The sequence below is a fragment of the Bacillus cereus group sp. MG9 genome (assembly GCF_040459995.1).
Classification (GTDB): domain Bacteria; phylum Bacillota; class Bacilli; order Bacillales; family Bacillaceae_G; genus Bacillus_A; species Bacillus_A mycoides.
Window position 1 is genome coordinate 1 of record NZ_JARVHC010000004.1, and the last position, 171,222, is coordinate 171,222.

Consider the following 171,222-nt stretch of genomic DNA (forward strand, 5'->3'; position numbering starts at 1 on the left):
AAATTCAGTTAGTAGTTCTGTTACAAATGGTTTTAATTTAGGAGTAACAGCTTCTTCAACATTTGGCATTCCATTGATTGGAGAAACAAGTGTTGAATTATCTACTGAATATAATTTTTCAAGCACAGATACCAATACAAAAACTGAAACTATCAATTATACCGCTACTCCACAAAATATTACTGTTCCAGCACATTCTTCTGTGGAAGTTATTGTGAATTTAAATACTGCTAAAATAAGCGGAAATGTAAAGCTTCTCTCTTTAGTGGATGGTCAATATACTTATGACGGTAAGGGGTCCACTGGTACGAGTTCTTTAGCGGCTATGGCATGGAGCGCTTTAGAGTATGATAAAAACCTTGATTTAAGTGTACAAGGTCTGAATTATAATGACCAAAAAGTGTATTTAGTAGGACATGGTAATTACTCAGCTGAATATGGAACAGAGTTCTCTGTAACTGTAAGACCTGTAGCGAAACCTAGCGCATTTGCTGCTAAATCTAGAAGCATGGTTGCTGAAAATAGCAAAGCGACAAACGAAGGCTATACTTATACAGTAAAACCAGAAGTTAAAAAAGAACAATAAAAATAGTAGAAAGCTCTCTCACAAGAGAATCGAAGTGATGGAGCCCCCTCAAATAATGAGGGGGTTTCCCTTGTTGCAATTATTTATTTACATCAAATGATAAAATAAGTATTTCTACTCCTTTTATACAAATATTCCCCCTTGCTATATTTAAAAGGAAGAAATGTGAGGAAAGAAGAACATGAAAAAAATTCTTTTAGGAAATTTAGTAGTATTTGCAATACTAACGAGTATATCTTTTGAATATAACGAAATCGCAACGAATTCTAAAGAAGAAGTTGAAGAAGTGGATTTAATGTCTATCTTTCCATTTGAATATTAAAAAAAGAAACAATCACCAGCCACTGCCTACATATTGCTACTCATTCATCAATTGGTTTATGCTTTTTTCAAATTTTGCAACAGAACCTCTTCCCAATTAAGAAAATTTAATGCTTTTTAATTTTGAAACCGTAGGAATAATTTATCGCTACGGTTTTTAGTATACAATTTTTAAGGAAATACCATATCTTTTGAAAACAAAGAAAGATCAAATGGTAGTTTCTCAGGTTCGCGATTTGAATCAATATGATATTTTCCAAATCGATTTACATGCGCTGTCATGTAGGGACTTAAATAACAAATCAATTCTTTATTAAATCCCACGTGTTGTTTTTCATACTCATGAAGTAGTTTAGACATGGAAAACACGTTATAAAAGATAAGACAGTTGGCAACCAGTTGATTATACTTAATAATTTTCTTCTGTTTTTCACGATTATTCTCAGAAATAATGCCTTCCCCACCAAAAAAGAGCCACTTTGTAAATCCATTAAATGCTTCAGATTTGTTTGTAGCAGATTGAATGGTACGTCGTAATTCTTCATTAGACATGAATTGTAACAAAAACATCGTTCTAATAGCTCTGCCTAATTCACAAAATGCCTGGTATAATTTATTCCTCTTACTATATGTGCCTAGTGTATTCAATATAGTAGATGGAGTAATTTTACCAGCTTTGATTGACATCGCGATCCTAAGCATATCTGGGTAGTGATTTTCAATTATACTCCAATTGATTTCTCCTGAAAATAGTTCATCAATATGTTCATAACTGTCTTGTGAATTGGGTCGAAATAATTTTAAATGCTTCCAATTGCGAATACGAGGCATTAACTGAATACCTAATAAAGTAGCTAAAGCAAAGACTGTGGTGCTTTGTCCTTGCGTATCCGAATGCAGAATTTCTGGTTGAATATCTACTTTTTCATTCATCAAAACATCTAATATAAGTATTCCTTCCCAAACTCCACAAGGAATAAAATTACTAAATAAAGCAATATATGTGTTAGAAACATGATAATATCCAATACCCCCATAACCTCCATATCGAATATGGTTTTCGGATAAAAGATTTTGTTCATAGACATCCCATATTGTTCCGTCTGCTGATGCACTTTTTCCATCTCCCCAATATTTGGGAAGTTCAAAACGATTGTAAGCATTAATTATATATCGAATTGCTTTGTCTAAATCTTCAACTGTTACATGCCTTTGATTAATCCAGGCAATTTGTTTTCGATCTATTTCTTGTACTGAACGAGCCGTTTGAGTAGGACCTAAGTTACATCCGTAACAAAATGTATTCGTTACATAGCGTTCAACATGATTTTCTAATTTGCCCTCATATCCTGAAATGGGTCCAAAAAACCGTGTCCAATTGAGCCAATATTCTGTGTCTGCTAACATATCTAGAACGTTAATCGGTTCTAAATTATACATAATATAATTTTCAAGCTCTTTCAATTTAGGAGGAACCTTCTTCTTTTTTAGTTTTCCAATTACTACTTCGCCTTTTTCAATTCTAATTTGTTGATTATGCGGGAAAGATTTGTTGGTATTATGGCAAACTTGTTGAAGGTCATCATGTATCTTTTTTGTGAAATCTGAACCTAAACTAGGTAAGTTTAATTGATTACAAAATTCCTCAAGGTTCTCTTCATATTCTTCCCATGAAATAAGTTGTTTTCGATAATCTGCATATTTTTCACTACCTTCAATATATAAATCTCCAGATTTCAAACCCCACATAATTTGTGAAAATACACATACTTCAAAATGCCGACGATTCAGTTCCTCCGGAACAACTTCTCTTTTCCTTTTAGGGCTTAACCATCTCCACCAACCATCAGGTATCCAAGACAAGTTCAGAAGAGGTGTCACTTTTCTTTTCCACGGTCCAATCTTTTTTATATGAGCGACCGATATCCATTCTTTTCTGGTATGTTGATGAGATAATAAAAATTGAATGGCTTCTACTATAGATGAATCCTGATTTGTTGACCGTAAAGGGAATACCTCTAAAATTTTGAATAGTGTAGAGCAATGACTTTTAAAGATTTTTTGTAAAAACAAATAGTAATTATCCCCACTAAGTGCTAGATGATCCTCGCAATCTTGTAATACTTGATCTTCTTTCTCTCCAAGTACTTGTTGAATAGCTTGCAAACGTTCTTCAGGTATTCCTTCCGTTTGGTAGGCCATAAGTACATGCTGTAAAGTAGTTATTAAAGAATCCGTTCGTTTTTGTGTCTGCTTTTTATAATCCTGTAAAAATTCACGTCCTTTTTTATGGATACTCATCATACGTTTGATCAGCATTTCACCAATATTATCTAGTACCCTTGATGCTTGTACAGAAACCAAAGAGATAGCCAACGTATATCTTTTCTTCTTTTCTATTTCTGACATACGATAAGCATCTAATGTTTTGGCTTCAGCAGCCATTTGTTGTATTTTGGTTGAAGAAAAACTTTCGAGAAGGTGAACAGGTATTTTTTGCTGTAGTAACCAATCGTGATGCATAATTAACTCTTTTAAATGAAATAAAGAGGCACGTTTGGCATCTTCTTTGAGGCGATTCCATGGGCTATAAAAGGTGTCAGGTTCTGTTTGAAATAAATAGTCTATCTGTTGTAATTGTTGCTCTTGTAAGGATTCATATACTTGCTCATAAATGAAACGATACGATTTATGTCTTATTTCATTAGCCGCTTCTTTAAAAGTGTTATAAACGGGTAATTCATATCTTTGATGTATTAATTCTTCAATAGCTGCATTAATTAAATCAGCTGGATCATCTTTGCTTCCAGCTACATGTTTCATTGTATCAAGCATAATTTGACGAGCATTATGATCAAATTGTTGGATTTTTAGATACTGTCTTACAAAGTGATACTGTCTTTTTACAGTACGTGTTTTACCATATGTTTCCCATTCAGTTTCAGTAGGAATAGGTAATTGAGCTGACTGAGCAATGTGTTTAATTATAATTGGAGGTATATCTGAAATACGTGTAAAAAAGCCAAGATTTTGTACAGTTTTTAGCAAAATTAGTAGCGATAGCTGTTGTAATGTTCCTTTTGTTTTCAAACTTGTCCATTCTATTTCACTTCTTGTTGGCGTATATACACTACTTAATTCTTCCGTACTTAAATTATGTTTGATTCTTGGATATATCGTATCTTGAATACTAGGCATAACTAATCCCCCTAGAATTTATATATTTTTCAATATTCAACCATCTTCATTGTAAAATAAAAACCTATCCGTAGATAGGTTTCTTGTTTATATTTATAGTATCAATTTGAATATTTCCCCAGAGTGTCCCCTCATACCTTGAATCGTTTCCGTACCCCTTTTACAGTGAAAATCTTCATTGCCATATACATTCTCATTTGTTATCTTTTTGTTACCTTCAGATGAGTCATCTATATGTTAAAATATTTATATTCCTCCTAATCAGTTTATCCGATTAGGCGAGCCCTAAAGAGCCCCTATCTCCTTAGGGCTCTTTTCATTAAACCTATCATTCTATCTCATTTCTTTTCTCTATAAAACAAATAGAACTCTTATGATAAAACTTCGTACGCTTGCATACCCACGAATCATCGGCATCCTCAACATCATTGGCCAAGAATATTTCCACTTTCGCCTTTTGTCCGTTCTCCATAATCACAATACCTTCGTAATAACCCTCTATATATTCTGTTTTCTCTTCTTCTGTATCAACTAATAAGCCCCATTCGTTAGGGAAACTGTCAAAAAATTGTTGCTTTGAAATAGAGTTTGATCAAAACGGATTCCTACACAATACATCTAGAGATATTATTTATAAAAAAGTTTGATTAGAACTCATGACACCATCATATAAAAGCGTTATAAAACTACTTCTATACATCATTGAATAAGCAGGCATTATAATTTAGCTATCTAATATTTCAAGGTGCGCTACAATTAATTATTCGGACGTATTCTGCTGATTACATCGATCACACAAAATCTCTTTCGCACTTTTTACTAATAGGTGGTCACCATACATGCCCATCAACTTAAGAATTCAGAATTACCCCAAAACGAAAAAATGAGCTTTTTTGTTACAAGTTAGCACAAAATTTTGTTCTGGGGGTACTATCAAGTTAAGGTTTTAGACTACCCATAAAGTCCAAAAGACGTTATCCTTTCTGTAGAATTATAAGAAAGGATGGCGTTTCTTTATGAATCTTTTGATTCTTGATGAACTTCAACCGATTGCTGAAGAATTACAACGACATATATCTCCTCATCTTCTAGAATACCTAGCCAAAGAAAAAGGCGACATTAGTAGATAGTTTATGAGTAGCGAGAAAAAAGCTTTGTGAATTTCACAAAGCTTTTTTCAACGTATGACTATGGATTCTGATGTTCGTGATACGCATGGCATGAATAAGATGAAGTTCGGTGGACAAGCTGTATGCCCTCAATGTTTCCTTGAAAACGAAAGTAAGAAGCTCCAGGAACAAGAACAGGCGAAATACGATGCAGACAAAGCGAATGAGAAGAAGTTCTTGTTCCATCAACAAAGCATGATTGCCGATAGCAACATTAAGAAAGCTAACTTTGAGAACTATCAACCTACTCTAGCGAAGAACCTTGAAATTGCAAAGGTCATCGCAACGGATTATCTCAATGAGAAGGTGTTCAATACGATTATGGCCGGGAATTGTGGAGCGGGTAAAACACATCTTGCCTATGCAATCGCAGATCAGCTTGCAGGTGCAGGGATATCGGTTGTCTTCGTTATAGTTGGTGAATTGCTACGGAATATTAAAAGTACGTTCAATAAAGATTCCTCCTTAACTGAGGATTCAATCATACGGACATTGGTAAGAGCGGATGTATTAATAGTTGATGATTTAGGAGCAGAGTTAGGCGCGTTAGATGCAAATACAAAAGCAACAAACTTCATTAATAGGGTGTTATTCGATGTTTTCGATGGTAGGCAAGGTAAATCTACTATCTTTACTACAAACCTCACAGGAGAGCGTTTGGAGGGTGCATACGATGAACGGATTGTATCGCGTATCTTCAATAACTTTAGAGCGATTGTTTTCAAAGATACAAAGGATTACAGAAGAAAAGCATTGCCATTTTAAAAGGAGGAAATCGGAATGTGTGCATGTGAAGGAACTGGAGTAATCAAAAACGATATGGGAACGGGGATGTATCAATTTGCACCATGTATTTGCGAAGTAGCGAATCAAACACCTGAAGAAGTGGATAGAAGACGTCATGCCGTTATGGCGAGGTTCAGTGAAATTCATAAATTACAACTGGAGGGGAAATGGGATGCCGAGACTTGGGACGGATTTAGAAAAGGAGAATTACACAATCGCAGCACAACAAAGGAAATACATGAAGAAATCGCGTCGTAACATGTATGTGGCGTTAGAAAATTTGGACTTGGTATTCGATGAGAGTGAAGTGATTCGATTACAAGAAATGTGGGAAGAGGATAAAAACATCATTGAAATTGCAAAAGAACTAGGAAGACACCAACTCGAAATTGCGGCTTTGATAATGGATCAAGCGGATAAAAACGAGATTAAATCTCGACCAATGGGGTTAGGGGCATGAAACAACTAACACTTGATGATGTTGTGGGAAGTTTTAATTACTCCGCAACGAGTACCGCTGAAAAGTTCTTACAGCATAGCGTCATAACGACATACGCTGTGGAATTCTATGACAAGGAAGAAAAGCAACGTATTGATTGGTTCGATGTAAAGACAGAGAGTGGAGCATGGAGCGCGGCAGTGAAAGAGCATGGTAAAGGTATTCAGAAGATTAAGGTAAATCGTTCTGAACGTACGAGAAAAGAAATTATGGAGCTAGATTAGGAGGGAGAGAATGGAGAATAATTACCTGCCTGTTCCAACTTGGGAACAGTACGAAAAAGCTAAGAGTAACGGCATTAACAAAAACAATGTAGATCAACGAATCATCTGAGGGTGGAACATACTAAGAGCCATTACGTGGCCAGTGAAAGAATCATTTACAAAGAAATATAAGAAAGAATTAGAAACAGCTCATTTTGTTGAAGTAAATGAGTTATCGGTTAGTGAGCGGGGCGTTGGTGGTTTCGGGTCAACAGGCATGAAATAAAAAAAGCTAGGATTTCTCCTAGCAAAGCAATACTAAAAAGTCGTAAGGAATGTTGATGCTTTTGCACTTTGATTATATAACAACTTCGGGACAAATAGTGAGAATGACAGCAATCTTTACAAGTTTTTTACGTAACATTCATATATTAAAGAATTTGATAAAAAATACAATTTGAATTTTATTCAGGATGGGAATTCAGTGCAACAAAAAGTAATGAATAAAAGAGAAAATCCCTGTGGGGACAGGGATTTTATAGGAGAGATATTATTGTCGTAAGGTGTCGAAATTTGGCGTATTCGACGAATTAATATTATCACGAGTTTTCAAGTAATTGTGATGGTTGATGTGTCAAAAATGTGTACGACTTTCATATAAAAGCATTATTTGAATAGGAAAAGGGAAAAGAATTAAGTTCACTCGTTCTTAAGATTTTCCCCTTTGAAATTTACTGTTTGTTCGTTGTTCTATATACGTCTGAAATTGGTAAATCTTCGCCATGTAAAGCTTGAGTACCGTTCTTCTTGTTTGAATCATGTGCCTCCTGAGATGTTTCTTGCATTTGCTCTTGGGCCTTACTAGGAGTATTCAGCGCATCCAATGACACATGATCAAGTTGTTGACTTAATAGATTTTTTTTATCCATGTTATATAGCTCCTTTTTGAACTTAGATATAAAAACGATGTATTTTTAAATAGTTACGTGGGTATTATGTATCTTTGAATGGAATTATATACACAAACTATATTGAGAAATTAACTAATTATAAAAATTACTTGTGATGATAAACTTAAAAAATATAAAAATCATTAGTTCTTAAAAAAAGCGTTATTTGATACCAAATAAAAATAAAAAAAGCCCTTTAAGAGAGCCTTGTAAAGGCTATCGCATATCGTATACCACAGTATATACATGTCTCGGAATAATGTGAACAAAATAGTTATTTGCGCGACACGTTTCCTCATAAGTGTGCAAACACGAAATAGGAGGGTTATCAATTTGATGACAACAACTGATTGACTGAAAGTAGGAATGAAAGCCGTCAGGTTGAGCTGAAACTACTTATATAATACTCCTACATGCAAGGCGTGATAGTAGTCACAAATTGTATGAAGCTAGGTGAAGTCGGCTGAACAAAACCTAAGTGAGAAATCATATGGTAATGGATAGGTCGGGATGCTACAAAATATCTATGGTGAGAATGTCCAAATGGACTGACGAACTTGCGAATGTACGGGTCTAAACTATTAATACATTAGAAATGTGTATGTCGTCAATGACGACGTTATCTACCGAAAAGTAAGAGTAAATAATATGAAATTCGGAACATCTAACAATGAAGATGTAAAGATAACAGGCTTACAGCAAGCACCTAAGGATATATGTATAGCTAAGTCAATCGGAACGTGGTAAGCAAGAAACTGTCACAAACGCCTACTAGCGAACAGATGCATATAAGGTTCTAACGAACCGAAATTGCTTAATTCTTGTGAAGGTGGGGACACAGTACCGACGAAGCATGTAACGAATGTGAAGGGATAGTCCCTAGTCTTGTTCTTTGAAAACTAAATCAATTAGATGTAACTCACAGGATCGAGTAAGATGATGTGACCTTTCGTAAGAAAGGGGAATTAATACGTTGGTGAGTACAACACTAAGTTTGTAATCTAGTTGCTTTAGTATAAAAGGATAAGATGGGACGCTGTATGCGATGAAAGTCGCACGTACAGTGTTAAGCGGGGGAAAAGATGGAGATAACTTCAAAGTCTTACCTATCGCAACAAATAAAAAGAGCGCTTTTTAAGGCGCTCTTTGACCAAGAGTCATATAGAAAAAAGGTGCACATCATATTGTATGTATGTTTTTATGGCTGTGCAGTTTTTATACAAAAGCGTTATTTGATAGATTTTTGATGATAATCGCTTAGATATTAATAAGTTAATTAGGTATTTGAAATATAGTTTCACCAGGTTTGGAAAACCTATACAATTTTCTTGCGAATTTTAAAATGCCTTCTTCACTTGCTGTTAAAGTCTTAATATCTTTTTCGAGAGATTCCCCAACCTTTTCTAGAGTAGATAATCTTTGTTTTTCTTGATCTATTAGGACTTGTTTTGCTTTTATCAATTTTTGTTGTTGGTAAATGGAATGTTGAGCAGACAAAGTTAGAGACAATATAAAAGCTAAAGTTAACAAAAAACGCCATCTTAGTTTTTTATTCGTTTGTTGTTGATTGTAAGGATTAAATTGTTTTTTGGGGACTAATTGTTGTGATAATTCTGGGGTATTGCTCATTTTAATGCCTCCATTACTAATTATAGAATTTAAAATTTTTAAAGAAATCATATAAACAAAATGGGGATTTTGAAATCATTTTTGTGAATGTGGGATAGTAAACTTTAAATAAAATCCCTATTCTTTATTAAAAACTGCCCTTATTGAAGGGGCAATAAGGGGCGAAAAGAGATGAATTTGCAAGGGGTAATCTGCAAATTCTTTTAAATTGTAACATGTATATATACCTATAGTAGTTACGAAAAGGTAACAAAATCCTTATTTAAATAAAAGAAACCCCGATTGTCTGCGGGGCTCCTAAGGGTAATCGTCAAGTAATGACGTACTCGACTAATTAAAGGTATCATGTATTTTTTGGTAAAAATACTGGTAAATGTGTCCAAATGAATGAGGGTATCATTTGGAACAAAAAAGCTATTTTAATTTCAAACAAAAGAACAGTCAGCAAAAGCTAACTGCCCCATTTTGGAGGAAAATCAATTGTTACAGATTGGCGTATTCAAAGTATGGACAGAAATTGGGGATTTATTCAGACAAAACTAAAAAGAGCACCTTCAAGTAGTGCTCTCAGTAAGTTGGGCCCTCAGAGAGTAGTGTGGCACACATGATAATATATGTGAGTTATTCATTGAGGTGCAAATACCTAATAAAAACTACATTTGGCACAACAAAGCAGCTAGAAAAAGCTAACTGCTTAGCCCCAAGTAAGAGAGAGGAGCGCTTTATTAGGTCTAAGGCTGAAATAAGGGTTTTAGATGTTAAGACATAGGACCTAATATATAGTATGGATCTTACTTCAGAAATTATGTATATAAATTGTATTCATACAAAAATGGTTAAAAAAACAAAGTAGCTAGCTCAATTAGCTAACTGCTCATCTCCAAGGGGGAACAAGGAGAAAATCTAATGTCATATACAGTATTAACGGAATATTGAGTTTTATTCAGGGGATTATGTTATTTGATTGACGAAAAATTCCTTTATTAGCAGTAAAACACCGAGGAGAGACAAGACTTCAATTGAGAACCAAAACATGCTTTTTTGAGGTTTTTTAAACTCCATTAGTATGGAAGAAAATAAAAAGATCGCAATTATCATGATAATTAAGAGACGGACTATATCAGACATTAATAGCACTCCTAATATTTAATCAGTTTCATTATATAGTTATTTCCAATGAGACGGAATTTGAGACTTGTTTTATTGAAATTCGAACAAAAAAGGTCCTGTTGTCTCCAACAGAACCTTTCCTAAAATGACAAAGAGTAACTCTTACCTTACTCTTCTGCTATATAATACACAAAACACGTATAGATGTGTAGAACAAGAAATTCCAATATAATTATTCGTATAAAGTGTTTAAAAGTATCCTTTCAGGGATTAATATAAGGGATTAAATTACAAATGTTGATTTATCAATGGATTTTAATGATGCGCTAGTAAGTTATAGTTAATAAAAAAATATGAAATGTTGCATATTCAATTAAAATAGAAAGTTACAAGTAGAAAGCGAGGAATAACAATGGGACTAGGAAACCGTGGGATGGCATTTGAAATGCTTATTAATCTATCTATCGAACGAAATGTATTAAAGAAGGGGAGTGGCGGGTTCTGGTGAAAAATATTAGTTAGAAACATAGAGTAGCAATTTTCTCTTCATTTCTATCTTATGAAGCTAAGCCAAACAATTTATGAATAAATTCTTTCTGGTTTGGGACGGACTTGTCCGGTAAAACAAGTTGTCCCTTTTTCATCATATGCATAGCTTCAACGCCACTCAATATAGAGAGTAGATAGGCATGGGTTATGCCCAATATGTAAAATTACATAGGGTTGCTAGTCCAGATTAGTATATAATGTAATAGAACGGATTGGATTTTTCTTTAATCGTTAGATTCGAACCTAACGTCCTATCAAATTCGTAAAAATGTGTAAACTGAGAAACTTTGGAAAGGCATCCGGAAGGATGTCTTTTTTTTTTATGTGAACAACACTCAAAAAGTATAGTAGAGAATACTGGTGGCCCCCATGCTCATCAAGCTAAGGTCTTGAAGTACCCCCTAAACGAAATTTTTACTTTTCTACAGTTATTTATTTGAATTGAACTCGTTTTTTTCGTTTTGGGGTGATTGATTTCTTAGGTTGATGGCGATGTATGGTGACCCCTATAACAAAAAATACGAGAATCTACTACCATCCATGATTTTCTTCATATATTTGCACCAGAACCAAAAAAACTGTCTCTAAAAATCGTTTCTCACGACCTTTTGAGACAGCTTCTTTTCTCATATATTGTATTAGTAAACAAATATTGCAATTTAATTTGAGAATAAAATAGAATTTAGAATGCTATTATTTTGTAGGATTTCCTAGATACGCTAAAATATCAACACTTAATGCTTCTGCTAAGCGCATACCATACTCGCGGTCTGCACGGAAGAAGTTGCAAATTGCAAGTAGTTTCGTTTGCTCATTCACATCTTTTAAATCGCTTGTTAAGTTTGCGATTAAATTATCTTGTTCCTCTTTAGAAAATGAACGGTAACGCTCACCAGCTTGCTGGAAGTCGTTTGGTTTATCAATTTTTTCACGAGATACATAGCCTTCAAGTTTCATAATCGAATCACGGTAAGCTGAATCTTCAACAGGATTTTCAGCATGACGACTTGGCTCGTAGTTAATTGTTGATGGGTTTTGATTGATTTGCATTGCACCATCACGTTGTTGATTACGAACAGCTGCGTATGGGCAGTTTACAGGAATTTGTAAATAGTTTGCACCAAGGCGGTAACGCTGTGTATCTGGGTAAGAGAATAAACGACCTTGTAATAGTTTATCTTCAGATGGTTCAATGCCAGGTACAGTTGCACTTGGCGTAAATGCCGCTTGCTCTACTTCCGCAAAGAAGTTTTGTGGGTTGCGATTTAAAGTCATTGTCCCTACTTCAATTAATGGGAAGAGATCTTCTGACCATACTTTTGTTGGATCTAGTGGATCGAACTCTAAAGAATCCATTTCATCTAATTGCATAACCTGTACGTGTAGATCCCATTTTGGATAGTTTCCTTTTTCAATCGCTTCGAATAAATCACGAGTCGCATGGTTGAAATCTTTACCTTGTACTTCTTCCACTTCTTTTGCACTTAAATTGCGGACATCTTGCTGTGGTTTCCAATGATATTTAATGTAAACAATTTTACCTTCCACATTAATCCATTTAAATGTATGTACGCCGAAACCTTCCATTTCACGATAGTTTGCCGGTGTACCATAATCAGAAAATACCCATGTCAGCATATGTGTAGATTCTGGAGTTAACGTCATGAAATCCCAGTAACGATCTGGTGTTTGAATATTTGTATCAGGTGCTGGCTTTAAAGAATGCACCATGTCAGGGAATTTAATTGCATCACGAATGAAGAAAACAGGTAAATGGTTACCTACGATATCGTAGTTTCCTTCTTCTGTATAAAATTTAACAGCAAACCCGCGTGGATCACGAGCTGTTTCTGGAGAACCTTGACCATGAATAACCGTTGAGAAACGAACGAATACAGGTGTTTCAGTTCCTTCATTTTGTAAAAACGCTGCTTTCGTATATTGCTTCATACTGTTTTTTGTTACGAACATACCATGAGCACCTGCACCACGTGCATGTACAACACGCTCTGGAATACGTTCACGATCAAAGTGAGCAAGTTTTTCTACTAAATGATAGTCTTCTAATAATACTGGTCCACGTTGACCAGCTGTACGAGAATTTTGGTTATCTCCTACAGGAGAACCTTGATTTGTTGTTAAGCGATTATTTGGATTCATAAAGGGGAACCTCCTATTTATATTCAATAATAATTATTTAATTAAAAATATTATAATTTAATATATATTTAGTTTTATTACTTGTCAATAATTTAAAATCGTTTTTTTCATTTTTTGAGATAGGATCCGCGAAACAATCCATAAATATATCTTGTGTATTTAGCATAGCCAGTCTAAAATACTCTGCAATAAATCCAATTGGACAATAAACAAAAGAGTCATAACCTACTTTATATATAAACCTCTCATCAAGTCTTGTACATCTGATCAAATCCATGAATCTGGTGTATTCCCTACACTTCGCCAACCAATTAGTAATCTTCTAAACTTGAGCATACTAATCACACATCTTTTCTGGAATTTTAATTTCCTTATATTTCCAGATGTTAATCCGTAATGAGCATTGGTTCATCATCTGTGGGATTATTTAAAACTCCCTCTTTTGATAACTATACGTTCAACTAAGTAATTATTACACATTATGTAGTATGTCTATTAAGTTATAATCATTATAAAATGATAATTGCTAAAAGTAAATATTTTGTCGAGAAGTGTCATTAAAAATCAAATATCAATTCTTTTTTTATAACTATTATAAAAAAAGAATTGATATTTGATGGAGATTATATTAATATCATTCGAGGATATTATGTAATATTCACTCTTTGAATATTAAAGAGCCGATTTACTCTTAACGGGGTAAAATCTGGCTCTTTTCTTGTCTGACTTTTCTTACCGTGGGGTTTTTCTGGAATAAATGTTAATTGCGAGGAGAGGATGTCGGTGTTTGGGAAATGCCGAGATATAGGGAGTTTATTATTAATTCTTTCTTTGCTGATCATAGCTTGTGTATTACAGGCTCTGGGAGAGGAGAATGGGGAATGATGGATGCAATTATAGAAATTTGCATAAAATTTATTATGATATATTGTATAGGCTGTTTTGGTGCTAGTTTGTTATGGAAAACGAAAACAAATTGAAAGGATAGGAGAATCAATATGAGCCTTTCACCAAAAAAAAAGATGTTGCAGCGGGTTGAAGAAAAGGAAACGTCATACTGTAGTGATGATCCATTGGCTATTGCAAAAGGGATTAGAAATGGATTTCTAATGGCATTGCCATTTTGGTTAGTTGTATTGTATTTAGTTATATGAAAACTACATAACTACGAAAGGGTGAAAGAAATGATTGTTTCGAATGGAATTGCTGATAATATTCAAACGAAAAAGCAGGCACAGAAACTCGCAATGGAAATGACAAAACAAGTGCTTCATGAAGGCGCTGGATTAACGTGGGGGAGAACTACACAATCATTTTTAAGTGGAGCAATCCTTTATATTAAGGATAAGCATAAAGAACAGGCTCATTTATCCGATTTGAAGGCGTTTGTTGTACAAGGTGAGAAGAAGGACGGCTTTTTAGAATATATCACTAGCCATTTGGAAAAGGATCATCCTTCTTATCATGCTTTTCAAATCATGTTAGCGTGTAAAGAATCGACGCTTGCTCTTTGTTCTTATCCTTTCTGGATTGTGTATGAGAGCAATAGAGAGGTGAGATAACAAAATGAGTTTAATCATTCCACATTATTTACGTGTAGGCGGATGTTCGAAAGACAAAGTGTTACAGGCGCATAAAAAAGCGAAAGAAATATTTAATCCGAAGGGTCAAACGAATAAATTGGTAAGTCAGTTGAGAAACGTTTCCTTTTTTGTACTTTGTGACGGCAGCCATCATAGATGGAAAAATGAAGATGAATATATGAAAGCGAAAACGGCATATATTCGTTACCTTGTAGAGTCTGATATTCAGTTTGTAGAAATGGCAACACAAGAATTGATTTCTTGAAAGTATGCAAAAGACCCAAAAAAGCTAGAACAACATACTTATCATGTAGAAAGAAAAAAACAGCGTATCATTAGTCAGCTGATCGATTGCGGATTTTACAAGGATGGAAGAAGACAACTCTATGAATTAGAGCCTTCAGAACTAGAAAAGCATCTGAAAAAAATTAAAAAGGAGCGAGTAATTCTTCATAGTTGATGCAAAGGAAGTAAGACTGTGGCATCTAATAAGTTTGAAAAAGAACTAGAGAAATCCATTAAAGCAGTTGTGAAAGGGTTGCGATTGGTTATGTATCAACCGGAAGATGTAGACGGGAAGAGTCAAAAGGTTCGATTTTATTTAGGTGGACCAGAAGAGAACTTGGATTATCTAGTCAAATCGTTTCGAAGTGTATATAAAAACGCGAAAATTATAGAACAAACGATGGAACACATTGCGTTTTCACGTAATAAATTGTTTGGTGGTGCGGTTGGCGGGAGAATGCGATTACAGACGAAAAAGTCCTATCAATTACTTAATATAAAACTGATAAACTAGGGATACCGCCCCATGTCCATCAACTTAAGAATCTTTACTATCCCCAACGTTATTCTTTCTAAAAAGCTAAATAGAAAGGATGACGTTTTTTACTAGATTCTTAAGTTGATCGACATATATGGTGACTCCTAGGAGTTGATACATATGGAAAACAAGAGCTCATGTATATGCAATTTCAAAAAAATTAAACTACCAGAAGCTTAAATCTTATATCAAACCCATAGCCGATTATCAACAAGAGTAAAGGAGCGGTGAGTGTGACAACAATTTTAGTATTAGAAGATGAGATAACAATTCGTAGTTTTATTACATTAAATATGAAGCGTGCTGGTTTCAATGTTTTAGAAACCGATACAGGTGAAAAAGCTCTTGAGCTTTTAGAAAATCATAATGTTGATATTGTAATACTTGATGTTATGTTACCAGGAATAGATGGTTTTCGAGTATGCAAAAGAATACGAAAAAACAATGAAAAGATTGGTATTATTATATTAACGGCACGTGTTCAAGAGAAAGATCAGGTACACGGTTTGACAATTGGAGCAGATGATTATATTAAAAAACCATTTAGTATAATTGAATTAGTAGCACGTGTACAATCCTTGCTAAGAAGGGTAAAAGAAAATAAAAAGGATATGAAATCGATTCATTCGGGACCATTTCAATTAGATCTTCTGCAAGAAAAATTATATAGGGAGGAGATAGTAATTGATTTAACTCCAACAGAGCATATTATTTTACGATATTTAATGGAAAATTCCATAAAACCAATTTCACGTGATGAGCTCTTAAATAAAATATGGGGTATAAGTTGTGTAGGTAACACAAAAGTAATAGATGTGAATATCAGTCGTCTTCGTCAGAAGATCGAACCTAGTCCTTCTGATCCTCAGTTTCTCCTTACGGTACGGGGGAAAGGATATAAATGGAAATGAAGCAAACGATGATGCGGAAAATTAGTTTGTACTTTATGAATGTCCTAGTATTTTCTGAATGTGATGAACATTTTCTGTTGCTATAAATATACTTTTGCTTGAATTTTTACCGACTCCTATAAGGCCTCACATTATCAAAAAAAGAAAATTGTACGTTTAGACACATTTTGGACACAAACCAACCGGTTCCCTGTACGTTAAGGAACCGGCTACTTACTTTACTACTTTTTTAAACTTTGCAACAGAACCATAAAAGCTATATTTTCCTCTTACTTAATTTTTGCCGCATCAAAAGCCTTTTGAACTGCCTGAACTTCAGCTGAGTTCGCCCCATATTTATTTGTTGCAACTCGAAGGGACGCTGATCTCAATTCGGAGAAATCAGAAGTCTTGTTTAATTCATCAGTGTTTGCATAATGGAAAATATCAAACGTTTTATCCTCGCCAATGCCTTTTACAGTCACACCGTTATGAGTGCCACCTTTTGCAATTAGATAAGCAACTTTATTAATAATACTTGAGTTGAAATGAACGCCTCCTTGATCCTCTCCATTTAAATCGTTAAATTCACTATAATCATCTGGATACGGTAATCCAGATGAAAAATCAATTGAAGATGGATTTGCCATATCACGGAAAGCTGATCCAGTTTGTTCTCCTATTTTCCAGTTAAATGCCCCATTATTGACGTATTTCTCAATAGCTGTTCCCATAATATCAGACAAGGCCTCATTAATTGCACCAGATTCTCCGTAATATTCAAGGTCGGATTCACTAGATGTAACCGCATGTGTAAATTCATGTCCCGCTACGTCAAATGCCTTTACAAGAGGGTCTCCATATACAAGCATACTACCCCCATTAGCACTTGCTGCATTCTGCCAATCTTTCGGGTCATTTGTATCTCCAGAGTCCCAGGCATGTACAACTGATACTACTTTTTGTCCCTTATTATCAAAACTATTACGCTTGTATTTATCTTTATAAAAATCATATACTTTTGTTGCTAAGAAATGGGCACTTACCGCTTTTGGATCATTAAATGTTGTCGAAGTGCTAGTTGCTAGTGTACCAGGGTAATAGTTTTCCTCTGTTTTAATATCTCTGTAATTTACATCATATGTTTCAATTCCTTGCCCTCTAGTGTAATCAGCAAGTGCATATTTTCCATTACTTTGTTTAGAAATACCAAATGTACGAGAGGTACCTAAATCATCTTTTCCTGTTCCAGTTAATGATGTAAGATTGCTTTTTCTACTTTCCTTTAAGGCTCCAACAAGCTTTTCACTTGCTTTTAAGTTGGATTCTTGTACCATATTTTTTAACATATCCCCATTATGTGCATTTACTAAATAGGTTCCAGATACATAGTTTGGTGTTGCAGCAGCAAATGTAACTTGGTATGCATTGCTGGCTTGTCCACTTTTTTCATCAACAAAAATAACTTCCTTTACTTCTGGCTCAGAAATAAACTTGATATCCTTACCGTACTTCGTATAAATATATTGTTTCGCTTCTTCTTGTGATAGATTAGTAGGCTTCTTTAAATCTTCTTGATTTAAATTTTGCGCGCTATCTCCTGAAACACTCTTAATAACACCCTTTTTATCTACGTGTGCAGTCAATTGATGCCCATATACTTCTTTTCCTTCGTATGTTTGTTGCATACGCACAAGTGTTGTTCCATCATAAGAATCACGCTTTTGAAGAACCTTATAATCTACTCCCGTTTCTCCATTCACTTGTTTTTGGGACAAAGCTTGCTCTGTCTTCTCCTTAAGAGCATCTTTTACTACATTCTCTGGTGCCTTTTGAGATGGTTGTGTAAGCTCACCTGTACGAAACGAATCCTCTTGTATTTGAACTTGTAGTTGATCTGTTTCCTCTGCATGACCTACTCCATATGGCGTTACAGCTGTTAAAGCTAATCCTGTTGTTAATGCAACTGTAGCTAATGTTTTTTTATTTTTCATGTTTTCCACCTCGCATAATTTTTTGAAATATTAAACTTGTAAAAAGTATACTGTCTTTTCTTGTCGAAATGAATAGAAAATACAGAATTTATGTAAGATTATGCAAAATTACATATTAAAAACCGTAGCAATAAATCATTCCTACGGTTTCAAAATTTAAAAGTATAAGCAATGTACAGTATAATTTCATCTTTTATAATCTTGTAGAAATTATAGAAAAAGAGGAGAAATATTATGAAACGTATAAAAAAAATCATTCCCGCAGCTTTTGTATTAAGCTCAGCTTTACTTGTAGCACCAGGATTTTCTTCAGCAGATACGAATACTACAAATGTAGAAAATCTTCCAATAGTAATCAGTTCTCAAGAAGGAAAAGCACCTATGTCAGCAGAGCAAGTTGAGAGTAGTGGTCTTCCTATTCCTCAAGCTCCTATTGGACCTTATCAAGAATTTCCTTATGAGGCTTATTCTAGTACACAATACGGTGACTTAATTGACTATGTATATGTTGATCTTTATGCAAAAAAAGCTCAAACACTGTCAACAAAAGATTTAAAAGAAACCCCATTCTTAATTGTATTACCAGATGGTACTCGAGTGAATGAAGTTAAAGATGACTATAATTTAAATATTACTCCTGGTAAACTAGCATATACAATTGGTTTACCTAAAGAAAAATTCAAAGAAATTCTTTCTGATACAAAACTTAAAAAAGATATTTACTGGAAGTTGATAGATTCAAATATTGTAGATAAAAACTCTGGATATCATTGGAGTAAAACAGTAACGAGTGGTCTGTCTAAATCGAATACTTTGGGATTTGCTCTAACAGTTGGGTTTGAAGCAGGCTTTGGAGAAACTGCTAAATTTACAACTTCGTTAACTACTAGTTTTGAGTCTAATACTACAATAACTGATGAGACTTCAACTACGAAAACTTTTGATTTTAATCCAAAACCTGATTATGCATACGACCAATATCGAACTGCGTTATATCAGCAAGTGGCTAAATATTCAGTTCAGCCAGGATCCAAATTAAATGAATTTATAAATTCTGGAAATGAAAGCAATGAATATTATGAATTCAAATTAAAACAAGAATACAATTATCCGGTAGATGTTTTAGTAGCTCTTACATCTAAATAAAAAATTAGGTTCAATTTAATTCTCCCTAACATATAAAGACAAAAAAGAGTCCTAAATTAATAGGGCTCTTTTTCATTATATATTTTTACCCGAACCAGATTTAGAGATTACTTGCATATGTTTTGAAGTTTTCGCATCAGAATCAATTAATGCTAGACAGCCTCTTCAAGGTAGTGTAATATGAAGCTTACTTCACATGAAATAAACTTCATATAAAGTTTTGTTAGGAGGGATTTGTTTGAACAATAGATTTAAAGAACTTTATTTATGTTCGTTTGCAATTATTGCAATAGGTTTTATTGAAATAATGTTTGATCACACTGAAGCGAATTTTGCTGAGGGATTTTATTTAGGTAATTTAAAGATACTAATAGGAGTAATTTTTTTAATTTTCGCTTTAGTTTCTCAAACTAAATTTAATACTAATCGTAAACAGTTAGAAAGAGAGCTATCAAAAGAATATGATGAGAGGGATGATTTAATAGAAGGAAAAGCTTCACAATTTACCATGAGTATTCTAATGCTCATGATTATTCTGATGATGTTTCTTTCGAAATGGATTATGATTCCAATGAATGCTGGGCTATTTCTCATTATAATATGTTGCCTAATTACTAAAACATTAGCTAAAAAATATTATAGTTGCTTTCTTTAATTAGGAGATTTCTATGAAAAATATAGTAAAAGAGCTACGTTTAAAGCATGGAATAACACAGCAAGAATTAGCTGATAAAGTATTTGTATCTTCAAGAACGATTATTTCGTTGGAAAAGCAAAAGTATAATCCATCTGTTTTACTAGCATATAGAATATCTGCTGTTTTCAACCTATCAATTGAAGAAGTTTTTATATTTGAAGAAGATGACTAATAGTAGTATACAAATATAATTGACAAGAAACATTCAAACAATATAGCAAAATACAAATAATGAATATAAGTAGGGAAAAATTCATTATTTGTATAATAAGTGGAGGTAAATAATGGCTTTAAAATTATTTGGTATCGTTTTTGGAGTGGTATTAATCTTATGGGGATTATATAGAATGAAAAAAGATGATGCATTCGTAGGAAAAACTCAAACAAGAAAAAATCTTTTCAATTTGTTGATTCTTGGAGAGGCTTCTGGATTAGGACAATTCTTAGGTGGAATTCTGCTTGTCATTTTAGTAATCGTATCCTTTATAATTAAATAATTTGCAAACAAAAGAGGTAGCTTTAATCAAACTTTATTCTAAACCAACAAGTATAAGTAGTCTCCTTTATTAAGCGTTGTTTGTAATAACAATATTATAGTGTCAGTTTGAAACAAAGATGCACTGGGCGCTTTTCTTTAATAACAATCACAAGAAATGCTTAAACTTTTTTATAAAAATTAAAAACATAATTTAAAGAATTAACTCCGTTTTGAACAATCTATATTCAAAATGGAGTTTTTACGTTAGTTGGGGTCACCATACATGCCTATCAAGTTAAAGTTTTATTGCACCCCCAGAATGAAATTTTTAGGCTTTCTTGTAACAAAGAAGATTTTGGGGGTGACTTGTCTTCTTAGCTTGATAGCGATGGGGTAGCACCACACATCCATCAACCTAAGATTTTGAAATAACCCCAAAACGAAAATTTGATATCTTTACAGTTACTTATGAGAACTTAGCTCATTTTTTTCGTTTTGGGGCTTATGTAATTGATTTATAGAACCCCTCCAACTAATAGAAGAAGCGATCCCTATATAAGTTCAACAGGTGATAGTTGGAAATAAATGCAAACTTATGACCTGTCTTTACACGTATCTCGGCTGTACCCCCTTATAAATTTCTTTCTCTTCAGCTAGATATTTATAAAGGTGGGGCTTATGCAATTTTGCATATCTAAATAAAGGGTATCAATATGCAGAGTATGATTAAATTATATTGATAGTATTCAAGATTTATTAAATCTCGAATGAATTAAAATAGCATTTTCGAAAAATCATATATATCAAGGTGCAACTATTATATTTACTTAAGTGAAATTGAATAGTAATTTTATAAGTATAATTTTTCCACTTATACCAATATGTAATAATCGAATTATTAAATGTAATTCGACAAAATTCTACTATTTACGCATTTAAAATCTCATGTTTTAATAAAGTTGTAATTGATTATCCACTAAGAAGGGAGAAATCTAGAATCAGCAAAGTATCACATTTTCACACAGTATTAATTTCCTTATTTCGGTAACTAAAAAAGGAGTATGACTTCTTCAGAACAACTGGAGATAACTGATATGCTTTTTATAAAGATCGGAGCAGATTTTGTATTGTATACATGGAACTGCCGATTAAAAAATACTTGGAATATATCAGAAGTCATATGCGATTTCATTTTTCGAAAGCGCTTTAATTATAATAATTTAAGAAGAAAGGTTGGTCTATATGAACAGAGGAAAGAATCGTAGATTACAAAAACCAATAAAAGTATTTGCCACATCAGCTATTTTGGCAACTACGTTATTTACACCTATAATGCCAAATGATTTAAATGTACATGCTGAGACAGTTTCCACACAAACTGTAAATCAATATGAACAGAGAGAGTTTGATCTTCCAGCTACGGGGAGTTATTGGGATGAAGGGAAAAGAGAGCGAAGAGGCGAGCAAAAAAACTATATGCCAACAGGCATCTACGTAAAACCAAATGAACAAGTTACAATTGAAGTATCGGGAACGCAAAAGATTAGAGCGATTATTGGGACACATCAATATGATAAAGAATGGGGAAAGGAAATGGATCTTTCTCCTGGTTCTAATACTATTTCCTCTCCAAATGGTGGTTTATTAGGGTTTGATAATCATCAAGATACAGGAACAGTTAAGGTGAAAGTCACACAAGGTGGGAGTCCTGTTCCATTTTTCGAACTAGGAAAGCATACGAAAGCAGACTGGATTGCGATGATGGACAAGTATCCAGATGCGCATGCTGTTCAACTAAAATCAGAGAAAGCAGTACTTACTGTTACTCGTGACAGTGCTAAGAAATATATAGTAAATCAAGATCCTATTCCTCTATTAAAAAAATACGATGCAATGATTCAAGCACAAGATAAGATATCGGGATTATCTGAAACAAATTCTAATCCGTTACATCGTTCAACCAAGCGTATTTGGGCTTTTGTAGAAAATCCTAACAAACAAGACTGGGGTATGTATGCAAGTTTGGATGGAGCTGTATTTACTACTGCTGGTGAAGCAATTAAAAGTACTTTAGATATAAATGCATTTGGATGGGGACAAATGCATGAAGCGGGACATGCAAGACAACAACACCCATGGACGTGGAATGACCTGAGAGGAATGGGAGAAGTAACTGTTAATCTATATTCTTTGGCTGCACAAAAGCAATTATTCCCTGATCAACAAACACGTTTAGAAAAAGAGGGGGATTATGATAGAGCCTTTGCGTATTTAAAACAAACTGATAAAGATTACAAAAATATTGACGACTTGTTTGTGAAACTTGTTATGATTTGGCAGCTTCATTTAGCGTATGGGGAAGATTTTTATCCGAATCTTCACAAACTATATAGGGAATTACCAAATGAACAACTTCCTCAAACAGACGAAGAGAAAATCCAAGCGTTTATATACAATACATCAAAAGTAGCGAAACAAAATTTACTTCCGTTCTTTGATCAATGGGGACTGAAGGCAACGCCAGAAACAAGAAAAAAAGTAGATGCTTTGAATAACCCGACATTAGTTGCTCCTATCTGGGAAGCAACTGACTCTAAACCTATAAAACCACTAGCTGCATTGTCGAAAAAAACAATGAAAGCAAGTGCAAACAGTGAGGAATCACGTGATCCAGCTAGTAATGCAATTGATGGAAATCCAAATACAATTTGGCATAGCCAATGGAATGTACAAAATCAATATCCATACAATTTAACATTAGAACTTGATAAAAATCAAACAATTTCACAAATAGACTATCTGCCAAGGCAAGATGGGAACCAAAATGGCCGTATATTAAACTACAATATTTATACAAGTGTAGATGGGGTTAATTATGACAAAGTATCATCGGGAACATGGGAGAATAACAGTGATAAGAAAACAGCGAAATTTGATTCTGTTACTGCAAAATATATAAAAGTAGAAGTGACGAATGGAAATATTGGATATGCCTCAGCAGCAGAAGTAGATGTTCTAACTGATTCTACATCTGTTAAACCATATTTATTGCCTAAAAGCACAATGAAAGCAAGTGCAAATAGTGAGGAATCAACTGGTTCAGCTAGTAAGGCGATTGATGGAAAAACAGATACAATCTGGCATAGCAGTTGGACAGCAAATCAATATCCATACAATTTAACATTAGATCTTGATAAAAATCAAGCGATCTCAAAAGTAGACTATCTGCCAAGACAAGATGATTCGGAAAATGGCCGTATTTTAAATTACAATATTTATACGAGTGTAGATGGCGTTAAGTATGACAAAGTATCATCGGGAACATGGGAAAATAATAGTGATAAGAAAACGGCAATATTTAATCCTGTTACTGCGAAATTTGTGAAAATAGAAGTGACAAATGGACAGAATGGCTTTGCTTCTGCAGCTGAAGTAGACATTTGGGGATATTAATCATTTAGCAATATGAATGAACACGTTATCGTAGGGGGAGAGCTATTTGAGAATCACCTTGTGATAACGTGTAATAGTTTCGTAGAAAAGTACCAACAAGGATAAAACAAAGGGGAGCAAGGGCAATATTTTCTGAGAAACACGAAGAATAGTAGTTTTTTATTACAAGTATTATATTGAGGCATCCTCGTATTTTGAAAAACACGTTAAGAGTTTTTTGCTGGCTAATTTTACTGCATGTTCTACTGATTGTACGAATTGTTCCCATGAAATGATAGATTGTAAGGATTCAAAAGGATCTTGTTCTAATTCTTTTGCTTCAATTAAAGCCTTCACGTGCCATTTGTAGTAACCGATTCTGATGCACTTCTCTCCCATTATATAATGGTAAATTTAATTTTCGAATAAACTCTAGTCGATCCATAACCTTATGAAAATTTTTAATAGAAACGACACCTGGAGGTTGTCTCAGCCATGATAAGTACGAATATTTGTATCCTTTTCCTACTTTTAATAATGTATCTAATTGTTTACATTGAAAAGAAGTAATTCCTTTTGTCAATTGTTGAAAAGTCCTCCTATGAGCTCGTTCACGTACTGCCTATGCTACATGTTCAAGTGCATATATGGCCGGAAGAATGATTTTTCTTTTCCTCATTTTTGTAATAAAAGCTTCCACTAAAAGGTGCCCTTTATCTGTTTTCATTGCGATAGGAAGAAGGCAACGTGCTAACTCTCGATATTCTTTTAAAGTAAATGTTCGAAATCCGAATGAACCTCTAATTTTAATGAGATGTTCTCGGCGAGTTGTGTCACTCCCACGTGCGTAATTTTGTATAGCTGAAGGTGAAATTCCTAATTGTTTAGCAATTGTATGTACGATAAAATCTGGAGCCTTTTCATTTGCAGATAATGGTCTTCCGGGAAAACGTAAGTAAGCGATTTGTATGGCAGAACCTAATCGATTGGCAGCACCGCGTTGTATATTTATAATGTGCAATTCCTCATCAGATATTGTGTAATAGCGTATAATTCCTCTTTTGTCCATATATTCAGGAATTCCATAGAAACCCTCCCTTTGTGATGCAGTAAGAAGCTCTCTCTTTTTCAAATTCTCATTCCACTTTGTACGTTACTTGTTTAGAAAACTACACTTCTTTGTAATTAAATAACCTATCTTTATGATAATGACCAGATTGGTTATTTGCTACAGAAAACAAGACCTTAGCCTTCTCATTTCTTATAACTCTGTGCATATACTTAGTGCGATAATCACCGTTTTGATAAACAAACCAAACACGTTTGTTACATGATTCCTCATTTTTATAAACAATGTGAACAACGACGAGTACTCCTAAAACTATCGTTTTTTCAATTCATATTTTTCGATACATATTTTAATTTCCTAACATTGATGTTTTAAACTTCAGCTATTACAACTTATAACCAATGAAAGACTTTTGTAACATTTATGAAAGAGATATGAAAGATTTTTAAAGTAACATGAACTTTAGAGCATTGATTTTAACTTATTCAAAAGTAAAAAATCGTACTAAGAGAGAACAACAAAAATGAAAAAATATTTAAAACAAATGGGATCGGAAAGAAAATGATTCCTGCCATAGCGGATTAGGTATTTTTGCAGAATATATTTGATGTAAGGAAGTGCAATTATGAGTAATGTAAAAATTATTACTTACGTTTTAAGTAAACCAGAACAAGATCATAAAGACCTTATTAAAGCTATCAAAGATTATGAAACATGGGTAAAAATCACAGAGTTTACTTGGATTGTTGCAACCACTGATTCATGTATTAACATTATGAATATTTTAAAGAAACACTTGCATTCTAATGATCGCATGTTTGTAGCCGAGCTTACTGGTGTTTCAGCTTGGCAAAATATTCTTTGTAAAACTTAATTTTTAAAAGAATATCTTTAATTTAGAATAAAAATGGTTTTTACTGAGTTAACTGTGTTTATACATTGGAATCAGTTAACTAATCAATTTGGAATATTGATAACTGGGTATTCAATGAGAACGCAAGGAATGACCATTAATTCCCATCATCTAACTTGATTCTACGTAGGGGTATCCTACCATCAGGTTTCCATATATAGAAATCTCACATTCTTAACAGTTTGTAAGGGTGTTAAGTATTGTAGTTAAAATCTAGAGCAGACAAAGGATTTCTAAAGAGTCGATGACACGTATATCAAAGAAAAGGTCAATGGATATATCTGTATCATGCCGTGGATTCCGAAGAAACTACGATTGATTTTTATCTCAGTAAAACAAGTGACAGCAGGACTGCAAAGCGATTCTTCAAGAAAGCTTTGTGGTCTTTTCATATTTTTAAGTCTCGTACTATACCAGTCTATAAGAATCCGGTTTATCTAATAGTAGTAATAGAAGAATTGAAAAAAGAGAACAAGATGATAGCAGGCATACAAATCAAGCAATTCAAATACTTGAACAACATAGTAGAATAATCCCGTTGATTTATTAAAAAGCGAGTTCCTTCTATGTTAGGATTAAAGTCTGTTTACACAGTAAAGTTCATTATTTCTAGAATAGAAGTGATGCATATGGTGAAAAAACAATGAAGTATTTTACGGAACTAGTCTGTTCAAAATTAGAAAGAATCAAGTAATTATTTGGTATTACTGCATAAACTTGATCCCCTTAAGATATGTATGATTTTTCCAAGAACATAGCATGTCTGTACCAGGACCTTTAATCTTCTAGGGATTGTAAGTATACAATATTCTTGTGTTAAAATGACCATCTGGCGTATATAATTATGATTTCTATTGAATGTACATTCAATGTGTTTTATTCTCAATTGGCAATAATATTCTGTTACGTTTATATGAATAACTTATGTATTCTTTAAGAGTACATAAGAGAAATATTTTTTCGTTATCAATAAAAGAACCGAGGAGATTTTACGAATGCAAAAAAGAATTGCAATAATAGAAGATGAAGACAATATAAGGGAAATATGCAAACGGTACTTAGAAAGGGAAGGGTATGAAGTATATACAGCTGTAAATGGAGCAGAGGGCTGGTCTATATTTCAGCAATATCAACCAGATTTAATCATTTTAGATCTGATGATGCCGAAAAAAGATGGCTGGGAACTATGCGAGGAAATTCGTCAACAATCTAATGTTCCTATTATTATGTTAACCGCTAGGGCAGAGGAAAGAGATCGAATTTTGGGTTTAACAATGGGAGCGGATGATTATGTAACAAAGCCGTTTTCACCTCGCGAATTAGTACTAAGGGTTCAAATTATATTAAGAAGAGGAAATCAGACAATTATAGAAACGAAAGAACCCGTATCAGAAGTAATAAAGTTCCGAGATTTGGAGATTTATCCAACGAAGAGGTGTGTACTTGTTTGTGGATGTGAAATTGAGTTAACAAATAAAGAATTTGAGGTACTTTATATAATGGCCACCCATCCAAAACAAGTGTTTTCTCGTTCACAACTTCTTGAACAAATTTGGGAGTTTGATTATGAAGGATGTACGAACACAGTAACGGTGTTAATGAGTCGTTTACGTGAAAAATTAGAGAAGAATTCAACAAAGAACCGTTGGATTCATACAGTCTGGGGAATAGGGTATAGCTTTGATTCAAATGGAGGAAATGAAACATGAAATTACGTTATCAATTGTTACTGATGAATCTATTAAGCACGAGTGTTATGGTAGTTGCTATATGGTATAGTGATACGAAAATGTTACTTGAACCGGAACAAACACGGTTATTAACAGGAATTGCAATCATAGCAATGATTTTTTCAACCTTTCTTTACTGGTTACTAACACGCCCTATTATGAGATCTATTCAAAATTTAATTGAATTAACAAAACAATTTAGTGATAGACATTTTGAAACGATATACATAATAGGAAAAGAACCACGAGAGTTTAAAGAATTAGCAACAGCTTTTCAACAGATGGCGAAAAAATTAGAAGAGGGGTTTACTAAGTTAGAGGAAGGAGAAAAAGCACGTACAGAGCTGATTGCGAATATTTCACACGACTTACGAACACCTATGGCTAGCATACAATTGATGATAGAAGCATTACAAGATAATTTAATTGAAGATCCTGACATGAAAATGCAGTACATAACGACAATCCTAAAAGAAATACAACGATTAAATGGATTAATCAATGACTTATTTGATCTTTCAAAGTTAGAACTTGGACAAGAAGAGTTTTATCCAAGTTTATCACATGTGGACAGCATTCTACTAGAAGTACTAAATTCACATTCTATCTTATTAGAGGAGAAACATATCCATTTACAATTACATGTTTCCGACACATTACCTCGACTTTGGATTATGCCATGTAAAATAGCACGAGTTATCGGTAATTTGTTAAACAATGCAATCCGACATTCCCCTGTATCTGGAAAAATCGAGTTGATTGTAGAAGACAATAAACAGAGGCAACAAGTCAAATTTATTTTGCGTGATGAAGGAGAAGGCATTTCCCCTAATGATAAATTGCGCATATTTGAACGCTTTTTCAGAACTGACCCATCAAGAAGTTCACAATCTGGAGGTTCAGGGCTCGGATTAGCCATTGTAAAATCATTAATTGAATTGCACAAAGGAGAAGTTGGCGTTCGAGATCGTTCGGATGGTAAGCAGGGATGTGAATTTTGGTTTACTCTTCCCATTACTTCAGAAAAAAAATAAGATCGCTGCAAGACTTTTGTAATAGTTATGTTATCGAAATGATAGACTTCCTTGTTAACATACATGTAAGCATTATGTTAGAGGAGGAGCTTTACTTTATGAAAATAAAATATGTATTGTTTATCGGGGGATTCCTAATAGTTGGGGAAATTTTATTGCTTTTATTCCGTCCTGAAAAACTATTTATTGATAAGCAAGTGAATCAAGCATTGCCACAAACAGAAATAAAATCAAAAGAATCTCAACTACAAGAACAAATAGTAACCAAAGGACAGTTTCAGAACGGTGTCCATGAAACAACTGGAGTAACAACAATCTATCAATTAGCTGATGGAAAACGTATTTTACGCCTTACTAATTTTTCAACTTCTAATGGCCCGGACGTTCGAGTTGTGTTGGTTCCTACGAAGCAATTGAAAAATAATGAGGATGTTAAAAATTATAAGTATATTGAATTAGGAAAATTAAAGGGAAACAAAGGTGATCAAAACTATGAAATTCCTAATGAGATAGATGTAAGTACATACGGTGCAGTTTCTGTATGGTGTAAGAGATTTAATGAAAACTTTGGTGCAGCTTATTTTGCAAAATAAGAAATAATAAAAACAGGTGATAGAGTTGAAATCTATCACCTGTTTTTTTGTTTTGTAGAATGTATGGAAGAAGGGATAGTTGCGTGAAGATTTAGAGAAGGCAAGAACGAGCTGCATTCCTAAAAATAACTGTAAAGAAGCAGAAGTGTTGTTTGGTAACACCCTCTTTGTTAGTGAATTAAAGAGGTCAAAATTCGTTTACGATATTGAGAAATTCAGCAGAAATCTGATTTATTTGTAATTTCATGAAAGACTTTTGTAACATTTATGCAAGAGATTTGAAAGGTATTTAAATTAAACTGAACTTCCGAACGCGAAATTCGGATTAAGTATGTAGATAAAAAACAAATAAAAAGCGAGGAATGACATTATGAATGGAAAAGAAACAAAAAGGGTAAAAAAGATCCTCCCTGTAGGAATTGGAAAGAAGGTAATCCCTGCAACAGCAGCATTAGGAATTCTTTTTTCTATGGCACCGATTGCAGAAAATAAGGCTAGCGCAGGGATAGGTGCGGTATTAGATATAAGTATTACTGTATTAGGTGCTGTAGCAAACACTTATGAAGTACTTGGAATATCCCCAGAGAAAGTAGACCCAGGCACTCACATTGATGTATATGCAGAAAACGAAACTTACCAGGCTCCTAGTTTTACATCTGGGGAATTTAATATTTCCATGTATCATACACAAGGTGATTTGAATTTTCTTAAACCAGTTAAAGTACGCTATCCAAATGGAAGAATTGAAATTCATCAACTAAGATCTGGGCAGCAGCTTAAAATTACTGAAGCAGGTGCAATTATAGATTTAAACCCTAATGGAGCAAATGTCTCAGAACACGATCTTCTTTACATTACACAAGCACAATTAGAAGAAGGAAAGACCGGAGTTGTGATAAATCAAGGCCAACATGCATATGTAGAAAAAGCATCTGGTAAAAACCCGAGATTTCTTGGTCCACTTTATAAAAAATATGCAGAAAGCTGGACTCTAGATTGGGATGTGGTTGCTAGAAATTCGGATTACCTATTTGATCAGATAGCAAATAAATTATCAGATAAGCAAAAACAATTGATAACATTGACTTCAAAGCCAGTATCTAAAGATGTCCTTGACAACTATGTTACTAATGATCCTAAAGCTCGTGCAGATTTTTATGATCGATTATCTGATGTATTGGCGGAGCGTACTAACGTCATAGAGACAGGTCTGCTACTGCCATTCATTAGACTAAATGATGGTAAACCTTATCAAATTATCCCTTATAAAAAAGGAACGAATAAAGTAATCGTAAAAACAGGTTCAAAATACCTTTCAGGAAAAGAAGGAAACGAACTTCAATATTCCGATTCGCTTGGCGATGATGAAGTGTTTGAACTTGTTCAGATAGAAAATTCTGATGCTGGTACAGTTCAGTTCCGTTTAAATAACAAGAATGGAGTAAGTTTAGCTGCTGATAGGGATACTTCAAAGTTCGGTACTGGTGAGCGTTTCTACTCTGAAATTCGTTTCGATGATAAAAGCAACAATGAAATTCACAATTGGTTAATAGAGTGGTATCCGGGTAAAGAAAATGAGAGACAGAAGTATGACGAAGTACAGTTTGTAGCTGATGAAAAAGATTCTACTAAATTGATTGCAAAAGATTCTTCTGGAAATGTAATAAAGAACAGTTGGGTAAACCAAGGTTCTGCTTATTATTTTTCAGATGCTGAAGGAGCCCTTTTGACAGGCTGGCAAGACATTAAGGGGAAGACTTATTATTTTGATCCGTCTAATGGCGAATTAGCTACGGCGAGAAATAAAGCTGATGTACGGATTGAGGGTAAGTTTTATACTTTCGATGATTCTGGCGCTTTGCAACGATCAGTATGGAGTAAGAGTGGCTATGATGGTCGTTCCTATTCCGATGCTTCTGGAGCACTTATTGAAAAGGGTTTGCGGGAAATCGATGGTAAAATTTATTATTTCGAAGGTACTGTGGCCCTTAAAAATGAAATACTACGTCTAGAAGATCAAAAGGTCATCCTTCACTTTTCCGACAAAGGTGTGCTTGAGAGAGTTTCTAATCTAAATGGAAAAGTTATAGACAGCGCTATTAATGTTAAGTTTGACAATAAAATATTAGCATTTAATAAAGACGGTTCGATTTTGAAAACAGGGATCAACAAAAATGAGAAAACACTGGCATATTATAGTTTAGAAGATGGAATTTCCTATACTGGTTGGAAAGTGATAGACGGTAAGAACTACTATTTCACAAATGGTCTCAATGACACGTTCAATGATTATAGAGACATTGACGGAAAAAGATATTATATTCATGAAGACGGATCAGCTAAACGAGCAGGGTTTGAAAAAACAGATGGTAAGATATACCATTTTGACAATAACGGCGTAGCACAAACAGGCTGGCAAACTATCGATGGTAAGTATTATTACTTCGATGAGAAAGGGGCAGCTAAAACAGGATGGTTCCAAGTTGGTGGGGGATATAGACCTATTCCTCTTGCATACGGATACCTTTGGTATTGTGCTAGAGAAGATGGTTCCCTTTATGCAGACGGTTGGTTTAAAATCGACGGTAAAGATTATCACTTTGACCAATGGGGACATAAAATGTAATAACATAATGATAGTTTGAAAAGTTAGCCTATACGTATAAAAATGGGTTATGACATGGACTGAGTTTATTTTCCATGTTATGATCCGTTTTAGTTTTTTTAGGTATACTCCCTATTATTGCTTCCAATTCGATTCTTTGAGACTGAATAAAACATAGATATTTTTACTCAATTGAAATCATGCTATGAGGCCTTGAGAATTCTTTACTGTACAAAAATGACCACCATTAAAAAATAAGACATAATTAAATTTGTATGGTATCAGAGGTGTAACAAAATGAAACAACTACATATAAGATTATCTCTCGTACAATTATTTCTTTTAGTTTTGAATCTATTTATATTTTCTTCAGCCCTGCCATTTTTACCTTGGTTTGTTGAAAATGCTTTTGGTTGGATAGGTATCTTAGCTACCACTCCTTTATTGTTAATTATCGGTTGAAATAGCTCTTACAGTTAATGGGATAATGGCGATCATAACAATTGTATATTTGCTGAAAGATTTCTTTAGATTGAATAAAAAATATAAGTTCATAAAGTTTATTAGCTAATATGCCTAAGTATCATATTGTTAAAATGTTTGTTCTACTTATCAGGGAAAATGACGCAACCGTAACGGAGGTTGTAAAGTATTTATATATATCTACAACAAGAAACAAAGGCTTTTGTAGATAGCTTGTTTGTTTTACTAACCTTACTGAATTGTCACCTTTATGTAAGGTTAGTAGATAGTTTGTTTAATGTTTAAATGTAATACTAAGATCATAAGAAGTGATAATAAATTTTTAGAAATAATAAAAAAGTGTTGTTCATAGTTGTAACAGCAACTAAAAAATGACTAAGAAAAAATTCAATATATGTATAATAAGTGGAGGTAAATATAATGGCGTTAAAATTATTCGGTATCGTTTTTGGAGTGGTATTAATCTTATGGGGCGTATATAGAATGAAAAAAGATGATGCATTCGTTGGAAAAACCCAAACAAGAAAGAATCTTTTCAATTTGTTGATTCTTGGAGAGGCTTCTGGATTAGGACAATTATTAGGTGGAATTCTGCTTGTCATTTTAGTAATCGTATCCTTTATTATTAAATAATTTGCAAATAAGAGGAGCTAATATCTATAGTTTAGCTCCTTTTGTTGTGATAAAGTCTTTAAGCAAGAACGCGAATGTTTTAGAAATGGATACATTCTATAGAAGCATAGATGGTACTCGTTATTAATAAATGGCCTAATAACTATTTCGTTTAAAAGATATATTTATGATATTGAGGACTTTGGCAAATGGCTGCTAAAGTCCAAAAAACTATCTACAAGTAATATCTGGCCTTCACTTACTTCAGATGATTTTGAAGAGCATTTTTCTATTTTAAAAGAGCAGCGTAGCTACTCAGATAAAACGATACACCGCATTTAGGGGTACCGTCACACATCCATCAACTTAAGGATTTAGACTATTCTTAAACTTAAAAGCACGTTACTATTCTCTTATGTTAATGAGAAAGGGTGACGTGCTTTTTATGAATATGCATCAAAAACAAGAGCTGTCTTTATTTGCCGAAGAGTTATATCGATATATGTCTCCCGCTACACTTAATCAATTAGCTATAGAAGCAGGTGGAATGAAACGAAAACGTAAGTGCCATGGGCACCATTTTTTATCTTTGTGTGTATGGTTAAATCAACAAATCGCTACAACCTCTCTTACTCAACTTTGTAGTCAATTAGAAACTTCAACAGGAATTTTATTAAGTCCTGAGGGACTGAATCGACGATTTAACTCGGCTTCTGTAGCTTTCTTTCGAAATGTATTTACTACACTTCTACAAGCTAAAATTGGAGGATCATCTACAATTTCTCATTCTCTTTCTGCTTACTTTGAGCGGATCCGCATCCTTGATTCTACAACCTTTCAAGTTCCAGATCGATTCGCAGCTACTTATCCTGGTGCCGGAGGCTGTAGTCATACAGCTGGTGTGAAAATTCAATTAGAGTATGACTTGTTGAGTGGAGAGTTTTCTGATGTGAAAATTGAACCAGGAAAACGAAGTGATCAGGCATATGGGGCGACTCGAATGGACATGACACAAAAGAATGAACTGTATATTCGTGACTTAGGGTACTTTCGTTTACAAGACTTTAAATCGATCCAAGATAAGGAAGGGTATTATTTATCACGTCTTAAATTACCAACTAAAATATATAGAAAAGAATTCGAAACAGTGGTATTTAAAACAAAACCTGCTCAATTGAGACCGGTATATAAACAAATTCATTTGGAAGACATCATGAACCAATTACAACCTGGCCAAGTGTATGAATTACATGATGTATATGTAGGGAGCAAAGACAAACTACCCACTCGCATTGTGGTTTATAGATGTACAGAGGAGCAAAAACAGAAACGTCTACATGATCGAGCTATTCGTGAAAAGAAAAAAGGGATTACATATACAGAGCGTACGAAACTTTTACAAGGAATTACGGTATATATGACAAACATTCCTACGGAATGGGTACCGAAAGAGAAAATTTATGATTTATATTCACTGCGTTGGCAAATTGAGCTGTTATTTAAAATATGGAAATCTTGGTTTCGAATTCATCGTTGTAAATCTATTAAACAAGAGCGATTAGAATGCCACCTTTATGGACAACTCATTAGTATCCTATTATGTTCTTCTACTATGTTTAAAATGAGAGAACTCCTGTTACGTAAGAAACAGAAAGAACTAAGTGAATATAAAGCGATGTACATAATTAAAGATTATTTCTTACTTTTTCATCAAGCACTACATAAAAACACCCAAGAATTATCAAAGATTCTCCTTCGTCTGTTTAACCTCCTACAGCGAAACGGACGAAAATCTCACAGATATGAGAAAAAAACAGTCTTTGATATTTTAGGTGTTGTGTATGAGTATACCACTTCTGCCCATCAGGTAGCATAGCGAAAAATTTGAAACCCGTCAGGGTTTATTTGATGTGCCTACTTTTATGCTATCTATAAAAGATAATAAAAGACTACGTGAAAAAACCACATTTTGTATAAAAAGATACCTTAAGTTGATGGATGTGGGGTAGCACCACATGCCCATCAAGCTAAGACAAATCATTACCCCCATAACGAAAAAAGATGCCGAAAGGCACCCGAGTGAGACAAATCAAATATCTGAACAACATCGTGAAGCAGAATCATCCGAAAGGAAATTGAAGGAAGCACGTGATATTGCGATGAAAGAAATGAAACAGCTTGCAAAACAAAAAGGCGCAAATGCAATTGTTGGGATTGATGTAAACTATGAAGTGGTTCGTGACGGAATTCTAATGATTGCTGTAAGTGGTACAGCTGTACATGTATAAAAATTATTAAATATACTCAACCAAGCATCTCAACTTTTCATGAGATGCTTTCCTGTTTTCATACCTTATGTGACTTTTTATTCTGTCACACCAGATTGGATAATTTTCACATCCGCGGTTACATGAAAACGTAAATGCTTATAGGAGTTTTCCCACTCTTTATCGTTCCACTTTTTTGTTTGAGTCCTACCAAATTTTCTAAGACCTATAGGATCTGTTCCTTTATTGATAAATCTTTTTATTAATTTGGTTGCCTTTTGCTCTATTTCATTTTCCATTATCTTTTCTAGCCTTCGTATTTCTTTGGCATTATCCAAGTTTTTTGTTTTTGTCAATTCCTGAATTTCACCCGTCACTTGAATATGGGCATCTATGAATGGATTCCGGCTATTCCCCTTCATTTTGTATTTTGTTCCAGATTTAATATTTTCTATCGTGGCATAATTATCAGAAAAACCAGGGAGGTGGGATTGGTACGTTCCACTTTTAAATTTATCGGTCAACACTTTGAATATAAACAAATCTTTAGATGAGAGCGTATCAACCATCCTATACCTTTTAAATAAAGCCACGCCATTTAACTCTAATAAGTTTCCTTTTTTTGAAATTAGGGGCAAATATGAATCTCTCGCATCATCATAAAGTTGATTTAAAAATAAATAAAAATTTGTTTTTGGTTGTACCCCATTCTTAATATTTTGCTCAATTAAGGAAGATAAATAGGTGGAAACCCCTTTTTCTTTAGAGTAAGTTCCTCTTAAAAGTGTCTCCCCTCCTTCATTTGCAATCGCTAAATAGATTGCATTTCCGATACTTGGGATTCGGTTCATAGTTTCTAAAATTTCTTTCATTCCCTTTTTAGCTAATTTTTTATCAAATATAATCATGCGTAATTGACCTAACTCTAGAGGTCCAGAAGATTGTTCAGATGCTCTTGCCAGAATTTCTTTACTACTCTTCCCCGATGCTGAATAAATTTTTGTTTGTCCACCGCCACTACTTGTATACGCCGAAATCGCAAACGTTCCTCTTATTTTATCTTCAGCCTCTAAATCATATGAAGCAACTTGAATTAAATCGATGTCATCAACAATTTTAGTTTTAGCACACCCTGTTAAGAGGACACTTAATATCAGAAAAAATACCCACTGTTTCATCTTTATCTCCTTAATTTTATTCGAATGGTTTGGATAATCCAAAATATAGGAAGGTACATATATATGTAAATAAAGCCAGCTTGGCCTACCCAACCATTTAACAAATTCAGCTTATTACGATTATTCAAGAAAAATGTTAAAATGAAGATAAATAGAAGAAGAAACGGCAAAACATATTTTTGTTTTATCCTCAATGTCTCTTTTATGCCACGACTTACTCCCCATAATGTTATGGCCATATTCGGTAATATAAAAAACGCCCAGACAGAGATTATTATGTACTCAAATCGCTCTATAAAGGGAAGCTGGATGATTTTGGTCATACTCAAATATGCCCATATAGCACTAGAAAGTTGTTTTTCACTAAAAAATGCAAGTGATAAAATCATAAGGTATGTGTATATAACCGTCGTTACTAAATTCCCGTAGTGCGCATATCTCTGAGAGGTTCGCGCATTTTTAATAAAGGGATAATAAATCAATAACATTTCAAATCCTAGATAGCTGAACATAGTTCCTTTCATTCCCTTAATAATTTCTTGAAATGAATGCTGCCATATTGGAAATAGATTTCGAAAATCTGCGTATTGCAAAGGATAAAAAAATGTAAAGAACAGTATGCTTGGAATGACAATTCCAAAAAAACCAATGCCTGCAACTACACGAAATCCTCCTGTTACAATGTAGTAACATAAAATCAAAAAAACCCCTGAAAGAATCCACGTAGGCATAGAAGGAAACATCCAAACATGTACTACCTCAATATAGCTGTGTAATGTTGTTGCACCCAGCATTAACACATATCCTAGAAAAATGAGGTTGAATACTCCGCCAATCCATTTTCCAAAGACATTCTGTTGGATTATGATAATGTCCCCATTACCTTGATTCAAAATTTGATATATAATCCAAATCATGAGGTTAACAGACAATCCAAAAAATAGGGTACTTATCCACGCATCGTTTCCTACTAACTTTGCACTCACTCTTTCAAAACCAAGCATACCCACTCCCATTTGCATAGTACAAATTAAAAAAAATACTACAAATGGGGAGACTTGATACTCAGTTGGAATGTTCTTCATAACGTTCCTCCATGTTAGATTCAATCATCAAAATCATTTCGTGATAAAATTTCATTTTTCTTTGCGTCTTCGGGATTAAAACGCATGCGCTGTTTGCTTCTTGAAAATAAAGGTCGCTCAAACATTGATGAGATTGGCATACGAATAATGCTGTCTTTCCAATCTGCCAGTCTTGTAGGATAAAAAGGGAATAAATAAGGACGTTTTAACGATTTTGTACGTAATAAATGTGTTAGAAGAAAAGAACTTGCTATAACAATCCCTAGTAGCCCTAGTAGTTGTGCTGCTACTATAAATGGAAAGCGGATTACTCGAATTGTAATACCAATTCTATAAATTGGAGTTGTAAATGATGTAAGAGCAGAAAGAGCAACAATAATGATAAGCACGTTACTTGTAAGACTGGCTTGTACCGATGCTTGTCCAATTACAATACCACCTACTATACCTACGGTTAATCCAACTTTAGTTGGTAAGCGCGCCCCTGCTTCTCTCAGTAATTCAATAGTTATTTCTAAAAAAAATGCTTCGATTACTGGAGGGAAAGGTATCTTACTTCTAGAAATCACCAATGTTTCAAGAAGTTCTTTCGGAATAAGCTCGTAATGATATGTTAATATTGCAACATATAAGGGAGTAGTTAAAACGGAAAATATAAAAGCAAAAATTCTTAACAGCCGAAAAAAAGAAGCTAAAACCCAAGGCATAGTATAGTCTTCTGTTGTAGAAAAAAATTCAATCAATGTCGTAGGGAGTGTAATAGCAAACGGTGAGCCATCTACAAATAGTGCAACCTTTCCTTCTGCCAAAACAGCAGCTACACGATCTGGACGCTCTGTATTAAGGAAGTGTGGAAAAATAGAATTTGGATTATCTACAATTAGTCGGGCTAAGTAAGTACTATCAAGAACGTGGTCTATTTTAACTTTACTTACCCGTTTTATGATTTCCTCTACATTTTGATTGTTTGCAATTCCTTCAATAAATACTACCGCCACAGAGGTATTAGAAAGATCTCCTACTCTCAATGCTTCTACCTGGAGAAACGGCGTTGGAAGCCTTCTGCGCAGCAAATTCAAATTTGTATCCAGATCTTCAACAAATGCGATTTGTGGGCCTACAATATTATATTCAATTTCAGCTTTTGAAATATCCCTGCCTTCTTTTTTTGATATATTTATTAACAAACCACTTGATACATCTTTATCTATTTGAATTAGTATATACCCGTCTAAAATATCATTCTGAATGTCTTCTATTTGTTTTGTTACTTTTGCAACTCCAATTGGTAAAGCAGCTTGAATATCTTGTAGTGAATTGAAAGGTTTTTCTTTAATGTACGGTAAAACATCTTCTTGTAACATATTTACATCAATCAATGTCCGAAAATATGAGACCACTACAGGAGAATTATCCGAATGGATTTTTAATTCAGTGAAATCTCCAGATTTCTTTAGCAATTGAATAAGGTCATGCAAAGATTTTATAGGATAACAAGGGATTTTTTCATGCTGTTTCAATTGACAATACCCTTCCCTTCAGGAATAAAATATGTAATATATTCAAAAAATTCACATTCCAAATTTTACGAACAGTAATATATAAATATACTCATTGAAATTGCTATGTCCCCTCTAGAAATAACTTAACCCAAAACGATTAGAAAAATGTATATAAAGGAAAAAATATAAGGATGGGTCTCTGTTTATTGCAAAATAAAAATACAGAATGTTGCAGAATTTCTATTCATCGATATACAACACGGCTTTATTTGGAGAGGTAGGCGTGATAGACTTGTTCGAATCCTGACAATCTTTTTGATATCTGGGTTCTTGGCAGGAAAACCATGCCTGCAGAGTCTCCAAGTCAAGCCATCCCTGATTAAACCCCAATGAATGTTTAATCAAAAATTCGAATTTAATGTACTGCCCAACTCTGTATTTTTTTCGCTGCAAAAAACATGTCTTGCCACATCACCATCGAGTTAAGATTAAATTTGTATCCATATAGCGAAAAAACCGCTATTCTTTTTGTAGAAATATGCAGAAAGGATGGCATTTTTTATGAGTCTTTCGATTCAAGATGAACTTCAATTATATTAATTGCCATGAGTATTAATAATTTATGATTACTATGAAATTACACAATAAAAAAAGAGTGCTAGTTAGATCGTTTAACTAGCACTCCTCTTTTATAAATGTGTTACTTTTTGATTGTAGGTACTGCTAACTAAGAATTCAACAAGGCTCTACACGATTCCCTATAGATACGAAAATCCCTAGGGAATCTTGGCGAAGAACTAATGAATAATTGTAGTAGTAAACATAAATAAATGGTCAAAAACTCAATTTTAGCTATGTAAAAATTATACAACTAAACACGCCGGTATAAAGTCCTGTAATACTAAATAAGGCATTAAAATTAAAATTCATCTTCTAAAATTAGATTGCCGGCATCATTATCTTTTGTCAATCTTTGCTTCAGATAATTTTCTTTTGTAGTCCGATCATTTTTATGACCGACTGCAGCTGCGATGACATGAGGTGGTAATCCCTTGTAATCATACAAGTACTGTACATAAAAATGTCTAAAGAAATGGGGAGTAATTCGGATATTCTTTGTAAAAGGTAACTGAGTATCCTTTATGATTTTAGAAATATATTGTGACAAGTAATTATCTCTATAAGCAGTATGGTTCTTAGTTTGAAATAACGTTCCACCATTTCTATTCCCAATGTCTATAGGTAACCTTCTTCGAACTCGGAACGCGGCAATCCGATTAAAAATCTCCTTATTAATAGAAACAATGCGTTCACTATCTCCCTTTGTATCAACCGTTAAATAGTATCGTCCTCGTATAGCGTCATACTCAAGATCTTCCCACTTTGCATGGGCTACTTCGGCAACACGTAACCCTGTAGTAGCTAGGACCGATAATAAAGCATAATTGATTTCATTATCCTTATAGTAATGAAGCAACTGCTTCACTTCCTCATATGATAATTCGCGTTTTGGTTTATCGTGTTTATTAACGGTCGTACTTAGAAATTCCACATGAAGAGGTTCCTGGATATACTGAATTTCATATAGCCATTTCAAATACGAACGGATTACACCAAGTTTCCGACTAACTGTAGATGCTTTGTATTTTTCTTTTGATTGATAGGAGATTGCCTCCTGGGATAACCATTTTTGATAGTTACGTATATGTCGCTTTCTTAAGTTCCTCCAAACTTGGCCGACTACATAATCTTTAACATCTTGATGCAGAAATTCTGTACTTTGTTTGATGAAAAAATAGAACTGGCTTAAATCACGTGCATATAGAGTCCTGGATGCATCCTTTATACGTTTTTCTTGGTCAAAATGTGTTTGCCGATTTAAATAGTAATACAATATTTCTTCATCTGAAAATCCCTCATATGTATATGAATCTTCTCTTTCGTTATTTTCCTTTTTAAATTCAGCTTCATTTATATAATCTTGATTCCATATCGCAATTATGTTTGAGAAATTTTTCTTTTGTTTCTCTATATTCTCTAAATAAGTTTCACTATGAATTGTATTCAATTTAAATTTCATTGTTAATCAACTCCATATTAATTCCTTTTATATCTATTATTATAACTGAATTACATTAAAAGTTATTTACATAGTAAGATTAAATTTTATAAAAATGAAACTAATGAATAAGTATAGAAAATGTTCTATTTTCTATGCTTATTATCTAACTTTTTTTAAAAGTTATCTTTTATATAATTTCTAATTATATAAAAGATAACTTAATTAGAAAGTGAATTTTAATTTCATATACTTTTAAAAATAAATTAAGTTATAATTGTGTTATAATTTAATTTACATTATATATTTTCATCAATTTAACTTTACATAATAAAATTATTGATTTCACATAACAGAAGTTTACACATAGGAGGGAACAGTATGTTTGAAAGACAGGAAATAAATATGAATACGAATGAAGTAAAAGCTTATTTAGGAATTAGTAGCTTCATTTTTAGTACTCTTATGAAACAAGGACAATTAAATCCCATTAATCGAGAGACCTGGCGTTTAGATGGTAGCTTTTTATTTAAGCGAGAAGACATAGAAAAGCTCAAAGAAGATCGTGAAACAGAAGGAATTACCTTATATCAGGCAGCAAAAGATTATAATGTGAGCATGTATCAACTTGAAAAGTGGATAGAAGAAGGAGTGTTGACTTGTACTATACAGAAACATCGTAATCGTGAGACCAAATTTGTAAATGAGGAAGAAATACACGGATTGGTACAGCAATTGGATCAGGCCAATACGCTATATACATTCTCACAAAAATATAATGTAGTATTGTTCCAAAAATTTATGGAAGGTAATAAATTAGCACGCATTATATCCATTCCGAAGCGCGGGGATATTGTGCTTATGGATGAGTTTGGAAACAATATGACACTAGAAGATTCAATTAAAATGGGGTATAAGCCTGCATATATTTTATCCGATAAACCAAGAAGTCATCACCAAAAGTTTGTAAAATTTCGTTTTCCTAAATCAAATCAATTGCGAAGTAACATTTTTCACTTAATTGACTTAGTACTACAGTATGCATCACCAAGAAATATTAAGGTTTCTGAGGAAGATGGTTTTTGGTACTTTGATGTACGTCAATCTATTATTCAATTACCAATGCAAATGCAGGTAGAATGGATTGATTCTTTAACCCCATATATAATAGAAGGAAAATTAACAAGACGTGTTAATAATAGCGTGTATTTAGATAGCAGTAGTGTTACTAAGGCAGTAACGATAACAAGCAGTGAATATCATGCAATCACAAACATTGTAAAAGAAACGAACAGTTCTATTGAAGAATTTATTGCATCCGCTATTCGTGAAAAGATTTATGATTATCAAGCGTCAGACAACTTCTTATCTACCTAAAGAAAAGAGGTTAGATTTCCAATATAATATGAAAACCATAAGCAGTTTTTTAATTAGATAAGTCGATATAAGTTAAGGATACCGAACTCAGGAATTCCTAATAGGGGTCATTTTACATGCCCATCAACTTAAAAACGGAAACAAAATGAACTTCCGTTCAAATAAACTAAAAAACTCTTAAAATACTGTTTATCCTTAAAAATGCGTACACCAAATAAACCTAATTAGGTATCATTTTTAAAAATCATGCAACTTTCTTTAGTTTTGAAAATTCACTATACTCATAGACCACACTAAAACGGCCATCTTATGCTTCTTGCTACAAAAGTAATGACAATATCAGATTTTCGAAATGAAAAATAAGAGAAATTCAGTATACTTGTTATATTGAACTTCTCTTATTTTATTTTTTATTATGGAATAAATTTGTTTAGCTAATTAAAAATTAGAAGAGACGATAGAAAAACTACAAGAAATGACGAGTAAATTTAAAGTATAATAACATCAAGTAAGTAAGATTAGACTTATAATAACAGCTTACTTATTTTTTATTTACGAAAGATAGCGTAGAAGAACTAGGGGAGTCAATGAAGAGATGAAAAAAAAGAAAAAACTATTGGATTTATGGAAAATAATTACATTATTAGTGTGTGCAGTTGTAATTTTTTCTTTACTCGTAACAGACATTTTAATTAGCCATAATGTTGAACGGGCGACAGAAGATAGCCAAGCAGAGAAGGCAAAAACGATTGCACGTATTGTGGCGAATGATTCTATTGTAATTGATGGGTTGACGGGGAAGGTAGATACCTCCTTGATTCAGGTGTATACAAATAAGCTATTAAAGAGTACAGATGTTCAATTTATTGTAGTTATGGATATGAATGGAATACGAAAATCTCATCCAAACCCTCAAAAAATAGGGCATCATTTTGTTGGAGGCGATGAAAGAACTGTATTGAAGGGAAAGGAACGCGTCTCGTTAGCAAAAGGAACTTTAGGGATTTCTATGCGAGTATTCGTACCTATTTTTGCTGACACAGGTGAGCAACTTGGTGCGGTCGCTGTTGGCATTTCAGCTGATAATATAAAAGAGAGAGTGAAAGAAAGTAGACATATTATTTGTATCGGTGTTGGTGTTGGAATATTAGTTGGAATTATAGGAGCGATATTGCTAGCTAGACATATAAAGAAAATTTTATTTGGTCTTGAGCCGCATAGGATAGCGAAAATTTTAGAAGAAAGAAATACGATGCTACAATCTGTAAAAGAAGGTATTATTGCTATAGATAAAGAATCGAAAGTAACTTTAATTAATAAAGAAGCAAAACGAATATTAAAGAAATGTGGACTTACAGAAGATTTTATCGGTAAAGATCTTGAATTGTATACGCCGAATTCACGTATAAAAAAAGTGTTGCAAACAGGAGAGGCACAATTAAACGAAGAACTAAATATTTATGGGATTACGATTGTTACTAATCGGGTTCCTTTATATGTAAAAGGAGAAATAGTTGGCGTGATTGCAACATTTCGTGATAAAACAGAGATTAGAAAATTGGCAGAGGAACTAACCGGTATCAGGCTATATGCGGAAGCATTACGGGCACAGTCCCATGAATTTATGAATAAAATGCATGTTGTATTAGGACTTACACATATGAAACAGTATGAAGAACTTCAAAAATATGTAAGTAGTATGGTATCAGAGCATCAGTATGAAATTGGTGGGGTTATGAAAAAAATTCAAAGCCCAGTATTTGCTGGATTTTTATTAGGTAAACTTAGTTATGCTAGAGAGAAAAATATAAAGTTAATTATAAAAGAAGATTCTTACTTACCAGAAATATATGATGAACGTATCAATCATGAACTGATCACCATTGTCGGAAATTTGATTAATAATGCATTAGACGCAGTGATGAATTGTGAGAAGAAGAAGGTTGAAGTTGGAATACAATATGGGGATACATTAATCATTACAGTACAAGATACAGGGAAAGGCATACAAGAAAATGAAATTGATGCATTATTTATAAAAGGTTATTCCACAAAGGGTGATAATCGGGGGTATGGTTTGCATCTTGTAAAAGAGAGTATACAGCGAATAAATGGGGAAATTCATATTCATTCATTGGTAGGAGAAGGAACAACGATAACAATTGAAATACCTAATAGTAGGGATGAGAGATAAAGATGATTAAAGTTTTAATTGTAGAAGATGATCCGATGGTAGCAATGTTAAATACACATTATTTAGAGCAAGTAGGAGGGTTTGAACTTGTTCATGCAGTTAACTCAGTTAAAGAAGCGATAGAAGTATTAGAGAAATCACGAGTAGATTTAGTATTACTTGATATTTTTATGCGTGAAGAGACCGGGTTTGAGCTTTTAATGCATATTCGGAATCAAGAAAAAGAAATCGATATTATGATGATTTCAGCTGTACAGGATATGGGGAGTATCAAAAAAGCATTACAATATGGCGTAGTAGATTATTTAATTAAACCATTTACATTTGATCGATTTAAAGAGGCATTAACTGTATATCGAGAAAAACTTACTTTTATGAAAGAACAACAAAAAATTAATCAATCGGAATTAGATTCGTTAATTTTACAAAAAGAAAAAAGAGAGTCTACTGTCACTAAAGAGCTTCCGAAAGGATTAACGAAGCAAACGTTGCAACTCATTTGGCAGAAAATCAAGTCGCTTAATGGACAGGCGTTTACAACAGATGAAATGGCGCAATTAGTAGGAGTTTCAAGAGTTTCTATTCGAAAGTATGTAATGTTTTTGACTGAAATCGGAGTATTAGAGAATGAAATGGTGTATCAACATGTGGGAAGACCTGTGAGTAAATTGAGATGTATTGACCAAAATAAAATAGGTTTTTACGTATAAGCGACTTAATATAAGTCGCTTATACTTTTTTTTAATTACAAAAGTAGTTATAAAACTTACAAATACTATTTTTGCTATTGAAAACATTTTAATATTATTGTTCAGATGGATTAAAGGAGGTAGAAATGCAAGCAAGGGTGTCTGGATCATACCGGGTTATGTTGACGAATTGAACCACCCCCACTTTCACTTCGTTTAGAAGAGGGGGATTCCTAAGTAAAGAGTTCTATCGAACTCTAATTTATTAGGCTAGCTCCACAGTCCTTGCGGTTAGAAGCCTTATCGCTTCATTCTTTAGATTGATACTTGCGTTAATATCCCTATCATGGTGTGTACGACAAGAAGGGCAGTCCCATTTACGGAGGTTTAGATTTTTAACGTCTTTGTTTCGATATCCACAACAAGAACATAATTGGCTTGAAGCAAATGTTTTCGATACGACAATGATTTGTTTACCGAACCATTTTGCTTTATATTCCAACATGGTTCGAAACTGTGACCATGATACCTCACTAATTGCTTTTGCTAACTTATGATTTTTTAACATATTCGATACTTGCAAATCCTCTATACCGATAACATCGTGGTTTTTGATGATTTCAGTTGAGATTTTGTCCAAGTAATCTTTTCTAGCGTTTGTCATGTATTCATGAATTCTAGCTACCTTTACTCTCTGTTTATTCCAGCGAGAAGAACCTTTCATTCTTCTAGAAAGAACACGCTGTGCTTTCGCCAACTTCTCTTCTAACGATCGAAAAAACTTCGGATTTTTATAGATTGTTCCATCTGACAAAATGGCGAAATCTTTTAGCCCTACATCCACTCCAATGTAAGAATGTGTTTTCGGAAGTTCTTGCACTTCTGTTTCAACTAATAACGACACAAAGTATTTACCAGAAGGGTTCCGTCTAACTGTAGCATTTAAAATACGGCCATTTACTTCACGGCTTTTGGCAAATCGAACAAGACCTAGTTTTGGTAGTTTAATCTTGTTTCCTACGACGGCAATGTTTTCATTTGTTTGTTTTGTGGTGTAAGATTGTACATTATTCTTCTTAGATTTAAAACGCGGGGCACTGTTTTGTTTTTTGAAAAAGCGTGTATAAGCATCCGCAAGGTTGCGAACAGACGACTGAATAGCGATACTATCCACTTCTTTTAGCCAAACAAACTCTTTCTTCATGGCAGGAAGTTTGGCAGAGCATGTACCATATGTTAAACCTTTTCCTGTTTCTTTGTATACATTATCCCATAGAGATAGGAAATGATTGAATACAAAACGAGAACAACCAATCGTTTTATTGATTAGGATCGCTTGTGCTTTATTTGGATAGATACGAAATTTATATGCTTTATTGATTATCATTCGTTTCACCTCCATTTCGATATGCGTTTATTATACAACAAACATACATTCGATAGGTAGTGAATGAAGTAACACTTTATGTATGTCGAACAATTACGATGGCTTCCTGCCATCCCTTGTCCGAAGCCAATTCATCTCCCACCTACTCACTTCGCGTTCCTTGAGGAAGGAGTCTTCTTGGCTAAAATGATAAAACAAAAATTAAATCGAAAAGATGCTGCAGCATAAATTCTACAAAAGTAGAATATTTAAATTATTAACATAATAAAAATATATCGGTTCACAAGGAGATGTTTAGTTTGTTGAATTATGAAAAAAACGCAGAAGTTTTAAAAGTATTAGCCCACCCAATTCGAATTACAATTTTGAAAGAATTAATTACAAGAGGGGCATGTAATGTAACTCAAATTGTAGATATTCTTGGTATCCCACAGTCTACTGTTTCGCAGCATTTATCGAAGATGAAATCTCAAAAATTAATTATGAGTGATAGAAAAGGATTAGAGATTTACTATAGTGCTCAAAACCAAACTATTAATTCCATTATCGAAATATTATTGGATTTGAAACTATTAATCGTAAGTAAAAATTAGTAATCTTTGCACCAAAATCTCTTAAGTCAAACCAAGGATCCTTGGCAAGCCGATGAGACGTATGTGAAAGTTAAAGGTCAATGGATGTACCTATATCGTGCTGTTGATTCAAAAGGAATTATTATTGATTTTCATGTTTCAAATCCCCGTGTTATAACAGTCGATAAAAATCCTGCTTTTCCTAATTCACTAAGTGCTCAATAAGTTGGATGTCCACGGTTGCGGGTAAATCGTTTGAGAACCGCCTCCGTTTCAGCTGTACCAAGCCGTAAGGATGTAGCATACTTAATCATTTGATCATATTGTTGTTCAAGTGAACTACTCGCCACTTAACAAAGCTTGAAGTGAGAACTTCTCCGTTCCACGATGAAAGCAACCTTTCGTCTCCCTGAGCCGTTACTTCGGGGTGTTCCATCCCTAGATGTCCAACGCTTGGACGCTCTTTTGGTACGATTGATATTTTACGCAGGAACCGAATGGCTTGGTTTTCGCACTCTATTTTCTTCCTGCAACCTCATATATCAAGTTATCAAAGAACTTCATATAGCTAGTTTTTCAAAAGTTTTTGGCAATGCCAAACCGAAATTCATCTCCCACCTACCGTTGGGCTACGCCCTTCACACGCTTGAGGAAGGAGAATTCTTTCGGGGAATTCGATAAATAAGAACTGTTCGTGTTTTAATTAATAATTAAAATTATGTAAAAAAATTTGATTATCCTGTCAACCAAATTGAAACTTAAACGTTATAAATATAGAAGGAGGTAAGAGATGCGAGATGATATTTTTCAAAAACGATTAAAGCAATACTTAGGTTTTATTTTTAATTATTTATTAAAACTCGGAATATCTAAAGAAGATGCAGAAGACATTGTACAAGAAACAGCTTTAAAATATATTCAAAACTTAGAGGGGATTCCCCCTGAAAAAGTGAAAAGTTGGCTGTTTAGAGTAGCTATAAATAGAAGTTATGATATTTTGAGAAGAGAAAAAAGAAAAGATAAGTTTTTAATAGAATTATGTATATTAGAAAATCTTGAATCTGATTTACCCGAGGAGTGTCTTTTAAAGGAAGAGCAAAGTGGTGAAATCAAAAAAACATTAGATTTACTTCCTAAAAGATATAGAGAAGTTTTAATTCTAAAATACGTAGTAGGATTACGTTATGATGATATAGCCCTTTTGTTTGAAGTTACTACTGGAACTGTTAAAACAACGGTATTTCGAGCTAAAGAATACTTTATTGATATATATAGGAGGATACATAATGAACATGAAGAATGATGAAAATCAATCTGAATTTTTTCTAGATGATAAGGAATTTGAAAAAACAATGCGAAAAAGTAGAAGAAAAGCAATTATAAAAAATGTAGTTATTACGGGGAGTGTACTAATTGCATTGTATGGTGGATTGACTTTTGGTAATAATTATTGGCTATCTGAGCGTCTGACAAAGGAAGATGATGTAGAAGGGTCATGGTTATCTATTACTGAACCTAATATTGAGCAAAATGCAACATTTTATAATTGGAATTCTTTTTCCGTTGACGTAACTCACGAATACTCGAAAAAAATAGGAGAGCGTATCATACCTTGGGAATCGTTATCAGGACATTATAATCTTATACGTTCAGAAAAAGAATCTTCTAATTGGATAACTCATTATAATGAAAAAAGAAAAGGTTTTGAAACTTATAACGGTCAGAACGGACAAAGAGAGCTTATTTTTTATCATCCTAAAGTTCAATATAAGCAAGTTCCTAATGATTTAAACTTACTTGATGAAATAGGCGCGAATAAATATGTTGAGTATGCACTATCCTTTGATCGACCTTATTCATTTAGTGAAGTTCAAAAATTGTTAGATAAACAAAATACAGAATGGCTTTGGGTTGAAACAGAACCTGATGAAGAGATACAAAGTATGAATCAGCAGGAACTTACAGGAGAAGAAGAAAGAGAAACTTTTTATCGTGGAAACATATATGGTTATCCGTATAACTCACAAAACGACTGGCAATCTCCTGAATTGTTTATAGATACTTTAAAATCTCCTGATTTTTATGGAGACCATGCTGATAAAGCAAAAAAAGTATTAACAAGATTAAAAAAAGATAATCCTAAATTAGATTCAGAAAAGGTGAAGATTGTTGGAACTGTGGTAACTGGTACTCCTGATGAGTTAAAGAAGTATCAAAATAAAGAATTTATTAGAGCTTCTTCTCTTGGGGCTACAATAGATAAATATTAATTATGTACAAGAAACTTATAACACATGAAATTTGATAGAATATTTAAATAATTTTAACAGTTAGAAAGAGACAAGTAAGGACGGCGATTAATAGTGTTATTTTATATAGGATTGATAGTTGGAAAGTTAGCAGGATATAGTACTAAAAAGTTTGGTTTTAATGGATCTAACATTCCAGGGAAAATTACGAATTACTTATATAAGAATGCATTACAAAAATTAGCGGTACAGGTGGAAACTGTGGTTTTGGTTACTGGTACAAATGGAAAAACAACAACTTGTAATTTAGTTTCTTCCATTTTTAAGTCCAATAAAAGTGAGTATATCAGTAATATAGAAGGATCTAACTTATTAGAGGGAATTACTTCTGCTTTTATAAAAAAAAGTAATATACGAGGGAAAATAAAAGGTGTGAAAATAGCTGTTCTCGAAGTCGATGAATTGACAATGACTGAAGTTTTGAAACAAATACAGCCTCAATTGATTGTTGTAACAAATATCTTTCGAGATCAGCTGGATCGTTACGGAGAAATCAACAAGCTGATTTCAAAAGTACAAACCGCTATTCATTCTAGTGATGCTTACTTACTATTAAATGGTGATGATCCATATAGTAGACATTTTACTAAACAAAAGAATAAAACCATGTATTTTGGTCTAAAGCAAAATGTAGGGGATTTTCATAAAAGTAATATTAGAGATGCCGTCTATTGTTGTTGTGGCCGTCTATTGAAATATATATATACTCACTATGGACACCTTGGAAAATATTATTGTTCATGCTCCATGAGTAGTCCCGTATTAGATGTGGAGGTTACTTCAATTCAATCACAAAACAACTTAACGATTACTATACAAAATCAATCCTATACTTCGAATTTGAAGGGTGAATACAATGCATATAATATGCTATCGGCTATAAAAATTGGAGAGTTTTTAGGTTTTAGTTATGAACAAATTCACAAAGGATTAAGAGAATATCACCCAAGCAATGGACGTATGCAACAGTTTCTCATCGCGAAAAATATATACCATCTAAACTTAGCTAAAAATCCACAGGGGATGAACTGTACAATAGATTATTGCATACAAAATAGAAACATAACACAATATGTTTTTATTTTAAATGACCTGCTTGCTGATGGGAAAGATATCTCTTGGATTTGGGATGTAGATTATGAACTATTAGCCAACTCCAATGTAAACCATATAATTTGTGCAGGAACACGTGCCTATGACCTTGCAGTACGTTTAAAATATGCTGGGATTTCTGTGAATAGGATAAAAGTTATCCCAAATATTTCTGCTGCCATACAGAATAGCATTGCGGAAGGGAATGAAACATCCGTAATTAGTAATTACACAGGGTTAAATACTGCCCGGCAATTTTTAAGCACGAGTGGAACACTGTCCCCTTCATAAATAAAATCGTATATATTGACGTTTAGTTTAATAATTTAACAGAGCGTATATAGATTGTAAATACACAGAATAGAAAGTTGACACTAAAAAAACGATATACATTGGGTACTTACCTTAGAATTTATAATAAGGCCCGATTACGTTTTTAACATCTGGAGGTACTATGAAAAAATTGATTATCTATCATTACTTTCCCAATACTCTTAATTTATATGGCGATCGTGGGAATGTAACCATTCTACAAAAGCAATTAGAATGGAGAGGAATAGAAGCCGATATTCATTATGTGGAACAAGTAAAAGATTATCCTGTATCTCAGGCTGATCTAATCTTTATTGGGGGAGGGAGTGACAGTGAACAACAAATAGTTCAAGAACAATTGCTTTCCATTCGAAAAGAATTGAAAGCAGCAATAGAGGATGGTTTAGCAGCGCTTTGTATTTGTGGAGGATATCAACTGTTAGGGGAGTATTATGAAACTGCAAACAGTGATATCATACAAGGCCTAGGAGTATTACCATTTTATACATCATGTAAGAACACGGACTCAGTGAGTCGATTAGTAGGGAATGTAAGAGTACAATCTGAAAAGTTCGGAAGAATAGTGGGTTTTGAAAACCATAGTGGCCAAACATTCCATTCTTTTGAATATCTCGGTCAAGTTCTACAGGGATATGGGAATAATGCAACAGAAAAAAAGGAAGGCCTTCTGTACAAAAATCTGATAGGTACGTATTTACATGGGCCATTTTTAAGTAATAATGTTCATGTAGCAAACTGGTTAATATTGCAAGCACTAAATAGAAAATATGGACTTACAGAATTAGAGCCGTTAGAATGTACTTTTGAAAAGATAGCATCCGATGCCTCATGGGATAAGAGGTAAAATAAGGTTCAAGTGCAAATATAATCGAATTTGAAAAGAGAGCGACAGATTTCATTAGGAATCCATTGTTATGCAATGAAACCGAAGAGCGTATTGATAAGTTGTATCTGATTTCGAACAGACTTCTCCCCTTGAAGAGTTTGTCCCTTCTTGATCATATGCATAGTGACCCCTAATATGTAAAATTGCATAAAATTACTAGTTCAGATTAGCATATAATGTAATAGAACTGCTCAGATTTTTTTCTTTAATCGTTAGATTCGAACCTAACGTCCTATCACGTTTACAAAATGTGTAAACCTAAAAACTGTGGAAAGGCATCCGGAAGGATGTCTCTTTCTTTGGTTCTGGTGCAAACAACTTTGAAGTATATGAAAATGGTCTATCAAACTTAGGCATACTGATAATACTACTCTATAAAAGGTGTGTGATTAGTATGGAAAAGGAAAATATATTTAAATGGAAGCATTACCAGCCTGAAATTATCCTTCTTACAGTGAGATGGTACTTACGGTATAATCTCAGCTTTCGTAATTTAGTGGGAATGATGGAGGAACGGTGTTTATCCATTTCTCATACAACGGTTATGCGATGGGTTCATCAATATGGACCTCGATTAGAAGAGAAACATATGCCTGAAGAGGCAAGTTAGATATCTCAATAATATAGTGGAGCAAGATCATCGTTTTATTAAGAAACGTGTGCGTTCTATGTTAGGGTTCAAGTCATTTAAAACTGCAATCTCTATATTGAGTGGCGTCAAATCCATGCATATGATAAAAAAGGGACAGGTTGAAGTATCTGGAGAACAAAAAGTTTCTAAATCCTGGTTAAACAGACACAATAAGCAAGTATAATATATTATTAAAGAAAAAGGATCTGATATTCATATCAGATCCTTTTTCACTATGTATAATTATTTTACTGCTGCTTTTAATTCTTTTCCGGCCTTAAAAGCTGGTACTTTTGAAGCAGCAATTTGCATTTCTTCACCAGTCTGTGGGTTACGGCCAGTACGTGCAGCTCTTTCACGAACTTCAAATGTACCAAAACCTAAGATTTGTACTTTCTCTTCATTTGCAAGTGTGCTTGTAATAGCATCTAATACTGCTTGTGTTGCTGCAGCTGCATCTTTTTGTGATAGTTCTGCTGTTACTGCGACTTGTTTCGTTAATTCTGTTTTATTCATGTTCTTGCACCTCTTAATTTACTGTATTGAGGGATATTATATCGTAACTAGCCTTGTATATCAAATGGAAGAGATGTATCTATAGTATTTACTTCATTGACTCTTTCATTTTTTTTACTCCAATTTTATTCATCAACTATTCGGAATGGCTGCATAAGAATGGATTCCATTAGGAATCTATATGCCTCTTTGAAATAAATACAATCTTTGCACCAGAACCTATTTTAGTATAAGGGCCTATTTGCATGTTTACCTTGATTTTATGTACAATAAAGGTAACGATATTGTCTGAGACAGAAAGAGGAAAATGATGTCTAATCCATTGGTAAATTTACGTATTGATTTTGCATTTAAGCAGTTATTTGGAACAAATGGGAATGAAGACATTTTAATCGCCTTTTTAAATGCCATGTTAAAAAATTCTTTAGAATCACCTATTGTTTCCCTACAGTTAGAAGACCCACATTTACATCGAGAACATGAAGAAGATAAATTATCGATTTTAGATATTTCGGCTACATTAGATACAGGAACAAAGGTAAATGTAGAAATACAGCTGAATAACAATCACGATATGATCAAACGAAGCTTGTATTATTGGGGAAGGTTATACACCTCTCAATTACAAAAAGGTATGCCATATAGCTCACTTCATAAAACAATTACCATTAACTTGTTAAACTTTTTGATGTTTCCAGAATATGAAGCGTTTCATACTACAGGAATCCTTTGGAACCAACAACAACAAAAGCTATTAAGTGATGATATAGAAGTTCATATTGTAGAGATTCCAAAGTTAATGCAGCAATGGCGCGAAGAGAAAGTCAATCCGTGGGAAGATTCGTTTGTTCGTTGGTTATTATTATTACCAGCGAATGAAGATGAACATCTCACACAAACATTGGAGGACATTGCCATGAACCAAGATCCGATTTTACAAAAAGCAATGAATAAGTGGGAACGTATGAGTCAAGATTCTTCTTTCCGTCAAGCATATGAAGCAAGAGAAAAGGCCTTAATGGATGAGGCTGCAAAATTTGCTCATGCAGAACAACAAGGAATTAAAAAGGGCATTGAACAAGGCGTTGAGCAAGGTAAGATGCAACTCATTCGAGGTATGCATAAAAATGGTGTGTCTGTCGAAGATATTGCAAAGCTTACAGGATTACCAGAAATAGAAATACAGCGATTCTTGCAGAGCTAGTTTTTAGAGATGCATTTTATCCGATAAAATTATCTTTAATTCTGCCCCAAAAGAAGATTGAGATGTCTCAATCTTCTTTTGGGGTTCTGGTGTAAAAAGATAATAAATTGAAAAAGAATAATGGATTCCTAACGGAATCTGTTACTATACAGCTAATCTAAATAGCTGGTTAATAAAGATATTCTGATTTTTGACAGACTGATTTACGGAATCAGTCTGTCAAAAATCAAAAAGAGTTCATCCACCAAGTGCTTGGACTTATAGCATAAAATACAATTCCGTTAAAAATATATGTGCTATATGCTCTTTTATTTTATCTTTGCACCAGAACCAAAAAACGTTAGGCTTACGCCTACTGAAGGAAAACGATAAAGGTCCTTATATTTTTATATTCAAAAAGAATAAGATTTTACGGGCTTTTTATATGAGTTTATAATTATCTAGTTTACATAATCTTTATTATCGGTAGTTATAAAAACACAAAATATTCCGTTTCAAAATCAAAAGTATTCTTATCTTATTGAGATATAATCAAAAATTTCTAAGATATTTTTTTATCTGCATTACGTTGTCATTTTTATTTATTCGACGATCCTATTTTTTAGGAATTACAAGGTTTATATTATGGTATGAATAAAATAAATGGATATATAGAAAAAAACCTCCCATCTCAAATTGAAAAGTATTCTTAGTTTTTGAGATGGAAGATGAAATGTCACCACGACATATATTCCGTCCCCATCAGTTTAAAAAATAAATATTTTAGTAACTGATGCTTACTGTGGAAATGTTAACGTGTGAAAAAAATGTCGAATTTATCAGAAAATTGTATATTTTTGTTGTTTTATTTTTTTTTTCATGCTAGACTTATAATTACAAAGAAAGAGTATACAAAAACCCTTAGCGATATAATTATCGGAATTTTTAGTTTTATTTGTTGGTTTGCTTTACATCATTGACATGTGTGTATGCATTTTTTCCTCCACTCTTTCTTTGCTGTGCCCTTTAGAAAAAAACAACTTGTCCTTATCCAAGTTGTTTTTTTTCTGTAAAGATTTCATTTATTATTTATGATAGTTGAGGTAGTAATTCAAAAAAGCACCTATCAGGGACATAGTTTTTAAGGTGAGTTTTTGGAAAGCATTTTTATGAAAAATTGGCGAGAATCGTTTAAAAATTAAAATAGCCCCTCTTTTCTGTGTACCTCGACACATTTAATTTGTATAATATAAAAACTAAGAAAATTAAAAAAATTAATACATATGCATGTTTACATAAATAGGGGTGAGAGAATATGTACAAACTGACCGAGATTATTGACGTAAAAGAAATACAAACTATGGCAGAACACTTTTATCTTTTAACACAGATTTCACATCAGCTGCTTGATTGCAACGGAGGAATCATATTTCATTACGGCACACCATCCTCTGATATACATTTACATACAAAAATTCATGTCCCTATTATATTCAATGAAAATACGATTGGTGATTTTGTGATTTTGTCGCCTAAAGATAGTATTGAATCTTGTACTATATACTTTAAATCCCTTGCAACGATTATAACGAATAAAGGAATGAATACATTACAGCAATTGCAGAAAGATCAATCTATCCCTGCTGAAAAATTATATACGATTTTACACAACATGCCCGTTATGGTTGATGCTTGTGATGAAGAAGGGAATATTGTCATATGGAACCGAGAGTGTGAACTTGTAACAGGTTATAGTGCCGCTGAAATTATTAACAATCCTTGCGCGTTAGAGCTACTTTATCCAGATGAAACGTATCGGAACCAGTTACTTCATGGATTTTCTGAACTCGGTAAAAACTTTCGTGATTGGGAAATGACACTTACTTGTAAAAACGGTGATGAAAAAACAATCCTGTGGTCAAACCTTTCAGAAGAATTCCCTGTTCCTGGATACAGTCACTGGGCAGTTGGTATTGATATTACGCATCGGAAACAGGTAGAAGAGAAACTTATAGAAAAATCTTCAGAGTTAGAATTAATTTTTAAAGCACTTCCAGACTTATGTTTTTTAACAAGACTTGACGGAGTAATCGTTGATTATAAAGCCGGCTGTCCATCAAGATTTTATGTACCTGTCGAACAATTTATGTATAAAAAATTTCAGGATGTGTTACCTTTAGATGTTGCCCTGCAGCTACAAGAAGCAATTGCAAGGGTACAGCAGAATAATTCCATAGAAATTGTAGAATACTCCTTGCTCATGCATAATAGTATTTACTTTTTTGAAGCACGATGTTTACCGCTATTAACAGATAAAGTGATGGTTATGGTTCGCGATATTACAGAGCGGAAAAAGACAGCGGAACTATTAAATAAATCAGATAAATTAGCTACTGTCGGTCAACTCGCTGCAGGGGTTGCACATGAAGTGCGAAACCCACTCACTGTTATTAAAGGATTTATACAATTATTAGAGATACAAATGAAACATGAATCAAAATATTTTCAACTCATACTTTCTGAAATTGAGCGCATTGAATCTATTATTCACGAATTTTTATCTATTGCTAAACCTGAGGTATGTTCTTTTGAACAAGAGAGCATCGATGTAATTTTAGAAAACGTTGTATCTTTAATTAACACAAAGGCAATTATGACAAATATTCATGTCACATTCCAAACGGATCCTGACGTTGTATATATTGATTGTTGTAAAAAACAATTAAAACAAGTGTTTATCAATGTTTTACAAAATTCGATTGAAGCAATGCCACATGGGGGAGACATAATCATTACCACTAAGAAAGTAAGTAAAAATGAGGTGGAAATTTGTATTTCAGATGAAGGGATTGGTATTCCAGAAGAAAGAATTGCAAAACTTGCTGAACCTTTTTATAGTACGAAAGAAAAAGGAACAGGTCTCGGTTTAATGATTAGTTACAAAATTATTGAAAATCATCAGGGAAGAATTTGTATAACAAGTAAAGTTGGAGTAGGAACCTCGGTGAACATTTATTTACCGCTTTTGAAAAATGTTTAAAAACTGATATAAAACTTTTCTCAGGTAGTAGGGTACATTTTAAAAGGTGCACTGTAACGATTAGGTTCTGGTGCGAATAATTAAATACAATATAAAAAGGCGTGGATTTTTTATTTTCCTTGGGTTTAAGTAATTAATTCAAACAGTTGGTGGATGAATTCTTTCTAATTTTGGACAGACTGGTTCCGTAAATCAATCTGTTCTTTTTTCATCATATGCATAGCTTCTACTCCAAAAAGAATGGATGTAGCTGTGTCCAAGCATTTGAATCCTAGCATAGAACGGATTCGCTTCTTTATAAAGCGATGATCTTGTTCTACTATGTTATTCAAGTACTACATAAACCCACAACTCATTTTTTTATTTTACTATCTCAAACAGAACGATTGTTTCCTAAAAATAAAAAAGAAGATTGAGACATCTCAATCTTCTTTTCAGGCAGAATTAGATAGAATTTTATTGAATAAAATTCTATCTTAAAAAACTAGCTCTGCAAGAATCGCTGTATTTCTATTTCTGGTAATGTAAGTTCATTATTACGCAATTATTTATCGTTTTCTTACAGAAGACTCCTTCCTCAAAAATGTGAAGGTGTGAAACACCAATTTTAGGTGGGAGATGAATGTCAGTAGGCGTAAGCCTACGCTTTTTGTATACTGTAGATATACTATGAAAAAGTGAGGTGCAACCTATGTTAATAAATAAAGCATATAAATTTCGTATCTATCCAAATAAGAAACAAGAAATATTAATTGCTAAAACGATTGGTTGCAGTCGCTTTGTATTTAACCATTTTCTTGCTCTTTGGAATGATACATTTAAAGAAGCGGGAAAAGGATTAACCTATCCTTCTTGCTCTGCGGAGCTTACGCAATTAAAAAAACGACAAGATACGCTTTGGTTAAAAGAAGTAGATAGTACCGCTCTTCAATCCTCATTGAAAAACCTCGCAGATGCTTTTTCACGTTTTTTCAAGAAACAAAATGATATGCCACAATTCAAGTCTAAAAAGAATAAAATACAATCCTATACAACAAAATGTACAAATCATAATATCGCCATTGTAGGTCATACAATAAAGTTACCGAAGCTCGGTTTCGTTAGATTTGCCAAAAGTCGTGAAGTGTCAGGACGTATCCTAAATGCCACGATTAGACGAAATCCAAGCGGTAGACACTTTGTGTCTATTCTTACAGAAACGGAAGTGCAACCAGTAGAAAAAACTGGTTCTTCTGTTGGTATCGATGTGGGGTTAAAAGATTTTGCCATTCTTTCAGATGGCATAACATACAAGAACCCTAAATTCTTCCGTACATTAGAAGAAAAGTTAGCGAAAGCACAGCGTATCCTTTCTAGAAGAACAAAAGGTTCTTCGAACTGGAATAAACAACGTGTGAAAGTTGCACGAATCCATGAACATATTGCAAATGCAAATGCAAGAGCTGATTACTTACATAAACTTTCTACTGAAATCATCAAAAACCACGATGTTATCGGTATGGAAGACTTACAAGTCAGTAACATGCTCAAAAATAGAAAGCTTGCAAAAGCGATTGGTGAAGTATCTTGGTCACAATTTCGAACGATGTTGGAATATAAAGCAAAATGGTATGGCAAAAAAGTTGTTATGGTATCTAAAACATTTGCTTCTAGTCAATTATGCTCCAATTGTGAATACAAAAACAAAGACGTTAAAAATCTAACCATTCGTGAGTGGAATTGCCCTTCTTGTGGCGCGCATCACGATAGAGATCGAAACGCAGCGCTCAATCTTAAAAACGAAGCAATTCGTCTCTTAACCGTAGGAACTACGGGGATAGCCTAATGAATTAGAAACCGTTAGGTTTCTTTACTTAGGAATCTCCCACTTCAAACAGGCCGCGAGGATGTTAAGTGGTGAGTAGTTCAAAAAATTTATCATACAAATGATATGCGTGGTATAGGAATAAGAAGGTTCTGTTACGAAGTTTTTAAAAATAAGTAAAACTGCACGGTTATTTTGAGATTTGGATGAAACTTTTATAAAAGTGAAAGGCGAAGTCTTTAATACGACTCCGCCTTTTCGGTCTATAAGGAATTATTAATTGCTACATTACTATTCAACAATATAAACATAGATTCTCTATGTTTTAGGTCACTTTGCAACAGAACTAATATTCCCCTATTTTTGTGGAGTAACAAGTTCCACTTTAAATTCTTTTATCCCTTCTTTTAATGTGACAGCATCTGTTCGTAATGTTTTCCAACTGTCTTTAGCTGCATTCAAGTTAGGTTTTAGGAATCTAAATTTATTTTGATCCGCTTTTTGAGCTGCATTCTCAATATGCCCAAGTACTCCCGAATATTGAGAATCTAAATCATGCCATTGCGTGGACATATAAGTAAGAGCGTTAATAGCATCATCAAGCGCACTATGCATCTCACTAATATTATTATATGCAACCCCAACTACACGATTTAATGTTAGTTTTCCATCTACGGTCTGACGTAATTCTGTTAATAAAGGCTCTAACTTTCCTAAATTATCTCGTGCTACACCCACTATTATCCCACCAATTACCGGTAAGCCCAAAATGGCACCCTTCATTACATTAAATCCATCAGATTCTAACTGTTTATAATAGTTTACTGATCCTAAAACCTCATTTAGACGCTTTTGATCGGCCTCAACATCAGCACCTTGGTTCTTTAAAATCGACTGTAAGAGATCTTTATTGCTTCCAAATGCTCTAACATCTTGTCCAATAGCGTTCCTTAATTTAGTTAATTCTTGTATTAATTGTTGTGCAACCTTTTGGTTTTGTTGAATCTCACCTCGTAAATCTGTAATCCCTTCTTTTAAAGCATCTCCATCCCCTGTATTAATTGCCTCTACCATTGTTTCATAATAATTATCAAATTTTGTATCGTATTCAATAATACCAGTCAATGTATCTATAAGCTGTTTTTTTACTTGCGTATCCCATGTAACAGCATGTGCTCTTGCATTCTTTTGATCTTGTACAATTTTATCAGGTAAATCTGCATACCCATTAATAGTGATTCCTTCGAAGTTCACATCTGGATTCTTAATTAACATATAAGAATAGGCATTCATAGATTTTGCAAATAATCCAGCCTTTTTCAAGGTTTCTTTCATTTTCACTTCATTTGCTGAAAGAGACATATCTCCATTGTTAGTTTGTTCAATTTCACTTGCAAAAGTTGCTACTGGTGAGACCACAGAAGTTGTTGTCAAAGTTAAAAACGTCGATACAGCGAGTAGTTTGTAAGGGATTTTTTTTATCATTCCATATTCCTCCTATATAGGTTTTGATTTTCAGTTCGTTTCTTCTTGTTTAAAAGCGATGTCTTTCGAAATGAATTCTGCATCTTTATGAATATCATTCCAACTTTGTTTAGCAGCCTTTAAATCATCAGGTATTAAAGAGAGTTTATGTTCTTGCATTTGGTCGATATTATCATATAAATCTTTATAATTGGCCCCCATTGTATTCCATTGTTTTTGAATATTTGTTAGAGACATTATGGCTTGATCCACTGTCTGATATAGATATGTCAAAGTATCTTTTGTGCTAGTAAGCGAAATAACTGCTTGGTTAGCAAGATCGGCTTTTGTACTTAATTGTCCGATTTTGTTAGAAATTTCGTTATAAGAGTTCATATGATTAGACGCTGTGACACCAGCTGCCGTTCCTAAACCGATACCAGCTGCACCGAGAGCCGTAAGGCCACCGACAACAACCGGTGTTGCTGTACCGCCAGTTACAACAATTACTACCGCTCCTCCAATGGCTGCAATAACTAAAATGGCTGCTCCCAATCCACCACCAATTGACCATGCTAATACATTGTCAAAATGTTTTTTCTGAGTAGCACTTAGTTGCTCAATTTCAGCCTGAAGTTGTGGAATCAGTGCTTGTTTTCCCGCTAATATTGCCGTTAAGCCACCTTTCCCATCTGGGCCACCAACATTATTTTTAAAATCTGTAGTATTTGTGTACAGTTTTGTTTTGAAGGCTTCTAACATCTTAATTACTTCTGTAACTTCTTTTGAATTTGTATCAATTGTAGTGATTAAATCATTTATGCCCTCTTTTAATCCTGCCTTATCTTTCTTTTGTACAGTATCTACTAATGTATCGTAATAATTTTTAAATTGTTCATCATAATTTACAATATTACGTGCTGTTTTTTGAATCTTCGGCTTTGCTGTATCTAGCCAATAATTCGCATTGATTCGAGATAGTTCCTGATTAAGGTGAATATTTTTGATTAATTCTTCCCCTTCTGAACCTAAATCGATATTAGATAAATTTACATTCGGTTGTTTAATCATTGTTTTTGCGTACAAATCCATTACAAGAATATGAGATCCTGTTTCAGCCAATGCTTTCTTTAGTCCTTCAGGTCCTAATGCATAATTCCCTATTTTCTGTTCTTGTGCAGTCTGTTCTTGTGCAGTCTGTTCTTGTGCAAGTGCATGGATCGTGTTACCGTTCGTAGCCGTTATAACCGTTGCCAGAGTAGCCAAAGTTAACACTTTAAATGGAAACTTCATCATATTAATTCTCCTCCCTATTTTTCAATAGATTCTTATAATCATCATTCCGCTTTATAAATTCAGAATATTAGAACTTATAAACTTGTTCTTCAAGGTAACTTGTCACATTTTTTAATTGTCTTAATGTATCTTTTTGAGACTGCTGATCAGTTGTATCAACATTAGAAGATAATTTTGTAATATTATTTTTAATTAGATTCATATCTTCTTTATAGCGCTTTAATAGGTCAAGTTCTACATCTACTTGATTTGCAAATGTATGTAAATCATTTTGCATAATAAGAAGCATAGACTTTTGTAAATCTGCTACTGTTAGGCTCTTTGTTAAATCATATAATTTTTGGTTTTGTTTCTCTAAATCATCTAAATGTGCTCGCTGCTCTGTTGTAAGTTTATTTACTTCAGCGAAGGCACTATAAGTTTTTTTAATTTTTTCAGGGTCAATAACCTTCGTAAGGTCATACTCTTTTGTCTTTGTAATTGCAGCTGCAGCTATTTCAGCTTGTTTGCTTTTCTCAATTGCTTCACGGGCTTCTTTTTTGGCAGCTTCAATCTCTAGAGCAGATTTACCCTTTTCTTTCGCTTCTTGCTCTGCTTTTTTCTCTGCTTCTAAAATAGAATTGTTAATTTCTTTGCCTTTGTTATACGCTGCTACTGCTGTTTGAGCAGCAGGTTCAATGATATCTTTTGAAAGGTTATAGACTTCTTTGAATATAACAAACCCTTGTTCATTTAAAGCTCCTGGTAATAATGCTATTTGTTGTAAATCACTTTGAATTGATTTTTGGGTATTTAGCAATTCATTTTTTAGCTGGTCTATTTTCCCTGTTCCCTCTGAACTTAGTACACCTTGTGCTTTTGTCACGTCAGTATCGAGATCTTTAAGCTTTTTATCAATCTGTAATTTAATATCTGTTAATTCATTAATCTGACGTTGTACGCTTTCTTGGTTTGTCGTAGTTTTATCTTGAAGAATTTCAAGTCTATCCAAGAACCCTTCTTTATCTTCATTATTGTCTACAAACTGTTTTAATGTTGGATAATAGCTATTAAATTGGGTTACAAATCCTTTACTTTTTGAATTTAATAGAATTAATTTTGGATAAAGTTCTGATGACCATTCGTTCATATCTTGTTTGATCAGGGATTGGTTCGTATTTAAAGCTGGGACTTCCTCAAGCTGTACATTAGGACTCATTAAAGCTTGATCAATATATGTTTGGATTAATTTAGATTGTGCACCTAATTTTCGTAAGGATGAGGAAATATCCGTATTCTCTTGTTGAGTTTCTGCCTGAACGATTGGCATTGCAAGAGTATTGATAGGAATATTCGCCCCAGTAACAATGGATGTTATTAAAAAACCTGTAATTATTTTATTTTTCATTCCATACACCTCTTCACTATTGTCTTTTTACAATCTTATTCACACCTCTAGAACAACCTAGCGCTAGGGTCTCTCCTTCCACACGCTTGAGGAAGAAGAATTCTTTCGGATAGAGTGTTAGACTCTCGTTATTATTTACTTCTCATAGAATGTAAGGCCTTACTTCCCCCTCATTTAAACACTATGTTTTTACTAAGTAAACAATAAAATCCCATTATTTATATTTAATAATTCAGACACTTCATGTTTGTATTAGAAAAAAATTATATTTAAAAAAGTTAAATCCTATTAATTAATTCACTAAGTGAAATAATTACATCAGTGTAATTAGACTTAAAATATAGTGATTTTCATTTATTTATATTAATCGTTTGATATAAAATGTTTTTAATATAACTTAATAGTACTTTGTATATCATTTACCTTTTTTTGTAAAATGTAAAATTACATATTTCTCCACACTAAAAAACCAACAAATAACAACATTTTTAAAAAAACAGGTCGTTATTTGTTGGTTTTTATTATAAGATGTATAACGTAATATAAAGATTTAATAAGGGGTGGTTTAATGTCAGTTCTAAAAAACAGTAAAATTGGTACAAAGTTGAATACATTAATGATTACAGCGAGTATCGCATGTATTCTCTTATCCATTATAGGAGTTATCTCTTTAAAGAAAACAGGTGAAGCTTCTGCAAGTATGTATGACGAAAGATTACTTCCAATTTTTTGGATACAATCTCTAGAATCTAATTTCCGATACGGAAACAGTAATTTTATGGAACTCATGGTTACAACTGATGAAAAAAGAAACAAAGAATTAGCAAATAACATAGATCAAACACGTAAAGAAAATGATCAGTTATTAAAAAACTTTGAGTCTAAGATCAGCTCACAAGAAGAAAAGCAATTATATAAGAATTTCCAAAAAAACTTTCAAGAATTTAGAACTCAAATGAAAGAAGCACAAAATTTAGCAGTAAACAATAAAAATGAAGAAGCTTATTCTTATTATTTAAAAAACACTGAGCCTGCTATGCAAAATGCGATTAATTCTATTCAAGAACTTGTGAAATATAATAGTAGCCAGGCAGAACAATTACAAAAAAGTAATACGAACAGTGCACATACTACAATACTGATGTTTATTATTATTTCAGTTATTGCGACTGCAATTATTATAGGTATTGGATATGTCATCAAAACAGCTATTCAACGTCCAATTACTTTATTACAGCATGATATAAAACAAGTAGCAGATGGAAATTTAGTAATACGTACTTCCTATCAAGCAAATGATGAATTAGGAGCTATTGTTACTTCTTTTAATAACATGTTAGATAATTTACAACATTTAATTGAGAAAATACAAGTAACGACATACGAAGTTACCTCTTCTACTGACAGTATGTTGCAGAATACAAAACAGGCATCTAAAATATCTAATGAAGCTGTTCTAACAATTAATGAAGTAAATAAACAAATAGAAGGACAAGTTACTAATATTCATGAAAGTTCAACAGCAATGAATGACTTAACAAATGGAGTTCAATCAGTAGCTGAATCAGCATTAACTGTTGCTGAAGTATCTGTTGCTACAACAGATCGTGTAAATAATGGTAGTAAAGTAATCAAGCAATCTATTACTCAAATGAATAATGTGCATGCAGTTGTTGAAGAAACATCTACGGTGATAGAACGTCTTATTATGCGTACACAGCATATAGATAAAGCTTTAGACGCGATTACAAATATTGCGGAACAAACAAATTTGCTTGCTTTAAATGCTGCAATCGAAGCAGCACGTGCAGGAGAGAATGGAAAAGGATTTGCAGTTGTTGCAGCTGAAGTGAGAGATTTAGCTGAACAATCTAAGCAATCCGCACATGAAATTAATAATTTAATTAAATCAATCCAACAAGATACAAAAGATACTGTTCAAATCATGAGAAAAGGACACGAAGAAGCTATACAAGGAAGAAATGCTGCTAATGAAGCAGACGAAGCCTTTTCAACAATCATGAAAGACATTCATAAGATAACACATCAAATTCAAGAAGTATCAGCTACAACAGAAGAAATGTCTGCTGGAACTGAAGAAATTAACGCTTCACTATCAGTAGTATCAGAAACTTCTACAAGAGTAGCGAAAGATACAAATCAAACCGTACAAGCCATTCAAACTCAAGCATCATCCATTACAGAAATAACAAATCAATCCATGCAAATAAAGAAAAAAATCGAGGAATTAGAAGGATTAATTTCACGATTTAAAATTAAAGAATAAAAAAATAAAAGGAAAAAACAATTACTTTAAGCTTGATTGACATGTCGTGCTACACCAAGTTGACAAATAGCCCAAAAAAGAACCCAATTAATAGGTTCTTTTTTTGTTGCTAATTATTTTTGTTCTAAAATACGTTCGACCTCATCTATGCTTAATTTACTGGCTTTAGCAATCGTTTCAAGTGGTACACCAAGTTCATGCATACCTTTAATCATCTGTATTTTTCCTTGCTGAACCCCTTCTTGAATTCCTTCTTTTTTCCCCTCATTACGAGCATGAGCAAACTTTGCAGCCTCATCCATTAAGGCCTTTTCTCTTGCTTCATATGCTTGACGGAAAGAAGAATCTTGACTCATATGTTCCCACTTATTCATTGCTTTTTGTAAAATTGGATCTTGGTTCATGGCAATGTCCTCCAATGTTTGTGTGAGATACTCATCTTCATTCGCTGGTAATAATAATAACCAACGAACAAACGAATCTTCCCACGGATTGACTTTCTCTTCGCGCCATTGCTGTAGTAACTTTGGAATCTCTACAATATGAACTTCTATATCGTCACTTAATAACTTTTGTTGTTGCTGATTCCAAAGGATTCCTGTTGTATGAAACGCTTCATATTCTGGAAACATCACAAAGTTTAACAAGTTAATGGTAATCGTTTTATGAAGTGAACTATAAGGCATTCCTTTTTGCAATTGAGAGGTGTATAACCTTCCCCAATAATACAAGCTTCGTTTGATCATATCATGATTGTTATTCAATTGTATTTCTACATTTACCTTTGTTCCTGTATTTAATGTAGCCGAAATATCTAAAATCGATAATTTATCTTCTTCATATTCTCGATGCAAATGTGGATCTTCTAATTGCAGGGAAACAATAGGTGATTCTAAAGAATCCTTTAATATGGCATTTAAAAAGGCAACTAAAATATCTTCATTCCCATTTGTGCCAAATAACTGCTTAAATGCAAAATCGATACGTAAATTTACTAATGAATTGGACATGGTTTTCCTCTTCCTGTTTCAAACTATATCTTTACCTTTATTGTACATAAAACCAAAGTCAACATGCAAACAATCCCTATGATTTATATAGGGGATGCATACAGATGTACACAATAAATTATCGAAGACGATTTGGGATCACCATACATGCCCATCAACTTAAGAATTTTATAACACCCCTAAAACAAAAATTGTACATTTTCACCGGGAGATGCCACTTTTCTCGTTTTGGGGTATATGCTTTTCTTAGCTTGATGGCGATGTGGTGCTACCCCATGTAGTTTTCTATGTCTCTTTCAAATGATTTTTGCACCAGAACCAAAATTCATCATATCGACCTAAATATATTCACCGTAATGTAATAATGAATTTAAATATGAAATTTTGCATATATTCAAAAAGCAATCTACTTCCTTACTGATCAATGCTAGGATTATACATGAGGGTGATGTTAGATTATATATCAAATGGAGGAATATTTATGAAAAGAAAAATTTTTGCTTTAGCTTCAGTAATTGCTTTATCAGCCCCTATTCAAAGTGTGGCGTTTGCACATGAAAATAGCCATCAATATGGGACATCTTTTGGTCATAAGTGGTCCGCAGAAGCCATCCATGATGAAGGAGTAAGTACTCATTTATGGATTGTTAACAGAGGCATTGAAGTTATGGCCCAAAATAAGACCGTTGTGAAGCCAAATGAGATATCTCTATTAAATGAATGGCGTAATGAGTTAGAGAAGGGTGTCTACTCTGCCGATTATGAAAATCCGTACTTTGATAATGGCACATTCGCTTCACACTTCTATGATCCTGATACAGGAAGTACGTATCTTCCACTTGCCAAACACGCAAAAGAAACAGGAGCAAAATATTTTAAATTAGCTGGTGAATCCTATCAAAATAAAGATTTTAAAAATGCATTTTTCTATTTAGGATTATCACTTCATTATTTAGGGGATGTTAATCAGCCTATGCATGCAGCGAACTTTACCAACGTTTCGCTTCCTATTGCCTTACACTCAAAATATGAAAACTTCGTCGATACTGTGAAAGACAATTATAAAGTAAAAGATGGAAATGGCTATTGGAACTGGAAAAGTGTAAATCCAGAAGATTGGGTTCATGCTTCTGCAGTTGGTGCAAAAGCAGATTTCCCACTAATTGTTAATGATAAGACAAAAAAGTTGTTTCTAGATGCCGCTATATCACAAGACGCTGCTGATAAATGGCGTGCTGAAGTAACACCGGTGACTGGAAAACGTTTAATGGAAGCGCAACGTATTACAGCTGGATATATCCACTTATGGTTTGATACGTATGTGAATAATAAATAATAAAATACGAAAAGAGAGTCCTTTTTCAAAGAAGGCACTCTCTTTTTTCAATTAGATAGTTTCTCCATGATTTAAACAAATTAGATTAGCTTTAGCTGATGGCTCTTCAATGGATTGATTAGCAGCACCAACAGACGAATCTTTTTTTCTACTGGTTGCGCTTCTGATTCTCCAAGAATAGACACAAGGTATGTACCGCCCTGGGTTTCGTCTAATCGTAGCATTTAGAATATGCCCTTTTATTGTCCATTACAGCAATATTACCGTTAGTTAGTTTGTTTTGTTGTATAGGATTGAACTTTATTGTTTTTAGACTTGAATCGTGGCATATCATTCTGTTTTGTGAAAAAACGTGAAAAAGCATCTGCGAGGTTTTTTTATGTGGATTGAAGAGCAATACTATCTACTTCTTTTAACCAAAGCGTATCCTATTGCTTCTTTAATTGAGTGGGCTCAGCAGAGCAAGAAGGATAGTTAATCCTTTGCCAGTTTCTTTAGAGGTGTCATTCCGAAGAGCAAGAAAATGATTAAATACAAAGCGACTGCACCCAATGGTCTTAGCAATTAATATTTCTTGTCGCTTATTTGGATAGATACGGAACTTATATGCTTTATTTACTAACACGGGTTGCACCTCGCTTTCTTGTATGATGCCTTCAGTATACAAAAAACGTAGGATTATGCCTACAGACATTCATCTCTTACCTAAAATTGGTGTTTCACACCTTCACATTTTTGAGGAAGAAGTTTTCTGTCGGAACAAGATAAATATAATAAGGGAATGCATGTATACTGATTTATACTGCATTCCCTTATTGTAATTGTATGTCCACTATATTTTATTCTTCCTTTTCTAAAATTTAAAAACTAACATCCAAATTTCTTAGTTTTCACCTCTTTCTAGATCCACTCCATTGTAAAAAAACTCTTCATTAAATGTCCAAACTATTAACTAGTGTCCCCCCTAAACTATAATAACTTTTAAAATTTTCCCAACAAAAAAATCCCCTCAAAGCATATACACTTTACGGGGAGAGCCTGTTTTCTATCTTATTATATACGTACAGCCGTACCACTTACAGCAACCATTAACATACCATCACGAACAACTTCGTAGTCTACGTCAACACCAACGATTGCATTAGCACCTTTTTGTCTTGCAAGTTCTTTCATTTCGTCCATTGCAATATCACGTGCTTCTTTTAATTTACTTTCATAAGCACCAGCACGACCACCGACAACATCACGAACTGAAGCGAATAAATCGCGGACAATATTCGCACCCATAATAGCTTCACCATTTACAATATCAATATATTCACTAATTTCTTTCCCTTGAATTCCCTGCGTTGTTGTTACAATCATGATTGACACTCTCCTATAACTTATAATTTTTAATTGGCGTTTCTTATGTCTTTATTATGACATGGAAAAAGTAGCTAAACTATCTAATAACCTTACAGGAATGTGACACTTTTGTAAGGAAGATTTACTCATTTTCTATTCGGATTTCTTTAAATATTAGACGAGAAATCTAAAGCAAATACCGCGGAAAATATATGTTTTTTTACAGATGATGGTTGAGTTCAAACATATTTTTAATACCCAAAATATCTACCTCAACTGCAGAAGCATATCCATTCTTTCCATTTGTCACTTCTATTTTTACATATTTAATAGCAAACCGGTTCAAATGTTACAGTTTTGTTATCCTTATTATTTTCCCATGTTCCAGACGATACTTTTTCATACTTAAGACCATCCACACTCGTATAGATATTGTAATTTAAAATAGGACCATTTTCTGACCACTCTTGTCGAGGTAGATATACAAATTCTATAATTGATCGCCTTCCATCAAGCTCTAACGATAAAAAAGCCTTGCTGATTGCAAGACTCCTCTCCTCATTTCATCCAATTGTGTATCGACTATTCTCTGAAACAAGTAAACTTGTATGATCAATTTTGACACGACATTTCCCTAACCTCCGCTTTACTTCCGATTGTAATTTTTTGTTTGCTTCTTCTAAAGAATGTGCTGGAATAATTGCTGATTGTAAGTCTGTTACCTTGCCATCATACATCACAGAAAAATCAATTTCATATCGATGTATCATAATTTCCCCACTTCCTTTCCAGTAGTTCGCTTACAACTCATCCTTACATGCTTTTTGTTTTCGTATATTTTTACAATTACACTAAGTTTCTTCACAATCCTCGCTAACCCTGCCAAAATAACCTTTAAAAATACCAATACTTAATAAAATATATGCAACAACCTTAAAAAAATCATTCTCACACCTTTTTTTTCGAAACTTCATTTAAGCTACTTAAAATCCCGAATAACAAACATAATCTCATTCGATACCAAATATATTAACGATTCATTAAAAATCGATTACAAACAAATCTGGAATGTTATTTTTTCTGGAATGGAAACTTTTTGTGCTGAAAATTAAATAAATATTATTATCCAACACACCCAATTGATAATCCTGGTAAAAAGGATCTGGATTTTCATCACTACTCATATCTCTCCCCAAAAAACTTATTCTTTAGAATAATAAGTCTAATCATGATATAATTTGTAGGATTTTTATACTCTTTGTCGAATACATGTAAAAAGGAGGGAATATGGCATGCTGTTCACAGGATTCTTCATTAATCTATCTATTTTTTCTTTCCTATCTAGTTCAGCTATTTTTATTCAAGTATTTATAAGGAAAACGGATCACAAATTTATCCATTTATTTCAGGGCACATATGCAGGTATCGTAGCTGCTATTTTGATGATTTTTAATTTTAAGCACATGGGATTGTTTTATGACTTGCGAGCCGTTCCTCTTATTATTTCGTTTATTTATTTTGGTCGCACAGCTGGCTGGATTACGTTAATGTTTATTTTATTTATGCGTATTTTCTACCTTGGTGGTGATTGGGGACCAGCTTTGATAGCTGCCTTAGGAATCGCTACTATATATACTATATTCAAAACATATCTCAAAAATACCCATCCCTTTAAAAGCGTCTTTCTTTATCTAGCTGTTTATCTAGCAATAATTCATTGGGTGTTTGGATTCTTTTTTCCTTCTATTTCACTTATACTTCTTGACATCCAAGGTACATTATTTATATCTTGCGGACTCTTAATTGGTGTTTTTCTTTTGGAATCCTATCAAAAATTATATAGTTTAACAGAAAATTTAGCTAAAGCGAATGAAACATTACTAGAATCAAAGCAAGAATTAAGAGATACTGTTCATGAACTACAAGGAGGTATTTTTAAATTCAAAAAAGTGAATGAGCATTTTATTCATACATTATGTGATGGACAGTTATTTTATCAACATGGTTTTCATTCTGAACAAATTGTAGGGAAAAGTTTACGTGAGATAGATTCTTCCATTATTCCATTCTATTTAGTTCCTCGATTACTCAAATATTATCAACAGGCATGGAATGGTGAAGAAGTAACTTTTGAACTACCGTGGCCAAATGATGAGACTATTATACTTTTCTCCCTTAGGCCTGTTAAAAAAGAGGGAACAGTTATTGAAGTGGTTGGCTCTACTGTTGATATAACGAAAAGAAAAAATGCAGAAAATGAACTAAAGGTAACGAAAGAACGGCTGGAATCATTTGTTAATCATAACGTAGATGCTATCACTATATTTGATTTAGACGGACATATGTTGCAAGCGAATAAAGCCTATGAGAAGATTTTTGGTTGGTCAGAAAAAGAATCCTTAGGAAAAAAGTTACCTTGCGTACCTGATTTTTTAATGAATCAAGCTTTGCAATATATAAACAACATTAAAAACAACAATATAAAAGACCTGGTTATTAATGGGTTAGAAACAGTTAGACAAAGAAAAGATAAAACTCTTATTGATGTAAGCTTGACGATTTCACCTATTCTAGATGTTAGGGGGAATGTCATTGCTTTATCAGGAATTTGTAGAGACATTTCTGAAAGGAAACAAGCAGAAAGAGAACTGCATCAATTACACCAGCAATTAAGTGACAGTGAAATGAAATACCGTGCACTCATCGAACAAGCAACTGATGCGGTTTACGTAGTAGAACTGAATGAGGATAAAGTTCCAACTCGATTCATTGAAGTAAATCCTGTCGGGTGTAAAAGATTTGGGTATAGTAGAGAAAAGCTTCTCTCAATACCGTTTTTCAATATTGTTTCTCAAGATTCTACAATGATCATAAAAGTGTTAGAAAAAATTAAAGAAGGACAATCTTTTTTTACTTTACAAGATGAATATACTTTTCCAACAGGAAAAACAATAACAACAGAATTTAGTATCCATATTTTCAGCTTGAATGGCAAAAACGTTTTCTTAAGTATCTCCCGAGATATCACTGAACGATTAAAAACAGAGGAATTATTACGAAAATCGGAGAAACTTGCTGTAGTAGGTCAATTATCCACTGCAATTGCTCATGAAATTAAAAATCCTTTAACAACAATGAAAGGATTCATGCAGTTATTAAAATCAATGGAAAATAAGAGCACTGAGAATTATATAGATATAGTGTTATCAGAGGTTGAACGTATAGATAGTATTACTAATGAATTTATGGCATTAGCAAAACCTGAGGCATTAGAAATTAAAACTAATGACCTGAATGTATTAATGAATCAAATTGTAATGTTACTTGAACCTCAAGCGATAATGAATTGCATACAAATTACAACTGAGTTTACATCTGATACTTCATTCATACTTTGTGAAGGGAATCAATTAAAGCAAGCTTTTATAAATATCTTAAAAAATGCGATTGAAGCAACACCAATGGGAGGGGAAATCTTGATTCAAATCGAATATGCACCTGATAAAAAACAGATAAACATTCAATTTACCGATTACGGGTGTGGAATTGAAAAAGAACGTTTACCTTATCTAGGGGAACCATTTTATAGTATCAAAGAAAATGGTATCGGTTTAGGATTAATGATTTGTTATAAAATTATTGAGAAGCACCAAGGAAAGATACTTATTGAAAGTGAAGTAGGAAAAGGAACAACAGTTAAGATAAATCTTCCTATATCTACTCTCGAAAAAGAAAACTCTTATTCATCTTCTTAGATACATCCTAGAATCATGAAGTACAGTTATACAATTTATTAAATTTTCCCCTTTAGATTTAATTATCTAAAGGGTTATCTGTTTATGTTAAGAAAATCTCATATTGTACTCTCGCCATTTAGCAGCTTTACGAACTGTTTGAAGTAGGGACTTCTTGGGAGGTATAAACTTTCTAATAATCTCAAATATAGAAATTTCCCTATTTCCACAAGTGGATATTTCTATATATCCCTACTTTTGTTATCAAAAATAGCGAAGATATTCCTGTTTCTTCAACTAATAGTTAGCAAAAACAAGTGAATCTGCAGGAGAAAAACAAATTTAAAAACCAACAGGGCAATAATACAACTCTATCAAAATTACAATAAAAGGAGCTAGTCTGTGAATAAATATTATATGAGTGCTATCTTAAGTATTGTACTTTCTGTTGTATTATTTATATTTAATTTCTATCAGACTAAAATAGGAGGAGTAATATTTGCTTTAAGTATAGGAGCGAGTAGTGAACTACCCGCCACTTAACGTCCTAACGGACTGTCTGAAGTGGGGGCTTCTCGGTTAGTCGTTACTTTTGATAGCTAACGAATTAGTCCTTAGACAGCCGAGCTAACTCCCTTGTTCCAAAGGTTATTTTATTGCTATTTATGCTAACGCTAATAGACGTATTGCTTCATTTTTGATATTGATAGCTGAGTTATAATCTCTATCGAGATTTACACCACATATACAAGAATATACTCGTTCAGACAATGATATATCTTTCACAATTCCACAATTGCTACATGTTTTTGTGGAAGGAAACCATTTGTCTATTTTCACAAGTTGTTTGCCTTGTTCTTGTAGTTTATACGCTAAAAAAGAAGTAAAAATACCCCAACCATTGTCAGCGACACTTTTCCCAAAATTAAGAGATTGCGACATCCCTTTCATGTTTAGGTCTTCAATAGCTATAACGTCAAAATTAGTAGCTAACTCTTTAGACTTATGATGAAGAAAATTCTTACGTTGGTTCGCTACTTTTCCATGTAATTTCGCTACACGAATACGTTGTTTGTTCCAACGTTCTGATCCTTTAGCACGTCTTGCTAATACTCGTTGTGCCTTTGCTAATTGGTCTAACATGTTACGATAGAACTTAGGATAATTGGCTTTCTCATCCTCAGAACTAACGTATAATCCATCCATTGCAAAGTCTAATCCAACAACTGTTTCTACTTCTTTTTGTACAATCTCTTTTTCGTATTCAGTCAAGATGGACACATAGCATTTACCAGTAGGTGTCATAGAAATCGTACATGACTTGATAGTATGGCCTTGTGGTATTTCTCTATGTTGTTTGATACGTACCATTTTCAGTTTCGGTAATTTGATATGACCATTTAGCAACATAATATTTCCATTTACTACATTCGTTGTATAAGACTTTCTGTCTTTTTTGCTTTTGAATGTTGGGAAGTCATTTTGACCACTAAAGAAATTCTTATAGGCAGTTTGCAAGTTTAGTTGAGCATTTGCCAAAGCTAATGAATCAACTTCTTTCAACCATTCAAATTCTGCTTTGTATTTTGCTGGGGTTGGAAGCTTTTGTTTCTTTAGTTGTTCCTTATCATCTTTGTATTTCTCATACACTTCTTTACGTTCAGCCAACATCCTGTTATACACGAAGCGTACACAACCGAAGGTTTTACGCATAAGATACGCTTGTTCTTCTGTTGGATACAAACGAAATTTATATGCTTTATTATGCTTTGTCATATCATTTCATCTCACTTTTCACCTTGATTTTCAATATACTTCTTTACCACTTCTATTGGTGAACCACCAGTAGTTAGTAAGCAAAAACTTCTTGACCAAAACATCTCTTTCCAAAGTTTCTTTTTTACTTGTGGAAAATCTCTTTTAATGAGTCGAGAACTTGCACTTTTATAAGCATTAATGAATTTTGTCATTTCTGTATTAGGATGTGCCTTGAACAAGATATGTACATGGTCAACATCATGATTCCACTCTACCAGTGTTATGTTGTAATTCCCGGATAACCTTACAAACATGTCTTTTGCATAGTCTGACATATCATCATCAAACACATTTCTTCTGTATTTCACGACCAACACAAGGTGATAATACAATAAGAATACTGAATGGTTATTACTATCTAATTCCATTGATATACCAACCTTTATACTTTATAAGACTGATTATATCAGAGGCAAAATAAAAAGCAAAACCTTTTGGCTGCGCCAAACCGAAATTCATCTCCCACCTACCATTGGGCTATGCCCTTCACACGCTTGAGGAAGGAGAATTCTTTCAGGGGAATTTGTTAAATTTCTAGCTGATGGTGTATTGAATGAAAGTAAACACAAAAAACACAATTGATTTTGAAGTAAACCGAAGATTAATCACCTTACTAAAATGATTAATCTTTTTATAAAAACTTAAGGAATCCAAAATTAAAACCCACACATTTTGATCAAACTTTTTTCAAAATGTGTGGGTTTCCTCTATTTATAAATCAATATTTGTAGCAATACTTTGATCAAGCTATAATTCAAACCAACATAACCAGTCTTTTTATCTCATTCGTTGACGAACAAATACGAATCCACCTAAAGCTACCAACAACATTCCTACAATATATGAAATCATCTCCATTGATGTTCCACCTGTGTTAGGAAGCCACACTGATGTCTTAGTATTTTCTTTAGTAGGTGGAACTTTTGAATCTGTGCTCGGGTCTTTTGGATCTACGCTCGGATCTTTTGGATCTACGCTCGGATCTTTTGGATCTACGCTCGGATCTTTTGGATCTTCCTTGATTTTTATATTCGTAATATCATAACCTTTTACTTCGGATTTATATCCATCCACTGGTTGTTCTTTTACTTCATACTTATATACCTTACCTTCGGCATCATATGCCTCTAAGTCTTTGAATCCATATTTCCAACCTGTTGCTTCACTTACTTCTTGCGTCGCAACTACTTGGCCATTTTGTAGTAGGTCGACCTTAATCATTGCCGGACGATCTTTCGCATTGTCGTCCTTCCATGTCTTCGTTCCTTCTACCGTTGTTTGGCCTACTTTTATATTCGTAATATCATAACCTTTTACTTCGGATTTATATCCATCCACTGGTTGTTCTTTTACTTCATACTTATATACCTTACCTTCGGCATCATATGCCTCTAAGTCTTTGAATCCATATTTCCAACCTGTTACTTCACTTACTTCTTGCGTCGCAACTACTTGGCCATTTTGTAGTAGGTCGACCTTGATCATTGCTGGACGATTTTTCGCATTGTCGTCCTTCCATGTCTTCGTTCCTTCTACTGTTGTTTTACCAACCTTTGTATTTGTAATGTCATAACCTTTTACTTCGGATTTATATCCATCCACCGGTTGTTCTTTTACTTCATACTTATATACCTTACCTTCGGCATCATATGCCGCTAAATCTGTAAACGCATATTTCCAACCCGTTGCTTCACTTACTTCTTGCGTCGCAACTACTTGGCCATTTTGTAGTAGGTCGACCTTGATCATTGCCGGACGATCTTTCGCATTGTCGTCCTTCCATGTCTTCGTTCCTTCTACTGTTGTTTTACCAACCTTTGTATTTGTAATGTCATAACCTTTTACTTCGGATTTATATCCATCCACTGGTTGTTCTTTTACTTCATACTTATATACCTTACCTTCGGCATCATATGCCGCTAAGTCTTTGAATCCATATTTCCATCCTGTTGCTTCACTTACTTCTTGCGTCGCAACTACTTGGCCATTTTGTAGTAGGTCGACCTTGATCATTGCCGGACGATCTTTCGCATTGTCGTCCTTCCATGTCTTCGTTCCTTCTACTGTTGTTTTACCAACCTTTGTATTTGTAATGTCATAACCTTTTACTTCGGATTTATATCCATCCACTGGTTGTTCTTTTACTTCATACTTATATACCTTACCTTCGGCATCATATGCCGCTAAGTCTTTGAATCCATATTTCCATCCTGTTGCTTCACTTACTTCTTGCGTCGCAACTACTTGGCCATTTTGTAGTAGGTCGACCTTGATCATTGCCGGGCGATCCTTTGCATTGTCGTCCTTCCATGTCTTCGTTCCTTCTACTGTTGTTTTACCAACCTTTGTATTTGTAATGTCATAACCTTTTACTTCGGATTTATATCCATCCACTGGTTGTTCTTTTACTTCATACTTATACGCATTGCCTTCGGCATCGTATGCTTGAAGTTTTTCAAATGTATACTTCCAGTTTGTTGCCGCTGTTACTTCTTTTGTGTCTACTACTTTACCGTCTTGTAGTAAGTCTACTTTGATTGTTGCCGGACGATTTGTTGCGTTTCCGTCCTTCCACGTTTTTGTTCCTTCTACTGTTGTTTGACCTACTTTTGTATTTGTAATGTCATAACCTTTTACTTCAGATTTATATCCATCCACTGGTTGTTCTTTTACTTCATACTTGTACGCATTGCCTTCGGCATCGTATGCCGCTAAGTCTTTGAATCCATATTTCCAACCTGTTGCTTCACTTACTTCTTGCGTCGCAACTACTTGGCCATTTTGTAGTAAGTCTACTTTGATCGTTGTCGGACGATTTGTTGCGTTTCCGTCCTTCCACGTTTTTGTTCCTTCTACTGTTGTTTGCGCTACTTTTGTATTCGTAATGTCATAACCTTTTACTTCAGATTTATATCCATCCACCGGTTGTTCTTTTACTTCATACTTGTATGCATTGCCTTCGGCATCATATGCCGCTAAGTCTTTGAATCCATATTTCCAGCCTGTTGCTTCACTTGCTTCTTGCGTCGCAACTACTTGGCCATTTTGTAGTAAGTCTACTTTGATCGTTGTCGGACGATTTGTTGCGTTTCCGTCCTTCCACGTTTTTGTTCCTTCTACTGTTGTTTGCGCTACTTTCGTATTTGTAATGTCATAACCTTTTACTTCAGATTTATATCCATCCACCGGTTGTTCTTTTACTTCATACTTGTACGCATTGCCTTCGGCATCATATGCCGCTAAGTCTTTGAATCCATATTTCCAGCCTGTTGCTTCACTTACTTCTTGCGTCGCAACTACTTGGCCATTTTGTAGTAAGTCTACTTTGATCGTTGTCGGACGATTTGTTGCGTTTCCGTCCTTCCACGTTTTTGTTCCTTCTACTGTTGTTTGCGCTACTTTTGTATTCGTAATGTCATAACCTTTTACTTCAGATTTATATCCATCCACCGGTTGTTCTTTTACTTCATACTTGTATGCATTGCCTTCGGCATCATATGCCGCTAAGTCTTTGAATCCATATTTCCAGCCTGTTGCTTCACTTGCTTCTTGCGTCGCAACTACTTGGCCATTTTGTAGTAAGTCTACTTTGATCGTTGTCGGACGATTTGTTGCGTTTCCGTCCTTCCACGTTTTTGTTCCTTCTACTGTTGTTTGCGCTACTTTTGTATTCGTAATGTCATAACCTTTTACTTCAGATTTATATCCATCCACCGGTTGTTCTTTTACTTCATACTTGTATGCATTGCCTTCGGCATCATATGCCGCTAAGTCTTTGAATCCATATTTCCAGCCTGTTGCTTCACTTGCTTCTTGCGTCGCAACTACTTGGCCATTTTGTAGTAAGTCTACTTTGATCGTTGTCGGACGATTTGTTGCGTTTCCGTCCTTCCACGTTTTTGTTCCTTCTACTGTTGTTTGCGCTACTTTTGTATTCGTAATGTCATAACCTTTTACTTCAGATTTATATCCATCCACCGGTTGTTCTTTTACTTCATACTTGTATGCATTGCCTTCGGCATCATATGCCGCTAAGTCTTTGAATCCATATTTCCAGCCTGTTGCTTCACTTGCTTCTTGCGTCGCAACTACTTGGCCATTTTGTAGTAAGTCTACTTTGATCGTTGTCGGACGATTTGTTGCGTTTCCGTCCTTCCACGTTTTTGTTCCTTCTACTGTTGTTTGCGCTACTTTCGTATTTGTAATGTCATAACCTTTTACTTCAGATTTATATCCATCCACCGGTTGTTCTTTTACTTCATACTTGTACGCATTGCCTTCGGCATCATATGCCGCTAAGTCTTTGAATCCATATTTCCAGCCTGTTGCTTCACTTGCTTCTTGCGTCGCAACTACTTGGCCATTTTGTAGTAAGTCTACTTTGATCGTTGTCGGACGATTTGTTGCGTTTCCGTCCTTCCACGTTTTTGTTCCTTCTACTGTTGTTTGCGCTACTTTTGTATTCGTAATGTCATAACCTTTTACTTCAGATTTATATCCATCTACCGATTGTTCTTTCACTGTATAGATGTAAGCTACACCGTTTGTATCGTATGCTTGGAGTTTTTCAAATGTATACTTCCAGTTTGTTGCCGCTGTTACTTCTTTTGTGTCTACTACTTTACCGTTTTGTAGTAAATCTACTTTAACTGAGCTTGGGCGATCTGTTGCGTTGTTATCGTTCCAAGTCTTTGTTCCTTCTACTTTCGTTTCGCCTACTTTTGTATTCGTAATGTCATAACCGCTTACGCTAGATTGATATCCCACTACTAGTTGTTCTTTCACTTCATACTGATAAGCTATTCCATTCGCATCGTATGCTTCTAAATCTGCAAATATATATTTCCAACCCATTACTGCTAGTACGTCTTGTGTTTTGATCACGTTTCCGTTTTGTAGTAAGTCTACTTTGATCATTGTCGGACGATTTATTGCGTTTCCGTCTTTCCACGTCTTCGTTCCTTCTACTGTTGTTTGCGCTACTTTTGTATTTGTAATATCATAACCTTTTACTTCAGATTTATATCCATCCACCGGTTGTTCTTTTACTTCATACTTGTACGCATTGCCTTCGGCATCGTATGCCGCTAAGTCTTTGAATCCATATTTCCATCCTGTTGCTTCGCTTACTTCTTGCGTCGCAACTACTTGGCCATTTTGTAGTAAGTCTACTTTGATTGTTGTCGGACGATTTGTTGCGTTTCCGTCCTTCCACGTTTTTGTTCCTTCTACTGTTGTTTGCGCTACTTTTGTATTTGTAATGTCATAACCGTGAACTTCGGATTTATATCCATCTACTGGTTGTTCTTTTACTTCATACTTGTATGCATTGCCTTCGGCATCATATGCCGCTAAGTCTTTGAATCCATATTTCCAACCTGTTGCTTCACTTACTTCTTGCGTCGCAACTACTTGACCATTTTGTAGTAAGTCTACTTTGATTGTTGTCGGACGATTTGTTGCATTTCCGTCCTTCCACGTTTTTGTTCCTTCTACTGTTGTTTGCGCTACTTTTGTATTTGTAATGTCATAACCTTTTACTTCAGATTTATATCCATCCACCGGTTGCTCTTTTACTGTATATGTATAAGCAACACCGCTCGCATCATATGATTCTAAATTTGTAAATGTATATTTCCAACCATTTGCCGCTGTTACGTCCTGTGTTCCGATTACATTGCCATTTTGTAGTAAGTCTACTTTGATCGTTGCCGGACGGTCTGTTGCATTTCCGTCTTTCCACGTCTTCGTTCCTTCTACTGTCATTTTCGCTACTTTTGTATTTGTAATATTGTAGCCATTTACTTCCGATTTGTATCCCGCTACCGGTTTTTCTTTTACTGTATACGTATAAGCAACACCATTTGCATCATATTGTGCTAGGTCTGCAAATGTATAATTCCAACTGCTTGCTGCTGTTACGTCTTGTGTTTGAATTACGTTTTCATTTTGCAATAAGTCTACTTGGATTGAGCTTGGACGATCTGTTGCATTGTTGTCATTCCAAGTTTTCGTTCCTGAAACTGATGTTTTTGCATCTTTTGTATTCGTAATGTTGTAGCCATTTACTTCCGATTTGTATCCCGCTACCGGTTGCTCTTTTACTGTATACGTATAAGCATTACCATCATTATCATATGCAGGTAAATCTGCAAACGTATAGTTCCAGTTATTCGCTGCTGTTACTTCTTGTGTTTTAATTGAATTTCCATTTTGCAGTAACTCTACTTGGATTGAACTTGGACGATCTGTTGCATTGTTATCATTCCAAGTCTTCGTTCCTGAAATCGATGTCGTTTTCACCTTATTCGGAACCATCAGCTTTACGCCTTTTGCAGCATTCGCATCAATTGTAAAAGGCACTTTTGCTTGTGGATCGAAATCCAAGTAGTTTGGTGCTGAAATTTCTTGTACATAGTAATTTCCTGGATCTAAATTAGGAACTTCGACCATACCTTGTGCATCCGTTGTATACGTATCGCCAATTTGCTGACCTGACTCTGTGTACAATTTAAATGACGCATTCGGTATGAACTTTGTTTCATCTCCAGCAATGTGTTTTACGATTCGTAACGTTCCTTTTGGTGGTAAATCACCTTGCGCTCCGCCACCTGCGTTTATATTTTTAACATAAGCAGTTTCTGAATGAGATACCGGTTGCTCATTTACAACTTGGTAATTAATCGTATAATCATTATAAAAATTTTCTTGGTTCATTCCACTGTCAGTTATAGCAGTTTTATATCTGAGATTGAAAGATTGACCACTTATATAATCCTTATTAATTCTAAGTTCAAAAGAGTTACCGTTAGAAGTAAAAGTTCCATAACCCTTATCCATAAATTGTTGAGGTGCTAAATTTTCATTTCCCAAAACAAAACTATCTAGTATTAATGTTTGACCCGATTGTAATGTATCAGTCAAAACAATATCAGAGCTTAGCTGTTGCTTGTTATTGTTTATAGGTATCTCCCACTTCACTTCAGTTGGAGCATCCGGGTCAATTCTACCTGTTTTATAGGCAAATGGTGCTGTACCACCTCCACCACTGGTTGGTCCCTTAATTGTTATCCTTTTCGTCTGTAGTTGTGTACCTAGATTTGTATCAACTGTTAACGTTTGATCTTGACCTACATTACTAGTTGCTTGCATTTCAAAATAAAAATATCCTCTAATATTTTGAAGTTTCTCCACCACATCGCTAAATGTACATACCACATTCGTTTTCGATACTTGACAAGTACCAAAGCTGACACCTGCATCATTCTTTAAATCAATCGTTCGACTATATCCTTGTAATTCTTGCGGTAACGTTAATGTTAGTGTGTCTCCTTGCTTCATTTTATTTCCAGACTTATCACTAAAATCAACTTTTATTCCCGTTCGTTCTCCATAACCTAGATCTGTTTTGTCAAACGTGAAGTTATCAACAAACCCGGCCGTATTTAATTCTTGTGCATTTGCTATTATAGATGTGAAATTCTGACCTATAGTAAATATGAAAATCATTATAATCGAAAAAATCGAAGTCGCTCTTTTTATCATGTCATTCTCCTATAAATTATATTTAGATGGGTTCTAATATGAATATACAATGACAATGACTTAATAGGCTGATGGCATACCGTTTCTTTCAACTGTTATAAACTAAAAAACTTGAAAATAGATTTCTATAAACTATTTCTCTACCCTCCAATAAGCTTCAATTCTTTAATCTAACATTAATTTTACTAAGTTTACTATTTACAAGTTTAATAGTTAATGATATTATTGTAACTGGTGAAATTTCGTTTTTCATCATCCCTATCAAATCTTGAAAACTTGTATCATATCTACCATCTTATGGATAGCATAAATTTCTGATTAATAATGTTTTCATTTCAATGCTATCAGTTTATTCATACTACTTCCCATTATTTTCAGATTCATAGCATAAGTATGTCCCAATTCGATAGCATCTTTTTATTGAATCACAATTTTATTTACCAGAACCTTTTGCCCCCTCCTACAGGCATTACCCCCATGCTCTCATCCTTAATATAAAACTATTTGGATACCAAAAATAGTTTCTGTAACTTTTGTAACTGATTTTGTAATTTAAAAAACCAAACATAAATTAATACCTCATTTGGGATAAACTTCTTATTTTATACTCCCTCCTACACACACTGAAATATCATCCTTAAGTGCTTGTGCTAAACCTCTACCTAAATTTTGATTCATTTAGTAAAAATCACAAACAATTTTGTTTATTCATGTACCTCTTACATATCATTTCTTAGGTTTATAATTAAGTAGTCCTATGCTTTTTAAAAGAATGAACAGTAACGTTCACTAATTTGTGTTAGCTTATGAATTTAGAATTTCAATCTACATGACTTATAAACTTCATGGTTAAATCTCGCTATACCAAACCTTCAATTAAATTCTCAGCATGACGACTAGATTCATAATTAATTGTAGTTGCTTATTTCCTTATTTGCATGTAACCAAATTTCACATTGCTAGATCGGTACATTGGGCCTCAATTCCCTTTACAAATATTCGTAATAAATGTGCACTTAAGTGATTAAGGTGTCATAAGAATAACAGAATACTCACACTCTACTTTTACCAATTAATCACATCTCAGTCACCTCGCTATCTATATCCGATATAATATATAAAATAAAACAAAGAAAGAGTAGTAAGCGTAAATATCAGTCAGACATATACTAGACTGAATTTTCAATATTTTCAGTTTAAATGAGGTTTTTTCAGCTACTCTTTCTTTGTATTATGAGTTTAGCACTAAATATAAAGTATAACAAGACAAAAAAATTCAAATTTCGCATAATTTCGACATTTTTTTTACAAAACAATACCGGTCGTTAATTAACATGGATTTCTATATATATCCATCAAATTAAGAATTTTATGACGCTCTCAAAATAAAAAATTGGACATTTTCATCTTGAGAAGTCATTTTTTTATTTTTGGGATATTTTCTTAGCTTGATGGTGATGGAAAGTGACCCCAATTAAGCTAATTCCCCCATTTCGCAGATTTGAGCAAAAACACCCCAATAATAACTTGTTTGAATTGTTTTACTTTAAAACATTTAACTTATTACGCTTCCGTTTATCTTTTCAAAAACATAACTTCGTTTCGAAAGATTTGCAACAGAACCAGAAATATATAGTATCACATCAAAAAATATAAATCTATATTGATTTTTTTTTAATAATTTATATATAATTATAATTAATATAAAATGAAAGTCAATCTCAATTAGGTGTAAGGGGGGAGTATAGACATAACCAAACCTTTAGTCGGAAAGCAAGCCCATGTTTCGAAATGAATGAAGTAATGCCAAATAAAAATGATCAGATTAATAAAATTGGAACCCAAATTAGATTACAAAATCGATTTTGGGTATTGGTAAGAAGTCATTCTATTTAATGCTAAATGAGGACACACGGAATAATAGCAAATTAGGAATTGTTATATGTTCTTGCTTCCTTTTCTTATAGTAATTGATAACTTTTGACTTTAATCTGGCTTTGTATAGAGCTTTTCTAACTTGAGAAATGATCACAGTTTCACCTTTGTTCGCAAATTAACTGTATAACTTCCGATATCCCATTTTTCTATTTAAAAGTTTAAATTACATAACAATGGAACGATGCTTCTCTAGATTCTTGATATTTTTGGTGAATTTGTAACAGAACCTTTAGTTGCACGCAACATTCTTTAAATACAATATTTTATCACCTTAGGAGGAAACAGTATGAAAGGCTTAAAGTTCCTTTATAAAACTCCCCTTATATTGACAATGAGTGCAGTCTTGATGGGATGTAACACAGCAAAACAAGAACAGTCAAACAAGGATACAGCTACACAAGAAAAATCTATGAAAAAAAATACGCAATGGTCATATGAAGGGACTACTGGTCCAGAACACTGGGGAGAATTGAAACCAGAATACAAAATGTGTTTAAATGGGCAAGAACAATCTCCGATAGATATCAAAACGGAACAAATAAAATCAACAGTTGAGGATGCTAATCATTTGCAAATTAATTATCAACCAATATCATTTTCTATTAAAAATAATGGACATAGTATTGAGGGGAAAGCAAATAGTTCTGATGATTATCTCACGCTTGGAGAAAGTCGTTACACATTAAAACAATTCCACTTTCATACACCAAGTGAACATCAATTTGAAGGAAAACATGCAGACATGGAACTACATCTGGTCCATCAAAATGATCAAGGTCAGTTAGCAGTAATAGGTATTATGATAAAAGAGGGACAAACAAATGAAGGTTTTGCAGAAATGTGGAAAAATCTCCCGAACAGCAAAAATACACAGAGTGATGTGCAGCATACCATTGATATAAAACAGCTTTTTCCTTCAGATCATTCGTCATTCCGTTACATGGGTTCTTTGACAACACCTCCTTGTACAGAAAATGTCCAGTGGATTGTGATGAAACAGACAATAGAGATGTCCAAAAAACAAATTGAAACGTTTCATAAATTATTCCCAACGAATAACCGACCAGTTCAGCCAATTAATGGAAGAGAAGTATCGTAAACATAAGGAATTGTTGGAATATAAAGCAAAGTGGTATAGCAAACAAGTGGTTTTGGTATCTAAAACATTCGCTTCTAGTCAATTATGTTCCAATTGTGAATATAAAAACAAAGGCGTAAAAAATCTAAACATCCGTGAGTGAGAGTGTCCTTCTTGTGGCACACATCACGATAGAGATCGAAATGCAGTGCTCAATCTTAGAAACGAAGCAATTCGCCTTTTAACCGTAGGAACTACGGGGATAGCCTAACCGTTAGGTTTCTGTACTTAGGAATCTCCTACTTCAAACAGTCCATAAGGATGTTAAGTGGTGAGTAGTTCAAGAATAATTTCAGTATACACAATGATATTATTTTTTGTACCAGAACGGAAAAAAGCTGCTGTCCTAATGGGACAACAGCTTTTTCATTATGCTACGTCTTCTTTTTGTTCCTTTTGTAGTGTACTATTTTTGTAACCTTAACTGAAATAGACAACAAGTCCAATTACAAGCCATATTGCAAAGCCGATCCATGTTGTTGCTGGGAGTTGTAATGCTAAGTATCCACAGAATAGAACAGCTAAAGCAGGAATCCATGGTACCAAAGGCACTTTAAAAGCGCGCGGTAGTTCTGGTTGTTTTTTACGTAAAATAATTACTCCAATTGATACAACGATGAATGCGAATAATGTACCGATATTCGTTAATTCTGCTAGTTTACTTAAAGGAACAAAACCAGCAAAGAAAGCAACCATAGTGGCAGTAATCCAACTATTGATAACAGGTGTTTTTGTTTTTTTATTTACGCGAGAAAGTACTTTTGGTAGTAAGCCATCGCGGCTAATTGCATAAAATAATCGTGTTTGTCCATATAACATAACAAGTAATACAGTTGTAATTCCAGTAATCGCTCCTAAAGAAATGAAACCAGCAACCCAATCTTGTTGAATGTATTGTAGTGCAAATGCAACAGGGTTTTTCACACCTAACTGATCGTAAGGTACAATCCCAGTTAAAACTAATGAAACAACGATATATAGAATCGTACAAATTGTTAAAGAAGCAATAATGCCGATTGGCATGTTACGCTGTGGATTTTTGACTTCTTCAGCAGCTGTTGATACAGCGTCAAATCCGATGTAAGCAAAGAATACAGTTGCAGCCCCAGTTGTTACGCCAGAGAAGCCGAACGGCATAAAGGGTGTCCAGTTTTCAGGCTTTACATAGAAAGCGCCAACGCCGATAAATAGTAAGACAACAAAAAGTTTGATAGCTACCATGATAGCGTTAAAACGCGCTGATTTTTTTGCTCCTCTTGTTAATAACAACGTCATTAGAAAGATGATACAGATTGCTGGTAAGTCTATATATGTTCCCACTTCAGGATTATATGCGCTTGTTAAAGCCGTAGGTAATGTAATCCCAAATCCACTTAATAGACCTTGTAAATACCCTGACCAACCAGATGCAACAGCTGAGGAAGCTAATCCATATTCTAAAATTAAATCCCAACCTAAAATCCAAGCGATTAATTCTCCAAATGTTGCATAGCTATAAGTATACGCACTACCGGATACCGGTACAGTTGATGAAAATTCAGAATAACATAATGCTGCAAATACACAGGCTAAACCGGATAAAATAAACGACAAAACAAGTGGGGTCCTGCGTGTTCTGCTGCGGCAACACCGGTAAGAACGAAAATCCCAGTTCCGATGATAGCGCCGACCCCGAGCATAGTAAGATCAAATGCACCAAGTTCTTTTTTTAAAGATGCTCCTTTTTGTTCTGACTGTGCTAATAATGCTGAAATAGATTTTTTTCGAAATAGATTCATATAGACACCTCACCTATAGTTGTTGTAATATTCTGAAAAATAACTTCATTTTGTCGTATAACGTCGAATCTTTGTAGTTCGTATTTTAATCCAAATAAATATTTTTGTAAATGTTTTTTCAGAAAATTCAACCTCTTGAGAGGACTTTAAGTATCTCCTTATTTCCTTTTGGTTATTTCCCATCATTCCAAAAGGTATTAAATATCCAATCTATTACCTGTCGCCCCCTATAAACCATAATAATTTTAAAATAGTAATCCCAACTGTTATAAAAACAACAAATTAAATTTTCACAAAAGAAAACAACCTGTATAAAAACAGGTTGTTTTCTTTTTATAGGGTAAAACAAAGAAAGAGTGGAAAAAAATGCACAAACTTCTACAGCACAAGAAATAAACTGACCGGAGAAAACTAAGAATTCTGACATCTTACTAGATAAGGGTTTTTGTTTTCTCTTTCTTTGTTGTTATGAGTATAGCACTATAAACGACATAAATCAACAAAAAACCTCATAATTCTTATTTTTTCGACATTTAATCATAATTCCCCCGGTTCTGGTGCAAAAAATCTCTTAAACTTGGATATACTGATACTACTCTAAAGAAGGTGTGTAATTAGTATGGAAAAGGAAAATGTATTCAAATCGAAGCATTATCAGCCTGATATTATTTTGTTAACGGTAAGAAAGAAGCGAACCCGCTCTATGCTAGGGTTCAAATGTGTTGACACAGCTACATCCATTCTTTCTGGAGTAGAAGCTATGCCTATGATTAAAAAAGAACAGATTGATTTACGGGACCAGTCTGTCCAAAACCAGAAAAAATTCATTTATCAATTGTTTGGACTTGCCGCATAAGATACGATTCCGTTAGGAATATATGTGCTGTATTCTCTTTAATTTTATTTTTGCACCAGAACCAAAAATCTTATATATTCCCCCTTAAATCAAAGTGGAAAACATAAGATTTCTTCAAATCATGAAATATACGCTTTTAAATCTCCTTTGTTAACTTTTTGTTACCTTCAGATAAGCTATCTATATGTTAAAATTAATCCGTATCCCACTAATTAATTTAGTTAGTTAGTGAAGTTCTCTCTCAAAGGGCCCCTAGGGAATAGGGGTCCTTTTCATTTTATAAACCTATTATTCTACTTCGTCCCTTTTATCTTTGAACCACCCCCACCTTCACTTCGTTTAGAAGAGGGGGATTCCGGTTCTGGTGCAAAAACTTCAAGGTAATTGCAAGTAATCTCAATATCTTGGACATACTGATACTATTACTCTAAAAAGGTGTGTGATCGGTATGGAAAAGAAAAATTTATTCAAATGGAAACACTATCAGTCTGATATTATCTTATTAACGGTAAGATGGTACCTACGGTACAACCTAAGTTTTCGTGATTTAGTAGAAATGATGGAAGAACGGGGTTTGTCTATTGCTCATACAACAATTATGCGCTGGGTTCATCAATATGGACCTCAATTAGAAGAAAAAGTACGACATCATCTTAAATCAACAAATGACTCGTGGAGAGTCGATGAAACCTATATTAAAGTAAAAGGTCAATGGATGTACTTATATCGTGCAGTTGATTCAGAGGGTCATACAATTGATTTTTATCTAAGTAAATCAAGAGATAAACAAGCAGCCAAGCGCTTTTTCAAGAAAACCTTGGCTTTTTCGTATGTTTCTAAGCCTCGCGTGATAACAGTCGATAAGAACCCTGCCTATCCTGTAGCGATTCAAGAGTTGAAAGAAGAGAAACATATGCCTGAAGGCATACAACTAAGGCAAGTTAAATATCTCAATAATATAGTGGAACAAAACCACCGGTTTATTAAAAGACGAGTTCGTTCTATGTTAGGATTAAAGTCATTTAAAACAGCAATCTCAATATTGAGTGGTGTTGAAGCCATGCATATGATAAAAAAAGAACAGGTTGATTTACCGGATCAGTCTGTTCAAAATCAGAAAGAATTCATCCATCAATTGTTTGGGCTGACAGCATAAAATACAATTCCGCTCGAAATATATGCGCTATATTCTCTTGTATTTTATCTTTGCACCAGAACCCATTTAATAACTACTATAGCGCCATGCTTATTATTTTAAGGAAAGGTAGAGAGGTAACAATTCGGTTACAATATATCCACACTCTCTTTAATACGTGTTAAACTAACTTAGACTCCAGTGGATTGGAGATCTCTTATACTATCTGTATGTTTCAATTCTGAGCCCCCTTATTTTCTTATAAGGGGGCTCACTTTATTAATCTTATGTTGGTAGGGTTGTACTAATATGTTGGAATACAAACTCCACATATGTATTCACTCCTAGTGTAAAATGACAATAAAGCTATTTAATTTTAAAAGCTCAAACAAGCATAACCCCGTTCTAAATTTAGGACGGGGTTAAAAATAAAGTTGTTTAATTTTTGATGTAAGATATTTCACTACACTAAAAAATATAACAATAAAGTCGTTTAAAAATCTAAGTTTTATTCCACAATAGCGCCCGATTGTTGAATAGAGAAAATAGTTGTTAAATATGCGCATATTTAACAACTATTTTCTCTATTTCATGTCGTGAGTTTTCATTTTATCCAATTCTTTTTGTATCTTCTTATGAAAGTACTTTCTACCTAGATTCCATTCTATACATAAGAAAAACATCCCTAATAATAGATAAAGGATAAAACCAATAGTACTTTCAATACGATTCGTTATAAACAACCATGTCAGAAATACAATATGTGCTACTGGTAAAATTGCCCCCCAATAGATATTGTTTCTACTTGATAAGAAAAATTGAACAGCTAAAATACCAGCATAAATAAGAACCATTATTCCCCATCTCTTTCTTGTTTATATTTTTCAATAATCAATTTTGCATCCTCTACACTTATGCGATCATCAATCGACAGGCTCTTGATAAATTTAATAAATTCCTCGTTTTCTACGGCATCATTCATTTTTATTTTATCGATTAATCGATCAAGTTTAAGTCTTACTGTTGGGTATGATACCTCATAAACCTTTGCAATCTCTTTTAAAGAACCCGAATGAAGTACTAAGTTTTTAACAAACTCTAAATCCTCATTTTCCAAGGCTAAAATCCAGTTTGGAATATTGTTAATATCCACAGCTTTGCCCTCCGTTTACTTTTATTAATATTACTTTAACATATTTTTAAATAATATTAAACTAATGTTAAGTTTTATTAAGAATAATCTTTATAATTTATTTAATTTGTTTAATTGATTATAAAATAAAAAGAACCCATTTGAATTAAGTTACTCAAGTGGGTATTGCTTCACATTCTGGCCCTTTAGTGGAGTAACTTTATCGCTACTCAACAATTCCTTAATCCGCCTTTCAGTTCAGATCATCTTTTCACTCTTCACTATAAAAACACCCCTTTAGATAAACCGATTCAAAGGGGAAAAACATCGCAACTTTTTATAAACACCGTAACTTTATTTAAAAGCAACACCCTTGACTCTCCATTATCTGAAGGTATTAAGTTGGACCAAAGAAATTCATTAAAAGAAAAAATAATTGAATAGTAAACGTAAAATACAAAAAAATAAAAAGCAACCAGAATATTATTACTCTGATTGCTTTTTTCATTAGTTAAAGTTTATATAGCCTTTTTCTTTTAAACTCAAAAATCTATTATCTCCTATGATAACGTGATCTAACAAAGAAATGCCGAGAATACTTCCACCTTTCGCCAATCTTTTGGTTACTTCCACATCTTCCATTGATGGTTCAGGCACTTATCAATAGTAATGTGTATCAAATATTATAAAATCAATTACTTTACTTTAACTACATGTCTTTAAAGAGACTCAAATTTGGTGGTAGTTAACTTAAATGTCGATTTAAAACAAAGTTCTAACGTTTTGAAGAAAGTTTAACCGAATTAATCAAACTTTTTTATAAAATCTCATAGTTAGTTAGAAAGATTAACTCCATTTTGATCAATCTTTTTTCAAAATGGAGCTTTTGTATTTGCTATTAAATAAAGGTTGTGGAGGTTAAAATTATTTAACTTATAATGTAAGATATTTCAACGTACTTAAAAAGTGCTTACTGTTATTCATATTAATTTGTGAATGTTAGATGCTCTACTTTTTCTGGTATCAAGAAAGGACTCTTGAAATTATAGACTTGAATCGTATCTTTTTTATATTCATTCTTTTTTATGAAAAGTTTCAAAAACTCGAAATTATGCGTAGAGAATATTAATTGTTTTTTCACGGATCCTAAAACATCGCAAATTGAGAACTGATTAATATCATCCATATTTTGAATAGGATCATCTATAGCAATGAAATCTAACTCATGTATTTTCTGAGAATCGTTCATTCCTAAGAAGATAGAAATTGCTAATACATTTAATTGACCTGAGCTAAGTACATTCTTGGGAGTTGTTATATCCCCTTCATCATCATGTTCATCAAAGATTACTTTTACAAACAATTTCTCACCTTCTCCCTCAAACTTTATTGAACTTCGGGTTGGAAGAGGATTTAAATATCTAAAGTACTTTTGAATCGGAGAATAATACTGATTAAGATAATCTTTAGCATTGTTCCCGAAATCTCCAAAAACATTTTCTATATAATTGGATAATGATGTTGTAGTCTTATTTAAATTAGTAACTTTTTCATTAAGTTTAGAGCGTTCCATCTTTAATTGGATAATTTGTTCTTCAACATGATTATTATGTACAATTATTTCCAAGTCCGTTTCTAAACTAGATACTAACTTCAAAGTATTATCTATATTTTTTATATTGCTCTCTATTTTTTCTATGATTTTCACAAAAGGTAAATTTAAATGCTCATCAGAGATTTTTTTAACGTATTCTTGAACTTCACTTTCTAGATTTTGTATTATTTCTTCCTTACTTATTCGTTGTTTAAGCTTTTTAATCCTCAATTCTATTCTTTTATCTGCTCTAATTAAACAATCTAGTCTGTTACTAATTTTCTCTTCAGTCATGAATGTAGTATTTCCTATTTCTGGTTTATCTTCCTGCTTTAGTTTTTCTAATTCTAAAAGTAAAGCAACTACATCGTTTAACTTTTCAATATTTTCATTGTTTGATGAATTAATAGCTTTAACATCTTTTAAATCCTTTTCCATAAGGCTTGAATCAAAGAGTTTATTTGCTTCAGTACTTTCTATTTCTTTTTTAGCCCTTTTGTAATTCCAAGTCAAGACGTCCATTTCATCATTTATCTTTTTTATCTTAATATCCAAAAGTACTATATTTTCCCGCAGATTATTTTTAAGTGCAAGTAGTTTATCAGCATATGATGAAGATACATTAATCTTTTCTTTTAACAAATTAATATTCTTATCGATCGAACTTAATAAGCCCTCTTCCTCAAATTTAGAGGAACACACAGGACATATTTCATTTTGTTCATTACTCTCTACGAATTCATTTATTTCCTTTATATTATTTAGTAAATTTACAAGAATCCCATCTTCTGTTTCGACTATTTTTTTATCTATATTTGATAAAATTTCATTTCTTTTCTTTTTGAAATTTTCTAGTTTTGTTAATTTCTCACTTAACTTTTTATGTTCATTTGAATAGTTAGTAACAGTTACCTTGTTATTTTTATAATTATTAAAATTATTTAATATAAATTGATAATTAATATTTAACTGTTTCTTATCTTTAATGACGGACTTTATTAGTTCTATATCTACAGGATACGGTTGTGATTCTTGTAGTTTTTGATTGATTTCATTAATTTTATTTGAAAGCTGATTATAACTCGAGATGTCCTTTTTAATCCTATTTAGCTCTAGAAGTTTATTTTCTGCCTTACTCTTTAAACTTTTATATGATTCTAATGTATGATTATGCATCTCCTCGATAGCATTTAACTCACCAATTTTAGATTTCACCTGTTCTAGGTCAAAAAACTCCTCATTAAATTTATTGCACAATTTTAATTGGTCGTCAGCTTTTAATTTTTTAGTGAATTCCTTGTCTCTAATTTGTACTAAGTGTTTTTTTATTTCTTTAACATTATCTTTTATATTTATAGATAATGTATTTAAATTAGTATTTATCTTGTAAATATCAACTTGTCTTTTTGTTTCTTGTTTACTTAAGATCGACTTATCCTTCTCTTCCAAATCTTCACTTAACTTTTTGTTTTTACTTTCTAATGCTGAATGAATTTTCTTCATGTTATCTGAGAGTTTTAACATTGGCTTAAAACCCATTATATTTGCTATTGAACGAAAAGTCTCAACTGCATCTTCACTAGAAACAAATTCTGTTACTTGATCTTGAGAGAGAATATATGTCTGCTTCATTAATTTTCCAAACATATTTTTATTAGTCCCATTATTTTGCTGGAATATTCCACTTAGGAATTCGTCTGCTTTTTCCTTACTATTAATTGGTTTTCCATCTAAATTTCTTAATGTCTTATTATTTGAATCTGTTATTTTTACTGATGTGTTCCCAAAGACCTTATCTTTACAATTAAATTTCCTGATTAACTTTAAACCATTGAACTCCATTGTAATGCAGCATTCTATATCATTTTCTCCACTAGTTAATACATATCTATTTATTAAGTCTTTTTTAAATTTTTCACTTTCGCCTTCATCATTAAATCTGCTTATTGTACCTGAAATGCACCATTCAATTGCATCAAAAAATGAACTCTTTCCGAATCCGTTATCTCCATAAAAAATAGTAATATCCTTGGATAAATCGAAGTGATGTTCTCCAACATAATTCCGGAAATTTTTTATAACTACTTTATCAATCTTCATTATATTATTTCTCCTCGTTTATAATTTCTTGGATTATATCGTTCACTTTCTGATTCGTAAATTTTGTTTCCAATCCATTATTCTTTCTTACTAGTTCTAATATATTTGATACCTCTTTATCTTCCTCAGCTGTAGTAAATTCAACCTGAAAATCACGGCTACCTCGTGATTTATCAAAAAGTGGTATTCTGTCAAAGTCTTTTATACTTTTGACCACATATTTTCTTAAACCCTTAGTTTCCTTTTCTAATAGATATGTAAAATCTTTAGATACAGAATCATTCACACATACTAAATAATACGAATTCCATACATTATAATTTAAATAAAACAATCGTTCCCTTAACCTTATTGATTCTTCTCTTATGAACTCCTCTTTAGGATTAGAAAAATACTTCACTAATATATTAAACTTTGAATTTGAATATAAAACACAACCAATAGAGTCAATTTCTTCAATTTCCTCTTTATTCATTTTAAATCCTAGCTCTTCCAATTCATTATGTGTCCTATTAAAAATATTCATTTTATATCTCCAATCCTACTCCAAATGGTCAATATCTCATTATTGAATTCGTTAAACTCATCTAATGACAAGTGTTCATACCATTCATCCTCAAGAACTTTACCCGGAATTATAACTGTAGGTAATGAAACTCTATTTATATCTGAAGAGTAATCTAATCCATCTACTTCTTCAATTGGTATTTTAGTCATTAGATCATGGGGTTTTGCTTCTTTAAATTTTCCATCCCTATAATTTAATAACACTATCTTAAGTTCTTTATCTAAAAGAAATAGATGTTCTTTTTCATCTGCTCTTTCCATAATTAAATTTAATTTCATTGAAGAATCATTAAAATTTCGTGTTTTCCCAGAATTCAGCAAAGTTATTATTTCTTTCTTCTCTCCTGACCTCTTCTTAGTTAATAAGAATTTCGTATCGCCAAATTCTAAAGTTTCCTCATAGATAATATTCAGTAAAATTATGATTGTAATTAACTCTCTTAAGGTAGTCTCCCTAGTAATTTGATTTGTATTATAATAAATTCGTGTCCTGTTTGTACCCTCTACATATCTATTAAACACATCCCTAATATTCCCATTATCACTCAACCATTTTTGAAGGTACTCTCTGTATGTAAAAGCATGATCTTCTAATTGTGCATAAATCTTAACATCTTCAATCTCATCTAGATATGAACCAAATACTCTTTCAATGACTTTTTTATTACCATGTTCCTCATTCATTTCCTCAATATTTTTGAGACAACTCTCTTTAATTTCATTTAAAATATCATCTAGTTCACTTTTAGTAACCTTCAAATAATTCACATCACCATCTACTTTACATTTAGAACAAATTATACCTACTAATAAAAGGATATCTTTAACCTCTAAAGCAATATTTTTTGATTTGAAATCCTTAAAGATTCTTTTGCTAAGCTCCATAATTAGGTCATTTATATAACGGTTAATATCTACCATATAAGATCCAGTTTTCAAATGAAATCTCGACAATAATTCCTCAACTGTTTCACCGCATAAACTTTCATAATTTATTTCCTCTAATTTTGAATTATGCGTGTTATTTTTAATTGCTTTAACTAGAGAATCTTTTGAATTTGTTACTTTATCAAAATTTTCATTGTCAGTATAGTAATCAAAGTTATAGTTATCTGTTTTGACAACATGATAACTTGTATATATTTGAAATTGTGTTTTATATCCATCTTCCTTTTTAAAATATTGGGCTTTTGATAGTAATTTATCCACCCAAGAATCCTTTAACCTTACGGTTTTCTTTGTTCCTTCAATTTTCTTCGTACTACCTAGATACATTTTTGAAACATCGCTTGGATTTTGAGAACTATATTTACTAGTTTTAGCTTGAATAAACCTGATTATTTTCTCCCTTTCATTACCAACCACAATATCATCATGTAGTTCAAAGGCTACAAAATCCCATTTACCATCTAATAACTCTATAAAATATTCGATTGTAACAAGAAATTGATAAAAAAAACCTGAAATAGCAGTGAGCCCTCCTACTTCATCTGGTTTTAGTGTCATTAAATAATTCATAATATCAGTATCTTTTTTTGAAATTATATTCTCATTTAGAAACTCTATTTTTTCTTGATCATTTGGATATTCTGAAGAAAAACAATTCAACAACTTTATTTTTTCCAAACCAATTCACCTATTTTCAATATATTACTTAATTACTGTTAAATTCATAAATAATTATCTAGATTGTCAGTCCTCATATTTTACCATATTTAGCTAAAAAATTTAGTTTTATAAAGGTCATATTTCTGTAAAGTAACAATAAGGTGACTTAATTTTATTACCCCAAACACGCATAATTCCAGTCTTAGTATGTACGACGAGGTTGTTATGCGTTGTTTGTTTTTCGATTTAAAATACTTCACCAAGCTTAATTTATATTAATAAAGCCGTTTAAATCTAAAGGTTATTCACCAATTGCGTCTTTTAACATTAACATTCTTCAACAATCTGGCCCGATTGCTGAATAAGAAAAAATCCTGCACATCAACACAGGATTTTGATCAAACTTTTTTACATATTATCAATCTTTATTTTAAACGATCAGACTTTTTTATAAATTATCAAACTTTGTTTTAAAGCCACACCAAAACGAGTTCTTTTTTCTATTTATAAAATAATACGGTTCTGGATTCTTTTACGCTAATTAATTATAACTATATGCAGTTATTTACCTTATTTACTTCTTTGTAAAAAAACTCTACAACCCCCCTTCAAAAGGTACACCTTTTGAAGGGGGTAGATATCTATGAAAAACATTGCTTCAAAACATTAAAAACTTCATATTTGAAGTACTTCTATAAAATAAATACCTTTTGAAGCGGTTATGAAACTCGTGAGAAAATACTTCTAGATGAACAAGCTAAAATAGCTCATGCACGAGAAGAAGAATTAGAAGAAGGTATTAAACAAGGAAAAATCCAATTAATTCGTGGTATGCATAAAAATGGAATGCCATTAGAAGATATTGCAAAATTCACTGGTCTCAGTACAGAAGAAATACGAAAATTACTATTATAATTATATATCATGGCAAAAGATCGTAAGCGAAAACAGGCTTCTAATGATATTTGCCCTTTTGTAATAGAAATGCTTTTTAGAATGTATTTATTAGCAATCTGGCTCTCATCAATACCATATAAGAAGTGATATGACTCTTCACCTTTTACTTTGCCAAATCGCTTTATTAGAAGCTCTTTAGGTGTTTTTGCAACATCCTTCAAGGAAAATAGTCCCATTCCATGCAACACCTCTTCAGTAGCCGTTCCGATTCCCCATAACTTTTTAGAAACATCCTCGTATGTCCACATAGCAATCCTAGAGTTTGAATGTTTACTTTCCACGTCTAGAGCAATTTTTGAAAGAAACAAATTCGGTCCAATTCCAATAGATGCGGTTATGCCAGTTGTATCATATATTTCTCTTTGAATCCTTTTAGCAATTACAATTGGATCCTGTCCGGAAAGATGAGCTGTTTGTGGCATGTCTAGAAAGCACTCATCTATTGATTAAAAATGTAGATTCTCTAACGCTACATACTTCGTGTAAATTTCTGTGATTTGATTTGAAATTTCAACATATCTTCTCATTGTTGCATTTACGACAATTATATTTGTATCTCTTGGTATTTTGTATAATCTGGTTGCTGTGGAAATACCTAATTTTTCAAGTTTAGGAGTCGCAGCCAACATAATAGATCGATTTCTATTCACATCACCAACGACAGCTAATTTTACTTTTAGTGGATCTAAACCTCTCATAACGCATGCACAACTGGCAAAAAGTGAACAAATGTCTATGCAGAAAATCAATCGATTCATGCATTTCGAGTTATCAAACATCGCTTCACCCTCCCAAAACAGAACGTTTATTCTCGTTATAAACCTATTGTTTTGCGTTATATAACCATTTAGAAAATATTTTTTTATTATCATTATGGTACGTGAAATTATATACATATATTTCTTCAATATTCGACCACTGAACAATATAGTATCTCTTAATTTATTAAACTCGTTTTCATTACTCCATAAATTAAGAAAAGCCTAAACCCTTGTGTACCAATGGATTTAAGCTTTTTATTTTGTAAGAATGCACTTTGCAACAAGTTGCCATTAGGATAGTGTATCAGCAACTTGTAGCTATTACTATGAATGCTAGATTCCTCAAAATTATTCCATATTTTTTGATTTTCTTTATATTATTCTATGCTTTGTTTCAAATTATAATTCCATATTTATGAACAAAGGTTTAGTTTTATGGAATATTGTACAAGCTATAAGTACGATATTCTTTATTTAGGAGGGATTCCTTATGTTTGGTCTAGGAAAAAAAAGAACTCCATTTGGTGACTATTTAGATCGTAGAGGAATTAAACAACAGTGGTTAGTGCAAAAAACTGGATTAAGTAAATCATTAATAAGTGATTTAGCGAATAAAAAGGATCGTGTTCCCACTTTAACATCCGCAACTAAAATCATTAAAACACTAAGAAAATTTGATAACCGCATTGATTATCATGATTTTTGGGATATCAATATTTAAGATTCCTAAAATATGTGGTCCATCACGAACGTTCTCATAAACACATTTTGTTTTGCAGCATATTGTTCTAATTTGGATTGCCGATAGTCTGATAATGTGAAAAAGATAATTACCGGAACAATAGCATTCTGTCTTTTATAGATATCTGTTATATGGCCATATAACTGTATTTTATGTTCATTTGCCTTCATATGTTGCATACGATCTATTTCAACAAAATGGGGTACATTATCCTCAAAATACGTTGCGTCAGGAATAATCTGATACCGTTGACCATTGATTGAAAAATCGATAGATCTTTCTGTTTTCCATTCTGGAAATCCAAGCCACATCCAACTCTCGTTTCGCATTAATATGTGCTGTAATTGACTACTTTTCTTTACTTCTTTTGTAATACCTAATAAATCCCGTCCCTTTTTATTTAAATAATATACGTGTTCACGAGCCATTTTTGTAATGTGACAATACGGGTGCATATCCTTTAATACACGATTTGCATTTCGAATACTCCCTAGACAGTGGATGGCTTGTAATTGCCTCCTAGTTAAAAAATCCAGCTTACTCAAAGTGGATAAAATCTCGATTTGTCTCGCTTTCTGTTTGAGTGTTTGATGCCTCATTTTGCTTCACCACCTTATATTTCTTTAGCAACTCCCACATGTCTGTATCCTTTAAAAAAGGTACCTGGATTTCTTCTGTACGATCTGTCTTAAATAACGCCCGCCCAGGAAGGGAAGGTAGATCTTCAAGACCTGGTTCATCTAAAGCAACTTGTGAAGCGACCGCCGTTGGTAATCGAAAGCCTATTTTCGCATCAGCATTTTGTTTAATTTGTCTCGGTAATGTATCAGAAGTAGGATATTGCGTACAAAATATGAGCCGGAATCCTAAACCACCTCCGATTCTTGCGATTTCAGATAACATCTCCTGGCACAAAAATAATACATCACGTTGTTTTTTAGGTAATCCTTGTGTGGGACAAAGATTTGCTCCTTCATCTACTATGATGAAACATCGCTCTTTTATGGATGTATCTATGATATTAGTAAAGTAGGACTTCTTCATTACTTCAATTTGTTTAACCATTTTCTCACGTACTTTAGCCAACATTTCTAACGCCTGTTCCGGATTTTCAGCTACTTCTACAACTTGGGATAGCTCTTTGTAAGGACTAAATTCTAGCCCTTCTTTCAGATCGATAATAAAAAAATTTACGTGTTGCGATTGTTGCAAAATTAAACTAGTCATCACATTTTTTAAGAATACTGTCTTTCCAAAACGAGTCATTCCACTTACACACATATGCGGTGTTTTCTGAAAGTCATGATATACATATTTATCTAACGCTTTCCCCACCATAACGCTCCATGTATGCTCTTTTAATAGATCCTTAGACCAATTCCACATTTCAGGTATTTGTTGGCTAAATACTCGAATATGAAGCTCTCTTTGGTGAAACGATATTTTAACAGGTTTATATAGGCCTTCTTCTAATACTTCAGCTAACTTTTGGATAAGTTGACTAGGTACACCAAGTGGTAACTTGTAAACATAATTCATACTTATATCATCTTTAATTTCTTTTATAAAAATGGGGTATTGTAATTCACCTTTATGTTGAACACATATCTTTGTAATTTCAAAAAACGTTGCAATTTTTTTCTTATCACTCATTCCGTTACTTTGATAAAAATAAGCGACAGTTATAAAGGTTGCTGGGATTAATAAAAGTGACAACATTCCCTCCATACCTCCTTAAGGTAGTTGAGCCTGTATGGAAGCTTAGAAAAAGTGATTTATGATGCGCTATTATAATCACCTTCAACTACCAGATGTAATACTAACGCAGAAACACATCTAGTATATCCATTAGAACGTACCAAACACTCCCAATCAACAAGCATTTAAGACCCGCACGTAGCAACCAACCTGGAAGATAAAGACCTTTCTTCTTCAGCAATTTTATTACTAAAACTGAAGCTCCGGTCACGCCATATACAATCCCTAGCTCTCCAATGATTGTCATGTTTATCTCATCCTTTCGGTTTGATAGATAAATTGCCCTTCCGATCTCTATAAAGTTGATACTCATCCAATAGCTCATTCCATGACAATGCATGTTCTTCGCCGTATAACTCCTCCTCAATTTTTTGACTTAAATAATAGTAACCTCGGTATTGTTGGTCCAGGTATACTTCGTGACGTAACATATGATCTTGTATAGCGCATATGTTTTCTTCATTTTTATTAGCTTTGTACATTTGATTCAATGTTCGAGAAGAATACAGATAAGGTGTACTATGCAGCATTTGATATTGACTCATATGTCTTCACCATCCATATAGATTTCTAGATACACTAAATACATATGATAATGATACGGATTTTCGAATTTGTCCCTAAAAAAATACGTCATTCCTATTTTGGAATGACGTTCGACAAAAATCTTAAATTCTTTGAAACTGTACTAATAACAAGAGAACCACCCTTTCTTCACGCCGTTGCAAGCAGAAAAAGAGTGGTTTTTGTAAAAATAAATGATACTTGATAGCCACCACCTGACGGTAGCAGTTATCAAAAGAGGAGCACGTGTTGGTAGCATGTTGCTCTCTTTTTTATTGTATGATTTTTTTAAGTGGTTCGAAAGTAAAATTAAAAATTGTAAATTAATCTTTTCAGTTATGTTAGTAACAATGTAATTGAAGATTAGTTAATAAAATCTAATATAAATATATATCTTATATATATTAAAAATATAAAGATAAAACTTATATAGGACTGGCAAATGTACGTGTATCCTTACTGTAACATAGACTTTTAACATCTCATAGCGTAAAAAATCATAAATAGTAGAATCTAACAATGGAAAATTAGGTATTATTATGATTTAAAATCTACAAATAATCATAAATAGAATTTAGTATTCCTACATAAAAAATGAAACAATTTGATACATTATTAAACATATTTATTCAATCATAAAATTTCATATGAATTCAATGAATCTCCACAATCTTATTGTAGTTACCCACAAAAGATTCACATTATGTGTTATTTAATCAACATAATCCGAATTTAGCACATAACTCACATTAATATTGATGATTTTTGATAGATGAAGGCATATAAGCCATTTATATCAATGATAATGGTACTAAATTATTCACATTATGTGTTATTTATCTACTTATCCACGAAATTTAATTTTTTTCTTATGATTTCTTGTAGATATTTGAATGTATATAGCCAGCTTATAACATGTTTTTATGGAAATATGTGTGGAAATTGAGATAGGTACCATACTATTTTTGTATATGATTGCATAAAAAAAGACTCTATTTTGAATAGAATCGAGTAAAGTTACTTATTGTGAAGAATGAGTAAAATTCTTTTAAATAAACGTATCAACACGAATAGCCCTCTATCTTGAATTTTTTTCAAAAATAGAGAGCTGATTATGATTAGTTTGTTTTCATTGCTGTCAGTACTTGCTCAGCTGTTGTTACTGGGATACCAGCGCGTATTAACTGTTCAAAGGCACGCATAAATGTAATTAAATTAAATTTATCTGGTACTTCAATAACGCGAAGCTTTTCTTTCGGTAATCTATCTATCTTCTCAATGAACAATTCCCGAACATCACTAGGAATAGAGCGCTCTTTATGTCCTCTTACCTTTAAGAGTTCACGTATTTCTATTTCTAAAGCCATATAAGCGTTTAGGTTTGTACCTTGTTCATAAGCGTACTTTCTAAACAACGTTTCTTCTTGATACTTTAGATAGTTGCGGTGATATGATTCCTCTGTAACAGGTACAGCAAATTTGTAATTTAGTAATTCATACGTTTTGCGGAACAACTTTTTGATGTTTCGCAGAGAGTACATAGAGAAATGCAATCCGAAATCAAATACAGCTTGTTCTTTTTGTTCTTTTGGAACATGTTGTGTAATCAGAGGATAAATACCCTCTTTAGCTGCGGTATCAAGAATTTGATATTGTGATGTTTGATTTAATAATTTTTTCAGTGTATATACTAATTTGCTTGGATATTCTTCATTACAATCTATCATGTCACGTAAGCTATGAATTACGCTTCGAATTTGTCGATGGCATGTATATTTAAGTACATGGATAAACTTGTTCATGTCTTGTGTAAATTCACCAATATTCATTTCTTGTAGTACGGATTCGATAAAACGAGCTTTACGAGCATAAGTAAGCTTTGGTGTGAATGGATCGCGATACTGTACTTCTCCTGTTTCTTTTGCACATAAGAAATCCGTATGTAAGGATAGATATAGAGTCGTATATCTTTTTTTATTCTTAACCCCTTTTTGTAATTTACAAATTTTGAATAGTGGAGTCCCTGTACATGGTAATGCAGTTGTTAATTCTGTCATAACTGCACGGATTTGATGTGGATATTTTTTATGTAAAAAGCGGTACATCCCACCAAAATGAGTTTTATTCCCTTTTTCATCTTGTTTGTCTAAAGAACGTTTTAGTGTAGTTTCACTGTGCTGTTGCATAGCAATATCTAAGAATAGTTTCTTAGATGCAACTGATAGCTCAAAGAAAGCTTTCGTAAATACCACCGGGCTAATATAAACATATGCATTGGCCTTTTCAGTTTCTTCATTCATAAAATGAGTTAATTTAATTGTATATCGACCATCTAATTCATTTTCAATCGTAATAATGTTATGTATACTTAATTTTTTTAATGCAATATAGAATTGAGAATGCTGTATGTAAGCAAATTCTTCTTTATATAGTTTGTAATCTTCCCACATCATATGTATTGTTACATTTGGAATGACTCCATTCGTGTAACATTTTTTATGTAGATATAAGAAGACTTCCAAATCTGCGTTTGTAATGCCATATAATTTATGCTTTCTTCCCATTGTTTCCGAAATAGCAGATAGTGTACGACGTGAAAAAGATGGTTTAGCCTGTGCTACGAAGCCATCCACATCGGCAATACGCTCCTCATATGTCATATGATCAACAATATCCTCAAGGTATGTATCTTTATAGCTGTAGTATTTTTCTTCGAAAGTTTCAACAAGTTTTTGCCAAGACTTCAGTGTTACTAAAACTGCATTTGTAGATTGTCCATTTAGACTACGTTGATTACGAATAATAAATGATTTTCCCATCTTTTTCACCTCCTACCTATAAATCCCGAAATAAATGCCAAAAAACTATAAAATATATCAATTTTGATTATACCAAATCGAAATTTGCTGAAATGCGTCCCTTTAAGAGAAAAAACAAAAAGATGAAACGCCCTTTAATCCCTTGTGTATCAAGGGGTTTCAGGTTTCTCGAAAATTTTTTTATGGACATGATATGGCTATGGATTTTCATATTGGTAGAAAAGAAGGGGAATAGCAACAAAAACCGTGTAAACATGATTAAATCAACAGTTATATCGATTTTTAAAAAAATAAAAGGGACATGATATGGCTATGGATTTTCATCTTTATAATTGTGAATTAAACAGATGAAACCCTTTAAACAGTGATGTTAATGGGTTTTATCTGTAATTTTATAATTACAAAAGGAACATGAAGTGGCTAGGCTAGTTTTCATGTTTGGATAAAAAAGGGGACATCATACAGCTATGGATTTTCATGTTGCATAAATACATGAAAATAGGGTTATAAACATGTAAAGCCTTAATATAAAAAGGTTTATGGGGGGTTCTTCTGAAAAAAAGGGACATCATATAGCTATAAATTTTCATAACGAATTGTATAGGTGTAGTAGAAAAGCTTATATATCAAGCTTTAAGCATTTTTAGAAAAAAATTTCGAGTTAGTAAAAAGAGTTACATAATGTCATTTTTGTTTCATGTTTTGATGGAAAGGGACATGATATGGCTATAAATTTTCATTTTGATGAATTTGGGGTGTTCGAAGTAACATTAATATTTTAATTCTTACATTTTTTTACTTTTACTTCTCTTTTAACGAACTTCAGTCAGAATTCTCCTTCCTCTAAGCGCAGCGTAGGTGGGAGATGAATGGCCCGGCCTAACAAAAGTACTTCTGAGTGGTAAAGCATCGTAAAATTTGTTTATAATAGAGTTATTAGAACAAACATTCGGAGGTGACGACATAATGAAATTGAACTACAGGTTTGAAATCTATCCTACAATAGAACAACAACATACACTAGAGAGATGGATTTCCATTTGTCGTCAGCAATATAACTCCGCTTTGCTAGATAAACAACGATATTATAAACAAAACAAAAAAGACTTAACACGGTATGAATTACAAAATCAGCAAAAACTTGATAAAAAGATATATCATTTCTTAAATGAGGTTCCTTCGCAACCTTTTCAGGAAGTGTTTGCGCGCTTGGAAAAAGCCTATAAAAAGTTCTTTAAAAAGGATGCTGGCTATCCAAAAATGAAAAGTTTTAAAGAATATCGTTCTATTACTCTTACTCAATTTAGTATGTTCAAATATAAAAAGAAGGATGGTTCCTTGGGGACAAGCCGTCGTATGTGTTCTCTCACAAAAGGCGGTAAACTTCTTATCTCGAAATTAGGGGTCATTGATATCAAATGGCACCGTAAATTAGATGGCCGCGTTAAACAAGTTGTCATAAAACATCAAGGAAACCGTTGGTTTGCGACTTTTTGTGTTGAAAAACACGTAAACCAAGATTCTATTTGTGATGCAAATAAAACAACTGGTATTGATGTAGGCATCAAAAAATTTGCGGTTCTATCTAATGGAGAAGAAGTTCAGAATCCTACGTTCTTACGCAAAGAAGAGCGTAAATTAAAACGTGCGCAACGTAAACATTCAAAAATGAAAAAAGGTTCGAAGAACTGGTGCAAGCAAGTAGACAAATTACAACAAATTCATACGAAGATAGCGAATCAACGTAAGGATTTCTTGCACAAACTAAGCTTCCGATTAGCCAACAGCTATGGTGTAATTTGTATAGAAGACCTAAAAATCAAAAATATGGTACGTAACCGTCACCTAGCAAAATCCATCCACGATGCAGGTTGGGGGATGTTCCGTACATTCCTCTCCTACAAGGCAAAACGAAATGGTGGATGTTTGGTAATGGTAAAACCGCACTACACGTCACAAAAATGTTCGAATTGCGGGGAAACAGTTAAGAAATCGCTTTCTGTTCGTACGCACGTATGCAAACAATGTGGTACTGTACTGGATCGTGACCACAATGCAGCGATTAACATTGAAAAAGCCGGCTTAACGCAAATTGCGTATCAGCCAACATATTAAATGTACATAACATCTATATAACTGTAGGGCAAGGTCTTGTCCGAACAGTATAATCTACGCCTGTGGAGAGCGTGTAAGACCGAATCTCGTAAGAGATAGGCAATGCTTGTAGAATCAGGAAGCCCCACTTCAAGCGGTGATAATCGGTAAGTGGTGGGTAGTTCACAGCTACAGTAACTATGTTTTTAAGGTGAAATTAGAGCGAGATAAATAAAATGTCGAAAATATAAGAATTTTTTGTTTTTTTGTTGATTTATGTTATTTTTAATGTTAAACTCATAATAACAAAGAAAGAGTAAACGAAAACCCTTAGTGAATAAATTATCAGAATTTTCATTCTTTTATCGGTTTACTCCATGTGATTTACACGTTTGTGTATTGCTTTTCCACTCTTTCTTTGTTCTTCCTTATAAAAGAAAACAATCTGTTTTTATCCTAGTTGTTTTCTCTTGTAAAGATTTAATTTGTTTTTTTATACAGTTGGAACTACTATTTTAAAAATTATTGTTGTTTAGGGGGGATAGCTAATAGTTTGGACATGTAATGAAGAGTTTTTATTACAATGGAGTGGATCCAGAAAGAGGTGAAAAATAAGAAATTTGGATGTTAGTTTTTTAATTTTAGAAAAGGAAGAATAAAAATATAGTGGACATACAATTACAATAAAGGAATGCAGTATAGATCAGTATACTTGCATTCCTTTGCTATGAAATTGTATGGTGTTTGTTTAAGAAAGATAAGATATTATAAATTATGCTTTGTATTGTTATTTTAATCTATATATTTGCATATTACAAATAATATAAACTGTATTTATAAATAATATTACAGCCATTTCCGAACGAGAAAGCCCATCGCCTTTAGGCATGGGATGATAGTGAAGTTGGATACGGAGTACCATTAAAAATCGAAAGGTTTTTGGTACTTTAAATATCCAAAGTGTTGGTATCTTTTATTTTTCATCCTTTTTGTTGCAGTTAAATAAATAAACTGATACAGTATAACCATGATAAATGATTATAGAAGAACTAAAACAACCGTATCATTCATTAACTATCATTTTGTGTTTTGTCCACGATACAGAAGAAAGATTTTTCTAAACACAAAAGTAGAAGAACGTTTCAAAATGTTGGTTCAAGAAATATGTAACGGACTGGATATTGTTATTATCGCAATGGAATGTGATATAGACCACGTTCACTTGTTTTTAAATACAATGCCAACACTTAGTCCCGCCGATACAATGGCAAAAATTAAAGGGGTGACATCAAAGCGTTTGAGGGAAGAATTTCCTCACCTTATGCACTTGCCAAGTCTATGGACACGTTCCTATTTTGTTTCTACTGCTGGAGATTTATCAAGTGAGACAATAAAATATTATGTTGAAAATCAAAAAACACGGGGGTGAAACTTATGTCGCAAACCATAACAGTTCAAGTTAAATTGCTTCCAACAAAAGAACAAATCTGTTTATTGGAACAAAGTAGCCACGAATATATCAGAGCCATTAATGAACTTGTATCTGAAATGGTAGAGTTAAAGAAAAGCACTAAGAAAAGTACAAAAGATGTTCTCGCTAACCTACCAAGTGCGGTTAAGAATCAAGCGATTAAAGATGCGAAAAGTGTGTTTTCTACAAAGGTGAAAAAAAGTAAATACAAAATCGTTCCGATTTTAAAGAAACCCGTTTGCGTATGGAATAACCAAAATTATTCATTTAACTTCACACACATCTCGATTCCATTTATGGTGAATGGAAAATCAACTCGTTTAAAAATACGTGCTTTATTAGTAGATAAGAATAATCGTAACTATAATTTGTTAAAATACAAGTTAGGTACACTCCGAATCACAAAAAAATCTCACAAATGGATTGCTCAAATATCTATTACAATTCCTACAACCGAAAAGACAGGAACAAAGATAATGGGTGTCGATTTAGGGCTAAAAGTTCCCGCTGTTGCAGTAACAGACGGTGACAAGGTTCGTTTCTTCGGAAACGGAAGACGAAATAAATATATGAAACGTAAGTTTCGTAGTGTCCGCAAGCAGTTAGGAGAAGGTAAGCAATTGAATGCTATTCGCCAATATAATGATAAAGAACAAAGATGGATGAAAAACGAAGATCACAAAGTAAGTCGTAAAATTATTGATTTTGCAATATATAATAATATTTCTGTCATTCGATTAGAACAACTAAAGAATATTAGACAGACGGCAAGAACAAGCCGTAAAAACGAAAAAAATCTACATACTTGGTCATTTTATCGTTTAGCACAATTTGTCGAGTACAAAGCGACATTAGTTGGTATTAAGATCGAATATGTGAACCCTGCTTATACAAGTCAAACCTGTCCAAAATGTTCTGAAAAGAACAAGGCACAAGACAGAAAATACAATTGTATATGTGGGTTTGAGCAACATCGTGATATCGTTGGGGCGATGAATATTCGCTACGCAACTGTGATTGATGGTAACAGTCAATCAGCCTAAGCACCTATATGGTCTGGTTTAGGAGGGGCAATGAGATGCCCTCATCTTGAAGGCTGTTCAAAACAGAAATGGACTGCGAACGCTTAGTCATTCAAGAATCCCACCCGTTAATCCGTAAGGATTAGGGCTTGCGACTTCAGTCGTGGGAGTCTCAAAGAGTGGGCTATAAGTATGCAAAATAGAGCCCTTAACATGTTAACAGCGAAATGAAAGAATAGAATATTCCGACTTCGTTTCTAGTTTTATAAAAAGGAACATCATATAGCTAATTATTTTCAAGTTCAGATCAATAATAAATGTATATAAGGAGCCGAATTTATATGGAAGACGTTCTACAATTGTTTAGAGATGCACTATCAATAACGGAACAATTGTATAAACAAGATGAACAATTGTGGCATAAATGGGTTTCCTATTATGTTGAGGTTGAAGCAGATCAAAGTAAAATTGTGACTTCAGAATACCTTTCTCCGTCATTTTCAATGCTTGTACAGTGGCTAGAGCAACAACAAAGAAAAGGTGTTTCTCCTCTAGATATATATAGAAATATAGATGATTACAGATTAATCATCGATGAGACAATAGGTGTCTTTATTGAACAAGAGTTTCGTAAAAATCAGACAGTTAGTAATAAAGTGCATACAGCAACAAGTGAATCAGATGCGAACATATTGAATGAAAACTATTTAGAAGTAAATAACTCCGCGGTCTATTATAAGTTAAGAGATGGAATAGCTAAAAATCAATTTGAAGAAGATGAAAAAACACGGTTGAAATCTTATCCTATTGAAACAAAGGATAGTAATGGAGTGGCACAGCTTTCCTCTCATAAAGATGAAGATCTAAAGTTAACGAATATTGAAGAGACAGCAAGATGGAATACATTAGTAGATGGTGTAATGAGTAACATGGATGATCTAACTGCAGATTGTTTAGATACCATCACGATTCAATGGTTGAATGAAGCAAAATCGCCTGATGAATTTATTGATTTTTCATATGAACAAGTTTTAGAAATGTGCAGTATTTCAAAGGCTAAGGCAAATGGTGTCGAATATTATAGGGTAGAAGATAAAATTAAAGTTGCGAAGCGGATTGCGGCCCTAGCGAGTATTTTTATATATCTAAATGATGACAACGAAGTAGTCGTATTAAATGATCGCGCTGAAACAGGTAAGCATTATGAAGTAAAACGCGAGGTAATTAAAAGACTATTTGTATTAGATTCCGTAGTTCTATGGAGAGATAAAAACACAAACGAATACATGGGGATAGAATCGTGCCGAATCAAACCGGGAAGTTTCTTATCCGGATATCTATATGGATCTAATAGTACTACTGCACTATTATCAAAAAAGGCACTTGAATATAATAGTTATAGACACAAATATCATAAAAGATTAATTCGATATTTGACATGGCAATGGAGAATCCGTCAAATGTTTTCTAGCTTACAAAGACCTTATTCTATAGGTGGAGATAAAGGTTTGTTAGCAGTTATGGCTATAAACCAGAAACAAAAACCTAATCGTATCCGCGAACAATTAGAAAATGTTCTTAGTGATTTAGAAAAAGAAGAAGTAATTTCTCATTGGGAATATCATAATGGTTTAGAAGAAGAAAAACTGACAAAGAAGAATTGGTTTAAAAACTATTATTCACAGTTAGGAATAGTAATATTGCCACCCAAAGAACTAATTAGTTCAATGGAAAACTTAGCGAAAAAGAAAACAATTGATACAATACATGAGGAAAGTCAGCCAATAAAAATTGTAGAAAAACCATTAGATACGAATGAAAATGAACAAGTAATCAGAGAGAAAATAGAGTTTATGCATATGAAAAAGAATATAACTATGCGAGAACTTTCAATAGAGATAGGTATATCGCAGCCTACTCTTTCTAGATTCTATAATAAAAAAACAAAACGTCTCTCTAGTACGGCGAGAAGCAAATTGAATCAATGGTATAAAAGACAAATGATTATCGATAAAATGTAAGTTAAAGCTAAAAATTAGTATTAAAAAGAGTCCTAGAAATAGCATTCTTTTTAATGTAGTTATTGAATTTGCCTGTTTTAAAATACACTAATCAATATAGAAATATCCCTATTAAGAAATAGGGATATTTCTATATTGAAAAGGAGATTAGAGTAGTGCTATGTGGTATATGCAATAGAATCAGTAATGTATATTATTTCAGTAACTTATCCAAAGCGCCCTCCTATACCTTTATTTCTGTAACAAAAGCAACAGGATATAGAGATATCCACTTATAGAAATAGGGATATTTCTATATTAAAAAGGAGATTAGAGTAGTGTTATGTGGTATATGCAATAGAATCAGTAATGTATATTATGCCAGTAACTTATCCAAAGCGCCCTCCTATACCTTTATTTCTGTAACAAAAGCAACAGGATATAGAGATATCCACTTATAGAAATAGGGATATTTCTATATTAAAAAGGAGATTAGAGTAGTGTTATGTGGTATATGCAATAGAATCAGTAATGTATATTATGCCAGTAACTTATCCAAAGCGCTCTCCTATACCTTTATTTCTGTAACAAAAGCAACAGGATATAGAAATTTCCACTTATAGAAATAGGGATATTTCTATATTAAAAAGGAGATTAGAGTAGTGTTATGTGGTATATAAAATAGAATCAGTAATGTATATTATTCCAGCAACTTATCCAAAGTCCTCTCCTATACCTTCATTTCTGTAACAAAAGCAACAAGATATAGAAATATCCACTTATAGAAATAGGGATATTTCTATATTAAAAAGGAGATTAGAGTAGTGTTATGTGGTATATAAAATAGAATCAGTAATGTATATTATGCCAGTAACTTATCAAAAGCCCTCTCCTATACCTTCATTTCTGTAAAGTGAACTACCCGCCACTTAACGACCTAACGGACTGTCTGAAGTGGGGGCTTCTCGGTTAGTCGTTACTTTTGATAGCTAACGAATTAGTCCTTAGACAGCCGAGCTAACTCCCTTGTTCCAAAGGTTATTTTATTGCTATTTATGCTAACGCTAATAGACGTATTGCTTCATTTTTGATATTGATAGCTGCGTTATAATCTCTATCGATATTTACACCACATATACAAGAATATACTCGTTTAGACAATGATATATCTTTCACAATTCCACAATTGCTACATGTTTTTGTGGAAGGAAACCATTTATCTATTTTCACAAGTTGTTTGCCTTGTTCGTGTAGTTTATAAGCTAAGAAAGAAGTGAACATACCCCAACCATTATCAGCGACACTTTTTCCAAAATGAAGTGCTTGCGACATACCTTTCATGTTTAGGTCTTCAATAGCTACAACATCAAAATTAGCAGCTAACTTTTTAGACTTATGATGAAGGAAATTCTTACGTTGGTTTGCTATTTTCTCATGTAACTTAGCTACACGAATACGTTGTTTATTCCACCGTTCAGAACCTTTATTGCGCCTTGCTAATACTCGTTGTGCCTTTACTAATTGGTCCAACATGTTACGATAGAACTTAGGATAATTGGCTTTCTCATCCTCAGAACTAACGTATAATCCATCCATCGCAAAGTCTAACCCAACAACTGTTTCTACTTCTTTTTGTACAATCTCTTTTTCGTATTCAGTCAAGATGGACACATAGTATTTACCAGTAGGTGTCATAGAAATTGTACATGACTTGATCATATAATCTTGTGGTATCTCTCTATGTTGTTTGATACGTACCATTTTCAGTTTTGGCAATTTGATATGACCATTAAGCAACATAATATTTCCGTTTACTACATTCGTTGTATAAGACTTTCTGTCTTTTTTACTTTTGAATGTTGGGAACTCATTTTGACCACTAAAGAAATTCTTATAGGCAGTTTGCAAGTTTAGTTGAGCATTTGCCAAAGCTAATGAATCAACTTCTTTTAACCACTCAAATTCTACTTTGTATTTCGCTGGAGTTGGAAACTTTTGTTTCTTTAGTTGTTCCTTATCATCTTTGTATTTTTCGTACACTTCTTTCCGTTCAGCTAACATTCTGTTATACACGAAACGTACACAACCGAAGGTTTTACGCATAAGATATGCTTGTTCTTCTGTTGGATACAAACGGAATTTATAGGCTTTATTATGCTTTGTCATATCATTTCACCTCACTTTTCACCTTGATTTTCAATATATTTCTTTACTACGTCTATTGGCGAACCACCAGTAGTTAGTAAGCAAAAACTTCTTGACCAAAACATTTCTTTCCAAAGTTTCTTTTTCACTTGTGGAAAGTCTCTCTTGATTAGTCGAGAACTTGCACTTTTATAAGCATTAATAAATTTTGTCATTTCTGTATTCGGATGTGCCCTGAACAAAATATGAACATGGTCTACATCATGATTCCACTCTACCAGTGTTATGTTGTAATTCTCGGATAACCTGACAAACATGTCTTTTGCATAGTCTGACATATCATCATCAAACACATTTCTTCTGTATTTTACGACCAACACAAGATGATAATATAACAAGAACACTGAATGATTATTGCTATCTAATTTCATTTATATACCAACCTTTATGCTTTATAAGACTGATTTTATCAGAGGCAAAATAAAAAACAAAGCCTTTTGGCTACGCCAAACCGAAATTCATCTCCCACCTACCGTTGGGCTACGCCCTTCACACACTTGAGGAAGGAGAATTCTTTCGGGGAATTCGTTAAAATTCCATACATTCACTTGTCTTTACTCGTTTTCAGGTGAAGAAACAGGAGTATCTTCGCTATTTTTGATAAAAAAATCAGGGATATATAGAAATAGGGATATTTCTATACTGCGGGAGAAGAGCACAGGGATGATATGTGATATACGTAATAGAACTATAAAATTAACGGATAGTGCTTAAATCATTGATGTCAAAAACGATAGACTACAATGAAAATGAAACTAAAATGATATTTCTGATCTTGAATAGATAAAAGTGTTGGAATTAGCTATTCAGGCAATTAATAATTTTTCTAATAAATTACTTATCTAACTAAATAGAGTAACGGGTACTTTAGTTCAACATGAATTAAACAACTTTAAAGAGTTTTACTATAAAAAAATATAAGAGCCTTGCTATATTTTTATATCGAAATTAAATAACTTTATTATCAATTTACATAAGGATGTTGCAGTGGGGTGAGAGAAGGAAAGGTTGTGGAGGAAGTTCTGGTGAGGCTATTTTTCAAAAACAAAAAATATAGAAATATCCCTATTTCCATGTAGGGATATTTCTATATTTCTAAATCTCTGTTAATAATTTAAATTTCCTTTTCTGTTCGGGAGTTAATTGATTTTCTACATAATGATGTATAAGTAAATCTATTATTTCATGAGCATATTTCGTATTAGTAAGTTTCATTAGTGCTTCAAGCTCTTCCTTAGATTGACTAGAAATTTTAATACTACCTTGTTGGTTTTTAAATTTCTTTTTCTCTGGTGTTTGCTCCTTCTTTTGTTCCTGCTGATTTACTTGTTCTTGTTCATTTTTAGGTGGAAAAGTAGGAGTATCTTCGCCACTTTTTGTTACAACTGAATCCTCGTTTGGGATATAAGGATCTGTTGGGTCAAAATTGCTCTTTTTTCGGCCTAATAATCCAGGAGTTCTTGCCATGTTATACACCAACCTTCATACTTTCAAAAACATTGATACGAGATAATAATTCATCACTAATTTTTTCGTATAGTTCTATTACATTTAAATCATGTCTATCATTTTCAGTAATACCGTTAACATCAAACCTTTTAATACGTTCCATCTGTGGAACGATATTTTTAAATAGGTTTTCTTCACCAAAAATTTCACGAGCATTTTCCATAATGTATTCATCCACTTTACCATTATTTTTTAATAGAACTGGAAGAATACCTACAACTTCAATAGCAAGATTATATTGCTCTTTTAATTTTATTAGTTGGTTAATGTAGTTTTCTGCACCTGTAAGAGAACGTTCTTGTGTTTGTAGAGTTATAAGAACATAATCAGAAGCTACAACTGCATTTTTTGTAACTTCAATCGACATAGGTGGAACATCGATAAATATGTAATCGTATTTATGTTTTATTTTCTCAAGCAATTCCTTAAAGTAGAAATCTTCCTCTTCTTCCGAAAAACACGATTTATATAGAAATTTTGCGAAATCTTGAAAATCAACATAAGAAGGAATTAAATGTAAATTTTCCATTATTTCAACTTCTAATCCATCTAAATTCCCCTCTTGAATTCCTTTCATCAATGTTTTAGTTAAAGCTACCTTTTCGTCAGGATTAAGGATAGATTTTGTTAACATAAGAGATTTTGTTGCATTACTCTGTGGATCAAGGTCAACGAGTAAAGTTCTTTTCCCCTTTTTTGCGAATTCATAAGAGTTTAATACAGCATTAGTAGTTTTACCAACGCCGCCTTTGTAATTCCCAACAGTAATTGTAATAGCCATTTATACCACTCCATTTATTTTCTGGAAGATTTCCCTATTTCTATATTTTAGTGAAAAGATTAGAAATATAGGGAAATATCTAATTATAGAAATAGGGATATTTCTATGTTATAAAGAAAATTATAGCAGTGATATGTGGTACATGCAATAGAATCTGTCATTTATACCACTCCATTCATTTTTTGAAAAAGTCCTTATATCCCTATATCTCATGCTCATCAAGCTAAGAAAAGCAAATATCCCAAAACGAGAGAATTGATATTACCATTTAAAAAAGCCCGCCCATTCCTATCATTGACGTTGCATAAGCGTAACTTGATGACCATGGCCTACTGCAATATTTTTGATAGCGGAGGTAGGGATATATCTATATTGTAAAGAAGACTACAGTAGTGATATGTGGTACATACAATGGAATCATTAATTTTCAAAGGCTCCCCTTCCCCTATTTTTAATAATAAAAGCAGAGGCATAGGGAAATATCTAATTATAGAAATAGGGATATATCTATATTGTAAGAAAGATTATAGTAGTGGTATGTGGTACATACAATGGAATCATTAATTTTCAAAGGCTCTCCTTCCCCCTATTTTTAATAACAAAAGCAGAGGAATAGGGAAATATCTAATTATAGAAATAGGGATATATCTATATTGTAAGAAAGATTATAGTAGTGGTATGTGGTACATACAATGGAATCATTAATTTTCAAAGGCTCTCCTTCCCCCCATTTTTAATAACAAAAGCAGAGGTATAGGGAAATATCTAATTATAGAAATAGGGATATATCTATATTGCAAGAAAGATTATAGTAGTGGTATGTGGTACATACAATGGAATCATTAATTTTCAAAGGCTCCCCTTATACCCCCATTTTTAATAATAAAAGTAGAGGCGTAGGGAAATATCTAATTATAGAAATAGGGATATATCTATATTGTAAGAAAGATTATAGTAGTGGTATGTGGTACATACAATGGAATCATTAATTTTCAAAGGCTCCCCTTATACCCCCATTTTTAATAATGGCTCTGTTAATGTTGAATGTTGATAAAAAGTATTAAATATGGGAAGACACCTTAGAGTTGGTGCTTCCCTTAGTTGTTGATTATTCATATTCAAATCTAAAATAGGTATTTTCTAAGCCCATTCTTTGCTTTAATGTTTTGCCCAAAGCATAATTATTCGGCAATTCTTTTTCAATGACACAAATAATATAACCTGCTTTTCCTGTTGTTAAATTAGTTAGTTGTAAGTAGTTATCGTTGTCGTAGATATAAGAAATAATGTATTCGTAGAAATCATTTTCTTTGTCTTCTCTATTCATACCAACATTGTACAACCTAACTCTTGCCCCTGCCCAAATTTCCTCCTCATCATTAACATTACTTAAAGATATCCATTTCGAGTTATCCAATATTTCACCCTTTTCTTAATTCGTTCGTTTATACACTGAATTTTGACAGACGCAAACTATCATAAGTATCAGTCATTTCAAATACAAATGATGTGAGTAAGAACTCTTTAATGTTGTGTTTTGTGCTTTCGTTACTTTTGCTATCTATAAACAAGAACCACGCAAGGTAGTTGTCTAAATATTTTGTAGCCACACCTTTAAAACGGTCTATCCATTGTTTCATACGAGAATGGAGACCATTTACATTCTGGATATGGTACAAGCCTTTAATAACGTGCTTACCATCGTTTGATTTAATTCTGTAATGCTCTATTCCTTTTTCTTTTGCATACGTTTTGTAGGCTCTCCAAGCATCTGTAACAAGTACATTATCCGATGTTAATTTAGAACCAATCATACTATCAACTTTTGTTTTCACAACTCGCCCCATACAAGCAATCTTGGAGACAGTCGCTTTGGTACGGTCTCTGGCAACAAGAACACAAACTTGTTCGTGGCTGATACCTCTGTGTTTAGATTTTCCACCACGCCTACGAGGTTTGCGTTCTGAAATACCACGTTGACCCTTTTGAGAGTATAGGAAATAGGTCTCGTCAACTTCAACGCTACCTTCAAATTTCTCAAAATCCAATTGTTTTAACGCACTTAACAATTTATGTCTCCAATAAAAAAGTGTAACCCATGTAACCCCCACGATTTCAGCGGACTTTCGCAAGGAATATCCTTTAAACATACAATCAACAAATGTAATCCATTCGTTTCCTTTTCGAGTACGGTAAAGAACAGTATTCGTTGTATCAGTGAATGTCTTACTACAACATTTACAACGATAGCGTTGGCGATTATTGTGTTTACCGAAACGAACAACGTGTTCGGATGCACAATGAGGACATTCAAACCCTTCCTTGAAACGAGTTTCTCTCATTTCATTGATTAGACGACCACCGACAGAGGAAGAAGGTTCAACATAGCGTTTTACCCATTGAAACACTTGCTCTTTCTCTGTGTGTGACAAATTGCCAATATGTTTCAATAGATTACTGAACGCTTTGCTCAACCTTAACACCTCCCGAATGTTTGTTCTTATACAATTATACTAAGATTTCGGATAGGTTTCAAATATCAACATTTACCTTTAACAGATCCTTAATAATAAAAGTAGAGGCGTAGGGAAATATCTAATTATAGAAATAGGGATATATCTATATTATAAAGAAGATTATAGTAATGATATGTGGTACATACAGTGAAATCATTAATTTGTTCAAAGGCTCCCCTTATACCCCCATTTTTAATAATAAAAGTAGAGGCATAGGGAAATATCTAATTATAGAAATAGGGATATAGGGATATACTTATATTATAAAGAAGATTATAGCCGTGATATCAGGACTACTTCATTTTGACACTTCCATCTCTAAAGGGGAAAGATGACTTATGTCAGTGGGATTCGTGCTACCAAAAACAGGTCTATTTCTAGATGTCAAAAAGCCAAAATAAGATTGTGATACCGTACGAATTTCGTATTAACCGTAGGAACTACGGGATTATCCTAGTAGGCTAATCCACCACTTCAAACAACCCATAAGAGTGTTAAGTGGAGGGTAGTTCAATTCAACAGAATTTAGGTCACATAAATATAAAAAGACCTTAGGATTATACCTAAAGGTCTTCTTTACTAGTTAGAAATCAAGCTCTTCGTTATCTTCTTCAGAAATCCCACCAAGTACTACCCTAGCGTTAATAATTTTACCTTCTTGCAATATGGGCTCCTCTGTTTTTAAATCTTCTTGTCTTTGTGCGGGAACAAATCCATTAGTAAGTAAAAGATCCAATTTATTTTCAACTGTATTTAAAAGATTTAATCTCTGTTCTACATTATCTAATTTCTGCAGTAGTTGCTCATAACGTTTTTCATTTTGTACCAGTTCAACAACAAATGCTGTTAATTGTCTACCATTAGCTTTTTCATTAAGGATCCTATATACATCTTCAGGCATATTATCAGCATGTAATGCCATTTTTCTATTTTTAGCCATTATCAGCACGTCCCTTTATTTTAGGCTAACTGTCCCTTCATCTCATCAATTACTTTTAATTCTAATGCAGCTAGATTAATTGTACGTGAAGTTGGAGCAAATACTTCTTTTTCGCTATTTTGAATAATATCGTTCAAGAAGAAGTGATTGTTTTTAGCAGCCATTTCAGACATATGATTCAATAAAGCGAGACGGATGTATGGTTCTAAAACGGGTGCTTCGCCTCCGATATAAATGAATTTCAATACTGTATTCGTACTAGATGGGATGAATACATCAAGAATTTTAGCAACTAAAATTCTTGCATATTCTTTCAGTGCCTCTACAATTTCATTTGTAAAATCATATTCTTCACCAGTATTTTCATTCGATAGTACATACTTTTGTACTTTATATTTATTAACTATAAATTTCTCTAATGTTCTTAGATCCTTAAAGTATTGAATCAATTTTTCTTTTCTAAAGCGTTCTAGGTATCCCAAGAATGGCTCAATATCGATAACTTGGAAAGAATCTCTGTGCTTAGGTGTGGTAAGCCCTTTACCTAATCGCACAGCATCTGTAGAACCGCCACCAATGTCAGTTAAAACTACTTCATAGTCATCGAATCTCTCAGATTCATAGCGCTTTTCAATACTAATTACACTTGTATTCTGATCTTTTGAAACCATTTTATATTTTAAAGAATGTCTAGCAACTTCTGATTCATTTCTACATTTTGCTGAATGGACTGTAATAGTTAGTTCTTTCTCCATTCCTGGTGTTAACACTTTAACTTTATGTTCACCGTTAAATCTTTCTTCCATTTTTTTATGGGCAATGCTAAATTTATCTTCGCGCTTTAAAAGCCAAATTGGAAGCATCATACTCATGTGTTCAATTTCAATTTCATTATCTTCTTGATCAGCATTAAGGGCATGATAATATGCAAGTGCTCCTAAAAAGCATACGTATGGGATAGGACTATTTATTTTATCGTGCATCTTATTTACATGTGAGTTTGCTAACTGATTATCTTCAGCTAATTGCCCAACTAAATAGAAAGATTCTTCACCTTCGATTTCAGTGGAAATTAGTAATCTATCCAGTAAATCTTCTGGTCTAGAAATACGATCAACAAGTAAATCCTCAGCTTGTTTCTTTGAAATTTTAACTACATTCGTTGCAAGTTCAATATAATAACCATCCATCATGAAATTATTGAAACTATTTCCGAAATCCGCTACTTTTCTTCCAATTTTCATTTTTAATTCCCCCTTTATACATTAAGTACGACTTAAGTGCTACTTATGATTATGCTTTAGCGCATTTAATCAAAAATAAGAACACTTTAAATAATAAATGCGATTTGAATCGTACTTATTATTTGATTAACCTATACACTTAAAAAATTCAAAATAAACAAGGAAATACCTTCTTTCAAACGAATTAAACACATAACAGTTAGACGCCGACATGTCGGACATAAATGATGATGAATAACAGAAAAATAACAACGTGACCGGCATAAATGATGATGAATAATAGTAAAGCAACAACATGACCGACATAAATGATGACGAATAACAATGCAATGACAACATGACCGACATGGATGATAATCAATAACAATGCAATGACAACATGTCGGACATTGCTAACAACAAATAACGATGAGGGGAGGATGATGGAATGGATAGGGAAGAACCTTATAAGAAAACATATTCCCTTGCAGATATAGCAAGGATGCTTGGGAAGCCACGGACAACCCTTCAGGCCTGGCGGGATCAATTCAAACCATACTTACCAACCGTTGCTGGGACGAAGGGGCGAACGCTGAGATATGAACAGGAAGCATTAGAGCTTTTTAAATTAATTGCTAATATGAAAGATGCACAAGAGCCACCAGAAATAATAGAACAGATGTTAAAACAAAATGTAGATTATATTGTAGTAGAGGAAAGTGATGAAGACAACGAAATAACGAAACCAATTATTCAGACGATGTATGAGAGTATGAAAGAGGTTTCTATATATTTTCAAGAGCAAAAAGCTATGAATATGGAACTTTTAAAACGCATAGACAATTTAGAACAAACTAATCAAGCGCTACTGAATAAGGTTGATGAACAACAAAAGAATATTGATGGGAAAATAAATAACAGAGATCAACAGTTATTAGAAGTAATTCGAGAAATACAAGAAACTAAGAAGTTAGTTGCATCCACTCAACAAGAAAAATCATGGTTTACTCGATTATTTAAAAAATAATTTAGGCCAAATTAAATAAAGCAACTAGGGAATCATGTACCAAACGTACATGATTCCCTTTGTATGTTGAAAATATGCTAAGCTTCCCTAAAAAATCACAAAAAAAATAAAGTACTATAATAAATCTTGTTTTAAAAATTAAAGAAAATAAAAACATTAGAATTAATTTTTGGTCCTCTACGCTAACTGTAGCAAGCTATCGTTGATTTCTTCTTAGTAAATTTCTAAGTTAATCCTTCAGTAAAAAATTCAATATTCAAAACTTAATGAGCGTAATTTTAATAGTAGAAATACAAGGGAAATAATAACGGTTCATAGGAAATGGTACGGTTTTTGTATTGATAAATAATAAGGTTATAGAATAGCTATAAGAGGACACGACAAATAGCCTTACTGTATATGATTTTTTTCAGCAAGGCTATTTGTCGTGTTTTTTAAAATTAATTGTTCTCTTCTAAAAAATTATAAAAAAGAAATTTACTATTATTGTTTGTAACCAAGAGGGAATTTTTCTTTTGGGTATCACGCTTTCTACGTTCTTGATTCTGTTTAGATTTTTGAACAAACATTTTTATGAAATGTGCGGGATTACTATTATTAGCTTTATGAAATTGGAACCATTGTACACATTCTTCGAAATCCCATCTTGTGTAGCGATCAATATCCGGTGGCAATCTTAAAACAATTGTGTACGCATCATTTTCAGATAGGTATGTTAGTTCTTGACTCAAAATGTAGTAATACGCTTTTTTCTGATCGTCACTCAAATAATCATTTAAGTCTTGTAATCTATTCTTTTTCTCTATTCCCTCATTATCCACAGCAGGTTTTGAGTGTTCTTCAATGCTGAAAAGATCTAGGGAAGGTGAAGGTTTTAAAATATTTTTTTGTATATCTTCAAGATCTGTTACATCAGAATTTTTACTAATCTTGCTCTTTAAAAATTTAGTGAAAGTAGAACAAACATTAATTACTACAGCCCACTTTACCTTGAAGTATTCGATGATTTTTAAATAATTGTTATGTAAGGCTAAAATGTAAACAGACGGGGCAATCTTACCATGTCTTCGTACTTTAATCTGTTGGCATACACCCAAATCTTGAAGCCAATTTAACACATAGTTAATAATAGGCTTTGAAATCCCTGATTTTTTACTGATACGATCTTGTTTAACTTGGGAATATCCTTCTTGTACTAAGTATGATAAAACTGTTTCTAAAGCTTCATATTTACGTTTTGTGAGGTAATCCTTTGTAGTAACATCCTCATATTCTAGGACAATATTATCAATGTAAGTAATAACTTTCTTAATTGATTGATTAATAGCCCCAGGAGTTTTGGATAAGTGATGGATGTGGGGACTTAGTTCCGCTTTTGCTCGACTAAGCAAAAAGTTTTGCAACAACACTGAAAAAACCTCCTATTTTTCCCACCGCAAATAAAAAGAAAAAACAGAGGTTTTATATTCACATTGTATATGCATTATGATATAATTTTAATATCAAGTATGATACTAAAGAAAAACACATATATTTATAGTGTGAATTAAAACCCTATCTTAGGAGTTTTTAATTGGTTCCGGTCGCCAAACTAGAAGCCAATTAAAAACTGGGCGGTGGGGTTTTATTTTTTGTTTTCTAAAAAACTTTCGTGCATAGATAAGTTATTTTTATTTTACAATTGTATGTGAATAATATCAACACCCTAAGTTCATATTTAAAGATTAGGTACAAAAATCGGAGTACTTTTCATATTTTTACATTAAAAAAACAGAAAATTCAGTTAAAATTTGAGCAAACATTTGTTTCTGGGTAATGTGGTATAATTTTCTTACTTATATGTACATTTCTGAATATTCGTGAAAAAAGACGAGGTGAAAATACATGAAGAAATTAGCCAAAGAAATTGATGATTATTTATCATCTAAAAATAGGACATATACTGATCTTGCAAAAGAAATTGGGGTTGCTAAATCTACAATTTCTAATTGGATTAATAAGAACAAAGAAATATCTGTATATACTTTTTCGAAAATTACCTATGTCATTTTTGCATATGATAAAGATAAACAAGAACAAAAAATAATTGATTATTTAGGTACCTTAGACGATAGATTACACATAAATGTGAAGGTTGCATTTGCACTTGCTCATTTGAACGATCACGTATTATTAATGGAATATCTCTCTAAAATATGTGAAGAGAGCAAGGATTTCGAAATGAGAAGGTTTGCAGATATTTTTAATTTATATATCGACCGCTTGAAAGGGAAAAATGTCAGAGAAGTGTACTTGGATATCCAAAAAGCTAGAAATTCAAATGCGGATGTAGAAATTTTTTGCGATATACTGAGTATGTTAATCCTTTGTGATCTAGGGGATTTTGGACTAATGGAAGGTTATAAGTCGAGAGTTGAGAATAATATAATGGATGATAAAGTAGTAACCAATATTTATTTAAAGAGTTTATACGGATTTTGGGTAAAAGAACTATGGAGTTATTCAATATTAAGGAAAAATAATTCTTTAAAATTTGTAAGGGAAAATGGAGAATTAAGAACACATAAGGATATAAATTTCTTCCCTGTCATGGAAGCTTTGCTGAATATTAGGAGTGGAGAAAACCTTATGTTTTCTGATTATAAAAAATCTTTATACTTCTTTCAAGAAGCGTTAAATGTATTGAAGGGTGCTAAAGGTAGTTTGAAATACAATATAGCTCTAAATGATATTAACTTCATTAGAATCTTTTGGTGGAAAGATCTAAATAAAATAGATTTTGATAAATTACATCCGGCTGAGTATGCTTTATTTTTAATCAAAAAAGGAAAATATCAACAAGCGATAAATATACTAGAAGAAATTAGATTAAAAAAGAACATGTTAACTCCACTTCAAACATGTTATCTAGGAATGGCTAAAAAAGATATACATTTAATTGAGCAATCTATTGATATGTTTAAAGCAAATAATGATTTTTTGTACGTAAAATTTGCTGAAGCAATATATAATCGATATTTAGAAAGTATAATATAGTTGTCAAGGGATGGTGAGGAAATGGTGAAAAAGATATACGTATTAATAGTAGCCGCTATACTGTTATTACCCGTAGTGAATAGTTCACTAGGTAAAATGGAAACACAACAGTACTCCCAACAAGCTAAAGATTTCGGGAAACAGTATGAGCTTTATAGAATGATGGTTGATCCTGGTGGCGGTGGATAATTTTTTTGTTTTTTATTAAACTTTATATTTTTACAAAAGACATCGTTTTGAACGGTGTCTTTTGTGATTTTATAAACTGTTTTATAAATATCTACATGTGGAATTATGAAATTTTTGTGTTACTTTTCACAATATAAAAATAAAAAATGGAGGGGCAGCAATGGAGAGAATGGGATTAAGTGTAAATGAATTAGTAGAGATTGTGAAAACGATTGATTTACAAACTTTTAGTGAAATTATGGAGTTATGTGCGAGTTACGAACAAGAGGAATAGGAGAGTCTCTGGAATGAGGTTCTCCTATTCTTCTTGTTCAACTTGCTTTTTTAATTGGCTAGCATATTTTAATAATTCTTCTTCAATACGAGGTTTATGTTTATCTGGTACACTCATGTATCGTTCATAGAGTAGTCTGGCTAAACGTTCAACTGGATCTTCGCCTTTAATACTTTTTAAGAGGTCTTCATCCGGAATTTCATTTTTTAATAAAGAAGGTACACTGACATTTAAATAATTAGCAATTTCCTCTAATTTATTTAAGCGTGGTTTTTTTTCTCCAGTTTCCCAGCTAGATACAGTTCTATATGTAGCATTTAAATCTTCAGCCATTTCTTTTCGGCTTACTCCTTTTATAGCTCTTAATTTTTTTATGTTTTTCCCAACAATATTTTCATCGATTGTCATTTTAATTATCACTCCAATTTCGCAATTTTGCATAGTAAAATAAGGTTTTCTAAAAAATACACTAAAAGTGTTAAAAATATGAACTTTGAGTGTTGACTTTAGGCTCAAAGACGAATAAACTGTAAATAAGGGGGGTGAGAATTTTGACAGCTTTAAGAGAATTTCGTGAATTAAAAGGTTATACAATTAATGAGGTTTCAAAAGGTTCAAAAATCCCAGTTAGTACTTTGTATGATGTTGAATCGGGTAGAAAGGGTTTAATTTCTAGTCGGGCAAAAAGCATTTCGGATTTTTTTGGAGAACCAGTTGAAACCCTTTTTTTTGCAACATATTATCGAGCTAAGTTGGAATGAATTATTTTCATAAAAAATAATTATACATTTATATTGTAAATGAACAATCTATAAAAGGTACAATTTTAATGTTATTTTTTATTTTTTTTAACCTGAAAATTCAGATTAAAATTGTTCGAAGAAGCATTTGCACCAGAGACACCGCAACCAGAACAGCCAGAACAACCACAAATACCACACCACCACAACCACAGATACCGGAACAACCAAAAGTAACCGAAAACCCTGTCATCCCACAACTAGAGAAACCACAACAGATTATTATGAAACCACAACTAGAACAAACGCCAAAGAAAATTGAAACGTATCTTCCGACAACAGGCGGTAAAGCCGAAAATCCATACATAAAATGGATCGGTCTTGCATGTATCGTACTTGGCTTAATTGGAGCTGTATTTGCAGTAAGAAACCGTAAGAAAGCTCAATCGTGATATGAAAGAATATGAAGTTCATTTTAGTGATGTAGATGAAAATCCGTTAGGCTTTGCTATTGGATTTCGTAATGCATGTATACTCGTAATTCCCATTTGGACAGTTGTTTTTTTGATAGGGAGCAAGATATAAGAAACCGAGAGGGAGATGAAATGAGATGTCAGAAATCAACGTCGGTAAAACGAAAAAAATAGGGAAGCTTGGGGAAGACGTTATGCATCGCAAGAGTGCTTGGTTGCCTGAAGAATTGATGCAAGCAATTTCAATCGCTCAAACTGTAATGAAACCATTAAAGCAACATGATTATTGGATAGAATCCGCTACAAAATTATTGGCAGGAAGTATTTTGTATCTGGATCAACGACATAAAAACCTATATTACCTAGATGTGAAAAAAGTTATTGAGTTCACTGAAAAAATATATGAAAGTGAAGCGAACTTGGTAGAAGTAGTACATTCGCTTGAGAATGAGCATCCAGCTTATCATATCTTCCATGAGCTTGGTCTTTATTCAAAAGAAACAAGGGATGCGATAGCTATCACTTTGCTATACATTCTTGAAAAACATCAACGTGAAAAGCAAGAGGAACAAAAAGAGTATTTTTGGTTTCAGTAGTAGTCAGAAGAGGAAAATGAAATAGGAAGGAGTGCAATACATGTTAGGCGTAGCTAAGAAGTATACAAAGGTGATTAGAGCGTTGAAAGAGATGAATGAAGGGGAAAAGGTTGCAGGTGTGATAAAAGCTCGATTTGGGGCTTATAAATCGGTCATAGAAGGTGTGAAAGAAACAAATGATGATTTTATTTTCATTTTTGATCCGAAAGGAATCTTTTTTGAAGATACACATCATGAAAAACAAAAACAAGGATATCACATCATCAAACATGATTTGCTAACTGGTTATGAAACGCTTGAAGTGGATGTAAAACAAAAATCAGTTGTGTATATCAGAATAGAAACGGAAACAAGTACGTATCAAGAGAGAGGAGAAGCATTATCAAATTTTCTTCAGTATCTAACAGAATGGAAGAATATAAGACCGATTCACCTGGTATTTCATCAATATGATTTGTACCCAATCCCTCATATGGAGCAGTTTTTAAAAGAAAGCGCAACATACACATTCAGCATTCAATCGTAGTTGAATCTCAATCCGCATTACAGCACATATACGGAAAAGAGGCAGCACAACGCATCATAACCTCGTATAACACAACAATCCTAGCATGATATCAAGCACTCGTTCACTATTTCATCCTATCTAGATGGCTAGAAAACTATACAAGGGAGAAGTGTTTTTCTCCCTTCTTTATCAAAAATAGGAGGCGTTCATATGGGAAAAGAACAAAGACTCACATTTTATGATATTGCCGCATCACAAGCTCATAGTGTTAAAACTTTTGATGGAAAAACATACGAACTGAAAGGCACCATCGCAATTGAAAATAACACAGGAAGAATTGAAAATGTAGCTCAAATTTATTATCAAGTGCGCTCGGTTAGAGACGAACATCAAAACTTGATCGCAAAAAGGAAACATAAACAAGCGGAATTAGTAGCAGTAAAACAAAAGTGTAAATAAAAAAAGCGATTTTGAAGTGTGCTGAGAACATAGCACAACGTAAGTTGCTCTTTGACAATTTAGATATATATTGCGTATATCTTCCTTTCAGTAATGATGTAGAAGGATGATATACGGCTTTCAATATATATGCGTGCCTCCCTTGAAACGGTCACTAGAGGGGTTAGGTATACGATTATCGTTAGAAGAGTGCGTACGTAAAACTCATATCTGTGACCATTGGAAATGCATTGTATCAAAAATCTGTTTGCGCTAGTGATCGTGAGGAATATCCCATTTTGACATTCTAAAGAAGCGATAAACCATACAAACAGTAGATACATAAGGTTCTACGTTCATGCCAAAATACGTAGTGCGGTATTGGGCATATAGAAGCCAGGTCGGGGTTAGTTTCTATACGCATACCAATACAGGGTTCGTCATTCCAGCCATAAATGATATTTCCATTTTCTATCCCACTTTCCTTTAAATGTTATAAAATAAAGACAGATGTTGAAGTTTAAAAGTGTCTCATCACACTTCAAAATCGCTTATAAAAATATGACATAGGGAGGAACATGCATGAGTCGTAAAGGGTGGATCATTTCCGCTGTTGTTGGACTGTTAATTGCAATTGGTATTGGTTCAACATTTGTCTTTAGTTCGGGAAAAGGGGAAGTAATGGAACTTAGTCCGTTAGAAATGAAGAAGTTCATGAGTGAGGATGGCACAGGATTTGTTATGCTAAATTCCACTAAGAAAAAAAGAGAGGATTGGCTTCATGCTGTAAAAAAAGTAGCGCAGCAAGAAAAGGTTCAGATACAAGAATTAGATGAAAAGCGTGAAGATGTACCAGGTTCAAGCAACCCTTATGATTGGGGCTTATCGCAAAAAAGAGATTCACTTGCATATTATGAAAAAGGAAAACTAAAAAAAGATATTAAAATTCCACAAATTAAACCATCAGAACTTGAAAATGAACTCAGTTTTTTTGTTAAAAATTGCAAAGAACAATATCAGAAGTAATCACATAATCATTGAAAGGTGGTAATATAGTGACGATTTCACAAAGAGAGTTAAAAAAAGAAAAAGATATGGTAGCAAACCTATTAAGAGCCAATGGTCAGGATTATAACCATTGGCTTCATTTACATCATCAGAAATATATTGAAGAAAATCAAGATTTAGTAATGAAAGCTTTACAAGCTTATAAAGCAACATCAACAGAAGTAAAAGAAGACAGCAAGTCGAATGAGTCAAGTCAGCTTAGTAACGTATAAGCATCTAAAAATGAAAAGGGAGTGAATGTATATGTCAATGTTGGAAACAGTAGCTCAAATGTTAGTGTTAGGTGATGCGATGGACGGTCTAATTCAAACAGGGAATTCATTTATTGCATGGATGCAAAGAGGGGCAATGGTTAGTACAGCGATTGTATTTTGCTGGGGCGCTTATCTCTTAATTTGGGGCGGTGAACGAGGAAGACATAAATGTATTTGGTGGTTTCTTGGTGGGGCAGCCGGACTTGTTATCGTAATGGGATGCCAATACTTAGCAGAGAGCGTAAATAGCAATGTAAAATTTGGTCAAATCTTATTCCCATTTCTCTGGATGAAATAGTGAAAAAATATAAATAAGGCAATGAGGAGGCTATGCAAAGGGTATGGCTTTTTTTGTTGCCTTTTTTCATGGAATTTAAAGTAAATGTGAGAAGGGAGAAGCCATGTTTGTCATTTTTAAAAGTAGTAATGGAACAGAAATTGAGCCGGGTAAGCAATATTGGTTTCATGAAGCTTATACCTTAACCAAACGATTAGAACGTGTTTATAGAGAAGCAGGGCGACAAGAACATATAGATTTTGATTTGTTAGATGGTCACTCTAATGAAATTTATAACGGTACTTTATCACTGGGTTCGAGATATGCAGATCATATTTTTGATCACATTTCTAAAAAAATGAATGTGATGCAATTAGATCCAGAACAAGAGGAACAAAAAAAGGAGTTGTTAGAAACGTTAGAAAGGGAAATCAATGATTCTCCTTTTCATGAAGAATATGAATATCAAGAAGAATCACCAGAAACAAAGGAAGAGCACCCTAATAGCCCATCGGATGAAATGAAACCAAAAGTAAAGCCTGGAAAGGAAAATAGAAAAGGATTTAAGATAATTGCAAGTGTCATAGGAAGCGTGGTGTTAATTGGAGCCGGTGCCATATTTGCCTTTAAGTTATTCTCTTCAGAGCCAGTTTCGAGTGCAAATGCTGGCTCTGAACAATATGTAGTAAAAGGATTACAACAGGCAGCCATTCAACAGTATGGAGAAGCCGTTAAATACTTCGATAAGGTTAATTACACAGAATTAGATAAAGATAGTCAGAAGGCAGTTTTATTTACTTATTTATTAAATGGAAAGGCAAATAAGGCATTACAATATGAGCCGAAATTTGCAGAAAGTGTGGTTGCTTATTTTATTGGGATAGACAACATGAATAAAATCAATGAAATTGATGTCAAAAATGATGTAATCGACTTTGAAAAGGCAGCGCTTAATAAGAAATATGAGGAGGTAATCAAGCTTAAGGGGAAAGTCAATATGGACGGTAGACGTGAAAAACTCATTGTTGAAGCTTTTGTAAATCTAAAAAAATATGAAGATTGTTATTCTTTTGCCAAAACGCAAGGAAATAAAAACGTAATGAAAGAGGTCAAAGAATTAGAGAAACGAGATATTCAACAATCTACGGTAAGTGAAGAGGAAAAGAAAGTTAAGATTGAAAAAATTGATAAAGATCTACAGAACATCTAAGGGGGAGAGAATAACATGCCTTTAAATTATGAGAATCTGTACAAAAGAATGGGAATTGTTTTTCTTGGTGGTTCATTAATATTGAGTACGACAGGGTGCAGTTGGTTTGGAAGTAAGGAATCATCAAAAAGTAAAACAGCTATTACAAAAAAGGTAGATAAGAATAAGCCGGATGAAAAGAAAGAAGATTTGAACAAACAAGATTTCGAAGCAATTACAGAAAACGCAATTCAAAGTAAAGATAATGAAGTTGCTTATGTACTCGAAGAGCTTGATAAATCAAAAATTAATTTTAAAGAAAAATCTATTGTAAGTAATCTTCAAAACGGAGATGAAACGACTTCCCGTGTTCTAGCACTCTTTGATAAAGAAACAACAGATAAATCACTTCAAGATACGGCAAAGGATAATGTGATTGCAGCTATTACAGATAATAAGCCACAAGTTACCGTGAACGGAGATCATTTTGCATTTGGTGATCAAAATATTGATTCTTCAGTAGCGAGTATAGGAGATATTCTTCCAACAGAGAAGAAACCAGATGCAATTGTGAACCCACCAATTACACCGGAAGGTGAGAATGGTAATACGGAAAGTACAGGGACAGAAAAACCAAAACCACCTATAGAGCCACCAACAGAACCGGAGAAACCGACAAATCCAGAAAAGCCAACAGAACCGGAGAAACCGACAAATCCAGAAAAGCCAACAGAACCGGAGAAACCAACAAATCCAGAAAAGCCAACAGAACCGGAGAAACCAACAAATCCAGAAAAGCCAACAGAACCGGAAAAACCGACAGATCCAGAAAAGCCAACAGAACCGGAGAAACCAACAAATCCAGAAAAGCCAACAGATCCAGAGAAACCAACAGAACCGGAGAAACCAACAGATCCAGAGAAACCAACAGATCCAGGGAAGCCAACAGATCCAGAGAAACCAACAGATCCAGAGAAACCAACAGATCCAGAGAAACCAACAGATCCAGAGAAACCAACAGATCCAGAGAAGCCAACAGATCCAGAGAAACCAACAGATCCAGAGAAACCAACAGATCCAGAGAAGCCAACAGATCCAGAGAAGCCAACAGATCCAGAGAAACCAACAGATCCAGAGAAACCAACAGATCCAGAGAAACCAACAGATCCAGAGAAGCCAACAGATCCAGAGAAACCAACAGATCCAGAGAAACCAACAGATCCAGAGAAGCCAACAGATCCAGAGAAACCAACAGATCCAGAAAAGCCAACAGATCCAGAGAAGCCAACAGATCCAGAGAAACCAACAGATCCAGAAAAGCCAACAGATCCAGAAAAGCCAACAGAACCGGAAAAACCAACAAATCCAGAAAAGCCAACAGAACCGGAAAAACCAACAAATCCGGAGAAACCGACAAATCCAGAAAAGCCAACAGAACCGGAAAAACCAACAAATCCGGAGAAACCGACAAATCCAGAAAAGCCAACAGAACCGGAGAAACCAACGAATCCAGAGAAACCGACAAATCCAGAAAAGCCAACAGAACCGGAAAAACCAACGAATCCAGAAAAGCCAACAGAATTAAATAAACAAGAGTCAAAATCAGATGTAACAGTTTAAAGGGGGATTCGCTTGCCCATGTACAAGGATGAAATCTCAATTAAATATAAGTTAGCTGAAAAAAAAGTACTCATTCCATTGAGTACTTTTTTGTTTGTTGGAATGTTTTTAATCGCTAATTTTTTACTCAATTTATCTTTAGAATTGATAGAAACAACATTTAGTGACTTATTACATCCAAAACCATTTCATATAGATTTAGGATTTCTTTTTCGGATGCCGATTGCAGAGCATCCAATTTACTACTTACTTGTTTTCCTTTTAGTGATTGGAACCATAGTGAGAACAGTGTACAAATTGAAATCTTCCTTTAAAAACTTAAATAATCATCAGAAAGGATCTAGTCGTTTTACAACAGTTGAAGAGTTGAAAAAGCAATACCGAGCTGTGCCAGATCGAGAGGAATCATTTAAAGGTGGCGGTGGTGTTGTTATCTCTCGACTAGGTGATAAGGTATTCATTGATGATAGCCCTGTAAACAACTTAATTATTGGTACAACACGCTCTGGTAAAGGAGAAACCTTTGTATTTCCTACAATTGATGTCTATTCTAGAGCGGAACATAAGCCATCTTTAATTTTTAACGATCCAAAGGGGGAATTGTTCAGCGCATCGAAAGAAACGCTGGAAAAACGAGGCTATCACATTGAAGTTTTGAACCTGTTAACTCCACTTGATTCTATGAGTTATAACTTATTGCAGCTTGTCAAAGATTCCTATAAAGATGGAGATTATTCAACAGCGCAAGCACTATGTAAAACACTCTCACACACTTTGTATTACAACCCCACTGTCAAAGATCCTTTTTGGCAACAGTGCGCTATGAGCTTGTGTAACGCCATGATATTAGCAGTTACAGATAAATGTATTGCGGAAGGTACAGAAGAAAAAATCACAATGTATGCAGTTGCGAATATGTTATCAGAACTTGGTTCAAAAGAGGTAATCGTAGATCCGAAAGCAGATCCACAAAATGCATTAGATTTATATTTTGAAGGTTTACCAGCGGATAGTGTTGCGAAAATGCAATATGCAACCTCAAACTTTTCAAAAGGAACGACACGAGGTGGAATTTTCACCCAAACAATGAACGGACTTTCTATTTTTACATTTGATGAAATCGCTAAAATGACAGCAAAAAATAGTGTGGATTTAAAACGTGTCGGTTTTGGAAAAACGATAAAAGGAAAAGTAACACCTAGAAAACGAGTAGAAATTGTATTTCCAGATGGCTCAAAAGAGTCTATCAAAGCAGATATTACAGGACGTTTTGCATTAGATTTTAAGCAAATAATAAAAGTTGGAGATACCATCCAATGTAATGAAAAGGGAAATCCTCAAACCAATACATCTATTTCTATTACGAAAATAGATGAAAAGACAGGTCATACAGAATTTAAAATAGTAGAAGAAAATGAAGATATGCAAATAACGAAAGTGGATTATTTCTATAAACCAGTCGCTATTTTTATGATTACACCAGACTTTGATTCTTCGAATCATGTGATTACTTCTATTTTTGTAAGACAGCTTTATTTTATATTGGCTAAAGGTGCATCTCTTGCTCGTGGAGGGAAATGTCACCGTGAGGTAGTTTTTTGCCTCGATGAGTTTGGAAATATGCCGAGTATTGAAGGCATGGCGAATATTATTACAGTTTGTCTCGGTAGAAATATCCGTTTTAATCTTATCATTCAAGCATATTCACAATTAAAAAATAAATATGGAGAAGATGCAGATACCATTGATGGAAACTGTGGGAATACGATCTACATTCTAACAAACGATCAAGAAACAGCCGAAAAAGTGTCCAAAAAGTTGGGGAATCAGACAATTAATCTACCTTCCCGAAGTGGAAAAGGTCTTTCTACTGATAAAAATAAAACGGAAGGTCTAGATCAACGACCACTGTTAACAGCAAATGAGCTTACGAATTTTAAAGAAGGAGAAAGTGTCGTTATTCGTGTGATAAAACGCCAAGATAATGAGCGGAAACGAATTAGACCACGACCAATTTATAATACAGAAGAAACAGCCTTAAAATATAGATGGGAATATCTCGGAGTAGAATTTGATACAGATAAGTCCATTTTAGACATAGATATTGACTCCCTACATGATGATGTAGAACCTAAAGAACTCATTGTTGATTTTCTTGGAGAAAGAAAATCAGAACAAATCGAGAAAGAAACACCGCAGCCAGAACAAGAAGCTTCTTCCCAAGTAGAGGCACCGCAACCAATAGAAGAACCAACAATGATGGGAATTGATGAAGATATTCCGGAAGAGGCATTTCAGCAGGAAGATAGCCCGTTTGATTCCCTCTCCATTGAAAATTGGAAATCGAAAACGGTTATTGAATTTTTTGAATCGGACGTAGCGGTGCTGAAACTGGTTGATAAGTTCTTTTTAGCACAGTTAGGGAAAGAGATAGATGTGGTTGAAAATCAAGAAATGGGCGAGTTTTACAGTGAATTTCAAATGTTAGCTCATAATGACCACATCGACAAAAGTGTTTATCAAGCAGTCGAAAACAAGATTAATCGAATCTTGCGTGATTTAGAAGAAAAAGAACAAGTAACAAGTTAGAAAGCACTCAAATGATTGAGTGCTTTTTTGAATCCAAATATAAAGGAGGAAGAGGGAATGGGTGTACCGACAATAACGGATAAAATGCAATTGATTTTAGATAGTTACTCGCCATTTGTAACAGAAGAAAATGAGGTCATTCTTGGTCTAGAAGATGCGGTTCTTTTCCTTTCAGTAGATCGGGAACAAAAAGGGAAATTGATTATTCGTATTGACAGACTGAATGAAAGGGTGAATTGGACAGCAAAGGAAGTATTAGGGCAGTAGTAAGCGTGAGAGGAGGATAAATGGTGAAAAATGAAGAGATTTTAAAAACTATAGAAGAGTTCTCGGATTATCTTCAAGTAGGAGATATCGTGAATTATGTATTGCGTTGGCTAGGATGGTTTTTAATTCAAGGTCTATCTTTGGTTGTAGATGCCTTGGAGGGTGTAACAGATGCCATACTAGGGATTAAAGGATTCTTTAACTCACCAGAAATACAAAAATTTGTTGATATGTTATATCCATTGTTTGTCGTTCTGTTAGCCATATCATTTATATATATTGGCTACATGTTCATTATGAACAAGCAAATGAACCGTTCTCAAATTATCATCAATATTTTCGTAACACTAAGTGTACTTTGTTTACTAAGTACGGGTATGACAAAGGTCGATAAGTTCACCGATGATGCCATAGCGGTTGTAAAATCAGAGCAAAAGGGATCATTGAGTGATGAAATTATTAAGAAGAACATAACAGATATAGCAGTAATAGATGAAAATAAGTGGAAAAAGAAAGAAGACATGAGTCCGAAAAATCATATTCCAGAAAAAAACATTAGACAGATTGATATTACAGAAAAAATTGATTCGGATTTTGAGTTTGCAAAGGATAAAAAGTTATCAGATGATGGACAGGAAATTTTGAAAAATAAAAGAGTAATGGATGCGTTAGGAGTTGCATCTTTAGCTGAATTAAAAGATGGATGGTTTGATTTCTTTCCAGAAAAGTATTATCGCTGGCATTGGAATTTTTGGAACATATTCTTTACTTTACTGATAACTGGTGCAACTTTGTTATTGGTGAGTATTAAATTAGCTAGGTTATTTTATGAATTGGCATTTAACTACTTGTTAGCGAACATATTAGCACCAGCCGATGTTGCGAATGGTCAAAAGTTAAAAGCTGTATTATCTAATATCCTCAATATATTTATAGCAACGATTATGATATTCCTATCTTTGAAGCTATATATAATGGGAACGGCGTTTCTCCATGACAAATTAAATGGTGTACCGTATCTGATTGCATTAGCGGCATTTAGTATGGCAGTTCTAGATGGTCCGGCAGTCGTAGAAAGGTTATTTGGAATAGATATTGGATTAAAGAGCAGTTGGGGCATGTTAGCAGGCGGTTTAGCAGGCGGTTTCGCACTGGGTAAAGGAATTGGCAGTCTTGCAAATTCGAAACCAATGAAGAGTCTAGGAAATATGATTGGAAAAGGAGCGAAAGGCGCAGCAGAAGGAACTGGTGTTGCAGCAGCTAAAACAGCAAGTGCGGCAGCGATGGCAACAGGTGGCATGGCTGGTCTTATAAGTGGCTTGAAAAAAGGGAATGAGTCTGAAAATAAAGAGTCCTTGCAAGAACAAATGAAAAAAGCAGATCAGAAGAAAGCAAATGGAAATGATTTAGCAAAAAATGAAAAAGAAAAAGGTAACTTAAATAAGGAAGAAGATAAAAAGAATGGTGGCACGCCATCTATTCAAGAAGATATGAAAAAAGAAGGGAACGAGAACCCTGGGGTAGCAAATGGGCAAGAATCGGGAACAACAAGTCTTCAAGATGAAATGAAAGAAGCTGGAAAAGCAAATGGAGCGAGTGAAGGAAATCAAACAGCCGGAGGAGTAAGACAAGGAGCAAGTGAAGGAAATCAAACAGCCGGAACGGTAAAACAAGGAGCAAACGCAGGAGGTCAAACACCAGGAGCAGTAAGACAGGGAACAAGCGCAGGAAGTCAAACAGCCGGAGCGGTAAGACAAGGAGCAAGTGAAGGAAGTCAAACACCAGGAGGAGTAAGGCAAGGAGCAAGTGAAGGAAATCAAACACCAGGAACAGTAAGACAAGGAGCAAGTGAAGGAAGTCAAACACCAGGAGGAGTAAGGCAAGGAGCGAGTGAAGGAAATCAAACACCAGGAACAGTAAGACAAGGAACAAATGAAGGAAATCAAACAGTCGGAGCGGTAAGGCAAGGAGCAAGTGAAGGAAGTCAAACACCAGGAACAGTAAGACAAGGGATAAGTGAAGGAAATCAAACATCAAGACCAGTACCAAGCGGAAGTAGTCCGGCACCAATGGAAACATCAAGACCAGTACCAAGCGGAAGTAGTCCGGCACCAATGGAAACATCAAGACCAGTACCAAGCGGAAGTAGTCCGGCACCAATGGAAACATCAAGACCAGTACCAAGCGGAAGTAGTCCGGCACCAATGGAAACATCAAGACCAGTACCAAGCGGAAGTAGTCCGGCACCAGTGGAAACGCCAAGATCAGTGCCAAGTGGAGGAAGCCCGGCACCAGTGGAAACGCCAAGATCAGTGCCAAGTGGAAGTAGCCCGGCACCAATGGAAACGCCAAGATCAGTGCCAAGCGGAAGTAGCCCGGCATCAGCCGACATCGTAACGGTGACTCATAGTAGCCCGATTATTCCTTATGAAAGTGATAAAGAAGTGGCAGCAAGTAGAAGCCAAGAAACACGGACATTAGGACAATATACAACCGATAAAGTTAAAAATACTACATCATCTATGAAACAAAAGGTAAGAGGAGTACAAGAACGAATTAATACTTCTGAAACGGTACAGAATACAAAGCGTTTTTATCAAATGGGTCAAAATACGGGTAAAAGTTGGAGAGATATCGTGAGCAAAAATAAAAATAATACAGATAAAAAATAAGCGTAATCGTACGCTTATTTTTTATTGTCGAAAAGGAGGGAATCCCGATGAGAAGCTATCGGATTCCGAAGGAAATCAGTACAGAATTACGGATTAATAAAGTGCTTTATTTAATAGATTTCTTTTTATTAATTGGTTTATTAGTTGTAACAATGATTCTTAGAAATTTTGTACATGATTCCTTTCAATTACCATTTGTTATTTTCATGGCAGCTATTGCAATTATCATGATTTGGCGACCAAGTACGAATCCTCAAAAACGAATGTATGAAGTTTTGATTATTACATTGCTAAGAAGAAAAGGTGCATATTGCGCCATTGATAACGATCAATAAGGGAGGGATCACATATGGCGTTATTCAGCGAAAAAGATGTGGAGAAAGAAGAGCCAAAACAACTAGAAATACCGAAGAAAAAAGCATTTCGATTTAACGAAAAAAATGTAAAAGAGTCACTTTCTGAACCAAAAGAAATTGTGAAGGTGGTACCCAACAAAAAGAAAGAAGAAAAAACAAAGGTAGAACCAAAAGTGAAAAAACAGAAGAAAGAAAAGTCAAAGAAAGATGTTTCGAAAAAGAAAAAACCAAAACTTTTAGGTTTTTTATCTAGAAAAACGAAAGAAGCACCACCAAAGGTAAAGAAAAGTATTGTGGAAATTATGCAAATCGTTGACATGACGGAGGATGGCATATTTGAGCTGAAAAATGAGGAGTTTTTAGAAATTCTTCAAGTGGAAGGTGACGATATGTTCTCTAAGAATAGCGATGAACAAGCATTTGTTATCTTCTCACATGCGTATTTTTATCAAGCCTACAAACAGTCCATTAAACTCGTTTTTTTAAACTTCCCATGTCAAACTACCGCACAACAACGATATATGGAGAAGAAAATTAAAGAATGTACCAGTCCTTTGTATGAACGGATTTTAAATCAAAAGTTAAAAGAACTTCAATTTTTAGAATGGGGCAGAACAAATCGGGAAGCCTTCTTATTTATTTACGGAGAAACGGAATTAATCGTAAAAGAACGTGTGGATGCAGCAAAGCGATATATCAAACGCTCTACCGAATTATTAGAGGTGGATGAAGAGAAAAAGTTAGAGCTTATGTTTAAATTGTTTAATCAAAATGCAAAATTAGGAACGAAAAATATATGGTAGTAAGGGGGAAACAATATGTTTGCGTTCAAAAGTAAAAAATCTAAAAAAGAAAAACAAGAAGAACTAAAAAAGAAGAAAGGTTACAACCCTTATTTAGTGGCTAGAGTTCAGCCACAAGGGGGAATCAGCTTTAAAGAAAGTTATGTGCAAACCGGTGATGGAGTAGGTACTTGTATTCATGTTTTTGACTATCCAACAGAAGTAAATGATTTTTGGTTAGAACAAATTATGAATATGCCGAATGTGATTACGACATTAGATGTAATGAGTGATGACCGAAAAGAGGTTGTTGAATCGATTAATAAATCCATGAGTGAACAAAGTGTTCGACATGATACAGCGAAGGATAATATAGATCGGATCGATGCGAAAAATGAATTTTTAGAGTTGGAAGCTCTTTATACGGATTTGAAACAAGGTGAGGTCATGAAACGTATTCACATCCGTATCTATGTTTCCGCTAGAACATTAGATGAGTTAGAAAAACAAGTAAAAGAGATCATGGAAACATTAGAATCTTATAACTGTGCGACACGTTCCTAACTGAAAAGGTTAGGCGCTGATTCAATATTCAGCAGAACTATTATTTCGAGAAGTCAAATGATAGGGTAACGCCTTGAAGGGCTTCCTCTGATACTCCGACATGCAGCATACAAAAGATAAGCCTGTAGTTGTGTGAAGCTCGGTGAAGTCGGCTGAGAGCTACCGTTAAAGTATCTCGATACTACGAAAACTGTCCAGCGGTGGATGGTGTAGCCTATAGGCCGGGAGTCTAAAAAGCACTCATGGGTAGAATGGATTCAACAAAACCAACGGGTAGGCAGAATCTGACGAATCTTCGAATGTACGGGTCTAGAACGATGACACATAGAAATGTGTGTGCCACGAGCGTGGTGCTGATGTGGATGAGTAAAAATAGTTGTTATGAAAGTCCATATGTCGTTATAGGCGACATCAAGTCAGTAGGCTTAAAGGAGAACCCTAAAAGTGTTATGCATAGATAGAAATAATGGAACGTGGAAAGCCACCAACATGGAGAACTTATCTTCGAGGAAGTGTTTGAAGGGAAGGTGTTTGTGAGATTAGCAAACGTATAACCTTCATTTATGGTGGTGAGAGTGATGGCATAGTACCGGTGAAGCAATGGAAACATTGCAGAGGGATAGCCATTAGTCTGATGAAAGATTGACCAACCGTTTCAACAAGCTACGCAGTCGAATTATAAGGTTCTTGTGAGACTAAAAAAGGTAAACTCTGAAAGGAGATCCGACTTATAAAGAAAACTGAAAAGCTTAGACACGCTGAATATTATGATATGCAGTCTATACTAGATGACTTGTATCAGCAAAGTCAAAACGGTAACAACTTTTATAAATTAATAGAGCTTATGAAGATGGATGAAAACATACGTTTAGCATATCGAAATATAAAAAGAAATATGGGAAGTCTGACAGCTGGAACAGATGGAATGACAATTAATGATATTAAAATGCTTTCAACGGATGAAGTGATAGAAAAAGTAAGAACGATGTTTGGTTGGTATGAACCACAATCTGTAAGACGCGTATTTATACCAAAACCAAATGGAGACCGTAGACCTTTAGGGATACCAACCATATGGGACAGATTATTTCAGCAATGTGTATTGCAAATATTGGAACCAATATGCGAAGCGAAATTTCATAACCATAGTTACGGTTTTCGCCCTAACCGAAGTACACATCATGCACTAGCGAGAATGAAATCTTTAGTGAATAGAAAAGGAAACGGATTTCACTACTGTGTGGATATAGACATTAAAGGTTTCTTTGACAATGTGCATCATGGAAAACTTCTAAAGCAATTGTGGACGATAGGTATACGAGATAAGAAATTACTTTCTATCATTTCAAGACTACTGAAAGCAGAAATTGTAAATGAGGGTGTTCCTCAAAAAGGTACTCCGCAAGGAGGAATACTAAGTCCGCTTCTATCTAATATCGTACTCAACGAATTAGATTGGTGGGTAAGTAACCAATGGGAAACGATAAAGACCTCACATCCATATAAGGGAAATAGTGAAAAATATCGAGCGCTAAAGAAAAGCAAATTAAAGGAATGTTTCTTAATTCGATATGCAGACGATGCAAAAATATTATGTCGTGATTATGTAACGGCTTTAAAAATGTTTGAAGCAACAAAAGACTTTCTTAGAACACGCCTACATCTGGATATTAGCCTTGAAAAATCAAAGATTATAAATTTGAGGAAAAAAGCGAGTCACTTTTTAGGCTTTACAGTTAAGGCAAATAAGAAAGGAAACAAACATGTGGCTCATAGCAGAATGTGTGTAAAATCCAGAAAACATGCGTATAGCAAGCTGAAAAAGGCTGTTAAAGATATAAGCAGAGAACAAACACCAGAATCAGTATGGCGATTTAACACGACTGTAATGGGAATACAAAATTATTATTCAGCCGCCACACATATTAATCACGATCTAGATCACATGAGTTGCCATCTCATAAGAACACTCTATAATCGACTGAGGCGAGATTGGAAAAAAGCCACTAAGAGTGACATGTCGACTGTATTAAGGAAAAGATATAAACGATACAATCCTAAATTGTATAAAATCAAAGACATCGTATTACTACCTATCCATGCGCAGAAGCACAAACCGGCTAGAAATTTTACTCAGTCTATCTCAAATTATACAAAAGAAGGTAGAGAGAAAATACATGATACGCTAAAAGCCGTAGATAGGGAGACACTCCGACATGTACAGCGTTTTTATATGAAGCATCGAACAGTAGAATACAACGATAACAGAATTGCAAAGTTTATTGCACAGTATGGAAAATGTGCAATTACGAAACAAGAAGTTGGATTAGTAGGTTGGCACTGTCATCATAAAATTCCGTTGGAATTTGGGGGACAGGACAATTATGAGAATCTGGTAATTGTACTAGAAGACATACACTTAGCAATTCATAGCGATGATTCAGATAAGGCAAAATCAATCTTAAATAAGTACGACATTATTGAAGATAAGAAAGTGATGTTTGACAAGCTGAGAATATCAGCGCGTCGACATCCTATCTTTGCTTCAATACAAAAGTTGGTCAATTGAATTAGATGGAGCGCCGTATGAGGTGAAAGTCTCACGTACGGTGTGAAGTGGGGGAAAAGGTGGAGATGATGTCAAAACCTTACCTATCACTATTTCGAGGAGCCGTCTTTTTAAATGAACAAGAGTATGAATGGGATGCACTCGTAACGAGCTTTGATACACAAAAGAATTATGTGAACCGAAGAAAAGGGAAAGAAATTCCGGCAGTTAGTTTGGCTGGTGGATGTCCGTTTCATTATTCTTATTTGCACGATCCATACGGTACGTATTATGGAACAACGAAAACAAAAGGAAATGTTATTTTTGATATTTTTCATAAAGACGAACAAAGAAAGTTTTATAACGGTGTAATGATTGGAAAGCCTGGTGCTGGAAAATCAACATTACTAAAAAAGAAATCAGTAGACTATGCAAGTAAAGGTCATTTTATTCGTATTTTTGATATTGTAGGTGAATTCGAGGAAACAGTACGTGATTTGAACGGGAAAACAATTGCATTAGATGGTTCGCAAGGTCAAATTAATCCACTTCAAGTATATAAGACAGCAGAGCTTGAAGAAGTTAGTTTCACTCAACACTTATCTAAACTGACAATTTTTTATCGCTTCATTGCACCAGAAGCAAAAGATGATGAAATTAAAGAATATGAAAATTTGCTTCGTAAATTATATATTCGTATGGGATTATGGAATGATGAGAAAGGAGCAAAAAATGAAATTACAACAAGGAAACCAAATGAGTATCCCATTTTCTCAAACTTTTTATCTTTTGTTCGTGATGAATTATATGAGAATGTAGAAAATAGAAAACACCATGAGAATTTAGGAGAAAGCAGAAAACATCGTTTAGAGTTGATTGAATTAAATCTTGTAAATTTAGTAGAAGCATATGCACAATTATTTGATGGTCATTCCACTATTGAAAACTTTAAAAAAGAACAAGTTGTATCGTTTTCCTTACGAAACATTTCAAATTTTAAACCGGAAGTATTCCAAGCGCAAATTTTTAATGTTTTTAATTTAATATGGGATGAAATGATATCCAATGGTGCGCCACAATTAGAGGCATATACTAAACAACAACTTTCTTTTGAAGATGTAGTTCGTTACTTCATTATTATTGACGAGGCACATCATATAATTAACACGAAAAAAGAAAGCGCTCATGCTTTACAATTTTTAACTAAATTTAGCCGAGAAGATCGAAAATATTTTGCAGGGCTTTTATATGCAAGTCACACGATTCGGGATTTTGTACCGGAAGGTTCTTCACAAGAAATGATTGATGAAATCAAAAAGCTCTTTGAACTTACACAGTACAAATTTATCATGCAGCAAGATAATAACAGTTTAGATATGTTACGAAAAGTATTTGCAGGACAGTTAAGTGAAAGTGAGATTGCAGCGATTCCACATTTACCAACAGGGGATGTCATTTTAAGTATTGGGGCTGTAAAAAACATTCACTTCCATGTAGAAGTAACAGACGAAGAATTGATGTTGTTCGGGGGAGGTGCTTAATACCATGCATCTAGTTTTAAAGATCATACCAAAGAAATGGCTCATCACTTTAGCACTAATTGTGATGGGTCTTTTTTCTTTTCTTTTACTTGGAATCATGACTATTTTTATTGCGGCAATGGGTGGAGAGAGTGGAACAGACACGGGTGATATTACGTATACAGGTGAAGGGCAAGTGATGAATGTTTCACCCGAAGTTTTAAAATGGGAACCTACGATTCGAAAGCATGCGAAAGATTTTGGCGTGGAACCATTTGTCGCTTTAATGCTTGCACAAATGATGCAGGAGAGCGGAGGGCGTGGAAGCGATCCGATGCAATCATCAGAGGGTGCTTTTAATACGAAATATTGTAAATCACCAAACTGTATTACAGATCCAGATTACAGTATTTGGGCTGGTGTACAGGAGTTTAAACATGCGATAGAAAGAGCAGGTGTAACGAGTCCTGGTGACATGGATCATATCAAAACAGCTCTTCAAGCCTACAATTTTGGAACAGGTTTTTTTGATTTTGTTGGCGCAAATGGTGGCAAGTATACGAAAGAATTAGCAATCAAATTTTCACAACAACAGTATCAAAAAGTAAAACATACTGGTATGTATCATTGTTTAAGACCGGAAGCCGTTCCATTTGACGCGTGCTATGGCGATATTTTGTACGTTGACGCAGTTTTAAAGTATTATCAGCCGGGTTCTGTCGTTTCTGGTGGAGGAGGAAATGCAGGAAGTGGAGGAAGTAGTGGCTCAAAAGTTGCCGATGTAGGTCGCCAATGGATAGGGCGTTCTACCTATGTATTTGGTGGAGGACGTAACACAAATGACATTGCAAGAGGGATTTTTGATTGTTCAAGTTTTGTGCGCTGGGCATTCGAACAAGTAGGAATGTATACCAGTCCGATTGGAGCTGTAAGTACGGAAACATTAAATAAAATCGGTACAAAAGTATCAGCAAATGATATGAAACCGGGTGACGTTATTTTCTTTGATACCTACAAGCATGACGGACACGTTGGCATTGTAATTGATAAAAATACTTTCATTGGATGCCAAACAAATAAAGGTGTTTCCATTGAAGATTTAAATAATCCGTATTGGCAAAAAGTCTTTTCTGGTCATGTAAGAAGGTTCTAAAAATCGAAAGAATAGGAGACTGTAAGTATGAAAGATAAACGGAAATTCTTGTTTATTGTGTTTGTCATTTTAGTTATAGGTGTGACAGCTTTTAATATCTATTTGAGTAAAAAATCAATGAGTGATGGCAAAGAAAAACAGTTAAAACTTTCAAATGAATTACTAACAAAACAAAATGAAGACTTAAAAAAACGACTGGATAAGGTGCTTCCTTCCGCACAAGAACAACAAAGAAGGGCGTATTTATCGACAGCCGAAACATTTATTCAATTATCATTTCATCGAGAAAAAGAAGGCTACAGTGAGCGAAAAGAAAAAGCAAAATCTATTATGAGTGAAGAACTTTTACAACAATTCTATCCCACTGACAAATACGAATTAGGAGATACCTATAAAACAAAACCAATAGAAATGAAGTTTTATTTACAAGAAAATGAACCCGATAAAGAGGAGATAAATGTGCTAGCTGAATTTATAAATGTCACGACAGATTCAACGCAAAATCGAGAAGAAAAAGTAAACAATGTGTTGCGAATCATCATAAAAAAAGAAAAGGAAACATGGCGAGTTACAAGTGTGGAAGAGTTAAACATGAAAGTTTTATAACGAAAAAGGTGGGGTGAGAGTGTGATAGGTGCAATTGGTAAGAAAAGTGAAAGAATCAATCTAAGAAAAAATAAGTCGTGGGTCTACCTAACCATTATCAGCTTTCTATTTTTAGGTTTTTTCGCTTTTTTGACGTCTGAAATTTACATGCCAAACGATGAGAAACTATTCCATACGGAAACAAATAAAGTAGTCAAATTATCGGGAATGGGAAAATTGATTGTAGAACAAAGGGAATACAATCCACACAAAAACTTTATACAAATTCGTTTTCGGATAGAAGGATATGAGGAAACAGGATTTACATTCAAAGCACAAGAAAAAACAAAGTCTGGTGTTCAATTACCTGTCAAAGTGTTGTATGAAGAGAACGGAAATTATGTGGTAGAAGTAACAGAGTTATCTCCGAATTGGGGAGCGTTAGCTTTCGATATTTACAATAAAAACAGTGAAAAAGAACAAATGGATATTCGTAAATTCACACAAGATGTTAACGAATATGAAGAAGAAAATGCAGCAACAAAAAGTCCGAATAAACTTGTACAGTCGATTTTTACCGATCAAAGAAAAATAAAAGCAAATGATGAATTGTTAGCTGAAGATAAAAAGACATATGAACTAGATTTTATAGAAAGAGACAAAAAAGATATTGAAACAAAGATTAAAAACTATGGGAAAGCAATCAAACTGGAAGAAGAAAATGCGAAGACAGTTTATGAGAAAGTCAAAGAATTAAAAGATGAAATGAAGTACCAAACCGAAGCGGAAAAAACAGAAACGCAATCGAAAATAGCATCCTTAGAATCGAAAATAAAATCATCAGAAAAGAACGTTGAACTGTTTAAAGGAGAACAAAAAATTACACGAGATAAGATCAAAAAATTAGAAGAAAAGGCACAAGAAATTAATAAAAAGTGAAAAAAGTCGTGTCGTCAGTGAGTACTCACCAGTGAAATTTGAGTACTCACTGAGTGCTCATTTGGTCATTTTTGTATCGTCAGTGAGTACTCATCAGTTTAATTTGTGTCATCAGTGAGTACTCACCTTGCAGGTTTTCTTGTTCCCATCGTTTTGCTAGGCTCCGCCTAGCTTCACACCTTAGGTGGGAACAAAAACCCCTTATGCTCTTCTAACTATTTTTTGATCTCTACCCAAAATTGCAGAAAGGAGAGGGGAAAGTGGAAATTAGAATAAGAGAAGTAGATCCAATTGCCGTAAAGAAAATAGATGAAATTGCAAAGAGGAAAGGATTATCCCGGCAGAAATTTTTGAAAGACCAAATTGAAATGTTGGCATTTTTTCAGCAACAAAATAAAAGGGAAATGGAATTAGAAAATCTCATTGAAAAGAACATCCATATGATGAGTGATTGTTATAGCGCAATGGAAAAAATGAATGAGTTTATTCATATGATGATGCAGGATGTTGAAAATGAGTAATGCCGTTCCTGTTCAGTCTTCCATCACACCAGGTGTTGTTTTAAAAACAAAATTTGTGTTACCAAGTTCGGACGCTTTTCAGAACTATATTGATTATGTAGATCGGGAGGAAGCGAAAAGTGAAGTGAAGCTGAATCCGAAAATGTTCGAAACGTATCAAGACTATATGGGGAATTCAGAAAAGACATCGGCACTATTTACGGAACACGCAAATCGTTTAACAGAAAGTGAGAAAAAGTCCTTAAAGGAAATGTTTAAAACCGCTCATGAGAATGGAAGTATCATGTGGCAAGATGTCATTTCTTTTCATAATCCCTGGTTAGAGAAACAAGGGATTTATGATAAGAAAACAAAAACGTTGGATGAAAAAAAGTTAATGGATGTAACACGGCTTGCGATGAAGGAAATGCAAAAAAGAGAGGGGTTGGAAAAAAGCTCTATCTGGTCGGCAGCCATTCATTTTAATACGGATAATATTCATATTCACGTAGCAACTGTTGAACCATTTCCAACGAGAGAACGTGGCAAAAGAAAACCAAAAACGTTAGATGCGATGAAGGGAAAAGTCGTAAACAATTTGTTAGATCGTAAGCAGGAACAAAAACAAATTAATGATCTGATTCGAAACAATATGGTGGGAAGCAAAAAAGAGGATTCCGTTTTTGATTGGCGCAATCAACATCTGAAACCGTTGTTTTTACAAATCTATAAACAGTTACCAAGTGATAAAAGACAGTGGCAATATAGCTACAATACGATTCAACCATTAAAGCCGGAAATTGATGAATTAAGCAGTCGATATATTCAACATCATCATAAAAAAGATTACGACCAGTTTCTCCAAAAGCTAGATAAAGAAGTGAAAGTTTTTAAAGAAGCATATGGGGAAGGAAAGTATGATAAGAAGCAATATGAAAATTACAAGACGAATAAAATTAATGACTTGTATAAAAGAATGGGTAACGCCTTTTTACAAGAAATGAAGGCATATGATAAAGAACAAAAGAGAATCCATCACATGAAAAAATCAAAGCCGTTTCACAAATTTCAACAGAATGTATCTATTCAGTATTCTATGAGGAAAGTGGAACGTGCTTTTAAAAGTGAATATGAAAGCTGGAAGAACCAAAAGTATTATGAGCGTATGCAAAAAGAAAGTGCATATCAAAATGAAAGGGGTTATTAAATGAGTACAATTAGAAGACAGGTAACCATGGATCAAGCGACAGAGGATTATATAAAGGATTATATGGAGGAACACGGAATTCGATATACAGGGGAAGCAATGGGAAGAATTTGCAAGGAGCATGAAGCATCAAAAAGTACTGAATGGTCATTAAATTATATAACAGAAGTGGTATCAAAAAACTTACACGATGTGTTGAAAAGCGAACTAACAAAAATCCGTCTTGGTTCAAATAGTGCGGATAGAAATACACAAGTTTTGATTGAGTTATTAAACGGTTATTTCTTTTTAGAGGGGGTAGACAGCATTATTACGACTGATAAACAGGAGATGGAAAGTGTGAAGATGGCAAAGAAAACCGTGGAAGAACGAATTAGTCATGCAAGACAAAAACGTTTAGATCATGAGGCATCAAAGAACAATGTAACGTAAGCTACATTGTTTCTTTTTATAAAAAAACAGGAGGTTATTTAGATGTTATTATTTCGTGAAGATATCGCATTAGGAGTCATTAAAGAGGTTGGAGAAGGTGAACTTGTTTTACTTGTAAAAGAGGAAGAATTAACAATTAAAATTACACGAGAACAAGAGGAAGAACTTGCAGTTCATGTCATGAATCAAGAGAATATGTTAGTTCCGGTTAATGTAAAAACTCATGAGCTTTTCTTTGATACAGCTGAGAGATGGAATGAAGAAGAAATGGAGGAATTGCAAAAAGCGAGTGAAAGAGTAGGAGAAGATCATGAGTAAAAGTTATAAGAAAAAGTATCAAACGAAATCTCCGGAAGAAAAGAAAGAAGCGGTGCAAGCTTTAACAAAAAAGATGGAAAAAAGCGTAGAAGGTTATTTTCGTACACCGGGAGATTTGAAAGAGTATTTAACGTTTATGGCAAAGTTTTATCACTATTCACCATCTAATATTTCATTAATACAGAGTCAATTCGAAGGAGCCAGTGCAGTTGGTTCCTTTTCTTTTTGGAAAGAAAAAGGGTTTGCGGTTAAGAAGGGTGAGAAAGGAATCCAGATCCTTGTTCCAAACCGAACTGTACCAAAATTCAAAGACAAAGAAGGCACTTGGAAAACAGTAACTAAAGCAAGTGAGGAAGAGAAAAAACAAATCGAATCTAAAAGCGTAGAAGTGATGCCTGGTCGCTTATATTTTGCTGTCGGTCATGTATTTGACCTGTCTCAAACAAACGCAAAAGCGGAAGATCTACCTCGTATTTTTCCGAATCGTTGGCTAGAAGGGAGCGTTACAGATTACCAGAGTTTATATAAAGGAATGGAAGCTATTGCGGAAAAAACGGTGTAAAAATTATTGAGCCGAAGCAAGAACTTGGGGTCGCAAAGGGAGTTAGTTACACCTTAACAAAAGAGGTTGCTTTGAATCCTAGAAACAGTGAATTACAAAATGTAAAAACACTTCTTCACGAATTGGCGCATGCCAAACTTCATACAGCAGAGACACATATGAATTACACAGCACCAGAAAAAGAGTTTCAAGCAGAAATGACAGCTTATGCCGTTTCTTCTTATTTTGGGATTGATACAAGCGAATATTCGTTAGGATATTTAGCGAGCTGGACACAAGGAAAAGAAATGAAAGATAAAACCAAGTTGTTGAAAGAAGTACATGAAACTTCGATTGAATTTATTGAAACAATTGAAAATACGTTAGAAAAGGAAAAAGAAAAAACTAATGAAAAGGGAGTAGATAATATGTCAAAACAAGTGTCTGATAATGGAAAAGAGCATGTAGTGACAGTTGAAATATTGGATAAGGATATAAAAGATGGCGAGATTGCAAAATTACACATGGTGGATGCAGAAACCAAAGAAGTATATCATATGGCAATTTATGATCCGGGTGTATTAGACCGTGATGAATTTTATAATGGCGAAAGGGACGTCTCTAATATTGAACATATTTTTAAAGGAGATGTTTATGAAAAAGTAAGAGATACTCTTCTTGATGGAAACGAAAGTCAATCATTTACTGTACGTGAAGAAGATATGCTTATTCCTTTAAGTGAGTTAGAACAAGATGATCGATACGCTATTTTATTTAATACAGAAAAATATGAAGCGGCTAAAATAAAAGAAAATGAAAAGCAGAATGAAAATGGAGAACAGAATGAAAGTGAAAAAAATATTTTACTAGTGGAATACATGAGTTTAAGTAACACGACACAAGAACTCGTTTCTGTTAACCATTTAAGAGAACAAGCAGATAAAAATCGAGCGTTTGAGCCTGTAGAAGGTGCAGAAAAATTGAGTGATAAAGAATTTATTGAAGCATTTAACGAGGCGAATCAAGAAAAGTATGCAGCACTAAATCAGAATGAAATTAATCGACCAACTATGCTAGTTCAATGGAGCGACAACGAAACTTTTAAGAATAATCAACTGATCCCATTTGGAGAAGCCAATGAAAAAATGGCTGAAGTCATTTCAAATATTGAAAAAGCAAGAGAAGAAGCTAAAGAAAGAGGTCAAACCATCCCTTACGATCAAACTCGTTATCATGTTGCCATTCCAAAAGAAGTCGATAGGGATTTTGGGAGAATGGAGCTTGTGAGTATGGATCGTTTCAATATGGGAGATGGGGACTACAAGACACCATATGAACAAGTATTAAACGAGAAAAGGTATCTATCGGATGAAGTGAAACAAGCGTTACGAGATGAGGTAGTGAACCATAGAAATAACAAAGAAATACCGATGGAAAAAGCACAGGAAAGTACATTAGAAACGTCAAAAGAGACACCCAATCACTTAGTTACAATTGAAGTATTAGCAAACGGTTTGCACGATGAAGAAGAAGTCGCAAGAATCCACATGATGGATGCTGTTACGAAAGATATTGATTATTTGTCTGTATGGAATCAAGATTCAACAAATCGGGAAGATTTATCTGTTTTCCTCATGGAAAAGAACGGGAAACGGGAAAATTACTCCTTAGATAACATTTTGAAGCCAGATTTATATGAAAAAGTTCAAAATTCTATTTTTGATGGAAGAGGAAATTTATCATTTGTCATTCATGAAAAGGATGCAAATATGAGTCTAGATGAAATCGTAAAAGATGAACGATATGGAATCTTAGTTGATAAAGCGGAGGAACAAAAAAATCCCTCATTTAATGAAAAAGAAGTGGAATTGTATAAAGAAATGAAGAAGGAAGGATATGCACCTATTGCTTCTCTAGATCAACAAATTCAACCTTTAAAAGAAAAGGAGCCAACTACGTTAGATAAGGATTTAAGCCGAAAATTCGAAGCATACAGACGTTCACAATATGAAGAAACACCAGATGATATTGATAGTATTGTCACTCGTGTAAAAGCTGAAGAGCGGTATTATACAACAAAGTATGTTTCGATTGATAATGAGCTGGTAAGCCAGGAACACGTTGTGAAATTAGAAAACCAGGTGGATGAGAAACTTGGGAAAGAAGGAATAACGGTGAATCAGTCTACAACTTCAAAGGAAATGGATGTAGATAAAAAATTTCAGCCATTAAACGGAAAACAAACGAATAGTAAAGAAAAAGACAAGGAGTCAGAACCTGGTAATGTAGAGCAGTCGAAGGCTACAAAGAAATCAAGTAGAAAAAAAGAAACAATGGAAATGGAACGATGAAAAATTTTATAAATGGTAAATCAGATTAAATCATTTTTTGTTACTCAATTGAGAAACGGAAAGTGATTTTTTTATATCTAAAAATGAAAGAGGGTAACAGGAAAAGCCCTCTTTCTCATTTGTAAAACGAAAGGAGCGAATGTCATGAATGTATGGCTGTTTGGGGGCTGTATGTTCCTTGTAGCGGTCTTTTTGAACACGTTGTTATTATTCGGCCGCAGATTAATGAAAAAGCGGAGAAATAAGAAATGGAAGCGTGAAACTGAAATTACAGATTAATAGGAGGTATTACTTATGGGGAAAACATTGTTTATTGCAGAAAAGCCGAAGGTAGCTGTTGAATTATTAAAATCACCTAGATTTAGAAACTCACAAAAGCATCCAGGAAGCAAGCCATATTATGGATACTATGAAAATGAAAATTACATTATTAGTTGGTGCCGAGGGCATTTATTAGAACTAAAATATCCGGAGGAAATGGATGAAAGATACAAAGAATTTAATTTTAATCACTTGCCAATTATTTTAGAGCCGGAATATAAAGCGAAATCAGATAGTCTTGAACAAATTGAAATACTGGTTAAGTTGTTAAATCGTCCCGATGTAGATCATGTAGCAAACGCTTGTGATGCGGATAAGGAAGGTGAGCTTATCTATCGTGAAATAGTTGAATATGCAGGTGTGAACAAGCGAGAATCACGCCTATTTATCTCTTCTTATGAAGCCGCAGAATTAGAGGGAGCCTTGAACCGATTAGAACCAGGAGCAGATTATGATGGACTTGCTCAATCCGCTAAAGCAAGGCAATACCTGGATTACATTCTAGGAATCAATGTTACAAGGGGCTGTACATCGAAACTAGCAAGAAACCAATTCTTATTGGCTTCTGGTCGTGTTCAAATGTGTATCTTAAATGAAATCCGTCAAAGAGAAATTGCTATCCAAAACTATAAAGAACAAACCTACTACAATTTGAAGCTACTAACCGAAAATGGTTTATCACCGGTAATGAAAACAGAAGAGCAACTGATAGATCCATCCCCATTACAAAAGATTGGAGATAGCTTGAAAGAAACGAATGTAGTCGTAACAGAATTTAAAGAAAGTACGAGAAAAAAGAAACCAAAATTATTATATAACTTAACGGATATCTACAAAGATGCTCACGCCAAACTGAAGATAAATGCGGAAACAGCAAAAAAACATATTCAGAGTTTGTATGAAGAAGGCTTTATCACATATCCTCGTTCTTCATCCAGGCACTTACCTACCGAACAAGTGGAACGAGTGAAAGAAGTAATGGCAGCATTAGAAAAAAGCGCCTATGCAAATCTTGTACAACAAGTGATCCCATCTTCTATTACAAAAAAACACACTACATTTAATGATGAATTAGTTAGTAGTCATTTTGCCATCATCCCAACAACAAAATTATATGTCGGGACCAACCGAAATCCATTAGAAAAACGGTTATATGACTTAATTGTAAAACGATTTATCGGGAATTTTATGAAACCAGCAATCTACCTGGTAAGAGAAGTACATTTTATAGATCAAGAGGGCAACACATACAGTACAAAAGAAAAGATCCTACAAGAGAAAGGGTTTCTAAGTGTGTTTCAAGAGGATATAGAAGAGGGATCGGTTGAAGCATTTCAGATACCTATTTTACGAGAAGGAGATTCTTTCAGAATCGTTCAGTATGAATTGATTGAGTCTCGAACAAAGAAACCAGCCTTTCATACCGAAAGTTCCATTTTAACCTTTATGGAGACGGCAGGGCGTAAATTAGATGATGAACATTTGAAAGAACTTATGAAAGGAAAACGGATTGGTACAGTCGCAACGGAAGAAACGTTTATTCCAAAACTGTTAGAGCGAAGCTATATTGATGTTACCAACAGTCAGATTCGAACCACTAATATTGGTCGTGCGTTTATAGATGCTTTTCCGGTAGATGAAATCAAAAATCCAGCTTATACGGCTGAAATGGAAGGGATGATTTACATGATCGAAAAGAAAGAAATGAAATATGAGGAATTTGTAGAGAAAACAAATACGTTTGTAAAAGATACGGTGGAACAATTAGGCGCAATGGATGATAAGGTGTCGGATAGCATTATTAATACTTGGAATCAGCAGATTGAGGTGTGCAAATGCCCTTGTAGAAAGGGGAAAATCCTTCATAAAGGTAATTTCTATGGTTGCAGTAATTATCCGGAATGTGAAATCTCCTTACCGAAAAAAATTAAAGAAAAAGCGATTCCGGAAGCGCAAGCGAAAAAGCTGTTTGAAGATAAGAAAACAGATCTTTTAAAAGGATTTAAGTCCAATGAGAAGGAGTTTTCCGCTTATCTAGTGTTACATGAAGGGAAAGTTAAATTTCAGTTCCCAACACAAGAGGAGCTGTCATTTGGTAAATGTCCAAAATGTAAAAAAGGGGATATGCTTCATCGTAAAACATTTTATGGATGCACGGAGCATAAAAACGGATGTGATTTTATGTTACCAGCCAAAATGAAAGGGAAAGCAATCCCTGGTAATCAGATGAAGAAGCTAATCCAGTATAAAACAACGGATTTTATAAACGGCTTCCAAGGAGAAAAGGGAGAATTTACAGCAGCCATCTATATGGAAGCAGACGGTAGTTTGAAATTCCGTTTTCCAACGACTGAAGATCGTACAATTGGCAAATGTCCATTGTGTAAGAGTAGGGTTCTTGTAGGGAAAAGTAACTACTTATGTGAGAAATACAAAAAAGGCTGTGATTTCATTATTTTTGGTACATTCTCTGGTAAAAATTTAAGTAGTAACCATGTGAAAAAGTTATTAGAAAAGAATGTAACGGATCAGATCAAAGGGTTTATCTCGAACAAAAACGGGAAAAAATTTGACGCTCGTTTATCATACAGCGTACAGGAGAAGCGATTAAAATTTTTATTCGGCAAATAAAAATTGAATGCATGTAAAAGAGGACTAGGAAACGGAATAGTCCTCTTTTTTATTTCATTTTATAGAGTAAAGGGGGGATTCCGTAATGGCACATGTCAGTACGGAGGATGCGATGAAAGCAAGAAAAATTGACTTGATTTCATATCTGGAAGCAAAAGGAGAAACGTTTAAGAAAGAAGGAAATTATTATCGTCATACGGAACATGACAGTCTCATCATTAAAGGGAATCAATACGCCTGGAATAGTCGAGGGGAGAAAGGATATGGAGCGATTAGCTTTGCCATGATGTACTATGACATGACATTCCCTCAAGCCGTGATGGACATTCAGAAGGGGGACTACAAAGAGTTTGATCGTTCAAAAGCTGAAGAGGAGCGCAAAAAAGAGCAGCAGCCATTTATCTATCCAAAGCACTTAGAGGTGCCGAAACAAACAGAAATCAAGCAGTACCTAATTGATGAAAGAAAAATAGATCCTCGCCTGGTGAACTGGTTGATTAAAAAGGATCTCATCGTCCAGGATAAGAAAAACAATGTCGTGTTCAAATGGAGAGAAGAAGGTGGCAAAGGGCAAGTCATTGGAATGAACCGTCAAGGTACTGTCAAAATGGAGAATAAAAGAGGAAGTTTTAAACAAATCGTCCCGAATTATGAAAAAATCAATGCAGGTTTTACGGTTGATGTGGGTAAGCCGGATAAAATCTATTTTTATGAAGATCCAATCGATATGTTATCCCATTGGAGTATCAAGCAAAATAAAATACAAAACGCTCGCCTGGTGTCTATGCATGGATTGAAATCAAAAACAGTAATTGAATCTTTAATGGATGCGAAAAAAGAAGGGCACGATATTAAAGAGGTCATTATGGCAGTTGATAATGATAAGGCTGGGAGAGACTTCATTCAAACGATGAAATGCTTTGTAGATCTTAAAGAGGATATTCCAAAGAATGAAAAAGAAGATTGGAACGATGTCCGGAAGAAACAAGTGAGTGAGCAACAGGTAAAAGAAACAGCACAACCAAAGAAAATAAAACCAATTAAAGAGGTGGAGAGAAGTGTCTAATCTACCAGAAATGCCAAACATATTACAAATTTTGATGTATGGTTTTATCCTTTATGTTCTTTTTCGTATTTGTAAATTTATGTACCGGAAGATCCAGGAGCGCAGAATATTAAAGCGAATGGCTAAGTCTGGTATTCGCTATATAGACAAAATGGACGGACATCAATTCGAAGTATACTTAAAAGCTCTCTTTCGAGAGTTGGGTTATTCTCCAACAGTCACAAAGCAATCAAATGATTTCGGAGCGGATCTTGTATTGAAGGGGAAAAATCGTATTGTAATCCAGGCGAAACGCTACGGGATGAAAAATAGAGTCGGTATCAGTGCCGTACAAGAGATATATGCAGCGCAAGCCTATTACAAAGCACATGAGGGCTGGGTTGTAACAAACAGCGTGTATACAAGGCAGGCGAAAGAATTAGCGGAAGCTTGTCATGTAAAACTAATAGATCGTGTAGAACTTCAGAAATTGATTAATAAAATCAATCCCGAATATTCGGCTGAAGATGTGTATCAAGGGGTAAAACCTGCAGAACGGAAATGTCCAACATGTAAACATGATTTAGTCGTTCGTAATTCAAATAAAACAGGAAATAAATTTTTTGGCTGTTCACAATATCCCACATGTACACATACAGAACCAATTAATACATGAGCTGTGATGAAAATCCGGCTCTTTTTTCATTTGTTTAAATAATACATGGAAAAAATCAGTTTAACTAAAAAACGACCCTTCAGATTTAGTTGTATGGGGTTTTGATGGAGTTGTTAATATAATAAGTCTTGTTTTTTATAGAAACGCATGTAAAGGGAGAAAAGGAATTTAAATGCGTTTTTAACTTTTTTAGAGAAAATAAAAAGGGTAGTCATTATTTACGACTTAACCCTTTGTCTACGATCTGACGAATTGCTTCATTTCGATTCTTCAGCTTATTTTCATGCCAATAATTTTCTATTTGTTCCACTTGTTCTTTTGTAAAAGTAACTAAAATTTGAGTGTACTTGTCTTTATTAACAGCCATATAACATCCTCCTCTATAAAAAATATTATAAGTTATATAACTTATATTGACAACCAGAAAAATGAGTAATAGAATAGTTGTATAAGTTATATAACTACATTGAGGAGGTTATTACATGGAACGGAAAGTTAAAAAGATGATGGCTGATCTTCAATTTATTATGAATCATGGTCAAATAAGTGTAGATTTTATGGATTTAGGCTATAAAAGAATGCTTTTTAGTGCATTAGAAGCTACGGGAAAACAGTTTAATGTGCATACCAATGAACATAATGAAACAAACTTGTTCTTAGAGTTAGTTTAGTAAATTTACGCAATGAGGAGCTGTTAATGATGGAGCAGTTAACTATTTTTGACGTAATGGATGAAACTAAAAATAAGCTTTATGAGGTATTAGAGAAAAATGGATTAAATTATAAAATTCATAAATACTATTTATATTCGAATTATGAAGGGGCTGTTCAGTATTATTATATAAGAACAACTGATAATACAATTATTGATTTGTGTATCTCTGATTTTCCAGAAATCTTCGCTATCCATGAAGGGTTTAGCGATAAACAAATTAGAAATATTTACAACTGGAACTTATAAGCTATATAAATAACAAATTTAATTATTGGAGGAATGAAAAATGAAAATTGGTGTATCTGAGTGGAAAGCATTGAAAAAAGAGACAAAGTTAAAGCTATTACGCTATGCGATGCTGGAAAGCAAGTATAAGTATGCAAAATAAAAGCTCTTCATTTGCAAAAGCAAACAAAGAGCAAAAGTCTGAGTGACTGTAGAGGAAAGAAATTAGCAGATTTCTTTCCTCTATATTTTAACATATAAAGAGTTGTAGAGAAAAGGGGCATGTAGAATGGAAGAAGGTCGTATTTCCTTTCAGCGAGGGTTAAAAGAATTTCTTATTATGATTGTCTGTTTTTGGTTCATTATGTTCCTCCTGTATGGTGAAAGCCTGTTACAATAGTAAAGAATAAATTGGGTACAAATTGATAATGAAATGGGGAAAGATGCTAGATGAAAGCAACCGGAGTGACTAGAAAAGTAGATGGATTAGGGCGTGTAGTAATTCCAATGGAACTTAGAAATACGCTTGGTATTAAAGAAAAATCACCATTAGAGATTTTTGTAGAAGGGGAAGACATCATTTTACAGAAGTATCAGCCTGGTCATGTTTGTGCATTAACAGGAGAAGTGTCAAATCGTAACATAGCATTAGCAAAGGGTAAGATCTCATTAAGTCCAGAAGGTGCAGAACTATTAATAAAAGAAATAGAACAGTACCTTGTAAAATAAGTGCTCCTTTCAAGGGGCTTTTTTTTATGGTTAACAAAATAATTTCACGTACCGTAATAATTTTAAAAAACTAAAAAACTACAATAATAGTCTACATTTATTCTTATGTTGAATTAATCCGCTAAATGGAGACTGTATTGTTTGTTTTGGATAGATTTCTTGCGAAATATGTGTGGCTTTAAAACAAAGTTTGATAATTTATAAAAAAGTCTGATTGTTTAAAATAAAGATTGATAATATGTAAAAAAGTTTGATCAAAATCCTGTGTTGATGTGCAGGATTTTTTCTTATTCAGTAATCGGGCCATTTAATTGAATAAGACTACATAAAAAGTCACTTTCCCTTACGTAAGGAAAGTGACTTTTTAGATTGATTTTTTCCCTTGTTATCAAGCTATTACTTTAAGTTCCTTTGACCAATTTTGAAAATGTTGTTGACTATTCAGTTGAACTGCATTATGTTATTATTAAGTTGAACTATACATTTGAACTGAATGGAAGGTGAGGATATGAAACATAAATTATTACCATTGTCTGAAACCATGCATTATATTTTATTAGCTCTGCGTGAGCCACTCCATGGCTATGCCGTAATGCAGAAGATAGAAAAGATAAGTAACAGTACTGTTATTTTAGCAGCTGGTACATTATACGGTGCGATTGAAAACTTGAATAAGCATGGTTGGATTGAACCTGTTGGAGAGTCAGGTCGGAGAAAAGTTTATATGATAACTGCAGAAGGAAGCGCCATTTTGAAAATGGAACAAAATAGGCTATTGCATATTTTATCCCTGTACGAAGGAAGTGAATCCAATGAAGAAATTTAAGATGTTTTTTGATATTGAAAAAGAGGAGCAATGGCTGAACGAGCAATTACAAAAAGGCTATCGTTGTACAAATATTAGTGGATTAGGAATATACACTTTCGAAGAAACTGACAAGAGATATATTATACGACTTGATTATCAAGATTATTTACCTAAGAAAAAGTTGGTTGAATACAAAGGAATATATGAGGATTTTGGTTGGAACTATATAAAGGGGCCCTGGCTTAGTGGAATACGGTATTGGCAAAAAAAAGATGATGATCAAAATGAAATCTTCTCGGATCGCCAATCTAAGGATAATCATTATAAAAAATTAATGAATTATTCATTTTGGTTGGTTATGCTGTGTTTAGCTTATTCTTATATGTTTTACAAGGAATCGGGATTATATCATGAAGGTCTTTGGAGTATGAAAGGTTCATTATTTTGGAAGGCATTTTTATTTGAAACTCCATTTGTCTTTTTGAAGTTGTCTTCCACACTTCTGTTTGTTTTTTTGGGTATCAATTTCTATAAAGCTTATCGAAAGTATTCAATGTTAAAAGAAAAATAAACGTTTTTTAATTTTTCCAGAATCGGGCGCGATTGTGGAGTAACACAGGCAGAAAATGATCAAATTTTTTTATAAAAGAATGAACTAAATGAAAATATTAAGAACGTGTTTTGATCAAGCTTTTTTTCAAAACACGCTCTTTTCTATGATCGTTTATCAAGATTAATAGTATCAATTTGATCAAGCTTTATTTTAAAGCAACAATATGTACCTAGAGCAATATTTCAATTTAAATGTGATACGATAGTTATATATTCGTTTTGCTAGTAAAAGGAGATGAGTGTCGATGAAAAATCACATAAAAGTAAATGGAAAAATCCTTCAAACAAATAAAAAATGGTCACATCTCAAGCAAAGACAAAGACAACATATTTCTAATTGGTTACGTAGAGAATATACACAGTTTGTAAAAACACATTATAGAAAACCTAGAAAGTATGAACATGATGAGATTCTTCATGAAGTGATGAATCAAATACAGGAACGTGAAATTTGGATTCCTAATGGTGAAGTAAAAAGATATTATCTAAGCAAAATAGGAAAATGGTTTAGAAAAATAGAAAGTGAATGGGAATCACAAATATCCAACAGTGAAAAGCAACAGGTATTAGAAGAAAAGTAAATACAAACAAACCAGGGGGCGCATTTCATGTTTAATTTACAAGAAGATATGTATGAACAATTGAAAGAGAAAAAAGGGGCAGTTACAGTATTTTTAAAGAATGGCGTTCCAGTACGTGGGAAGATCCTTGCAACAGATAAATTTACCGTCCTAATGATGGTTAATGGTAAACAACAATTAATCTACAAACAAGCTATATCCACAATTGCTATGTAATACATACTGGCGTACCGCCCACATTTTAACGAAAATATACGCTAGGCAAAAAATACAATAAGCTGTCCATATGGACAGCTTATTTACATAATTATCGTTATCGGAAGTAATATATTGATAGGTCAATATTTACAAATCTTTTATATGTTTTCTAATATCTGCGGCTACTTTGGTAGGATCATCAATCTCAAAAAAGACATACTTATATTTTTCATGACCTTTTAATTCAATCATTACGAGAGGGACTCTATTTTCACAAGAGAGAAAGTACCATTCATCAGCGTATTTAAAACTTCCTTCAAAAATATTGAGAGGAGAAATTGATGTTCCAGGCATACGAAGCATCCATTGTGGAGGATCAAAATAGTCAACATACACACTCTTGATCGTGTTATAAGGCATTTTTAATTTTAGTTTTAATGCAAGTAATCCTGTTATCCCATTTAGTTTTAGAATCAGACCTTCATTATCAAACAATATTTCTTTCCCCATAATTCCCCCACTTTTCACGTTAACTTTTATACTTGTATACTCAAAATCCCTTTGATTTGTTTTTGGATGGTAAAACATGTTTCTCTACTCTTTCATATAGAGTAAGCAATTGCTTGATAAAAGAAAATTTCGGTACTAACCAATAGGAAAATAACGCTGAAACACATCCTATTAAAGCCCCTATTACAACATCAAAAGGATAATGAACTCCTACCCAAATACGAGAGATCGCTACACAAAATGCAAGTATAAGCCATAACCATCCAGTCTTTTTACGAGCAAGCCAAAATGAAAAACAAATCGAAAAAAAGAGAATCGTATGGTCACTAGGAAATGAATTATCTACAGCATGGTCGACAAGTTTATTAACATCAGGCAATACTGCAAACGGTTGATAATTCAAATGAAATTTCCCTGCTATTTTTCCAATTACCTCAGCAATCACAAAAGCAACCATCGCTTGAATAACCATCATCCTACTTTTTCTAGACCCGGTAAACCAATAAGCTATAATAATTAAACCAAGAATATATACCATATATTCTGCCAAAAATATCATGGCTGAATTTAGGAATGAATATTGTTTACCTAAATCATTAATTGCTCGAAAAATATCAATATTGAATTGAGAAAAAGACATTTTCAAATTCCTCCTTCTTTTTTTCACTATAATAAAAAAAGAAAAAGGAAAACATCGAACTTTCTTACAAACATTCGTGCATTCTTACAGTTTTGTCATTTTTCTCGTCATTTTGTAAATGTGTTCATCGCCTTGCCTTTCGCTATTTTCTTTGGAAAACATGGTGAATTACGAGAAAGAGCGCTACAGACAACTTAACAGTAAGAAGTCGATTATCTCTTAGCGTACAGGAAATCGGCTTTTTCTTTATGAAATTTTGCTTAGCGTACGAAATTTGCGCTTTGTTGATGCTACCGCTTATTGCAATCAATACAGAAAGCATAATATCTCTCCCTTTTTCCTAATTGTACCATTCGAAGGAAGCTATTTGTTCTAGAAATTGGCTGTATATTTTATACATGTTAGGTTTACATAACATCTTATTATCGGTAGTAAGAAAAAGGAGGAACCCTACTATCACAAGGGAACCTCCTTTTTTGTTCTATGGATCTATTCATTTTTTTATACATTTCTATCCTGGTGCGGTTTTAGAGTTCTTGTTTGCTACTGAATTAGCTGAAAAACTGTATAAAATCTTGCATGCTCTTAGCGTGGTTTTTTTAACGTTATCTTAACTACGATGTGAGAACTATTGTACTATCAATAGTTCTCACATCATTTACATGTATTCAATGTAAATATTAGTTTAATATATGTCTGATCATTTTATGATATCTTTTTTGTCTTTTTTTACTAAATCCATGCGGTGAGTTAATAGAAAGAAAGATTAAAACTGTACACTAAAACCATTAAATTTATGAATTCCTGTACCGAATTTAATAAGTTTTTCTTCTCTTAGAAACTTAACTGCCCATTTTACTTCATCTAAAATTTTGGGCTCAAGACCTAGCGTATTATGGGAGCCATAAACCATTGTAACATTTGGTATATCTGATATTCTCTCCAATGAATTAACTAAATCCACAGGATTCGTTGAAGGATAAAAAGCATATATAGGGGTCTCATCATAAAGTAAATCACCTGTGAATAAATAACCATTTGTTTCATCGAAAATGGATAAATGACCAGGAGAATGCCCCGGAGTATGATATATTATTAATCTTCTATTCCCCATTTTAATTACATCATCATCTTTTAATAAGCCTGTCGGTTCCCCTTGAAAAGGTTGATATGTGTCGGGATTAAACGTTTCTGGCGTAGGTATTGTTATATCTCTACTTATATCTTTTCTTATTTGCTCTATAGATAAGCCTTTTATTCCATTTACTAACCAATCTTTATCTCCTTCATGGACATAAATTCTTTCAAATTCTCCATGACTTCCGATATGGTCAGCGTGAACATGAGTCGTGATGACTTCAATCGGTAAGTCAGTCAATTGGTCTGTAATTCTTTTTATATTGTCAATTCCAAGACCTGTATCAATGAGTACTGCTTTTTCTTCGCCCAATAATAAGAATGAATGTACTTTTTCCCAATGCCCGCATTCACTAATTGCGTATGTATTTTCATCAATTCTCTGAATTGTAAACCACAAATCTTTAATCATTAAGAGCCTCCAAAATAATATTTTCGTTCTTCTTCTCCAAAAGACCCAAAATATCCTTTGTAATAGTAATGTTTATATCCTCAAAATTTATCGTAGACTATACCACGTAATTTCAATAATTCATCTTTCAGTCGTTTATTTTCTTCCTCTAGGTTTTTTATTCGATTATTTTTAGCTGCGATAAGAGAATCTTTACTGCCATCCGTCATATTTCGTTTTATAGTTTGCGGAGAATCTACCCCTTCTTGTTGCTTCCTTAATCCTTCAATTCGGTTTCGTATTTCTTGATTGTTATAGAGAAATGCCTTGGATACACCAGATTCCAAGGCAACCTGGTTAAAATTAATTTTAGCCTTTGTTTTTATAAGACGTTGTATTGCTTGATTGACCTTCTTTGATGTCTCTTGGCTTTTCATTAGTGCGTGTTTTTTAACACCTTCGGTATTTCTAACATGATTACTTCTCATAAGTACGTTCCTCTCCAATATATTCACGACCTTTTTTTCCAGCTAAATGATGTGTTATTCCACCTTTTAATGTTTCTAAAATAGGTTCTAGGCGGTCTAGAATAGCTTGATTTTTGTCTATCCACACTTGACGACCTAGTAGGGGTCACCATACATGCCCATCAACTTAAGAGTGTAAACAAACTGAAATTGCGTTCAGCTGGTTTAAAACATTCTTAAAATAGAAGTATATTCTTAAAAATACGCATACTAAATAACCCCTAACGGGTTTCACTTTTTTAATTATGCAACCTTCTTTTGTTTTCTCAATCCATTATATTCATAGACAACACCCATGATATCAAAGACAGTCTTCTTCTCGTATCTGTGAGATTTTCGTCCATTCTTCTGTAGAAGATCGAACAGGCGGATTAAAATCTTTGCTATTTCCTGGGTGCCTTTCTGTATGGCTTGATACAAAAGAGATAAATGATCTTGAATCATACCAATCGCTTTATATTCACTTAACTCCTTTTTCTTCTTTTGTAAAAGAAGTTGGCGCATTTTAAACATTGTAGAGGAACATAGGAAAATAGCGATTAGCTTTCCATATAATTGGCACTCCAACCGTTCCTGTTTTACATGACGATGATGGTCTATTTTGAAGAGTGATTTCCACGTTTTAAAGATAATCTCTATTTGCCAACGTAAAGTATATAATTCATGTACCTGTTCCATCGGAACCCATTCCCAAGGTGTATTCGTCACGTACACGTTTAACCCAGCTACCAATTTACTTTTCTCTGAGTATGTTCTATTTTTAGACTTTTCTTTTTCCGCAATCTTTGCTCGTCGTTTTTGAAGTTGCTTTTCTGTTAATCGATTAAAAATAACACGTGCAAATAGTTGCTGTTTATCACCGATATAAGCATGTTTTAATTCAAATATTTCTCCAGGCTGTAGTTGTTTCAAAATCTGTTTCACATCGATTTGTATGTATTCCGATTGTTTCTTAATGGCACCATTCTTAAAGTATTCTGGAGCTGGATTTTTCACATATACATTCGTATTTAATTTTAAACGAGAAATATAGTATGTACCTCGTTGATCCATTTGATCTAAGTCTTCTAATGAAAAATAACCCAAATCACGAATACATAAATCTCCTGGTCGTAAAGTATTTAAGCACTCCGTGCCAAATGTTTTGTCATTATTTTTTCCTGGTCCAACTTGAAAGTTAAGAAATTCTCCACTGTGCAGGTCATATTCTAATTGAATTTTAATTCCAGCTGCTTGGGCACATCCTCCAGAGCCTGGATATACATTCTTTAAAGCATTTGGCACTTGAAATACGGTGGCATCTAGGATACGGATTCGTTGGAAATAAGAAAAGAGACGGTTAGAAATTTGCGTTTGTTCACATACCTTTTGTTGTAATAGTAAAGAAAAAATATGTTTTAAAAACAAAACTGCTTTCACATTTAAACGTTTATTTAAGCCCTCAGGGCTGAGTAAAGTACCTGTAGCTGCATGAAGCCTACTACATAATCGGACTAAGGGATCACTTGCCACCCGTTGACTAATCCAAATACAAATATTAGCTAAATCTGAGCCAGAAAACTTACGTTGTCGCTTTATAAATCCGATTTCTCTTGCAAGTTCTTCTAAAAATACAGGTTTAACATATCGCTGTAATTCTTTCGCAAATGCTTGTAGCTCATCTTGAATCGAGAGATTCATAAGAAAACGTCATCCTTTCTAATCTAGCTTGTTTAGAAAGAATAACGTTTTTTGGTACTTAAGAGTATTAAAATTTTTTAAGTTTATGGGCATGGAACTAAAAAAAGATTAATCAAAATGGATTCCTCACTTTTGGGATGAACTTTCCCCCTTTTATAAAAAAGTTGGATTAAAAATCCCTTGGAATTCTTTAATTGAAAGAAGCAAAGTAACAAACATCGTATCTTTATTTTAAAGCCACAAATAGTGATTTTATAAGTGTTAAAATGCCGTCACAAAACACCATTAAAATGGTATAATTGGTTTATAATAACATTTTATGGAGGTGATTAAAATGATATACAGTCTTGTGAATATAGGAGTAAGTCTGTTAATTGGGATTATCTTTATATCAACTTCATTACTATTGAAAAAAAGACCACCAACAGATATTAATGCAATATATGGCTATCGAACAACTAGGTCTATGAAAAACATGAAACTTTGGGAAGCTGGAAATAGGTATAGCGCTGAAATCATGACACAAAATGGATTTATAATTATTATACTAGGAAGTATTATCAGCCTATTTTTAAATAACCCTTCCACTGCAATACTTTTAATTATGGGATCTATGCTATTACTAATAATCAGTATGATTATTAGAGTGGAGAATAAGCTAAAAAAACTGGAAGAACCATGTAGCTAAAATTTTTGTATGGAGTATTTGTGAATCTTTATAAAAAAGTTCGATTAAAAATACTTTGCAAACTTATATTGTACGATAAAAAAACGAATCTATTTTGAAAAATGATTCGTTTTTTTGAATAGGCATTAGAAAGAAATATATTTTTTTTGTACTTAGGGGTAGTGAAAATTCTTAAGTTGATGGGCATGTATGGTGACCCCTACTAGAAAAGGAAACAAACGAAGGTTCATCGTATTTTGTAGTACCAGAAGAGAAATTTAAGAAGTATGTGGTGTTATGGGGATATTTAATCCCACACGGAGTTTTCAATCAGCCGAATAAATGGGTGAATACGTATACGATAAACCCATTGGATACATATGTATTAGTACCAGAATTCAAGCCTGAAGAGTATGAATATATGATTTACGAAGAAACAAGGGTTGCTAGGCAATTGCATCAAATATTAGAGCCTTATGGAATAGATATTAATAATGAATTTGAAGAGTTCGTAAAGTTGAAAGAGATTCCAGAAGCAACCATAAGCCAAGTGAAGAGTTGCTTAGTGGAAAAAAAGTGCATGAATGAGTACCCAAAAGACTTTCCAGTAGTCGATGGCTACGAATATATAATTGAGGGTGAGAAAAAGAAACTTATTATTGAAACTGAAACTTACCATGATGATGACACACTATATGACCAAACGGGTAATTTTAATCATAGTTATATCGTTGAAACTTATCGTAAAACAATCACAAATGGATTTATTTATCTATTTAAAACACATAACAATGAATGGTATCAATATTATGCAGAAGACGATAGTAAAGACTGTTGGATAATGAAAGAAGTTTATGATGATGAGTTAGAGAATTTACCAATTTCATCTTATGAACTAATTGAAACAGAGAAACGTGAGATTCCGGAAGACGATTTAATACCTAAGATTAGTTGGGAAGAATTACTGAATCTGAATAGGGAATGTGATTTTTATTACTCCGATAAAATGTTTGCAATGAGTTTCTTAGCAAATGAGGGAAGATATAATGTAGTAAACATTGATGGGGAATGGAAGAGATATAGTGAAATGGTCTTTAAAGGAGAAGAACCATTTTCTAAATGGGATGATTTAATATATATTGGGACGTCTACACAAGGGGCAATTGAAGGAAAGCAATTTACCCAAGAAGAAATGATGCAATTTGCAGTATATATGCGAGAAAAGAGAGAGAAGTCATCATTGCATTAATCAAAAAGGGTTTACGAATTGGAATATTTCAACCCTGAATTGATAAGAAATAATCTAGACCAGGAAGAAACTTGTGCAGAGATAATAAAGTTGTTTAATTTACAATAAAGTCATTTAAAAAATAATATAATTGTTTAAAAATCCTTCTTCCACTAGCGGAGTAGATTAGCTCAATAAGGAATCAAAATAAGAATTTGTAGCTTCTGAAGAAATGGAAAAAAGAAAGGTTTTAAATACAAAGTAGACTCTGTTATACAGAGGTAGAGAGATATTATAATTCATTTGTGATAAATTAGGAATAGTTTGATTTGTTTAAAACTGAGTAGAGGATTATAAAGTGTGCGGTTTTTTGCCAAGTCCTATATGTCTTATCCTTTGGAGGAAATATGCTTAAAGATAATTTTAAAATTAGTAATATTCCCACGGTTTTATGGGGAGATAAGAGTGAAAAAATTTTTATTGCAGTACATGGAAGTATGTCAAATAAGGAAGATGCAGTTATTGAAATATTAGCTGAAGAAGCCAATCAAAAAGGTTATCAAGTATTAAGCTTTGATTTACCTGAGCATGGAGAAAGAAAAAATGATAATACTCCTTGCAAAGTACAGTTTTGTGTTAGTGAATTATCTATAGTTATGAATTATGCAAAAGAACATTGGAAAGAAGTAAGCGTGTTTGCATGTAGTATGGGAGCTTATTTTAGCCTTTTAGCCTATCAAAATGATGTGTTAGAAAAGGCATTATTTTTATCACCAGTAGTTAATATGGAACGAATTATCGAAAATATGATGAAATGGTTTAATGTAACACCAGAGCTTTTGCAAAAAGAAATGACTATAGAAACACCTGTTGGTCAAAAGTTATATTGGGATTATTTATGCTATGTAAAAGAACATCCTATTAATACATGGAATACAGATACATATATTATGTATGGAGCCAAGGATGAACTGTGCGAATTTGAAACTATTAACTATTTTACAAAAAAACATCGTTGTGAATTAGAAGTCATGGAAACAGGTGAACATTACTTTCATACTGAAGAACAGTTAAAGATATTTGAACAGTGGTTACACAAACATATCGATTAACAAATTACAATTTATCTTGGGTGAATATATAAACTGATAGGGGTAGCGTCAGGAAAATGCGGATTTACAACGATAAGGGAATTCTAAATTAAAAAGCCCAACTTCTCTGCAAATCAAAATAGAGAAATTGAGCTTTTTAGTTATTTCATTTATTTATTTATTTATTGAATTCATTAACTGGAAGAAGTATTCAGGTTTATGAGTCTTATTTAGGTTATACCATGAATGTAATGCATCTGGTGTAAATACATCTATTTTTTTCAGTACCTCCATTGCAAATTCCAGAGGAGCTATTCCTGATGCAGTAACTAAATTCGCATCAGATACCGCAGATCCCAACTCATAGAACTTTTCTCCTTTATAGTTAGGACATACCATTTTAGTATATTCTAAGTTATTACTTGTATGCTTTCTAGTATCCAAGTATCCCATATTCGCGAGGGCATCAGTTGCACCACAAATTGCAGCAACAATAGTGCCAAGCTTTAAAGCTTGGCCAATTCTTTCCAAGATAGGTTGATGAATTTCTTCACTCCAAGTAGTTCCTCCTGGTAAAATTAAAAGATCTTTACTCTCAAGAGTACATTCATCAAGGGAAATATCTGGTTTTATGCTCAGTCCTCCCATAGTAGTAATCATTTCTTTATTAGCTCCTACTGTAATTACTTTTAAAGGTGCTAAATCTTTTTTGAAATATCTTCCTGAGTTTAGTTCAGCAATTAAATATCCATATTCCCAGTCCGACATTGTATTAAATACATATAGAAAAGCTTCTTTTGTTTGCATCCAATAACACTCCAATCACAATTGATATAGCTATTATAATATAACTTCCCTGACAGTTAACGTCAGGGAAGTTATCATACTTGATGAAATTTTATTAAATCAGACAGAACTTCAATAAGTCTTTTCTTAAGACTTATTGGCTCAATAACTTTAATAGATTTATTGTACGGTAAAAGTAAATAAGGTACATATGTATGTATCATATCTTTTTCAAGAAGAAAAACTGCTTGATTTGAAGTCCGTTCTTGTAAATAATGTCCTAAAAACCAATGTTGGCAAATATCAGCCAATACACTTTTATCCCCATTAAGAACCAAAGAAATAATCCCTTCCTTATCTTCTATAGTTGGAAGAAGACTTTTTATAAAAAATTCACGTGCTGAAAAATTTTCTGGCCGGTTAAACTTATTTTCGGTTAGCATTAGACTTTCAATTCGATCTACTCTAAAACTACGGATATCATTCCTAAGATGACAAAATCCAATCACATACCACTTATTATTCCAATAGATAATTCTGTACGGATCGACCAATCTATAATTTAATTGCTTTTCGCCACTTTTATGGTAAAGAATTTTTGCTGAGTCCCCGTCAGCTACGGCTTGCTCCAACTCCTTCAAAAAAGGTTCCATAGAGAGTGAACTTAATCGACTTATTACTTCAAGACTAGTTAAATGTTGGTTTATCTTTGTTTCCTGTTCTTGATTTGAGTATTTACTTAGTTTTGAAATGGCCCTATTTAGTGCTTCACCTCCATAATATCCGGCTTCTTCTGCAAAAACAGCAGCGTGAAATAGTGAAGTTTGCTCCTCAAAATCAAAAAAAAGAGGAGCCTCAATAAAATTGTTCAATAAAGTGTATCCACCGTTATGTCCTGGTTCTGAAATTATAGGTACGCCACTTGTTGAAATTGTATCAATATAACGATACACAGTCCTTATATTCATCTCTAACTTTTCTGAAATTTGTTTTGCAGTAATTTTTTCACCTGAACGAAGCATCCATAGAATTGCTAACATATTGTCAATTTTAGGCATATAATTCCACCTCTATATGAAATTTATTTTCTATTATATATTTCTGATTTTTGGTATAACTCATCAACTGTTTCTTTCCGATAGCTTTCTATATAATGAGGCCCTAGACACATTTGTAATTTCACAAATTTGATTTACAGTCATATCTCCCTCTTTATAAAGCTTTACTGCATAATTCATTCCTGCATGATTTTTATGGTACTTCTTTAACCGACCTTTAAACTTGCCTTCTTTCTTAGCCAATTCAATCCCTTCACGTTGCCGCATACGGATAAGATCACGTTCTAATTGGTTTACACCCGCCATAACCGTAATTAAGAATTGGCTGTAGGGATTATCTTCTGATAAATCTAACCATGTATCTTTTAAGGATTTTAAATTTGCCTTTTTACTCCGTATGTTATCGATTAATTCAAATAAATCTTGTGTACTACGAGTAATCCGAGTTAAGTCCGTAACATAAATGATGTCACCTTCTTGTATATCCTCTAACATTTTTTGAAGTTGCTCACGATCTTTTGTTGCTCCGGAAACTTTTTCTTCAAAAATAATATCCATTCCGATTTCGTTCAGTTGCTGAAATTGCCTTGAAGGATTCTGGCTAGTTGAACTGACACGTATATAACCGATTTTTCGCAAAATATCACCTCATTTTTGAGACAAGTCTTATGAGACGCTCTTAACTATGATTTTATCAGTCTCCTACACTTGTATCAATAGAGTACACCCTATCGAGAAAGTTTTTCTATCTTAAAGTTGTATCTCCGCATAATCCTGACGCTATCCTATTTTGATGCAATTTTACATATCCAAATAAAGGGAATTAGTATACAGTGTATGATTAAGTTATTTTAATAATATTAAATTACATTGTATTTTTTCTTATGGGTTAAGATAACTGTCTTTTTATCTTATATATCAAGTTGTAACTATTATAATTACTTAGATGAAATCAAAAATTAATTTTATCAGGATAACATTTCCAGTCATAATAACAATTAAATAATATGATTTTCGAATATATTCGACAAAATTCTACTATTTACGCATTAAAAATTTAATGTTTTAATAAAGGTGTAATCGGTATGACCACTAAGAAAGGAGAAGACTACACTAATAAAAGTGCAGTAAAGTTGTAAGTAACATTATGTCGAATTTATTATCTGAATACTCAGTGGAATTTTATTCGGATAAGCTCTAGAATTAGCAAAATATCACCTTTGTAAAAAATGGCTTACTAGGTCTCTACATAGCAAAAATGATTTTATTTTATTACGAGGTGAAAGTATAAGCAATGTACAGCATAATTTCATCTTTTGTAATCTTGTAGGGATCTTACCGAAAAAACTAGGGGGGAATATTATGGATTCTGGTGCAAAAATGTTAGTTAGAAACATAGAGTAGCAAATAATAGGTTGAATTTAATGATTTACTTATTAAAAACATAGTGTTTTAATGATGGTGTAAAGTCCTTACATTCAATGCAGATACAGGGAATAAAAGCAATCTTTCATTTCTTTTATATCTGTATTTTAAGATCGGTGAATAGTATTGTAATATGTACATTTTATTATTCTGAATTAAACAGAAAAAACTTATACAATAAAATAACGGAAAATTCAGAAAGAGTTAAGGGGTTATTCCGTAACTAGTACGGTATTCCTTAATAGAATTCACCCTGTTTTATAGAATAATAGCAAAATTAAATATTGTAAATATATAAAAAAATAATCTAATAAAGGGAGATAACAATATGAAAAAATATAGTAAGAAGACAAAGCAAATTCTATCCTTAGCTATGATTGGAGCTATTGGTACATCATTTGCACTTACATCACCAACTTCAGCAAGTGCTGCTCAAGTTAATCCTGTTCAAACTATGGCACAAGCACAAGTAAGTGATTCTCTATCAGACTGGAAAGATCCATTCAAAAAGGCATATAGTGTTCTTCAGGAGAAAAATGCTTCATATAATATTGCTGGTGTTAATCATTATTTTAAAGATTATACTCTAAGGGATTTAAGTCTTCTTAACGTTTACCAATCTTCTGTAGAAGCAGATGGTTCTCCTATTATTACAAATTCGAAAAGCTTATTTGTAGGAAAGACAACTTTAAATAATAATAGTGATGAGGCACAAGTTCTTAGTACAAGTGAATTTTCAAAGAGTATCGA

At 33.5% G+C, this 171,222-nt stretch carries 141 protein-coding genes and 23 pseudogenes; 102 read left to right on the plus strand and 62 right to left on the minus strand.

The window, feature by feature from the left end; translation table 11 throughout:
• Nucleotides 1-586 (plus strand): ETX/MTX2 family pore-forming toxin (locus QCI77_RS29845; protein ID WP_353826056.1); only part of this gene is annotated, 586 nt, incomplete at its 5' end.
• Nucleotides 587-767: 181 nt separating this feature from the next.
• Entirely contained in the window at nt 768-908 is a 141-nt protein-coding gene (locus QCI77_RS29850; RefSeq protein WP_353826057.1) for a hypothetical protein, read from the plus strand.
• Between the two features lie 170 nt (nt 909-1,078).
• Here QCI77_RS29850 and QCI77_RS29855 read toward each other — a convergent pair whose 3' ends face one another.
• Nucleotides 1,079-4,105 (minus strand): Tn3 family transposase, encoded by a 3,027-nt coding sequence (locus tag QCI77_RS29855; RefSeq protein WP_353826058.1) that lies wholly within the window; start codon nt 4,103-4,105, stop codon nt 1,079-1,081.
• Nucleotides 4,106-5,289: 1,184 nt separating this feature from the next.
• On the opposite strand from QCI77_RS29855, the gene QCI77_RS29865 reads away from it, so the two are divergent.
• From QCI77_RS29865 to QCI77_RS29885, 5 genes and pseudogenes are all read left to right on the plus strand, one after another.
• A complete protein-coding gene (locus tag QCI77_RS29865; protein WP_353826059.1) occupies nt 5,290-6,039 on the plus strand; it encodes an ATP-binding protein in 750 nt (249 codons plus the stop codon).
• Between the two features lie 15 nt (nt 6,040-6,054).
• Nucleotides 6,055-6,318: a hypothetical protein gene (locus QCI77_RS29870; protein ID WP_353826060.1), complete on the plus strand. Its 264-nt coding sequence runs from the start codon at nt 6,055-6,057 to the stop codon at nt 6,316-6,318.
• The gene (locus QCI77_RS29875; protein ID WP_353826061.1) at nt 6,233-6,520 is read left to right on the plus strand and encodes a helix-turn-helix domain-containing protein; all 288 of its coding nucleotides are present in this window, start codon (nt 6,233-6,235) and stop codon (nt 6,518-6,520) included. Before QCI77_RS29870 ends, QCI77_RS29875 begins: the two co-directional genes overlap by 86 nt.
• Complete coding sequence (locus QCI77_RS29880; RefSeq protein WP_353826062.1) at nt 6,517-6,783, plus strand: hypothetical protein; 267 nt, start codon at nt 6,517-6,519, stop codon at nt 6,781-6,783. Before QCI77_RS29875 ends, QCI77_RS29880 begins: the two co-directional genes overlap by 4 nt.
• A gap of 178 nt (nt 6,784-6,961) precedes the next feature.
• Nucleotides 6,962-7,048 (plus strand): annotated as a pseudogene (locus QCI77_RS29885) (dUTP diphosphatase); the annotation flags it as partial.
• A gap of 445 nt (nt 7,049-7,493) precedes the next feature.
• Here the strand turns inward: QCI77_RS29885 and QCI77_RS29890 are convergent.
• A complete protein-coding gene (locus QCI77_RS29890; protein ID WP_353826063.1) occupies nt 7,494-7,691 on the minus strand; it encodes a hypothetical protein in 198 nt (65 codons plus the stop codon).
• 1,293 nt (nt 7,692-8,984) lie between these two features.
• Entirely contained in the window at nt 8,985-9,341 is a 357-nt protein-coding gene (locus QCI77_RS29895) for an FtsB family cell division protein (protein WP_070139887.1), read from the minus strand.
• Nucleotides 9,342-10,863: 1,522 nt separating this feature from the next.
• Between QCI77_RS29895 and QCI77_RS29900 the strand changes: the two genes are divergently transcribed.
• The gene (locus QCI77_RS29900) at nt 10,864-10,959 is read left to right on the plus strand and encodes a recombinase RecU (protein ID WP_353826064.1); all 96 of its coding nucleotides are present in this window, start codon (nt 10,864-10,866) and stop codon (nt 10,957-10,959) included.
• A 49-nt stretch (nt 10,960-11,008) separates the two neighbouring features.
• Here the strand turns inward: QCI77_RS29900 and QCI77_RS29905 are convergent.
• Nucleotides 11,009-11,128: pseudogene (locus QCI77_RS29905) on the minus strand (IS6 family transposase); the annotation flags it as partial.
• A gap of 565 nt (nt 11,129-11,693) precedes the next feature.
• Nucleotides 11,694-13,160 (minus strand): catalase, encoded by a 1,467-nt coding sequence (locus QCI77_RS29910; RefSeq protein ID WP_353826065.1) that lies wholly within the window; start codon nt 13,158-13,160, stop codon nt 11,694-11,696.
• A gap of 794 nt (nt 13,161-13,954) precedes the next feature.
• On the opposite strand from QCI77_RS29910, the gene QCI77_RS29920 reads away from it, so the two are divergent.
• The 7 genes from QCI77_RS29920 to QCI77_RS29950 all read left to right on the plus strand — a co-directional run bounded on the left by QCI77_RS29920 (nt 13,955) and on the right by QCI77_RS29950 (nt 16,477).
• Nucleotides 13,955-14,140, plus strand: coding sequence for a hypothetical protein (locus QCI77_RS29920; protein ID WP_353826159.1), 186 nt, complete (start codon nt 13,955-13,957; stop codon nt 14,138-14,140).
• Between the two features lie 18 nt (nt 14,141-14,158).
• Entirely contained in the window at nt 14,159-14,314 is a 156-nt protein-coding gene (locus QCI77_RS29925; protein WP_353826066.1) for a hypothetical protein, read from the plus strand.
• A 30-nt stretch (nt 14,315-14,344) separates the two neighbouring features.
• The gene (locus QCI77_RS29930; RefSeq protein WP_353826067.1) at nt 14,345-14,722 is read left to right on the plus strand and encodes a hypothetical protein; all 378 of its coding nucleotides are present in this window, start codon (nt 14,345-14,347) and stop codon (nt 14,720-14,722) included.
• A 4-nt stretch (nt 14,723-14,726) separates the two neighbouring features.
• On the plus strand, nt 14,727-15,008 hold the full coding sequence (locus QCI77_RS29935; RefSeq protein WP_193649056.1) for a hypothetical protein: 282 nt from the start codon (nt 14,727-14,729) through the stop codon (nt 15,006-15,008).
• A gap of 66 nt (nt 15,009-15,074) precedes the next feature.
• Nucleotides 15,075-15,203, plus strand: a complete 129-nt coding sequence (gene fbpA, locus QCI77_RS29940) for a Fur-regulated basic protein FbpA (RefSeq protein WP_080021449.1) — start codon at nt 15,075-15,077, stop codon at nt 15,201-15,203.
• Nucleotides 15,204-15,221: 18 nt separating this feature from the next.
• A complete protein-coding gene (locus QCI77_RS29945; RefSeq protein ID WP_353826068.1) occupies nt 15,222-15,542 on the plus strand; it encodes a hypothetical protein in 321 nt (106 codons plus the stop codon).
• Nucleotides 15,543-15,799: 257 nt separating this feature from the next.
• Nucleotides 15,800-16,477 carry a response regulator transcription factor gene (locus QCI77_RS29950; protein ID WP_353826069.1) on the plus strand — a complete coding sequence of 226 codons (678 nt, stop codon included), beginning with the start codon at nt 15,800-15,802 and terminating at the stop codon, nt 16,475-16,477.
• A 269-nt stretch (nt 16,478-16,746) separates the two neighbouring features.
• Here QCI77_RS29950 and QCI77_RS29955 read toward each other — a convergent pair whose 3' ends face one another.
• Nucleotides 16,747-18,450, minus strand: a complete 1,704-nt coding sequence (locus QCI77_RS29955; protein WP_353826070.1) for a M4 family metallopeptidase — start codon at nt 18,448-18,450, stop codon at nt 16,747-16,749.
• 234 nt (nt 18,451-18,684) lie between these two features.
• Here QCI77_RS29955 and QCI77_RS29960 point away from each other — a divergent pair, with 234 nt between their 5' ends.
• The 5 genes from QCI77_RS29960 (at nt 18,685) to QCI77_RS29980 (ending at nt 24,224) form a co-directional block, all read left to right on the plus strand.
• A complete protein-coding gene (locus QCI77_RS29960; protein WP_353826071.1) occupies nt 18,685-19,596 on the plus strand; it encodes a hypothetical protein in 912 nt (303 codons plus the stop codon).
• A gap of 238 nt (nt 19,597-19,834) precedes the next feature.
• Nucleotides 19,835-20,251 (plus strand): DUF2178 domain-containing protein, encoded by a 417-nt coding sequence (locus QCI77_RS29965; RefSeq protein ID WP_353826072.1) that lies wholly within the window; start codon nt 19,835-19,837, stop codon nt 20,249-20,251.
• A gap of 13 nt (nt 20,252-20,264) precedes the next feature.
• On the plus strand, nt 20,265-20,465 hold the full coding sequence (locus tag QCI77_RS29970) for a helix-turn-helix transcriptional regulator (RefSeq protein ID WP_000790480.1): 201 nt from the start codon (nt 20,265-20,267) through the stop codon (nt 20,463-20,465).
• Nucleotides 20,466-20,577: 112 nt separating this feature from the next.
• Nucleotides 20,578-20,790, plus strand: a complete 213-nt coding sequence (locus QCI77_RS29975) for a hypothetical protein (protein ID WP_113735301.1) — start codon at nt 20,578-20,580, stop codon at nt 20,788-20,790.
• Nucleotides 20,791-22,013: 1,223 nt separating this feature from the next.
• Nucleotides 22,014-24,224, plus strand: a complete 2,211-nt coding sequence (locus tag QCI77_RS29980; protein WP_353826073.1) for a M60 family metallopeptidase — start codon at nt 22,014-22,016, stop codon at nt 24,222-24,224.
• Nucleotides 24,225-24,446: 222 nt separating this feature from the next.
• Here QCI77_RS29980 and QCI77_RS29985 read toward each other — a convergent pair.
• Nucleotides 24,447-25,335 (minus strand): annotated as a pseudogene (locus tag QCI77_RS29985) (DUF4158 domain-containing protein); the annotation flags it as partial.
• A 562-nt stretch (nt 25,336-25,897) separates the two neighbouring features.
• Between QCI77_RS29985 and QCI77_RS29990 the strand changes: the two are divergent.
• The 10 genes and pseudogenes from QCI77_RS29990 to QCI77_RS30035 all read left to right on the plus strand — a co-directional run.
• Nucleotides 25,898-26,146, plus strand: a complete 249-nt coding sequence (locus tag QCI77_RS29990) for a CRISPR-associated protein Cas2 (protein WP_193649062.1) — start codon at nt 25,898-25,900, stop codon at nt 26,144-26,146.
• Nucleotides 26,147-26,422: 276 nt separating this feature from the next.
• Nucleotides 26,423-26,832, plus strand: a pseudogene (locus QCI77_RS29995) (DDE-type integrase/transposase/recombinase); the annotation flags it as partial.
• A 348-nt stretch (nt 26,833-27,180) separates the two neighbouring features.
• Nucleotides 27,181-27,894 carry a response regulator transcription factor gene (locus QCI77_RS30000; RefSeq protein WP_353826074.1) on the plus strand — a complete coding sequence of 238 codons (714 nt, stop codon included), beginning with the start codon at nt 27,181-27,183 and terminating at the stop codon, nt 27,892-27,894.
• Complete coding sequence (locus QCI77_RS30005; protein ID WP_353825376.1) at nt 27,891-28,949, plus strand: sensor histidine kinase; 1,059 nt, start codon at nt 27,891-27,893, stop codon at nt 28,947-28,949. Before QCI77_RS30000 ends, QCI77_RS30005 begins: the two co-directional genes overlap by 4 nt.
• 98 nt (nt 28,950-29,047) lie before the next feature.
• Entirely contained in the window at nt 29,048-29,542 is a 495-nt protein-coding gene (locus tag QCI77_RS30010; RefSeq protein ID WP_193658878.1) for a DM13 domain-containing protein, read from the plus strand.
• A gap of 370 nt (nt 29,543-29,912) precedes the next feature.
• Nucleotides 29,913-32,168 carry an N-acetylmuramoyl-L-alanine amidase family protein gene (locus tag QCI77_RS30015; protein ID WP_353826075.1) on the plus strand — a complete coding sequence of 752 codons (2,256 nt, stop codon included), beginning with the start codon at nt 29,913-29,915 and terminating at the stop codon, nt 32,166-32,168.
• 276 nt (nt 32,169-32,444) lie between these two features.
• Nucleotides 32,445-32,609 carry a hypothetical protein gene (locus QCI77_RS30020; RefSeq protein WP_353826076.1) on the plus strand — a complete coding sequence of 55 codons (165 nt, stop codon included), beginning with the start codon at nt 32,445-32,447 and terminating at the stop codon, nt 32,607-32,609.
• 441 nt (nt 32,610-33,050) lie between these two features.
• Nucleotides 33,051-33,263: a hypothetical protein gene (locus tag QCI77_RS30025; RefSeq protein ID WP_251227736.1), complete on the plus strand. Its 213-nt coding sequence runs from the start codon at nt 33,051-33,053 to the stop codon at nt 33,261-33,263.
• 424 nt (nt 33,264-33,687) lie between these two features.
• Entirely contained in the window at nt 33,688-35,118 is a 1,431-nt protein-coding gene (locus QCI77_RS30030) for an IS4-like element ISBce2 family transposase (RefSeq protein WP_353826077.1), read from the plus strand.
• A gap of 250 nt (nt 35,119-35,368) precedes the next feature.
• Nucleotides 35,369-35,530, plus strand: a pseudogene (locus tag QCI77_RS30035) (heavy metal-binding domain-containing protein); the annotation flags it as partial.
• Nucleotides 35,531-35,607: 77 nt separating this feature from the next.
• Here QCI77_RS30035 and QCI77_RS30040 read toward each other — a convergent pair.
• The 4 genes from QCI77_RS30040 to QCI77_RS30055 all read right to left on the minus strand — a co-directional run bounded on the left by QCI77_RS30040 (nt 35,608) and on the right by QCI77_RS30055 (nt 41,354).
• Complete coding sequence (locus QCI77_RS30040) at nt 35,608-36,687, minus strand: Ger(x)C family spore germination protein (protein ID WP_353826078.1); 1,080 nt, start codon at nt 36,685-36,687, stop codon at nt 35,608-35,610.
• A gap of 2 nt (nt 36,688-36,689) precedes the next feature.
• Complete coding sequence (locus QCI77_RS30045; RefSeq protein WP_193657469.1) at nt 36,690-37,772, minus strand: GerAB/ArcD/ProY family transporter; 1,083 nt, start codon at nt 37,770-37,772, stop codon at nt 36,690-36,692.
• 20 nt (nt 37,773-37,792) lie between these two features.
• Nucleotides 37,793-39,292, minus strand: coding sequence for a spore germination protein (locus QCI77_RS30050; protein WP_353826079.1), 1,500 nt, complete (start codon nt 39,290-39,292; stop codon nt 37,793-37,795).
• 901 nt (nt 39,293-40,193) lie between these two features.
• The gene (locus tag QCI77_RS30055; protein WP_353826080.1) at nt 40,194-41,354 is read right to left on the minus strand and encodes a tyrosine-type recombinase/integrase; all 1,161 of its coding nucleotides are present in this window, start codon (nt 41,352-41,354) and stop codon (nt 40,194-40,196) included.
• 360 nt (nt 41,355-41,714) lie between these two features.
• Between QCI77_RS30055 and QCI77_RS30060 the strand changes: the two genes are divergently transcribed.
• From QCI77_RS30060 to QCI77_RS30070, 3 genes are all read left to right on the plus strand, one after another.
• Nucleotides 41,715-42,710, plus strand: a complete 996-nt coding sequence (locus tag QCI77_RS30060) for a DNA-binding protein (RefSeq protein WP_353826081.1) — start codon at nt 41,715-41,717, stop codon at nt 42,708-42,710.
• Between the two features lie 595 nt (nt 42,711-43,305).
• The gene (gene dcuS / locus QCI77_RS30065) at nt 43,306-44,904 is read left to right on the plus strand and encodes a DcuS/MalK family sensor histidine kinase (protein WP_353826082.1); all 1,599 of its coding nucleotides are present in this window, start codon (nt 43,306-43,308) and stop codon (nt 44,902-44,904) included.
• Nucleotides 44,905-44,906: 2 nt separating this feature from the next.
• Entirely contained in the window at nt 44,907-45,614 is a 708-nt protein-coding gene (locus QCI77_RS30070; RefSeq protein WP_193659116.1) for a response regulator, read from the plus strand.
• Between the two features lie 244 nt (nt 45,615-45,858).
• Here the strand turns inward: QCI77_RS30070 and tnpB (QCI77_RS30075) are convergent, their stop codons facing one another.
• Nucleotides 45,859-46,980 (minus strand): IS200/IS605 family element RNA-guided endonuclease TnpB, encoded by a 1,122-nt coding sequence (gene tnpB / locus QCI77_RS30075; RefSeq protein WP_353826083.1) that lies wholly within the window; start codon nt 46,978-46,980, stop codon nt 45,859-45,861.
• Between the two features lie 78 nt (nt 46,981-47,058).
• Here tnpB (QCI77_RS30075) and QCI77_RS30080 point away from each other — a divergent pair, with 78 nt between their 5' ends.
• From QCI77_RS30080 to QCI77_RS30090, 3 genes and pseudogenes are all read left to right on the plus strand, one after another.
• Entirely contained in the window at nt 47,059-47,208 is a 150-nt protein-coding gene (locus QCI77_RS30080) for a hypothetical protein (protein ID WP_353826084.1), read from the plus strand.
• 71 nt (nt 47,209-47,279) lie between these two features.
• Nucleotides 47,280-47,573 (plus strand): ArsR/SmtB family transcription factor, encoded by a 294-nt coding sequence (locus tag QCI77_RS30085; protein ID WP_193648927.1) that lies wholly within the window; start codon nt 47,280-47,282, stop codon nt 47,571-47,573.
• A gap of 21 nt (nt 47,574-47,594) precedes the next feature.
• Nucleotides 47,595-47,756, plus strand: a pseudogene (locus tag QCI77_RS30090) (DDE-type integrase/transposase/recombinase); the annotation flags it as partial.
• Between the two features lie 17 nt (nt 47,757-47,773).
• Here the strand turns inward: QCI77_RS30090 and QCI77_RS30095 are convergent.
• Nucleotides 47,774-47,887 (minus strand): annotated as a pseudogene (locus QCI77_RS30095) (Tn3 family transposase); the annotation flags it as partial.
• A gap of 455 nt (nt 47,888-48,342) precedes the next feature.
• On the opposite strand from QCI77_RS30095, the gene QCI77_RS30100 reads away from it, so the two are divergent.
• The 4 genes from QCI77_RS30100 to QCI77_RS30115 all read left to right on the plus strand — a co-directional run bounded on the left by QCI77_RS30100 (nt 48,343) and on the right by QCI77_RS30115 (nt 52,130).
• The gene (locus QCI77_RS30100) at nt 48,343-48,855 is read left to right on the plus strand and encodes an RNA polymerase sigma factor (RefSeq protein WP_193648929.1); all 513 of its coding nucleotides are present in this window, start codon (nt 48,343-48,345) and stop codon (nt 48,853-48,855) included.
• A complete protein-coding gene (locus QCI77_RS30105; protein ID WP_353826085.1) occupies nt 48,839-49,822 on the plus strand; it encodes an anti sigma factor C-terminal domain-containing protein in 984 nt (327 codons plus the stop codon). Before QCI77_RS30100 ends, QCI77_RS30105 begins: the two co-directional genes overlap by 17 nt.
• A 93-nt stretch (nt 49,823-49,915) precedes the next feature.
• A complete protein-coding gene (locus QCI77_RS30110; RefSeq protein ID WP_353826086.1) occupies nt 49,916-51,244 on the plus strand; it encodes a MurT ligase domain-containing protein in 1,329 nt (442 codons plus the stop codon).
• A 163-nt stretch (nt 51,245-51,407) separates the two neighbouring features.
• Nucleotides 51,408-52,130 (plus strand): type 1 glutamine amidotransferase, encoded by a 723-nt coding sequence (locus QCI77_RS30115; protein ID WP_353826087.1) that lies wholly within the window; start codon nt 51,408-51,410, stop codon nt 52,128-52,130.
• Between the two features lie 68 nt (nt 52,131-52,198).
• Here the strand turns inward: QCI77_RS30115 and QCI77_RS31020 are convergent.
• Nucleotides 52,199-52,294 (minus strand): annotated as a pseudogene (locus QCI77_RS31020) (IS6 family transposase); the annotation flags it as partial.
• Between the two features lie 272 nt (nt 52,295-52,566).
• Here QCI77_RS31020 and QCI77_RS30120 point away from each other — a divergent pair.
• Nucleotides 52,567-52,987 (plus strand): annotated as a pseudogene (locus QCI77_RS30120) (DDE-type integrase/transposase/recombinase).
• 59 nt (nt 52,988-53,046) lie between these two features.
• On the opposite strand, the gene QCI77_RS30125 reads toward QCI77_RS30120, so the two are convergent.
• Nucleotides 53,047-53,319, minus strand: coding sequence for an HU family DNA-binding protein (locus QCI77_RS30125; RefSeq protein WP_353826088.1), 273 nt, complete (start codon nt 53,317-53,319; stop codon nt 53,047-53,049).
• A 307-nt stretch (nt 53,320-53,626) separates the two neighbouring features.
• Here QCI77_RS30125 and QCI77_RS30130 point away from each other — a divergent pair, with 307 nt between their 5' ends.
• Entirely contained in the window at nt 53,627-54,523 is an 897-nt protein-coding gene (locus QCI77_RS30130; RefSeq protein ID WP_353826089.1) for an Rpn family recombination-promoting nuclease/putative transposase, read from the plus strand.
• 1,294 nt (nt 54,524-55,817) lie between these two features.
• Nucleotides 55,818-57,542, plus strand: coding sequence for a PAS domain-containing sensor histidine kinase (locus QCI77_RS30135; protein ID WP_353826090.1), 1,725 nt, complete (start codon nt 55,818-55,820; stop codon nt 57,540-57,542).
• 164 nt (nt 57,543-57,706) lie between these two features.
• On the opposite strand, the pseudogene QCI77_RS30140 reads toward QCI77_RS30135, so the two are convergent.
• Nucleotides 57,707-57,877, minus strand: a pseudogene (locus QCI77_RS30140) (DDE-type integrase/transposase/recombinase); the annotation flags it as partial.
• Between the two features lie 356 nt (nt 57,878-58,233).
• Between QCI77_RS30140 and tnpB (QCI77_RS30145) the strand changes: the two are divergent.
• The gene (gene tnpB / locus QCI77_RS30145) at nt 58,234-59,367 is read left to right on the plus strand and encodes an IS200/IS605 family element RNA-guided endonuclease TnpB (protein ID WP_353826091.1); all 1,134 of its coding nucleotides are present in this window, start codon (nt 58,234-58,236) and stop codon (nt 59,365-59,367) included.
• A 336-nt stretch (nt 59,368-59,703) separates the two neighbouring features.
• On the opposite strand, the gene hblA is transcribed toward tnpB (QCI77_RS30145), so the two are convergent.
• The 3 genes from hblA to hblC form a co-directional block, all read right to left on the minus strand.
• Nucleotides 59,704-60,831, minus strand: coding sequence for a hemolysin BL binding component B (gene hblA / locus QCI77_RS30150; protein ID WP_193649202.1), 1,128 nt, complete (start codon nt 60,829-60,831; stop codon nt 59,704-59,706).
• Nucleotides 60,832-60,861: 30 nt separating this feature from the next.
• Complete coding sequence (gene hblD / locus QCI77_RS30155; RefSeq protein WP_353826092.1) at nt 60,862-62,106, minus strand: hemolysin BL lytic component L1; 1,245 nt, start codon at nt 62,104-62,106, stop codon at nt 60,862-60,864.
• A 67-nt stretch (nt 62,107-62,173) separates the two neighbouring features.
• Entirely contained in the window at nt 62,174-63,493 is a 1,320-nt protein-coding gene (hblC, locus tag QCI77_RS30160) for a hemolysin BL lytic component L2 (RefSeq protein ID WP_341026811.1), read from the minus strand.
• 568 nt (nt 63,494-64,061) lie between these two features.
• Between hblC and QCI77_RS30165 the strand changes: the two genes are divergently transcribed.
• Entirely contained in the window at nt 64,062-65,780 is a 1,719-nt protein-coding gene (locus QCI77_RS30165; protein WP_193649199.1) for a methyl-accepting chemotaxis protein, read from the plus strand.
• 113 nt (nt 65,781-65,893) lie between these two features.
• Here the strand turns inward: QCI77_RS30165 and QCI77_RS30170 are convergent, their stop codons facing one another.
• Nucleotides 65,894-66,790, minus strand: a complete 897-nt coding sequence (locus QCI77_RS30170; RefSeq protein ID WP_353826093.1) for an Rpn family recombination-promoting nuclease/putative transposase — start codon at nt 66,788-66,790, stop codon at nt 65,894-65,896.
• 481 nt (nt 66,791-67,271) lie between these two features.
• Here QCI77_RS30170 and QCI77_RS30175 point away from each other — a divergent pair, with 481 nt between their 5' ends.
• Nucleotides 67,272-68,126: a phospholipase C gene (locus tag QCI77_RS30175; RefSeq protein WP_193658943.1), complete on the plus strand. Its 855-nt coding sequence runs from the start codon at nt 67,272-67,274 to the stop codon at nt 68,124-68,126.
• Between the two features lie 143 nt (nt 68,127-68,269).
• Here QCI77_RS30175 and QCI77_RS30180 read toward each other — a convergent pair.
• From QCI77_RS30180 to QCI77_RS30200, 5 genes and pseudogenes are all read right to left on the minus strand, one after another.
• Nucleotides 68,270-68,751 (minus strand): annotated as a pseudogene (locus tag QCI77_RS30180) (helix-turn-helix domain-containing protein); the annotation flags it as partial.
• 428 nt (nt 68,752-69,179) lie between these two features.
• Nucleotides 69,180-69,491, minus strand: coding sequence for a heavy metal-binding domain-containing protein (locus tag QCI77_RS30185; RefSeq protein WP_000637500.1), 312 nt, complete (start codon nt 69,489-69,491; stop codon nt 69,180-69,182).
• 202 nt (nt 69,492-69,693) lie between these two features.
• Nucleotides 69,694-70,000 (minus strand): annotated as a pseudogene (locus QCI77_RS30190) (discoidin domain-containing protein); the annotation flags it as partial.
• Between the two features lie 36 nt (nt 70,001-70,036).
• Nucleotides 70,037-70,243, minus strand: a complete 207-nt coding sequence (locus QCI77_RS30195; protein ID WP_353826094.1) for a hypothetical protein — start codon at nt 70,241-70,243, stop codon at nt 70,037-70,039.
• A 270-nt stretch (nt 70,244-70,513) separates the two neighbouring features.
• Nucleotides 70,514-70,657, minus strand: coding sequence for a hypothetical protein (locus tag QCI77_RS30200; RefSeq protein ID WP_353826095.1), 144 nt, complete (start codon nt 70,655-70,657; stop codon nt 70,514-70,516).
• 108 nt (nt 70,658-70,765) lie between these two features.
• Between QCI77_RS30200 and QCI77_RS30205 the strand changes: the two genes are divergently transcribed.
• Entirely contained in the window at nt 70,766-73,228 is a 2,463-nt protein-coding gene (locus QCI77_RS30205) for a PAS domain S-box protein (protein ID WP_353826096.1), read from the plus strand.
• A gap of 642 nt (nt 73,229-73,870) precedes the next feature.
• Here the strand turns inward: QCI77_RS30205 and QCI77_RS30210 are convergent.
• From QCI77_RS30210 to QCI77_RS30220, 3 genes are all read right to left on the minus strand, one after another.
• Nucleotides 73,871-74,983 carry an RNA-guided endonuclease TnpB family protein gene (locus QCI77_RS30210; RefSeq protein WP_353826097.1) on the minus strand — a complete coding sequence of 371 codons (1,113 nt, stop codon included), beginning with the start codon at nt 74,981-74,983 and terminating at the stop codon, nt 73,871-73,873.
• A gap of 11 nt (nt 74,984-74,994) precedes the next feature.
• Nucleotides 74,995-75,393, minus strand: coding sequence for an IS200/IS605 family transposase (gene tnpA / locus QCI77_RS30215; RefSeq protein WP_353826098.1), 399 nt, complete (start codon nt 75,391-75,393; stop codon nt 74,995-74,997).
• A gap of 409 nt (nt 75,394-75,802) precedes the next feature.
• Nucleotides 75,803-82,534 carry a Cna B-type domain-containing protein gene (locus tag QCI77_RS30220; protein ID WP_353826099.1) on the minus strand — a complete coding sequence of 2,244 codons (6,732 nt, stop codon included), beginning with the start codon at nt 82,532-82,534 and terminating at the stop codon, nt 75,803-75,805.
• 2,260 nt (nt 82,535-84,794) lie between these two features.
• Between QCI77_RS30220 and QCI77_RS30225 the strand changes: the two genes are divergently transcribed.
• Nucleotides 84,795-85,607: a carbonic anhydrase gene (locus tag QCI77_RS30225; protein WP_353826100.1), complete on the plus strand. Its 813-nt coding sequence runs from the start codon at nt 84,795-84,797 to the stop codon at nt 85,605-85,607.
• A 10-nt stretch (nt 85,608-85,617) separates the two neighbouring features.
• Nucleotides 85,618-85,857: pseudogene (locus QCI77_RS30230) on the plus strand (zinc ribbon domain-containing protein); the annotation flags it as partial.
• 209 nt (nt 85,858-86,066) lie between these two features.
• Here the strand turns inward: QCI77_RS30230 and bcaP are convergent.
• Nucleotides 86,067-87,424: pseudogene (gene bcaP / locus QCI77_RS30235) on the minus strand (branched-chain amino acid transporter BcaP).
• Between the two features lie 685 nt (nt 87,425-88,109).
• Here bcaP and QCI77_RS30240 point away from each other — a divergent pair.
• Nucleotides 88,110-88,280 (plus strand): annotated as a pseudogene (locus tag QCI77_RS30240) (IS6 family transposase); the annotation flags it as partial.
• 448 nt (nt 88,281-88,728) lie between these two features.
• Entirely contained in the window at nt 88,729-89,436 is a 708-nt protein-coding gene (locus QCI77_RS30245) for an IS6 family transposase (RefSeq protein ID WP_353826101.1), read from the plus strand.
• 563 nt (nt 89,437-89,999) lie between these two features.
• Here the strand turns inward: QCI77_RS30245 and QCI77_RS30250 are convergent.
• From QCI77_RS30250 to QCI77_RS30275, 6 genes and pseudogenes are all read right to left on the minus strand, one after another.
• On the minus strand, nt 90,000-90,269 hold the full coding sequence (locus tag QCI77_RS30250; RefSeq protein WP_078181609.1) for a hypothetical protein: 270 nt from the start codon (nt 90,267-90,269) through the stop codon (nt 90,000-90,002).
• Nucleotides 90,269-90,568 carry a DUF2089 family protein gene (locus QCI77_RS30255; RefSeq protein WP_016104021.1) on the minus strand — a complete coding sequence of 100 codons (300 nt, stop codon included), beginning with the start codon at nt 90,566-90,568 and terminating at the stop codon, nt 90,269-90,271. The genes QCI77_RS30250 and QCI77_RS30255 overlap by 1 nt, the downstream gene beginning before the upstream one ends.
• A gap of 486 nt (nt 90,569-91,054) precedes the next feature.
• A pseudogene (locus QCI77_RS30260) lies at nt 91,055-91,201 on the minus strand (JAB domain-containing protein); the annotation flags it as partial.
• Between the two features lie 331 nt (nt 91,202-91,532).
• Nucleotides 91,533-94,241 (minus strand): AAA family ATPase, encoded by a 2,709-nt coding sequence (locus QCI77_RS30265; protein ID WP_353826102.1) that lies wholly within the window; start codon nt 94,239-94,241, stop codon nt 91,533-91,535.
• A gap of 4 nt (nt 94,242-94,245) precedes the next feature.
• Entirely contained in the window at nt 94,246-94,767 is a 522-nt protein-coding gene (locus QCI77_RS30270; protein WP_353826103.1) for a hypothetical protein, read from the minus strand.
• Nucleotides 94,764-96,434, minus strand: a complete 1,671-nt coding sequence (locus QCI77_RS30275) for a hypothetical protein (RefSeq protein WP_353826104.1) — start codon at nt 96,432-96,434, stop codon at nt 94,764-94,766. Before QCI77_RS30275 ends, QCI77_RS30270 begins: the two co-directional genes overlap by 4 nt.
• A gap of 696 nt (nt 96,435-97,130) precedes the next feature.
• On the opposite strand from QCI77_RS30275, the pseudogene QCI77_RS30280 reads away from it, so the two are divergent.
• Nucleotides 97,131-97,331 (plus strand): annotated as a pseudogene (locus QCI77_RS30280) (Rpn family recombination-promoting nuclease/putative transposase); the annotation flags it as partial.
• Between the two features lie 338 nt (nt 97,332-97,669).
• On the opposite strand, the pseudogene QCI77_RS31025 reads toward QCI77_RS30280, so the two are convergent.
• A pseudogene (locus QCI77_RS31025) lies at nt 97,670-98,269 on the minus strand (Y-family DNA polymerase); the annotation flags it as partial.
• Nucleotides 98,270-98,624: 355 nt separating this feature from the next.
• Here QCI77_RS31025 and QCI77_RS30290 point away from each other — a divergent pair.
• Nucleotides 98,625-98,855, plus strand: coding sequence for a helix-turn-helix domain-containing protein (locus QCI77_RS30290; protein WP_000467332.1), 231 nt, complete (start codon nt 98,625-98,627; stop codon nt 98,853-98,855).
• A 5-nt stretch (nt 98,856-98,860) separates the two neighbouring features.
• Here QCI77_RS30290 and QCI77_RS30295 read toward each other — a convergent pair whose 3' ends face one another.
• The 5 genes from QCI77_RS30295 to QCI77_RS30315 all read right to left on the minus strand — a co-directional run bounded on the left by QCI77_RS30295 (nt 98,861) and on the right by QCI77_RS30315 (nt 104,017).
• The gene (locus QCI77_RS30295) at nt 98,861-99,475 is read right to left on the minus strand and encodes a replication-relaxation family protein (protein WP_353826105.1); all 615 of its coding nucleotides are present in this window, start codon (nt 99,473-99,475) and stop codon (nt 98,861-98,863) included.
• Nucleotides 99,414-100,595, minus strand: a complete 1,182-nt coding sequence (locus QCI77_RS30300; RefSeq protein ID WP_353826106.1) for an FtsK/SpoIIIE domain-containing protein — start codon at nt 100,593-100,595, stop codon at nt 99,414-99,416. Before QCI77_RS30300 ends, QCI77_RS30295 begins: the two co-directional genes overlap by 62 nt.
• Before the next feature lie 100 nt (nt 100,596-100,695).
• Nucleotides 100,696-100,881 (minus strand): hypothetical protein, encoded by a 186-nt coding sequence (locus tag QCI77_RS30305; protein WP_353826107.1) that lies wholly within the window; start codon nt 100,879-100,881, stop codon nt 100,696-100,698.
• Nucleotides 100,882-100,888: 7 nt separating this feature from the next.
• Complete coding sequence (locus QCI77_RS30310) at nt 100,889-101,179, minus strand: hypothetical protein (RefSeq protein WP_353826108.1); 291 nt, start codon at nt 101,177-101,179, stop codon at nt 100,889-100,891.
• A gap of 1,137 nt (nt 101,180-102,316) precedes the next feature.
• Entirely contained in the window at nt 102,317-104,017 is a 1,701-nt protein-coding gene (locus QCI77_RS30315) for a hypothetical protein (RefSeq protein ID WP_353826109.1), read from the minus strand.
• A 966-nt stretch (nt 104,018-104,983) separates the two neighbouring features.
• Here QCI77_RS30315 and QCI77_RS30320 point away from each other — a divergent pair.
• The 4 genes from QCI77_RS30320 (at nt 104,984) to QCI77_RS30335 (ending at nt 110,625) form a co-directional block, all read left to right on the plus strand.
• Entirely contained in the window at nt 104,984-106,132 is a 1,149-nt protein-coding gene (locus QCI77_RS30320) for an RNA-guided endonuclease InsQ/TnpB family protein (protein ID WP_353826110.1), read from the plus strand.
• Between the two features lie 1,006 nt (nt 106,133-107,138).
• Nucleotides 107,139-107,540, plus strand: a complete 402-nt coding sequence (tnpA, locus tag QCI77_RS30325) for an IS200/IS605 family transposase (RefSeq protein WP_353826111.1) — start codon at nt 107,139-107,141, stop codon at nt 107,538-107,540.
• 5 nt (nt 107,541-107,545) lie between these two features.
• The gene (locus QCI77_RS30330; protein WP_193649032.1) at nt 107,546-108,625 is read left to right on the plus strand and encodes an RNA-guided endonuclease InsQ/TnpB family protein; all 1,080 of its coding nucleotides are present in this window, start codon (nt 107,546-107,548) and stop codon (nt 108,623-108,625) included.
• A 320-nt stretch (nt 108,626-108,945) separates the two neighbouring features.
• Complete coding sequence (locus QCI77_RS30335; RefSeq protein WP_193649033.1) at nt 108,946-110,625, plus strand: helix-turn-helix domain-containing protein; 1,680 nt, start codon at nt 108,946-108,948, stop codon at nt 110,623-110,625.
• 1,032 nt (nt 110,626-111,657) lie between these two features.
• Here the strand turns inward: QCI77_RS30335 and QCI77_RS30340 are convergent.
• From QCI77_RS30340 to QCI77_RS30380, 9 genes are all read right to left on the minus strand, one after another.
• Nucleotides 111,658-112,770, minus strand: a complete 1,113-nt coding sequence (locus QCI77_RS30340; protein WP_353826112.1) for an RNA-guided endonuclease TnpB family protein — start codon at nt 112,768-112,770, stop codon at nt 111,658-111,660.
• An 11-nt stretch (nt 112,771-112,781) separates the two neighbouring features.
• Complete coding sequence (tnpA, locus tag QCI77_RS30345) at nt 112,782-113,180, minus strand: IS200/IS605 family transposase (protein WP_353826113.1); 399 nt, start codon at nt 113,178-113,180, stop codon at nt 112,782-112,784.
• A gap of 724 nt (nt 113,181-113,904) precedes the next feature.
• Complete coding sequence (locus tag QCI77_RS30350) at nt 113,905-114,276, minus strand: hypothetical protein (RefSeq protein ID WP_353826114.1); 372 nt, start codon at nt 114,274-114,276, stop codon at nt 113,905-113,907.
• A 1-nt stretch (nt 114,277) separates the two neighbouring features.
• Nucleotides 114,278-115,099, minus strand: a complete 822-nt coding sequence (locus QCI77_RS30355) for a ParA family protein (protein WP_353826115.1) — start codon at nt 115,097-115,099, stop codon at nt 114,278-114,280.
• A 1,108-nt stretch (nt 115,100-116,207) separates the two neighbouring features.
• On the minus strand, nt 116,208-116,498 hold the full coding sequence (locus QCI77_RS30360) for a hypothetical protein (RefSeq protein WP_040963219.1): 291 nt from the start codon (nt 116,496-116,498) through the stop codon (nt 116,208-116,210).
• 46 nt (nt 116,499-116,544) lie between these two features.
• Nucleotides 116,545-117,573 carry an IS1595-like element ISBwe1 family transposase gene (locus tag QCI77_RS30365; RefSeq protein ID WP_353826116.1) on the minus strand — a complete coding sequence of 343 codons (1,029 nt, stop codon included), beginning with the start codon at nt 117,571-117,573 and terminating at the stop codon, nt 116,545-116,547.
• A 625-nt stretch (nt 117,574-118,198) separates the two neighbouring features.
• Nucleotides 118,199-118,555, minus strand: coding sequence for a hypothetical protein (locus QCI77_RS30370; RefSeq protein WP_353826117.1), 357 nt, complete (start codon nt 118,553-118,555; stop codon nt 118,199-118,201).
• Between the two features lie 20 nt (nt 118,556-118,575).
• On the minus strand, nt 118,576-119,799 hold the full coding sequence (locus QCI77_RS30375) for an Alp7A family actin-like protein (RefSeq protein WP_353826118.1): 1,224 nt from the start codon (nt 119,797-119,799) through the stop codon (nt 118,576-118,578).
• Nucleotides 119,800-119,998: 199 nt separating this feature from the next.
• Entirely contained in the window at nt 119,999-120,160 is a 162-nt protein-coding gene (locus tag QCI77_RS30380) for a hypothetical protein (RefSeq protein ID WP_353826119.1), read from the minus strand.
• A gap of 66 nt (nt 120,161-120,226) precedes the next feature.
• Between QCI77_RS30380 and QCI77_RS30385 the strand changes: the two genes are divergently transcribed.
• Entirely contained in the window at nt 120,227-120,805 is a 579-nt protein-coding gene (locus tag QCI77_RS30385) for a DUF3967 domain-containing protein (RefSeq protein ID WP_353826120.1), read from the plus strand.
• A 440-nt stretch (nt 120,806-121,245) separates the two neighbouring features.
• Here the strand turns inward: QCI77_RS30385 and QCI77_RS30390 are convergent, their stop codons facing one another.
• Nucleotides 121,246-122,214 carry a Replicase RepFR55 gene (locus QCI77_RS30390; RefSeq protein WP_353826122.1) on the minus strand — a complete coding sequence of 323 codons (969 nt, stop codon included), beginning with the start codon at nt 122,212-122,214 and terminating at the stop codon, nt 121,246-121,248.
• A 475-nt stretch (nt 122,215-122,689) separates the two neighbouring features.
• On the opposite strand from QCI77_RS30390, the gene QCI77_RS30395 reads away from it, so the two are divergent.
• Nucleotides 122,690-123,841: an AimR family lysis-lysogeny pheromone receptor gene (locus tag QCI77_RS30395; protein ID WP_353826123.1), complete on the plus strand. Its 1,152-nt coding sequence runs from the start codon at nt 122,690-122,692 to the stop codon at nt 123,839-123,841.
• 21 nt (nt 123,842-123,862) lie between these two features.
• Complete coding sequence (locus tag QCI77_RS30400) at nt 123,863-124,030, plus strand: hypothetical protein (RefSeq protein WP_165497921.1); 168 nt, start codon at nt 123,863-123,865, stop codon at nt 124,028-124,030.
• A gap of 298 nt (nt 124,031-124,328) precedes the next feature.
• On the opposite strand, the gene QCI77_RS30405 is transcribed toward QCI77_RS30400, so the two are convergent.
• A complete protein-coding gene (locus QCI77_RS30405; RefSeq protein ID WP_353826124.1) occupies nt 124,329-124,712 on the minus strand; it encodes a helix-turn-helix domain-containing protein in 384 nt (127 codons plus the stop codon).
• Between the two features lie 143 nt (nt 124,713-124,855).
• On the opposite strand from QCI77_RS30405, the gene QCI77_RS30410 reads away from it, so the two are divergent.
• From QCI77_RS30410 to QCI77_RS30560, 31 genes and pseudogenes are all read left to right on the plus strand, one after another.
• Nucleotides 124,856-125,065, plus strand: coding sequence for a helix-turn-helix domain-containing protein (locus QCI77_RS30410; protein WP_353826125.1), 210 nt, complete (start codon nt 124,856-124,858; stop codon nt 125,063-125,065).
• Nucleotides 125,066-125,197: 132 nt separating this feature from the next.
• Nucleotides 125,198-125,496: pseudogene (locus QCI77_RS30415) on the plus strand (LPXTG cell wall anchor domain-containing protein); the annotation flags it as partial.
• Nucleotides 125,497-125,654: 158 nt separating this feature from the next.
• Entirely contained in the window at nt 125,655-126,113 is a 459-nt protein-coding gene (locus QCI77_RS30420) for a type IV secretory system conjugative DNA transfer family protein (protein WP_353826126.1), read from the plus strand.
• 40 nt (nt 126,114-126,153) lie between these two features.
• Nucleotides 126,154-126,728 (plus strand): annotated as a pseudogene (locus tag QCI77_RS30425) (hypothetical protein).
• Nucleotides 126,729-126,831: 103 nt separating this feature from the next.
• Entirely contained in the window at nt 126,832-127,080 is a 249-nt protein-coding gene (locus QCI77_RS30430; RefSeq protein ID WP_353826127.1) for a hypothetical protein, read from the plus strand.
• Nucleotides 127,081-127,641: 561 nt separating this feature from the next.
• Nucleotides 127,642-128,085, plus strand: coding sequence for a hypothetical protein (locus QCI77_RS30435; RefSeq protein ID WP_353826128.1), 444 nt, complete (start codon nt 127,642-127,644; stop codon nt 128,083-128,085).
• A 29-nt stretch (nt 128,086-128,114) separates the two neighbouring features.
• Nucleotides 128,115-128,339, plus strand: a complete 225-nt coding sequence (locus QCI77_RS30440) for a hypothetical protein (RefSeq protein ID WP_353826129.1) — start codon at nt 128,115-128,117, stop codon at nt 128,337-128,339.
• Nucleotides 128,340-128,370: 31 nt separating this feature from the next.
• A complete protein-coding gene (locus QCI77_RS30445; RefSeq protein WP_193648727.1) occupies nt 128,371-128,679 on the plus strand; it encodes a hypothetical protein in 309 nt (102 codons plus the stop codon).
• Between the two features lie 103 nt (nt 128,680-128,782).
• A complete protein-coding gene (locus tag QCI77_RS30450; protein WP_353826130.1) occupies nt 128,783-129,868 on the plus strand; it encodes a hypothetical protein in 1,086 nt (361 codons plus the stop codon).
• Between the two features lie 15 nt (nt 129,869-129,883).
• Nucleotides 129,884-131,467 (plus strand): hypothetical protein, encoded by a 1,584-nt coding sequence (locus QCI77_RS30455; protein ID WP_353826131.1) that lies wholly within the window; start codon nt 129,884-129,886, stop codon nt 131,465-131,467.
• A gap of 18 nt (nt 131,468-131,485) precedes the next feature.
• Nucleotides 131,486-134,056: a VirD4-like conjugal transfer protein, CD1115 family gene (locus QCI77_RS30460; protein WP_353826156.1), complete on the plus strand. Its 2,571-nt coding sequence runs from the start codon at nt 131,486-131,488 to the stop codon at nt 134,054-134,056.
• A gap of 57 nt (nt 134,057-134,113) precedes the next feature.
• The gene (locus tag QCI77_RS30465) at nt 134,114-134,323 is read left to right on the plus strand and encodes a hypothetical protein (RefSeq protein WP_000538815.1); all 210 of its coding nucleotides are present in this window, start codon (nt 134,114-134,116) and stop codon (nt 134,321-134,323) included.
• A 23-nt stretch (nt 134,324-134,346) separates the two neighbouring features.
• Nucleotides 134,347-136,995 (plus strand): pLS20_p028 family conjugation system transmembrane protein, encoded by a 2,649-nt coding sequence (locus QCI77_RS30470; RefSeq protein ID WP_353826132.1) that lies wholly within the window; start codon nt 134,347-134,349, stop codon nt 136,993-136,995.
• Between the two features lie 47 nt (nt 136,996-137,042).
• Nucleotides 137,043-137,330, plus strand: coding sequence for a DUF5592 family protein (locus QCI77_RS30475; protein WP_002130425.1), 288 nt, complete (start codon nt 137,043-137,045; stop codon nt 137,328-137,330).
• A 14-nt stretch (nt 137,331-137,344) separates the two neighbouring features.
• A complete protein-coding gene (locus QCI77_RS30480) occupies nt 137,345-138,154 on the plus strand; it encodes a hypothetical protein (protein WP_353826133.1) in 810 nt (269 codons plus the stop codon).
• Nucleotides 138,155-138,169: 15 nt separating this feature from the next.
• Nucleotides 138,170-138,679, plus strand: a pseudogene (locus tag QCI77_RS30485) (VirB4 family type IV secretion system protein); the annotation flags it as partial.
• Between the two features lie 790 nt (nt 138,680-139,469).
• Nucleotides 139,470-141,266: a group II intron reverse transcriptase/maturase gene (gene ltrA / locus QCI77_RS30490; RefSeq protein WP_353825848.1), complete on the plus strand. Its 1,797-nt coding sequence runs from the start codon at nt 139,470-139,472 to the stop codon at nt 141,264-141,266.
• A 92-nt stretch (nt 141,267-141,358) separates the two neighbouring features.
• A pseudogene (locus QCI77_RS30495) lies at nt 141,359-142,786 on the plus strand (VirB4 family type IV secretion system protein); the annotation flags it as partial.
• A 4-nt stretch (nt 142,787-142,790) separates the two neighbouring features.
• Complete coding sequence (locus tag QCI77_RS30500; RefSeq protein WP_353826134.1) at nt 142,791-143,918, plus strand: bifunctional lytic transglycosylase/C40 family peptidase; 1,128 nt, start codon at nt 142,791-142,793, stop codon at nt 143,916-143,918.
• A gap of 27 nt (nt 143,919-143,945) precedes the next feature.
• Nucleotides 143,946-144,524 (plus strand): MerR family transcriptional regulator, encoded by a 579-nt coding sequence (locus QCI77_RS30505; protein ID WP_353826135.1) that lies wholly within the window; start codon nt 143,946-143,948, stop codon nt 144,522-144,524.
• A 21-nt stretch (nt 144,525-144,545) separates the two neighbouring features.
• Nucleotides 144,546-145,442, plus strand: coding sequence for a hypothetical protein (locus QCI77_RS30510; protein ID WP_353826136.1), 897 nt, complete (start codon nt 144,546-144,548; stop codon nt 145,440-145,442).
• 260 nt (nt 145,443-145,702) lie between these two features.
• Complete coding sequence (locus QCI77_RS30515) at nt 145,703-145,963, plus strand: hypothetical protein (protein WP_098968563.1); 261 nt, start codon at nt 145,703-145,705, stop codon at nt 145,961-145,963.
• Complete coding sequence (gene mobP2, locus QCI77_RS30520; protein WP_353826137.1) at nt 145,956-147,149, plus strand: MobP2 family relaxase; 1,194 nt, start codon at nt 145,956-145,958, stop codon at nt 147,147-147,149. Before QCI77_RS30515 ends, mobP2 begins: the two co-directional genes overlap by 8 nt.
• Nucleotides 147,150-147,581 carry a hypothetical protein gene (locus tag QCI77_RS30525; protein WP_353826138.1) on the plus strand — a complete coding sequence of 144 codons (432 nt, stop codon included), beginning with the start codon at nt 147,150-147,152 and terminating at the stop codon, nt 147,579-147,581.
• Between the two features lie 42 nt (nt 147,582-147,623).
• Nucleotides 147,624-147,899, plus strand: coding sequence for a hypothetical protein (locus QCI77_RS30530; protein WP_000923991.1), 276 nt, complete (start codon nt 147,624-147,626; stop codon nt 147,897-147,899).
• Nucleotides 147,892-148,461 carry an ArdC family protein gene (locus QCI77_RS30535; RefSeq protein WP_353826139.1) on the plus strand — a complete coding sequence of 190 codons (570 nt, stop codon included), beginning with the start codon at nt 147,892-147,894 and terminating at the stop codon, nt 148,459-148,461. Before QCI77_RS30530 ends, QCI77_RS30535 begins: the two co-directional genes overlap by 8 nt.
• A 5-nt stretch (nt 148,462-148,466) precedes the next feature.
• A complete protein-coding gene (locus QCI77_RS30540; protein WP_353826157.1) occupies nt 148,467-150,791 on the plus strand; it encodes an LPD25 domain-containing protein in 2,325 nt (774 codons plus the stop codon).
• Between the two features lie 144 nt (nt 150,792-150,935).
• The gene (locus QCI77_RS30545; protein ID WP_255286916.1) at nt 150,936-151,070 is read left to right on the plus strand and encodes a hypothetical protein; all 135 of its coding nucleotides are present in this window, start codon (nt 150,936-150,938) and stop codon (nt 151,068-151,070) included.
• 15 nt (nt 151,071-151,085) lie between these two features.
• On the plus strand, nt 151,086-153,743 hold the full coding sequence (locus QCI77_RS30550; RefSeq protein WP_353826140.1) for a type IA DNA topoisomerase: 2,658 nt from the start codon (nt 151,086-151,088) through the stop codon (nt 153,741-153,743).
• Nucleotides 153,744-153,828: 85 nt separating this feature from the next.
• Complete coding sequence (locus QCI77_RS30555; protein ID WP_353826141.1) at nt 153,829-154,809, plus strand: DUF3991 domain-containing protein; 981 nt, start codon at nt 153,829-153,831, stop codon at nt 154,807-154,809.
• A complete protein-coding gene (locus tag QCI77_RS30560) occupies nt 154,802-155,464 on the plus strand; it encodes a restriction endonuclease (RefSeq protein WP_353826142.1) in 663 nt (220 codons plus the stop codon). Before QCI77_RS30555 ends, QCI77_RS30560 begins: the two co-directional genes overlap by 8 nt.
• A gap of 214 nt (nt 155,465-155,678) precedes the next feature.
• On the opposite strand, the gene QCI77_RS30565 is transcribed toward QCI77_RS30560, so the two are convergent.
• Nucleotides 155,679-155,831, minus strand: a complete 153-nt coding sequence (locus QCI77_RS30565) for a ribbon-helix-helix domain-containing protein (protein WP_000290205.1) — start codon at nt 155,829-155,831, stop codon at nt 155,679-155,681.
• 115 nt (nt 155,832-155,946) lie between these two features.
• Between QCI77_RS30565 and QCI77_RS30570 the strand changes: the two genes are divergently transcribed.
• From QCI77_RS30570 to hfq, 7 genes are all read left to right on the plus strand, one after another.
• Nucleotides 155,947-156,135 carry a hypothetical protein gene (locus QCI77_RS30570; RefSeq protein ID WP_353826143.1) on the plus strand — a complete coding sequence of 63 codons (189 nt, stop codon included), beginning with the start codon at nt 155,947-155,949 and terminating at the stop codon, nt 156,133-156,135.
• Between the two features lie 26 nt (nt 156,136-156,161).
• Nucleotides 156,162-156,425, plus strand: coding sequence for a hypothetical protein (locus QCI77_RS30575; protein WP_353826144.1), 264 nt, complete (start codon nt 156,162-156,164; stop codon nt 156,423-156,425).
• A 429-nt stretch (nt 156,426-156,854) separates the two neighbouring features.
• Nucleotides 156,855-157,133, plus strand: a complete 279-nt coding sequence (locus QCI77_RS30580) for an AbrB/MazE/SpoVT family DNA-binding domain-containing protein (RefSeq protein WP_060749740.1) — start codon at nt 156,855-156,857, stop codon at nt 157,131-157,133.
• Nucleotides 157,134-157,641: 508 nt separating this feature from the next.
• A complete protein-coding gene (locus QCI77_RS30585) occupies nt 157,642-157,959 on the plus strand; it encodes a PadR family transcriptional regulator (protein WP_002139689.1) in 318 nt (105 codons plus the stop codon).
• Entirely contained in the window at nt 157,946-158,512 is a 567-nt protein-coding gene (locus QCI77_RS30590; protein WP_353826145.1) for a DUF2812 domain-containing protein, read from the plus strand. Before QCI77_RS30585 ends, QCI77_RS30590 begins: the two co-directional genes overlap by 14 nt.
• 286 nt (nt 158,513-158,798) lie before the next feature.
• On the plus strand, nt 158,799-159,134 hold the full coding sequence (locus QCI77_RS30595) for a hypothetical protein (protein WP_000788513.1): 336 nt from the start codon (nt 158,799-158,801) through the stop codon (nt 159,132-159,134).
• A gap of 27 nt (nt 159,135-159,161) precedes the next feature.
• Nucleotides 159,162-159,350: an RNA chaperone Hfq gene (gene hfq, locus QCI77_RS30600; protein WP_353826146.1), complete on the plus strand. Its 189-nt coding sequence runs from the start codon at nt 159,162-159,164 to the stop codon at nt 159,348-159,350.
• Between the two features lie 129 nt (nt 159,351-159,479).
• On the opposite strand, the gene QCI77_RS30605 is transcribed toward hfq, so the two are convergent.
• The 6 genes from QCI77_RS30605 to QCI77_RS30630 all read right to left on the minus strand — a co-directional run bounded on the left by QCI77_RS30605 (nt 159,480) and on the right by QCI77_RS30630 (nt 164,217).
• On the minus strand, nt 159,480-159,842 hold the full coding sequence (locus QCI77_RS30605; RefSeq protein ID WP_063549262.1) for a hypothetical protein: 363 nt from the start codon (nt 159,840-159,842) through the stop codon (nt 159,480-159,482).
• Nucleotides 159,843-159,882: 40 nt separating this feature from the next.
• Nucleotides 159,883-160,482, minus strand: coding sequence for an undecaprenyl-diphosphatase (locus QCI77_RS30610; RefSeq protein WP_353826147.1), 600 nt, complete (start codon nt 160,480-160,482; stop codon nt 159,883-159,885).
• 766 nt (nt 160,483-161,248) lie between these two features.
• A complete protein-coding gene (locus QCI77_RS30615) occupies nt 161,249-162,031 on the minus strand; it encodes an MBL fold metallo-hydrolase (protein WP_353826148.1) in 783 nt (260 codons plus the stop codon).
• Nucleotides 162,032-162,111: 80 nt separating this feature from the next.
• Nucleotides 162,112-162,498 (minus strand): DUF6262 family protein, encoded by a 387-nt coding sequence (locus QCI77_RS30620; RefSeq protein WP_353826149.1) that lies wholly within the window; start codon nt 162,496-162,498, stop codon nt 162,112-162,114.
• Nucleotides 162,488-162,625, minus strand: coding sequence for a hypothetical protein (locus QCI77_RS30625; RefSeq protein ID WP_353826151.1), 138 nt, complete (start codon nt 162,623-162,625; stop codon nt 162,488-162,490). The genes QCI77_RS30620 and QCI77_RS30625 overlap by 11 nt, the downstream gene beginning before the upstream one ends.
• 155 nt (nt 162,626-162,780) lie before the next feature.
• Nucleotides 162,781-164,217: an IS4 family transposase gene (locus QCI77_RS30630; protein WP_353825222.1), complete on the minus strand. Its 1,437-nt coding sequence runs from the start codon at nt 164,215-164,217 to the stop codon at nt 162,781-162,783.
• A 334-nt stretch (nt 164,218-164,551) separates the two neighbouring features.
• Here QCI77_RS30630 and QCI77_RS30635 point away from each other — a divergent pair, with 334 nt between their 5' ends.
• From QCI77_RS30635 to QCI77_RS30645, 3 genes are all read left to right on the plus strand, one after another.
• On the plus strand, nt 164,552-164,905 hold the full coding sequence (locus tag QCI77_RS30635; RefSeq protein ID WP_061530306.1) for an SdpI family protein: 354 nt from the start codon (nt 164,552-164,554) through the stop codon (nt 164,903-164,905).
• A 340-nt stretch (nt 164,906-165,245) separates the two neighbouring features.
• The gene (locus QCI77_RS30640; RefSeq protein ID WP_353826158.1) at nt 165,246-166,133 is read left to right on the plus strand and encodes a hypothetical protein; all 888 of its coding nucleotides are present in this window, start codon (nt 165,246-165,248) and stop codon (nt 166,131-166,133) included.
• Nucleotides 166,134-166,519: 386 nt separating this feature from the next.
• On the plus strand, nt 166,520-167,224 hold the full coding sequence (locus tag QCI77_RS30645) for an alpha/beta hydrolase (RefSeq protein WP_033671245.1): 705 nt from the start codon (nt 166,520-166,522) through the stop codon (nt 167,222-167,224).
• Nucleotides 167,225-167,377: 153 nt separating this feature from the next.
• Here QCI77_RS30645 and QCI77_RS30650 read toward each other — a convergent pair whose 3' ends face one another.
• The 3 genes from QCI77_RS30650 to QCI77_RS30660 form a co-directional block, all read right to left on the minus strand.
• Nucleotides 167,378-168,010 carry a type 1 glutamine amidotransferase family protein gene (locus QCI77_RS30650; protein ID WP_353826153.1) on the minus strand — a complete coding sequence of 211 codons (633 nt, stop codon included), beginning with the start codon at nt 168,008-168,010 and terminating at the stop codon, nt 167,378-167,380.
• Between the two features lie 74 nt (nt 168,011-168,084).
• Nucleotides 168,085-169,047, minus strand: coding sequence for a helix-turn-helix transcriptional regulator (locus QCI77_RS30655; protein WP_353826154.1), 963 nt, complete (start codon nt 169,045-169,047; stop codon nt 168,085-168,087).
• 63 nt (nt 169,048-169,110) lie between these two features.
• Nucleotides 169,111-169,686, minus strand: a complete 576-nt coding sequence (locus tag QCI77_RS30660; RefSeq protein ID WP_033728358.1) for a recombinase family protein — start codon at nt 169,684-169,686, stop codon at nt 169,111-169,113.
• A gap of 1,114 nt (nt 169,687-170,800) precedes the next feature.
• Here QCI77_RS30660 and QCI77_RS30665 point away from each other — a divergent pair.
• Nucleotides 170,801-171,222, plus strand: a pseudogene (locus tag QCI77_RS30665) (hypothetical protein); the annotation flags it as partial.

Excerpts from the sequence above, each read along its gene's own strand:
- QCI77_RS30555 (WP_353826141.1), top strand. The coding sequence starts at position 153,829 with ATGGCACATGTCAGTACGGAGGATGCGATGAAAGCAAGAAAAATTGAC.
- QCI77_RS30135 (WP_353826090.1), top strand. The coding sequence starts at position 55,818 with ATGTACAAACTGACCGAGATTATTGACGTAAAAGAAATACAAACTATG.
- QCI77_RS30295 (WP_353826105.1), bottom strand. The coding sequence starts at position 99,475 with ATGAGGCATCAAACACTCAAACAGAAAGCGAGACAAATCGAGATTTTA.
- tnpB (WP_353826083.1), bottom strand. The coding sequence starts at position 46,980 with ATGATAATCAATAAAGCATATAAATTTCGTATCTATCCAAATAAAGCA.
- QCI77_RS30375 (WP_353826118.1), bottom strand. The coding sequence starts at position 119,799 with ATGAAAATTGGAAGAAAAGTAGCGGATTTCGGAAATAGTTTCAATAAT.
- QCI77_RS30330 (WP_193649032.1), top strand. The coding sequence starts at position 107,546 with ATGTCGCAAACCATAACAGTTCAAGTTAAATTGCTTCCAACAAAAGAA.
- QCI77_RS30335 (WP_193649033.1), top strand. The coding sequence starts at position 108,946 with ATGGAAGACGTTCTACAATTGTTTAGAGATGCACTATCAATAACGGAA.
- QCI77_RS30635 (WP_061530306.1), top strand. The coding sequence starts at position 164,552 with ATGATATACAGTCTTGTGAATATAGGAGTAAGTCTGTTAATTGGGATT.
- QCI77_RS30025 (WP_251227736.1), top strand. The coding sequence starts at position 33,051 with ATGGCGTTAAAATTATTCGGTATCGTTTTTGGAGTGGTATTAATCTTA.
- QCI77_RS29875 (WP_353826061.1), top strand. The coding sequence starts at position 6,233 with ATGCCGAGACTTGGGACGGATTTAGAAAAGGAGAATTACACAATCGCA.
- tnpA (WP_353826098.1), bottom strand. The coding sequence starts at position 75,393 with ATGGAATTAGATAGTAATAACCATTCAGTATTCTTATTGTATTATCAC.
- QCI77_RS30000 (WP_353826074.1), top strand. The coding sequence starts at position 27,181 with ATGCAAAAAAGAATTGCAATAATAGAAGATGAAGACAATATAAGGGAA.
- QCI77_RS30355 (WP_353826115.1), bottom strand. The coding sequence starts at position 115,099 with ATGGCTATTACAATTACTGTTGGGAATTACAAAGGCGGCGTTGGTAAA.
- QCI77_RS30200 (WP_353826095.1), bottom strand. The coding sequence starts at position 70,657 with ATGAGTAGTGATGAAAATCCAGATCCTTTTTACCAGGATTATCAATTG.
- QCI77_RS29880 (WP_353826062.1), top strand. The coding sequence starts at position 6,517 with ATGAAACAACTAACACTTGATGATGTTGTGGGAAGTTTTAATTACTCC.
- QCI77_RS30585 (WP_002139689.1), top strand. The coding sequence starts at position 157,642 with ATGAAACATAAATTATTACCATTGTCTGAAACCATGCATTATATTTTA.
- QCI77_RS30420 (WP_353826126.1), top strand. The coding sequence starts at position 125,655 with ATGTCAGAAATCAACGTCGGTAAAACGAAAAAAATAGGGAAGCTTGGG.
- QCI77_RS30645 (WP_033671245.1), top strand. The coding sequence starts at position 166,520 with ATGCTTAAAGATAATTTTAAAATTAGTAATATTCCCACGGTTTTATGG.
- QCI77_RS30395 (WP_353826123.1), top strand. The coding sequence starts at position 122,690 with ATGAAGAAATTAGCCAAAGAAATTGATGATTATTTATCATCTAAAAAT.
- QCI77_RS30545 (WP_255286916.1), top strand. The coding sequence starts at position 150,936 with ATGAATGTATGGCTGTTTGGGGGCTGTATGTTCCTTGTAGCGGTCTTT.
- hblA (WP_193649202.1), bottom strand. The coding sequence starts at position 60,831 with ATGATAAAAAAAATCCCTTACAAACTACTCGCTGTATCGACGTTTTTA.
- QCI77_RS29890 (WP_353826063.1), bottom strand. The coding sequence starts at position 7,691 with ATGGATAAAAAAAATCTATTAAGTCAACAACTTGATCATGTGTCATTG.
- QCI77_RS30130 (WP_353826089.1), top strand. The coding sequence starts at position 53,627 with ATGATGTCTAATCCATTGGTAAATTTACGTATTGATTTTGCATTTAAG.
- QCI77_RS30605 (WP_063549262.1), bottom strand. The coding sequence starts at position 159,842 with ATGGGGAAAGAAATATTGTTTGATAATGAAGGTCTGATTCTAAAACTA.
- QCI77_RS30595 (WP_000788513.1), top strand. The coding sequence starts at position 158,799 with ATGAAAAATCACATAAAAGTAAATGGAAAAATCCTTCAAACAAATAAA.
- QCI77_RS30650 (WP_353826153.1), bottom strand. The coding sequence starts at position 168,010 with ATGCAAACAAAAGAAGCTTTTCTATATGTATTTAATACAATGTCGGAC.
- ltrA (WP_353825848.1), top strand. The coding sequence starts at position 139,470 with ATGCAGTCTATACTAGATGACTTGTATCAGCAAAGTCAAAACGGTAAC.
- QCI77_RS30245 (WP_353826101.1), top strand. The coding sequence starts at position 88,729 with ATGGAAAAGAAAAATTTATTCAAATGGAAACACTATCAGTCTGATATT.
- QCI77_RS30575 (WP_353826144.1), top strand. The coding sequence starts at position 156,162 with ATGATGGAGCAGTTAACTATTTTTGACGTAATGGATGAAACTAAAAAT.
- QCI77_RS30475 (WP_002130425.1), top strand. The coding sequence starts at position 137,043 with ATGAGAAGCTATCGGATTCCGAAGGAAATCAGTACAGAATTACGGATT.
- dcuS (WP_353826082.1), top strand. The coding sequence starts at position 43,306 with ATGAAAAAAAAGAAAAAACTATTGGATTTATGGAAAATAATTACATTA.
- QCI77_RS30070 (WP_193659116.1), top strand. The coding sequence starts at position 44,907 with ATGATTAAAGTTTTAATTGTAGAAGATGATCCGATGGTAGCAATGTTA.
- QCI77_RS30015 (WP_353826075.1), top strand. The coding sequence starts at position 29,913 with ATGAATGGAAAAGAAACAAAAAGGGTAAAAAAGATCCTCCCTGTAGGA.
- QCI77_RS30080 (WP_353826084.1), top strand. The coding sequence starts at position 47,059 with ATGTATGTCGAACAATTACGATGGCTTCCTGCCATCCCTTGTCCGAAG.
- QCI77_RS30615 (WP_353826148.1), bottom strand. The coding sequence starts at position 162,031 with ATGATTAAAGATTTGTGGTTTACAATTCAGAGAATTGATGAAAATACA.
- QCI77_RS29850 (WP_353826057.1), top strand. The coding sequence starts at position 768 with ATGAAAAAAATTCTTTTAGGAAATTTAGTAGTATTTGCAATACTAACG.
- QCI77_RS30270 (WP_353826103.1), bottom strand. The coding sequence starts at position 94,767 with ATGAATATTTTTAATAGGACACATAATGAATTGGAAGAGCTAGGATTT.
- QCI77_RS29960 (WP_353826071.1), top strand. The coding sequence starts at position 18,685 with ATGAAACGTATAAAAAAAATCATTCCCGCAGCTTTTGTATTAAGCTCA.
- QCI77_RS30305 (WP_353826107.1), bottom strand. The coding sequence starts at position 100,881 with ATGACAATCATTGGAGAGCTAGGGATTGTATATGGCGTGACCGGAGCT.
- QCI77_RS29920 (WP_353826159.1), top strand. The coding sequence starts at position 13,955 with ATGCCGAGATATAGGGAGTTTATTATTAATTCTTTCTTTGCTGATCAT.
- QCI77_RS30435 (WP_353826128.1), top strand. The coding sequence starts at position 127,642 with ATGAGTCGTAAAGGGTGGATCATTTCCGCTGTTGTTGGACTGTTAATT.
- QCI77_RS30100 (WP_193648929.1), top strand. The coding sequence starts at position 48,343 with ATGCGAGATGATATTTTTCAAAAACGATTAAAGCAATACTTAGGTTTT.
- QCI77_RS30210 (WP_353826097.1), bottom strand. The coding sequence starts at position 74,983 with ATGACAAAGCATAATAAAGCATATAAATTTCGTTTGTATCCAACAGAA.
- QCI77_RS30185 (WP_000637500.1), bottom strand. The coding sequence starts at position 69,491 with ATGATTGTAACAACAACGCAGGGAATTCAAGGGAAAGAAATTAGTGAA.
- QCI77_RS30430 (WP_353826127.1), top strand. The coding sequence starts at position 126,832 with ATGGGAAAAGAACAAAGACTCACATTTTATGATATTGCCGCATCACAA.
- QCI77_RS30250 (WP_078181609.1), bottom strand. The coding sequence starts at position 90,269 with ATGGTTCTTATTTATGCTGGTATTTTAGCTGTTCAATTTTTCTTATCA.
- QCI77_RS30455 (WP_353826131.1), top strand. The coding sequence starts at position 129,884 with ATGCCTTTAAATTATGAGAATCTGTACAAAAGAATGGGAATTGTTTTT.
- hblD (WP_353826092.1), bottom strand. The coding sequence starts at position 62,106 with ATGATGAAGTTTCCATTTAAAGTGTTAACTTTGGCTACTCTGGCAACG.
- QCI77_RS30005 (WP_353825376.1), top strand. The coding sequence starts at position 27,891 with ATGAAATTACGTTATCAATTGTTACTGATGAATCTATTAAGCACGAGT.
- QCI77_RS30315 (WP_353826109.1), bottom strand. The coding sequence starts at position 104,017 with ATGGGAAAATCATTTATTATTCGTAATCAACGTAGTCTAAATGGACAA.
- QCI77_RS30170 (WP_353826093.1), bottom strand. The coding sequence starts at position 66,790 with ATGTCCAATTCATTAGTAAATTTACGTATCGATTTTGCATTTAAGCAG.
- QCI77_RS30530 (WP_000923991.1), top strand. The coding sequence starts at position 147,624 with ATGTTATTATTTCGTGAAGATATCGCATTAGGAGTCATTAAAGAGGTT.
- QCI77_RS30405 (WP_353826124.1), bottom strand. The coding sequence starts at position 124,712 with ATGACAATCGATGAAAATATTGTTGGGAAAAACATAAAAAAATTAAGA.
- hfq (WP_353826146.1), top strand. The coding sequence starts at position 159,162 with ATGTTTAATTTACAAGAAGATATGTATGAACAATTGAAAGAGAAAAAA.
- QCI77_RS30350 (WP_353826114.1), bottom strand. The coding sequence starts at position 114,276 with ATGGCAAGAACTCCTGGATTATTAGGCCGAAAAAAGAGCAATTTTGAC.
- QCI77_RS30525 (WP_353826138.1), top strand. The coding sequence starts at position 147,150 with ATGAGTACAATTAGAAGACAGGTAACCATGGATCAAGCGACAGAGGAT.
- tnpB (WP_353826091.1), top strand. The coding sequence starts at position 58,234 with ATGTTAATAAATAAAGCATATAAATTTCGTATCTATCCAAATAAGAAA.
- QCI77_RS30020 (WP_353826076.1), top strand. The coding sequence starts at position 32,445 with ATGAAACAACTACATATAAGATTATCTCTCGTACAATTATTTCTTTTA.
- QCI77_RS30385 (WP_353826120.1), top strand. The coding sequence starts at position 120,227 with ATGGATAGGGAAGAACCTTATAAGAAAACATATTCCCTTGCAGATATA.
- QCI77_RS29895 (WP_070139887.1), bottom strand. The coding sequence starts at position 9,341 with ATGAGCAATACCCCAGAATTATCACAACAATTAGTCCCCAAAAAACAA.
- QCI77_RS30060 (WP_353826081.1), top strand. The coding sequence starts at position 41,715 with ATGTTTGAAAGACAGGAAATAAATATGAATACGAATGAAGTAAAAGCT.
- QCI77_RS30320 (WP_353826110.1), top strand. The coding sequence starts at position 104,984 with ATGAAATTGAACTACAGGTTTGAAATCTATCCTACAATAGAACAACAA.
- QCI77_RS29990 (WP_193649062.1), top strand. The coding sequence starts at position 25,898 with ATGAGTAATGTAAAAATTATTACTTACGTTTTAAGTAAACCAGAACAA.
- QCI77_RS30265 (WP_353826102.1), bottom strand. The coding sequence starts at position 94,241 with ATGAAGATTGATAAAGTAGTTATAAAAAATTTCCGGAATTATGTTGGA.
- QCI77_RS30535 (WP_353826139.1), top strand. The coding sequence starts at position 147,892 with ATGAGTAAAAGTTATAAGAAAAAGTATCAAACGAAATCTCCGGAAGAA.
- QCI77_RS30630 (WP_353825222.1), bottom strand. The coding sequence starts at position 164,217 with ATGAATCTCTCGATTCAAGATGAGCTACAAGCATTTGCGAAAGAATTA.
- QCI77_RS30580 (WP_060749740.1), top strand. The coding sequence starts at position 156,855 with ATGAAAGCAACCGGAGTGACTAGAAAAGTAGATGGATTAGGGCGTGTA.
- QCI77_RS30460 (WP_353826156.1), top strand. The coding sequence starts at position 131,486 with ATGTACAAGGATGAAATCTCAATTAAATATAAGTTAGCTGAAAAAAAA.
- QCI77_RS30450 (WP_353826130.1), top strand. The coding sequence starts at position 128,783 with ATGTTTGTCATTTTTAAAAGTAGTAATGGAACAGAAATTGAGCCGGGT.
- QCI77_RS29855 (WP_353826058.1), bottom strand. The coding sequence starts at position 4,105 with ATGCCTAGTATTCAAGATACGATATATCCAAGAATCAAACATAATTTA.
- QCI77_RS29975 (WP_113735301.1), top strand. The coding sequence starts at position 20,578 with ATGGCTTTAAAATTATTTGGTATCGTTTTTGGAGTGGTATTAATCTTA.
- QCI77_RS30480 (WP_353826133.1), top strand. The coding sequence starts at position 137,345 with ATGGCGTTATTCAGCGAAAAAGATGTGGAGAAAGAAGAGCCAAAACAA.
- QCI77_RS30590 (WP_353826145.1), top strand. The coding sequence starts at position 157,946 with ATGAAGAAATTTAAGATGTTTTTTGATATTGAAAAAGAGGAGCAATGG.
- QCI77_RS29925 (WP_353826066.1), top strand. The coding sequence starts at position 14,159 with ATGAGCCTTTCACCAAAAAAAAAGATGTTGCAGCGGGTTGAAGAAAAG.
- QCI77_RS30175 (WP_193658943.1), top strand. The coding sequence starts at position 67,272 with ATGAAAAGAAAAATTTTTGCTTTAGCTTCAGTAATTGCTTTATCAGCC.
- QCI77_RS30010 (WP_193658878.1), top strand. The coding sequence starts at position 29,048 with ATGAAAATAAAATATGTATTGTTTATCGGGGGATTCCTAATAGTTGGG.
- QCI77_RS30610 (WP_353826147.1), bottom strand. The coding sequence starts at position 160,482 with ATGTCTTTTTCTCAATTCAATATTGATATTTTTCGAGCAATTAATGAT.
- QCI77_RS30040 (WP_353826078.1), bottom strand. The coding sequence starts at position 36,687 with ATGAAACAGTGGGTATTTTTTCTGATATTAAGTGTCCTCTTAACAGGG.
- QCI77_RS29980 (WP_353826073.1), top strand. The coding sequence starts at position 22,014 with ATGAACAGAGGAAAGAATCGTAGATTACAAAAACCAATAAAAGTATTT.
- QCI77_RS30400 (WP_165497921.1), top strand. The coding sequence starts at position 123,863 with ATGGTGAAAAAGATATACGTATTAATAGTAGCCGCTATACTGTTATTA.
- QCI77_RS29910 (WP_353826065.1), bottom strand. The coding sequence starts at position 13,160 with ATGAATCCAAATAATCGCTTAACAACAAATCAAGGTTCTCCTGTAGGA.
- QCI77_RS29955 (WP_353826070.1), bottom strand. The coding sequence starts at position 18,450 with ATGAAAAATAAAAAAACATTAGCTACAGTTGCATTAACAACAGGATTA.
- QCI77_RS29935 (WP_193649056.1), top strand. The coding sequence starts at position 14,727 with ATGAGTTTAATCATTCCACATTATTTACGTGTAGGCGGATGTTCGAAA.
- QCI77_RS30550 (WP_353826140.1), top strand. The coding sequence starts at position 151,086 with ATGGGGAAAACATTGTTTATTGCAGAAAAGCCGAAGGTAGCTGTTGAA.
- QCI77_RS30290 (WP_000467332.1), top strand. The coding sequence starts at position 98,625 with ATGTTTGGTCTAGGAAAAAAAAGAACTCCATTTGGTGACTATTTAGAT.
- tnpA (WP_353826111.1), top strand. The coding sequence starts at position 107,139 with ATGATAAATGATTATAGAAGAACTAAAACAACCGTATCATTCATTAAC.
- QCI77_RS30055 (WP_353826080.1), bottom strand. The coding sequence starts at position 41,354 with ATGAAATTTAAATTGAATACAATTCATAGTGAAACTTATTTAGAGAAT.
- mobP2 (WP_353826137.1), top strand. The coding sequence starts at position 145,956 with ATGAGTAATGCCGTTCCTGTTCAGTCTTCCATCACACCAGGTGTTGTT.
- QCI77_RS30030 (WP_353826077.1), top strand. The coding sequence starts at position 33,688 with ATGAATATGCATCAAAAACAAGAGCTGTCTTTATTTGCCGAAGAGTTA.
- tnpA (WP_353826113.1), bottom strand. The coding sequence starts at position 113,180 with ATGAAATTAGATAGCAATAATCATTCAGTGTTCTTGTTATATTATCAT.
- QCI77_RS30505 (WP_353826135.1), top strand. The coding sequence starts at position 143,946 with ATGAAAGATAAACGGAAATTCTTGTTTATTGTGTTTGTCATTTTAGTT.
- QCI77_RS30655 (WP_353826154.1), bottom strand. The coding sequence starts at position 169,047 with ATGCCTAAAATTGACAATATGTTAGCAATTCTATGGATGCTTCGTTCA.
- QCI77_RS30105 (WP_353826085.1), top strand. The coding sequence starts at position 48,839 with ATGAACATGAAGAATGATGAAAATCAATCTGAATTTTTTCTAGATGAT.
- hblC (WP_341026811.1), bottom strand. The coding sequence starts at position 63,493 with ATGAAAAATAAAATAATTACAGGTTTTTTAATAACATCCATTGTTACT.
- QCI77_RS29900 (WP_353826064.1), top strand. The coding sequence starts at position 10,864 with ATGGGACTAGGAAACCGTGGGATGGCATTTGAAATGCTTATTAATCTA.
- QCI77_RS30565 (WP_000290205.1), bottom strand. The coding sequence starts at position 155,831 with ATGGCTGTTAATAAAGACAAGTACACTCAAATTTTAGTTACTTTTACA.
- QCI77_RS30205 (WP_353826096.1), top strand. The coding sequence starts at position 70,766 with ATGCTGTTCACAGGATTCTTCATTAATCTATCTATTTTTTCTTTCCTA.
- QCI77_RS30300 (WP_353826106.1), bottom strand. The coding sequence starts at position 100,595 with ATGTTGTCACTTTTATTAATCCCAGCAACCTTTATAACTGTCGCTTAT.
- QCI77_RS30165 (WP_193649199.1), top strand. The coding sequence starts at position 64,062 with ATGTCAGTTCTAAAAAACAGTAAAATTGGTACAAAGTTGAATACATTA.
- QCI77_RS30125 (WP_353826088.1), bottom strand. The coding sequence starts at position 53,319 with ATGAATAAAACAGAATTAACGAAACAAGTCGCAGTAACAGCAGAACTA.
- QCI77_RS29865 (WP_353826059.1), top strand. The coding sequence starts at position 5,290 with ATGACTATGGATTCTGATGTTCGTGATACGCATGGCATGAATAAGATG.
- QCI77_RS30195 (WP_353826094.1), bottom strand. The coding sequence starts at position 70,243 with ATGATACATCGATATGAAATTGATTTTTCTGTGATGTATGATGGCAAG.
- QCI77_RS30310 (WP_353826108.1), bottom strand. The coding sequence starts at position 101,179 with ATGAGTCAATATCAAATGCTGCATAGTACACCTTATCTGTATTCTTCT.
- QCI77_RS30465 (WP_000538815.1), top strand. The coding sequence starts at position 134,114 with ATGGGTGTACCGACAATAACGGATAAAATGCAATTGATTTTAGATAGT.
- QCI77_RS30225 (WP_353826100.1), top strand. The coding sequence starts at position 84,795 with ATGAAAGGCTTAAAGTTCCTTTATAAAACTCCCCTTATATTGACAATG.
- QCI77_RS30045 (WP_193657469.1), bottom strand. The coding sequence starts at position 37,772 with ATGAAGAACATTCCAACTGAGTATCAAGTCTCCCCATTTGTAGTATTT.
- QCI77_RS30500 (WP_353826134.1), top strand. The coding sequence starts at position 142,791 with ATGCATCTAGTTTTAAAGATCATACCAAAGAAATGGCTCATCACTTTA.
- QCI77_RS30220 (WP_353826099.1), bottom strand. The coding sequence starts at position 82,534 with ATGATTTTCATATTTACTATAGGTCAGAATTTCACATCTATAATAGCA.
- QCI77_RS29970 (WP_000790480.1), top strand. The coding sequence starts at position 20,265 with ATGAAAAATATAGTAAAAGAGCTACGTTTAAAGCATGGAATAACACAG.
- QCI77_RS30370 (WP_353826117.1), bottom strand. The coding sequence starts at position 118,555 with ATGGCTAAAAATAGAAAAATGGCATTACATGCTGATAATATGCCTGAA.
- QCI77_RS30445 (WP_193648727.1), top strand. The coding sequence starts at position 128,371 with ATGTCAATGTTGGAAACAGTAGCTCAAATGTTAGTGTTAGGTGATGCG.
- QCI77_RS29870 (WP_353826060.1), top strand. The coding sequence starts at position 6,055 with ATGTGTGCATGTGAAGGAACTGGAGTAATCAAAAACGATATGGGAACG.
- QCI77_RS30570 (WP_353826143.1), top strand. The coding sequence starts at position 155,947 with ATGGAACGGAAAGTTAAAAAGATGATGGCTGATCTTCAATTTATTATG.
- QCI77_RS30340 (WP_353826112.1), bottom strand. The coding sequence starts at position 112,770 with ATGACAAAGCATAATAAAGCCTATAAATTCCGTTTGTATCCAACAGAA.
- QCI77_RS30620 (WP_353826149.1), bottom strand. The coding sequence starts at position 162,498 with ATGAGAAGTAATCATGTTAGAAATACCGAAGGTGTTAAAAAACACGCA.
- QCI77_RS29930 (WP_353826067.1), top strand. The coding sequence starts at position 14,345 with ATGATTGTTTCGAATGGAATTGCTGATAATATTCAAACGAAAAAGCAG.
- QCI77_RS30115 (WP_353826087.1), top strand. The coding sequence starts at position 51,408 with ATGAAAAAATTGATTATCTATCATTACTTTCCCAATACTCTTAATTTA.